The organism is Acetobacter ascendens (assembly GCF_001766235.1).
In the GTDB taxonomy this organism is placed as follows: Bacteria; Pseudomonadota; Alphaproteobacteria; order Acetobacterales; family Acetobacteraceae; genus Acetobacter; species Acetobacter ascendens.
Map to the genome: position 1 here is coordinate 1,287,501 of NZ_CP015164.1, position 230,686 is coordinate 1,518,186.

The 230,686-nt window shown below is 52.2% G+C and carries 198 protein-coding genes, 6 tRNA genes, 14 pseudogenes and 1 riboswitch (1 of these 219 running past the window's edge); of the genes and pseudogenes, 80 read left to right on the forward strand and 138 right to left on the reverse strand.

Going from position 1 to position 230,686, the window contains the following annotated elements; all coding sequences use genetic code 11:
* Positions 1-346: 346 nt before the first annotated feature.
* The 4 genes from A4S02_RS06235 (at position 347) to spt (ending at position 4,848) form a co-directional block, all read left to right on the forward strand.
* Entirely contained in the window at positions 347-1,477 is a 1,131-nt protein-coding gene (locus tag A4S02_RS06235; protein ID WP_019088425.1) for a hypothetical protein, read from the forward strand.
* Positions 1,477-3,243 carry a fatty acyl-AMP ligase gene (locus A4S02_RS06240; RefSeq protein ID WP_070323265.1) on the forward strand — a complete coding sequence of 589 codons (1,767 nt, stop codon included), beginning with the start codon at positions 1,477-1,479 and terminating at the stop codon, positions 3,241-3,243. Before A4S02_RS06235 ends, A4S02_RS06240 begins: the two co-directional genes overlap by 1 nt.
* A gap of 132 nt (positions 3,244-3,375) precedes the next feature.
* Positions 3,376-3,627, forward strand: coding sequence for an acyl carrier protein (locus A4S02_RS06245; protein ID WP_003625320.1), 252 nt, complete (start codon positions 3,376-3,378; stop codon positions 3,625-3,627).
* A gap of 6 nt (positions 3,628-3,633) precedes the next feature.
* The gene (gene spt / locus A4S02_RS06250) at positions 3,634-4,848 is read left to right on the forward strand and encodes a serine palmitoyltransferase (protein ID WP_019088423.1); all 1,215 of its coding nucleotides are present in this window, start codon (positions 3,634-3,636) and stop codon (positions 4,846-4,848) included.
* A gap of 5 nt (positions 4,849-4,853) precedes the next feature.
* Here the strand turns inward: spt and A4S02_RS06255 are convergent, their stop codons facing one another.
* Both A4S02_RS06255 and A4S02_RS06260 read right to left on the reverse strand, forming a co-directional pair.
* Positions 4,854-5,807: a hypothetical protein gene (locus A4S02_RS06255; protein ID WP_070323266.1), complete on the reverse strand. Its 954-nt coding sequence runs from the start codon at positions 5,805-5,807 to the stop codon at positions 4,854-4,856.
* A 24-nt stretch (positions 5,808-5,831) separates the two neighbouring features.
* A complete protein-coding gene (locus tag A4S02_RS06260) occupies positions 5,832-6,812 on the reverse strand; it encodes a diacylglycerol/lipid kinase family protein (protein WP_070323267.1) in 981 nt (326 codons plus the stop codon).
* Between the two features lie 95 nt (positions 6,813-6,907).
* On the opposite strand from A4S02_RS06260, the gene A4S02_RS06265 reads away from it, so the two are divergent.
* The 5 genes from A4S02_RS06265 to A4S02_RS06285 are packed head-to-tail and all read left to right on the forward strand — an operon-like array spanning position 6,908 to position 11,730.
* On the forward strand, positions 6,908-7,858 hold the full coding sequence (locus A4S02_RS06265) for a metallophosphoesterase family protein (RefSeq protein ID WP_208858939.1): 951 nt from the start codon (positions 6,908-6,910) through the stop codon (positions 7,856-7,858).
* Entirely contained in the window at positions 7,855-9,054 is a 1,200-nt protein-coding gene (locus A4S02_RS06270; RefSeq protein ID WP_070324198.1) for an LptF/LptG family permease, read from the forward strand. The genes A4S02_RS06265 and A4S02_RS06270 overlap by 4 nt, the downstream gene beginning before the upstream one ends.
* A complete protein-coding gene (locus tag A4S02_RS06275) occupies positions 9,051-10,145 on the forward strand; it encodes an LptF/LptG family permease (protein WP_019088418.1) in 1,095 nt (364 codons plus the stop codon). Before A4S02_RS06270 ends, A4S02_RS06275 begins: the two co-directional genes overlap by 4 nt.
* The gene (locus A4S02_RS06280) at positions 10,142-10,927 is read left to right on the forward strand and encodes a sterol desaturase family protein (protein ID WP_070323268.1); all 786 of its coding nucleotides are present in this window, start codon (positions 10,142-10,144) and stop codon (positions 10,925-10,927) included. The genes A4S02_RS06275 and A4S02_RS06280 overlap by 4 nt, the downstream gene beginning before the upstream one ends.
* Positions 10,924-11,730 (forward strand): nucleotidyltransferase family protein, encoded by an 807-nt coding sequence (locus A4S02_RS06285; RefSeq protein WP_070323269.1) that lies wholly within the window; start codon positions 10,924-10,926, stop codon positions 11,728-11,730. Before A4S02_RS06280 ends, A4S02_RS06285 begins: the two co-directional genes overlap by 4 nt.
* Before the next feature lie 13 nt (positions 11,731-11,743).
* Here the strand turns inward: A4S02_RS06285 and A4S02_RS06290 are convergent, their stop codons facing one another.
* Positions 11,744-12,442 carry an HAD hydrolase-like protein gene (locus A4S02_RS06290; RefSeq protein WP_070323270.1) on the reverse strand — a complete coding sequence of 233 codons (699 nt, stop codon included), beginning with the start codon at positions 12,440-12,442 and terminating at the stop codon, positions 11,744-11,746.
* 82 nt (positions 12,443-12,524) lie between these two features.
* On the opposite strand from A4S02_RS06290, the gene glmU reads away from it, so the two are divergent.
* Together glmU and glmS are read left to right on the forward strand one after the other, a co-directional pair.
* Positions 12,525-13,901: a bifunctional UDP-N-acetylglucosamine diphosphorylase/glucosamine-1-phosphate N-acetyltransferase GlmU gene (gene glmU, locus A4S02_RS06295; RefSeq protein WP_070323271.1), complete on the forward strand. Its 1,377-nt coding sequence runs from the start codon at positions 12,525-12,527 to the stop codon at positions 13,899-13,901.
* The gene (gene glmS / locus A4S02_RS06300; RefSeq protein WP_070323272.1) at positions 13,901-15,724 is read left to right on the forward strand and encodes a glutamine--fructose-6-phosphate transaminase (isomerizing); all 1,824 of its coding nucleotides are present in this window, start codon (positions 13,901-13,903) and stop codon (positions 15,722-15,724) included. The genes glmU and glmS overlap by 1 nt, the downstream gene beginning before the upstream one ends.
* 42 nt (positions 15,725-15,766) lie before the next feature.
* On the opposite strand, the gene A4S02_RS06305 is transcribed toward glmS, so the two are convergent.
* Together A4S02_RS06305 and A4S02_RS06310 are read right to left on the reverse strand one after the other, a co-directional pair.
* Positions 15,767-16,600 (reverse strand): DUF3108 domain-containing protein, encoded by an 834-nt coding sequence (locus A4S02_RS06305; RefSeq protein WP_070323273.1) that lies wholly within the window; start codon positions 16,598-16,600, stop codon positions 15,767-15,769.
* Positions 16,601-16,621: 21 nt separating this feature from the next.
* Positions 16,622-17,419: an IclR family transcriptional regulator gene (locus tag A4S02_RS06310; RefSeq protein ID WP_070323274.1), complete on the reverse strand. Its 798-nt coding sequence runs from the start codon at positions 17,417-17,419 to the stop codon at positions 16,622-16,624.
* Positions 17,420-17,694: 275 nt separating this feature from the next.
* On the opposite strand from A4S02_RS06310, the gene A4S02_RS06315 reads away from it, so the two are divergent.
* Entirely contained in the window at positions 17,695-18,183 is a 489-nt protein-coding gene (locus A4S02_RS06315; protein ID WP_019088410.1) for a glutathione peroxidase, read from the forward strand.
* Positions 18,184-18,186: 3 nt separating this feature from the next.
* On the opposite strand, the gene A4S02_RS06320 is transcribed toward A4S02_RS06315, so the two are convergent.
* The 13 genes and pseudogenes from A4S02_RS06320 to A4S02_RS06380 form a co-directional block, all read right to left on the reverse strand.
* Positions 18,187-18,909: an ABC transporter ATP-binding protein gene (locus A4S02_RS06320; protein ID WP_070323275.1), complete on the reverse strand. Its 723-nt coding sequence runs from the start codon at positions 18,907-18,909 to the stop codon at positions 18,187-18,189.
* Positions 18,902-20,149, reverse strand: coding sequence for a lipoprotein-releasing ABC transporter permease subunit (locus A4S02_RS06325; protein ID WP_070323276.1), 1,248 nt, complete (start codon positions 20,147-20,149; stop codon positions 18,902-18,904). Before A4S02_RS06325 ends, A4S02_RS06320 begins: the two co-directional genes overlap by 8 nt.
* Before the next feature lie 5 nt (positions 20,150-20,154).
* Positions 20,155-21,471 (reverse strand): proline--tRNA ligase, encoded by a 1,317-nt coding sequence (gene proS / locus A4S02_RS06330; RefSeq protein WP_003625290.1) that lies wholly within the window; start codon positions 21,469-21,471, stop codon positions 20,155-20,157.
* A gap of 146 nt (positions 21,472-21,617) precedes the next feature.
* The gene (locus tag A4S02_RS06335; RefSeq protein WP_019088407.1) at positions 21,618-23,261 is read right to left on the reverse strand and encodes a ribonuclease J; all 1,644 of its coding nucleotides are present in this window, start codon (positions 23,259-23,261) and stop codon (positions 21,618-21,620) included.
* Between the two features lie 9 nt (positions 23,262-23,270).
* Positions 23,271-24,080: a type III pantothenate kinase gene (locus A4S02_RS06340; RefSeq protein ID WP_070323277.1), complete on the reverse strand. Its 810-nt coding sequence runs from the start codon at positions 24,078-24,080 to the stop codon at positions 23,271-23,273.
* A 4-nt stretch (positions 24,081-24,084) separates the two neighbouring features.
* Positions 24,085-24,828: a biotin--[acetyl-CoA-carboxylase] ligase gene (locus tag A4S02_RS06345; protein WP_070323278.1), complete on the reverse strand. Its 744-nt coding sequence runs from the start codon at positions 24,826-24,828 to the stop codon at positions 24,085-24,087.
* Positions 24,825-26,267 carry an NADH-quinone oxidoreductase subunit NuoN gene (gene nuoN / locus A4S02_RS06350; protein WP_070323279.1) on the reverse strand — a complete coding sequence of 481 codons (1,443 nt, stop codon included), beginning with the start codon at positions 26,265-26,267 and terminating at the stop codon, positions 24,825-24,827. The genes A4S02_RS06345 and nuoN overlap by 4 nt, the downstream gene beginning before the upstream one ends.
* Positions 26,268-26,339: 72 nt before the next feature.
* On the reverse strand, positions 26,340-28,280 hold the full coding sequence (nuoL, locus tag A4S02_RS06355) for an NADH-quinone oxidoreductase subunit L (RefSeq protein WP_070323280.1): 1,941 nt from the start codon (positions 28,278-28,280) through the stop codon (positions 26,340-26,342).
* A gap of 6 nt (positions 28,281-28,286) precedes the next feature.
* Entirely contained in the window at positions 28,287-28,610 is a 324-nt protein-coding gene (gene nuoK, locus A4S02_RS06360) for an NADH-quinone oxidoreductase subunit NuoK (protein ID WP_006116568.1), read from the reverse strand.
* On the reverse strand, positions 28,607-29,338 hold the full coding sequence (locus A4S02_RS06365; RefSeq protein WP_019088403.1) for an NADH-quinone oxidoreductase subunit J: 732 nt from the start codon (positions 29,336-29,338) through the stop codon (positions 28,607-28,609). The genes nuoK and A4S02_RS06365 overlap by 4 nt, the downstream gene beginning before the upstream one ends.
* Positions 29,339-29,356: 18 nt before the next feature.
* Positions 29,357-29,845, reverse strand: coding sequence for an NADH-quinone oxidoreductase subunit NuoI (nuoI, locus tag A4S02_RS06370; protein WP_019088402.1), 489 nt, complete (start codon positions 29,843-29,845; stop codon positions 29,357-29,359).
* The gene (nuoH, locus tag A4S02_RS06375; RefSeq protein WP_070323281.1) at positions 29,845-30,873 is read right to left on the reverse strand and encodes an NADH-quinone oxidoreductase subunit NuoH; all 1,029 of its coding nucleotides are present in this window, start codon (positions 30,871-30,873) and stop codon (positions 29,845-29,847) included. Before nuoH ends, nuoI begins: the two co-directional genes overlap by 1 nt.
* Positions 30,874-30,878: 5 nt before the next feature.
* Positions 30,879-31,559: pseudogene (locus A4S02_RS06380) on the reverse strand (molybdopterin-dependent oxidoreductase); the annotation flags it as partial.
* A 204-nt stretch (positions 31,560-31,763) separates the two neighbouring features.
* Here A4S02_RS06380 and A4S02_RS06385 point away from each other — a divergent pair.
* Positions 31,764-33,149, forward strand: coding sequence for an IS1380 family transposase (locus A4S02_RS06385; protein ID WP_070323251.1), 1,386 nt, complete (start codon positions 31,764-31,766; stop codon positions 33,147-33,149).
* Positions 33,150-33,291: 142 nt separating this feature from the next.
* Here the strand turns inward: A4S02_RS06385 and A4S02_RS06390 are convergent.
* The 17 genes and pseudogenes from A4S02_RS06390 to A4S02_RS06470 form a co-directional block, all read right to left on the reverse strand.
* A pseudogene (locus tag A4S02_RS06390) lies at positions 33,292-33,783 on the reverse strand (IS630 family transposase); the annotation flags it as partial.
* Positions 33,779-34,189: a helix-turn-helix domain-containing protein gene (locus A4S02_RS06395; protein ID WP_070322643.1), complete on the reverse strand. Its 411-nt coding sequence runs from the start codon at positions 34,187-34,189 to the stop codon at positions 33,779-33,781. The gene A4S02_RS06395 and the pseudogene A4S02_RS06390, both read right to left, overlap by 5 nt.
* Positions 34,190-34,280: 91 nt before the next feature.
* A pseudogene (nuoG, locus tag A4S02_RS06400) lies at positions 34,281-35,681 on the reverse strand (NADH-quinone oxidoreductase subunit NuoG); the annotation flags it as partial.
* A gap of 5 nt (positions 35,682-35,686) precedes the next feature.
* Entirely contained in the window at positions 35,687-37,015 is a 1,329-nt protein-coding gene (nuoF, locus tag A4S02_RS06405) for an NADH-quinone oxidoreductase subunit NuoF (RefSeq protein WP_070323284.1), read from the reverse strand.
* An 11-nt stretch (positions 37,016-37,026) separates the two neighbouring features.
* Positions 37,027-37,670: pseudogene (locus A4S02_RS06410) on the reverse strand (complex I 24 kDa subunit family protein).
* Positions 37,667-38,947, reverse strand: coding sequence for an NADH-quinone oxidoreductase subunit D (locus A4S02_RS06415; RefSeq protein WP_070323285.1), 1,281 nt, complete (start codon positions 38,945-38,947; stop codon positions 37,667-37,669). The pseudogene A4S02_RS06410 and the gene A4S02_RS06415 overlap by 4 nt, the downstream one beginning before the upstream one ends.
* Positions 38,947-39,606 (reverse strand): NADH-quinone oxidoreductase subunit C, encoded by a 660-nt coding sequence (locus A4S02_RS06420; RefSeq protein ID WP_019088396.1) that lies wholly within the window; start codon positions 39,604-39,606, stop codon positions 38,947-38,949. Before A4S02_RS06420 ends, A4S02_RS06415 begins: the two co-directional genes overlap by 1 nt.
* Positions 39,599-40,159 carry a NuoB/complex I 20 kDa subunit family protein gene (locus A4S02_RS06425; RefSeq protein WP_070323286.1) on the reverse strand — a complete coding sequence of 187 codons (561 nt, stop codon included), beginning with the start codon at positions 40,157-40,159 and terminating at the stop codon, positions 39,599-39,601. Before A4S02_RS06425 ends, A4S02_RS06420 begins: the two co-directional genes overlap by 8 nt.
* Before the next feature lie 18 nt (positions 40,160-40,177).
* Positions 40,178-40,543, reverse strand: a complete 366-nt coding sequence (gene ndhC, locus A4S02_RS06430) for an NADH-quinone oxidoreductase subunit A (RefSeq protein WP_019088394.1) — start codon at positions 40,541-40,543, stop codon at positions 40,178-40,180.
* 229 nt (positions 40,544-40,772) lie between these two features.
* Positions 40,773-40,847: transfer RNA gene (locus A4S02_RS06435), tRNA-Val, on the reverse strand.
* An 87-nt stretch (positions 40,848-40,934) separates the two neighbouring features.
* Entirely contained in the window at positions 40,935-41,222 is a 288-nt protein-coding gene (locus tag A4S02_RS06440) for an HU family DNA-binding protein (RefSeq protein ID WP_003624117.1), read from the reverse strand.
* A gap of 144 nt (positions 41,223-41,366) precedes the next feature.
* Entirely contained in the window at positions 41,367-43,892 is a 2,526-nt protein-coding gene (gene lon, locus A4S02_RS06445) for an endopeptidase La (protein ID WP_070323287.1), read from the reverse strand.
* Positions 43,893-44,090: 198 nt separating this feature from the next.
* On the reverse strand, positions 44,091-45,356 hold the full coding sequence (clpX, locus tag A4S02_RS06450) for an ATP-dependent Clp protease ATP-binding subunit ClpX (protein ID WP_070323288.1): 1,266 nt from the start codon (positions 45,354-45,356) through the stop codon (positions 44,091-44,093).
* A gap of 120 nt (positions 45,357-45,476) precedes the next feature.
* Positions 45,477-46,139 (reverse strand): ATP-dependent Clp protease proteolytic subunit, encoded by a 663-nt coding sequence (locus A4S02_RS06455; RefSeq protein ID WP_019088390.1) that lies wholly within the window; start codon positions 46,137-46,139, stop codon positions 45,477-45,479.
* 174 nt (positions 46,140-46,313) lie between these two features.
* Positions 46,314-47,648 (reverse strand): trigger factor, encoded by a 1,335-nt coding sequence (gene tig, locus A4S02_RS06460; RefSeq protein ID WP_070323289.1) that lies wholly within the window; start codon positions 47,646-47,648, stop codon positions 46,314-46,316.
* Between the two features lie 89 nt (positions 47,649-47,737).
* A tRNA-Leu gene (locus A4S02_RS06465) sits at positions 47,738-47,822 on the reverse strand.
* Positions 47,823-47,861: 39 nt separating this feature from the next.
* A complete protein-coding gene (locus A4S02_RS06470) occupies positions 47,862-49,337 on the reverse strand; it encodes a bifunctional ADP-dependent NAD(P)H-hydrate dehydratase/NAD(P)H-hydrate epimerase (RefSeq protein ID WP_019088387.1) in 1,476 nt (491 codons plus the stop codon).
* 167 nt (positions 49,338-49,504) lie between these two features.
* Between A4S02_RS06470 and A4S02_RS06475 the strand changes: the two genes are divergently transcribed.
* The 3 genes and pseudogenes from A4S02_RS06475 (at position 49,505) to A4S02_RS06485 (ending at position 53,363) form a co-directional block, all read left to right on the forward strand.
* Positions 49,505-49,960 carry a membrane protein gene (locus tag A4S02_RS06475; RefSeq protein ID WP_006116552.1) on the forward strand — a complete coding sequence of 152 codons (456 nt, stop codon included), beginning with the start codon at positions 49,505-49,507 and terminating at the stop codon, positions 49,958-49,960.
* Positions 49,961-50,140: 180 nt separating this feature from the next.
* On the forward strand, positions 50,141-52,054 hold the full coding sequence (locus tag A4S02_RS06480) for a DEAD/DEAH box helicase (RefSeq protein ID WP_070323290.1): 1,914 nt from the start codon (positions 50,141-50,143) through the stop codon (positions 52,052-52,054).
* An 8-nt stretch (positions 52,055-52,062) separates the two neighbouring features.
* Positions 52,063-53,363: pseudogene (locus tag A4S02_RS06485) on the forward strand (class I SAM-dependent RNA methyltransferase).
* On the opposite strand, the gene A4S02_RS06490 reads toward A4S02_RS06485, so the two are convergent.
* From A4S02_RS06490 to A4S02_RS06530, 9 genes are all read right to left on the reverse strand, one after another.
* Positions 53,317-53,685, reverse strand: coding sequence for a HesB/IscA family protein (locus A4S02_RS06490; protein ID WP_019088384.1), 369 nt, complete (start codon positions 53,683-53,685; stop codon positions 53,317-53,319). The pseudogene A4S02_RS06485 and the gene A4S02_RS06490 sit on opposite strands and share 47 nt — an antisense overlap.
* A gap of 26 nt (positions 53,686-53,711) precedes the next feature.
* Positions 53,712-54,200, reverse strand: a complete 489-nt coding sequence (locus A4S02_RS06495) for an SUF system Fe-S cluster assembly protein (protein ID WP_019088383.1) — start codon at positions 54,198-54,200, stop codon at positions 53,712-53,714.
* The gene (sufU, locus tag A4S02_RS06500) at positions 54,187-54,639 is read right to left on the reverse strand and encodes a Fe-S cluster assembly sulfur transfer protein SufU (RefSeq protein WP_070323291.1); all 453 of its coding nucleotides are present in this window, start codon (positions 54,637-54,639) and stop codon (positions 54,187-54,189) included. The genes A4S02_RS06495 and sufU overlap by 14 nt, the downstream gene beginning before the upstream one ends.
* Positions 54,636-55,883: an aminotransferase class V-fold PLP-dependent enzyme gene (locus tag A4S02_RS06505; RefSeq protein ID WP_070323292.1), complete on the reverse strand. Its 1,248-nt coding sequence runs from the start codon at positions 55,881-55,883 to the stop codon at positions 54,636-54,638. Before A4S02_RS06505 ends, sufU begins: the two co-directional genes overlap by 4 nt.
* Positions 55,883-57,145: a Fe-S cluster assembly protein SufD gene (sufD, locus tag A4S02_RS06510; RefSeq protein ID WP_204251321.1), complete on the reverse strand. Its 1,263-nt coding sequence runs from the start codon at positions 57,143-57,145 to the stop codon at positions 55,883-55,885. Before sufD ends, A4S02_RS06505 begins: the two co-directional genes overlap by 1 nt.
* 17 nt (positions 57,146-57,162) lie before the next feature.
* Positions 57,163-57,933, reverse strand: a complete 771-nt coding sequence (sufC, locus tag A4S02_RS06515; protein ID WP_003624093.1) for a Fe-S cluster assembly ATPase SufC — start codon at positions 57,931-57,933, stop codon at positions 57,163-57,165.
* 13 nt (positions 57,934-57,946) lie between these two features.
* Positions 57,947-59,437 (reverse strand): Fe-S cluster assembly protein SufB, encoded by a 1,491-nt coding sequence (gene sufB / locus A4S02_RS06520; RefSeq protein WP_070323294.1) that lies wholly within the window; start codon positions 59,435-59,437, stop codon positions 57,947-57,949.
* A 3-nt stretch (positions 59,438-59,440) separates the two neighbouring features.
* On the reverse strand, positions 59,441-59,905 hold the full coding sequence (locus tag A4S02_RS06525) for an SUF system Fe-S cluster assembly regulator (protein ID WP_019088377.1): 465 nt from the start codon (positions 59,903-59,905) through the stop codon (positions 59,441-59,443).
* Positions 59,906-60,184: 279 nt separating this feature from the next.
* Positions 60,185-61,549, reverse strand: a complete 1,365-nt coding sequence (locus tag A4S02_RS06530) for a DUF445 domain-containing protein (RefSeq protein ID WP_082246775.1) — start codon at positions 61,547-61,549, stop codon at positions 60,185-60,187.
* Between the two features lie 104 nt (positions 61,550-61,653).
* Between A4S02_RS06530 and A4S02_RS06535 the strand changes: the two are divergent.
* Positions 61,654-64,453 (forward strand): annotated as a pseudogene (locus tag A4S02_RS06535) (phosphoenolpyruvate carboxylase).
* Between the two features lie 48 nt (positions 64,454-64,501).
* Here A4S02_RS06535 and A4S02_RS06540 read toward each other — a convergent pair.
* The 5 genes from A4S02_RS06540 to A4S02_RS06560 form a co-directional block, all read right to left on the reverse strand.
* Positions 64,502-65,527 (reverse strand): alpha/beta fold hydrolase, encoded by a 1,026-nt coding sequence (locus tag A4S02_RS06540; RefSeq protein WP_070324201.1) that lies wholly within the window; start codon positions 65,525-65,527, stop codon positions 64,502-64,504.
* A 147-nt stretch (positions 65,528-65,674) separates the two neighbouring features.
* The gene (gene fusA, locus A4S02_RS06545; RefSeq protein ID WP_070323295.1) at positions 65,675-67,762 is read right to left on the reverse strand and encodes an elongation factor G; all 2,088 of its coding nucleotides are present in this window, start codon (positions 67,760-67,762) and stop codon (positions 65,675-65,677) included.
* Positions 67,763-67,991: 229 nt separating this feature from the next.
* Positions 67,992-68,297, reverse strand: coding sequence for a 50S ribosomal protein L28 (gene rpmB, locus A4S02_RS06550; RefSeq protein WP_070323296.1), 306 nt, complete (start codon positions 68,295-68,297; stop codon positions 67,992-67,994).
* A 117-nt stretch (positions 68,298-68,414) separates the two neighbouring features.
* A complete protein-coding gene (locus tag A4S02_RS06555) occupies positions 68,415-68,708 on the reverse strand; it encodes a hypothetical protein (protein WP_070323297.1) in 294 nt (97 codons plus the stop codon).
* Positions 68,709-68,804: 96 nt separating this feature from the next.
* Entirely contained in the window at positions 68,805-70,556 is a 1,752-nt protein-coding gene (locus tag A4S02_RS06560) for an ABCB family ABC transporter ATP-binding protein/permease (protein ID WP_208858940.1), read from the reverse strand.
* Between the two features lie 181 nt (positions 70,557-70,737).
* On the opposite strand from A4S02_RS06560, the gene A4S02_RS06565 reads away from it, so the two are divergent.
* Positions 70,738-71,610, forward strand: coding sequence for an NUDIX hydrolase (locus tag A4S02_RS06565; RefSeq protein ID WP_070323299.1), 873 nt, complete (start codon positions 70,738-70,740; stop codon positions 71,608-71,610).
* A gap of 4 nt (positions 71,611-71,614) precedes the next feature.
* On the opposite strand, the gene A4S02_RS06570 is transcribed toward A4S02_RS06565, so the two are convergent.
* From A4S02_RS06570 to A4S02_RS06580, 3 genes are read right to left on the reverse strand one after another with little or no spacing between them, the layout of a single operon-like run.
* Entirely contained in the window at positions 71,615-74,605 is a 2,991-nt protein-coding gene (locus A4S02_RS06570) for a [protein-PII] uridylyltransferase (RefSeq protein ID WP_070323300.1), read from the reverse strand.
* A gap of 5 nt (positions 74,606-74,610) precedes the next feature.
* On the reverse strand, positions 74,611-77,265 hold the full coding sequence (gene mutS / locus A4S02_RS06575; RefSeq protein WP_070323301.1) for a DNA mismatch repair protein MutS: 2,655 nt from the start codon (positions 77,263-77,265) through the stop codon (positions 74,611-74,613).
* A gap of 40 nt (positions 77,266-77,305) precedes the next feature.
* Positions 77,306-79,183, reverse strand: coding sequence for a tetratricopeptide repeat protein (locus tag A4S02_RS06580; protein WP_070324202.1), 1,878 nt, complete (start codon positions 79,181-79,183; stop codon positions 77,306-77,308).
* Between the two features lie 85 nt (positions 79,184-79,268).
* On the opposite strand from A4S02_RS06580, the gene A4S02_RS06585 reads away from it, so the two are divergent.
* The 7 genes from A4S02_RS06585 (at position 79,269) to A4S02_RS06615 (ending at position 87,485) form a co-directional block, all read left to right on the forward strand.
* The gene (locus A4S02_RS06585; protein ID WP_070323302.1) at positions 79,269-80,774 is read left to right on the forward strand and encodes a carboxypeptidase M32; all 1,506 of its coding nucleotides are present in this window, start codon (positions 79,269-79,271) and stop codon (positions 80,772-80,774) included.
* Positions 80,775-80,920: 146 nt separating this feature from the next.
* Entirely contained in the window at positions 80,921-82,072 is a 1,152-nt protein-coding gene (locus A4S02_RS06590; protein ID WP_026019261.1) for an SMP-30/gluconolactonase/LRE family protein, read from the forward strand.
* Between the two features lie 66 nt (positions 82,073-82,138).
* Positions 82,139-83,539, forward strand: coding sequence for a threonine synthase (gene thrC, locus A4S02_RS06595; protein ID WP_070323303.1), 1,401 nt, complete (start codon positions 82,139-82,141; stop codon positions 83,537-83,539).
* Between the two features lie 66 nt (positions 83,540-83,605).
* Positions 83,606-84,871, forward strand: a complete 1,266-nt coding sequence (locus A4S02_RS06600; RefSeq protein WP_019088363.1) for a M16 family metallopeptidase — start codon at positions 83,606-83,608, stop codon at positions 84,869-84,871.
* Positions 84,868-86,208 (forward strand): TldD/PmbA family protein, encoded by a 1,341-nt coding sequence (locus tag A4S02_RS06605; RefSeq protein WP_019088362.1) that lies wholly within the window; start codon positions 84,868-84,870, stop codon positions 86,206-86,208. The genes A4S02_RS06600 and A4S02_RS06605 overlap by 4 nt, the downstream gene beginning before the upstream one ends.
* Before the next feature lie 26 nt (positions 86,209-86,234).
* Positions 86,235-87,206: a Tim44 domain-containing protein gene (locus A4S02_RS06610; protein ID WP_019088361.1), complete on the forward strand. Its 972-nt coding sequence runs from the start codon at positions 86,235-86,237 to the stop codon at positions 87,204-87,206.
* An 87-nt stretch (positions 87,207-87,293) separates the two neighbouring features.
* A complete protein-coding gene (locus A4S02_RS06615; RefSeq protein WP_019088360.1) occupies positions 87,294-87,485 on the forward strand; it encodes a hypothetical protein in 192 nt (63 codons plus the stop codon).
* Between the two features lie 64 nt (positions 87,486-87,549).
* Here A4S02_RS06615 and A4S02_RS15850 read toward each other — a convergent pair whose 3' ends face one another.
* Genes A4S02_RS15850 through A4S02_RS06625 form a run of 3 tightly spaced genes read right to left on the reverse strand, consistent with a single transcriptional unit; the run spans position 87,550 to position 89,911 of the window.
* Positions 87,550-87,699, reverse strand: coding sequence for a hypothetical protein (locus A4S02_RS15850; RefSeq protein WP_019088359.1), 150 nt, complete (start codon positions 87,697-87,699; stop codon positions 87,550-87,552).
* Positions 87,690-88,658 (reverse strand): heme o synthase, encoded by a 969-nt coding sequence (locus tag A4S02_RS06620; protein ID WP_070323304.1) that lies wholly within the window; start codon positions 88,656-88,658, stop codon positions 87,690-87,692. The genes A4S02_RS15850 and A4S02_RS06620 overlap by 10 nt, the downstream gene beginning before the upstream one ends.
* On the reverse strand, positions 88,655-89,911 hold the full coding sequence (locus A4S02_RS06625; RefSeq protein ID WP_070323305.1) for a cbb3-type cytochrome c oxidase subunit I: 1,257 nt from the start codon (positions 89,909-89,911) through the stop codon (positions 88,655-88,657). The genes A4S02_RS06620 and A4S02_RS06625 overlap by 4 nt, the downstream gene beginning before the upstream one ends.
* On the opposite strand from A4S02_RS06625, the gene A4S02_RS15785 reads away from it, so the two are divergent.
* Positions 89,872-90,093 carry a hypothetical protein gene (locus tag A4S02_RS15785; protein ID WP_162272816.1) on the forward strand — a complete coding sequence of 74 codons (222 nt, stop codon included), beginning with the start codon at positions 89,872-89,874 and terminating at the stop codon, positions 90,091-90,093. The genes A4S02_RS06625 and A4S02_RS15785 overlap by 40 nt on opposite strands.
* Here the strand turns inward: A4S02_RS15785 and A4S02_RS06630 are convergent.
* Complete coding sequence (locus tag A4S02_RS06630) at positions 90,068-90,865, reverse strand: class I SAM-dependent methyltransferase (protein ID WP_208858926.1); 798 nt, start codon at positions 90,863-90,865, stop codon at positions 90,068-90,070. The two genes, A4S02_RS15785 and A4S02_RS06630, sit on opposite strands and share 26 nt — an antisense overlap.
* Before the next feature lie 49 nt (positions 90,866-90,914).
* Here A4S02_RS06630 and A4S02_RS06635 point away from each other — a divergent pair, with 49 nt between their 5' ends.
* Positions 90,915-91,097, forward strand: a complete 183-nt coding sequence (locus A4S02_RS06635) for a hypothetical protein (RefSeq protein WP_019088355.1) — start codon at positions 90,915-90,917, stop codon at positions 91,095-91,097.
* A gap of 3 nt (positions 91,098-91,100) precedes the next feature.
* On the opposite strand, the gene gshB is transcribed toward A4S02_RS06635, so the two are convergent.
* From gshB to A4S02_RS06655, 4 genes are all read right to left on the reverse strand, one after another.
* Complete coding sequence (gene gshB / locus A4S02_RS06640; RefSeq protein WP_070323307.1) at positions 91,101-92,096, reverse strand: glutathione synthase; 996 nt, start codon at positions 92,094-92,096, stop codon at positions 91,101-91,103.
* Positions 92,097-92,195: 99 nt separating this feature from the next.
* On the reverse strand, positions 92,196-93,692 hold the full coding sequence (locus tag A4S02_RS06645; protein ID WP_070323308.1) for an ArnT family glycosyltransferase: 1,497 nt from the start codon (positions 93,690-93,692) through the stop codon (positions 92,196-92,198).
* Positions 93,689-94,810, reverse strand: a complete 1,122-nt coding sequence (locus A4S02_RS06650) for a glycosyltransferase (protein WP_070323309.1) — start codon at positions 94,808-94,810, stop codon at positions 93,689-93,691. The genes A4S02_RS06645 and A4S02_RS06650 overlap by 4 nt, the downstream gene beginning before the upstream one ends.
* Positions 94,807-95,322, reverse strand: a complete 516-nt coding sequence (locus A4S02_RS06655; RefSeq protein WP_070323310.1) for an Lrp/AsnC family transcriptional regulator — start codon at positions 95,320-95,322, stop codon at positions 94,807-94,809. The genes A4S02_RS06650 and A4S02_RS06655 overlap by 4 nt, the downstream gene beginning before the upstream one ends.
* A gap of 181 nt (positions 95,323-95,503) precedes the next feature.
* Between A4S02_RS06655 and trxB the strand changes: the two genes are divergently transcribed.
* The 4 genes from trxB to A4S02_RS06675 all read left to right on the forward strand — a co-directional run bounded on the left by trxB (position 95,504) and on the right by A4S02_RS06675 (position 99,054).
* Complete coding sequence (trxB, locus tag A4S02_RS06660; RefSeq protein WP_019088349.1) at positions 95,504-96,451, forward strand: thioredoxin-disulfide reductase; 948 nt, start codon at positions 95,504-95,506, stop codon at positions 96,449-96,451.
* 116 nt (positions 96,452-96,567) lie between these two features.
* Positions 96,568-97,449 (forward strand): LysR family transcriptional regulator, encoded by an 882-nt coding sequence (locus tag A4S02_RS06665; protein WP_070323311.1) that lies wholly within the window; start codon positions 96,568-96,570, stop codon positions 97,447-97,449.
* A gap of 459 nt (positions 97,450-97,908) precedes the next feature.
* Positions 97,909-98,415, forward strand: coding sequence for a MucR family transcriptional regulator (locus A4S02_RS06670; protein WP_322852841.1), 507 nt, complete (start codon positions 97,909-97,911; stop codon positions 98,413-98,415).
* A 324-nt stretch (positions 98,416-98,739) separates the two neighbouring features.
* The gene (locus tag A4S02_RS06675) at positions 98,740-99,054 is read left to right on the forward strand and encodes an integration host factor subunit beta (protein WP_070323313.1); all 315 of its coding nucleotides are present in this window, start codon (positions 98,740-98,742) and stop codon (positions 99,052-99,054) included.
* Here A4S02_RS06675 and A4S02_RS06680 read toward each other — a convergent pair.
* Positions 99,046-99,420 (reverse strand): annotated as a pseudogene (locus tag A4S02_RS06680) (uracil-DNA glycosylase family protein); the annotation flags it as partial. The gene A4S02_RS06675 and the pseudogene A4S02_RS06680 sit on opposite strands and share 9 nt — an antisense overlap.
* A gap of 78 nt (positions 99,421-99,498) precedes the next feature.
* Here A4S02_RS06680 and A4S02_RS06685 point away from each other — a divergent pair.
* Positions 99,499-100,577, forward strand: a pseudogene (locus tag A4S02_RS06685) (IS5 family transposase).
* A gap of 110 nt (positions 100,578-100,687) precedes the next feature.
* On the opposite strand, the gene A4S02_RS06690 reads toward A4S02_RS06685, so the two are convergent.
* Together A4S02_RS06690 and murJ are read right to left on the reverse strand one after the other, a co-directional pair.
* On the reverse strand, positions 100,688-101,602 hold the full coding sequence (locus tag A4S02_RS06690) for a uracil-DNA glycosylase family protein (protein ID WP_228142492.1): 915 nt from the start codon (positions 101,600-101,602) through the stop codon (positions 100,688-100,690).
* Positions 101,603-101,629: 27 nt separating this feature from the next.
* Positions 101,630-103,180, reverse strand: a complete 1,551-nt coding sequence (gene murJ / locus A4S02_RS06695) for a murein biosynthesis integral membrane protein MurJ (RefSeq protein ID WP_070323315.1) — start codon at positions 103,178-103,180, stop codon at positions 101,630-101,632.
* A 316-nt stretch (positions 103,181-103,496) separates the two neighbouring features.
* Here murJ and A4S02_RS06700 point away from each other — a divergent pair, with 316 nt between their 5' ends.
* Entirely contained in the window at positions 103,497-104,528 is a 1,032-nt protein-coding gene (locus tag A4S02_RS06700) for an AI-2E family transporter (RefSeq protein ID WP_228142493.1), read from the forward strand.
* A gap of 42 nt (positions 104,529-104,570) precedes the next feature.
* On the opposite strand, the gene A4S02_RS06705 is transcribed toward A4S02_RS06700, so the two are convergent.
* The 7 genes from A4S02_RS06705 to A4S02_RS06735 form a co-directional block, all read right to left on the reverse strand.
* Positions 104,571-104,644 (reverse strand) — tRNA-Pro (locus A4S02_RS06705).
* 64 nt (positions 104,645-104,708) lie between these two features.
* Positions 104,709-105,521, reverse strand: a complete 813-nt coding sequence (locus tag A4S02_RS06710; RefSeq protein WP_070324203.1) for a MerR family transcriptional regulator — start codon at positions 105,519-105,521, stop codon at positions 104,709-104,711.
* A complete protein-coding gene (locus A4S02_RS06715) occupies positions 105,514-105,834 on the reverse strand; it encodes an integration host factor subunit alpha (RefSeq protein WP_003623929.1) in 321 nt (106 codons plus the stop codon). Before A4S02_RS06715 ends, A4S02_RS06710 begins: the two co-directional genes overlap by 8 nt.
* Before the next feature lie 72 nt (positions 105,835-105,906).
* Complete coding sequence (locus A4S02_RS06720; RefSeq protein WP_070323317.1) at positions 105,907-106,887, reverse strand: beta-ketoacyl-ACP synthase III; 981 nt, start codon at positions 106,885-106,887, stop codon at positions 105,907-105,909.
* Between the two features lie 64 nt (positions 106,888-106,951).
* On the reverse strand, positions 106,952-108,058 hold the full coding sequence (gene plsX, locus A4S02_RS06725; RefSeq protein ID WP_019088341.1) for a phosphate acyltransferase PlsX: 1,107 nt from the start codon (positions 108,056-108,058) through the stop codon (positions 106,952-106,954).
* A gap of 87 nt (positions 108,059-108,145) precedes the next feature.
* Entirely contained in the window at positions 108,146-108,349 is a 204-nt protein-coding gene (gene rpmF, locus A4S02_RS06730; RefSeq protein WP_006116507.1) for a 50S ribosomal protein L32, read from the reverse strand.
* A 164-nt stretch (positions 108,350-108,513) separates the two neighbouring features.
* Positions 108,514-109,068 (reverse strand): DUF177 domain-containing protein, encoded by a 555-nt coding sequence (locus tag A4S02_RS06735; RefSeq protein ID WP_070323318.1) that lies wholly within the window; start codon positions 109,066-109,068, stop codon positions 108,514-108,516.
* 246 nt (positions 109,069-109,314) lie between these two features.
* On the opposite strand from A4S02_RS06735, the gene A4S02_RS06740 reads away from it, so the two are divergent.
* The gene (locus tag A4S02_RS06740; RefSeq protein WP_070323319.1) at positions 109,315-109,878 is read left to right on the forward strand and encodes an outer membrane protein assembly factor BamE; all 564 of its coding nucleotides are present in this window, start codon (positions 109,315-109,317) and stop codon (positions 109,876-109,878) included.
* A gap of 12 nt (positions 109,879-109,890) precedes the next feature.
* Here A4S02_RS06740 and A4S02_RS06745 read toward each other — a convergent pair whose 3' ends face one another.
* From A4S02_RS06745 to def, 5 genes are read right to left on the reverse strand one after another with little or no spacing between them, the layout of a single operon-like run.
* Positions 109,891-111,273 carry an ATP-binding protein gene (locus A4S02_RS06745; protein WP_019088337.1) on the reverse strand — a complete coding sequence of 461 codons (1,383 nt, stop codon included), beginning with the start codon at positions 111,271-111,273 and terminating at the stop codon, positions 109,891-109,893.
* Between the two features lie 10 nt (positions 111,274-111,283).
* Positions 111,284-112,006, reverse strand: coding sequence for a response regulator (locus A4S02_RS06750; RefSeq protein WP_003623943.1), 723 nt, complete (start codon positions 112,004-112,006; stop codon positions 111,284-111,286).
* Complete coding sequence (locus A4S02_RS06755; protein ID WP_019088336.1) at positions 111,996-112,517, reverse strand: MarR family winged helix-turn-helix transcriptional regulator; 522 nt, start codon at positions 112,515-112,517, stop codon at positions 111,996-111,998. The genes A4S02_RS06750 and A4S02_RS06755 overlap by 11 nt, the downstream gene beginning before the upstream one ends.
* Positions 112,518-112,545: 28 nt before the next feature.
* Positions 112,546-113,205: a ubiquinone biosynthesis protein COQ9 gene (locus A4S02_RS06760; protein WP_019088335.1), complete on the reverse strand. Its 660-nt coding sequence runs from the start codon at positions 113,203-113,205 to the stop codon at positions 112,546-112,548.
* 3 nt (positions 113,206-113,208) lie between these two features.
* Positions 113,209-113,733 carry a peptide deformylase gene (def, locus tag A4S02_RS06765; RefSeq protein WP_019088334.1) on the reverse strand — a complete coding sequence of 175 codons (525 nt, stop codon included), beginning with the start codon at positions 113,731-113,733 and terminating at the stop codon, positions 113,209-113,211.
* Positions 113,734-113,946: 213 nt separating this feature from the next.
* Between def and rpsU the strand changes: the two genes are divergently transcribed.
* The gene (gene rpsU / locus A4S02_RS06770) at positions 113,947-114,150 is read left to right on the forward strand and encodes a 30S ribosomal protein S21 (RefSeq protein WP_019088333.1); all 204 of its coding nucleotides are present in this window, start codon (positions 113,947-113,949) and stop codon (positions 114,148-114,150) included.
* A gap of 151 nt (positions 114,151-114,301) precedes the next feature.
* On the opposite strand, the gene leuB is transcribed toward rpsU, so the two are convergent.
* The 15 genes from leuB to ubiA all read right to left on the reverse strand — a co-directional run bounded on the left by leuB (position 114,302) and on the right by ubiA (position 128,919).
* On the reverse strand, positions 114,302-115,426 hold the full coding sequence (gene leuB / locus A4S02_RS15515; protein WP_019088332.1) for a 3-isopropylmalate dehydrogenase: 1,125 nt from the start codon (positions 115,424-115,426) through the stop codon (positions 114,302-114,304).
* A gap of 15 nt (positions 115,427-115,441) precedes the next feature.
* Positions 115,442-116,065 carry a 3-isopropylmalate dehydratase small subunit gene (leuD, locus tag A4S02_RS15520; protein ID WP_070323320.1) on the reverse strand — a complete coding sequence of 208 codons (624 nt, stop codon included), beginning with the start codon at positions 116,063-116,065 and terminating at the stop codon, positions 115,442-115,444.
* On the reverse strand, positions 116,065-117,468 hold the full coding sequence (gene leuC / locus A4S02_RS06785) for a 3-isopropylmalate dehydratase large subunit (RefSeq protein ID WP_070323321.1): 1,404 nt from the start codon (positions 117,466-117,468) through the stop codon (positions 116,065-116,067). Before leuC ends, leuD begins: the two co-directional genes overlap by 1 nt.
* Before the next feature lie 153 nt (positions 117,469-117,621).
* Positions 117,622-118,005: a 50S ribosomal protein L19 gene (gene rplS / locus A4S02_RS06790; protein ID WP_003623953.1), complete on the reverse strand. Its 384-nt coding sequence runs from the start codon at positions 118,003-118,005 to the stop codon at positions 117,622-117,624.
* 14 nt (positions 118,006-118,019) lie between these two features.
* The gene (trmD, locus tag A4S02_RS06795; RefSeq protein WP_070323322.1) at positions 118,020-118,772 is read right to left on the reverse strand and encodes a tRNA (guanosine(37)-N1)-methyltransferase TrmD; all 753 of its coding nucleotides are present in this window, start codon (positions 118,770-118,772) and stop codon (positions 118,020-118,022) included.
* Complete coding sequence (gene rimM / locus A4S02_RS06800) at positions 118,769-119,311, reverse strand: ribosome maturation factor RimM (protein ID WP_070323323.1); 543 nt, start codon at positions 119,309-119,311, stop codon at positions 118,769-118,771. The genes trmD and rimM overlap by 4 nt, the downstream gene beginning before the upstream one ends.
* A gap of 14 nt (positions 119,312-119,325) precedes the next feature.
* The gene (rpsP, locus tag A4S02_RS06805; RefSeq protein ID WP_070323324.1) at positions 119,326-119,679 is read right to left on the reverse strand and encodes a 30S ribosomal protein S16; all 354 of its coding nucleotides are present in this window, start codon (positions 119,677-119,679) and stop codon (positions 119,326-119,328) included.
* 62 nt (positions 119,680-119,741) lie between these two features.
* Positions 119,742-121,145, reverse strand: a complete 1,404-nt coding sequence (ffh, locus tag A4S02_RS06810) for a signal recognition particle protein (RefSeq protein ID WP_026019258.1) — start codon at positions 121,143-121,145, stop codon at positions 119,742-119,744.
* 116 nt (positions 121,146-121,261) lie between these two features.
* Positions 121,262-121,777, reverse strand: a complete 516-nt coding sequence (locus A4S02_RS06815; RefSeq protein ID WP_070323325.1) for a Spy/CpxP family protein refolding chaperone — start codon at positions 121,775-121,777, stop codon at positions 121,262-121,264.
* A 103-nt stretch (positions 121,778-121,880) separates the two neighbouring features.
* Complete coding sequence (locus A4S02_RS06820) at positions 121,881-122,648, reverse strand: ATP12 family chaperone protein (protein WP_019088324.1); 768 nt, start codon at positions 122,646-122,648, stop codon at positions 121,881-121,883.
* Complete coding sequence (locus A4S02_RS06825) at positions 122,645-124,798, reverse strand: AsmA family protein (protein ID WP_070323326.1); 2,154 nt, start codon at positions 124,796-124,798, stop codon at positions 122,645-122,647. The genes A4S02_RS06820 and A4S02_RS06825 overlap by 4 nt, the downstream gene beginning before the upstream one ends.
* A gap of 32 nt (positions 124,799-124,830) precedes the next feature.
* Complete coding sequence (locus A4S02_RS06830; protein WP_070323327.1) at positions 124,831-125,817, reverse strand: RluA family pseudouridine synthase; 987 nt, start codon at positions 125,815-125,817, stop codon at positions 124,831-124,833.
* Between the two features lie 16 nt (positions 125,818-125,833).
* Positions 125,834-127,195, reverse strand: a complete 1,362-nt coding sequence (locus tag A4S02_RS06835) for a replication-associated recombination protein A (RefSeq protein WP_019088321.1) — start codon at positions 127,193-127,195, stop codon at positions 125,834-125,836.
* A gap of 104 nt (positions 127,196-127,299) precedes the next feature.
* Entirely contained in the window at positions 127,300-127,995 is a 696-nt protein-coding gene (locus A4S02_RS06840) for a LolA family protein (RefSeq protein ID WP_019088320.1), read from the reverse strand.
* 6 nt (positions 127,996-128,001) lie between these two features.
* A complete protein-coding gene (ubiA, locus tag A4S02_RS06845) occupies positions 128,002-128,919 on the reverse strand; it encodes a 4-hydroxybenzoate octaprenyltransferase (RefSeq protein WP_070323328.1) in 918 nt (305 codons plus the stop codon).
* Positions 128,920-129,027: 108 nt separating this feature from the next.
* Here ubiA and A4S02_RS06850 point away from each other — a divergent pair, with 108 nt between their 5' ends.
* Both A4S02_RS06850 and A4S02_RS06855 read left to right on the forward strand, forming a co-directional pair.
* On the forward strand, positions 129,028-129,801 hold the full coding sequence (locus A4S02_RS06850) for a 16S rRNA (uracil(1498)-N(3))-methyltransferase (RefSeq protein WP_026019257.1): 774 nt from the start codon (positions 129,028-129,030) through the stop codon (positions 129,799-129,801).
* Positions 129,802-129,869: 68 nt separating this feature from the next.
* Positions 129,870-131,279, forward strand: a complete 1,410-nt coding sequence (locus A4S02_RS06855) for a glutamate--cysteine ligase (protein ID WP_070323329.1) — start codon at positions 129,870-129,872, stop codon at positions 131,277-131,279.
* Between the two features lie 37 nt (positions 131,280-131,316).
* Here A4S02_RS06855 and A4S02_RS06860 read toward each other — a convergent pair whose 3' ends face one another.
* The 5 genes from A4S02_RS06860 to A4S02_RS06880 all read right to left on the reverse strand — a co-directional run bounded on the left by A4S02_RS06860 (position 131,317) and on the right by A4S02_RS06880 (position 137,065).
* A complete protein-coding gene (locus A4S02_RS06860) occupies positions 131,317-132,708 on the reverse strand; it encodes an MFS transporter (RefSeq protein ID WP_019088317.1) in 1,392 nt (463 codons plus the stop codon).
* Between the two features lie 275 nt (positions 132,709-132,983).
* Positions 132,984-134,402, reverse strand: coding sequence for a ribosome biogenesis GTPase Der (gene der, locus A4S02_RS06865; protein ID WP_070324204.1), 1,419 nt, complete (start codon positions 134,400-134,402; stop codon positions 132,984-132,986).
* 13 nt (positions 134,403-134,415) lie between these two features.
* Complete coding sequence (locus A4S02_RS06870) at positions 134,416-135,813, reverse strand: PQQ-binding-like beta-propeller repeat protein (protein WP_070323330.1); 1,398 nt, start codon at positions 135,811-135,813, stop codon at positions 134,416-134,418.
* A 4-nt stretch (positions 135,814-135,817) separates the two neighbouring features.
* A complete protein-coding gene (locus A4S02_RS06875) occupies positions 135,818-136,513 on the reverse strand; it encodes a tetratricopeptide repeat protein (RefSeq protein WP_003623976.1) in 696 nt (231 codons plus the stop codon).
* A gap of 156 nt (positions 136,514-136,669) precedes the next feature.
* Positions 136,670-137,065: a hypothetical protein gene (locus A4S02_RS06880; protein WP_070323331.1), complete on the reverse strand. Its 396-nt coding sequence runs from the start codon at positions 137,063-137,065 to the stop codon at positions 136,670-136,672.
* A gap of 149 nt (positions 137,066-137,214) precedes the next feature.
* Here A4S02_RS06880 and A4S02_RS06885 point away from each other — a divergent pair, with 149 nt between their 5' ends.
* From A4S02_RS06885 to hisI, 5 genes are all read left to right on the forward strand, one after another.
* A complete protein-coding gene (locus A4S02_RS06885; protein ID WP_026019255.1) occupies positions 137,215-138,120 on the forward strand; it encodes a glycosyltransferase family 9 protein in 906 nt (301 codons plus the stop codon).
* Positions 138,117-139,178 (forward strand): glycosyltransferase, encoded by a 1,062-nt coding sequence (locus tag A4S02_RS06890; RefSeq protein ID WP_070323332.1) that lies wholly within the window; start codon positions 138,117-138,119, stop codon positions 139,176-139,178. Before A4S02_RS06885 ends, A4S02_RS06890 begins: the two co-directional genes overlap by 4 nt.
* Positions 139,179-140,939 carry an asparagine synthase (glutamine-hydrolyzing) gene (gene asnB, locus A4S02_RS06895; RefSeq protein WP_070323333.1) on the forward strand — a complete coding sequence of 587 codons (1,761 nt, stop codon included), beginning with the start codon at positions 139,179-139,181 and terminating at the stop codon, positions 140,937-140,939.
* Between the two features lie 83 nt (positions 140,940-141,022).
* The gene (ygfZ, locus tag A4S02_RS06900; protein ID WP_019088308.1) at positions 141,023-141,898 is read left to right on the forward strand and encodes a CAF17-like 4Fe-4S cluster assembly/insertion protein YgfZ; all 876 of its coding nucleotides are present in this window, start codon (positions 141,023-141,025) and stop codon (positions 141,896-141,898) included.
* The gene (hisI, locus tag A4S02_RS06905) at positions 141,895-142,314 is read left to right on the forward strand and encodes a phosphoribosyl-AMP cyclohydrolase (protein WP_070323334.1); all 420 of its coding nucleotides are present in this window, start codon (positions 141,895-141,897) and stop codon (positions 142,312-142,314) included. The genes ygfZ and hisI overlap by 4 nt, the downstream gene beginning before the upstream one ends.
* 6 nt (positions 142,315-142,320) lie before the next feature.
* On the opposite strand, the gene lpxB is transcribed toward hisI, so the two are convergent.
* Positions 142,321-143,508 (reverse strand): lipid-A-disaccharide synthase, encoded by a 1,188-nt coding sequence (lpxB, locus tag A4S02_RS06910; protein ID WP_070323335.1) that lies wholly within the window; start codon positions 143,506-143,508, stop codon positions 142,321-142,323.
* A gap of 185 nt (positions 143,509-143,693) precedes the next feature.
* On the opposite strand from lpxB, the gene A4S02_RS06915 reads away from it, so the two are divergent.
* On the forward strand, positions 143,694-145,151 hold the full coding sequence (locus tag A4S02_RS06915) for a SulP family inorganic anion transporter (protein WP_070323336.1): 1,458 nt from the start codon (positions 143,694-143,696) through the stop codon (positions 145,149-145,151).
* A gap of 67 nt (positions 145,152-145,218) precedes the next feature.
* On the opposite strand, the gene A4S02_RS06920 is transcribed toward A4S02_RS06915, so the two are convergent.
* Positions 145,219-145,839 carry a protein-methionine-sulfoxide reductase heme-binding subunit MsrQ gene (locus A4S02_RS06920; RefSeq protein ID WP_070323337.1) on the reverse strand — a complete coding sequence of 207 codons (621 nt, stop codon included), beginning with the start codon at positions 145,837-145,839 and terminating at the stop codon, positions 145,219-145,221.
* A gap of 225 nt (positions 145,840-146,064) precedes the next feature.
* Here A4S02_RS06920 and A4S02_RS06925 point away from each other — a divergent pair, with 225 nt between their 5' ends.
* On the forward strand, positions 146,065-146,940 hold the full coding sequence (locus A4S02_RS06925) for an NAD(P)-dependent oxidoreductase (protein ID WP_019088303.1): 876 nt from the start codon (positions 146,065-146,067) through the stop codon (positions 146,938-146,940).
* Here the strand turns inward: A4S02_RS06925 and A4S02_RS06930 are convergent.
* Entirely contained in the window at positions 146,889-147,743 is an 855-nt protein-coding gene (locus A4S02_RS06930) for a squalene/phytoene synthase family protein (protein WP_070323338.1), read from the reverse strand. The genes A4S02_RS06925 and A4S02_RS06930 overlap by 52 nt on opposite strands.
* A 194-nt stretch (positions 147,744-147,937) precedes the next feature.
* Between A4S02_RS06930 and A4S02_RS06935 the strand changes: the two genes are divergently transcribed.
* From A4S02_RS06935 to A4S02_RS06945, 3 genes are all read left to right on the forward strand, one after another.
* Positions 147,938-148,546 carry a superoxide dismutase gene (locus A4S02_RS06935; RefSeq protein ID WP_003629595.1) on the forward strand — a complete coding sequence of 203 codons (609 nt, stop codon included), beginning with the start codon at positions 147,938-147,940 and terminating at the stop codon, positions 148,544-148,546.
* A 278-nt stretch (positions 148,547-148,824) separates the two neighbouring features.
* Positions 148,825-151,440 carry an ATP-dependent chaperone ClpB gene (clpB, locus tag A4S02_RS06940; RefSeq protein ID WP_070324205.1) on the forward strand — a complete coding sequence of 872 codons (2,616 nt, stop codon included), beginning with the start codon at positions 148,825-148,827 and terminating at the stop codon, positions 151,438-151,440.
* Between the two features lie 89 nt (positions 151,441-151,529).
* The gene (locus A4S02_RS06945) at positions 151,530-152,162 is read left to right on the forward strand and encodes an NUDIX hydrolase (protein WP_070323339.1); all 633 of its coding nucleotides are present in this window, start codon (positions 151,530-151,532) and stop codon (positions 152,160-152,162) included.
* 60 nt (positions 152,163-152,222) lie between these two features.
* Here the strand turns inward: A4S02_RS06945 and hflX are convergent, their stop codons facing one another.
* The 9 genes from hflX to A4S02_RS06990 form a co-directional block, all read right to left on the reverse strand.
* Positions 152,223-153,569, reverse strand: coding sequence for a GTPase HflX (hflX, locus tag A4S02_RS06950; protein ID WP_020944174.1), 1,347 nt, complete (start codon positions 153,567-153,569; stop codon positions 152,223-152,225).
* Positions 153,523-153,807, reverse strand: a complete 285-nt coding sequence (hfq, locus tag A4S02_RS06955; RefSeq protein ID WP_003624011.1) for an RNA chaperone Hfq — start codon at positions 153,805-153,807, stop codon at positions 153,523-153,525. The genes hflX and hfq overlap by 47 nt, the downstream gene beginning before the upstream one ends.
* A gap of 76 nt (positions 153,808-153,883) precedes the next feature.
* Complete coding sequence (ntrX, locus tag A4S02_RS06960) at positions 153,884-155,275, reverse strand: nitrogen assimilation response regulator NtrX (RefSeq protein WP_070323340.1); 1,392 nt, start codon at positions 155,273-155,275, stop codon at positions 153,884-153,886.
* The gene (locus A4S02_RS06965; protein ID WP_070323341.1) at positions 155,265-157,529 is read right to left on the reverse strand and encodes a sensor histidine kinase NtrY-like; all 2,265 of its coding nucleotides are present in this window, start codon (positions 157,527-157,529) and stop codon (positions 155,265-155,267) included. Before A4S02_RS06965 ends, ntrX begins: the two co-directional genes overlap by 11 nt.
* Before the next feature lie 9 nt (positions 157,530-157,538).
* Positions 157,539-158,981 (reverse strand): nitrogen regulation protein NR(I), encoded by a 1,443-nt coding sequence (ntrC, locus tag A4S02_RS06970; RefSeq protein WP_019088296.1) that lies wholly within the window; start codon positions 158,979-158,981, stop codon positions 157,539-157,541.
* A 57-nt stretch (positions 158,982-159,038) separates the two neighbouring features.
* Positions 159,039-160,148, reverse strand: coding sequence for a two-component system sensor histidine kinase NtrB (locus A4S02_RS06975; protein WP_019088295.1), 1,110 nt, complete (start codon positions 160,146-160,148; stop codon positions 159,039-159,041).
* On the reverse strand, positions 160,145-161,215 hold the full coding sequence (dusB, locus tag A4S02_RS06980) for a tRNA dihydrouridine synthase DusB (RefSeq protein WP_070323342.1): 1,071 nt from the start codon (positions 161,213-161,215) through the stop codon (positions 160,145-160,147). Before dusB ends, A4S02_RS06975 begins: the two co-directional genes overlap by 4 nt.
* A gap of 84 nt (positions 161,216-161,299) precedes the next feature.
* Positions 161,300-162,454 (reverse strand): bifunctional 2-C-methyl-D-erythritol 4-phosphate cytidylyltransferase/2-C-methyl-D-erythritol 2,4-cyclodiphosphate synthase, encoded by a 1,155-nt coding sequence (locus tag A4S02_RS06985; protein ID WP_003629590.1) that lies wholly within the window; start codon positions 162,452-162,454, stop codon positions 161,300-161,302.
* A 61-nt stretch (positions 162,455-162,515) separates the two neighbouring features.
* Positions 162,516-163,490 carry a glycosyltransferase family 2 protein gene (locus A4S02_RS06990; RefSeq protein ID WP_070323343.1) on the reverse strand — a complete coding sequence of 325 codons (975 nt, stop codon included), beginning with the start codon at positions 163,488-163,490 and terminating at the stop codon, positions 162,516-162,518.
* Positions 163,491-163,767: 277 nt separating this feature from the next.
* On the opposite strand from A4S02_RS06990, the gene A4S02_RS07000 reads away from it, so the two are divergent.
* On the forward strand, positions 163,768-165,594 hold the full coding sequence (locus A4S02_RS07000; protein ID WP_070323345.1) for a glycosyltransferase: 1,827 nt from the start codon (positions 163,768-163,770) through the stop codon (positions 165,592-165,594).
* 73 nt (positions 165,595-165,667) lie between these two features.
* Here A4S02_RS07000 and A4S02_RS07005 read toward each other — a convergent pair whose 3' ends face one another.
* The 8 genes from A4S02_RS07005 to A4S02_RS07040 form a co-directional block, all read right to left on the reverse strand.
* Complete coding sequence (locus A4S02_RS07005; protein WP_070323346.1) at positions 165,668-167,842, reverse strand: hypothetical protein; 2,175 nt, start codon at positions 167,840-167,842, stop codon at positions 165,668-165,670.
* A gap of 154 nt (positions 167,843-167,996) precedes the next feature.
* A complete protein-coding gene (glf, locus tag A4S02_RS07010) occupies positions 167,997-169,148 on the reverse strand; it encodes a UDP-galactopyranose mutase (RefSeq protein WP_019088290.1) in 1,152 nt (383 codons plus the stop codon).
* A gap of 147 nt (positions 169,149-169,295) precedes the next feature.
* Positions 169,296-171,062, reverse strand: coding sequence for a glycosyltransferase family 2 protein (locus A4S02_RS07015; RefSeq protein WP_026019252.1), 1,767 nt, complete (start codon positions 171,060-171,062; stop codon positions 169,296-169,298).
* A gap of 87 nt (positions 171,063-171,149) precedes the next feature.
* Positions 171,150-171,226 (reverse strand) — tRNA-Arg (locus A4S02_RS07020).
* 36 nt (positions 171,227-171,262) lie between these two features.
* Positions 171,263-171,568 carry an ETC complex I subunit gene (locus tag A4S02_RS07025; RefSeq protein ID WP_019088288.1) on the reverse strand — a complete coding sequence of 102 codons (306 nt, stop codon included), beginning with the start codon at positions 171,566-171,568 and terminating at the stop codon, positions 171,263-171,265.
* 23 nt (positions 171,569-171,591) lie between these two features.
* Positions 171,592-171,668 (reverse strand) — tRNA-Pro (locus A4S02_RS07030).
* Between the two features lie 58 nt (positions 171,669-171,726).
* On the reverse strand, positions 171,727-172,212 hold the full coding sequence (gene gpt, locus A4S02_RS07035; protein ID WP_019088287.1) for a xanthine phosphoribosyltransferase: 486 nt from the start codon (positions 172,210-172,212) through the stop codon (positions 171,727-171,729).
* Positions 172,213-172,271: 59 nt separating this feature from the next.
* Entirely contained in the window at positions 172,272-173,657 is a 1,386-nt protein-coding gene (locus A4S02_RS07040; protein ID WP_019088286.1) for a glycosyltransferase family 4 protein, read from the reverse strand.
* Between the two features lie 84 nt (positions 173,658-173,741).
* On the opposite strand from A4S02_RS07040, the gene upp reads away from it, so the two are divergent.
* Together upp and A4S02_RS07050 are read left to right on the forward strand one after the other, a co-directional pair.
* Positions 173,742-174,410: a uracil phosphoribosyltransferase gene (upp, locus tag A4S02_RS07045; RefSeq protein ID WP_019088284.1), complete on the forward strand. Its 669-nt coding sequence runs from the start codon at positions 173,742-173,744 to the stop codon at positions 174,408-174,410.
* Between the two features lie 39 nt (positions 174,411-174,449).
* Complete coding sequence (locus A4S02_RS07050) at positions 174,450-174,701, forward strand: hypothetical protein (protein WP_019088283.1); 252 nt, start codon at positions 174,450-174,452, stop codon at positions 174,699-174,701.
* Positions 174,702-174,801: 100 nt separating this feature from the next.
* Here A4S02_RS07050 and A4S02_RS07055 read toward each other — a convergent pair whose 3' ends face one another.
* The gene (locus tag A4S02_RS07055; RefSeq protein WP_014457032.1) at positions 174,802-175,047 is read right to left on the reverse strand and encodes a hypothetical protein; all 246 of its coding nucleotides are present in this window, start codon (positions 175,045-175,047) and stop codon (positions 174,802-174,804) included.
* A 137-nt stretch (positions 175,048-175,184) separates the two neighbouring features.
* Positions 175,185-176,525, reverse strand: a complete 1,341-nt coding sequence (locus tag A4S02_RS07060; protein WP_019088281.1) for a UDP-glucose dehydrogenase family protein — start codon at positions 176,523-176,525, stop codon at positions 175,185-175,187.
* 285 nt (positions 176,526-176,810) lie between these two features.
* On the opposite strand from A4S02_RS07060, the gene A4S02_RS07065 reads away from it, so the two are divergent.
* Together A4S02_RS07065 and A4S02_RS07070 are read left to right on the forward strand one after the other, a co-directional pair.
* On the forward strand, positions 176,811-178,028 hold the full coding sequence (locus A4S02_RS07065; protein ID WP_070323347.1) for an RNA-guided endonuclease InsQ/TnpB family protein: 1,218 nt from the start codon (positions 176,811-176,813) through the stop codon (positions 178,026-178,028).
* Positions 178,029-178,158: 130 nt separating this feature from the next.
* A complete protein-coding gene (locus A4S02_RS07070; protein WP_003625731.1) occupies positions 178,159-178,497 on the forward strand; it encodes a P-II family nitrogen regulator in 339 nt (112 codons plus the stop codon).
* Between the two features lie 84 nt (positions 178,498-178,581).
* Here the strand turns inward: A4S02_RS07070 and cysE are convergent, their stop codons facing one another.
* Both cysE and A4S02_RS07080 read right to left on the reverse strand, forming a co-directional pair.
* Positions 178,582-179,451, reverse strand: coding sequence for a serine O-acetyltransferase (gene cysE, locus A4S02_RS07075; RefSeq protein ID WP_019088279.1), 870 nt, complete (start codon positions 179,449-179,451; stop codon positions 178,582-178,584).
* 3 nt (positions 179,452-179,454) lie between these two features.
* A complete protein-coding gene (locus A4S02_RS07080) occupies positions 179,455-180,705 on the reverse strand; it encodes a UbiH/UbiF/VisC/COQ6 family ubiquinone biosynthesis hydroxylase (RefSeq protein WP_019088278.1) in 1,251 nt (416 codons plus the stop codon).
* Between the two features lie 348 nt (positions 180,706-181,053).
* On the opposite strand from A4S02_RS07080, the gene A4S02_RS07085 reads away from it, so the two are divergent.
* The 4 genes and pseudogenes from A4S02_RS07085 to A4S02_RS15020 all read left to right on the forward strand — a co-directional run.
* A complete protein-coding gene (locus A4S02_RS07085; RefSeq protein WP_070323348.1) occupies positions 181,054-181,629 on the forward strand; it encodes a DedA family protein in 576 nt (191 codons plus the stop codon).
* Positions 181,630-181,903: 274 nt separating this feature from the next.
* Positions 181,904-182,245: a hypothetical protein gene (locus A4S02_RS07090; protein ID WP_228142314.1), complete on the forward strand. Its 342-nt coding sequence runs from the start codon at positions 181,904-181,906 to the stop codon at positions 182,243-182,245.
* A gap of 203 nt (positions 182,246-182,448) precedes the next feature.
* Positions 182,449-183,006: a tyrosine phosphatase family protein gene (locus tag A4S02_RS07095; protein ID WP_019088274.1), complete on the forward strand. Its 558-nt coding sequence runs from the start codon at positions 182,449-182,451 to the stop codon at positions 183,004-183,006.
* 261 nt (positions 183,007-183,267) lie between these two features.
* Positions 183,268-184,358, forward strand: a pseudogene (locus A4S02_RS15020) (IS701 family transposase); the annotation flags it as partial.
* 138 nt (positions 184,359-184,496) lie between these two features.
* On the opposite strand, the gene A4S02_RS07110 reads toward A4S02_RS15020, so the two are convergent.
* Both A4S02_RS07110 and A4S02_RS07115 read right to left on the reverse strand, forming a co-directional pair.
* Positions 184,497-184,712 (reverse strand): transposase, encoded by a 216-nt coding sequence (locus tag A4S02_RS07110; protein ID WP_044582885.1) that lies wholly within the window; start codon positions 184,710-184,712, stop codon positions 184,497-184,499.
* A 96-nt stretch (positions 184,713-184,808) separates the two neighbouring features.
* A complete protein-coding gene (locus A4S02_RS07115; RefSeq protein ID WP_070323349.1) occupies positions 184,809-185,093 on the reverse strand; it encodes a hypothetical protein in 285 nt (94 codons plus the stop codon).
* 1,401 nt (positions 185,094-186,494) lie between these two features.
* Here A4S02_RS07115 and A4S02_RS15025 point away from each other — a divergent pair.
* Positions 186,495-186,692: a hypothetical protein gene (locus A4S02_RS15025; RefSeq protein WP_019088271.1), complete on the forward strand. Its 198-nt coding sequence runs from the start codon at positions 186,495-186,497 to the stop codon at positions 186,690-186,692.
* Positions 186,693-187,225: 533 nt separating this feature from the next.
* Here A4S02_RS15025 and A4S02_RS07130 read toward each other — a convergent pair.
* Positions 187,226-187,315: transfer RNA gene (locus A4S02_RS07130), tRNA-Ser, on the reverse strand.
* A 159-nt stretch (positions 187,316-187,474) separates the two neighbouring features.
* Between A4S02_RS07130 and efp the strand changes: the two genes are divergently transcribed.
* From efp to A4S02_RS07145, 3 genes are all read left to right on the forward strand, one after another.
* Complete coding sequence (efp, locus tag A4S02_RS07135; protein WP_070323351.1) at positions 187,475-188,041, forward strand: elongation factor P; 567 nt, start codon at positions 187,475-187,477, stop codon at positions 188,039-188,041.
* Positions 188,042-188,086: 45 nt separating this feature from the next.
* Positions 188,087-188,917: an inositol monophosphatase family protein gene (locus tag A4S02_RS07140; RefSeq protein ID WP_026019249.1), complete on the forward strand. Its 831-nt coding sequence runs from the start codon at positions 188,087-188,089 to the stop codon at positions 188,915-188,917.
* 132 nt (positions 188,918-189,049) lie between these two features.
* Positions 189,050-192,007, forward strand: a complete 2,958-nt coding sequence (locus A4S02_RS07145) for an ATP-dependent DNA helicase (protein WP_070323352.1) — start codon at positions 189,050-189,052, stop codon at positions 192,005-192,007.
* An 18-nt stretch (positions 192,008-192,025) separates the two neighbouring features.
* Here A4S02_RS07145 and A4S02_RS07150 read toward each other — a convergent pair whose 3' ends face one another.
* Positions 192,026-192,229, reverse strand: a complete 204-nt coding sequence (locus tag A4S02_RS07150; RefSeq protein ID WP_003625755.1) for a cold-shock protein — start codon at positions 192,227-192,229, stop codon at positions 192,026-192,028.
* 143 nt (positions 192,230-192,372) lie between these two features.
* On the reverse strand, positions 192,373-193,041 hold the full coding sequence (locus tag A4S02_RS07155) for a dienelactone hydrolase family protein (protein WP_019088268.1): 669 nt from the start codon (positions 193,039-193,041) through the stop codon (positions 192,373-192,375).
* A gap of 211 nt (positions 193,042-193,252) precedes the next feature.
* Between A4S02_RS07155 and groES the strand changes: the two genes are divergently transcribed.
* The 9 genes from groES to A4S02_RS07200 all read left to right on the forward strand — a co-directional run bounded on the left by groES (position 193,253) and on the right by A4S02_RS07200 (position 206,524).
* On the forward strand, positions 193,253-193,546 hold the full coding sequence (groES, locus tag A4S02_RS07160) for a co-chaperone GroES (RefSeq protein ID WP_026019247.1): 294 nt from the start codon (positions 193,253-193,255) through the stop codon (positions 193,544-193,546).
* Between the two features lie 54 nt (positions 193,547-193,600).
* Complete coding sequence (gene groL, locus A4S02_RS07165; RefSeq protein WP_070323353.1) at positions 193,601-195,232, forward strand: chaperonin GroEL; 1,632 nt, start codon at positions 193,601-193,603, stop codon at positions 195,230-195,232.
* A 194-nt stretch (positions 195,233-195,426) separates the two neighbouring features.
* Positions 195,427-197,643 (forward strand): hypothetical protein, encoded by a 2,217-nt coding sequence (locus tag A4S02_RS07170; protein ID WP_070323354.1) that lies wholly within the window; start codon positions 195,427-195,429, stop codon positions 197,641-197,643.
* Positions 197,644-197,787: 144 nt separating this feature from the next.
* Complete coding sequence (locus tag A4S02_RS07175) at positions 197,788-198,162, forward strand: HAD family hydrolase (RefSeq protein WP_070323355.1); 375 nt, start codon at positions 197,788-197,790, stop codon at positions 198,160-198,162.
* A 14-nt stretch (positions 198,163-198,176) separates the two neighbouring features.
* Positions 198,177-199,757 carry a capsular biosynthesis protein gene (locus tag A4S02_RS07180; RefSeq protein WP_070323356.1) on the forward strand — a complete coding sequence of 527 codons (1,581 nt, stop codon included), beginning with the start codon at positions 198,177-198,179 and terminating at the stop codon, positions 199,755-199,757.
* 11 nt (positions 199,758-199,768) lie between these two features.
* The gene (locus A4S02_RS07185) at positions 199,769-200,500 is read left to right on the forward strand and encodes a glycosyltransferase family 2 protein (RefSeq protein ID WP_070323357.1); all 732 of its coding nucleotides are present in this window, start codon (positions 199,769-199,771) and stop codon (positions 200,498-200,500) included.
* Between the two features lie 182 nt (positions 200,501-200,682).
* The gene (locus A4S02_RS07190) at positions 200,683-202,809 is read left to right on the forward strand and encodes a hypothetical protein (RefSeq protein WP_228142315.1); all 2,127 of its coding nucleotides are present in this window, start codon (positions 200,683-200,685) and stop codon (positions 202,807-202,809) included.
* Positions 202,810-202,894: 85 nt separating this feature from the next.
* Entirely contained in the window at positions 202,895-204,487 is a 1,593-nt protein-coding gene (locus A4S02_RS07195) for an SGNH/GDSL hydrolase family protein (protein WP_228142316.1), read from the forward strand.
* A gap of 60 nt (positions 204,488-204,547) precedes the next feature.
* Positions 204,548-206,524 carry a hypothetical protein gene (locus A4S02_RS07200; protein WP_070323359.1) on the forward strand — a complete coding sequence of 659 codons (1,977 nt, stop codon included), beginning with the start codon at positions 204,548-204,550 and terminating at the stop codon, positions 206,522-206,524.
* A gap of 295 nt (positions 206,525-206,819) precedes the next feature.
* Here the strand turns inward: A4S02_RS07200 and A4S02_RS15525 are convergent.
* Positions 206,820-206,933, reverse strand: a pseudogene (locus tag A4S02_RS15525) (IS5/IS1182 family transposase); the annotation flags it as partial.
* A gap of 98 nt (positions 206,934-207,031) precedes the next feature.
* Here A4S02_RS15525 and tnpA (A4S02_RS07205) point away from each other — a divergent pair.
* Both tnpA (A4S02_RS07205) and tnpB (A4S02_RS07210) read left to right on the forward strand, forming a co-directional pair.
* Positions 207,032-207,391: an IS66-like element accessory protein TnpA gene (gene tnpA, locus A4S02_RS07205; protein ID WP_070323187.1), complete on the forward strand. Its 360-nt coding sequence runs from the start codon at positions 207,032-207,034 to the stop codon at positions 207,389-207,391.
* Complete coding sequence (gene tnpB / locus A4S02_RS07210) at positions 207,388-207,645, forward strand: IS66 family insertion sequence element accessory protein TnpB (RefSeq protein ID WP_099046886.1); 258 nt, start codon at positions 207,388-207,390, stop codon at positions 207,643-207,645. The genes tnpA (A4S02_RS07205) and tnpB (A4S02_RS07210) overlap by 4 nt, the downstream gene beginning before the upstream one ends.
* Positions 207,646-207,787: 142 nt before the next feature.
* On the opposite strand, the gene A4S02_RS07215 is transcribed toward tnpB (A4S02_RS07210), so the two are convergent.
* Positions 207,788-209,173, reverse strand: coding sequence for an IS1380 family transposase (locus tag A4S02_RS07215; protein ID WP_070323360.1), 1,386 nt, complete (start codon positions 209,171-209,173; stop codon positions 207,788-207,790).
* A gap of 81 nt (positions 209,174-209,254) precedes the next feature.
* Positions 209,255-209,578: pseudogene (locus tag A4S02_RS15030) on the reverse strand (transposase); the annotation flags it as partial.
* A gap of 151 nt (positions 209,579-209,729) precedes the next feature.
* Between A4S02_RS15030 and A4S02_RS07220 the strand changes: the two are divergent.
* Positions 209,730-211,832, forward strand: coding sequence for an HAD-IIIC family phosphatase (locus tag A4S02_RS07220; protein WP_228142317.1), 2,103 nt, complete (start codon positions 209,730-209,732; stop codon positions 211,830-211,832).
* A 66-nt stretch (positions 211,833-211,898) separates the two neighbouring features.
* Here A4S02_RS07220 and A4S02_RS15640 read toward each other — a convergent pair.
* The 5 genes and pseudogenes from A4S02_RS15640 to tnpB (A4S02_RS16395) form a co-directional block, all read right to left on the reverse strand.
* Positions 211,899-212,042, reverse strand: a pseudogene (locus A4S02_RS15640) (IS5/IS1182 family transposase); the annotation flags it as partial.
* A 141-nt stretch (positions 212,043-212,183) separates the two neighbouring features.
* Positions 212,184-212,339: pseudogene (locus A4S02_RS15645) on the reverse strand (IS5/IS1182 family transposase); the annotation flags it as partial.
* Between the two features lie 181 nt (positions 212,340-212,520).
* Positions 212,521-213,906 carry an IS1380 family transposase gene (locus tag A4S02_RS07225; RefSeq protein ID WP_070323361.1) on the reverse strand — a complete coding sequence of 462 codons (1,386 nt, stop codon included), beginning with the start codon at positions 213,904-213,906 and terminating at the stop codon, positions 212,521-212,523.
* A gap of 60 nt (positions 213,907-213,966) precedes the next feature.
* Positions 213,967-214,761 (reverse strand): annotated as a pseudogene (locus tag A4S02_RS07230) (IS5/IS1182 family transposase); the annotation flags it as partial.
* Positions 214,762-214,766: 5 nt separating this feature from the next.
* Positions 214,767-214,943: an IS66 family insertion sequence element accessory protein TnpB gene (gene tnpB / locus A4S02_RS16395; protein WP_408736029.1), complete on the reverse strand. Its 177-nt coding sequence runs from the start codon at positions 214,941-214,943 to the stop codon at positions 214,767-214,769.
* Positions 214,944-215,429: 486 nt separating this feature from the next.
* On the opposite strand from tnpB (A4S02_RS16395), the gene A4S02_RS07240 reads away from it, so the two are divergent.
* Positions 215,430-216,773: an ammonium transporter gene (locus A4S02_RS07240; RefSeq protein ID WP_082246865.1), complete on the forward strand. Its 1,344-nt coding sequence runs from the start codon at positions 215,430-215,432 to the stop codon at positions 216,771-216,773.
* Between the two features lie 135 nt (positions 216,774-216,908).
* The gene (locus tag A4S02_RS07245; protein WP_099046887.1) at positions 216,909-217,436 is read left to right on the forward strand and encodes a hypothetical protein; all 528 of its coding nucleotides are present in this window, start codon (positions 216,909-216,911) and stop codon (positions 217,434-217,436) included.
* Between the two features lie 54 nt (positions 217,437-217,490).
* Here A4S02_RS07245 and A4S02_RS07250 read toward each other — a convergent pair whose 3' ends face one another.
* Genes A4S02_RS07250 through A4S02_RS07260 form a run of 3 tightly spaced genes read right to left on the reverse strand, consistent with a single transcriptional unit; the run spans position 217,491 to position 220,364 of the window.
* Positions 217,491-218,426: a retroviral-like aspartic protease family protein gene (locus A4S02_RS07250; RefSeq protein WP_070323363.1), complete on the reverse strand. Its 936-nt coding sequence runs from the start codon at positions 218,424-218,426 to the stop codon at positions 217,491-217,493.
* Complete coding sequence (pip, locus tag A4S02_RS07255) at positions 218,423-219,409, reverse strand: prolyl aminopeptidase (protein WP_070324209.1); 987 nt, start codon at positions 219,407-219,409, stop codon at positions 218,423-218,425. Before pip ends, A4S02_RS07250 begins: the two co-directional genes overlap by 4 nt.
* Positions 219,410-219,416: 7 nt before the next feature.
* Positions 219,417-220,364 (reverse strand): tyrosine recombinase XerC, encoded by a 948-nt coding sequence (locus A4S02_RS07260; protein ID WP_070323364.1) that lies wholly within the window; start codon positions 220,362-220,364, stop codon positions 219,417-219,419.
* 83 nt (positions 220,365-220,447) lie between these two features.
* Here A4S02_RS07260 and A4S02_RS07265 point away from each other — a divergent pair, with 83 nt between their 5' ends.
* On the forward strand, positions 220,448-222,718 hold the full coding sequence (locus A4S02_RS07265; protein ID WP_070323365.1) for a primosomal protein N': 2,271 nt from the start codon (positions 220,448-220,450) through the stop codon (positions 222,716-222,718).
* A 30-nt stretch (positions 222,719-222,748) separates the two neighbouring features.
* Here the strand turns inward: A4S02_RS07265 and yajC are convergent, their stop codons facing one another.
* Positions 222,749-223,114 (reverse strand): preprotein translocase subunit YajC, encoded by a 366-nt coding sequence (gene yajC / locus A4S02_RS07270; protein WP_019088221.1) that lies wholly within the window; start codon positions 223,112-223,114, stop codon positions 222,749-222,751.
* A gap of 146 nt (positions 223,115-223,260) precedes the next feature.
* Here yajC and A4S02_RS07275 point away from each other — a divergent pair, with 146 nt between their 5' ends.
* Positions 223,261-224,130, forward strand: coding sequence for an ATP-binding protein (locus tag A4S02_RS07275; RefSeq protein ID WP_070323366.1), 870 nt, complete (start codon positions 223,261-223,263; stop codon positions 224,128-224,130).
* 54 nt (positions 224,131-224,184) lie between these two features.
* Here A4S02_RS07275 and A4S02_RS07280 read toward each other — a convergent pair whose 3' ends face one another.
* Entirely contained in the window at positions 224,185-225,405 is a 1,221-nt protein-coding gene (locus A4S02_RS07280) for an RNA-guided endonuclease InsQ/TnpB family protein (protein ID WP_070323367.1), read from the reverse strand.
* Between the two features lie 22 nt (positions 225,406-225,427).
* On the opposite strand from A4S02_RS07280, the gene tnpA (A4S02_RS07285) reads away from it, so the two are divergent.
* From tnpA (A4S02_RS07285) to mutT, 3 genes are all read left to right on the forward strand, one after another.
* Positions 225,428-225,841, forward strand: coding sequence for an IS200/IS605 family transposase (tnpA, locus tag A4S02_RS07285; protein ID WP_070323368.1), 414 nt, complete (start codon positions 225,428-225,430; stop codon positions 225,839-225,841).
* A 169-nt stretch (positions 225,842-226,010) separates the two neighbouring features.
* Entirely contained in the window at positions 226,011-227,129 is a 1,119-nt protein-coding gene (locus tag A4S02_RS07290; RefSeq protein WP_082246780.1) for an aromatic ring-hydroxylating oxygenase subunit alpha, read from the forward strand.
* Complete coding sequence (gene mutT, locus A4S02_RS16340; protein WP_070323369.1) at positions 227,122-228,114, forward strand: 8-oxo-dGTP diphosphatase MutT; 993 nt, start codon at positions 227,122-227,124, stop codon at positions 228,112-228,114. The genes A4S02_RS07290 and mutT overlap by 8 nt, the downstream gene beginning before the upstream one ends.
* A 45-nt stretch (positions 228,115-228,159) precedes the next feature.
* On the opposite strand, the gene A4S02_RS07300 is transcribed toward mutT, so the two are convergent.
* Positions 228,160-229,659 (reverse strand): mannose-1-phosphate guanylyltransferase/mannose-6-phosphate isomerase, encoded by a 1,500-nt coding sequence (locus A4S02_RS07300; protein ID WP_082246781.1) that lies wholly within the window; start codon positions 229,657-229,659, stop codon positions 228,160-228,162.
* Positions 229,660-229,753: 94 nt separating this feature from the next.
* A riboswitch (SAM riboswitch) is annotated at positions 229,754-229,833 on the forward strand.
* A 110-nt stretch (positions 229,834-229,943) separates the two neighbouring features.
* Between A4S02_RS07300 and metZ the strand changes: the two genes are divergently transcribed.
* Positions 229,944-230,686: the 5' portion of an O-succinylhomoserine sulfhydrylase gene (gene metZ / locus A4S02_RS07305; RefSeq protein WP_070323371.1), read on the forward strand. The gene runs 466 nt beyond the window's last position; only the first 743 of its 1,209 coding nucleotides appear in the window; the start codon lies at positions 229,944-229,946; its stop codon lies beyond the right edge, outside the window.

Sequence of the window (230,686 nt, forward strand, 5' to 3'; positions counted from 1 at the left end):
AAAGACCAAAAGAGCCGAATAACCTAGCAGATCTTTCCAAACCCGCCAAGACCACTCCGTCTCGGTGAAGCAGCTTCTACACCCCATCCCAATACAACGTCAATATACAAAATCAGAAAAAATTCATGTTTCTGATTTTTTCGCCTTAAGCCCTCCTCCCCTCATCACGAAAAAGCCTTCTTCCTCACGTTTGTCCTTATGAGGTGGGACTTGACTATCAGGCACGCTAAACGATTTGTGCACATAACAGTAACTTGCTGAGGCGGAACTGCCTTATGGGCAAGCACATAAAGACGCTCATGCTGTGACAAAGGTTCCTATGTTAAACAAGGATGACATTTAACAGATGCGCATTCTCTTCCCTTACATCGCACAGCCGCACCAAACCTTGCATTCTTTGCCGATTGCAATGGAAATTGCGAGCCGTCACCCCGAGGCTGAAGTACATCTTGCCTGCACCACACAATCGCATCTGGATTATGTACGCTCACTAGCCGCATATTATCCAGAATCGAAAGTGCAGTTCAGTCTTCTGCACCTTCCTCAGTTTCTGCGGCGCCAAACTGAACGCTACGGACAAACTGCTTTTTTTCGTCTGGCGAGCCTATTTTTTAACAAGAATTATTTCTCTTCGTTTCAGGGGATCGTGGTTCCAGAACGCACTTCACTGTACCTGCGCAAGCTAGGCGTGAATAAGCCACGCTTGATATGGACACGCCATGGCGCTGGAGATCGAGCTATCGGTTTTGCCCGTGATGTGAAAAAATTCGACTACGTACTGATGGCTGGACATAAAATAGAGGAACGGCTTTTAGCTCAAGGCGCCATCCGCCCCGGCTGTTACCATACTGGCGTTTACGCCAAATTCGATATGGTTCATCGGATGCGCCATCGGACATTACGTCTATTTAACAATAATCGTCCGACCATCCTTTATAATCCACATTTTAATACGCGCCTCTCATCCTGGCCTAAAATGGGCCTGAATGTGCTAACGCATTTTGCTAACCAAGATCGCTACAATCTTATCTTTGCGCCCCATTATCGGCTGTTTGACAACAAAAAAGCCGAGGCGTTGCAGTTGGAACGTGCGTTTGGGCATTACCCGCATATGCTAGTGGATACTGGCAGCGCCCGCAGCATTGATATGACGTACACATCCACTGCGGACATGTATCTGGGTGATGTTAGTTCGCAAGTTGCCGAATTTCTGGTAAAGCCGCGCGCTTGTATGTTTCTGAATGCGCACAATGTTGATTGGGAAGGTGATGAAAATTACCGTTTCTGGTCTTTGGGACCTGTGTTGAATACTATTGACAGTCTAGGAGAAGACATTGAACAAGCCTTTTCGTCGCACAATGCTTTCGTAAATCTGCAAAAAGATTATATACGCGACACGTTCGACCTTGTTGGGGACGAACCGACTGCGCCGGTAGGGGCCGACGCAATTGTTGATTTTCTTCGAATGGCCAGCTGATGAATAGTATGAACCCTGCTTCTGCAATCTCTTTAGATGAAACCCTCCAACCGGTTTCTACCGCATCTGGCCAACCGCGCCGGTACGGGGATTTTGCAACATTTCCTGAAGCGTTGGACTACGCTGCTCAAGGCGAAGCCGGGTTTAATATTTATTCCGGCAAAGGCGTACTTCTAGAAGCCCTACCCTATAAAGTATTGCGTCAGCAGGCTGTTGATACAGCTTTGCGTCTTTTGGGTATGGGCCTACAGCCGGGAGACCACGTTGCCATTGTTGCGGAAAGTGATGGTGATTTCGCACGCATCTTCTTTGGCTGTCAGTATGCAGGTTTGGTTGCGGCCCCCCTGCCCCTCCCTGTCGCCTTTGGTGGGAAAGAAGCTTACCTGAAAACTCTCCGCGACATGATTACCAGCGCACAGGCCAGCGCCGTGATTATTCCGCAGATTATCGAAGGCTGGACAGACGAAATTGTAACGGGCTTAGGCCTTGTTTTTGCTGGACCGCCTACTGAACTTATGGCGCGCCCTGTACCAGATATGCCGCTGCCTGATATTCAGCCAGAAAACCTTTCTTATCTTCAATTTTCTTCCGGCAGCACACGCTTTCCTATGGGGGTTTGCGTAAGCCACCGTTCCGGCATGGCGAATGTTTCCTCCATTGCGCGCAATGGCTTGCAGGTTAAGGAAACGGGGGACCGCTGTGTTTCCTGGCTTCCACTTTATCATGACATGGGGTTGGTTGGGTTCTTCCTCACCCCTATGACGTGTCAGTTAAGCGTGGACTTGCTCCCAACCCGTGAATTCGCACGACGGCCGCATGTGTGGCTGGATCTGATTAGCCGTAACCGCGGCACCATCGCCTACAGCCCCTCTTTTGGATATGAACTGTGCGCCCGGCGCCCTGCATCTGAAGGGTTGGACCTCTCCTGCTGGCGAGTTGCAGGCATTGGTGGCGATATGATCCGTGCGCATATTCTAGACGAATTTGCCGAGCGCTTTGCTCCTGCTGGCTTTAGCCCAAAAGCATTTGTGGCCAGCTACGGTATGGCAGAGGCTACACTTGCCATCAGCTTTGCGCCACTTGATACAGGCATAGAAACCGATACGGTTGACCTTCCCGCGCTGGAAAGCACAGGAATTGCCCGCCCGCCCGCCAACGCGGAAACCCCAAGCCGCACCTTTGTTATTTGTGGGAAAGTTCTGCCAGGACATGAACTGGAAGTTCGAAACAGTTATGGTCGGGTACTAAGTGACCGAGAAGTTGGCACTATTTATGTGCGCGGCCCCAGCTTGATGAGCGGCTACTTCCGTATGCCGGAAGAAAGCAGCAAAACGCTGGATACAGATAACTGGCTGAACACGGGTGATCTTGGCTACATGCTGAATGAGCAGATAGTCGTAACAGGCCGTGCCAAAGACCTGATTATTATTAATGGCCGCAATATTTGGCCGCAGGATTTGGAATGGTCTGCCGAAACACATATTCCTGTCCTGCGCAGCCGTGATGTGGCCGTTTTCTCGCTGGAAAAAGGTGATCATGAGGAAATTGTGGCGCTTATTCAGTGCCGTGCCTCTGCCACAGATACGCGTGAGAAGCTGAAAGCCGAAGCCGCCAGCTTGTTCCGCCGCCTCCATGGGGTAGAAGTTTCTGTTGTGTTGGTGCCCCCTCATGCGCTGCCGCAGACATCTTCGGGCAAACTTACGCGTGCCAAAGCCCGCACGATGTATCTAAGCGGCGCGTTTGAGCAGCAGTCTGAAGTTGCCTGACCGGCCTACGGGATTTTATCGCCCCTTTATGAGGAGAAAGGCTGGTCAAACTGGCCTTTTTCACCCATAAGGCGGCACTGCGAGCACAAGCTCGGCATAAAACAAACGCCCTTAAGGGATGAAGGATCCGACATGAGCGAAACCGTTGAAAGCGTTTCCGCGCTGATCATTCAAAAGCTCCTCGCCAACCCGAAGGTTCCGCGTGACATTGATGGTAACTGCAAGATCATGGAAGATCTTGCGTTTGATTCTTTGGCCGTCATGAACTTCGTTATGGAAGTTGAAGACAGCTTGGATGTTTCCATCCCGCTCGACAAACTAGCCGATATCCGGACGATTAATGACCTTGCCGCATGCATTGTCGCTCTGAAAAACAAAGGGTGAGCGTGGATGACATCACTATTTTCCAAATTTGAAGGTACGGCAGGCGCGCTGGGTTCTGTAGTCGCCGTAGGTGGCCGCAACCCTTTTGCTGTTGTTATTGAAAAACCTGTATCTTCAACTGTTGGAATTATTGAAGGTCGGGAAACGCTTCTTTTTGGCACCAATAATTATTTGGGTCTTAGCCAATCCAAAAACGCCATTCGGGCAGCGCAGCAGGCTGCTGCGGCTTGCGGTGTAGGTACTACGGGTTCGCGCATTGCAAATGGTACGCAATCCCTCCATCGGCAGCTTGAAAAAGATATTTCCGCGTTTTTTGGCCGCCGTGATGCCATGGTTTTTTCAACCGGTTATCAGGCCAATTTAGGCATTATTTCCACTCTGGCTGGCAAGGGTGATCATCTGTTTCTAGATGCAGATAGCCATGCAAGTATTTATGACGGTAGCCGCCTAAGTGCTGCTGAAGTTATTCGTTTCCGCCATAATGACCCAGATAATCTTTATAAACGCCTCAAACGCATGGATGGCACACCTGGCGCCAAACTGATTGTGGTTGAAGGCATTTATTCCATGACGGGCAATGTGGCCCCGATTGCAGAATTTGTAGCCGTTAAAAAAGAAACCGGCGCATACCTTCTGGTAGATGAAGCCCATTCCTTTGGAGTACTGGGTGAAAATGGACGCGGTGCAGCAGAAGCCGATGGTGTGGAAGCTGATGTAGACTTTATTGTGGGCACATTTTCAAAAAGCCTCGGCACTGTTGGCGGTTACTGCGTATCTGACCACCCTGAGCTGGAATTCGTCCGCCTGAACTGCCGCCCGTATATGTTTACGGCATCTCTTCCACCAGAAGTTATCGCTGCAACAACAGCAGCCTTGGGCGATATGCAGGCTCATCCAGAACTGCGTAAACAGCTCATGGCCAATGCTCAGCAACTTCATGCTGGTTTTGTAGATATCGGGCTAAATGCCAGCAAACAGGCCACCCCTGTTATTGCTGTTACTCTGGAAACAGCCGAAGAAGCTATTCCTATGTGGAACAGGCTTCTGGAGCTTGGTGTTTACGTAAACCTCAGCCTTCCTCCCGCAACGCCAGATTCTAGACCTTTGTTGCGTTGTTCCGTAATGGCCACCCATACGCCAGAGCAGATTGCTCAGGCTATTGCTATATTCCGGCAGGCCGCTGCAGAAGTGGGCGTATCCCCCGCACCCACAGCAGCGTAAAATCCTTATTTGCGTTTAAACGCCCCTTGTTGCCATAACCGCCAAACAATTGGTGGCGCTGCCAACAAGGGGTGTTTTTCTGCAAACGCGGAAAGAGGCACTTCTATTCCGCTATGGCGCTGGACTTTCCACGCAGCGTAACGTGCACCACCAGTAAAAGTGTAAGCTGCCTTAAGCAAGCGCAGAATATTTAAAGGTCGACCACAAGACGCACGTAATGCCCATTTTTGAATAGCATGTTGCTTTTGTTCCTGCGGGATTTGCGGCGTTACAATCTGATCTTGAGATGTGTACGCAATACCCAACATTTGCCAACACGGTAACAAAAGCTGCACATAACGCTGCACATAAGCATCTACAATACTTTGCCCACGGCCTGCTTTTTCAACTCGCAATTCAACCCGATATGTATTGCGGTACAAAGCATTCCAATAATCCAGAACGCCGCCTGAATCTGGGCCAAGCTGTGCTGCCCACCATGCAGCGGCTAATACTGCCCGCATAACACAAGCATGCAGTGCTGCTTGGGCCTTGTTATCCCGCCACCATACCAACCGAACTGGCTGAGAAAAGCGCGCCCATACCGTGGTATCCAGCGTTTGTGGGCGCGTTAGGGCACGAAACTGCATCAGGGACAAAATGGCAACTTTAGCCCGTAGAAGATGCCCCCCTACCCTATATTCATGATATTCCACGTTAGGAGGCAAAAGGGCGTTTGCCAGACAGGAAAGCCTTGCTCTGGGCCAGTCCGCCTGTTTGTCTACGATAATATAAAAATCTAACAGGGTATCATCTTGAATTCCGCCCCGCAGGCCAGATCCATAAAACAAAACCCCTAATGGTTGCGCATTGCCTAAAAGATTACGTACGAATTCCGTAACCAAAGGGGATACAGGTGTATGCAGTTCTTGGTCTGTAAGAGCGAAAATTGCTTTGCGCCCCGGCTGAATACCCTTCATGAACTGCTTTTCCACCAGTACGTTTTAAACATGCACAAAAGAAACCACGGGCCCTGCAGAAATAGTCAGGCTACCATCTTGCCCCGGAGGCAGAACTTCACCGTCCAGAATAAAGGATTGGCCCGTCCGCAGCACCAATTCCGTTGCCGAGCCGCTCTTATAAGCTGCATCCTGCCGTAACCATTGAGGTGCTTTTCCGCGCAACAAATTCCAGACTGCACGCCCTAAATGTGGGGGAAAAGCGGCAACATCCAGATAACTAATTCCGCGGTCTGTTTCCGTCAGATTTTGCCAGAATGGCCAGATACCATGGGGCAATCGATGCAAAGCTGTGCATAAAAACAAAAAATGGTTCTGTTCCGGCAATACCTCACCATCCCGCTCCACTGTAACTTTCGTGCCCTCCAGCCACCCTCGCCTATGTTTGGGGCTTAACAACTGCCACGCTGTTACAAACAATGTCGCCATAACAGCGGCATCATGCGAGTAATTTTTCAGAATTTTGGGGTCATGCGCAATTTCAATTCCGCGCCCAAAAGCACCCAAGCCACCAAAAAAGCCTAGAGAAGCCCCGTTTTTCTGCCCATCCCGTGTAACCACCAAAGGCTGCCTGCGCCGCACATCGGAAAGAAGACGCCCAGATGCAAGACGAGCTTGCAAAATCTGTAATGCCTCAACCCCACGCTTACCAAAGCCAACATCTGTAGCAATCAGGTTGGTATTGCCAGAGGGCAACACAACAATGCTGGGCCACTGCTCTGGTGGGCAGGATGAGGTATAAAGTGCACTCAAAACGTTCCCAACTGTGCCATCTCCCCCATCTACAACCAAACAGCTTATTTTTTGCTGTAAGAGGGCATAAACCTGCTGCCTTAATGCAGCATGTGTTCTAGGGGAGCAGAACAAGGGCCCCAGCATTTTGCCCGCAACTTCCAGATACTTGGGATCTGCCTTCAAATTCCGACGGCTACGAGGATTGTAAATCAGGGCAAAACGATCGGACATTCAGCACTCTTGCTATAAACAAACAAAAACGCCAGCGCCTTTTGCCCCGGCTACGGGCGATGGTATAAAGGCTGTTATGGCTCTTGTCACATGCCGTGGGGCCATACCCCGTCATCGGAGATGTGTTTTTCTTGTCCTGCGTTCATATCGCCCACCTGTCTGACCCACATCTGCCACTTGTCGGCTTGCCTTCTTTTAAGGAAATCCGCTTCAAGCGCATTCTCAGTTTGTTGTCATGGCAACTACGGCGCAGGCATCTGCATAAATTACCGGCGTTGCAGGCTGTCATGCAGGATATCCGCCATTTTCATCCGGATATGGTTGCCCTAACGGGGGATTTGACCAATCTGGGCTTACTCAAAGAATTTCAGAACGCAAGGCAGTGGCTTTTACAGCAAGACTTGCCCCCTACACTGCTTATTCCGGGCAATCATGATGCTCTGATAAAAGAAAATAGCGCCGCCAAACAGGCACTCTGGGCCAAATGGCTGCATAACCGCACACAATCTGAACCAGCAGCCCCTTCGCTACTGGTAAAAGAGCATGTTGCCCTTATTGGAATGAATACAGCCGTGCCTACCTTGCCATTTCTGGCATCTGGCAAGGCAGGACAAACCCAGCTTGTGCTTTTGGCGGATCTGTTGCGCCGCACGCGCGCTATGAGTTTATGTCGGATTGTGTTACTTCATCACCCTCCGACGCAAGGTATTGTCAGCCGCCGCAAAGGGCTGGATGATTTCCGGGCGTTTCAAGATGTATTGCGTGCAGAAGGTGCTGAACTTGTGCTTTACGGGCATTCTCATCGTGCGCAAATCACCACTATTCCGGGCACAGATATTCTGGCTGTCAGCAGCACTTCTGCTTCTCACATTGCGGATGAACCGGAAAAAAGTGCGGGGTGGAACGCTATTTCCGTGCACAAGCGCCCCGATATCTGGCAGATCACCATTCAGCACCGCAGCTTAATGCCTGATGGAAGCTTGCAAGACAGCCAGATGAGGCGTGTATGCAGTGCGCATCGCCTTTTGCCCGCAATCTCGCTATGACAGCCCGCATGCTCAATGTGCCTTTCCTGCGCCGGATTGTAGCTTCGCTTCGCCCCGGCACATTAGATCACTACCTGATTGCTCAGGTTATGCCGCCTTTTCTGGTGGCATTGTCTGTGGTGATGATTGCCCTGATCCTTGAACGCCTTTTGGTACTGTTCAATCTGCTGGCAGCGGGCAACAACCATATTGGCATATTTATTGGCCTGCTGACTGCCTTGCTGCCCCATTATCTTGGCTTGGCTATTCCCGCAGCACTCTGCGTGGCGGTGTTTACCGTTATCCGCCGCATGAGCCAGAATGAAGAAATTGATGCCATTAACAGCAGCGGCCTTTCACTGCTGCGGATCACACGCCCCTATATCCAGCTGGGCGTTATCTTGGGTGTTCTTTCCTTCCTGCTTTATGGCTTTATTCAGCCTCACGCCCGATATGATTTCCGCTCAACATTTTATATTGCCAGCCATACGGGCTGGGCTCCGCGTTTGCAGCCCCGCATGTTTGCCAGCCCTTCGTCCCAACTCACCATTGTTGCGGACAAGGTCTCCCAAAGCGGTTCTGATCTGGAGAACGTTTTTATCAGAGACCTGTCTGAACAGCAGGAACGCGATATTACAGCGCGCAACGGGCATATTCGCATCGGTTCAGATGGAGAAACCGTTGAGATTGATCTGACTAATGGTGTGATTGTCACGGATAAAGGAGATGGCGTGCCCAGTCTGGTCACGTTTGACCATTCCACGCGCTTCCTTACGCATGCCTCGCACATCTCTCCTTTTCGCACACGCGGGGAAGATGAACGAGAGTTGACATCCCCCGAACTGGTTGGCCGCCTTATCCGGCATGATCCTTCCATTTCCCGCCCACATATGCGCTCTGAAGTGCATTTTCGTATGGCACGCAGCCTGACTGTGCCTTTTATTCCCCTACTGGCGGCTTCTCTGGCACTTATGCGCAAGCGCCAGCGCAACAATGCCGGTTTGCCTCTGGCCTTTATTATTATGGTTGGGTTTGACCACATCATCCAGTTTGGCCATAGCATGGTTGCTACAAAAAAGGCCTCGCTCCTGCTTATCTGGGGGCCTGCATTGGTCTTTATTGTCGGCTGCACGCTGCTGCTGCTTTATAAGTCTGGCAGCTTTCAGGTATTAAAAGCCTGGCGTTCCCGCTCATCTGCCTCAAAAGCCCTGCCATGAGCCAATCTTCAAGCATGCCCCGCCACGTTCTTCTCCGCTATCTTTCCATGGCGTTGCTCACGCGCGTGATTTTTTGTGGCGCCGTTCTTGTCGGACTTCTTGAAATTCTGGCCCTGCTTGAACAAACCACTCCTATTTTACAGCGTCACTTAGGCGTGCAGGGCATTCTAAGCTTTGCGGCCATGCGTGCACCATTTCTGTTGGCAGGCGCTCTTCCATTAAGTGTGCTGATTGGCGCGCTGCTTATGCTCACTCAGATGACATTGGCCAGCGAGATTGCCATCCTGCGTGCCTGCGGCCTTTCTACTTTTGGCCTGTATAAATACCTTATCCCAGCTACGCTCGTTATTGGCTTTGCCGGTGTTGTGCTGGATGATCAGGTTACGCCTCGGTCTGAGCAGGCCTTGGCCGCATGGTGGAACCGCACAGACCCGCACCCAGAAAACGGGCACGCCTTCTGGTTTCATGATGGCAACCGTATTGCCCACATTGGTTATACGTCTGATGGCGGCAATATGCTGACCAAGGTGGATATCTACATCCGTGATGCCAGCGGGCGATTGCAGCAGATTCTCCACGCCAAATCTGCTGACTACACACATACGCGCGGCTGGCTTTTACACAATGTTGATAGCATTACCGTGGAAGGCGAAAAAACCACACGCCTGCCTTCTGTTCAGGACATGAGTTGGGACACAAGCCTGCACCCGTGGGAGTTTATCCGCCTGTCTGCCGAAAATCCTCCGCTTTCTTCCACCACCATTCTGGGCATGTTGCGTGGGCGCCTGCCATCCCATACCAGCCCCGGTTTTCTGGAGGCAGGGCTGCTTGAACGCTTCTTGCGTCCGGCGTCCCTGCTTGTTCTTTTGTTGATTGCGCTGCCCACAATCTATATCCCTCCACGGACAGGAACACGTAGCTGGGTGCCAGTATGGTGCTTGGGCAGCGGACTATTGTTTATTATTGTGCAGGGTATGCTACGCGCAATGGGAAATGCGGGGTTGCTACCACCGGCAATTGCTACCATACCCGCACTGATTATTTTCACACTGGGGGCCATTACTGTGCTCCTGAGGAATGAAACACGATGAGCGGAACGCTAAATAACTCGTCGCTTAAAACCGGGCGCAGCTTTGATCTGGGGAAAATGAACCTCAGGCAGCTTTGGGTGGCGTATCTTACTTACCCAACCATCCTGCTCTATTTTGCGCTGATTATTGCTTCTGCTGCGCTGGCTATTTACTTTTTTGCTGGCTGGTGGCCAACGCTGGTTTCTATGGTAGCGGTTGTTATTGTGTATCCAGTGGTATGGTACCTGCTGCACCGCTACGTGCTGCATGGCCGTATCCTGTATAAAATGAAATGGACGGCTGCCTTGTGGAAGCGCATCCATTTTGACCACCATCAGGATCCGCACCTGCTGGATGTTCTGTTTGGCGCACCTGCTACAACGTTACCTACCATTGGTGCTGTCACCATCCCCATCGGGTATCTTATTGGTGGCGTTGGGGCTGCGGCTACGGCATTTGGTACGGGCGTTGCCATTACCTGCATTTACGAATTCTTCCACTGCATCCAGCACCTCAACTACAAGCCGCGTTCAGGTTGGATCCAGCGTATGAAGGCGCGCCATGTGCTGCACCATTTCCATGATGAAGATGGAAACTTTGGTATCACCAGCTTTGTAGTAGATCGGATGTTTGGCTCATACTATCTAGATGCCAAGGCCCGTCCCCGTAGCCCCACGGTTTTCAACTTGGGCTACGATATTAAGGAAGCCCAACAGTATCCGTGGGTCATGGATCTGACTGGCGCTCCCCCGCGTGATCGCCCCGATGGTGCACGCCCAACGGAGACCAGGAAAGCGGCATGACCGCTTCCTCTCAAGGCATTACAGCCTTTATTCTGGCAGGCTCTCGCCCCGGCAAGCCAGACCCTGTGGCATTAGCCGGAGGCGTTTCTCACAAAGCGCTTCTGCCTATTGGCGGGGTGCCCATGCTCTTGAGAGTGATTGATGCACTGCAACAAGTACCTCAAATCACTCGCATTGCTGTTTGCATTGAAAACCCGCAGATTATCGCCGCTATCATTCCCGCAGGAATAGACATTATTCCGGCACGGCCTGAAGGCCCCAGCGCAAGCGTGCTGGCTGGCCTTGCGCGCTATGGCACACCTTTGCTGGTAACCACGGCAGATAATGCCCTGCTCCAGCCAAGCTGGGTGCAGGAATTGCTTAGCCAAAGCCACCCGCAAGCCGATCTTGCTGTGGCTGTTGCAGCAGAAACAACTGTAAAGCGGGATGTGCCCAATACGCAGCGCACCTATATCCGGCTTGCCGATCTTGCTTTTTCTGGCTGCAACCTATTTTTATTCCGCACATCTGTGTCTGCCCGCGTAGCAGACCTATGGCGACATGTAGAAAAAAACCGCAAGCACCCTTTGCGTGTTGCATGGCTTTTAGGCCCAAGCATTTTGCTGCGCGCCCTTTGTGGCAAGCTGACACGGCGCACGCTTTACCGGCGCATCTATCGCCTCACCAGCGCGAAAGCAGAACTTGTTCCGCTTTCTGATGGTCGCGCCGCTGTGGATGTAGATAAGCCTGCTGATGTTGTGCTGGCAGAGGAACTTGCCTCCACCCTTCCCGCTTGTTCCTTCACAAACACACTACAGAAATAAACTTTCTTCAGATTTAGGAGGGCAGCAGCGCATGCAGTGCGGATGGAATGTCCACCATGCTAGCTGCTTGGCTGTCTGCCTGTGCCGCCAATGCGCTGGAGCCATACCCCCATGCAGCAAACACAAACTTCGCTCCGGCTCCTGTAGCGGCACCATAATCTGGCGGCATATCTCCAATCATCACACTGCGAGTAACCTCTCCACCCGCCTGTTTGATTGTCCCCAGTAAATGCGCAGGATCTGGTTTATGGGCTGCAAAACTGTCACCTCCGCCTATTGCTGCAAAAAGTGGAGTCAGACCAAAATCATCTAAAATACGTCGGGCAGCTACCGCCGGCTTGTTGGTACATACAGCCAGCAACCATCCAGCATCTTTCAACTGCTCCAATGCCTGCTGCGTGCCGGGAAATAGGCGTGAAAGCTGCGTGGCCCGTGGTGTATAAAGCTCCATAAATTTTTGTACGGCTTCAGCCTCCGTAAACGGTAAGACATAAGACTGCGCAGTTATGGCCTTTTGCTTTTCACGCCCTGCATTCAGAACACGTTGCACCAAAGTAGGTACGCCATTGCCTATCATGGTGCGCACCTCTGCATCTGTCAGGGGTGGAAGATGGCAGATTTCTAGCAGTTCCCGGCTACACGCAGCCAGATCAGGCACGGAATCAAGCAGCGTGCCATCCATATCAAAAACAGCAAGACGAGGTGTGGACATGCGGTTTTTCCTTGCCGAGTAAATATCTGAAAACTTTTATGATATTGGCATGTTTGTTTTCCGGTGGGGAGACGTTTGACACATGCCGGAGCTTGGCTTACCGCATGCTCTTATGACGTCTATTTCCGCACCACGTCCTGCCACGGCGGTTCTTCTGGCCGCCGGACTGGGCACCCGCATGAAATCTTCCCGCCCTAAAGCCATGCAATCTCTTGGTGGCCGACCAATGTTGGCACATCTGCTTGCCAACGCAGCGGAGGTATTTGACAGGCTGGTTGTTGTAATCGGCCCAGATATGGAAGAAGTTGCCGAATTGGCAGCCCCCTACCCTGTGGTTGTGCAGCAAGAACGCTTGGGCACAGCCCACGCTGCTTTGCAGGCCGAATCCTGGTTTGGTGATGGCGATGTAGCTGTTCTTTATGCAGATAATCCGCTGATTTCAGCAGAAACACTCAACAGCTTGTTGGAAGAACGCCGCAAGCCAGATGTGGGTTTGGCATTATTAGCCATGCGGCCAGCCGAGCCTGCACGTTATGGCCGCGTTGTTGCCCAAGATGGCAATGTAAAACGTATTGTGGAATGGGCAGACGCCACATCAGAAGAGCGCGCGATTGACCTGTGCAATGCCGGTGTATTGTGTGCTGATGCCGTAGATTTCCGTCGCTGGCTGCATAATGTGCGCAATGATAACGCCAAGGGCGAATATTATCTAACAGACGTGGTAGATCTGGCCGTAGCCGATAACGTGCAGGTGCGCGCGGTAGAAGCCGCAGAAGATGAGCTACGCGGCGTAAATTCCCGTGCAGAGCTCGCGCAGGCAGAAGCCGCCTTGCAAACACGCCTACGCAATAAAGCTATGGAAAATGGTGTAACATTGGTTGCGCCAGAAACTGTGTTTCTAAGTGCTGATACACAGATTGAAGCCGATGTATTGATAGAACCCAACGTGTTCTTTGGTCCGGGTGTCACTGTGCAAAGTGGGGCGGTTATTCGCGCCTTTAGCCACCTAGAAGGATGCGAAGTACAGGCCAATGCGATTATTGGCCCCTATGCGCGCATTCGGGAAGGCACCACCATTGGTACTTCTGCACGGGTGGGCAACTTTGTTGAACTCAAGGCTACAACGCTGGGCGAAGGTTCCAAAGCCAATCATCTTACATATCTGGGTAATGCCGAAATTGGCAGTCGCACCAATATTGGCGCAGGCACCATTACCTGCAACTATGATGGCATGTTCAAACACACCTCCACGATTGGAGACAAAGCCTTCATTGGTTCGGATTCCATTCTTGTGGCGCCCGTGAGCATTGGAGACAATGCTCTGGTAGCGGCAGGCAGTGTCATTACACAAAACGTGCCAGATGACGCTCTGGCTTTTGGCCGGGCACAGCAGGTGAATAAAGCGGAAATGGGCAGGCTTTTCAAAGAGCGCCTGCAAGCAAAAAAGGAAAACGGCTGATGTGTGGGATCTGCGGCGTTGTTGGCCGAAGGCATGCCACCCCTATTGTTTTTGAAGGCCTGCGCCGGTTGGAATATCGGGGCTATGATTCCGCAGGTATTGCCACGTTAGTAGATGGGCGTGTTGAACGCCGCCGCGCAGCAGGCAAGCTGGACAACCTTGCTGCACTCCTTAAAGAATCCCCTCTGCCCGGCACCACTGGCATTGGCCATACACGCTGGGCCACACATGGTGCCCCCACTGCGTGCAATGCCCACCCTCATGGTACCGAGCGTGTGGCCATTGTGCACAATGGCATTATCGAAAATTTTGAAACCCTGCGCCGTGAGCTAGAAGCCGCTGGGCAGGTTTTTGAAACAGAAACCGATAGTGAAACCATCGCCCTGCTGGTGGACTACCACCTACAGCAGGGGCTGGAACCCAAGGAAGCCGCCCTGCGCGCGCTGCGTCGCTTGGAAGGTGCATACGCCGTTGCCATAATTTTTGCCTGCCACGAAGGGCTGATGATTGGCGCATGCCACAGCGCCCCTCTGGCTGTGGGTTTTGGCGACGATGAAATGTTTCTGGGCTCCGATTCACTAGCTCTGGCACCGCTGACCCGCCGCATCGCCTACATGGAAGATGGGGATTGCGTTGTTATCACCCCCAAGGGCGCTGAGTTCATGAATTTTGAAGGTGCGCCTGTTGAACGCACCATCCAGCTTACCGCTCTGGCGGCCGGTTCCATCGGCAAAGATGGTTACCGCCATTACATGGAAAAAGAGCTGCACGAACACCCACTGGTGATCGGCCAGACCTTGCAGCGGATGGTAGATCCGGCTTCTCGCCGCGTTATTTTGCCCGAGCTACCTTTTAACCTGGCAGAAGTGCCCCGTGCAGTTATTACCGCCTGTGGGTCCGCCTTTTTTGCTGGCATGATTGGCCGCTACTGGCTGGAAGAAATTGCCCGCTTACCCGTGGATATTGATGTTGCCAGCGAGATGCGTTACCGCAACCCGCCGCTAACAGAAGGATCCTTAGGGCTGTTGATTTCTCAATCTGGGGAAACCGCAGATACACTGGCGGCCCTGCGCAGCCTGCGTGAAAAAGCAATCCACATTGTTTCCGTGCTGAATGTTGAGCACAGCACCATGGCGCGGGAAAGCGATGTTGTGCTGGGCACTGTGGCTGGTCCGGAAATTTCTGTGGCATCTACCAAGGCCTTTACAGCTCAATTAACCGTATTGGCGTGCCTGACCATTGCCACAGCCCGCGCACGCGGCAAACTAGATACACTGGCAGAAGAACATCTGGTGAGTGCTCTGTTGGACCTCCCCAGCCGTGCAGCGGAAGTGTTCAACCAGACAGATGCTATTCGCGCCATGGCACAAGTTGTGGTGGAAGCACGTGACGTTCTGTATCTGGGCCGTGGCAGCATGTTCCCCGTTGCCATGGAAGGCGCGCTCAAGCTGAAGGAAATTTCCTACATTCACGCAGAAGCATATGCTGCTGGTGAAATGAAGCACGGACCTATTTCCCTTATTGATCGCACTGTGCCTATCGTGGCTACAGTGCCATCCAACGCATTGTTTGAAAAAACGCTTTCAAACTTGCAGGAAGCTAAAGCACGCGGAGGCCGCCTGCTGGTATTTACCGATACCAAAGGTGCTGAACGTGTTTCTGCCATTGCAGAACAGATGGTGGTTCTGCCCCACGTGCATGATTTTGTAGCCCCCATTCTACAAACCATTCCGGTGCAGATGCTCGCTTATGAGGTTGCTGTACTGAAAGGCACAGACGTGGATCAACCACGAAACCTCGCAAAATCTGTGACTGTGGAATAAATACAAAAAGGCCCCTATCTACACAGATAGGGGCCTTTTTATTTAGGGCTGCTGCTGGGGTTTCCCCTCCAGCTCCACCATAATGTGACCAATTTTGGGGCTATCCACCTCTATTCTGGTTGCCACCATGCCGATCTGGGGAATGTTCTCAAACCAGACACGCCCCTGTTGCGGCTTTCTGGCTTTGCGATCTGCGCTGGACAATTTGAAGCCCTTGATTTGCTGCGCCACAAAATTGCAGCGTAAGCCATCTTCTCCCCAATCTTTTGATGCGCCATCTGGCAAAGGCTGAACGCCTTCTGTTTGCACCTGCAATGTGCTTAAGCGTACACCATCAAACACCTTAACCGCGCCATTGCCGCAGCCCTGCCCTTCCTGCACCTTGTGCAAAAGCACCATTAGGATAGCCACATTATCTACCGCGCCTTTGCGCTCATCTGGCAAAATCTGTTCGCGATCGGTTTCTACTGGCTCCATTGTCTGCACATCCGGTATGTCCTGTTTATAGGCAATGGATAGATGCCTGTTTTTACCACGAGACCAGCCTGCACTTTCATAGCTTTCTGGTTCGGGCATGCCGTTATCGTAAAAATGGCCCTGCGCACGCAGGTTGATATTGGTTTTCATGAAAAGCTGGAGCAATCCGCCCGTCTTGCTTTGGGCTGCTACGCTATATTGGTTCCCGCTTAGGCGATAAGCGCTGTTAATGGTCATAACATGCAGGCCATGTGCATACACAAAATAACGCACCACTGTTTGCGGGGCAGAAACCGCGCTCGCATATGGTGTTGCCAGCACCCCTCCGGCCCCAAGCAACAGACTTATGGCACTGGCTTTGACAAAACGATGCTTAAATAACAGATGCAAAAAAGACATTAGAAAGTCCCTTTGGAATCATCAGGAAAAATCCTGCCGTTCCCCACGATAACCCAAACGGATAGAAACAGCCTGCGCCAACCCCGCAGCCATATTGCCCAATTGCGCAACCGTGAAACGGCTTAATTCTGTTTGGGGCAGGCTGATGCCAATACCAGCTACAGTCTGCCCGGAATGATCTTTTATAGAGGCTGCAAAGCACCACAGCCCTTCATGCACCTGTTCATCATCCACTGCGTATCCTCTGTCACGAATTTCTGCGATTTCACGCACCAATGTCGTTACGGAACAAATACCGTTAGGCGTAAGTGGTTCTGACCATGTGGAAACAGGATTAAGGGTCAGCCATTCTCTGAAAGACGTATCATCCATACCAGCTAGCATGGCATTACCTGTGGCCGTAAATATGGCAGGCAAGCGCATTCCCACCCTAAAAGATGCTCCAAGAACTGTAGCGCTATTGCGGCAGGCCACGTACACAACCTCCGCCCCCTCCAGCATGGTTAACGTTACTGTAAAGGCATCCAGATCGGCACGATTCTCCAGCACGTGGTAGAATTCCGTTACCAGATCCCGCTTTTCTGTCACATCTCCGGCCCAGTCTAACAGGCGCGTGCCTAGTCTGTAGCCCTGAGATGCATTTTTCTCCAGCAGCCCCAGTTCTACCATAACTGCTAGCAGGCCATGTACCGTGCTGCGCGGCAAATCAAGCTGGCGCGCCACATCTGCGGCCAGAGGTGGCCTAATGGAAGCCTTCACCATATCAAGAATACGAACGGCCCGCCGCAATGCGGGAACCGTGTCCTGCGATTTGGACATGCTTTTTCTTATTTTCCTTGTTGACAGAGAGGTCCGATCTCTTCATTATTCCAAATACGGGATCGAGTTCAATATAATGAACAATAAAAATCAGAACCGATCTTGCCGCGCAGAAGACACAGTGGAAGCCTGAAAAACAAGAACCCGAAAACGGGCAGCGGGCTTCCACTTCTTCAATTCGGCATTATGCCGTAAATAAATGCACCAAAATCTCGCTCCCTTTTCCTTCCTGCGCTACAGATAAAGCCTTTCCTGCACCATAGCAGCAAAAGGGCATGAACTTGACCTGTATATATGATTTTAAACTCCCCGCCCTAAATGGAAGCACCCTTGATCTGAGCGCTTATCGGGGGAAACCTGTTTTGGTAGTAAACACTGCATCTAAATGCGGATTTACCCCGCAATATGAAGGCTTACAGGCTTTGTGGACACAGTTCCAAAAAGCCGGGCTGGTTGTTGTGGGGGTGCCAAGCAATGATTTTGGCCAGCAGGAACCCGGCACTTCGGAGGAGATTTCCTCCTTCTGCCAAGTCAATTACGGGGTCACCTTCCCTATGGCAGCACGCAGCCCTGTAAAAGGGCCTGATGCTATTCCGCTCTTTAAATGGCTGGATAGTGAGTTGGGTTTTCTGGCACGGCCACGGTGGAACTTCTTTAAGTATCTCACCAACCGTCAGGGCATGCCGGTTGCATGGTTTAGCAGCCTAACCCCACCTACATCCGGGCGTGTCAGGCATGCTGTGGAAACCGCTCTCAAATCGTAAAAATTAACCCGCAGAGGCAGGTAGTGGATCGCCGTTAAAATCGGCAGGAACCAGCCTGCCTTCCTGCATCGTCACAACCCTATCCATACGGGGCAGCAGTTCGCGGTTATGGGTTGCCACCAAAACCGCGAGCCCTTTTTGGCGTACCACATCAAGCAACTGAGAAAATACGCTATCTGCCGTATGCACATCCAGATTGCCGGTAGGTTCATCAGCTAACAGCAGCGCGGGATCATTTGCCAAAGCGCGTGCAATGGCAACACGCTGCTGCTCACCACCTGAAAGCTTGCCCGGTAAATGGTTTACACGGTGCGCCAAGCCAAACATGCGCAGAAGCTCTTCTGCTTTACGGCGCGCTTGTGCTTTTCCTACACCCGCAATCATCTGCGGGAGCACCACGTTTTCCTTGGCGGTAAATTCACCCAGCAGATGGTGAAACTGGTAGACAAAGCCTATCCGATCTCGTCGCATAGCTGTGCGCCCGGCATCTGCCATGGCTGTGGTAATCTGGCCAGCAATAACAATCTCGCCTGCATCTGGCGTATCCAACAAGCCAGCCAGATGCAGTAAAGTTGATTTACCCGTGCCTGATGGCGCAACCAGCCCCACAATTTCACCGGCATGCAGGGAAAAATTTATATCCTGCAAAACCGGCAGAACACCTTCATCTCCACTGCGATAAGCTTTGCGAACGTGCTTCAGGCTTAAAACTGGCTGATTATTCATGCCGCAAAGCCTCTACCGGATCTGTTTTAGCTGCACGCCAAGAAGGGTAAAGCGTTGCCAAAAGGGAAAGCCCTAGCGCCATAACAATAACCTCTATCACCTGCCCCCACACTAGCTTTGCTGGCAGGTGCTCCAGATAATACACTTCTGGGTTGAACAGGTTCGTGCCGGTTAGTTTTTGCAGAAGCTGGCGGATGCGTTCAATATTCATGCAGAACACAACACCAAGTGCTGTGCCTGCCAAAGTGCCCACTACCCCTACAAAAGCACCGCACATTAGAAAAATGCGCATAATAGCGCCACGGCTGGCTCCTATGGTGCGCAGCACGGCAATATCGGCTGTTTTATCCTTCACCATCATGATGAGGGAGGAAATAACGTTAAAAGCCGCCACAAGAATAATAAGCGTGAGGATAAGGAACATCACATTCTGTTCCACCTGCACGGCGCCAAACAGGGCATTGTTGGCGTTAGTCCAATCCAGCACGCGCAGGCCCGGGTCCCCCACCGCATTTTCAATGGCTAGGGTAACAGGGCGCACATGCTCTGCATCCTTGGTCATGACCTGAATTTGCGTGGCCTTGTTTGGCATCTGAAAGTAAATTTGTGCTGCGTGCATGGGCAAAAACACAACGCTGGAGTTGTAGTCATTCACCCCGGCATCAAAAATTGCCACCACGCGGTACCTGCGCACACGCGGCACAGTGCCAAATGCAGTGGCTGCGCCATCTGGTGAAACAAGGGTAAGGCCGGAGCCAATGCCCAGCCCTGCCCGTTCCGCCATTGTAACACCCACAACGATAGAATCATCTGGGCCAAAATCGTCCAGAGATCCTGCAATAATGGAAGAGCTGACGGCTTTGAGGTCTTTCAGCCCCTGAGGCATCAGACCATGCACCATACCGCCAGAATTATAGGCTCCGGCGCTGAGCAGCACCTGCCCTTCCACCAAAGGTGTGGCGCTGACCACACCCGGAACAGACTGAACCTTACGCGCAACATCCTCATACTGAGAGATTGTGCGGCCCTGCCCATAAATGGTCAGATCCCCATTCAACCCCAGAATGCGCCCCATAAGGTCGGCCTGAAAGCCGTTCATCACGGCCATAACGATAATTAGCGTTGCCACACCAAGGGCAATGCCAACCAACGAGAAAATGGCAATAACTGATACAAACCGTTCCCCTCGCCGCGCACGGAGGTAACGGCCCGCCACCGCCCGCTCAAACGGTCCGAACATGCTGATCAGCCTGCCAGAACCAGAGCCAGCGCGTCATCCACGCTTACCTCATGGCGTTCACCGGTGGCACGACGCTTCAGTTCCACCTTGCCTTCCTTGGCACCACGCGGGCCTACAACAATCTGCCACGGATGGCCCATAAGGTCTGCATCTGCAAACTTTACGCCAGCGCGTTCTGCACGATCATCATACAGGAAGGCTTCTTCATTCGTGCTGTAGATGCGCTCGCAAATGGCATCACACAGTTCATCGCCGTTTTTCAGATTCAGGATAACTGCACGGAAGGGTGCAACGGCATCCGGCCAGATAATGCCGTTATCATCGTGGCAGGCTTCAATAATTGCACCGGCAAGGCGGGAAACCCCAATGCCGTAAGAACCCATTTCCGGATAAAGCTGGTTTCCGTCCGGGCCGCTTACGCTTACATCCATGGAGCGGGTGTATTTATCACCAAAATAGAAGATATGGCCAACTTCTACACCGCGGCCTTCGCGCTGGCGTTCTGCTGGCACAGCTTGCCATCCGGCCTCATCATGCATTTCATCCGTTGCCGCGTAAGGCGTTGTCACACGGTTGAAGAAGGCTTCCAGCGCAACGGGGCTATTGGTATCAACCGGTTCATCTAACCAATCCTGTTCTTCCAGCGCAGCATCGTAAAACACGCCACTTTCCCCCGTAGGGGCCAGAATCAGGAACTCATGGCTCAGTTCACCACCAATCGGCCCGGTATCGGCCCGCATGGGCACAGCCCGCACACCCAAGCGCTGGAACGTGCGCAGGTAAGCCAACAGCATACGACGGTAGGTTGCAACGGCAGATTCGTAGTCCAGATCAAAGCTGTAAGCATCTTTCATCAGAAACTCACGGCCGCGCATCACCCCAAAGCGGGGGCGCATTTCATCACGGAATTTCCACTGGATATGATACAGAACCTGCGGCAGATCCTTGTAGGATTTTACGGTCTGGCCAAATAGATCCGTAATCATTTCCTCATTGGTCGGCCCGTAAAGCAGTTCGCGCTTGTGGCGATCCTGAATACGCAGCATTTCCGGGCCATAGGCATCATACCGGCCAGAACGCTTCCACAAATCGGCTGATTGCAAAGTTGGCATCAGCACTTCCTGCGCGCCTACCCGATCCTGCTCTTCCCGCACGATCTGGCTGATATTGCGCAACACTTTCAGCCCCGCTGGCAGCCACGCATAAATGCCAGATGCCGTCTGGCGGATAAGCCCCGCCCGCAGCATAAGCCGGTGCGAGACAATCTGGGCTTCTGCCGGATTTTCCTTGAGAGTGGGAAGAAAGCTGCGCGAAAGACGCATGGTGCATTCAGCCTTGTAAAAAAAGCGACTTTTCCTGAACGAAAGCCGCTTTGGTGTAACCAATCACTATCTGCTGTAAAACAGTGACGGGATAAAGAAAAGCCTGACACTCCGGCATTTTCCCTTATCCCGCCTTCTGCTGAGTATCAGACACGCAGTACGTGAACATCCACCAACGGGCGCTTTTGCAGCTTGCGCCCTAATGCGCGCCGCAGGGCCGTTTTAGCCGCCTCACGGAAGGAAACATCATCCCCACGCAGTTCATCTGGAATAATATCCAACGCGTTAGCGAATTCTTCGCGCACACGCACGCTTTCCAGATCATCTGGATCAAGCAGGCCCGGTGCGCTCACCTTTGGCTCACCAATCACAAAGCCTTCTTCATCCACTGCAAAGCTGCCAATAACCATGCCGTTGAACAGCATCTTGCGGCGTGCAGCCAGCACCCCTCCGTTCATGGGCAACAGACGGTTACCGTCCAGTGCCAGACGGCCTGTCGGAGCTGTATCCACCACTTCCAGCTTACCCGGAGAAAGGCGCAGGATATCACCATCTTCCAGCAGAACCGGAGCAATACCCATTTCCTGCGCCAATGCAGCCTGTGCTGTCAGATGGCGCCATTCACCATGCACCGGCACGACATGCTGCGGCTTGAGCAGTTCGTACATTTTCTGCACATCGCCACCCGTTGCGTGGCCAGACACATGCACAAAATGCTCACGGTCTGTAATCACCCGCACGCCGCGGCGTGAAAGGTTATCCTGCACCGCCATAATCGCACGCTCGTTGCCCGGAATCATACGGCTAGAATAAATAACCGTATCCCCTTCGCCCAAAGCAATATTGGGGTGGGTATCCATGGCAATGCGAGAAAGAGCAGAACGAGGTTCACCCTGACTACCGGTAATGATCAGCAAAATCTGATCATCTGGCACATCGTTTACATCCTGCTCTGTCAGGAATGGCAGAACGCCAGACAGATAGCCGCAATCCCGCGCAGCAGTATCCAAATTGCGCAGAGAACGCCCAACCAAAACCACTGTACGCCCAGCAGCCTGTGCCGCCATAGCAATGGTTTCAACACGCGCCACGTTAGAAGCAAAGCATGTAACGGCGATGCGGCCCTTAAGGCTTGCCACCAGTTCCGTCATGCTGCGGCGCACTTCGGATTCTGAGCGAGACGGCCCCGGCTTCATCACATTGGTGCTGTCACACACCAGCGCCAGAACACCTTCACGGCCAATTTCGGCCAGCCTGTTCAGATCTGTTGCAGGCCCCACCAACGGGTCTGGGTCAAACTTCCAGTCCCCCGTGTGCACCACAATGCCGGAGGGCGTACGCAGAACCATGGACTGCGCCTCTGGCACAGAATGCGTTACCGGCACAAATTCAATATCAAATGGCCCTACATCAAACCGTGCACCGGGCTGGATGACGTGAATGGGCACATCAGTAATGCGGGCTTCAGCCAGTTTGCGGCGCAGAACAGCAGCGGCAAAAGGCGTAAGATATACAGGGCATTGCAACATGGGCCACACATGGGCCACAGCACCAATATGGTCTTCATGCGCATGGGTAATAACCAAGCCGGCCAGCTTATCCCTGCGCTCTACAATAAAGCTTGGGTCTGGCACCAGAATTTCGGCTTCTGGCGTATCATTGCCACTAAACCCAATGCCACAATCTATTGCCAGCCACGTATCTCCCAACCGATAAAGGTTGAGGTTCATGCCAATCTCGCCCGTTCCGCCCAAAGGCAAAAAGGCTAGATCGCCGTTCTGTTCTGTCATTTCCGTGTTTTACCCTTCTGCAACATAATCTCGGTCCACTGTAAGTTTTGGCAGGGGGTTTCGCCCCGCCAGCAAACGCAACCCATTTAGGGTGAGCATTGAATCCACATGTTCAAAAACAGACGTACCTTCTGAGAAGAGTGGAGCCAGACCACCAGTTGCCAGCACCTTCATGGGGCCAACTTCTTTTCTGATCCTCTCAACAATCCCCTCAATCAAACCAACGTAACCCCAAAACACGCCAGACCGCATGGCGGTTACCGTGTTGCGCCCAATGGCGGAATCCCCTACTGGCCGCCCTATTCCTATACGGGGCAACCGTGCTGCTGCCTGATGCAACGCTTCAACCGACAAATTGATGCCAGGAGCAATAACACCACCGCAGTAGCTTCCATCCTTATCCACAACATCAAACGTTGTGGCCGTTCCAAAATCTATAACCGTAAGTGGTCCACTATACATATGGTGTGCAGCCAGACCATTCAACAGCCGATCAACCCCAACCTCATCCGGGTTATCCACCTTAATGGCAAAACCCCAATCCAACCGGGCAGATGCAAGAAGCGGTTCAACGGCAAACCACTGCCTGCATAAAGTGCGTAAATGATACAATGCGGCAGGTACAACAGTGCCAATAACCGCACCATCAATATCATCTGCCACAATACCTTGGGTGCGCAAGAGCGCATTCAGCCAGACAGCATATTCATCAGATGTGCGCTGGGCCTGCATGGTAATGCGCCACACACCCCGCCATCTTTCACCATCATGCACCGCAAACACGACATTGGTGTTACCTGCATCAATAACAAGCAGCACCTTATTATACCCCTTCTTCCAGCAGGATATCTCCTGTCGTGATCGTTTTCATACCGGTTTCCGTGTCCAGCAGCAGGCGGCCATCCTCGGCCAAACCTGCAAATTTTCCCTGTTCATAAGTAGTTCGGCTGCTAACGACAAGGGGCGTCCCCACCGGATGCGCCCGATCAAGCCACGCCTGTCGTAATGCGCCAAAGCCATTTTGCTGCCAAACAGCACACCAATCTGTCAGGCAGGAAAGAATACATTGGGCAACATCTTTTGCTGGCGGAACCTCGCCATACTGACCCAAGCAAGCTGCAAAGCGTCCTGTTTGCTGTTGGGATGGCGCCTGCGTGAGATTTGCACCAAAGCCTATAACAAGGCGACCGCCTTCCCGCTCTATCAGGATACCGCCTGCTTTTTGGCCATCCAATAAAAGATCATTCGGCCATTTTATCATGAGATGCCCCGCCACAGCAGGCACGGCGCGCAGCAATCCATCATAAAACGCCAAAGAGGCGACAAACGGCCACCCCCCCAGCATATCCTGTCCTGCCTGTTGCGCATCCAGCAAAACAGATAAAGCAAGACTTTGCCCGGCATCCACCCACTGGCGGCCACGGCTGCCTCGGCCTTGGGTTTGCCTATACGCTAAAACCGCAAGACCGGAATCTACCCCATGCCGCGCCTGTTCCAGGCAGAAATCAGAGGTAGAGCCCAGTTCTGCAAAGCATTCAAGCCGCCACGGGCTAGACTGATCTTTCATCCGCCCAGAGCAAGTGCGGCCTGATGCGCCCATGCCATGAGAGGGCCCATTCCTGCAACAAACAAGGCAGTTGCCAAACCCATGCTGCCGGAAACAAATAACAGGCTAGGGGCAGGACGATCCAGCACTTCTGCTGGGCTATCAAAATACATCACCTTCACAATCCGCAGATAATAATACGCACCAACTATGCTGGAGAGTGCGCCAATTACCACCAGTACGTAAAGGCCAGACTGCCAAGCCGCGGCAAAAACCAGAAATTTACCAAAGAAACCAGCCAAAGGTGGTGCCCCCACCATGCTGAACATAAACAACGCCAAAACAGCAGCCATTGCCGGATCTGTACGCCCAAGGCCTGCCAGATCGGAAATGCTTACAACCTCACGCCCTTTCCGTCGCATCGCCGTAATGCAGGCAAATACACCTGCATTCATCACAAAATAAGCCGCCAAATAAATAAGCGTGGCCTGTATGCCTGCAAGCGATGCTGCCGCCAGCCCCATCATGGCGTATCCCATATGACCAATGGAGGAATATGCCATCAGGCGTTTGATATTGCCTTGAGGAATAGCTGCAAAAGCCCCGTACACCATGGACAGCACGGAAACGGTTTCTATCAAGATCTGCCAGCGCGGAGCGACTGTGCCAAACGGCCCAGCCATAACACGCAAGAACAACGCAAAAGCTGCAAATTTTGGAGCCCCTGCCATATAAGCTGTTACTGGAGTGGGCGCACCTTGATAGACATCTGGCGTCCACATATGAAACGGCACGGCTGAGAGTTTGAAGCACAGGCCGGTAACAATAAAAACAATCCCGACAATCAGCCCCATTGGCAGAGCGCCTGAAGCTCGAATGGCCGCTACCAACCCTGTATATTCCATGGTGCCTGCATAACCATACACCAGCGAAATACCATAGAGCAGCAAACCAGAAGCCAAAGACCCAAGTACGAAATACTTCAACCCGGCTTCTGATGACAGCACGCTATCCCGCTCCATCGCACACAAAATGTAAATGGACAGAGATGAGAGTTCCAACCCCACAAACAGTGTCATCAAATTGGCGGAAGATGCCATGATCATCGCGCCTAAAGTTGAAAACAGCATCAGCACCGGAGTTTCAAACGGCAGGGTAGTTTTATCCCGCGTACGGTAACTAAACGTTAGCGCCACAGCGACCAATGCACCTGCCAGTATCAGCATCTTCATGAAGCGAGCAAAACCATCATTCACAAAGGTGCCTGCATACCCTTCCCCCATTGGTGAAAGCAGCACCAGAGACCCGGATACGGCAAATGCTGCAATGCTCAGCATGGCAGAAGAGAAAAACCCCTCCCCTTTCCGCTGTAATACACCGGCTACCAGAATAACAATGCCAGACAACGCAAGCACAATTTCTGGCACTGCTATTGTCCAGTTAAAGCTGGTCATACTCATTGCACCATACCCCGTAGGTAGGAGGAAAAAGGAAAGGGTAAAACCGTTTCGCGCATTATGTTCACCTCTTCCTCAACCACACAGTGCCACGGTTAACAGCACAACCAACCCGGCCAGCACCGTAAAGGCATAAATGGCGATAGATCCTGTTTGCAGCTTTACCGCTTGAGCTGCACTTGTACGCGCAGCCTGCACCACATCATGCGGCACGGCTTCCACCACGCCTTCTTCCCCATCTTTCCAGAGAACACGTGCAATTGCCGTATAGGGACGCACAAAAATGGCATCATACAATTCATCAAAATACCATTTGTTCAGTAAGAAGCGGTAAAGCGGCCCGCAAGCCCGCGCCATATTGGTTGGCAAAGCAGGGTTCAGCACATAACACAGCACAGCTAACGCAATACCGGCCAGACCCGCCAAAGAGGGCAAGATGGCAACAATGCCAGGCACATGCTCCAGATTTTCCATAATTGCATTATCTGGAGCATTGAAAATGGCCCCTTCCCAGAAACCGATCTGGTGCGTGCCAATGTAAAATGGAGCCAAAAGAATACCCGCAACAACAGCGCCAAAAGCCAATAGCACCAAAGGTACACTCATAACGGCTGGACTTTCATGTGCTGCATCCCGCGCATGGGTATCCGCTGCCTGACCATGAAACACCAGAAAAATAAGCCGCCAGCTATAAAAAGCCGTGAGAAACGCAGTGATCGTGCCCAAGCTCCACGCATACATGCTAGCCGAAGAACCGGTGGACCACAGCGCATTCAGAATGGCATCCTTGGACCAATAGCCTGCAAACGGAAACACACCAGCAAGTGCCAAGCTGCCTATCCACATGACTGTGTAGGTGAGTGGCAGCTTTTTCCATAAACCGCCCATCTTAAACATGTTTTGTTCATCATGCATGGCATGGATAACGGAACCAGCACCAAGAAACAGAAGCGCTTTGAAAAAGGCATGTGTTGTCAGATGAAAAACCGAAGCCTGATACGCTCCCACACCTACTGCGGCAAACATGTAACCAAGCTGGGAACAGGTAGAATACGCAATGGTGCGTTTGATATCTGGCTGCACCATACCCACCGTTGCAGCAAAAAAGCAGGTTGTTGCACCAATAAGAATAATGAATGTGCGTGTTGCAGGCGCAAACTCTAACAATGGAGACATACGCGCCATAAGAAACACACCTGCCGTAACCATTGTGGCCGCATGAATAAGGGCAGATACAGGCGTTGGGCCTTCCATTGCATCTGGCAACCATGTGTGCAGAAACAACTGAGCCGATTTACCCATAGCCCCCACAAATAGCAGCAGGCAGATAACTTCCAACATACGGAAGGAAATACCAAACAGCGTGTAGGATGCGTTCAGAACCTGCGGAACCTGTGCAAAAATGGCATCATACTGCACGGTATGGAACAGCACATAAATCAGCCCGATGCCTACAAGGAAGAATAGATCCGCCACGCGGTTGACCACAAACGCCTTGATAGCTGCGGCTGTTGCGGATGGGCGATCATACCAGTAGCCAATCAACAGATAACTGGCGAGCCCCACCCCTTCCCATCCGAAAAAAAGCTGGATCAGATCATTAGAAGAAACCAGCATAAGCATGGCAAAGGTGAATAAGGAAAGATAAGAAAAAAACCTGTATGTGGGCATGGAGTCATGGCTCATGTAGCCAAGGCTGTAACAATGCACCAGCAACGAAACCACAAGCACCATTGCCACCATAGTGGCAGATAGCGCATCAAACCTTAGCGTCCACGTGGCATCAAACCCACCAGCATGAACCCATTGTCCAAGATGCACTGTGGAATGGCCAAAACCAGCAAGCCATCCCCCCCACAAAGCCCCAATAGCACAAAGCGTCGCAATGCCCATGCACACAAGGGTAACGGCTTTGGCTAAAGTATCGCCCATGAGGCGACCACCAAGACCAGCTACGGTAGCCCCTACAAGCGGTGTAAGAACAGCGGCGGAAAAGAGGTTAAGATCGGGCTGCATAGCCAATCATCCCTTCATCATCGTCACGTCTTCGACCTGGATGGACCCACGATTACGGAAATACACCGTAACAATAGCCAGACCGATGGCAGCTTCTGCTGCGGCAATTGTAAGCACAAACAGGACCATGACCTGCCCAGACAAATCTCCATGCGCAGAAGAAAATGCAACAAGGTTGAGATTGGCCGAAAGCAGAATGAGTTCCATGGACATCAGCAGGATGATGACGTTCTTGCGGTTTAGAAAAATACCAAACACACCCAGAACCAGCAGTGCCGCGCTAACAAAAAGATAAGGCCCAATACCTATGGGAGCGATCGCGGATGTCATGGCCTGTTCTCCTCTTTTTCCGCCACAGCCTGATTTCCAGAACCATAGGAACCGGGAACCGCTGTTTCGTAATAGGAGCCTTTGGGCCGCAGGAAACCACCGCTTTCAAACACGTTTTCGCCAAGTGGCAGTTGTACAAGCTCCAGCGTTTCTTCAACTGTGCGTGCGTGTTGCTTATCTATATTCTGGCGACGGCCTGTGGCGCGTTCACGCAAGGTCAGCACGATAGCGCCTATCATGGCGACCAGCAGCACAAGCCCACACGCCTGAAACAGAAAAACATAGTGTGTATAAATAACAGTTCCCAAAGCTTCTGTATTGGTAAGCTGAGGCGCAGGATTAAGAGGTGCCACAATGTTGGCTGGTGCCATTTTCCAGTTGCTGAACGCCATAAGCAACTCGGCAAACAAAACGCCCCCAACACACACGCCTAAAGGTGCGTGTTTCTGAAAACCTTCACGCAGACTGCTGAAATCTATATCCAGCATCATCACAACAAACAGGAACAGAACAGCCACTGCCCCCACGTAAACAATAACAAGCAGCATGGCCAAAAACTCGGCCCCGGCCACTAGGAACAAACCCGCTGCATTAAAAAATGCAAGGATAAGAAAAAGTACGGAATGCACCGGGTTACGTGCGCTAATGACCATTACAGCCGAAAACAGCAGCACCGTTGCAAAAACGTAGAAAACAAGCTGTGCCATCATTGGCCAACCTCCTGCCATGTCATGGCCTGCATCTGCTCAGCGATACGGGGCATCTAATTCCAGACGCCGCGCAAGCAGCGCTTCCCACCTGTCTCCATTCGCTAAAAGCTTGTCTTTGTCGTACATCAGCTCTTCGCGTGTTTCGGTGGCAAATTCGTAGTTCGGACCTTCAACAATGGCATCTACCGGGCATGCTTCTTCACACAGGCCGCAATAGATGCACTTTGTCATATCAATGTCGTAGCGTGTGGTGCGGCGAGATCCATCATCACGCTCTTCCGCCTCAATGGTAATAGCCTCTGCCGGGCATGTCGCTTCACAAAGCTTGCAGGCAATACAACGCTCTTCCCCATTGGGGTAACGGCGCAACGCATGTTCACCCCTAAATCTGGGTGATAGCGGCCCTTTTTCATAAGGGTAGTTCAATGTTACTTTTGGGCGAAACATCATACGGAAAGTGGATGACATGCCCCCCACCAACTCTTTCAGCAAGAAAGAGCGCAGCGTGTTACCTAAAGCACCCATCAGTTCACACCTCCCATATGGGGCAGCAGACCCGTTACCATAAGAAAACCTGCAGTTCCGATCATCCACAAAAGGGAAAGTGGCAGGAATACTTTCCAGCCCAGCCGCATAAGCTGATCGTAGCGATACCGTGGGAACGTGGCGCGCACCCAGATAAAGACAAACAGACAGAAAAGAATTTTGAAAATCAGCCACAAAGGGCCTGGCACCCATGTAAGTGGAGCAATCCCCAATGGTGGCAACCACCCGCCTAGAAACAGAATGCTGACCATAGATGACATAAGGATCATGTTTGCGTATTCACCCAGAAAGAACAGGCCAAACGCAAGGAATGAATATTCTACAAAAAAACCTGCCACCAGCTCGCTTTCCCCTTCGGGAAGATCAAATGGCGCGCGATTTGTTTCTGCCAGTGCCGATATAAAAAATACAATAAACATCGGGAACATAGGCAAGCAGAACCAGACATGGCGCTGTGCCAGCACAATATCGTTCAGGTTCAGGCTGCCAACAGCCAGTAATACGGAAACAATGACCAGGCCAATAGAAACTTCGTAAGAAACCATCTGCGCGGCAGAGCGTAATCCACCAAGAAAGGCATATTTGGAATTAGATGCCCACCCAGCGATAAGAATACCGTAAACACCTAATGAGGAAATAGCCAAAAGGTAGAGAATACCCACATTGATATTGGCAACTGCCAAACCGTTACCTGTAGGAATAACCGCCCATGCCACCATGGCCAACGAAAAGGTAAGAAACGGTGCAAACAGGAACAAAGCACGGTTTGCGCCTGCTGGAATGATTGTTTCCTTTACAATCATCTTGATGGCATCAGCAAAAGCCTGAAGCAGACCAAATGGGCCATTCACATTCGGCCCACGGCGACGCTGCATGGCGGCCATCACCTTGCGTTCCATCAGCGTAAGATACGCAACAGCAATAAGTAGCGGCACCAGAACGGCCAGCGTTTCCAGCAACATCAGAATAATCTGGCCAGCAAGGGTGTGATAAAAGAACTGTCCCATTGGCCTTACTCCGCTGCTATCGCGCGAGGCACGCTATAAACTTTTGAACATTCCGCCATAGTGGGGCTGGCGCGGCTGATAGCGTTAGTCTGGTAATAATCTGGAATGACAGACCTGAAAGGTGCAGACATAAAGCTTTTGTCCTCATCTTTTTTCTGTTGTGCGGCAATGGTCTGAGAAGCTGCAAGCCTTGTAATATGCCCAACATGTGCAAATACAGGATTTACATCCGCCATGCGTGCATGCAGTTCCTCCACCGTATTATACGGCAATGTATGCCCACACACTTCGGAAAAAGCCCTAATAATACGCCAATCTTCCCGCGCTTCTCCTGGAGCAAACACAGCCCGAAAAGCACGTTGAACACGACCGGCCGTATTTACATACGTGCCTGATTTTTCCGTATAAGCGGCCCCTGGCAGAATAATATCTGCCCGCTTGGCGGCTGCATCACCATGGTGGCCCTGATACACAACAAACGTTTCTGGTGAAATACGTTCGACGGGAAGCTCGTCTGCGCCCATCAACCATAAAATTTCCACCCCACCACGCAGCATGTTGGCAGTGGCGCATCCGTGTGGGCCAGGCACAAAACCAATATCCAACGCCCCTACCCGAGATGCTGCGGTATGCAGAACGTTAAAGCCATTCCATCCTTCTGCAACCATGCCTGTTTTTTCAGCTAGAGCATAATCCGATCAGTCTGGTTCATATCCAGCGGCGGTGAAGCACGCGGCGGCCTGGCGATGAGAGATATCGTCAATTGCTCCACAGACGGTATTTTGAAGAGCGTCGACGCGGAAATCTCACAGAAGGGTTGTACATCGGGTTAGATTATGAAAAAGTCTGTTTTGTACAAAATAATTTTTCATAAGCAATAAACGAACCCGATGCAGACAGAGTGTAGCGCAGGCGCGTATGAGTTTCCAGCCTCCTGTGGACGGCGTGTTGTGGCCCGTTTTGACGGGGGTCGCATGAGTTCGGATGGGGGCGTCATTCTGGTGAAGCAGGCTGATGACATTCTGGGGCTCAGCCGCCGCTTTGCTGCCTGTTTTCGCGATGAACGGCATCCCGGCTTTGTGGAATACCGGGTTGAAGACCTTGTCCGTCAGCGGATCATGGGCCTGGCACTGGGCTATGAAGACCTTAATGACCATGACGCTTTACGTCATGATCCTGTCATGGGTCTGGTATCGGGACGTCTGTCAGGAAGCCGGGCCAACTGTGCGGCACTGGCAGGCAAATCCACGCTGAACCGGTTGGAGCGCAGTGGGCAGCAGGCAGATCGTTACTGCCGCATCATTGCTGATCATGAGGCCCTGGCTACCCTGTTCGTGACGCTTTTCATGGACCAGCATGAGCGCGCACCCGCCCGGATCGTTCTGGATGTGGATGCCACCGATGACCGTATCCATGGCCATCAGGAAGGCCGCGCCTTTCATGGATATTACGGCCATAACTGCTATCTGCCCCTGTATGTCTTCTGCGGGGACCATCTCCTCAGCGCTACCCTGCGCACGGCAGACAGGGACCCGGGGAAGGAAGCACTGGCAGACATCCGCCGGATCGTGGAGCAGATCAGGAGCCGCTGGCCCCGGGTGCGTATCCTGGTGCGTGGGGACAGCGGTTTCGCCCGGGACAGTCTGATGACATGGTGCGAAGACAACCACGTTGACTTCCTGTTTGGGCTTGCAGGCAACACCCGCCTGTATGACCGGATTGCCTCTTTGTCCGCTGAGGTTCGTGACGAAGCCGCCACGACAGGCAGAGCTGCGCGCGGCTTTGCCTCCTTTGACTGGATCACAAAGGACAGCTGGACGCGCCGCAGGCGGGTCGTGGCCAAGGCCGAATGGCGCCATGGCAACCGCTATCATCGCTTTATTGTCACCACGCTACCGCAGGGAATGTCCGACCCCCGCCATCTCTACGAACAGATTTACTGCGCACGCGGGGATATGGAAAACCGCATCAAGGAATGCCAGATGGATCTGTTCTCAGACAGGACCTCGTCCCACACCATCCGGGCCAACCAGCTCCGGCTGTGGTTCTCGGCCGCAGCCTATGTCCTGCTGACCGCTCTGCAAAGACTGGCCCTTGGCCAGACCAGCCTGGAGACGGCGACCTGTGGCACCATACGCGCACGACTGCTCAAAATCGCGACACGTGTAACGCTCAGCGTCCGTCGGATTGTCCTGTCCATGCCGGACATGTTCCCCTGTCAGCATGAATTCGCCCTCGCTCATGCACGATTGCGAAGGCTCCGGCAGGCCATCTGAAGAAACAGACAGTGCACAGACCACATAGCTTCCACCAACACTGCCTTCTCAGGCCGTGACACCCTCACTGCGTTCAGAACCCGCCGCCAGAAGCAGAATATCGTCAATATTCCAGATCGGGCTCCTGTGGGATGACTGAACTCTACAAAATGACCTGAAATTGCCTCAAGTGTGAGAAATCCGCGTCGAGGGTTCGCGGTGCCACCCGTCTGATCCACGCCTTCATTTTGGCGAAGATGTTTTCGATCGGGTTGAAATCAGGACTGTAGGGCGGCAGGAACAACAACCTGGCGCCGACTGCCTCCACAGCCTCGCGGGCAACGGCTCCTTTATGGGCGGGCAGATTGTCCAGAATGACGACGTCTCCCGGTGATAAGGTTGGAACGAGCACCTTGCGGGTATAGGCGGCAAACCATTCGCCGGTCATTGGGCCGTCCAGCATCATCGGTGCTGTCATGCCGGAGAGGCGCAGCCCGCCGATGAACGTCGTGGTTTTCCAGTGCCCGTGGGGCACGGACATCCGACAGCGCGTGCCCCGTTGTGACCGCCCCCGCAGGCGAGCCATCTTCGTTGAGACGGCTGTTTCGTCGATGAAGATCAGACGGGTCGGATCAAGGTCAGGCTGGCTGTCAAACCAGGCCTCGCGCTGCTGTGCGACGTCGGGCCGTGTCTGCTCGCTGGCGTGCGCCGTTTTTTTTGATGGTCATGTCGTGACGGTCGAGACAGCGCCAGATCGTGCTCGGCGCAAAGCGGACACCGTGTTCCGCTGCAAGTGTCTCCGCCAGTTCGACAAGGGAAATATCGGCCTTTGTTTCAATCGCGGCCAGCAGGAAGGTTGACCACGCTTCAATCCGGTGAGAACGGCGATCGCCGCCCTGTTTAAGCGCATGGTCACGACCGCTGGCCTGCCACTCAGCAACCCAGCGGATAACGCTCGACGAAGACACACCAAAACGAACCGCCGCCGCACGACGGGTCATGCCAGAGGCAACAGCCGCAATCGTGCGGCGGCGAAGGTCAGCAGACAGGGCTCGGGTCATACGGGCCGGCCTCCATACCGGCACATAGTATGAATCAGATTTCGACCAGTATGGGAATCTTAAAATGAACCTATTAGATCGGATTATGCTCTAACTGTTTACAAGCTGCGTAAACGGCAGGTGCATCCTGACGGGTTAAGGCCCCATGCCCAAGAATAATCATAGGACGAGAAGATTTTTGCAAAACTTCCGCAAAAACATGCTCTCCCGCCAAAAGTTTATCCAGAACATCCGGTCCATCAGCCAGAATATCAACCTGATATGTTGGATCAGAAACAAACTGACCGATACTAGCTATAGGAAAGCCGCCTCGCCCTGCATCCAGATACCGCTTACGAATACGGGTATTTAAAACAGGGGCCTCACGCCGTGGCTCTACCCCCACTAACAACAGAGCATCTGCCTCATCTATTCCGGCAATATCGCTGTTAAACAGGTAATTTGCGCGTGCGCTCAAATCATACCATGCGCTATCCTGTCGGCAGTCCAAGTTTGATGAGCCAAGGCTGTTCAAAAAATCCTTAAGGGCACACAGGCTTTCCACATCACACAGATCACCGGCAATGGCACCGATTTTTTCACCCGGCACGCCTTCTAGCCTGCGCGCTAGAGAAACAAATGCCTCCTGCCATGTGGCCGGATGCAACTTACCATGCACACGCACCCAAGGCTGATCAAGCCGCCGACGCTTGAGCCCATCAACCGAAAAACGTCCTTTGTCAGAAAGCCATTCTTCGTTCACTTCGTCATTCACGCGCGGTACAATGCGCATAACTTCACCGCCGCGCGCCTGAATCTGGATATTCGTGCCCAGCGCATCCATAACATCAATGCTGTCTGTTTTTTTGTATTCCCATGAACGCGCATGAAAAGCCGATGGCTTAGATGTAAGGGCACCTACAGGGCAAACATCTATCAGATTTCCTGAAAGTTCTGATGTCAGCGCTTTTTGTACGTATGTGGTGATTTCAGCATTTTCACCGCGTGAGACCATACCTAGCTCAGGCGTGCCAGCTACTTCCGTACTAAACCGAACACAACGTGTGCACTGGATGCAGCGCGTCATGACCGTTTTAACCAACGGCCCAAGATCTTTGTCTGTTACTGCGCGTTTTTCTTCATGATAGCGCGAAATACCAGATCCATATCCGTAAGCCTGATCTTGCAGATCACACTCCCCACCCTGATCACAAATGGGGCAATCCAACGGATGGTTAATCAGCAGAAATTCCATAACAGCACGGCGTGCGCGGCGCACAACCTCTGTATCCGTAAAAATCTGCATCCCTTCAGAAATAGGAAAGCCGCAGGATGCAACAGGCTTGGGCGCACGCGCCACTTCTACCAGGCACATACGGCAATTACCGGCAACGGAAAGCCGTTCATGATAACAAAAGCGCGGTATTTCCTTTCCGGCAGCCTCGCAGGCCTGCAAAGCACTAAAACCTGCAGGCACATCTACCGGTGTACCGTCAACAATGACCTTCACCATTATTCTTACTCCGCCACCACAGGCACACCGCCCGCAGGCACCTGCACCAAGCCAGTGCCACCATACGCAGCCTTGTACTGCCGAATTCGGGCTTCCATTTCTGGCCGGAAATGCCGGATCAGCCCCTGAATGGGCCATGCTGCGGCGTCACCCAGCGCACAAATAGTATGGCCTTCCACCTGCTTGGTCACCTGCTCCAGCAGATCAATTTCTTCTATTTCGGCTGTGCCCTGCACCATGCGGTTCATCATGCGCATCATCCACCCGGTGCCTTCCCGACATGGCGTGCACTGCCCGCAGCTTTCATGTTTAAAGAACTTTGAAAAACGCGCGATGGCTTCAATAATATCTGTGGATTTATCCATTACAATCATGCAAGCCGTACCTAAACCGGAACGTTCTGCACGCAAACTATCGTAATCCATCAACACAGTTTCACAGATAGATTTGGGCAGCACAGGAACAGAGCAACCACCGGGAATAACGGCCAGCAGATTATCCCACCCACCGCGCACGCCACCGCCATGTTTTTCAATAATCTCTTTAAGTGGAACGCCTAATTCTTCTTCAAACACACAAGGTGTATTCACATGGCCGGAAATGGCCATAAGTTTTGTGCCTGCATTATTGGGCCGCCCTAAGCCAGAAAACCAGGCAGCCCCACGCCGCATAATGGTGGAGGTAACAGCTATGCTTTCCACATTATTTACTGTGGTTGGGCAACCATACAACCCAGCCCCTGCCGGAAACGGGGGCTTCATACGGGGTTGGCCTTTTTTGCCTTCCAAGCTTTCCAGTAGAGCTGTTTCTTCCCCACAAATATATGCGCCAGCACCACGATGGATACGGAAATCAAAATCCCATCCGCTACCAGCAGCATTTTTTCCGAGTAAACCAGCCGCGTAAGCCTCATCTATAGCTGCCTGAAGGCGCTCGGCTTCTCTACAAAATTCGCCACGGATATAAATATAAGATGCATGCGCCCCCATAGCGAAAGAGGCAATCATTGCGCTCTCTATCAGCTTATGTGGTTCATGCCGCATAACTTCCCGGTCCTTACAGGTGCCGGGTTCTGATTCATCTCCATTAATAACGAGATAATGGGGGCGGCCATCAGACTTTTTGGGCATGAATGACCACTTTAACCCGGTGGGAAAGCCCGCCCCACCCCGCCCGCGCAGGCCAGACGCTTTCATTTCCGCCACGACTGCATCTCGCCCTTTTGCGATAATATCTGCTGTATTCTCCCAGCCTCCCCGTTTACGCGCTGCGGGCAAACGCCAATCATTCTGGCCATAAAGATTGGTGAAGATACGGTCTTTATCCTGAAGCATGGCCGTTTCTCCTATTTCTGATCCGGGGATGACGCAGACGTTTCCAAAAGAGTTTTTCTGCCCCCTTCCGGTGCTGAGCACATACGGTTAATAGCTGGCCCAGCTTCTGACCTACGGCCTGCACGCAAATCTGCAATTAATGCTTCTGTGCGTGGACCATCCATATCTTCGTAGTAATCATCATCAATTTGCAGAATAGGTGCGTTGGCACATGCACCCAGGCATTCTACTTCTGTTAGCGTAAACAGACCATCTGCACTGGTTTCACCAAAATGATGAATCCCCGTTGCCTTACGGCAAGCCTCTGTTACCGCATTCGAACCACGTATAACCAGCATGGTGTGGTTGTGCAAACCTGAAGGTGATAGCGACCAATCGGCTTTGTGTTGAACATGGTGTAAAAAGAAGCAACCTCATACACACGTATTGGTGCCATCTCTAACCTGTGGGCAATTTCATCCATTGCCACAAGAGGTATCCATGCACTGCCGGTTACACGGCCCATCTGGCGCTGTGCAATATATAAAAGTGGCATAACTGCACTGGCTTTGCGTTCTTCTGGGTATTTTTTAAGAACATTTACAATTTCTGCTTCAGATTCATCATCAAAAGCAAAACTCTCCGGCTGTTTTGCCGGGGCCCAGGTGGTGTTCATCGGTCAACCTCCCCGAACACAAGATCAAGCGATCCGATAATGGCCACTATGTCTGCCAGCATACCGCGGCGAGACAATTCATCAATGGCCTGAAGATGAGCAAATCCTGTTGGGCGAATTTTGCAGCGATAAGGTCGGTTGCTTCCATCAGCAACCAGATACACCCCAAACTCTCCTTTAGGACTTTCTACCGCTGTATAGGTTGCACCGGGGGGTACGTGATACCCTTCGCTAAACAACTTGAAGTGATGAATGAGCGCTTCCATAGAACGCTTCATTTCTGCGCGTGGTGGCGGGCTGAACTTGGGGTCCTGCACCTTTACGTCTCCAGGGCGTATCTGGGCTAGGCATTGCTCAATAATCTTGACGCTTTCACGCATTTCCGCAACACGTACCAAATACCGATCATAACAATCGCCCTGCCGCGCTACCGGCACATTGAATTTAACTTTGTGATAATTGTCATAGGGCTGATTACGACGCAGATCCCACGGCACACCAGAGGCACGCAAACACGGTCCGCTAAAGCCCCAAGCTAATGCTTGCTCTGTTGTAAAAACGCCAATACCAACAGTGCGCTGTTTCCAGATACGGTTTTCAGTCAGCAAACCTTCGAGTTCATCAATCCATTTTGGAAACTCTTTGGCCCATACACCTATTTTATCTTCCAACTCTGCAGGAACATCACGTGCTACACCACCGGGGCGAAAATAATTGGCATGAAACCGTGCGCCAGATGCTGCCTCGTAAAACTCCAGAAGTTTTTCGCGTTCTTCATACCCCCACAAAGCAGGGGTAACGGCCCCACAATCTAGCCCCATAGCTGTAAGGTTGAGAATGTGGTTCAGAACACGCGTGATTTCCGCAAACATGACACGCAGCCACTTGGCACGTTCCGGAATTTCAATGCCTAGAAGTTTTTCCGTTGCCAGTGCAAATGCTTGCTCCTCACACATCGGAGAAACGTAATCCAGCCGATCAAAATACGGCAGAGCTTTCTGATAAGTTTTGTATTCTATCAGCTTTTCTGTGCCACGATGCAAAAGCCCAATATGAGGCACAGCACGTGCCACCACCTCGCCTTCCATCTCCAGAACCAAGCGCAACACACCATGCGCAGATGGATGCTGAGGCCCAAAATTCAGTGCGTGAGAATCAATTTCCACAACCTTGCGTGGTTCTTCTTCTGCCACCTTTTCTGGCACAAGACTTTCTGGAACATCTTGGCGCAGCACAGTATCTGCTGTTTCGATAAAGGTGTTTTTTACTTCAGTCATCAGCCGGACCTCTTCATGCCCTGTCTGACTTCATGCGCTTTTTCGTCTCCGGGCAAAGTCAGCATGCCCTCCCATGGGGAAACGAAATCGAAATCTCGAAAATCTTGTGTCAAAGAAACAGGTTCTTTTACCACTTGCCTACGCTCCACATCGTAGCGGACCTGCTCATAGCCCGTTAAAGGGAAGTCCTTACGCAGTGGATGTCCCTCAAACCCATTATCTGTGAGAATACGCCGCATATCGGGTTGACCTGAGAAAACCACTCCAAACAGATCATAACATTCACGCTCCCACCATGTAGCGCAGGGCCATAAATGGTGCACGGAAGGCACGGCGGTCATTTCATTTGTCTGTACAATGACGCGAATACGGTGGTTATGCGTGACAGACAGGAGATTATAAACAACCTCAAAGCGTTGCGGTCGTTCTGGATAATCTACCCCACATAGATCCATCAGTTGCTCAAAACGGTATGATGGATGATCCCTCAGCAACTCGAAGAAACTCAATAAATAATCTCGTTCTATTCGAACGACCAACTCACCTTTTTCTACTGCCGCATAGGAAACTGAGGGCACGGTTGCCATAAAGGTAAAGGCCATGGCAGCCAGTCGCCCCTCAAGGCGCCCCTGCCGAGGATTTACAGGAAGTTCAGCCACGGAGAATGGTCCCTGTCCGACGTATTTTTTTCTGAAGCAGCATGATGCCGTAAATCAAAGCTTCTGCCGTAGGTGGGCAGCCCGGCACATACACATCTACAGGCACAATGCGATCACACCCACGCACAACAGAATACGAATAGTGATAATACCCACCGCCATTGGCACAGGAGCCCATGGAAATAACCCAGCGTGGTTCAGCCATCTGCTCGTACAATCGGCGCAGCACAGGAGCCATTTTGTTGGTAAGCGTGCCAGCCACAATCATGACATCAGACTGACGCGGAGATCCTCGCGGGATAATACCCATACGGTCTAGATCATACCGCGGCATGTAAGCGTGGATCATTTCCACCGCGCAGCAAGCCAGCCCAAAGGACATAGGCCACAAGCTGCCTGTGCGCCCCCAGTTTACCAACTTATCCAAATTGGCAACAACAAAGTCTTTTTCGGCCAGAACGCCCGTAATACCCCGCACAACAGCATCTTGCTCTGGGCCGGGTGGAAGCGCTTCACGGTTCCATATAACCGCATCCTGCTGGTTGGCTGTCATGGCTGTATCTCCCTCACCTCAATCCCAATCCAGCGCGCCCTTGCGCCATTCGTACAAAAAGCCAATGCCCAGCACGGCCAGAAACCCAAGCATAGAAAGAAAGCCAAACAGCCCAATGCGCCCTAAAGTGATGGCCCACGGGAACAGGAATGCAACTTCCAGATCGAAAATGATGAACAGAATGGCGACCAGATAAAAACGCACATCAAACCGACGGCGCGCATCATCAAATGCTTCAAAACCGCATTCATAAGCTGTGAGTTTTTCAGAATACGGTTTCTGGTGGCCGCTTAGTAGCGCCATACCCAGCATGGCGGCGGCAATAATAACCGACATGCCCCCAAACACGAGAACTGGCGCATAGTCACCAAGAACAGACTGCATGGTGTGGTTCCTGCACATGTTTAAGCCGCAGTGGCTTTTGTTTCATGCAGCAACCCTAGCCCCAACATCCTGCGCACGGATATGCACGAACGCGTTGGGTATGGGGCACTTTCTTGTGAAGGCCGAATTTTAAAGGGGAATTGAGAGGTCAGAGAATGTTCTGACCAAAACACACACAGGCAGCAATGGAACTAAGTCCATTGTGCATGTGGGTTACCATTTGGGGAAATGGTGGGCAATGACGGGATCGAACCGCCGACCATCTCGGTGTAAACGAGACGCTCTACCGCTGAGCTAATTGCCCGAGCCCTATGTGCCATAAACAGAAAAGGCCGACAACCCCTTTTTTTGAGATTGTCGGCCTTTTTCAGAAAAAAATTTTCTGACGGAATTAACCGCTGACGGCATCCTTCAGCGCCTTGCCCGGCTTGAAGCGGACAGAGGTGGAAGCAGGGATATCGATTTCTTCACCCGTACGCGGGTTGCGGCCTTTAGCAGCCTTGCGGGTTGCGGTCACGAATGTGCCAAAACCAACCAGACGTACTTCCTGCTTTGTGGACAGGGCCTTTTCGATCGCACCGAATACGGCATCGACCACTTCACCGGCTTTTGCCTTGGGCAGGTCAACAGCTTCAGCCACTGCTGAAACGAGTTCCTGCTTATTGAGCGGCTTCTCCATCCTTACGCCTTTCTATTTCTTACATCTGTTCGGAACGGCGGGCGGCCTTTTCGTCCGCCTGTCCGCTACCTGAACGCACTATGAAGCCGTTTTCCGCCACGTCAACCAAGCAAACGCAACTTCGTGGGCTCTTACCCCTTCTATTCAGTGTGGCAACACCGGAAGAGTGGATTCTCCACTAGCCGCTGGCAGTGGATCTGGCACATCTTCCCACTCAATTGGCTGAGGCTGACGCACCAGCGCACGCGCCAGAACTTCATCCACATGAGAGACAGGAACGATTTCCAGTTTCTTCTTCACGTTTTCAGGGATTTCCGTAAGGTCCTTCTCATTTTCCTTGGGAATGAACACTGTACGAATGCCCGCACGCAAGGCCGCAAGCAGCTTTTCTTTCAAGCCACCAATAGCCAGCACACGCCCACGTAAGGTGATTTCACCCGTCATGGCTACATCCCGACGGATGGGAATACCTGTCAGCACGCTCACCAAGGATGTGACCATCGCCACACCGGCGGAAGGGCCATCTTTGGGAGTCGCACCTTCTGGCACGTGCACATGGAAGCTGCGCTTATCAAACAAGGTGGGCACAATGCCAAAGCTGGTTGCCCGACTCCGTACAAAGGAGAATGCCGCAGAAATGCTCTCCTTCATCACGTCGCCCAGTTTACCGGTTTCAACAATACCACCCTTGCCCGGCACCATAACGCTTTCAATGGTCAGGATTTCCCCGCCCACTTCGGTCCAAGCCAGACCGGTTACAACGCCAACCATGTCTTCTGCCTCAGTTTCCCCATAGCTGAAGCGGCGCACACCTGCGTATTTATCCAGATTCTTGGAAGTAACAGAAACTTTCTTGGCCTTACCGGTGACAATTTCCTTCACGGCCTTACGGGCAAGCCGTGCAAGTTCACGTTCCAGATTACGTACACCAGCCTCACGCGTGTAATAGCGAATCAGATCACGCACGGCGTCATCTATAATCGACCATTCACCCGGCTTGAGGTTATGCGCCTGCGTTTGCTTGGAAATGAGGTGGCGTTTAGCGATTTCCACCTTTTCATCTTCCGTATAGCCGGACAGACGAATGATCTCCATACGATCCAGCAGAGGCTGCGGCATGTTCAGGCTATTGGCTGTGGTAACGAACATGACATCAGACAGATCGTAATCTACTTCCAGATAATGATCTGCAAATGTGCTGTTCTGTTCCGGATCCAACACTTCAAGTAGTGCGGATGCCGGATCTCCACGCCAATCAGACCCCAGCTTGTCAATTTCATCCAGGAGGAACAGTGGATTCGAGACTTTCGCCTTCTTCATCCCCTGAATGATCTTGCCGGGCATGGAGCCAATATACGTGCGGCGATGGCCACGGATTTCAGCTTCATCACGCACGCCACCCAGTGACATACGCACATAGTGCCGCCCCGTTGCCTTGGCGATAGAACGTGCCAAAGACGTTTTACCAACACCCGGAGGACCTACCAGGCACAGAATCGGGCCTTTCAGCTTCTGGGACCGACTTTGAACAGCCAGATATTCCAGAATCCGCTCTTTAACCTTTTCCAGACCATAGTGATCTGTATCCAGAATTTTTTCTGCTTCTGTCAGATCATGTTTGACCTTAGTCCGCTTTTTCCACGGAATACTCAGCAACCAATCCAGATAATTCCGCACAACTGTAGATTCGGCAGACATCATGCTCATGCCACGCAGCTTTTTCAGCTCCGCTACAGCTTTTTCATGCGCTTCCTTAGAGAGCTTGGTTTTAGCAATGCGTTCTTCCAGTTCGGATGTTTCATCCTTACCGTCTTCGCCTTCACCCAGCTCTTTCTGAATCGCCTTGAGCTGTTCGTTCAGATAGTACTCGCGCTGCGTTTTTTCCATCTGGCGTTTAACGCGGTTGCGAATCTTCTTTTCAACCTGAAGAACATCAATTTCCGCCTCAATATGTGCGAAAACCTTTTCCAACTGCGCCATGACTGTTGGCGCTTCCAGAATTTCCTGTTTTTCCGCAATCTTAAGGTTCAGGTGGCTGGTTACAGTATCTGCCAGCTTAGCCAGATCACTGATCTGATTCAGAGAAACCAGCACTTCGGACGCAATCTTCTTGTTGAGCTTCATATACTGCTCAAACTGAGACACGATAGAACGCCCAAGTGCCTCGGCTTCTGGCCCTTCAGCCGCCTGCTCTGGCATATCCTCAATATCGGCCTCGAAGTGCCCTTCCACCTCGTGCAAGGTTTTTACGCGTACGCGCTTCACCCCTTCCACCAGCACCTTCACGGTGCCGTCTGGCAGTTTCAGCAACTGCAGAATGGTTGAAAGCGTGCCAACCCGATAAATATCATCGGCTGAAGGATCATCCTGCGCCGCATCTTTTTGGGCAACCAGCAGAATGTGGCGGTCATCTTTTGTGACCGTTTCCAAAGCTTTTACAGATTTTTCGCGCCCAACAAACAAGGGCACAATCATATGCGGGAACACCACAATATCGCGCAGTGGCAGAACAGCCACATGCACCGGAGCTTTAGCAGCTTCCTGAGCTTCTGGCTCTGCTGCGGCTTCTACAACTGGTGTAGTTTGAGGCGTGGCTTCTGCTACCACTTCCGGCTTGGTTTTTGTTGCAGTCCGGCGTCTGCGTTTCACTGGTTTTTCGTTATCAGCCATGATGATGACCTCCTGACAAGGACGATCCGGACACGGCACCCGCCTTGCGGCATACCCTGTTCCGTACAAGAGCCAACGCGGTGAAAGCTCTTTTGTCTATCCTTATGTCGTTATTCACAGCGTTTTACACAATGGGACAGTGACAAAAACAGCGCTGGAGCATGTGCCGCCAGCGCTGTTTTGTGAACATTTCCCAACTTAAGCAGATTGTTCTGCCGGGACGTCTTTCTTTTTTCCGTAGACATAGACCGGACTGGCCTTGCCTTCCGCAACATCCCGGTTAACCACCACTTCCTCTACATTTTCGAGGCCCGGTAGATCGAACATGGTCGACATCAGGATACTTTCCAGAATGGAGCGTAACCCACGTGCACCCGTCTTTCGCACAATAGCGCGATCTGCAATGGCTTTTAGCGCATCATCCGTGAAGTCCAGCTGTACATCTTCCATCTGGAACAAACGCTGATACTGCTTAACCAACGCATTTTTGGGTTCTGTCAAAATCTTGATAAGCGCAGCTTCGTCCAGATCCCCCAGCGTTGCAATAACTGGCAGACGCCCAATGAATTCTGGAATCAGGCCAAACTTCATCAAGTCTTCCGGTTCTGCGTCGTGCAGGATTTCCCCCGTCTTACGCTCATCTGGAGCACGTACATCGGCGCCAAAGCCAATGTTGGTTCCCTTACCGCGGGCAGAAATAATCTTGTCTAGCCCAGCAAAAGCACCACCGCAGATAAACAACATGTTGGTAGTGTCTACTTGCAGGAATTCCTGCTGCGGATGCTTGCGCCCACCCTGCGGAGGAACAGAAGCAACTGTGCCTTCCATCAGTTTCAGCAGCGCCTGCTGCACACCTTCACCGCTTACATCGCGCGTGATGGAAGGATTATCTGACTTTTTAGAAATCTTGTCGATTTCATCAATATACACAATGCCACGCTGTGCGCGTTCCACATTGTAGTCAGATGCTTGCAACAGCTTGAGAATGATGTTTTCAACATCTTCCCCCACATACCCCGCTTCTGTCAGGGTTGTAGCGTCCGCCATTGTAAAAGGCACATCCAGAATACGCGCCAGCGTCTGGGCCAGCAGAGTTTTGCCGGAACCTGTAGGGCCAATAAGTAGGATGTTGGATTTTGCAATCTCAACATCACCAGCTTTGGCAACCTGCGTAAGGCGCTTATAATGGTTATGCACAGCCACAGACAAAACCTTTTTGGCTTCAGCCTGCCCGATTACATAATCATCCAGAACCTTGCAGATTCCCCGCGGTGTCGGCACACCCTCGCGCGATTTAACAAGGGAAGTCTTGTTCTCTTCACGGATGATATCCATGCAGAGCTCAACACACTCATCACAAATGAACACCGTGGGACCGGCAATCAGCTTGCGAACCTCATGTTGTGACTTTCCACAGAACGAGCAGTAAAGCGTGTTCTTAGAATCACCGGACTTCGTATTCATCAGCCCACTCCCTCGATCATCCCAGGCCCCATCGCACCGAGAGCCGAGTCCCAGAACGTGTGTGCCTGCTTCACGGCAGGCGCCTTCCCTATTGTAACAGGAAGATTACTGTACGCCAGATTAAGGATGACTTTTATCCTTCTTGCCTGTTTCTGTCGCCTTATGGTGGCTGATCACCTCATCCACGATCCCGAAGGACTGAGCTTCGTGAGCAGACATATATGTGTCACGCTCCAGCTTCTGCTCAATTTCCTCCAGCGTGCGACCTGTATGTTCACGGTAGATTTCATTCAGTTTCTGACGAATGATCAGAATTTCACGCGCCTGAATTTCGATATCACTTGCCTGCCCCTGCGCACCGCCAGAAGGCTGATGCACCATAACGCGTGCATTAGGCAGTGCGAAACGGCGCCCTTTTTCACCCCCAGCCAACAACAAGGAACCCATAGAGGCTGCCTGCCCGATGCACACTGTGCTTACGGGGCTACGGATATATTGCATGGTATCATAAATTGCCAAACCGGCAGAAACCACGCCACCCGGGCTGTTAATGTAAAAAGAGATTTCCTTGTTAGGATTCACGCTTTCCAGATACAGAAGCTGCGCGGAAATCAAGGATGCAACCTGATCGTAAACGGGACCAGTCAGGAAGATGATCCGCTCTTGAAGCAGGCGGGAATAGATATCAAACGCCCGCTCACCGCGAGAGGTCTGTTCGACCACCATCGGCACCAGCGCATTGCTGAAAATCTCAACGGGATCACGATCCCTCATACCACTCATTCCCGTATAAAAAACTGAATTAGCCTTTCCCACCTTCCTGCGCAAACACAAGAAAGCTCAGGCACTCTGGTTCAAGATAGAGATAAAGTGGAAAGATGCCACCCCGGAAAAGAAAAACATGCCCAAAAAGAATGCCCCGCCAGTTCACACTGGCGGGACACGGCCTTTTTCTTATTAGATATTCGCTGGTGGAATATCTGAAAGTTCCTCTGGTGTGACCTCTTTATCGGTCACTTTGGCCAGTTCAATCAGGTAATCGACAACCTTGTTTTCAAAGATCGGCCCCCGAAGAGATTCCGCTGCTTGCGGATTCTTCTGGAAGAATTCGAACACCTGCTTTTCCTGCCCCGGGTAGCGCATGGCTTCTGCCCGCACTGCACGCCCCAGTTCATCTGGCGTTACCGTAATGTTGTTCTTGCGGCCGATTTCAGCCAGAAGCAGACCCAGTTTTACGCGACGTTCCGCAATTTTACGGTAATCAGCGCGAAGGGTTTCTTCGTCTTTATTCTTGTCTTCGTCATCAAGCTGACCGGACTTACGGTCTTCTTCAACGCGCGCCCAGATCTGGTTGAATTCTGCATCCACCATGCCTTCTGGCGCAGTGAAATCAGTTTTCTTTGCCAGCTCATCCAGCAGCTCACGCTTGATACGCAGGCGGGAAAGCTGATCGTATTCGCCTTCAATCTGCTTGCGAATCAGATCTTTCAGCTGATCAAGGCTTTCAAAGCCCATCTTCTTGGCCAGCTCATCATCAATCGGCGCATCAACTGGCTTCTTGATCTGCTTGGCTTTGATATCGAAGGTTGCTTCTTTACCAGCCAGCTCGGTTGCGCCGTAATCTTCGGGGAAAGTTACCGTAATAACTTTTTCTTCGCCCGGCTGCATGCCTTCGATCTGCTCAGCAAACCCAGGGATAAAGCCTTCGCCACCGATTTCAACGTTCACATCTTCAGCGGAACCGCCTTCGAAAGGAACACCGTCGCGCTTACCAACGAAGTCGATGGCAACCACATCACCCTTGGTGATAGGGCGAGCTTCTTCCACCACTTCAAAGGTACGACCGCGCTTGGCGATATCTTCCAGCACCTTGTTGATGGCTTCATCGCTTACATTTGCCTTCAGGCGTGTCAGCGTGAGATCGGACAGATCTGGCACAGCAATTTCTGGCAGAAGTTCTGCTTCAACCGTGAATTCCAGATCTTTTCCATCATCGACCTGACCGGAAACCAGATCTACCTTAGGCTGACCAGCAGGACGGATGCCGCGTTCGTCAAAAACGTTACGCAGAGCGTCAGATACCGTCTGTTCCAGAACTTCTGCCCACACACTTTCGCCGTAACGCTGCTTGGCCAGAGAAACAGGCACCTTACCCGGACGGAAGCCCGGCAGGTTCAGATTCGCTGCAACTTCCTTCAGCCGCGCATCACGCTTGCTGGCAATTTCCGCCGCTGGAACTGTTACGGTAAAACCACGCTTCAGCCCTTCGGAAAGGGTCTCGGTAACCTGCATCGGTCAGGCCTTCCTTTCGGTACAAAACTCAAACACCCGCTACGCAAAGGCCGTCGCGGACCAGGACGGGAGCATGATCGTAAAATAATTGGTACGGGTGGAGGGACTTGAACCCCCACGACTTGCGTCACCAGAACCTAAATCTGGCGTGTCTACCAATTCCACCACACCCGCGCATAACGTGCTCACCGTCACGAGTTGGGTGGACTTAACTCAAACCTGCGCCCACGGCAAGATGCCCATGTGCGAGTTCACCCTCTGTTTCTGCATATGAGCTGCTTTTTCTCGTGCAGCACCCAAATGTAGATCCAAATCTTCCGCCACAGGCCACGGTCCGGCTTGCCGTCCGGCCTCCCCATGCAACCATACACCAGCACATGCAGCCTCCCACGCCGGCATACCAGCGGCCAGTAGAGCCGAAATAACACCAGAAAGTGTATCGCCAGAGCCAGCCGTGCCTAATGCTGGGGTTGCATGATTGTTGATGGCAAGCCGCCCATCTGGTGCAGCAATCAGAGTGGAAGCACCTTTTAGAACCACCACGGCACCAATTTGCTGAGCAGCCTGCCGGACATGTTCTGGAGGATTGCTGCCCACCGGGCCGAATACGCGGGTAAACTCCCCAATATGCGGCGTTATAACTGCAACACCTTTGAGTTTTTCAGGGTCACCCGCAGAAGCACTTAACGCACCAGCATCGGCCAAAACACTCTTACCTGCAGCCAATAACACAGGCAGCGTGGCCTGCACTTCGGCTTCTGTTAAGCCAGGGCCACAAACCCACACACGCCGGCGTTTATCTTCCAATAATGTCGGCAACGGTGCGTCATCTATAATAAGGCCGGGCGCACCCAATTTATACGCCGCAGCACCTGCCCCAGCAGCCACGCGCACCAAACCAGCGCCAGCAGCGCGTGCACCACCAGCACATAATCGCGTTGCGCCCGGCATGGATTCGCCTGCACAAATACTCACTACCCCACGTGTGTATTTATGGCTTTCAGGGCCGGGAATCGGCAAATGCCACAAACCGGGTTCATTTTGCCATGTTGTTGGTGGCACCTGATCGAGCGCGATTTGTGGGATTCCGATATCCGCCAGAATCAACCGCCCCAGATGCTCCCTACCCGGATACAGCAAATGTCCTGGCTTAAACCGGCAAAACGTTACCGTCATGGCAGCCTGCGGAGCATATCCACGCACCAACCCTGTCGCGCCATCCACACCTGAAGGTATATCAACGGCGACGATACGCCGTGTGGCTTGCAGCACCTCAACAGGCAAACCGGCAACATCTCTACTCAATCCTGCGCCAAATACGGCATCCACCACCAAATCTGCTCTTGCAGTTTCCTTTACAGAAAACGGCACGCGAACACCGCGGAATCGGGCCGAGGCTTCCGCTGCTGCACCACCTGGCTTAGGGGCCACCATTTCCGCCACAGCTACAGGCCAGCCTGCATCGTAAAGATGCCGCGCAACCACGTATCCATCTCCTCCGTTATTGCCAGGACCGCACAGCACAAGCACGCGGGCTGGCTTTTCGTATCGAAGAATAGCGCGCGCCACGGCACGGCCAGCATTTTCCATCAATACAGAAACGGGTACCGTCTGCGCCGAAATATGGTCGATTTTCCCCATTTCATCGGGAGAATAAACGCTCAGAAGTGAAGGATATATTGCTGCCATATCGAGCCTCCGCACACAGAGCAGATAATAATTTGTGCAAATTGTGCAAATATAGACCCTTGCGCAGCGTCCGTCCCCTTGGCAATCAGGCAGCAGACAAGCGTTGGACGATTATCCCTTCCCCGCCCCGCGCCTTTTTCCTGCATTAACGCCAAGCGGAGTTCAGCATGCCCCATTCCATTCTCTGGAGCCTTGTTCTCACCCTCCACCTTGTCAGCATCATCCTGTGGATTGGCGGTGGTGCTTATGCCGTTATCATTTTGCGCCCCAGTCTGCGCCTGCTGGATGCAACACAACGCAATTCTGTGCACTTGCAGACATTGGCCCGTTTTTTTAAGGTTTTAACACACGTCATCCCCACCGCGCTGATTACTGGCTGGCTGCTAATTATCCATGAAGGTGGGTTTGCCAACGCACCGTGGACAACCAACCTCATGCAGCTTTTGGGCATTATCATGGCTGTGCTGTTTGTTATGATGTACACAGGCCCCTACCAAAAAGCCCGTCGTTCCATCCGCCCGCAGCCTTCTGTGTTCGACTCCATTCGCTCCCGCGTGCTGCTTATTGTGGCCTTGGGCGTGCTGGCTGTGCTTTCAGCCTGCCTTGGCCATCCTTTTGCCTAAGAAACACAGTAACATTCTGGCAAAAACTTGATTTCAGACCAAAACAGCTTTATCGGAACAAACGCCTGACCGGGTAGATACGTGAATCGGTGCCTCAGTCACTTTAGTTGAGGCACCCCGATACGGGCAGGCTCTTCAGCCAGTGCTGACAACAGACAGACCTACGGTTCCGAGAGCAGATTGACAGCTAAAACGCCCGCCTCCCCCCGCAAGACAACAACACGTAGCCGCAAAAAAACGGCTACTCCCGCCCCTGTGAGCACCGCAGACGCCACAGAAGATACGGGTGCAGCAACTGAAGCTCCTGCTGAAAAAGCAGTTGTAGCTAAGGCAAAACCTGCCCCTAAAAAGCGTGTTGTAAGACGCCGGAAGCCCAAAGCTGAAAAGGTGGAGAAAGCTGAAGAACCAGCAACAACCGCCCCAGAACAGGCAGAAGCAGCCCCAGCAACAGAAGCTCCTGCTCCCGTAGAAGCCACTGCTTCTGCTGTTGAGGTTGTTGAGCAAGCTCCTGAAGCTGTGCCTGCGCCACCGGCTGAAAAACAGGCAGCTCCAAAAGCTGCAGTAGAAGAAACTGTTGCTCCTGAGCCGGCTCCCGCTGAAAAAACGGCTGAAATCACGGTTGAAGCGGCAGAAGATACAGATTCCATCACATTTGCTGATTTGGAACTGTCCGAGCCTATTTTGCGTGCCATTTCAGACATGGGTTATACGCATCCCACCCCCATTCAGGCACAGGCTATTCCGGCCATTCTGATGGCGCGGGATGTTATGGGCGTTGCACAAACGGGAACAGGTAAAACCGCTTCCTTCACGCTGCCCATGCTGGAAATTTTGGCCGATTCGCGCGCACGGGCACGCATGCCTCGCTCCCTTATTCTGGAACCCACGCGTGAACTGGCGTTGCAGGTTGCAGAAAATTTTGTGAACTACGGCAAATACCTCAAGCTCAACCATGCTCTGCTGATTGGCGGAGAAAGCATGGCGGATCAGAAAGAAGTGCTGAACCGTGGCGTGGATGTGCTGATTGCCACCCCCGGTCGCCTGCTTGATCTGTTTGAACGCGGTGGCTTGATGCTGAACCACACCGGTATTCTGGTGATTGATGAAGCGGACCGTATGCTGGATATGGGCTTCATTCCCGATATTGAAAAAATTGTTGGGCTATTGCCTGCCAACCGGCAGACTCTCCTGTTTTCTGCCACCATGGCGCCTACCATCCGTAAGCTGGCAGATGCATTCCTGCATTCTCCCAAGCAAATTACGGTTGCGCGGCAATCTTCGGTAGCCACAACCATTACAACCGGCATTGTGGTGGTGGATGAATACAGCAAGCGGGAAACGCTCCGCCAACTGTTGAAAGACCCTGCGCTGCAGAACGCTATTGTGTTCTGCAATCGTAAGCGCGATGTGGATATTTTGACCAAATCACTCGTGAAGCATGGCTTTTCAGCCGCCGCATTGCATGGTGATCTGCCTCAATCGGTCCGCTTTTCCACGCTGGAAAAGTTCAAGAACGATGAGCTAAAAGTGCTTGTGTGCTCCGATGTAGCCGCACGTGGCATTGATATTGGCGGCCTTTCCCACGTCTTCAATTTCGATCTCCCCTTCCATGCGGAAGACTATGTGCACCGAATCGGGCGTACTGGCCGTGCTGGGCGTGAAGGCCATGCCTACAGCATTGCAACGCCGTACGATAAAGCGCTGGCAGAAGCCATTGAGAAGCTGACGGGCAAAGAAATTCCGCGTATGACGCTGAATGGTGTGAAGCAGCTTGAGTGGTCTGATGAAAAACGGCCACCAGCAGGGCGTGCTCGTAAACCCCGCACACCTCAGCGGGAGCAGGAGAATCCAGCACCTGCGGCGCGTGAGCAGCAGCCTGAAGCCAAACCCCAGCAGGCTGCACGCCCAGAACGTCAGTCTACACGCAATACACGCTACCAGCGGGATGAAATTCCACCCGCACCCGGCGGTGATGTACAAGGCTTTGGTGATATGGTGCCAGCATTCATGCTTCTGCCTCGCCGGAGTTCTATAAGACCAGCCTCACCGGGAACGGATGCTGTTGCTGAACGCAATGCAGACGCACAGTCCTGAACACATCTGTGACTGAAACCTACGATACGGACGTTCTTTATCTGGCAACGCAGGGTGATGGTGCCGTGCGTACGCCAGATGGGCGCGTAGCTTATATTCCAGAGACCCTTGCTGGTGAGCATGTTCGTCTGACGAAAAGTTCAGATGGAAAATGGCAGCTTGTTGAGGTGCTTCAGCCTTCACCGGATCGGCAAACGCCACCTTGCGCATTGTTTGAACAATGCGGTGGCTGCACGCTCCAGCATGTAAAACCTGCTGCTATTTTGCAGTGGAAAACAGCTACTGTTCAACATGCCTTACAAAAAGCCGGTTTTAGCAATCTGCCGGCATTTTCTGCAAAGCAGGTGCAGCCACATTCACGCCGCAGAGCAGATCTGGCTGTAAGACGCCAGCCTGATGGCATTATTATTGGGCTTCATGCACGCAACAGCCACGCGGTTACGGATTTTACCACCTGTGTTGTGTTGCACCCTGATATTCTAGCAGCCCTACCCGCTTTTCGGACCACGCTCCGCAGCTTAAACGCCATTCGACGCGAAGCCAATTTGCATATCAATTTGCTGGATTCTGGGCCAGATGTTCTATTGCAAACAGATGGGCCTCTGACTGCACCAGATCGCGTCCGTTTAGCCCAACTGGCAACAGAACAGCATATCCCTCGCATTAGCTGGCAACAGATCAAAGATACCGGGTTGCCGGAAGTTGCGGCACAATCGGGCTCTGTTGTTCAGACAATCGCTTCTCACCAAATTGCGCCACCACCTGGAAGTTTTTTCCAGGCAACGCGTGAGAGCGAGAAATATATTCAGGATGCCGTTGTAAAAAGCCTGCCTGCCAAACTGAACCGTCGGGATATTATCACCGAACTCTATGCTGGCTGTGGCACCCTTACCTTTCCATTGGCAGAACGTGCCCGCGTAAATGCTTACGAAGGTTATGCGCCTGCTTTGGAAGCCTTAAAAAAAAAGCGACTGGTGGCACGCGTATCAACGCATTTTGCCGGGATCTGAACCATCAGCCTATTCTAGCTAAGGAAATAGCAGCTTCTGCTGTGGTTGTGCTGGACCCCCCACATGCAGGGGCAAAGCTGCAAATGCGCCAGATTGCGCAAGGCTTACCTAACCATATTGTGTATGTAAGCTGTAACCCGGCAGCCTTGGCGCAGGATGCAAGCCTGCTATCCAAAGCCGGATATACTGTGGAAAACGTGACTGTGGTTGACCAGTTTTTATGGTCTGCAGAAATTGAAGCTGTTTGCAGCTTTAAACGTGAAAGCTCTCGCCGCAGCCGCAACGCCCTTTTTCGTTAGGGTTGGCAAACACAAACCCTGCTTCCAAATCACCTTCCTGATAATCCATTTCAGAACCAATCAGGAAAAGCGTGGCTTTGCGGTCTACCAGTAGAGTGACGCCGTGGTCTTTTACCACCTCGTCCCCTTCACCCGGCGTATCAACAAACTGCATGTCATATGCTTTGCCGGAGCAGCCTTTGGTGCTTACAGAAATGCGCAGCAACTGGCCTGCATGTGCTGTGGCATACAAATGCTGCAACCGATCTGCCGCAGCCTGAGACACCCGCATAAGAGGAGGAAGCTCCCGCTTTATAGGAGCCGCAGCCGTTTTCTGAGACATTTTATACCCTCACCTGAGTTTGCGGTTCAGAACATGTTCAGCGCAAGACGGGCTTCATCACTCATACGTGACATATCCCACGGCGGATCCCACACCACTTCTACTTCGGCAGATTTCACACCCGGCACTTTTTCCACTGCTTCTTTCACCTGCACAGGTAGTTCCTGCGCGCTGGGGCAGTTGGGGGCTGTTAGTGTCATTTCAATACGCACGCGGCCATCATCATACAGATCAATCGCGTAAATCAGGCCGAGTTCGTAAATGTTTACCGGAATTTCCGGGTCATGCACTGTGGCAATCGCCTCAATCACGGCGTCTTCCGAAATAGCACCGGCAGCGTGAGGTTGGGCTGATTGCTCTGCCCCTTCATCCGGTGTCCAGCTTTCTACTTTTCCGGCTTCGTCTCCGGCAGGCGCATGGTCAGCATGCAGCACATCGGCAGAAGCCTCTGCTGTTTTAGCTTCCTTTTCTACCTCTGGCAGAACGGGAGCATGCACGTCTTCAGACGTCGGCATGAGAAAGCGCCTCCTTTAACGCAATCCAAGGCAGTTCGGCACATCGTATCCGTGCCTTGTGAGACCGCAGAGGCTTGAAAACCTCCAACGGCCCTAATGAAGTATCCGCCGCTCCTGCAGGAGAAGCTTCCCCCACCAGCATGGCAGAAAACCGACCAGATAGGCTGACAGCTTGCGCAACATCCAAACCAGAAACCTGCTGCGCCATTAAATCAGCCGCTGCTGCACAAATGGCGCATCCACGCGTAGTGTGGCGCACACTTTGGATATGGGTTGCATTCAGCGCGATATCCACCCGCGTTTTATCCCCACACATTGGGTTTTTGCCTTCGCCCTGCACAGAAGGTGCTTCCAGCTTACCTGCATATTGTGGAGCGCGGGCACGCTCTACAATCACACGGTCATACAGGGCATCAGAATCCGGCACGGTTTGTATCACACAAAAAATTCCCGAATACGCACCAGCGTATCGGCAAGCGCATCTATTTCTTCCTGCACGGTATAAATACCAAAGCTGGCACGTGCTGTAGCTGTTAGACCCAAGCGCCGCATAAGCGGTTCTGCACAATGGTGGCCCGCACGCACGGCAATACCGTTGCGATCCAGCAGAGTAGCAATATCATGCGGGTGCACATCCGCCATGGTGAAGGAAATAACGCCTCCACGCTCTTTGGGGTGCCCAACAACATTCAGCCCCGGAACAGTAGCCAGACGCTGGAGCGCATAACTGGTTAAAGCCTGTTCATGCGCCGCAATGGCATCAAAACCAAACTTTTCCACCCATTCTATGGCGGCACCCAAGCCAATAGCTTCTACAATTGCAGGGGTACCAGCTTCAAACTTGTGCGGAACATTGGCCCATGTGGATTTTTCAAACGTCACGGTGGAGATCATATCTCCCCCACCCATGAACGGCGGCATATCTTCCAACAGTGCGCGCCGCGCCCACAAAACGCCAATGCCGGTTGGGCCATACAGTTTGTGGCCGGTAAAGGTGTAAAAATCCGCCCCCAGAGCCTGCACATCCGTCCGATGATGCACGACTGCCTGGCTACCATCAAACAGCACCAGCGCACCGGCTGCATGTGCCATATCGGCAATCTGGCGTGCAGGCGTAATAGTTCCCAACACGTTGGACATATGGGTAATGGCAACAAGTGCGACTTTGCCATCAGACAAAAGCTGACTGAATGCATCCATATCCAGATCACCGGCATCGGTAATCGGGGCTATGCGCAGCTCAATTCCCATACGGTCACGCAGCATTTGCCACGGCACCAGATTGGCGTGGTGTTCCATTTCGGAAATAACCACAGCCTGCCCCGGCGTAAGCAGTGAGCCAAAGGAATACGCAACCAAATTGATGGCTTCTGTGCTGTTACCGGTAAAAACAATTTCTTCCCGCGAAGGTGCGTTCAAAAAGCCCGCAACCTGATCTCTCACAGCTTCATAAGCCTCGGTAGCACGTTCACTCAGCCAATACAGGCCACGGTGAATATTGGCATACTGATGGTGCATGGTATGCACCATGGCGTTGATAACGGCATCCGGCTTTTGGGCCGAAGCGGCGCTATCTAAAAACACCAGTGGGCGATCGTGCACTTTTTCCGACAGAATAGGAAACTGCTTACGAATAGCAGCCAGATCCAGCCCGGATGTGTCTGTAATAGAAGGATGAGACATTACGCGGCCTTCCTTTCAGCAGAAAAACGGATTGCCAGCATAGCGCGGCAGTATTCCTGCGCCGTTTCATCTTCAATCAGAGAAAGAGCTTCATCCAGAAACGCTGCAATCAGGATATGGCGGGCCTGTGCCTCTGGCACACCACGGCTGCGCATATAAAACAGTTGGTCATCATCCAGCGCACCCACGGTTGCCCCATGACTGCAACGCACGTCATCCGCGTAGATTTCAAGCTCAGGCTTGGCATCAATTTCTGCATTTTCAGAAAGCAGCAATGCCTGATTCATCTGATAGCCATCGGTTTTCTGGGCGACCTTCTCAACCAGCACCTTGCCCTGGAAAACACCCCGTGCATGATCATCCAGCACATTCCGCACAGTCTGGCGGGAAATGCAGTCCGAAGCAGCATGGGTAATTACGCTGGTGATATCCCCCACCTGATGTTCTGCAAGGTTTTGCGCACCATTCACATGCAGTTGAGCATGTGGCGCATTCAACCGTGCATGCACTTCGTGCCGAGACAACTGGCTACCTAAACCAAGGGCAAAGCTATTATAAACGCCATGCCCTGCGACCTGCACATAGGTTGTTGCTAGCGCTATGGCCTGTGGCCCTTCGGTCTGCAAAGTGGTGTGGTAGAGTTTGGCGCTTTCCCCCACCGTTACTTCTATAACCGGATTATGGAAATACGGCCCAACGCCTGCACTGAGTGACAGCAACGAAAGATGCGCCCCTTCCTCCAACACCACGCTATGGCGTGGGTGAAAAGAAATGGCAGTATCCCCAGCAACACCCAAGGAAATCAGAAGCACCCGCCCTGCATCTGCACCCTTGGCAACGTGCAATATAGCTCCATCATCCACCAAAGCCGTGTTCAGCGCGACAAGAGGATCTCTATCTGGGCTGGCTTGCACATCTGATGTCAGGCTTTTTTGGCTGAAAAAGGAAACATCTACACCTTCGGGCAGAAGGCTAAAGTCTTTCACAAACCGGCCATTTACAAACACAATGCGCGACAAAGACTGCACGGCATCATGCTGGCTGAGCAGGTTATCCAGCAAATTTTTTGCCTGCGCGGCATCATATTGCGCTGGCGGGGTCTGAAATTCCTGCGCAGCCAATGGGCGTAGGCTGGTATATTTCCATGCCTCTACATGCCTGTCTGGCAGGCCGGTTCTGAGCAGTGCGCCAATGGCTGCTTTCCGCTCTGTCCCCTCAACATCGTTCAGGCGTTGCGCAAACGAAGATAGAGGGCCGCTCATATCTTTGCTGATCGCGTTCACGCCGCCTCCGCCAGAAATTTAGTGTAGCCTTCCTGATCAATTCTCTTGGCCAGTTCTGGCCCACCAGAAAGAATAATCCGCCCTTTGGCCATAACGTGAATGCGGTCTGGCACCAGATAATCCAGCAGTTTCTGATGATGTGTAATAACCAGTGCAGAGAAATCTGGTGAGCGCAAACGATTCACCCCCTCCGCCACAATACGCAGGGCATCCACATCCAGCCCGCTATCGGTTTCATCCAAAATGGCGAAGGAAGGTTGAAGAAGTGTCATCTGCAACACTTCATTGCGCTTCTTTTCACCGCCGGAGAAACCGACATTAACATTACGCTTGAGCATATCCGGCGCCATGGAAAGAGACTTGGCTGCCTCACGCGCCATTTTTAGGAACGCGACAGCATCTAGTTCTTCCAGACCACGGGCGCGACGCACAGCATTTACCGCTGTACGCAGAAAGTTGGCGTTATTCACACCTGGCAGTTCGATAGGAGACTGGAATGCCAGAAACAGACCCGCAGCGGCACGTTCTTCCGGCTCCATAGCCAGCAGATCCTGCCCCTTAAAGGTGACGGACCCAGCCGTAACTTCATAATCCTCACGCCCGGCGAGAACATAGGAAAGAGTGGACTTACCACACCCATTTGGCCCCATGATGGCATGCACTTCACCCGGCGGGATGGTGAGATCCACACCACGGAGAATCTGCTTTTCCTGCCCATCGGCATCAATCCGGGCGCACAGACCGGAAATTTCCAAAAACTGGCTCATGTTCTGTACTCCCTTAACCCACGCTGCCTTCAAGGCTGATCTGCAACAGTTTCTGTGCTTCCACAGCAAATTCCATGGGCAGTTCTTTAAGAACATCCCGGCAGAAGCCGTTCACAATCAGCCCAACCGCGTCTTCTTCAGACAGGCCACGCTGGCGACAATAAAAAAGCTGATCTTCTGAAATCTTGGATGTTGTAGCTTCGTGCTCAATACGCGCTGCCATGTTCCGGCTTTCGATATACGGCACAGTATGCGCGCCACATTCATCACCAATCAGCAAACTATCGCACTGGGTGAAGTTACGTGCGCCAGAAGCCTTGGGCTGCACACGCACCAAACCGCGATATGTACTGTCTGACCGGCCTGCACTGATAGTTTTGGCAATGATTGTGGAACGGGTATTACGCCCGATATGGATCATCTTTGTGCCTGTATCTGCCTGCTGGCAGTTATTGGTAACAGCCACGGAATAGAATTCACCCACAGATCCATCACCCTGCAGGATGCAGGATGGATACTTCCATGTAATAGCAGAACCTGTTTCCACCTGTGTCCAAGAAATTTTGGAGCGTGCCCCACGGCATGCGCCACGCTTGGTCACAAAGTTGTAAATACCACCGCGCCCTTTGGAATCACCGGGATACCAGTTCTGCACCGTGGAATATTTAATGGAAGCATCTTCCATCGCCACAAGTTCCACCACGGCCGCATGAAGCTGGTTTTCATCCCGCATGGGGGCTGTGCAGCCTTCCAGATAGGAAACAGAAGCACCATCTTCCACCACAATCAGCGTGCGTTCAAACTGCCCTGTATTGCGTGCATTGATACGGAAGTAAGTGGACAGCTCCATTGGGCAACGTACCCCTTTGGGCACGTAAACAAAGGAGCCATCTGTAAACACAGCAGAGTTGAGGGCAGCATAGAAGTTATCTGCCACTGGCACGACGCTGCCCAGATATTTCCGCACCAGTTCTGGATGTTCCTGCACAGCTTCAGAAATCGGGCAGAAGATTACCCCCGCTTCTTCCAGCGTTTTGCGGAAAGTGGTGACAACCGAAACACTGTCAAACACCGCATCTACAGCAACTGGTGGACGAGCTGTTTCACCTTCGGGCAATTCCACACCAGCTAACAGAGCCTGCTCATGCAGGGGAATACCCAGTTTTTCGTAAGTTCTCAGAAGTTCCGGATCAACCTCATCCAGAGATTTAGGGCCTTCTTTCTTGCGCGGGGCGGCATAGTAATGCGCATCCTGATAATCAATTGGCGGGTAAGAAACCTTGGCCCATGTAGGTTCCTTCATAGACTGCCATTTCCGGAATGCTGTCAGCCGCCATTCCAGAAGCCATTCTGGTTCGTTTTTGCGCGCAGAAATCAGGCGTACGATGTCCTCATTCAACCCTTTCGGGGCGAGGTCCATCTGAATATCTGTTTCAAAGCCCCACTTGTAAGTGGACTGGCCGAGCTTTTCGACCGCTTCGCGGGTTTCAGTAACTGCCGGCATGGTTCAGATCCCCTCACGTGGCATAGCAGCGCTGGGCTGCGCATTGGATCGTGGCATGTTTGAAAAACACGATGCCTTGCTGCGCATACTTTCCAAGGAAATACCCTCCAACGTGGTTCGTATGGCCTGATTAATGGTATCCCAGCTGCCACACAGACCGCACGACACGCCGGTATCACACTCTCCGCCATCTACACAGGCTGTTAGCGCAATCTTGCCATCCACGGCTGTAATAACACTGGCAACAGAAATATCTGCCAACGGTCTGGCAAGGCGATACCCGCCCTTTGCCCCGCGCTGGGAAAGCACGAACCCATGCGCAGACAACACCTTGAGCACCTTGGCCACTGTTGGCTCTGGCACCCCTGTAATGGCTGCAAGTGTTGGAGACGTAACAACGCCTTCCTGTTCACCCAGTTTCACCAAGATGACGATTGCATAATCCGCCAGGCGGGAAAGTTTCAGCATTATCTGCCCTTGACCCAATTAAAGACCTGAGCGGTCCTGTTTCGGATACATGGCGACACACTGCTCTTGCGTCAACCCAAAACAAGCGGACAAAATCACCCAGCGCAAACGTGATCGACCGCCTTAGAGCCCTTTTGGAAAAGGCCGATGACGCCGAAATAAGTATGGACGAGACCTCTACATTAACACGAGAATGACGGAAATCCGTTATTTCCTGATGCTATATGTGCGCTCAGTGAGGCTGATTTGGCGTCAGATTACGAATTTCCAAAAGGGCTCTTACTGGGCGTTCAGTCCAAACAGAAGCCGCAATATGGCAAAAAGCAGCGCACCCACACCAAACCCAACAAGGGTACCATTAAACCGAATAAACTGCAGATCCTTACCAACCCGAAGTTCCAGTTTTTCAGCTATTTCTACTGCATTCCAGCTTGAAACTACGCGGGAAATAAACTCCGCCATTCGTTCACGTAGGAACGGCAGCATCTTCAGAACGGTGCGGTTTACGCTATCCATAATCCGTTGCCGCATGTTCTGATCATAGCGCATCTGGGCAGCCATGCGTTCAAGCGCATCTTGCACTACTGATGCAATGCGGCCCTCTGGGTCTTCCACATCAGCTTCCACCATGCGGCGAAAGCGCTGCCAGATATCCCCCCACCAGCCCACAACACTCTCATGGGAGAGCACACCCATAATGGTTTGGGAAAACTCTTTCCCTTTTTCAGGGTCGGTTTCTATGCGGTCAATCTGGCCTCGCACCCAACTGGTAAAGCCTTCACGAATACTGGAGTTCTGTGGATCGATTCGCTCAAGTTCCTTGGCTGCAGCCAACAAAACCTTGGTGGCGATAGACCCTCCTATGGCCCAGCCCAGTAAACGCCCACCCTGTTCACGCACGCGCTCTTCAATCATCTGGCGCAGCGCACCTTCTTTGGATTGTAACGCGTCTTTGATCTGCTCAAGCAGAAAGGAAAGCACTTCCTGATGCTTGTCATCATCCACAAGGCTACGCAGGGCCCGCGCAATAATAGGCGCCAGATTACTACCCCCCAAGAGCTTGGGCATAATACGGGCAACTGCATTGCTGGCGCGGCCATCTTCCAGCCTGTCCAGCATTTGGGGCAAAGAGCGTGTTATGGATTTTACCAGAGCATCCCGCGTGCCGGGGTCATCCAGCATATCCGCCATAAAAGCAGGAAGATCTACCTGCCCCAATACGCGCTCAACTTCCTTTTGGGTAAACACCTGCCCGGCAACAAACCGCCCAAGTGCCCGGCCAAGCCTATCCTTTTGTGCAGGTAAAATAGCAGTATGCGGAATGGGCAACCCCATAGGCCGACGAAATAACGCCACCACGGCAAACCAGTCTGCCAAGCCGCCTACAACGCCTGCCCGCGCCCCAGCCCGCAGCATTTCCAGCCAGAATCCATCCCTCACCCATCCGGCCGCTGGCGCGGCGTAACCCAGCACCGTTACCCCAGCCATAAGGCCAACCAGCCCTGTAGCTGCATTCTTGTATCGCCGCAGTGTCTGGCGGGCAGCGAAATCCGCATCCTGATGAGGTTGAGATGTCATAACCCACTCAATAGCACTGTGCGCAAACACCCCCAAGAGTGCGTGAGCTGGTTGCATACAAAACATAGACGTGAAAAGTTGTTCATCACTCTTTTCTCGCTATTTCGTTGTTATTTCGATTCATTCCGGCTTTATAACTGTTTTATTACAGGAACCTTCAGGACGCCCTTATGACTATGGATAACGCATCTTCTCTTTCCCGTTTGGACAGTATCCTTGCGTCCACCACTGCACACCCAGATGCCGGGATAGCGGCTGAAGGCACAAATCCTGTTATGGGTATTGCGCTCCGGCTAGGAGAAGCTTTGGGCCGCGAGGAAATCTCACAAGCAGATATTACAAGCCTTGTGCAAAAACTGCGTGATGAAGCCTTTCTGGCACGCGCCCGTAAGCTGCACCGCTACGTAGGTGGCGCGACAATTGAAGCCACTAAAGAGAAGCTCCGCAATGTCGCACGTGCGATAGCCGAGGCATGCCCTACCGGTTCCTTTGCTGAGTACCAGGACCGCATCTCCGCTATCCAATTTGCTGCGGTTTTTACAGCACACCCCACATTTGCCCTGAGCAATCCTGTGTACGCGGCTTTGGCAGAATGTGCATCTCAAACCATCCCCCCCGCAGGAAGCGCCGTTTTTTGAAACGCACAGACGCTCTGCCCCGCCCACGTTGGAAGAAGAATTTACGCTGGCTGCGCAAGCTATCACCCGTGCGCGGAATGCTATGGATCTGCTGGCCACGGCTCTGCTGGAAGAAGCCGCCACACGCTGGCCGCAGGAATGGACAAGCCTGAAGCCCTGTCCGGTTATAGCAACCAGTTGGGTTGGCTATGATACCGATGGCCGCACAGATATTGGCTGGTGGGATACTCTACGCCTACGCCTACGTATGAAACTGTTCCAACTGATGCGGTTGGAAAGCCAGATTATGCACGAGAGCTTACTAGCCCCGGAACTCACAGAAAAGCTGCAACGGACCATTGCCTGCGTAAAGGAACAGATTAGTGCCGTTCCTGCTGGCCCAAGTGATGCCCAAGCTGTGGCGAACTTTGCAAAACTTTTAGTTTCTCAACGCAATACCGCGCTCACACACGCTGCAGAATTGGATGGCTTGCTTAAAACCGCCATCAATGCGGCGCCCTCTTCCGCACGCATTCCACTTGCTGTCGCCCGGGCGGGCTTTCTGGCACATGGGTTGGGTCTGGCCCATACACATGTGCGGCTTAATGCCTCCCAGATACACAACTTCGTCCGCCAGAAGCTGAACCTGTTGGATGACCCCAACAATCCAGCGCATCGCCGGGCATTACTGAACCAAATTAACGAAGCGCTGGAAGCTGCAACGCCTGTTCCGGTAGATTTTGGTGCACTGCTAAGTGATCCCTCTAGTGCCGGACGGCTGATGATGACCATTGCGCAGATGGTCAAATTTATCGATTCCGACACGCCTGTCCGCTTCCTGATTGCAGAAACAGAAACTGGTTACACGTTGCTCTCGGCCCTATGGGTGGCCGCCTGCTTTGGCGTAGCGGATAAAATTGAAATCTCGCCGCTGTTTGAAACAGAAGATGCGCTCATGAACGGTGAGCACATTGTGGAAGAAGCCCTGCGCTCTCCTGCATGGCGTGCATATATCCGACGTATTGGCCGTATCTGCTTCCAGTTTGGATATTCCGATTCTGGCCGATATGTCGGCCAGTTGGCGGCAACATATCTGATAGAGCGCCTGCGCCTGCGGATTCATGATCTGCTGGTACGGTGGGATATGCAGGATATCACCGTGGTGTTTTTTGATACGCACGGTGAAAGCATCGGTCGCGGCGCACACCCCTTCCGTATGGCTGATCGGCTGGATTACCTTTCTCCACCACATGTGCGTGCGCGGTTTAAAGCCACCGGCATTGCCTGCCGTGAAGAAACGGCGTTTCAGGGTGGTGATGGTTATCTGCTTTTTGGCACGCCAGAACTGGCAGGTGCTACGATGGCCACCATTGCGGAAAATCTGTTTCTGCCCTTACGGCAGGAAGAAGACCCCATTTACGATCAGCCCGATTTTTCGGCTGATTTCTTCTCCAGCATTAGCGAGGGCATGAAAAAACTGGTGGAAGACCCCGGTTATGCCGCGTTGCTGGGGGCATTTGGCCCATCCCTTATTGATAGAACAGGCTCTCGGCCACCTGCCCGCCAAAGTGCAGAAAGTGCAACCCATAAGCGTATTACCCACCCCGGCCAGCTACGCGCCATCCCCAACAACGCGATTCTTCAGCAGCTCGGATGGTGCGCTAATACTTTGCAGGGCTTGGGAGCCGCCGTACGCCGCCATCCAGAAACCTTTGAAACATTCCGCACATCCAGCCCGCGCTTTCATCGCGCTTTGGACTTTGCCCAGCATGGCTTGGCCTGCTCGGATAATAAGGTTCTGAAAAGCGTTGTCTGCTTGCTGGACCCCGGTTTCTGGCTTGATCGCGCTACAGAGGAAAAAATACCTGCCCGCCGCAAAGCTTTTCTTTCTCTAATGCAGGATTTGGAAAAGCTTGATCTATCTGCCGAACTTCTCACTATGTTTCGCCGCATTCAGGCTGACCATCTTGCGTTGAGAGAAGCATGGGAACATGCACCCCGCACGGAACCACAAATCCGGCTCCTGCATGCTATCCGCATTATGCTTATTGAGCAGATATGGCTTTTGGCATGCCGTGTGCCTTTCTTTATGCCGCGTGGCGGCTTTAACCATGATGTCATGATGCAGCACATACTGTGCCTGGATATTTCGGCAGTGCTGGAAGAGCTTGAGCATATCTTCCCCACCAGCACAGGCCCAACCAATCTAGATTTTCATGAACCACGCGGCCCGCGCGAAGAAGGTATTTACGAGCGCGAGCACAGAGACATCTTTGTGCCAATGCAACAGATGTTTGAACTTATTCGTGAAATCAGCATCGCGATCATACACAACATTGGCGCATTTGGCTGAGGCTTTTTTGTTAGAAAGGGGCTGCCTTAAAAGGCGCCCCTCATTAGTTTACCGTCCGCCTAAAAAGCTTTCTACCGCCAACGTAAACAGTTGCGGATTCTGCAAAAATGCAAAGTGGCTGGTATTGGGCAGAACCAAAAGCCCAGCCCCTTCTACCGTAGCAGCCATATGCTCGGCCTGAACACGCCCCACAATGCCATCATGGTCTGCGGCAGCCACCCATAGTGGCGCAGTTACCCGCATGATATCTGCATCCGTCCAATTAGGTTGCCTGCCACGCATGGTCTGTACGGCAGATTCCATATCTCCAAACCGATGCGGCGTAGAAGAAAGCTGCCTGTATTCCTGCCGGCTTCTTTCCATGAAGGATTTGTAAGCAGGGATATCTCCTGCGCGAGAGAGCAGACCGTCTGGAGTGCTCCACGGTGCAAAAGCAAATATCCGGCTAACACTGCTGGGGTGCCGCATACCAACATCTAGCGCCTGCACTGCGCCATCTCCCCACCCCACCAAAGCTACGCGACGCAGATGTAAGAACGCCATAACTGTCAGCACATCATCGGCTAGCAAATCATACCCCAAGGGCAAGGCCCCCATTGTGCTACGCCCATGCCCACGCATATCCATCACAATCACACGGCATCTGGCACGTAAGAGCGCACGGGCAAGGTCTCCCATATAATTGGAATTGGCCAAACCATCATGCAGCAGCATGACTGGCACACCTTCTCCCGCCGATGCATAATATAATTGGGCTTTGCCTTGTGCAGGCACCATGCCCGTATCAACAGGCAAGCCACCACTTTCAGCTTCCAGTGCTAACGGTGTGGGCGGCAAAGCACGCCAATCATACACCCCGTTGATAGGTGGCATTTTATCTACAGAAGAAGAGGCAAACGCCAATGATGGAGCTTGAGCAAAAGCTTTATGCCCAACAAAGCCCGATACCATGCCACCCAGCGCAAGCTGCATAAGCGCACGCCGGTTTACTCGTGCTTTCTGCGCGGTCTCATCGGTTGCACATTCAAACAGCTTCGGCATCTTGCTCGTCTTTCCGTTTCTTTTCTGTGCCATCACAAACACTCAAAGCATAACAGGCTTATGCCATAACATGCCGTTTTGTATTTAGCGCACGCAACGTAATCTGGTTTTGCACAATAAAAAAGCCGCCCCCTTTGCAGGGAGCGGCCTTTATATTCCGAAACCGAAAAACGGCTGAAATTACTTGGACTGAGCCATGATTTCTTCAGCAACGTTGCGCGGCACCGGATCGTAGTGATGGAACTGCATGGTGAAGGAAGCACGGCCCTTCGTCATGGAACGCAGGTGAGAAATGTAACCGAACATTTCTTTCAGCGGCACATAAGCACGAACCATAACGGTAGAACCGGAGGTTTCCTGGCTCTGGATCATGCCACGACGACGGTTCAGGTCACCCACCACGTCACCAACGTGATCATTCGGGGTGGTGATTTCCACGTCCATAATTGGTTCCAGAATAACCGGACCAGCTTTTTTCATGCCATCACGGAAGCAAGCCTTAGCCGCGATTTCGAACGCCAGAGCGGACGAGTCAACGTCATGGTACTTACCGTCAAGCAGCGTGAACTTGAAGTCCACTGTCGGGAAGCCTGCCAGAACACCTGTGGAAGACTGAACACGAATACCCTTTTCAACGGCCGGGATGTATTCTCTGGGAACAGAACCACCAACAACCTTGTTTTCGAACAGGATACCTTCGTTACGTTCAACCGGCTGGAACTCGATCTTCACTTCAGCGAACTGACCGGAACCACCAGACTGCTTTTTATGGGTGTAGGTTTCCGTATGCGGCTGCGTGATGGTTTCACGGTATGCCACCTGCGGTGCGCCCACGTTTGCATCCACACCATATTCACGACGCAGACGGTCGATAATGATGTCCAGATGCAGTTCGCCCATGCCGGACAGAATGGTCTGGCCTGTTTCCTGATCGGTCTTGAGCTGCAGGGAGGGATCTTCACCAGCCAGCTTCTGCAGGGCTAGTGTCATCTTTTCCACTGCGTCCTTTGTTTTCGGTTCGACGGAGATGTCGATAACCGGAACAGGGAAGGACATACGTTCCAGAACAACCGGATCTGCCGGGTCTGCCAGCGTATCACCTGTCTGGGAGTCTTTCAGACCCACAAACGCAGCAATGTCACCAGCGTGCACTTCTGTCAGTTCTTCACGCTTATCAGCATGCATCTGATAGATACGACCGATACGTTCTTTGTGGCCCTTGGTGGTGTTCAGAACCGTATCACCGGTTTTGAGCACGCCACGATAAACGCGCACAAAGGTCAGTGTGCCGTACTTATCGTTGATGATCTTAAAGGCCAGACCAGCGAACTTACCATTGGGGTCAACCGGAATGATGGGCTGGTTTTTTTCGTCTTCTTCTTCACCTTCCGGCGGAGCGCAACGAATACCTTCAACATCGTCTGGAGCAGGCAGGTAGTCGATGATGGCATCGAGCAGAGGCTGCACGCCCTTGTTCTTAAACGCTGTGCCACACAGAACCGGACGGAATTCACCGGAAATGGCGCCCTTCTTGATGCAACGCTTCAGCGTTTCAACAGAAACGTCACCCTTTTCGAAGTATTCTTCCATGGCTGCGTCATCAACAGCCAGAGCTGTGTCTAGCAGGTTCTGGCGTGCTTCTGCAGCCTTTTCCTTCAGATCAGCCGGAATTTCTTCGTCGTGGAACTTCGCGCCAAGTTCACCGCCTTCCCAGACGATGGCCTTCATTTCCACCAGGTCAACAACACCAACAAACTTGTCTTCTGCGCCAATTGGCAGCTGCATCGGGATAGCAACGATATCCAGCTTTTCTTTCAGCGTATCAAATGCGCGATAGAAGTCTGCGCCGGTACGATCCAGCTTGTTGATAAAGATGATCCGAGGCACCTTGTAACGGTCTGCCAGACGCCAGTTGGTTTCGGACTGCGGCTGCACACCAGCCACACCTTCAATGATGAACACGGCCCCATCGAGCACGCGCAGGGAGCGGTTCACTTCAATGTTGAAGTCGATATGTCCGGGTGTATCAATAATGTTGATACGGTGGCCTTCCCACTCACAGGTCACGGCGGCGGACGTAATGGTAATACCACGTTCACGTTCCTGAGCCATGTAGTCAGTCGTGGTGTTGCCTTCGTGCACTTCACCAATTTTATGGGACACGCCGGTGTAGTACAGCATACGTTCGGTCATGGTCGTCTTACCTGCGTCAATATGCGCGGTAATACCGATATTACGAATCTTGGACAGATCGGATGTGGCGGACACGAAAACCTCCAGAAAACAGGTCAGGCGCGAATGGGAATCCCTTCGCGCCTGTGGCCGCCGTGCACCGTATTGGCACCTGTGATGTTAAAATCTTCAGGAAACCCGGCTGCCGGAAACCGGCCGATAGACGACGATGCCTGACACCTTGCCAGACATCTACACCGCAGAAACCGGCCCTACCCCACCAAGTGAATAGAGCCGGCTCCACTGAATAAGGTAAACCCCTGAATCAGGCGCCTGCGGCTGCCTGCTTTTTGGCCTGAGCGCGCAGAACGCGGCGCTTAATGACCTGTGCTTCTTCAGGAAGCTTGCGGTTAGGCATGCTCAGCAGGAATGCATCCAGACCGCCATTGTGCTCAATGGTGCGCAGGCCACGGGCGCTTACGCGCATACGCACAGCAGAACCCAGAGTTTCGGAAACCAAGGAAGCATCCTGCAGGTTAGGCAGAAAGCGACGACGGGATTTGTTGTTAGCGTGGCTGACGTTATTTCCGGTCAGCACACCTTTGCCGGTAATCTGGCAACGACGGGACATTGTCTCATCCTTGTCTTATACAAAATAGGAACAGAGGGCCGAGACGAGCGCCCGGCGACCACATTCAGGATTGGCGCGGCTTATGGCTTAGCCACGGCCTTCAGTCAAGGGTTGTGCTCAGGCTTTCTCGTTTTCCTGCCCGGTCTGTGCCCGAACAGACGCATGTACTTCGCCTGATCTAACACTCTGAGCCGCTGAGTCGAGAATGCGTAACACAGTGTCCTTGTCCATGATCTGGGCAAGAATACCTACAGAATTACCCAGAAGAGCAGAGGCCACCGCCAGCGGAGGATATTTTTCATTCCGCAAATGCTCAATGGCGTGCTGAATGACCATATCGCACCGTGCCAGATCTTCGGGCACATCCATTTTCGGGCCTGCTTCGGGAGTCTGCCCTGCTGTTTCGGTCATCTCTTTTGATCCTTCATTTTTCTGCCGCCCACATTATCTGCAAGCGCGCGATTCGTCAGACACAGCCAAGCCTTACCAGCAGGCCTACGCCTTTTATCACGTCTCCTGCCCGCTTTCTCCCCCCTGAGCGGCCCACATGGATGCATACACCGCATTCTGGGCCAACAGGGCTGCATGGGTGCCACGCTCAACAATATGCCCCTTAGCCATCACCAGAATTTCGTCTGCATCCACAATGGTGGACAAACGATGAGCGATAACAAGAGTTGTGCGGCGTGCTGAAACCGTTTTAAGCGCTGCCTGTATTTCTTTTTCAGTATGTGTGTCTAACGCGCTCGTGGCCTCGTCAAGCACAAGAACGCGTGGGTCTTTCAAAATCGTGCGGGCAATGGCCACGCGCTGCTTTTCTCCGCCAGAAAGTTTTAGCCCGCGTTCACCCACCTGCGTTTCATACCCTTCTGGCAAGGACATGATAAAATCATGTATCTGCGCCAGTTGGGCTGCCTGCTGCACTTCTGCCGGGGTGGCACCTAGCCGCCCATAGGCAATATTGTAGCCAATGCTCTCGTTAAACAGCACGGTATCCTGCGGCACTACACCAATGGCGGCTCGCAAGTCTGCCTGCCGATAATCGCGCACATCGTGTCCATCCACTAGCACTGCGCCGGACCACACATCGTAAAACCGGAACAGCAACCGGCTAATGGTAGATTTGCCCGCCCCTGTAGTGCCCACAATGGCAACCTTGCGGCCCGGCGCCACCTCAAAGCTGATACCGTGCAGAATTTCACGCTCGGGCCGATATCCAAAATGCACATCTCTGAACGCTACCCGCGCTGGCGCAGAAACCTGCAAACGCGTGGCAATGGAAAGAGGATGCACAGGATCTGCTACTTCCACCTCCTCTTCCGTCAACCCCAGCATGTGCTCTAGATCAACCAATGCGGTACGAATGGCGGAATAAACGGAACCCAGAAAATTTAACGGTCCATATAGTTGCAGCAGATACGTGTTAACCATAACGAACTCGCCAACCGTAATGCGTCCGGCCTCAATATCATGCCCCCCCAGCAACATAATAGCCGTAAGAGAGAGGGCGATAATAGCCGCCTGCCCGAAGTTGAGAAAACCCAAGGAATACTGCGTTTTTTTAGCAGCCTGTTCGTAACGCGCCTGTGCGCTATCATACCTTTGGGCTTCGTGCTTTTCGTTCCCAAAATATTTTACGGTTTCGTAGTTCAGCAGGCTATCTAGCGCTTTGCCTGTGGCCTCACTGTTGGTTTCATTCATCTCGCGCCGAATTCCGAGCCGCCAAGATGTAAACCGCACGGTAAACAGAATGTAGGCCGCAATCATCAGCGCCATCAGCGCCACATACTGCCAGTTAAAAACACGCCAGATAACCACCATCACCAACGCCGCCTGTAGGATGGTGGGGGAAATGGACATGATCATCCGCAGCAGTGTTTCCACGGCCTCTGTGCCGCGCTCAATAGCGCGTGTGACGCCTCCGGTGCGGCGATCCAGATGAAAGCGCAAGGAAAGTGCGTGCATATGCTCAAAACTGCGGTAAGCCGCCTGCCTTGCAACCCGGAACCGGACTGGTGCAAACAGGGCATCACGCATATTGGTAAGCGCGGCAGAAGCCAAGCGCACCAATCCGTAACAGAGAATCAAAGCCGCAGGCGCCATGGCCAGCGAATGGGGATGCGTAAACCGATCCACCACACGGCTGTAAACTAGCGGAATGCCCAGTGTGGCCAGTTCACCCCCAAGCATGACCACAAGAACCAGCACAACGCGCCAACGCAGGGCACGATTTTCCTGTGGCCACAAATATGGCAGCAAACGTGAAAGTGTTATGGAAACCGGCTTTTTGAGCGGCCCGGCAGCCGCGCGACGTGGTGGCATAACTCGCATGTGCCATGCTGGGCGCATTTTGCAACCCCGCCACACCTTGCCACCGCCTTTGCCACACCCGATAACAACCCCAGACACGCTAGGCACAGTTCAACAGGATTTTGTTTCCATGTCTTCCGACATCACGCCTTTTCTTCGGCATCTCAAGCAGTGCAACACTGCTCTCATTCCTGGCAAACGTGCCCCTTTTTCTCTGGCTGGCACGGCTGCCGGATGGATTACGCCAGAACTATTTGACAGGCTGGAAAAAGAAGGCCTCGGCAACCGTACAGCCGGCTTTAATCTGCCAGACCCCAGCAAATTGGAAGCTTTGGGCGAAGCTTTGGCGCAGGAAGGTTTTTATCGCTCTCATCACGAACTGTTTGATGTGCGCACAGATGTAGATAAGCCCGCTATTGCGCGTATTGACCGTGGCGCCTTACCTCTTTTTGGGCTGGTTGCCACAGGCGTGCACATGAACGGGCTGGTGCGCAAAGCAGATGGCCTTTACCTGTGGACCGGTCGCCGGGCTGCAAACAAGCGGCTAGACCCATCCAAGCTGGACCATCTGGTAGCAGGCGGCGTGCCTGCCGGTCATACAGCGCGTGAAGCCCTGATCAAGGAAGCGGCAGAAGAAGCCAGCATCCCCCATAATCTTGTGGCTCTGGCGCAGGAAACAGGGCATCTGGTTTACGCCATGGAGCGGCCGGAAGGGCTTAGGCGAGATATTCTCGTCTGTTATGATCTTTACTTGCCTGAAAGCTTTGAACCAGAAGCCGCTGATGGCGAGGTAGAATCCTTTGCTCTACTGCCTTTAGCTAAAGTGTTTCAGATTGTGCGGGATACGGATGAATTTAAATTCAACGTCAATCTGGTGTTGATTGACCTGTTCCTACGCCACGGCCTGATAGACACCAACACGCCTGCAGGCCAACAGCTACGGGCGGGGCTTAACCACGGTCTTTCCGCAGCCAGCCCCGGACACCATCCGGTTTCAGCCTGATATTTCAGGCTGAATAGCGCGCATCTGCACAAGCGCTGGCCTCGGCTTCTGCTTCCTTTAGCCCGGCCAGCAAACGCTCACGAATTTCCTCCAAACGTTTTTTATCTGTGATTTTCAGACCAAACAGGTCCTTCACATAAAAAACGTCCACTGCCCGCACGCCATAGGTGGTGATGTGGGCAGAGGCAATTTGCAGGTTCTCACGGCTCATGGCGGCCGTTACATCATGCAGCAAGCCGGGACGATCGCGCCCATTGATTTCGATAACGGTGTAGGTGTTGGAAATTCCGTTATCTATCACCACACGCGGCGGAACATGAATGGCCCGCATACGCATGGGCATATGCCCAAATCCGGCTCGGGCAATTTCTTCACTAATATCAATATGGCCGCTTAACCCCTGTTCGATCAGAGATGCCAGACGGGCAAGCTTGTGCGTTTCTTCATACGCTTGGCCAGAAGTATCCTGAATCCAGAACGTATCCAACGCCATACCGTGTGTCATCGTATGGATGCGTGCATCCACAATGGAGGCCCCGGCCAGAGCCAAGGCTCCTGCTATTTTGGAAAACAGACCCGGCACGTCCACCGTGTAAATGGTCACTTCCGTAACCCCGCGCGCAGGCAGAGGCAGCACTTCTACTGTAAGCGGTGCATCATTGGCATCTGCCGCACGGATAAGCCGTGCATGGCGGCGATGTGTCTCATAATCGAAGGAAAGCCAGTAGCCGGCGTATCCCAGCCCCAAAAAGCGTTCAATATCCTTTTGGGGAACACCTTCTTCTGTCAGAATATCGGCTGTAATTTCCTTGGCATGGCGCACACGCACATCTCGTTCTGTAGTGGCTAGGCCACCGGCCAGAACTTCTGCCACACGCACATACAATTCACGCAGCAGCGTGGCCTTCCATGCGTTCCACACGCGGGAACTTACGGCACGCATATCCACAATGGTCAGCAGCAGCAGTAGGCGCAACCGTTCTGGAGATTGCACAATGTCTACCACATCCAGAATGGTTTTGGGATCATCAATATCGCGCTGGAACGCCGTATGGCTGAGCAACAGATGATGCAGCACCAACCAAGAAACAGTTTCTGTTTCTTCACCGGACATACCAAGGCGCGGGCAAAGTTCAGCCGCAATTTCCGCCCCAATTTCAGAGTGATCCCCACCCCGCCCTTTGGCAACATCGTGCAGCAGAACAGACATATATAATGCCCGTTTGGAATGCAGCCCCTTTACCAGTTCATAGGCAATGGGAATTTCATCCGCCATGCGGCCAGAGGCGACTTCATCCAAAATACGCACGGCTTCTATCGTGTGTTCATCCACAGTAAATACGTGGTACGTATCAAACTGCATCTGCCCAACAATGCGCGCCCAATCAGGAATCAGGCGACCGAAAATGCCGGTTTCGTTCAGAATGTGCAGCCAGTGCGCATGCCCTGCGGGCGGATATTCTCCATAGGCGGCAGAGTAAGACAGACCACTTTCTTCCACTACAGAAGGCACAGAAGCCGTTGCCGGGCGACGACGTGGCTTTTGCTCCACCGTAGATTCATCACCACAAAGCAGATCAAGGAAAATACGTGCAGCTTCTGAATTATCCCGCAGGCTAGTAGCTCTACGCTCCCACCGGATAAGCTGATGCCGTGCCAATGGATGCAGCGCCAGACGGCGCACACGCGCCCAATCCAGAATCTGCATCATTTTAATGGGTTCTTGATCGAAACTTACACCACGATCAGGCAGAATCTGCCCGTCCAGCAAGGTAAATCCGGCTTGCCGCATGGCTTCATCTGGCTTGGCTGCGTTAGCAACCGGCCCCTGAGCCTGCCGCAGCACAGCGGGTTCCAGAACATGGGTTAACCGCATGACTTCCCGGGCTGTCAGGAAGTAATGGCGCATAAAGCGCTCCACCCCATTTTGCCGCCCATGCCGGGTATACCCCATGCGTGCGCCAATAACGGGCTGCATATCAAAGGTTAGCCGCTCTTCCGCCCGCCCTGCTACGTAGTGCAAGTGCAAGCGCACCGTCCACAAAAAGTCCCAAGATCGGCGGGCACGTGCGGCTTCCTGCTCTGTTAGTAGGCCCATCCAGATAAATTCCGGGGCAAGCAGATCTTTGACATGGCGGGTGCCAAACGTGTTGCGGCACATCCAGTACAGGGTTTGCAGATCACGCAGCCCCCCGCGCCCTTCCTTTATATTGGGTTCTACCAGATATGGGCTATCACCAAACCGCCGGTGGCGTTCCAGACGTTCACGACGCTTGTCATGAATAAAACCAGCGGCACCTGCATCCACACAGGCCAGAATGTAGCGGGCCTCAAACGTGGCAAAAAGGGCTGAATCCCCAGCCAGCAAACGTGCATCCAGCAGGGCGGTGCGCACTGTGGTGTCTTTTTTAGCTTCTTCAATACATTCATTAATGGTGCGGGTGGCATGCCCCACTTTCACACCCAGATCCCACAGAAAATACAGAACGTATTCAATAAGCGGATGCGCACGCTCTGCACTTTCCTCCGCCACCAAAAACAGCAAATCAATATCACTGAAAGGCGCCAAGAGCCCGCGTCCGTAGCCGCCTGTAGCAGCTATGGCAAAGCTGGGCAGCATACCGCTTTCTACAGTGCCTGCCCCAATAGTGGCGCGCACGGCCAGATCCACAATGGCGCGCACCATAACATCTGTAAAAACAGCTATCTTTTTGGCTGCCCCAGCGCCTTTAAGCTCATGCCGTTCAAACCGGTTGCGTATATCCGCCTGATACCGCCCCAGATGGCGGCGGAAAATGGCAACAGCATCATCCCGTTCAGGAATAACCGCATCTTCCGGTGTTGCGTCTCTTAATTCCCGCGTCAGACACGCAGAAAGCATTTCTGGCGTTAGGGTGGCCAGCATGGTCATGTCGGACTGCTGCACTGCGGCAGGCTCTACGGAAGGGGTGGGCATGAGAGGCGAGTTCTGCTCCTGAATGGGGTCTGGCGTCATGGTGTTTAGTCTGCCACCTGTGCGTGTTCTTCCTGCGCGGCTTCCTTGCGCAATTCGTACAGAAGATCCAGCGCGGCACGGGGTGTCAGGCTATCCGGGTCAATATCTAACAAACGTTTACTTATCGTATTTTGGGGCTCAGGGGGTAATGTCTTCTGCGTGTCAAACAGCGGAAGAGGTTCGGGTATTGTATTTTCAGCACGTTCCAACTCCCGCAGTAGGCGCCCGGCCCGGTCCACCACAGCGTGCGGCACACCAGCCAACCGCGCAACGTGTACACCCCAGCTTTTTTTGGCTGATCCTGCAAGCACTTCATGCAAAAACACAATTTGCCCCCGCCATTCCCGCACTGCCATAGTATGCAAAGAAAGCCGCGGGAGTGTATCCACCAAGCGCGAAAGTTCATGGAAATGCGTTGCAAAGATTGCACGGCAGCGCACGCTTGAATGCAAAGCCTCCAACACAGACCATGCAATTGCCAAACCATCCAACGTGGCTGTGCCACGCCCGATCTCATCCACCACAACAAGAGAACGCGGGCCAGCCTGATTAAGAATGGCGGCTGTTTCCGTCATTTCCACCATAAAGGTGGAACGTCCACGCGCCAGATCATCCGAAGCACCTACGCGGGAGAAAAGCTGATCCACCACCCCGATTCGCACCCGATCAGCCGGAACGGGAAACCCCCCTTGTGCCAGAATAACAGCCAGTGCTGTTTGGCGCAGATAGGTGGATTTACCGGCCATGTTCGGGCCCGTTAGCAGCATAACGCGCTGTTGCGGTGCCAGATCACACGTATTTGGCGTAAAACGCGTGCCCGCTGGTAAGGCGGCTTCCACCACCGGGTGGCGGCATCCTTCCAGCGCAAAGGCAAAATCTTCTGTCACCTCTGGGCGGCACCACGTACCATTCCCTGCCAGATCTGCGCAGGATTGCAAAACATCCAGCACAGCCAATGCCTGCGCCAAAACCGGCATGCTGCGTTCGGCCAGAACCTGTTCTACCAGTGCGCCGAACAATTCTTTTTCACACTGCGCTGCTTTTTCTGCGGCCTCGGTTATGCGGGCATCCAGTGTTGAGAGTTCTTCTGTAGCAAAACGCGCATTGCTGGCCGTGCCCTGCCGCAAGATAAGCTCTGGCTTGTCCTTAAGCTTGGCACTAGCTGCTACGGGCACATCCATCACATAGCCAAGCTGTGCGTGATGGCGAATTTTAAGACTGTTCAGCCCATAATGTGCGGCATATTTGGCCTGCAAGCCTGCTATCAGGCGGCGTGAATCATCCCGCAATCCACGGTATTCATCCAGCTTGGCATCATAGCCCTGCGCAATAACGCCGCCATCATCCAGCCGAGCCGGAAGGTTTTCTGCCAACGCACGCGCAAGTTCAGCCTCCAGCACCTGCCCTCCGCCCAACCGCGTAACCGCTTGATGTAACGCCGGAGGTAATGAGGCATTAGAGGCCGTAAGAATACGCGCGGCCTCCCGCGCCACCATAAGGCCATCACGCATAGCGGCCAGATCTCGCGGTTGCCCGCGCCCAAGGGACAACCGGCCGAGTGCGCGTGCAATATCTGGTGCTTTTTTAAGTGTTCCGCGCAACGCCTCCCGCCGCACAGCATCTTCCTTTAGCCACCACCACCCCGCTTGTCGGGCGGCAATCTGGCCTGCATGTGTAAGCGGGGCTGCCAACCATTCTGCCAGCATACGCGCACCAGCCGCACTGACCGTACGGTTTACGGCGGAAAATAGCGTGTGCTCATCCCCTCCGTCCCGCGCGCGCAAGATATCCAGACTGGCGCGTGTGGCCGGATCTATGCCCAGAATGCCGCTTTCATTTTGTGGAACTGGATGCGCCAGACGCGGCAACTTACCAGCTTGGCTGCGCTGAACGTATTCCACCGCCATGGCAGCAGCTACGCTTTCTTCATCCGTAAAGGTGCCAAAGGCTTCTATGCTGGCTACATCAAAAGCACTAGCCAAACGCTGGCGCGCCGTATCTGCGCCTGACGCCACGGTTTCTGGCGCACGGCGGGCTTCGTAATCCGCTAGATTAAGCATAGCCGGTGCAAGAATTTCCGCGGGATCCAAACGGCCTAAAAGCGCGGGAAGCCCTTTGCCTGTTAGGCTTTCGGTTTCAAACAACCCGGTTGAAACATCAATCCACGCAGCACCTATAACTATATCAGCAAAGGATGCCTCGGCTTTTTTGCCTTTTCCCTTTGTTTGTGGCGCCGTAAGCGCCAATGCGAGCAAAAGGTTAGAGCGCCCGGGCTCCAGAAGTTCATCTTCTGTTAGCGTGCCGGGGGTAATAACCCTTACAACGCCACGCGCCAAAGGCCCCTTGTTTGCTGGTCTGCCTTTGCGGGGTGTTTCTGTCTGCTCTGCCACCGCCACCCGGAAACCGCGCCGGATCAAACGCGCAAGATAAGCTGGTGCTGCCGCCACAGGCACCCCACACATGGGAATCGGTTCTCCCGCATGTGTGCCGCGTGCTGTTAGGGCAATATCCAGCGCAGCCGCTGCAGCCGTAGCATCATCAAAAAACAGTTCGTAAAAATCGCCCATGCGAAAAAACAGCAGGGCTTCAGGATTTTCGGCCTTGAGGGTGAACCACTGCGCCATTGCTGGCGTAGCACCTTTGGAGGAAATGCGTGTCATGCCGCTATCATAAAGTGCTCACACACAGCGGCAACAACCTTTAAGGCACCATATCCGTGCGTTTTTCAGCCATCTTCTGCAAAATCTGCAGAACGGTTACGATACAGGGCTGCCACGGGGCATCACCCTCACCTGCCTGTGGCTGACGAATAACCCTAACGGAAGGATACCACAGGCTATGCACCTCTCCATCGGGCTGCGTAATGGTAGACCCTTCAGCCCAGCGCCAATCCCCACCAAAGCGATCAAGCAGCAACACCGGCAGGCCTAGCAGACCGCCCAAATGCGCTATCATGGTGTCTACAGTTATCACCACATCCAGCCCTGCCATAACACGGGATGTTTTCAACACATCACCTTGCGGTAATTCCGCCATTGGGAACAGGAACTGTTGCGCTTCCTCATTATTTTTTTGAAGCGACTGAAACTCAACAGTATTCAGCCGCCCCAATGGTGCGAGCATCTGCGGATTAATCGAACGCCTGCGATCAAACTGATACGTTGAGCTACCTGCCCAACACAGCCCAACATTCAAAGCGGCTTTCTTGTTAGATGCAGATTTTTGAATACCTGCAATATCAGGCTGCCATGCAAACGGCGCTTCCATACCCAATACATCTGGCAAACTCATAAGGCCACAAGCTGCTACGGCTTTTGGCACATGCTGGCTTGTGCATATTGTGACATGTGGCAGGCGTGCCAGATCCATCTGTTGCACAAAACTGCGTATGCTTTGCGGCACATACAGCAAAACCGGAACACGCTGAGCCGCTGGAACAACATAACGTAGAAACTGCAACACATCGCCCAATCCCTGCTCTGCGTAGAGCAGCACGGGTTTTTCCTGTGGAGCACCATCCCACTGAGGCAACCCAGCGGCACAAGCCGGAGGGGCAACAAGGAGCTGGCGTGCTTCAAACAGTTCCCAACCCTTAGCAAAGCGGCCTTCGGCCAAATACAACACGCCACGGTTCATACGTGCTCGGGCGGCATCCGTGCTGTTACCGGCCTGTTTTTCTACCTTGCAAAACAATGCTTCCGCCTGCCTTCTTTCGCCCAGATCAGCAAAAACCGTGGCGTAATTGAGCATCAAACGGGCATCATTCTGCTGTAGTACACATGCTGCTTGCAATTCCTGTGCAGCTTCTTGCAAGCGGCCCAGCGCCATCTGCACTAACCCCAGATTACTACGTGTTTCTGCTGCTTTGGGCTCTAGCTGCGCAGACTTTGCCAGAACGTCTCGGGCCTCCTCATAACTACGCGTGGCAAACAACGCCGCTCCATGATTAGCCAGAGCAGGTGCAGATGTTGGCAGTTTGGCTGCCACAACCCGAAAATAAGGTTCGGCTTCTGCCGCCTTGCCTGCTCCGTGCAGGATCATGCCGTGCAGATTTTGTGCAAACAGGTTTTGTGTATCCAACTGCAAGGCCTTGCCGGAAACCTCTATCGCTTTTTCCAACAGCCCATGACGCGACAAAAAAGCAGCCAACGCCAAATGCCGTTCCTGCTCCAATGGCCTTAACCTTATAGCCGTGCGCAAAGCACGTTCAGCCTCGGCAATGCGCTGCTGTGCTTCCAAAACAGAGGCCATGGCATCATGCGCGCGTGGGTCTCTTGGTGATTCTAGAATGGCTACATGAATGGCCGCTCGCGCTGCCTCCACCTGCCCCTCCGCCAACAAAGCCAAACCTAACGTAATATGAAAATGCGGTTCTGCCTGTAACTGCACAGCCTTGGCAGCCAAGGCCACTGCGGCACGGTTATCTCCTCCCGCGCGCGCTACACAGGCTAGGCCATGCAGTGCGCCAGCATGGTACGGATTCTGCTGCAAACAGTTTTGCAGAACACGTAACGCCTGCTCCGCATTGCCCTGCGCCAACAATACCAGTGCAGATTCCACCTGCGTATCCATCTGCATGGGTATAACTGGCTCCTTATTTGTAATCTGATATGCCTCACAAAGTGCATTCCGTGCGCGGCGTGTATGCTTTACCATATGCACCATGAATAAAGCCTATCTTTCCCTTGAACGCCACTTTGCCCGCCTTTCCTCCCTAAATGATGCCATTGGCATACTCTGCTGGGATAAGGAGGTGATCATGCCCTCCGGTGCGGCAGAACGCCGGGCAGAAAATCTGGCCATGCTGGAAGGCCTGAGCCACGAAATTCTAACAGCCCCAGTTGTTGCAGAACTTCTGGAACAGGCAGAACCGGGTGATGATATCTGGCGCCGTGCCAATCTGGAAGAAATGCGCCGCCTGCATGCCCATGCTACGGCCCTCCCCGGAGAACTAGTAGAAGCCAGCACGCAGGCCACGGCCCGATGCGAAATGGTATGGCGCACCGCGCGCGAGAATGGTGATTTTGCAGCCATTCTGCCCACACTCTCCGAAGTGCTGCGCCTCACGCGTGAAGTTGCGGTTGCTACAGGGGCAAAGCTAGGCCTTTCCCCCTACGATGCGCTGTTGGACACGTTTGACCCCGGCACCCGGCAAACAGACATAGACCCGGTTTTTACACAGCTTGCTGCAGGCCTACCTGAACTGATTGGCACAGTTCTGGAAAAACAGAACAGCCTGCCCGCCGCGACACCACTGCCCGGACCATTTTCCGTGCCGCAGCAGGAAGCGCTAGGCCGCCAGCTTATGCAGCAGCTTGGGTTTGATGTGACACGCGGACGGCTGGATGTCAGCACGCACCCGTTCTGCGGTGGAGCAACGCATGATGTGCGGCTAACCACACGTTATGATGAAAGTGATTTCATTCCCGCCATGATGGGCGTGCTGCATGAAACAGGCCACGCCCTGTATGATATGGGCCTGCCAGAAACATGGCTCTCCCAACCTGTCGGGCAGGCTGGCGGCATGACGCTGCATGAAAGCCAATCCCTGCTGATGGAAATGCAGGTGTGCCGCTCCAATGCTTTTGCTGGCTGGCTAGTCCCCAAACTTCAGGCAGCTTTTGATGTGCCCGCAGGCACTGCTGGCTGGGATGCTCAGAACATTCATCGCCTTCTCACCCACGTACAACCCGGCTTTATTCGGGTTGATGCTGATGAAGTCACTTATCCGGCCCATATTTTAGTGCGTTATGAACTGGAAAAAGCACTGATTTCCGGTGATTTGCCTCTGGCTGATCTGCCTGCTGCATTTAATGAGCGCATCCACGCGCTTCTGGGCCTGCATGTGCCGGATGATGGACGCGGCTGCTTGCAGGATATTCACTGGCCGGAGGGGCTGTTCGGTTACTTCCCGTGCTACACTCTTGGCGCCTTAACAGCAGCGCAACTGCGAGAAGCCGCTTGCAAACAGTTACCACAGATTATGCCTGCCATTGCAAAAGGTGATTTTACGCCACTATTGGGTTGGTTGCGTGAAAACGTACATGGCCGTGCACGCAGCGCCTCCATGCCGCAAATTGTGCAAGACGCCACAGGACGCAAGCTGGATGCCTCCACCTATCTGGCCCATATCCACCGGCGTTATGTGGAACGCGCGGAAGACGCATAATCGCAAACGCCCCTCTTGCTTCACAACTGAATGTGGCAGAGGGGCAGCCGCCCCGCACAGAACGCGTTTGCACAAACGCCGTGCAGACCCGAAACTGCCGCATTCATTTTTCACCCGTTTGCAAGATTTCTGACCGGACGCCCCTGATGAAGCATTCTTTCCTGCGTTCTGTTCTGCCGCGCCGCACGGTTTGCCGTGTTATGCTGGCGGCTGCCCTGTTCTCTCCTTTTATGGGGCACCCTGCATGGGCTGTGCATATGCCTAAAGTGCCGGAACTTCCTGCTTCCGCACTGGTGCCCTTCATGCAGTCCAATCAGCAGATATGGGATGCCATTTTACCCTTGCCGGATGGCCGAATGTTGCTGGAAGCCCCTGCATGGGTTGGCAATACTGGCCCGCAGTTATGGGTGCGGCAGACAGATGGCAACCTTGCCCCATACCCTGATGCTGACTGGAACAACCGTGAGGCAGCAAACGATACCCATTTTGTAGCTCTTGCAGGCATGACACGCACCGCAGATGGCAGCATCTGGGTGCTGGATAGCGGCGTGCCAAACCGAGAAAAACCACCTGTTGCGGCCCCGCGCCTGATCCAGATTGATCCAACCACCAACACAGTTACCCATATTGTGCCAGTAGAAGCCAATCTGCTGCACCAAGGCAGTATTCTTTCCGGCATTGCCGTGCATGGTTCTACAGCTTATGTGCCAGATTCTGGTGTAGCGGGACTGTTACTTATTGATATTCCATCGGCATCCGGGCGGCGTTTTCTGGACCATCACCCGGCCCTTACTGCCACCAAACCCATCCAGACCCCTACAGGCCCGCTTTTGAATGCGAATGGTCAGGCCATTGCCGTAGATACCAGCATGATTGCCGTAAGCCCGGATGGCACATGGATTGTTATGCAACCGCCTGCAGGTTTTCTGTATCGTGTGTCCACCTCCTTATTCACGGACCCGGACGTTACTCCGGCAGCATTTGAGGAAGGCGTGACACAGTGGTATAAAACCCCCGCATTGGGCGGCCTGACCATTGATAATGAGGGCACGCTTTATTGGTCTGATATCACCACAGGCAGCATCCTCAGCTACACAGTTGGGCGCATTCCGCGCCGATTGGTTACGGATGAACGCCTGAAATGGCCCACCACCCCCGGTCTGGATGGGCATGGGCATTTGTATGTAGCGGCTAGTCAGCTTGATCACAGCGTGGGTTTTGGGGCAGCCTCGCCTTCTATTTCATGGCCTATTACGGTGTATCAGCTTACGCTACCTACAACGCCTCCACCGCAATAAGGCTACAGGCTTTCTCCCTAAAAAGGACACTTCGCGGCGTTCGCCATTCAGGATATAAGTTTCTCCATGCGCTATATTTCCACTCGCGGGAATGCTCCCGTCCTTTCCTTTGCCGATGTTCTGCTTACCGGTCTTGCCGAGGATGGCGGCCTGTATCTGCCCGAAACATGGCCCGAATTCTCGCTGTCTGATTGGGAAAGCCTGCGTGGCCTGCCCTATCCAGAACTGGCTACCCGTGTTCTGGCCCCGTTTGCGGCACCGGATATTGATCTGGAAACACTGCGCGGCCTGTGTGCCAAGGCCTATGCCAACTTTGACCACCCAGCCATTGTGCCACTCACTCAAGTAGAAGATGGCCTGTTTGTGCAGGAACTGTTCCACGGCCCCACGCTGGCGTTCAAAGACATGGCCATGCAGGTGCTTGGCCAGCTTTTTGAACACGTGCTGACCCAGTGGAATGACCACGTAACCATTGTAGGCGCCACATCTGGTGATACAGGCTCTGCCGCTATTGAAGCCTGCCGTGGGCGGGACCGTCTATCTGTTGTCATCCTCCATCCTAAAGGCCGCACATCTGAAGTGCAGCGCCGCCAGATGACAACCGTGCTGGATTCCAACATCACCAATCTGGCCGTTGAAGGCACGTTTGATGACTGTCAGGACTTGGTAAAGGCTTTGTTTGCTGATCTGCCTTTCCGCCGGGAAATGCACCTTTCCGCCGTAAATTCCATCAACTGGGCACGTATTGCCGCTCAGATTCCCTACTATGTTTATGCGGCACTGAACTTTGGTGCTCCAGAGCGTGAAGTTTCCTTTGCTGTGCCTACAGGCAACTTTGGCAACATTCTTGCTGCTTGGGCTGCACGCAAAATGGGGCTGCCTATCAAACATCTGTGCGTTGGCTCCAACCGGAACGATATTCTCACCCGGTTCCTGAATGCCAATGACATGACAATCAAAGGTGTGGTGCCTAGCCTTTCACCTTCCATGGACATTCAGGTTTCTTCCAACTTTGAACGTCTGCTATTTGAACTTCTGGGCCGTGATTCTGCTGCCTGCGCACGTATCATGACCGGCTTCCGTGCCACGGGGCATATGGATGTGCCTGAAGAAGTGTGGGAAAATGCCCGCACCGTCTTCTCCGGCCTTGCGCTGGATGATGAACAGACGGAAGCAGAAATTCGCAACCTGCACCAGAAATCCAATTATCTGGCAGACCCTCACAGCGCCATTGGTATTGCCGCGGGCCGCAAGTTCCGGCAGCCCGGCGTGCCTATGATTGCAGAAGCCACAGCGCATCCGGCCAAGTTCCCCGATGCCATGGTGGCAGCTACGGGTATTCATCCGGCATTGCCTGTGCATCTGGAAGATCTGTTTGAGCGGGAAGAACGTTATCGTACTGTTCCGGCAACCGAAGGCGCACTTAAAGATGCTGTGCGCGCTGCGGTACTGGCAAACGCTCCCTAACACCCCACATCTTACTTTCCCGTGTCAGGCCGCCTTGCCCGGCGGCCTTTCTTTTTCAGGACAAGAATGACAGATCCCATCAACATTACCCGCCTGCCCTCCGGCCTGACTGTTGTGACAGAACGCATGGAACGGGTGGAAACAGTTTCTTTCGGGGCCTATGTGGCCACAGGCACACGCCACGAAACGGCAGAAGAAAACGGTGTTTCCCACTTTTTGGAACACATGGCCTTTAAAGGCACAACCAGCCGCTCCGCCCTGCGCATTGCCGAGGAAATCGAAAATGTTGGCGGGCATATCAATGCCTACACCGCGCGGGAGCAGACCGTTTATTACGTCAAGCTCCTTAAGGAAAATCTGGGGCTGGGCGTTGATATCATTGGTGATATCCTCACCAACTCCACGTTTGATCCTGCTGAAATGGAGCGCGAACGCGGGGTTATTCTGCAAGAAATCGGGCAGGCAAATGATACGCCTGACGATGTGGTTTTTGATCATTTTCAGGAAACAGCTTTTCCTAACCAGCCTATGGGCCGCCCAACATTGGGCACGGAAAACCTGATCAGGGAAATGAGCCGCGAAACCCTGATGCGCTACATGAAAGCGCATTACACCACAGACAACATGATTGTGGCCGCCGCAGGCAACTTGCACCATGAAGATGTTGTGCAGCGCGTGCAGCAACATTTTGCCAATCTGTCTTCCTCTTCTGCACCAGCCACACTCTCTGCCCGTTATGGCGGTGGTGAATTCCGACAGGTGAAGGAACTGGATCAGGCACATGTTGTGCTGGGCTTCCCCTCCTTTGGGTATGGAGACCCGGATTACTTCCCCGCTCTTTTGCTTTCCACCGTGCTAGGTGGCGGCATGTCTTCCCGCCTGTTTCAGGAAATTCGGGAAAAGCGTGGGCTTGTTTACTCTGTCTATTCCTTCAACGCACCGTTCACCGATGGTGGCATCTTCGGCATTTACGCAGGCACAGGTGCCAAGGAATGTGCGGAACTGGTGCCCGTAACGCTGGAAGAACTGAATAAAATTCAGCGCTGTGTGACGGAAGAAGAATTGGTGCGCGCACGGGCACAGCTTAAAGCGTCGCTTTTGATGTCCCTGGAAAGCACTGGTAGCCGATGCGAGCAGATTGCCCGACAGTTACAGATTTTTGGCCGGATTATTCCTACAGCAGAAACCGTTAGCAAAATTGAAGCTGTAAACGCTGGGGATATTTGCCGTGCGGCATCGCGCATCTTTACAGGCACGCCCACGCTTGCAGCCCTTGGCCCGATTGAGCACATTCCTTCCTTGCAGATCATTACGGAGAAACTGGCAGCATGACGGAACAAACCCTAGACCGTATTTCTGATCTGGTTGCCCGCGCACGTAAGGCTGGAGCAGATGCAGCAGACGCCGTATTTGTCCGCAGCGTGGCGGCTGGTGCCGGTGTCCGCAATGGCGTGACAGAAGAACTGGAACGATCTGAAACCACGGATCTGGGGCTTCGTGTTTTTGCTGGCAAAAAAAGTGCCATTCTTTCTACCACCACGCCTGAGCCTTCACGCTTTGATGCGCTGATAGAACAAGCCATGGCCATGGCCCGCGTGCTGCCAGAAGATCAATACGCTGGCCTCAACCCACTGGCCCAGCAAGGCCGCTTTACCCAGAATGATCTGGAACTAGCGGATTCGGCAGAACCTACGACTGAAGAACTGCTGGCCCGCGCACGCGCTGGAGAAGAAGCGGCTCTGGCCATAAAAGGCGTTACCAACAGCGCTGGCAGCAGCGCCTCTTGCGGGCGCACAGAAGTATATTTGGTGACATCTGCCGGATTTTCCGGGAGCTATACCCGCACACAGCACTCCAACTCTGTATGCGTGCTGGCGGGTTCCGGCGATGGCATGCAGCGTGATTACGATTACCACGGCACAGTCTGGCTGCGTGATCTGAAAGATGCGGCAGAACTTGGCAAAAGTGCTGGGGAAAAAGCCATTGCACGCCTTAACCCCATTAAACCCCGCACTGGCCGTTATCCCGTTGTGTTTCACCCACGGGTAGCAGGTAGCTTTCTGGGCCACTTTGCTGGGGCCATTACGGGCACGGCTATTGCACGCGGCACATCCTTTTTGAAGGATAAACTCGGGCAATCCATCTTTGCCAAAGATGTAACCATTACGGATGATCCAACCCGTAAAAAGGGCCTGCGCTCCCGCCCGTTTGATGGCGAAGGCATGCAGGTTGCACCATTGCATCTGGTAGAACATGGCGCTTTGCAAAGCTGGATTCTGGATAGCCGAAGCGCCCGCCAACTTGGGCTGCAAAGTAATGCCCATGCTGCGCGCGGAACATCTGGCCCTCCCGGCCCTTCTGCTACCAATCTGTTTTTTGAGCCCGGCACACTCTCCCCCACCGAACTGATGGCAGATATTAAGGAAGGACTCTACATTACTGAAATGATGGGCTCTTCCATCAATGGCCTTACCGGTGATTACAGCCGTGGCGCTTCCGGGTTTATGATTCGTGATGGCAAGATTGCAGAATCCGCTGCCGAGTTCACCTTGGCGGGCAACCTTCTGGATATTTTTGCGTCCATTACGTTAGCTAATGATCTGGACTTCCGTTTTGGCACGGACGCCCCCACATTACGTACAGATGCCCTAAGCATTGCCGGGGCATAACCTCTTAGCCGGAGACTATTCTTTCTGTGAAACCCCGCATTCTTGCACCTGTTCTCACTGCCTTCCTGAGCATCGGCCTTATTGCGGGGCCTTTGGCCCTGCATGCTGATGCCCGCCCCGGCCAAGGTGGCTCTATGGGCAGCCGTGGCAGCAGAACATGGAGCGCCCCTCCGCCCACACGTACGGCACCTTATAGTGCGGCCCCGATGGAACGCTCCATTACGCCGCGCACGGCGCCTTCCCCTAACTCTGGGCCGCAAACCACACCGTTTGCACGCCCAGCAGCCCCCTTTGCTCAATCTGGTGTTCGACACCCATTCCTAACCGGGTTTGCTGGTGGGTTTTTGGGGGCCGGTTTGTTTGGCCTGCTGAGTGGGCACGGCTTTTTTGGCGGCATGCACAGCTTTTTCAGCCTGATTGGGTTGATGATCCAGATAGCCTTTGTTGTCATGATCATCATGTGGCTGGTGCGTCGCTTTACTGGCAATAAAAGCTCTGGTGGCAGCAGTTTTTCCATGGGGGCTGGCGGTGTGGCCAATTCACCAGGTGTAACGCCGGGGGCTATGCCTTCTGCCGGTGGGAATGCTTCTTTGCAAATTAACACTGCAGATTATCAGGCCTTCCAGCAAACGCTGATGGATATTCAGACAGCGTGGAACCAGCAGAATATTCCGACCATGCAGCAAATGGCCACACCGGAAATGGTGTCCTATTTCAACGAGCAGCTTTCTGCCCTTGCCAGCCAAGGGGCGCGTAACGTTGTTTCGGATGTGCATTTTATTCAGGGGGATTTGGCCGAGGCATGGCGCGAAAACGGTATGGATTTTGCCACTGTTGCCATGCGCTATAGCCTGATTGACCTTACAACCAATGCTACGGGGCAAGTTATTCAGGGTAGCTCTACCGAACCGGTGAACATTACCGAGTTGTGGACCTTTACCCGGCCTTCTCGCGGGGGGCGCTGGCTTCTTTCGGCCATACAGCAAACCCGCCAGTAAGCACTGGCATTTTATAGCCCCGCCCTTTAACCTCAAAGGGCGGGGTTTTTTATTGCCTGCCTGACATTAACGGGAGGATAGGCTGTTATGCTGCTGCTTGAAATTTTGACTGCATGCAGTGTTACGTTAGCAATCTGCTTTGGGGTGTTTTTTCTATTCTGGCAGAAACGTAAACTGGTAGAGCTGGAAGCTGATCTCACCCGTTTGCGCACACAGGGCATAGATATCAGCAAAGATACGCTTCTAAACGCACAAAGCCCTGCACAGAAGCAAGGCTAAGCGTTTATCTCAACGTAGCTATATGCGTGGTGAGCGGGTATTATTTGGCTTTAACAGTTAAAGCTTACGGGTGAACCAAAGTTAGCCCGAACATGATGGTCACTAATACCATCATAAACCCCAGCATGGTGCGCACACGTTCTTTTTGCCGTTTGTGCTTTTCTGTCTGCTCAAGCAGACCATCCTGCTGTGCATTCATACCACTTACACCCATGCCTGAAGGAAGTGGTCTGCCAGCAGACCACAAAAAAGAAAGAACAGGTAAGCCAGAGAAAAGCGGAATGAAATACGGGCCGCTTTATCCCCTTTAAGGCTTACACCCTGCGCATCCTGCGGTTCCAGCAAGACGCGCACAGCACATGCAATAAACCCCAGGCCAAGCACTAAAGCCGTAGTTGTATACAACCAACCGCACAGATGCATAAAGGATGGCACCAAAGAAACAGCCAGAAGCACCAGCGTGTAAATAAAGATCTGCCAACGTGTATGCCGTGCACCACGCACCACCGGCAGCATAGGAATACCCGCACGCCCGTAATCCTTGCAGGCATACAGAGAGAGCGACCAGAAATGCGGAGGTGTCCAGAAAAAGACAATCCCAAACATTACAACAGGCAGAATGGCCATGTGGCCTGTTGCCGCTGCCCACCCGATCATGGGTGGGAAAGCCCCTGCAGCACCACCAATCACAATATTCTGCGGTGTGGAGCGCTTAAGCCACATTGTGTAGATAACGGCGTAAAAGAAAATGGAAAATGCCAGAATGCCTGCAGCCAACGTGTTGGTTGCCATCCACATCAAACATACAGAAAGGCAGGAAAGCCCTACCCCGTAAGCCAATGCTTCATTTTCTGGGATGCGCCCTCCCGGAATAGGGCGTGTAATGGTACGCTGCATCACGGCATCAATATCGCGGTCATACCACATATTGATGGCACCAGCCGCGCCAGAGGCCATACAGATGCAAAAGATGGTTACTAATGCCACAAAGAAATTCATGTGGCCGGGTGCGACAATCATGCCGGCCGCACCGGTAAAAACAACCAGCGAAATCACGCGTGGCTTTAGCAGCTGAATCCAATCCCGCGCACGAGTACCAACCTGATCGGCCTTAAACCGTGGACGACGTTCTGCTGCTGCTTCAAGGGAAGCTGTTGCCACGCTGTCACTCATGCCCGGTATCCCTTGGAAGCCTGAACAGAAACTGCGGCCCAATGTGATGTTGTCTGCTGGTTACGCCGAAAGCTCACCACAACTGCGCCAACAAAGCACAGGGCTGCCAAACAAAAAAACGCCCCACTTGCCATTTGAGCACCCGGCACAAACACCAGCGCCGTAGCTATGGCTGTGCAGGCAAAATGCAGATACGCCATAAGTTGCGGATACCAATATCCGCATTCTTCACCACGCCACAGATAGAAACCGCCGCATACAACATACAGCGCACCAAGCTGAAGCGCAGAATGCAGGCCACTTCCTTGCACAAGTTGCACAAGCCAACCACCGGAAACCACGCTCATAAAGCCCAAGCCCCAAAGCAACGGCACACGCAGCGAGGTACGGGCATTCCACGTACCTGCCAACCACAGCACTGCCAGACAGGTGGCGGCAAAGGAACACAGAGCCAGCATGGCGCTGCCAACCTGCATCGCGCCAGCACTTTCAGTGCCCTGCATGAAAACGCTTTTGGTCCACGCCACAACGCCAGAAGCCGCAGCGGCAGCCATAATGGATGCAACAGGTTTTTCAGAAAACTTGCCAACGCGGGCGCTAATTTCAAACACCACACCAAAGCCCGCGAGCAACACAACCAACCCCACGGGGCCAGCAAAACTTTCTACATTTACCGCAGCGGTATCATGCCAGTGTTTAACAATCTGCCCGGCCATAACGGGCACCGTAAGTAGCATAACAGCGGCTGCCAGCATTTCTCCCCACACAAAAGGAGAGAATGGCTTGCGTTCTTCCATATCGGCGCGGCTATCAAACACCGTTGCCAACAAAGCCATGCATGTCATCAACGTGCCAACACACCACAACAAGGTGGCAGTTTTAAGCTCTGCTCCGGTAACCGTCAGGGCAGCTCCGGCAAATACACACAGAAAGCCCGCATCATTCAACCGTGGCAGCAATACGCCCGAACGCTGCACTGCGCGCGGCAGCCACAAAGAGCCAAAGCCACCCAGCAAAGCCGGAACAACAACATATAAAAGCATAAGAACAGGATGAGCCTGCACCACAGCATGCCATCCGGCCGTGGCTGGCATCATGCCCATTTCAGAAAGTGTAGAAGCACCTCCGCCAGCTAATGCTGCCAAAGCAGCCAGCACCACATAAGCGGCCCCTGTACCATTTCCTTTTCTGGCAACACGCATGCCATTTCCAGATGTCTCATTCTGTTGGCTCTGGTTATGGGCGACCATCATGCTCCAATTTCCAATTTCTTACTGGCATCATGCAGCCCTGCGCCCTTGGCGCGTGGCACGGCATAAAACTGTTCCATCGTATTTACGTTACATACGCGCAAATGCCATTTTCTGCCACGCAGAAGAAACGCCCCTGCCTTGGCAGGAGCGCACAGGTTATGCAGGCAGATTTTCTAGCGTAACCAAAGTAAACAACCCTAATGGCGGAACAGGCTGAATGAAGGCACGCCGCATATCTTCGGCTGGCAAAAGCGATTCCATTGCGAAATCAGGATGCCACCCTAAGGAGTGAGAGGCCCGGCCCAGCGCATGTTCCACTGCGCCTCGCACACCACCCGGTGCCAGAAAATGGTTTACGAACAGGATATAGCCACCGGGGCGCACAACGCGTTTGAGTTCATGCAATAACTGGCGTGGATGCGGCACCACAGAAGCTACAAACATGGCCACGGCGATATCGAAGGAAGCATCTTCAAACTGCGTATCTTCGGCATCCATTTCCAGCAGACCGTTAACGTTGGTCAACTTATCACGCTGCACACGCTCACGCGCCTTGGCCAGCATATCGGCAGAAAGATCAATGCCGGTAATCTGCTTTTCTGGCCGGTAATGAGGCAGCGCCAAGCCGGTGCCTACCCCCACTTCCAGCACATCTGTACCGGGCAGACCGTTTACGGCTTCTACAGCACGCAAACGCCCAAACCGGGAGATGCCGCCAAAAACAACATCATACACATTTGCCCACCGGCGATAGGCGGCTTTGACAGCCTCCGCATCCAGTGCCGAGCGGGAAGGAGAAGGCGCGGGACTATCCCCCCCGCCGGAAGGATAATTTTGGAGAACGTCACTCATGTCCTCTCTCTGCCTGCTGGTGGACATTTCTTCAAGAGCCACAAACGGTCTTCCTCTTCTGCGCAAGGCACGCGTCACAAAAGCGCCCTTGTGTAAGGGCATATACTCCTTTTACGCTGCAACTGTGCAATAGATAGTGTTAAATAGAACTATGTTTGAAATTCTTCTTGCCATCGTCGCCATTGCCATATGGGCCAGTATTTTCATCTACTACTTCCGAGACCCGATATATGAATGGCTGGACAACCGCTTTGGGAAAGACACGCCTTTGGCTGATCCGGAAGCACCCACCAAACAAAATGAGCCCCCTACGCAAAAACCAAGCAAAGGCTGAAGGTTACGCTGCGTTTAGCTTACGCTCTATACAGTCCCAGATTGCGCCTGCACCATTGATACCATCAAAACGTTCCAGCTCCTGAAGGCCAGTGGGAGACGTTACGTTAATTTCTGTCAAATACTGGCCAATCACGTCTATTCCCACAAAAATCAGACCGTGTTCTTTCAGAAACGGGCCAATAGCTGTGCAAATTTCACGGTCATGCTCACTCAGCCCAATCTGTTTGGCCACACCGCCAACATGCATGTTTGACCGGTGATCTTCCCCCGATGGCACACGGTTGATTGCGCCTATGGGTTCCCCATCCACCAGAATAATACGCTTATCGCCAGCCGTTACGGCAGGTTCGTAGCGCTGAATCATCAACGGCTCGCGCGAACGCGCAAAATGCATTTCAAGCAAGGCATTCAGATTCTGGTCATCTTCACGGATACGGAAAACCCCGCTCCCGCCATTCCCGAAAAGTGGCTTCACAATAATATCGTGCCATTTTGCCCGGAAAGCCCGAATCTGTTCGATATCCCACGTCACCAAGGTTGGCGGCATTAAATTTGGAAAGTGAGTCACCAAAAGTTTTTCAGGGCTGTCACGCACCCAGCGCGGATCATTCACCACCAAAGCTTTGCCCGGACCAATACCATGCACGTGGTCCAGCATGTGCGTGGCTGTAATATATGCCATGTCAAAAGGTGGGTCCTGACGCATCAGCACCACATCCATATCCCCCAATGACTGGCGCGTTGGCGCACCAAATGTGGCATGGTTTCCTTCTTCCCGCCGGACTGTTACAGGGCGCATCAAAGCCGTTACGCGGGTTTTGGAAGACTGCTCTGGTTCCACCGCTCCTTCACCCAATGCCAGCGAATTCACCTCGTACACATACAGGGCGTGCCCGCGTTTCTGAGCTTCCAGCATAAGCGCAAAGGTTGAATCCCCATGGATATTAACGTGCTCCAGAGGGTCCATCTGAACCGCAACCTGTAAGGATGATGCCATTGAGGTATGTTTCCTGTTATTCTTGGCTATATAAACTGTAGCCAGAGTATCCTGCCTTGCCTGCCCGGTGCAAACAACACTGGGCCATAGCCATCTGACTTAACGTTTATTGGCAGGCAATATTGCAGTATCTTCCCGCATCTCCGCGTTCCCCAAGCAGCGCAATCTTATATGATAAACCGCGTAACTATCGGCCACGGCGCTATGGCGACTGCGTGAAATATCTGGATATTGAGCAAGAATATCAAAAAGCGTAGAGTCAGGTTGATCATGCCGCCTGCGGCTACGCAACAAATAGCCCTCTGCTCCACACGTAGAGTGCGGAAACGCAAAAAACTGCCATCTCGGTTCAACCGCCAGCACTTTGCGATTCTGGACATAAAAAGAAAGCTCACCTGCAAGCCCGTATTCATCTGCAATCAGCAAAGTGTCTGGCGGAATCTGCTTTTCTACGCTCTCCACAAATTCGGGCCAGCCGCCCATTTGCCGCAACGTCATGTCAAAATGGGGCGAAAGATGTACGGGGGCCCACAAAGCCTGCCCGACCACCACAATAAACATGGCTACACCAAGCGCGCAGGCTGCTTTCCACCACCGATACGGTACACACACCACAGATAAGGCAAGTGCTGGATACAACACAACAGGCCAGTTTGCCTGCACGCGCGCACCTATAGCGTGCTGCACAAAAACAGCCACAGGCAGCAAAATCATACACAGCAATAGCTGGGCGAATTGATCCCGCAGCCTAAGCAAATATTTTACGGCTACCACGAACAGTACAAAGATAAGCGGAGATGCCAAACCAATCTGGCCGCCCAGCAATTCCCCCATAAAGGTGAACATACGGGCGGGCTGCCAATCCCCTGCCCTGCCACCTTGTTTGAGAAAGCTGACCCAGTGATGCGTTGCATTCCACTCCACCACAGGGACCATGCATATCACCGCCACCATAGCACCAAGCCAAGGCCACGGCGTGCGTAACCATTGCCTTCCTGCGCGCGTTGCCAGCAACCACATACCTAAACCAGCTACAGGTAAAAGCGCCGTATATTTGCTATCAAACCCCAGTCCGGCAGAAAGCCCCACCAGCAACCAAAATGCTGGATGCTTGCCAGAAAGCAGGTTGCTCACGCTCCACAACAGCAGAGCCATAAAAAACACCAGCGGGGTATCTGGTGTCATGATCAGTGTGCCCAGCCCCACGGCTAATGTGCTGTTTAATACAATGCCGGGTTTAAGAGCCGTTACGAACCCGCTGCTGGCACTTTCTGCAAACAGTTTCTGAGATTGCAGCCATTGCTGTGCAGTTTGCACCAATAAAACCGTGCCGATAGCCGCAGAAACTGGCCCCATAAAACGCAGGCCTTCTGCGGTATCACCCGCAAAAAACATGCCGATGCGCATCCACAGCGTCACCATGGGTGGGTGATCAAGATACCCCGCTGCCGGAGCCAATGCCCAGAGACGGTAATAGGCTTCATCAGGCGAAAGCGGAATCCATGCAGCCAGAATGAGCCGAAGTAATGTGAGTAGCCCCAGCGCTATCAGGCACATCCATACACCACGTATGTGGTTTGCTGTTTTTGCGATCACGAGCGCCAGACAACGGTTGAAGACATGGCGTAATTCCACACCACAGCAAGAATGGCACCTGCCAGACTTGCCTCATTAAGCATATGATTCTGGCCGTAAATCATGCGGGCAATGCCCACATCCGCCAAGGCGCCAACCGAACACACCAACATAAAGAGAACAAGCCCACGCATACATGCCCAACCGCGCAAGCGCCTGTCACGATACGTGAAATTGTTATCCAGAAAGAAATTCAGAATCATAGCGGCAACAGTGCCAATGGCCTGCGCCATAGCAAAGTGCGCCCCCACAAGCCGGGCGCACTGCATAACGGCAAGATTTGTGCCAACACCTGCCAGCCCGACCATACAAAAGGCAACAAACCGCAAAGGCACCCAGCCTTTGGCAAACTTGTCCAAAAGGAGTGCGGCAAACTGGAGCATAACCAACGCATCCAGCTTGCTTTCCCCCGCCACACGCGGGCGAAACCCGCAGGGCACCTCCTGCACGCGCAAAGGCTTGGCTGCAGAAAGCAACAAATCCAGTAAGATTTTAAAACCTGTACCAGATAAACGCGGCGCAATGGCAGCGAATGTTTCTTGCCTTAACGCAAAAAAACCACTCATCGGATCTGTCAGTTTTACTGGCAAGACGCGTTGTGCAAGCCAGATACCACCATCAGATAACGCATGCCGCCATGCATTGGCCAAACCGGCATTATTGCCACCCTCTACATGCCGACTCCCGACTGCAACATCACATGTATTGTTCAGAACAGCATCTATCAGTGCGCCAAGGCGTGATTCGTCATGCTGGAGATCTCCATCCATCACCGCCACAACCTGCGCGGATGAAGATAACGCACCTTCTATAACAGCGGATGAAAGGCCCCGGCGTCCTATACGGCAAATGCCACGCACACGAGCATTATTCCGTGCCAGATCTCTCACTCGCTGGCTGGTATGATCGGGCGAATTATCATCTACAAAGATAACTTCCCACTGCCTGCCCGCCAGCGCCTGCTCCAGAGCTTTTACAAGAGGCGCCACATTGGCCGATTCGTTATAGCATGGTACAACCACGCTAATATCCGGCCCCCTCGTAACGGTTTCAGTCGAAACCGTTTGATGGTCTGTCACGGGGCCTGCCCTTCCTCCTCAACCTGCACAGGCACGCCCCAACGCTCCAGACTTGTCCGGATGGTTTGCAGGGTTTGCACACGTATGACGTGCTGTGCCTCTGTTAGTTGGCGGGTCAGTTGATTTTCATGCGCGGCATCACGCGCAATCAAACGGACAAGAAAGTCTCCACCACCGCGAATCATGTGGCATTCGCGTACTTCTGGCCATTGAGCCAATTGTTGCTCAAAACTGCACAGAATGGCCTCTTTCTGGCTTTCCAGACCAATCAACGCAAAAAAGGTAATGGGCCACCCCAAAGCGGCAGCGTTGGGTTCTGCATGATAGCCGCGGATGATGCGTTCTTCTTCCAAACGCCGAACACGACGCAAGCACGGAGGAGCGGAAATACCGACACGGCGGGCCAGCTCCACATTGGTCATGCGGCCATCGTTCTGAAGCTCTGCCACAATGCGAAGATCAACTGCGTCCAGATCTGTCACGTTTCCTGATCCATCCTGCACAAGAGGCATGCACCCCAATTCAACTCGCGCGAGTATATGCCATGCACCACATCCGGCGGCAAACACCTAAAAGATGCACGCCCTTGCCCAAAACCCATGTGGCAGCCATATGCTTCCAACAGTTACGTACAGGCTGCCTTCACAACAGCGGCCTATATGCTTGATTTCCATATGCGGGAGCGCTGCCAATATGGCTGAAACCATTACAACTGATCTGCTCGTTATTGGCGCAGGACCGGCCGGGTATACTGCTGCTATCTATGCGGCACGCGCCAACCTTTCTCCTGTTCTGGTTGCCGGGCTGCAACCAGGTGGCCAGCTCACCATTACCACAGAAGTTGAAAACTACCCCGGTTTTGCCACAGCCATACAAGGCCCTTGGCTGATGGAACAAATGGCTGAACAGGCACAGAATGTGGGCACACGCATTGAATACGACATTATTACATCTGTTGATTTCAAAGCAGGATCACCATTCCGTCTGACAGGTGATTCGGGCACCATTTACAAAGCTCGTTCAGTTATTGTTGCTACAGGTGCACAGGCCCGCTGGCTGGGCCTGCCAAGTGAAAAACGCTTACAAGGTGCTGGTGTTTCTGCTTGCGCCACATGTGATGGCTTTTTCTACCGCGGGAAAAATGTAGTGGTTGTAGGTGGTGGCAATACTGCTGTTGAAGAAGCCCTGTATCTCACCCACCATGCCGCGCATGTTACTTTGGTGCACCGACGCGATAGCTTGCGGTCTGAAAAGATTTTGCAAGACAGACTTTTTGCCAACCCCAAGGTTTCCGTTATCTGGAACAGTGTTGTGGAAGATATTCTGGCCGATGGCACACCAGAAACAGTGTGCGGTGTACGGCTGAAAAATACGCAGGATGAGAGCGAACAGACCATTCCAACCGATGGTGTGTTTATTGCAATCGGCCACGCCCCCAATACAGGCATCTTTCGCGATCAGCTTACACTAGATGCTGAAGGGTATATTGAAACCACACCCGGCACCACGCGCACTTCTGTACCCGGAGTCTTTGCCGCGGGGGATGTGCAAGACAAAACATATCGCCAAGCCGTAACAGCCGCAGGAACTGGCTGCATGGCAGCGTTGGATGCAGAACGTTATCTTGCTGGTTTATCCTGATAACTTAACAGAAAACGGCTTCATCCCTTGACCAAGGGGGCCAATTCCTGCACGTAATACACCGCATAAAACACGGCTGTGTTTTTGTAACTTCATTCAATTTGCAGGAGGCATGCGTGGACTGGGACAAACTCCGGGTTTTCCATGCAGTGGCAGAAGCCGGTTCCTTTACCCACGCGGGGGATGTGCTCAACCTTAGCCAATCTGCCGTATCACGGCAGATTTCCGCGCTGGAAGACGTCCTTCAGGTTCCTCTCTTTCATCGGCACGCCCGCGGCCTGATCCTGACGGAACAGGGTGAAACACTTCATAAAACCGTGCGCGAAGTCTTTTCCAAACTGGAAATGACACAAACGCTGCTGACAGAAAGTAAGGAAAAGGCAGCCGGGCGGCTGCGCGTAACCACAACCACCGGCTTTGGTAACTGTTGGCTTATGCCGCGGCTTCATCGCTTTATGGCAGATAATCCCGAAATAGATATTTGCCTGATTCTGGAAGATAATGATCTTGATTTAGGCATGCGGGAGGCTGACGTAGCGGTGCGTATGCATGCACCCAGACAGCCAGACCTAATCCAACGCCATCTGGCGGATTTTAGCCTGCCAATTTTTGCTGCCCCTCTCTACATTGAGAAATACGGCATGCCGAAATCTCTGGAGGAAATCAAAGAACACCAGTTGGTGCTATTTGGTGAACATCATCCCCCAGTTGCGCATGTTAACTGGCTAGCGCAAGCCTGCCGCACCGATGACAGCACGCAGACTGCTCGGCTAGAAGTTAACAGCATGGCTGCTGTGGCCTCTGCTATTGCTGCAGGCTTGGGTATTGGGTCTATCCCAACTTACGCAGCAAAAGAATTTCCGGATCTGGTTCAGATCCTGCCGGAAATTACGACACCAACAGTAGATGCTTATTTTGTTTACCCGGAAGAGCTGCGCAGCTCTAAACGCGTTGCTGTTTTCCGTGATTTTCTTATGAGTGAATTAGGTATTCGGTAAACATCATCGCATTACCAAATATCACACAATAAAAAAGCCTGCCCTTATTCTCTGGGGCGGGCTTTTTTGTTTTTATGTGCTAAAATCTTTATCAATAGAAATATTCTAACGGCTTTAACGCTCAGTTTTTCCTGATAGATATATGTAATGTTTGTTATATTTATCTATTATCGCAACATTTTACTTTGATATTATGTAAAAACCAAACATTTCAGAAAATCATAGCACTGCATATTTCTTGCAACCTTAAGTGATGTTTCTGCGTTTACATAAAACGAGCGCACACCCTCAAGCAGAACAATAAACCCGAACGCACGATTACAGAGCCCCCAAATATTACCGTTTGTTTATTATTTGAAATGAGCAAAACTTCCTGCATTGCTTCCAATAATGTTCTTTTGTGGACAATTATGCGCTGAAATTGTGACTTCACCATTCACAAACTACAGTTAAAGGAGTATGGAGTGCAGATATTCACACCAAATTCCTATTGGATTTATCATGAGTGAGAACCAGGACTACTCTCCCCTTCTTGATCTGGTATCAGAGATCGTTTCCGCACACGTCTCTAACAACCAGACAGACCCTGCACTTATCCCGGGCATGATCCATGATATTTATCAGGCACTAAAAACTGCTGAACATCCGCAGAATGAGCCGGAAAAACTTCAGCCAGCAGTGCCGGTAAAGCGTTCTGTATTTCCAGATTACATCATCTGTCTGGAAGACGGGAAAAAGCTGAAAATGCTGAAGCGCCACCTGCAGAGCGCTTATGGCATGACGCCTGAACAGTACCGTGAACGTTGGGGCCTGCCCGCAGACTACCCGATGGTAGCGCCTAACTATGCAGAACGTCGTTCCACTCTTGCGCGTGAAATTGGCCTTGGCCGTAAAATTCATGCCGCTGGGGATGAAGAAGAACAGGGTGGCCGTGGCCGCCGTAGCAAGAAATCTCCTGCAGCATAAAATTTGTAGGAACTGATTGCTGAGAGCCCTTTTGGAAAAGGCCGATGACGCCGAAATAAGTATGGACGAGACCTCTACATTAACACGAGAATGACGGAAATCCGTTATTTCCTGATGCTATATGTGCGCTCAGTGAGGCTGATTTGGCGTCAGATTACGATTTTCCAAAAGGGCTCTAAAAAGGTCTGGCGGTATTTCTCTGGTTCATACCGTCAGACTTTTCTATCTTGACGTCTTCTTCATCATTACGGAATGTTCTGAGTATAATTGGAATGTTCTGAGTATAATTATTGTACACACAACAGCCGGGTGGGAGAGCTTAAGATGACCAGATCCGAGCTGATTACAGCCCTGATGCAGAAAAATCCGCATCTTCAGCTGAAAGAAGCAACACGACTTGTAAATATTGTATTTGGCACCATTACTAGCAGCCTTGCGGAAGGCAGCCGCGTAGAATTACGTGGGTTTGGTGCATTTTCTGTAAAAGAGCGTGACCCACGCATTGGCCGCAACCCCAAAACAGGGGGGCAGGTTCAGGTTGGCAAAAAGCTCGTTCCCTTTTTTAAAACAGGCAAAGAACTCCACCAGCGCCTGAACAAGCCTGTTACTGGCAACAAGCGCTCACGGTCATCAGTCTGACTGTTGCGTTATAAAGCTCTGCGCCAAGCGTAAGTCTTCTACAAAGCGTGCGTATTCACGCGCTTTCGCCTCTTCATTCGGCAGACGCAGTAAGTAGGATGGGTGAACCGTTACCAACCCGGAGCACTGCTCATCTAACTGGAAAATGCGAGAGCGCTCGCGCGAAATAGTAACAGGCCGCTTGAGAAGACTCTGTGCTGCTGTAACACCCAGCATAACAATCAGTTTGGGGTGTACCAGCCTACGCTCTGCATCCAGCCAGATTCGGCAGGCATCAACAGACTCCTGATCTGGCTTCTGGTGCAGACGTCTGTTGTTTCTCCAAGTGAAGCGGAAGTGCTTTACAGCGTTTGTCACGTAAACGTGGAGGGTTCTAAAAACCCCCTGGTTTTGAGGTCTTCTGTATGATTCTATTTCTTCTGCGTTGATTGAGGGAATGGCGATATGAAGCAGTCTGGTTTCTTTGATGTTGAAGAGCGTCTTGCCCGGCTGAGTGGGCTTGGCGATCAGCTCGAAGCGTTTTCCCGGACTGTGGATTTTGAAGCGTTCCGTCCTGATCTGGACAAGGCCCTGGCGTATTCCGATGGAAGCAAGGGCGGACGACCGCCATTTGATCCTGTGCTGATGTTCAAGATCCTGGTGATCCAGACGCTCAACAATTTGTCTGATGAGCGGACAGAGTATCTGATCAACGACCGCCTGTCGTTCATGCGCTTTCTGGGATTGGGGCTGTCGGACCGCGTGCCGGATGCCAAAACGGTCTGGCTGTGTCAAAAGCGTTTGACACAGGCGGGTGCCATTGAAAGGCTGTTTGACCGATTTGACGCGACCCTGCGTAACGCCGGGTATTTGCCGATGTCAGGCCAGATCCTGGATGCCACGCTGGTAGCGGCTCCGAAGCAGCGAACACCAATGCAGAGAAAGCGGATCTGCGAGCGGGCCGTATTCCTGAAGACTGGCAGGACAAACCCGCAAAGCTGTCGCACAAGGATCGTCATGCGCGCTGGACACTGAAGTTCACGAAGGCGAAGCGGCAGGATGATGGAACCATGCCATCCAGCGATCTCGCCATCCCGTTCTTTGGCTATAAATCGCATGTTTCCATCGATCGGAAATACCGGTTCATCCGAAAATGGAAGACGACGGATGCCGCTGCCAGTGATGGCGCGCGATTGAGAGAGGGGCTGTTAGATAAAACCAATACGGCCTCAAGCGTTTGGGCTGATACAGCTTATCGCTCAAAAGCGAATGAGGACTTCATGGACAAAGAGGGTTTTGTCTCAAAGGTTCACAGAAAAAAGCCGCATCTCAAGCCTATGCCCCGATATATCCAGAAATCAAATGCTGGAAAGTCCGTGATCCGATCACGTGTCGAGCATGTCTTTGCCGATCAGAAGTCACAGACGGGGCTGTTTGTCCGGACTGTCGGTATCAGTCGAGCCACCATGAGGATCGGGCTCGCCAATATCGTCTACAATATGCGCCGCCTCCTCTTCCTCGAAAGATTGAACGCGAGCGCATAGCCATCCAGCGAGAGACAACTCCCAATCTGCTCAAAACGCAGACTGGACGCCATCGCAAAAACCGTCAATCAAATCGCCAAAATCCAGAAATTACCGGCCAAGCACATCAATCAAGGGTTCTTCGATCCCTCCACGTGATTGCGTGAAATACCAGCCTCTTCCAGCGCTCTATCAAACACTTTCCCCGCTGGCCCCACAAATGGACGGCCCGCCAGATCTTCCTGATCTCCCGGCTGTTCTCCAACAAACATAAGGGGCGTATTTTCTACCCCTTCCCCAAAAACCGTGCGGTTGGCAGGTTGCCATAAGGAACACGCTCTACAGTCCATGGCCTCTGCTGCTAGAGATGCTAAGGAAGGCGCTTGAGCAACATCCTCTAACGTCGGCACCAACATTGTGTTGGGATACCCCAACCATATGCCCTGCCCATCTTTCTGCCACATCTCAGCAGATACATGCTCAGCTTCTGCCTCACCCGGCGCAAAATGCAGCTGGTTTCCATCCCACCACATCCGCCGATAAGGAGTGATAACCTCCCACGGTTGGGCATCTCGCTCTATGCAGAAGCGTCCATTGGCTTCCACAATATAATTCTGCGGCGTGTAATGCAGGCTTTTACTTTGGCGCTGAAAACTGAATGTCGAAAAAGCCAGACGAAACTGTTCGGTTTCTTGTTTAACGCTTTGCACAAGCTTCCGAAGCTGCTGGATATCTGGATCTTCCCGTAAATCTTCCATATCCAGCAAGTCGTGTGTAAAACGGTAAACAACACGATATAAAAGCTCAAAACGCTCTGGGGGGTGCGCTTGTAATGCCTCCAACACGGCCGTGACCAACTTGCGCGGAAGGTTAAGCGGCGCATCATTATCTGCGGAATCTGGCGCTTCCAATACCCAAGGTGTTTGCCCTTTGTCCGCAACACGCCAAGTTATACTCTCGGGGAGCACCTGCTTTTGCGTATAATGGCGCGTAGCAGCCCGCCATGTTGCCAGATCTACCTGATGTGCCAGAACAATCTCAACCATCTCCGGCTCCCCTTATTTTTTAATCCGTCAGGCGCGCTTACGGTTTAAACGTCTGCGCAGGCTGGCCAATACATCTGCCAAGTCCATAACACCCAGAACATGCAGCATACCGGCATAAAATATGCCCCCAGCCCCTACCATAACTGTCAGCCATATCAGCCGCATAAGAAAATGCGTCGGCAGCGGCAGCAAGGTTTCCATTCCAACAAGCAGCACCGCCATAACAGCGACACCCAGCCCTACTCGGCCAATACCACCCAATGTTTCTGGCGCAAGAAGCAGTGCATTTTTTTGCCGAAGTAAAAAAGCCAGCACAGCCACATTGATACAAGCAGCCAAACTACTCGCCAAAGGTGGCCCCATATGAACCAGCGGCTTCATGAACAGCAAATTGAGCACAAAATTAAGCAGCAGAACGCCAATACCAATATAAACCGGCGTACGCGTATCGCCCCGTGCAAAAAATGCCGGAGAAAGAACCTTCACCATCACAAAAGCGGGCAAACCAATAGCATAAGCCCGCAAGGATTGTGCTGAGAGCAATGCGTCATGCTCGGTGAACGATCCGTGCCCGAATAGCACAATCATGATCGGCCCAGCCAACACCAACAAACCAGCCACAGCCGGAAGTGTCAGCAACAGGACATATTCAATAGACCGGTTTTGTGCAGCATGAGCTGCATCTGTTTCTCCTGCAGCTAAATGGCGCGTAAGAACCGGCAAAAGCGTAGTACCCGCAGCAGCCCCTAAAACCCCTAAGGGCAACTGATTAATCCGGTCTGCAAAATACATAAGGGAAACACTGCCTGCGGGAAGCAGTGTGCCAATAATGGTATCAATGGTGAGGTTAATCTGCCCTACCCCGCTGCCGATAAGCCCCGGCACCATACGGCGCAGTAACAGGCGGATACGGGGTGTAAGGGCAGGCCACAAAGGCGTAAGGCCAAAATGCGCACGCTCACACGCCCAGAACAACAACCCCAGTTGCGCAACGCCTGATGCCGTTACCCCCCACGCCGCAGCGTAAGCAACATTTGGCAAAAAAGGAGATACCAGCAGAATGGCTGCAATACCCACCACATTGAAAGCCAAGTATGCAGCCGAGGCCACACCAAACCTATGTAAGCCGTTAAGAACACCCGCCAGCAAAGCCGCTGCGCAAATCAACACCAGATAAGGAAAGGTGATACGGCTTAAGCTGACCGCCAGGGCGTATCTATCTCCACTCTGTAAAAAGCCGGGAGCAATAACCTTAAGAACCTGCGGCATAAAAATTTCGCCCAGCACACATAAAAACAGCAGCCAGACCAGCATGACGCCTAATGCTCTGCGCGCAAAAAGCTGGGCTTCTTCTTTGCCTTCCCGTGTCAGCACAGAAGAAAACAAAGGCACAAATGCTGCGTTAAATGCTCCCTCTCCAAACAGGCGCCGAAACATGTTGGGCAGACGAAATGCAACTTGATAGGCATCCTGCAATGCCCCCGCCCCCATAAAGGCAGCCAGAAGCTGATCGCGAACAAGACCAAGAACACGGCTGAGCATTGTCCAGCCGCCAACGGTGAGGAAATTTTTGAGCATGACAGGATCAGTTCTTACTACGCCGCAGGAAACTGCGCGACACTAACGAAAGTGTCAGAAAAAGATACGGGAATATGATCCTTATGCGGCATATCTGGTTATGGCATAGGCACGACCGCCATAGCGCGATATGGTCTTATAATTAAGCTTATACTGGCCCCCAGCATACAAGATATGCTGAAGATAGAATGTTATTGCGGAACCCCCTGGGAGAACACACCGGAATATGCCCGATTCATTACCATCACAATTTCTTCCGGATTCACCACGCTGCTCTCTTATCAAACCAAGCCAGCGTTCTCGTCGGGGGCAGGAAATGGCGCGTACAGTTCTGGCGCTGTTTATTGTGGGAGTAGCCGTTTACACTATCCAAGGCTTTCTGCCCGCATTGGCGTGGGGAAGCGTTTTTGCCATTGCCACATGGCCGCTTTATACGCGCGCCTACAATAAATGGCCTCATGCAGCCTCTGGCACGCTTTTGCCCCTACTGTTTACGGCAGCCATGGCATTGCTATTTGTTATTCCACTTACGCTTGTAACGCTGGAAGCTGTAGGAGAAGCCCAGAGCGCGCTAGGATGGGTATCTCACGCCCGTGAGTATGGGGTGCCTGTACCCGATGCCATTCACCGCCTACCTTTTGGTAGCGCCGCCATAAGCAAATGGTGGGAAGCACATCTTTCAGACCCGCGTGATCTTTCTGGCATGTTGGGTAATTTGGATAGCAAAGGTGTGGCAGTTACGCGCGCGGTAGGTTCGCAGGTTGCGCATCGTGCCACATTGTTCTGCTTTTCCATCCTCACCCTGTTTTTTCTTTATAAAGATGGGCTTTCCATTATTCGCCAGTGCCGCGTAGTTTCATGCCGCGCTTTTGGTAAACGTGGAGAAAGCGTTGGCCGCCAGATTGTTGCTTCTATTCACGGCTCTGTTCAGGGGCTGGTGCTGGTAGGTATTGGGGAAGGTCTGCTGCTAGGCATTGTCTATGTATTTGCCCATGCACCACACCCCGCTCTATTCGGTGTAATTACAGCCGTAGCAGCCATGATTCCTTTTTGCGCCATGATAGCTGTCGGCTTAGTTTCCCTGCTTATTCTGGCGCAGGGCAGCTCCGTTGCTGCCATTACAACCTTTTGCATTGGCGCTGTGATTATTTTTACGGCTGACCATTTTATCCGCCCTGCCCTTATTGGCGGCAGCACCAAGCTGCCTTTCCTTTGGGTGCTTTTAGGTATTCTGGGCGGTGCAGAAACATGGGGCCTGATTGGCCTGTTTATTGGCCCGGCTGCTATGGCGGCGCTTAATCTGCTGTGGTGCCGGTGGGCATACGGAAACAACCCAAAAGCCAGTTAGGCTTTTGGGTTGTTCTGCAACACTGATTTTTCAGAGAAAATATCGGGCAGGCGGGATTCGAACCCACGACCCCCAGTCCCCCAGACTGATGCGCTACCAGACTGCGCTACTGCCCGTTAAGTGTGGAGTGGTGTTTAGCAGGAGGCTTTCTGCAACACAACCCACCCCTGACACAATTTTTTAAGAAACCAGCTTTTTACGGAACTCTTCCAGCTCCACCAGCACATCTGCCAGATCCTGACGGAGCTGATGGTTCTGTTCCACCAGTTCCGTCATATGCGGATGCGGCTCAACAGATGCAAATGTCACCACAGCGTCTGCCATTTCTGGTGACATATCTGCGGCACCCTGGATATCCTCAGCAACGGCTGTTGGCTCTGGCTCTGGCTCTGGCTCTGGCTCTGGCTCTGGCTCTGGCTCTGGCTCTGGCTCTGGCTCTGGCTCTGGCTCTGGCTCTGGCTCTGGCTCTGGCTCTGGCTCTGGCTCTGGCTGGATTGTGGATACATTATCATCCACAGCAACCACTTTTTCAGAAGAATTTTCTACAATTTTAGCTTCTTCTGGTGCAACTTCAGGTGGTTCAACAGCCTCTACGGCAGTTTCTGGCTGCTTTTTGGACCGATCTTGTTGAACTGTTTCTGGCGCAGAGGCTTCCGCGGCAGGCACGCCACCATTTTGTAGAATCCGCTGCACGCCCTTAACGGTATAACCCTGAGTGTAAAGCAAATCTGCAATATGGCGCAAAAGCTCTATATCAGCAGGCCGATAATACCGGCGGCCACCACCACGCTTTAATGGGCGCACCTGATGGAACTGTGTTTCCCACAACCGAAGCGTATGCTGCGGCACATGAAGTTCATCCGCTACTGCGCTGATTGTCCGAAACGCAAAAGGTCCTTTATCGGAAGGCACTGAATTCGTGCTTACATTTTCCGTTGCGGGAGGAGATGGCTCCCCCCCTGTTTCGGAAAAAGTCTGCGCTTCATCAGTCATGATCATGCTCCGCTTCTGCATCTAGCGTTTCGTGGTTTACTTCAGCGCGCAGAAGCTGACTCGGACGAAAGACCAAGACCGAACGCGGCAAAATCGGAACTTCCTCACCCGTTTTCGGATTACGGCCGCTCCGCTGGCCTTTTTTCCTAACCGAAAAAGTGCCAAATCCGCTGATTTTAACACTTTCGCCGCGTTCAAGAGCATCCATCACCGTCTCCAGAACATCTTCCAGAAGAACGGAGGATTCTTTACGAGACAGGCCAACCTGCTGATAGATCTGCTCTATCAAGGATGCACGAGTGACAGTTTCCATAAAAAATAAAGTAACACGCTTACACGCCGCGTCAATTCATTCACGCAGTTGTGCTTACAATATGTTCTAAAATTATAGCCTTACCAAAGCAGATCCCCATGTCAGGCCGCCACCCAAGGCTTCCATCAAAACCAGATCACCTTTTTGAATACGCCCATCGCGCACAGCCTCATCCAATGCCAAAGGCACAGATGCAGCCGATGTATTGGCATGCCGATCAACCGTTATCACCACCCGCTCAGCAGGCAGGTTCAGTTTTTTGGCAACGCCTTCGATAATACGGATATTGGCTTGATGCGGCACCAACCAATCTACATCTGCGTAAGAAAGACCTTCAGCTTCCAGCGCTTCATCTACAGAAGAAGAAAGCTTACCCACGGCATGGCGGAACACATCACGGCCGCTCATTTTCAGATGCCCGCTTTTGTCCGGCTGGCCTACAGCACCATCCACATACAACAGATCCCCTGCTGTACCATCGGAATGTAAATGCGTGGAAAGAATGCCGCGATCACCCGGCTCATCCGAAGCGGAGAGCACAACCGCACCAGCACCATCCCCAAACAGCACGCAGGTTGCACGGTCTTCCCAATCCATAATACGGGAATACACTTCAGAACCAATAACCAACGCGTTCCGAATCTGGCCGGAACGGATAAACGCATCTGCCGTAGAAAGAGCAAAAATAAAGCCAGAGCACGCAGCCGCAATATCAAAGCCAAAGCCCTGCTTCATACCCAATGCAGCCTGAATACGTACAGCCGTTGCTGGAAAAGCTTGATCTGGCGTAGCTGTTGCTACAAAAACCGCATCAATATCTTCAGCCGTCAGCCCCGCATAATCCAAGGCGCGCCGTGCGGCCTCTGCGCCCATGCTAGCTGCCGTATCATTCGGCCCAACAAGATGGCGGCGGGTGATACCTGTGCGGGTTTTGATCCATTCATCTGATGTTTCAAGACGTTCTGCCAGCTCTGCATTGCTGACAACCCGATCTGGCAGGAAACCGCCAAACCCTACCAGAAGCGAACGTTTCGCCATAAACCGTTCTTTCATTATCAGCCAACAGCATGCGGTAGCGACCCAACATGCCGCTACTGATCAGACAGTCTTGCACCAATCAGGAAACGGGAACCGCTGGCTCGCGCTCCTCCGCATTTTGCTGGGGAGAGAGAAGTGCACTCATATGGGAAAGACGATCACGAATACTGTCATTAAATCCGTGCGTCACCATATCCATTGCCACATCAACCGCTGCGGTAAAACCTTCTGCATCCGTGCCGCCGTGAGACTTAACAACCACACCATTCAGGCCTACAAAAACGGCCCCATTGTAACGGCGTGGATCAAGCCATTCTTTCATGCGTTCCAAGCCCGGACGCACAAGCAGATATCCAATTTTGGAAACAATACCACGCTTAAATACGCGCCGCAGGAGAGTGGTTGCCATTTTAAGCACCCCTTCCCCGGTTTTAAGCGCGACATTTCCGGTAAAACCATCAGTTACAACCACATCGGTTGTGCCTGCGGTAATATCATGCCCTTCCACAAACCCGTGGAACTGCGAAGCCAAAGGGCTTTCTCGCAGGGCTTCTGCTGCTACACGCAGCTTTTCATCACCCTTCAGCTCTTCCGAACCGATATTGAGCAACCCGATAGAGGGTGCAGGCAGCCCCAACACGGCCTTGGCAAAAGCTTCGCCCATTACGGCAAACTCTACAAGGTTGCGCCAGTCACACGCCACATTTGCACCCAAATCCAGCATAACCACATCACCCTTGATAGTCGGGCTGATGGCCGCCATGGCCGGACGGGAAATACCCGGAAGGGTTTTGACAACAATTTTGGCCAAAGCCAGCATGGCGCCGCTGTTACCAGCAGAAACCACACCACGGGCGCGGCCACTTGCCACGGCATCCATGGCAAGGCGCATGGACGATTGCCGCATCCGCAAAGCAGATGTTGGCTTCATATCCATTGGGATAGACTGATCCGTATGCCAGATGGTGCATATGGATGCAGCCTTAGGGTACTTTGCCAGCAAAGGCCGCAACTGGGCTTCATCCCCCAGCAGCAGCACCTTGATGCCTCGGTGCCGTTCAGCGGCGGCGGCGAGCCCGGCCACAACAACTTCCGGAGCCCCATCACCTCCCATTCCATCCACGGCAAGGCTGAACACCTCGTCCTGTTCAGAAAGGGAATTATCTGGAATCTCGGTCTTGTTCATGCCTGCTTCTCTGCCATACCGCAGATGCCTTGCTCCCACAGAACGCGCATCACGCTGTAATGCGCGCTTTACCGCAAACCCACGCTATTAAGCGCGGACAGCAACCTTAAGTGCCTTACCAGAAGCAACCACTTCACGACCATCGTAATGGCCACAATGGCTGCACACATGGTGCGGGCGCTTCAGTTCGCCACAGTTAGAGCATTCAGCAAAAGCTTCCACGTTCAGAGCTTCATGGCTGCGACGCATGCCACGACGTGAAGGCGAGGTTTTCTTCTTGGGTACAGCCATGAGCCCGAGCCCCCTCTTGAAAAACGGTTTAAAAACGCCTGGCAGCGTGGTTTTTCACCCTACCAGACAACAACACAGGTTTATCACCAGACTGAGCCGGGGCCTCTAGCAGACAGCAAGCATTTTCGCAAGCAATCCAGAAAGAAAACCGTAGCGCGCCTAGATCAGGCCTTCCCCGGTTTTAGCCAAGAGAGGGCTGCAAAGGGGTTCTGCTTTTCATCCTGCTCCCCTTCTTCCAGAAGCTTCTCTGCCTCTTCCTCACTCAGAACAAGACCCTCTGGTAGATCAATTTCTGGCGCATGTGGGTATGGGTCTAGATCAAGCGCAAACTGCTCTACAGCGGCTTCGCCCAGATCTATGTCCTGCCCTTCATACGGGATTTCATCAATAGCATCCAGATCTGGCTCATCCGGCTCTACAAACCATTCAGAAGGCACAAGCCGAACGTTGAATGCTCCTGCCAGAACATCCTCAAAGTTTTCAAGGCTCACAACGCAGGTCTGCGTATAATGAACAGCCAGCGCCCCTTCTGCCTCTACTACACTGTGTCTGTCCGCCTTAAGCAGATATCGACACCGGAAAAGTGTAATTTTTGGCAAACCAAGGCGACGGGCAATCGCTGCACATTCCTGCTCTGTGGCTTCCACCGTCACTGAAGTTTGCTGCCCTCCGATTCGGCGCAATGCCATTGGGCGGGAAAATTCTGGTTTTTCAGACATGGCAGCCTCCTGAGCTGGCAGAGGAAGATCGTTTACAGGTGCGCATACACTTACGGGTACAAACCCACCTGCAACGCTTTTTCTAATTGGGGCTTTTTGAAGGAAAGCTAAAGGGGGTAAAGTGCAAAAACGAACGGAAAAAACCATTCTGTAATTGACGCTTCGTATCAGTTTGAGGCATCCGACTGTTACATGGCCGCGATGTGCAGATGCCTTAAATGTTATACTTAGGGAAGCCCCAACCGAATGAAGCAGCCACGCCAGAACAAAATATCACGCCTGCGGAATACCTGCGGCGCGTTGGCGGCAGTGATAGCACTTTCTGGCTGTGCCGTATTTGGGCCAACCCCCACGCTGCGTGGTTCCCTAATTGAAGCGGATGATTATAACCAGCTTATCCCCGGCGCCAGCACACGGGCCGATGCGCTGGATTTGCTAGGCTCCCCCACCACCAAGGGAGCATTTGATGACAACACATGGATTTATATTTCCATGAGCACATATCTGATTCCCATGGATTTTCCCGGAATCGGTAAGCAGCAGGTTGTGGTGCTGAAGTTTGATGATGCAGGCAACCTTCAGAGCCTTCGCACACTGAACAAAAAAGATTCCCGCTCTGTGGCTATGATCAACAGCATCACCCCTACGCCGGGCACAAAAATCAACATCCTGCAGCAGATTCTGGGGAACGTGGGCCGCTACAACCCCATGCAAAACATGATGGGCGCTGGTTCGGCTGGCGGTGGCGCTGGTGGTATGGGCATGAACAATCAGGGCCCAGGCCACTTTGGTTCCGGCAACTCTTTGTAACCACCAATGGGTCTAGCGCGGCAGGAACAGCCTGACGCGCAGACCACCCATTGGAGAATCCAGCAATTCCATCTCGCCGCCATGCGCACGCACGATATCGCGTGAGATTGTCAGCCCCAGTCCAGTTCCGCCCCCACGCCCGCTCTCAAAAGCTCGTAGAACGCTATCACGGCGCTCCGGGGGGATACTTGGCCCATCATCATCTACCATCACCACAACGCCATCTGATCGGCCTTGAGCGCTTAAATTGATATGCTTCGCATAGCGTCGGGCATTATCCACCAAATTGGTTAATGCGCGCCGCATGGCATCTGGGCGCATATGCACCCGCAACCCTGGCGCCACACGCACCGAGAAAACATGCGCGCCAGCTCGCCGGGCCGCAGCAGCCACGTCTTCCAAAAAGGGTTCTATTTCGGTTTCCGCAACATTTTCGGCCCCTTCCCCACGTGCAAAGGCCAAGTAACTGGCAATCATGTGCTCCATTTCAGCCACGTCACCAATCATATCCTCAACATCGGGTTGAATATCTTCTGCACGCACCATGCCGGTACGGGGCATCATGTCCAAAGAAAGACGCAGGCGTGTTAGTGGCGTGCGCAAATCATGCGATACCCCCGCCAGAACTCCCGTACGCTGTGATACAAAGCGATAAATCCGGTCTTGCATGCGGTTAAAGGCCACAGCCGCTTTGCGCACTTCCTGCGCCCCTGCTGGACGAATAGGGCCAATATCACGCCCAAGTCCAAACTGCTCTGCCGCATGAGCCAGACGCCGAATAGCTCGCACCTGATTGCGCATAAACAGGCTGGCAATCACAAACAGCAGCAAAGAACTGCCAACCGCCCATGCCACAAACAGCCAGATCTGCCCCATATCCAGCCGCTTACGAGGCGCTTCTACATCCAGCACACCATCTGGCAACTGAATGGAAATTTTGACTGTATGGGGGTCTTCTCGCCAGTTTACGAAAAAAGGGTAGCTAATAGAGGCACGCAGCGCACGGGCCAGATCTTCATCCATAGGGCCCAACACGTGGGTAGAACCAAAACGCCTAAGCCGTGCATTGGAGTGCCACGATTCCACCAACTGCAAATGTTGCTGGGCCTGCTCTACAAACCACTGCCTGTCTGCCGGTTTTTTCAAACGCTCCAAGGCATTTAATGAGAGGACAATTTCTGATGTAACCGAATCTGAAAGACGGCGCGAGGCAACCTGTAGAAAATTTCCGTAAAACACTTCTAGCGCGATACCTTGCGTGATTAGCAAAGGGATCAACACAATCAGCAAAGACCGCGCCAGAAGTGAGCGTGGAAGTACGCGCCGCATGGATTTTTCCACCCTGCGTGACTTCCAGAATGAGGATGGAAAAAGTTTTAGCCCGCTGCGCCGCATGGTTTATGTCTTACAGCCCCGGTTTGAGCACATACCCACGCCCACGAATGGTATGCAGGTATCGTGGCTCTTTGGGGTCAGGCTCAATACGCCGCCTTAGGCGCGTCACCTGAACGTCAACGGCGCGCTCTCCAATTTCTGCCATGTCCAGCGCCTTGGCAATTTCCTCGCGCGAGAACACATCATTGGGCCTGCGTGCCAATACGGAAAGCAGAGCAGCCTCCCCTCCCGTAAGATGAATGGTGCCATTGGGGCCGCTTAGAATAAGCCGAACGGGATCAAATTCTTTGTCCCCCAACCGCACGATACGCAGATTATCCGTTGCCGGAGCAGGTTGATGCCGCCGCAAATGTGCTTTCAGGCGCAAAAGCAGTTCGCGTGGCTCAAAAGGTTTCCCGAGATAATCGTCAGCACCGGCTTCCAGCCCCGTAATGCGGTCTGCTGGCTCTCCGCGTGCTGTAAGAAGCAGGATCGGAAGTTCCTGCCCTTCATCACGGAGAGCGCGTGTCAATTCCAAGCCGTTTTCACCCGGCATGGTTACATCCAACACCATGGCATCTGGCTGAATGCCTTCTAGTGTCTGCCGTGCTTCTGCTGCGCTAGCCGCCACGCTTACCCGAAAACCATGCTCAAACAGATAGCGTTGCAGCAGCCGCCGCAACCGCGGATCATCATCCACCACAATAACATGCGGGGCGACATCTTCTTCCACACTCTCGCGCTCATGCTCCATGCCGCCCTCCTTTTTTGCCTGCTGCATCTTCATTCAATACAGACCGACTCTGCTCGGATAACATTCCACGCATTACGCGCCGAAACCCCTCCACGGCTGCGCCTCCTGCCTCCCGATACGCAGCCACAAGGCGCTGGCGCACAACAGCAAACAGTCTGGCCTCTGCTGCTTTGCCTGCCGGGCTTAAAAAAAGCAGACGTTGGCGCCTGTCCTGACGGCCTGGTTGGCTTTCCAGATACTGCCTTGCTTCTAGCTCATGCATGGTGCGGCCAAGACTTTGTTTTGTCACCCCCAACACAGCCTGAAGGCGACTAACAGGAATACCGGGGCTAAACGCCAAAACCTGCAACACCCGATAATGCGCGTGGCCCAAGCCATCTTCTTCCAGAACTGGCTCAACGGCCTGCGCCATATCGCGCGATGCCAGAAACATAAGGGTTTGCGCCAGACGCAACTGTTCTTCCCGCAGAAAGAGCAGATCTGCCCCTGCCGTTTCATGAGGTAAGGACATAGGTGTTTAGGCTCCCCGCAAAAGGCTTTTAGGCCCGCGCCATAAAGGGAAAACCACCCATACGGGCTTTGATGCGCCCAATGCGCAGAACATCTGCCAGACGCCTATCAACAAAGGCTGCCAAAGCGGCTTCATTATCGCCACGCGCCAGCCAGTACAACAGCACAGAGGTATACACACCGCCCAAGCTCAGGCGCTTGGTCACGTAAGTTAGCCCCGAGGAATCATCCTGTGCAGCCTGCCAGATGGTATTGATGGTGCGCATCATGCTCCGGCGCAGTGCTTTTCCCTCACATGGAGCCAGCAAAACAGAGAGACCTTTACGCGTGGCTGAACGGACAGACGCATCCACTGGAAGCCGATACAGCAGTGCTTGCCGCACACGCTGGCTTAAGCGAGGCTCTTCTTCCGTATTCCACATGGCTTCCAGCATATCTCTGTCACATAGATCGAACCATGCTTCCACAAGCTCTGCACTGCCACCCGGAAACAATAAATCAGCATCTGGGCCTGCCACTCGCAGCAGCACATCTATGCCCCATCCGCGCTCTCCAGCCACAGCAGCCATCTTGCGCAGGATCTCATCCCGCGCTGGGTCACGCTCCAAAGGCGCAGGCATAATGCCAGCAGCCAAAGTTGCCACTGCCAATGAGATAGCCTGACTTATCTTACCTGCACCCATGCTCATGCCCTACGCCCCATACCGTGTGATTTCTTTTGCAAACCCAAATTTGCTCATATCGGTCATCCGCATGGGATAGAGGATTCCATCCAGATGATCCATTTCGTGCTGCATGACATGTGCCCGAAAACCTGTGGCCATGCCTTCAACCTTCTGCCCATGCTGATCAAACCCGGCATACCATATCCGCTTGTATCGCGGCACTTCCCCTCGCAGATCAGGCAGGGAAAGGCAGCCTTCCGCCCGTAGCAGCTTTTCATCATCAACCGGCGTTAAAACCGGGTTGATCAAAACCTGAACAGGCAAAGGCGGATCATCCTCCCCTTCACTCCGGGCAAGCGGCACGCTGTAAATAAAAAGCCTTTGGGAAACAAAAACCTGCGGAGCCGCCAACCCTACACCACCGCTTTCTTCCAGAGTTTCGCGCATATCCGCTATCAGGCGCTGAATATCTGGGGCTGTGGGGTCTGGCACCTCCTGCGCGGGCTGCCTTAAAACCGGGTGCCCCATGCGGGCTATTGCAAGAACTGCCATTTTTCACCCCATTTCTATGAAGGTTGCACAATAAAAGCACTCAGAAGTGCATTTTAAACACGAAAGAACAAATTGTATCTTGTCTAAAGGCCGTGTTATAGAGGCCGCCAACAAAGGAATCGGCGCCCCGCAAGGCCGCGACGGTTCCGGTTCCGTATAATCTACAAAAAGCCGGGTTACCCGGATTTTTCTGAAACAGGGGTTAGAGACCAAGTGCACGTTCTCGTCCGTGACAACAATGTCGATCAGGCTCTTAAAGCGCTCAAGAAGAAAATGCAGCGTGAAGGAATCTTCCGTGAAATGAAGCTGCGTCGGCACTACGAAAAGCCGTCTGAGCGCAAGGCCCGTGAAGCGGCAGAAGCCGTGCGCCGTGCTCGTAAGATGGAACGTAAGCGTCTGGAACGCGAAGGCTTCTAAGCTTTTCCATCCTTCTATCCAAAAAAGGCCGGCATCCTACGGATGTTCCGGCCTTTTTTGTGTCTACTCTGCTTCATAACTTCCTGCCCATAAAAAAAAGCCGCCCCACCTCAAGTGGAACGGTCTTTTAACTTATAGCTTACGAAGAACGTTACTTCTGGAGTTTATCCAGCTCCCGCACAATGGCTTCACCCATAACGGATGTGCCAACACGGGCCATGCCTTCGCTCATGATGTCTGCTGTGCGCAAACCGCTTTCCAGAACGTTGGAAACCGCCTGCTCAATCATATTTGCTTCTTCCTGCTTGTTCAGGGAGTAACGAAGCAACATGGCAAAAGACAGAATTTGCGCAATTGGGTTTGCAATGCCCTGCCCGGCAATATCCGGCGCACTGCCATGAATAGGCTCATACAGCGCAGGGAATTTGCCATTTTCGCGTACAGCACCCAGCGTTGCAGAAGGCAGCATACCCAAGCTGCCTGTCAGCATGGATGCAAGATCAGACAGCAGATCACCAAACAGATTGCCGGTAACAATTACATCAAACTGACGCGGGTTACGCACCATCTGCATGGCGCAGTTATCGGCCAGCATGTGAGAGAGTTCTACATCCGGGAATTCTTTGGCATGCACATCTGTCACCACTTCCTTCCACAGAAGACCGCTTTCCATGACATTGCATTTTTCAACAGAACACACACGGTTAGACCGTTTGCGTGCCAGATCAAACGCCACACGCGCTACACGTTCAATTTCGGAGGTGGTGTAAACTTCTGTATTCACACCGCGCTTACTGCCATCCGGCAGGGTTTCAATACCGCGCGGGTTGCCAAAATAGATACCCCCCACTGTTTCACGCACGATCATAATATCCAGACCGCGCACCACATCCGGCTTAAGCGTGCTGGCATCTACCAGTGCATCAAACACTTTGGCGGGGCGTAGGTTGGCAAACAGCCCCAGTTCCTGCCGCAGCTTAAGAATGGCCACTTCCGGGCGCTTTTCAAACCCAACATGTGCCCACTTCGGATCACCTACTGAGCCAAACAGCACTGCATCCGCAGCCCATGCCTTCTCGATCACTTCATCACGGATAGGCTCACCGTATTCTGCCAGCGAAGCGCCACCGACCACATCTTCCGTAATATCGAAGGACAGACCACGACGGCTTTCCAGCCATGAAATAACGTGCCGGACTTCCCGCATGATTTCGGGGCCAATACCGTCACCCGGCAGAACAAGAAGTTTTATGGCTGTGTTCTGTTCAGTCATCATGCAGCTCCAGAATAATCAATCAATATGAATGGAAGGCATCCAGGGTTTTTCCCGGTTTTCCCGGTTTTCATACCCTTCGATATTTGTTTCATGCTGAAGTGTCTGGCCAATATCATCCAAACCTTCCAGCAACATATGCTTGCGGAACGGATCGATTTCAAAAGACACTTCCTGCCCATCAGGCCGCACAATAACCTGCCGGGGCAGATCAACCGTAAGGCGGGCATTGCTGCCCATGCTGGCATCTGCCATCAGCTCATCGCAAATTCCGCGCGGCAGACGGATCGGCAAAATGCCGTTCTTGAAGCAGTTATTGAAGAAGATATCTGCAAAAGAAGGCGCAATCACGCACCGGATACCAAAATCCAGCAGCGCCCAAGGCGCATGCTCGCGCGAGGAACCGCAGCCCAGATTATCATAGGTAATCAGGATTTCAGCTTTGCGCCATGGTTCCTTGTTCAGCACAAAATCCGGATTTTCTTTGCCATCGGGCAAATAGCGCATGGCATCAAAGGCATTTTTACCCAAACCTGTGCGCTGCGTGGTTTTAAGAAACCGTGCCGGAATAATTTTGTCTGTATCAATGTTGGCTTCTGGCAAAGCCGCCGCAATAGCCGACAGGGTTGTAAACTTTTCCATTATGCCAGCTCCCTTACATCAGTCAGGCACCCCGTCACAGCCGCAGCAGCAGCCATGGCAGGAGACACCAAATGCGTACGACCGCCCGGCCCCTGACGTCCTTCAAAATTACGGTTGGATGTAGAAGCGCAGCGCTGGCCCGGTGTCAGCCGATCCGGATTCATACCAAGGCACATGGAGCACCCAGCCTCACGCCATTCAAAGCCGGCATCCAGAAAAATCTGGTCCAGACCTTCTTCTTCCGCCTGCCGCTTTACGTTGCCCGAACCCGGCACAATCATGGCGCGCACGCCTTCAGCTACCTTACGACCAGCAGCTACCTGCGCTGCGGCACGCAAATCTTCAATACGGCTGTTGGTGCAAGACCCAATAAAAACAACATCAACCGGTGTGCCAGCAATTTTCTGCCCGGCTTCCAGCCCCATGTAGTCCAGCATACGCTGCATTTGGGTGCGCTTGGCTTCGTCTGTTTCATCAGCAGGGTTAGGCACGGTGGCCGTAATGGGCAGCACTGTTTCTGGGCTGGTGCCCCATGTCAGGCTGGGGCTGATATCTTCTGCCCGCAGCGTCACTTCCTTATCGAAATGCGCACCTTCATCAGAAGCCAGTGTTTTCCAATAGGCTACGGCCTTGTCAAACTCTTCACCTTTAGGGGCAAAGGGGCGGCCACGCACATATTCAAACGTGGTTTCATCTGGCGCAACCATGCCTGCACGCGCACCGGCCTCAATCGCCATGTTGCACAGCGTCATGCGGCCAGCCATGTCCAGCCCACGAATAGCGGAACCTGCAAATTCGATTACATGCCCTGTGCCACCTGCCGTGCCAATATGCCCGATAATAGCCAGCATGATATCTTTGGCAGAAACGCCAGCACCAAGCGCGCCATCTACCGTAACACGCATGTTTTTGGCCGGACGCTGCAGAATGGTCTGCGTGGCCATAACATGCTCAACTTCCGACGTGCCAATACCGAAAGCCAGCGAACCCAGTGCACCATGCGTAGAGGTATGGGAATCCCCGCACACAATAGTCATGCCAGGCAGAGAGATCCCCTGCTCTGGCCCAACAACGTGCACAATACCCTGATTGGCAGAAAGCAGCGGGAAATACGGAACCCCGAATTCCTTAACATTGCGTTCCAGCGTTTCAATCTGGTTGCGGCTATCGGCTTCTTCAATCGGCTGGGTACGGTCAGACGTAGGCACATTGTGGTCAACCACAGCCACGGTCTTTTCCGGGTGGCGCAGTTTACGCCCCGCCAGACGCAAGCCTTCAAACGCCTGCGGACTGGTGACTTCGTGCACAAGGTGCCGGTCAATATAAAGAATAGAGGTGCCGTCGGGCAGAGTTTCAACGACGTGATCATCCCAGATCTTGTCGAACAACGTACGCGGGCCCATGCCCTCCTCCTTTATATTTCTTACGCTACGAGCATCAGCTCACCTATTGGGCCAATGCTGTTGCGGTATGGCTATATATCAAAAAGACCCGACTGACATAGGCCAGCCGGGTTTAAAAAACCATATCAGACCGCAGTAAACGGTTATATGGTTTTAGCTGGCTGCCGGAGCAACCACTTCACGCGGGCGTTCTGCAATACGAGCAGACTTACCGCTGCGGCCACGCAAGTAGTACAGTTTTGCACGACGCACTTTACCACGACGCACAACCTTGATTTCTGCCACCGTAGGTGCGTACAGCGGGAACACACGTTCCACACCTTCACCATTGGAAATCTTACGCACGGTGAAGTTGCTGTTTAGGCCCTTGTTGGAACGGGCAATCACAACGCCTTCAAAAGCCTGCAGACGGGTACGTTCACCTTCCTGCACCTTAACGGAAACGCGCACCGTATCACCGGCTTCGAATTCCGGAACAGCGCGCTCTGCTGTCAGACGCTTAATTTCTGCAGCTTCATACTGCTGAATGATGTTCATGTCGGTATCCTTCCTCAAACCCCAAAATGGTCTGTCTGTGCGGCCCCGCCCACAGCTTCAGCCATGTTTCTTTCCTTGCGAGCCAGCCAGGCAGACCACAGATCCGGCCTTCTTTCCCGCGTTATTTCTTCTGCCTGCTTCTGCCTCCAGGCCGCGATGGCGGCATGATTGCCCGAAAGCAGGATTTCCGGCACAGCGCGCCCTTCCCACTCGGCAGGACGGGTATAGTGCGGATATTCAAGCAGCCCTTCGGAAAAACTTTCCTCTACACCACTTTCCTCACACCCCATCACGCCGGGTAGCAGGCGCACACACGCATCCAGCAACACCAGTGCGGCAGTTTCCCCACCCGAGAGAATATAATCTCCGATAGATACCTGCTCAACGCCATGCGCTTGCAGCACACGTTCGTCCACACCTTCAAACCGACCACACAGCAACAATACCCCAGAACCAGCCGCATAACGCCGCACATCCTGCTGCGTTAACGGGCGCCCGCGGGGTGTAAGATACACACGCGGCACATCTGATGGTGCCTGAGAGGCAGCAAAAGCGGCATCCACCACATCTGGGCGGATAACCATGCCAGCACCACCACCAAACGGTGTATCATCTACTGCACGATGCCGGCCCAGACCATGCTGCCGCAGATCTTCTGTCCGACATGTCCACAAGCCTTTTTCCAGCGCTCGCCCTGCAAGGGAAAGCCCCAGTGGGCCCGGAAACATTTCAGGAAACAGCGTGAGCACAGTGGCCTGCCAGTTCATGGCTGTACCTCTGTTTTCTGCCGTTTACCAACGCCGCGTCCTTCTTCGCCCGAAACCTCTTCGGGGCGCACCACAGTGATTATCCGTTGTTCCAGATGAACCTGCGGCACACAGGCCTGAGTAAATGGAACAAGGGAACCATCACTCAGTTCCAGACTGGCGCCAGCTCCATAATCATGCACCATCACAACACGACCAAGAGAAAGACCGTTTTCAAATGCTTCCATGCCAATCAGATCAGCATGGTAGAATTCTTCTTCCTCAGGTTCAGGCAAAGCCGTGCGCGGCACATACAGGCGAGTGTTCACCAATGCCTGCGCGGCATCACGATCAGCCAGCGGCGTGCCATTGGCATCCCGCAATTCAGCCACGCTATCCGCCCCACGCCAACTGAGGAACCATTTACGGCCCTTATCGTCCTGCAATGCCCCAGACTGCTCCAGCGTTTGTGGGTTTTCCGCATAAGTGCGCACATGCACAAGGCCGCGCACACCATGCGGTTTACCAACAACGCCCATCAGAATGAGGTTTGAGCACATGATAGTTTCAGGCTTTAGGCAGCAGCGGCTTCGACAGCTTTAGCGGCTTCAGCAGCGCGTGCCTGTGCCTTCTTCTTCGGAGCAGACTTTTTAGGCTGTTCACGATAAGCGGGCTTAGGTGTCAGACCTGCGTTACCAAGGAAGCGTGCCACGCGATCTGTTGGCTGAGCGCCTTCAGACAGCCAATGCTTGATGCGTTCTTCCGTCAGACGCACGCGTTCTGCGTGATCAGACGGCAGCATTGGATTGTAAGCGCCAACCTTTTCAATGAAACGGCCATCACGCGGGCTGCGGCTATCTGCCACAACGATGTGGTAGTACGGACGCTTCTTGGCACCTGCGCGGGCAAGACGAATTTTAAGACTCATTCGGAGTTACTCCAGACCCAAAAATAAAAAACCCGAAAAACTGCTTCTAGAAATAGACCGCCTTAGCGGAAAGGATTGCCACCAGGTCCACCCGGCGGCCCTCCCCCTCCCATTCCTTTCGGCATGAGCGCGGACATTCCCTGGCGCATGAGACCTTTCAAGCCCAGTTTGTTGAAGCGCTTCATCATGGAGGACATCATATCAAACTGCTTGAGCAGCTTGTTAACATCCTGAACTGTAGATCCAGACCCGGCAGCAATACGCTTTTTGCGCGATGCCTTGATAATGGCAGGCTTTTTGCGCTCTGCCTTGGTCATGGAAGAAATAATGGCAAGGTGCTTTTTTAGGATCGAGGTATCAAGATCCTTGTCCCCCAAAGCTTCCTTAACTTTACCCATACCCGGCAGCATACCCAGAATACCGGAAATAGAACCCAGTTTGTTGATCTGGCGGATCTGGGATGCATAGTCATCCAGATCGAACTTGCCCGCCATCATCTTCTGGGCGAGGCGCTCACCTTCTTCCTGATCAAGCGTATCGGCGGCTTTCTCAACAAGCCCGGCAATATCACCCAAACCAAGAATACGGCCTGCCACACGTTCTGGATAAAACTCATCCAGCCCGTCCAGCTTTTCACCCGTACCAATCAGCTTGATGGGGGCACCGGTAATGGCACGCATGGAAAGCGCTGCACCACCGCGGGAATCACCATCCATCCGGGTCATCACAACGCCGGTTACACCCACGGCCTCATTAAAGGCTTTGGCGGTATTTACGGCATCCTGCCCGGTCATGGCATCTACAACCAGCAGGGTTTCTGCCGGATGTGTGACATCACGAATCTGCCGCACCTCGTCCATCAACGCTTCGTCTATGGAAAGACGACCGGCGGTATCGAGGATAACGACATCGTAACCTTCAAGCCGCCCTGTATCGAGGGCACGCTTGGCAATTTCTACAGGTGTCTGCCCAGCCACAATCGGCAGGGACGTAACGCCAACCTGCTCCGCTAACTGTGCAAGCTGCAACTGTGCTGCGGGGCGCTGCGTATCCAGAGAAGCAAGCAGAACCTTTTTACGTTCACGCGTTTTAAGGCGAAGGGCCAACTTACCAGAGGTAGTGGTTTTACCAGACCCCTGCAAACCAACCATCAAAACGGGAACAGGTGGGGTGGAATTTAGATTAAGGGGAACAGCCCCTGCACCGCCAAGAGCATCAATAAGTGCATCATTGACGATTTTAGCGACAGCCTGACCGGGAGAAATGCTTTCCAGCACTTCATGCCCAACGGCACGTTCCTTAACTTTGTTAACGAAGTCTTTAACAACAGGCAGCGCAACGTCGGCGTCCAGCATAGCCAAACGGACTTCCCGCATTGCCTCCAGAACATCGGCTTCAGACAGCGCTCCCTGTTTAGCGAGGCCATCAAAAACGCCGGAAAGCTTGCCTGAAAGAGCTTCGAACAAAAGTATCACACCCCATAACAAGACGCGCCACTGCGCGAACACTCGCGGAGTGGCGGGCCTGATTTGTTGCAGGGGTTACGGGATACCCCTGCGAGAGTCAAGAACCTTCTGGTGGTTTACTTGCCAGATTTGTCTGCATCAGCCGCCGGGGTCGGATGCTCAACAGCATGAAGCTGATCCAGCAGATCATGAATCTTAACCTGACGCGCATGAATCTGGGCCAGCTGATCAGTTGTCAGCACATCATGGATACGGGAAGCTGTTTCCAGATGCTGAGATTCACGCTGGGCGCGCAGGGTAGCCATTTCCTGCTGCAGCGTTGCAACCTTGTCTTTATCCACCGGGCCGGGGGATGTCAGAGCATCTTCAATCTGGCGGTGGATTTTGTCGAAATCACCACGGAGATCCTGAGCCTGATCCTGACGGTGTGCTTCCTGCAGAATGGTCTGGATCTGCTTGCGCTGCTTTTTGGTGAGATCAATGCCATCCAGAGCATTCAGCCCTGCACCCGGAATGCCGGGGCCAAAGCCATTTCCATTAAATCCGTTACCCGGTTCTGCATGCGCGCTTACGCCTGCAACAGAAACACCTGCAGCCACAATTGCTGCCAGAAGGGTCTTTTTGATTTTCATAATATCTATGCTCCTTAAAGCTTGAACTGCTTCATACTTGGGGAAGATTCCAAACTTGCCAAGGGTTACGCCGCATATAAATCCTTGGGTATGCGGGTTGACATCAGGCCGTAGGCTTGCCTGCCAATTCCAGAAAACGGGCTGCATCGGCCACTTCCCGCTGTATACCGGCAATACGGTCCGTTATTTCCGTATCCTCACCCCACACAGCCATCTGCATACGTTCATCCAGCGTTGCACTAGCTACCAGCTCATCTACCGAACCAGCACCATTTACCAGCGCCAAACCCAATACAAGGCTCCCCAATGCTGGCACGGAAACAGCAAGCACGGCCAATTCCGCTGGGTTCAGCTTTTCCATGGCATTGTAGAGCTTCTGTAAAGACTCTTCGGGCTGCACAATCGGCATCACACCAGATGATGTGTGCAGAGTGACTTCATATTGCTTATGCAGCCACTCCAGCCACGGATCCCATTCCTTACGTTGGGCCTGTGCCAGCTTGCCTTCCCCCGGCTCCCGATAGCACAGCAGATCACTGCCCGCATAAGCCAGAAGGCTACGCAAAACCCCTTCCCGCTCTGCAGGAATACGCTCGATCATGGAGCCCGCAATGCCTGTAAGTGGCAAATCAGCAGGTGAAAAACGACCATCTGCATTTTGCCCAGCAGCCTGCCATTCTGCCGCTAGCGCATCCGCCAATGCGCGAGATTTCACACATAACGGAGTCTTACGTGGCAAACGAATGCTGCGCCCATCAAGCTGCACGGCAAACCCCTGCTCTTCCGGCACAACGTTTGCCTGCTTCCAGAACCGTTTGCGGCCAACAGGCGCATTGCCTGAAACATTATGTTCGGTAGATGCCATTTTCATTGGAACAGCCCCAAGCCACGCAACATGTTCATGACCTTTCCTTCCTTACCCGCTTTTTTCTGCGGTGCATCTGGCCCCGCCACGCCCTCACGCGCGGCAGAAAGCATGGAGGGGCAGTTATCTCCCTCTCCATCATTTCCGCCAATGCTTATGCCGTATCGGCCTTCATAGGCCGGGTCCATACGCGGCTTAGGGTCTGACACTGTGCCTGTAACCGCAACATCGGAAGAAGCCGAAGCTCCACCCAACAACACGCGAGGAGACAGATGCATATCCAGCGTCTGAGAGCCCAGCCCCACAGTGCCGTGCCCATGCAGAACCAGAAACGGTGTTTCCAGCCCCAGCATATCAATATTGGCGTTACCCTGCGCAAACTGCATATGGCTGCCAAAGCACCTTACGGGCATTTTGCCTTTAACAGGCACCTGCGGCCCCAAAAGCGTGCGAATAGCAGCACCACTTACGCTGCCATCCACAACCGAAACCCCAAGATGCCCGTCCAGGTTGTTGCGTCGTTCTTCTGGTGTTTCCCCTTGCGTGGAAACCGCGCCCACAAGCTGCACTTTACCAGAAAGAGATGAAGAAAGGCCAAGCCAGCGCTCAACAACAGGCAATGGCAAAAAGACAGGATGCGCTGCCAATTCAATCTGAGGCAAGGCGCCTGCCACGTCATACACCAAGCGTCCGGCCTGCTGGAAACCATTGCCTTCTGCCTGCACGGGCTCAAGTGTCAGCCTGCTGTTTTGCAATGTGGCATGCGTGCTAACATGCGCCCATGTCACGCCCTGCCAGTTTACGCTCTGTGCCTGTATATCCATGGCACCTCGTGCGCTACGCAGCACATCTGGCGCAGCGTGATGCCTTACAATAGATGCCGTATCGGCAATATCTATGTGACCATCCACTTTGAGATCATTGGCCGCGGGCAGATCACCACCCGGCACTACGTGTGCAAGCTGACCGTGCACATCCAGTGCAGAAGCTCCAGCGCTTAAGGTGCCTGTGCCGTGTATGCTGGATTCACCCTGCGTGAGCGTTAAATCCACCGGCACAATCTGCTGCGCAACGTGTTCGGGCGCAGCCAACTGCTGCATTGTTCCTACCGTGCCACGCAGGCTCAATACCTGCGCACCAACCTGACCATCAATCTGAGCCGTTACAGGGTCTGTGGGGCCAGCCGTATCTATTACCACCCGAGTTAATGCGGCCTGTGGCAGCCATGCACCTACATCCACATTTTCAGCACGCACGTGCAGGCTTTGCGGCGCAGGCTGCGCACCTTGCCCGCCAACAGCCATATCTACAGATACGTTCCGGCCATCAGGTAAATTTGCATGTGGGAAAAAGACATTCAGATCACGCAGTTGCGCAACAGAACCACCAATCTGCAACGCATAGACTTTTTGGCCCTGCGGATCTGTGATGGACCCATCTATATGCGCCATCCCGGCAGGATGACCATTAACGGTAAGGGAAATTCTCAGCTGCATTGGCAACTGGGCAGACATTGGCAACAAAGGCCCTGTTTGCCCTGTAAGCGCTAACTGCCCAACTCCTTTACGCAGCTTTATGTCAAAGTCAGGTGCGTTACCTGAAAGCCCCTTAACCTTACCCTCGGCAACCTGAAACGCGCCAGAACGATGATGCACTGCATCATGCCAAGCAACCTGTGCCTGCGTGAGTGATAGATCTGAAACCGTCAGATTCCAGTGCATTTTACCGGAGCTGGAAGACGAAGAGCCACTACTGCTCTGGCGCTCCTGCGGTGTGAAGTGCCAGTCTGCCCGCCCATCTGCCAGCCGTCGCAACTGCATCTGCGGGCTGATAAGGCTGACATCTTCAAACGCAATGCGATGAGAAAACAGTGGCAACAATGCCAGTCGGGCACGCACTTGCCCGATATCCAGCATGTTCACGCCATCTTCCGCCACGCTGGAAAGTTTTACATCCTTTGCTTCCACCCACGGAAAAGGCAGAATCCACACATGCAACTGGCCGATGGTCAGGTGGCGGCCTGTGCTGCTTTCCACTGCATCGGCCAACCGTGTTTTAAGCCAGTCTGCATCCTGCGTGGCAGATACAATCATGGCACCGCCCAGCGCCAGAACAGCGGCCCCCGCCAGCAGGCCGATTTTCCATTTCAGACGCATGTGCGTTTCTCCTGTTTCAACTTAAACCGTCCTTATCCTTGGCCACCACGGCGTAAGGGTGGCGGGGTAGTGCCCGGCACAAACCCAAGAGTTCGGAAGGTTTCACGCATATGAGGCGGCAATTCGGCACTGACGGTTAAGCGACCACCTGCTGGGTGCGGCATATCCAGCGTACGGGCATGCAGATGCAGCCTATCTGTAAAGCCAGAAGGATGTGTTGCCGCCCCACCATATTTGGGATCACCCAAAATAGGTGTGCTTAAAGATTCGCAATGCACACGGAGCTGATGCGTACGCCCGGTAAGCGGTGAAAGCTCCAGCCAAGAGAACTTACGCGCAGCCGAATCCAGCACTTCGTAAACAGAACGTGCAGATTGCGCATCGGCATCCTTACGGTCAGCCGCCACGGTTATGGAACCGGGACCAGCCCCCAAACGGGCCAATGGCTGATCTATCTCGCCCGAAAGGGGATCAGGCCGCCCGACTACAACAGCCCAGTAAATTTTTTTTACGTCTCGACCACGGAAAGAGGCCGCAAGCTTGGCCGCCACACCGGGGGTGCGCGCCAACAGCAGCAAGCCGGAGGTATCTTTATCAATCCGGTGCACCAGCCGCGGGCGCGGGTCGTCCTCCTCACGCAGGCCATCCAGCATCATATCAATATGCTTGGTAATGCCGGGGCCACCCTGCACAGCAAGCCCTGCGGGCTTGTTGAGAACAATAACGTGCTTGTCCTGATACACCACCATCTTGCGGATTTCGCGCGCCAGTTTTTCATCCAGCGGGCGGAGCACATCACGCGCAGGCTTGGCGGCCATGGGTATGGGGGGTACACGCACCGTTTGCCCCGACTCCAACCGGGTGGAGGCTTCTACCCTTTTGCCTTCAACACGAATCTGGCCCGTGCGGCACAGTTTTTGGAGAGCCCCCTGCGTAAGATGCGGGTAATGGCGGCGAAAATAGCGATCCAGACGAATACCAGCTTCGTCTTCGCTTACGGTACGATTGACAACACTCATGCGCCGATATTCACGACTAACGCCGATCCCGCAAGCGGGACCATGTTTCTAGCCTGTGACGAACCTCCCGTTCATAGCCTCTGCCCGTTGGATTATAGAAGTTCTGCCGCTTCATGCCGTCGGGAAAATAATTCTGCCCAGAAAAGCCTTCTTCCGCATCATGATCATACTGGTAGCCCTTACCGTAACCGATATCCTGCATCAGCTTGGTGGGGGCGTTTAGAATATGTGCTGGTGGAATCAGGCTGCCTGTAGCTTTGGCAGCGCGGCGGGCTGCGCCATAGGCTTTATAAACCGCGTTGGATTTTGGGGCGGTAGCCAGATGCACCACCAGTTGTGCCAAGGCCAACTCGCCCTCCGGCGAACCCAAACGCTCATATGTTTCCCACGCGGCCACGGCCAATGGCAGGGCGTGCGGGTCTGCCATACCAACATCTTCTGCGGCAAAGCGTGTCATACGGCGGGCCAGATAACGTGGATCTTCCCCACCTTCCAGCATACGGGCAAACCAGTAAAGGGCGGCATCCGGGTCTGATCCGCGCATGGATTTATGCAGAGCTGAAATCAGGTTGTAATGCTCTTCCCTATCGCGATCATACAAAATGGCGCGTTTTGCCAACAGGCGGGAAAGAGCCTGCGCATCCAGTGGCTTTTCTGTTTTCAGGCTTAAAAGCTGCTCCACCATGTTCAGCAGATAGCGACCATCACCATCTGCCATGGCGCGAAGGGTCACACGTCCATCTTCCGTCAGTGGTAAGGGCCTGCCGGTTTCTTCCTCCGCCCTTACCAGAAGCGCTTCACAAGCTGGGTCATCCAACCGGTTGAGAACCATAACCTGACAGCGTGAAAGCAAAGCCGAGTTGAGCGCAAAAGAAGGATTCTCGGTTGTGGCACCAACCAGCACAACAGTGCCATCTTCTACAACCGGCAAAAAGCCATCCTGCTGCGCGCGGTTGAAGCGATGGATTTCATCTACAAACAGCAGCGTGCCGCCACCCACTTCCGCCTGCCTGCGCGCGTTCTCGAAGGCTTTTTTCAGATCCGCCACGCCAGAAAACACAGCAGAAAGCTGCACAAACTTTAGCCCGGCAGCCTGCGCCAAAAGGCGGGCGATAGTGGTTTTACCAACACCCGGCCCTCCCCACAGAATTAAACTGGCAAGAGAACCACGTTCCAGCATGCGTGTGAGCGCACCCTCTGGCCCCAGCAGATGCGCCTGCCCTACCACATCTTCCAACCGCTGCGGGCGCAAACGGTCTGCCAACGGCTGCATGGGCGCTGGCTTTTTACGTGCGTCCGCATTTCTTCCCTGCGGCTGCTCGGGAGGAAGCCCAAAAAGATCATCACCCATTATCGGGGGTTCACGCTCTGCGGCCATAGCCTGCGTGCCTCACTTCAATCTGTCTCAATCTGTGTGAATATATCGGCCTGCACGGCAGCTTTTTCCAGAAGAAGCACGGAAAAAGCTGCTTTCAACACAGTTTAGTTGTCCTCGGCAGGCAGGACGAAAGTGCTTGCCGGAATGTCTGCGCCCGCATGCACATCAAACAAGGTTACGCGGGTTTCGCGCCCCTGCGCGTCCAGCACACTCCATGACCGCAGAGCAACTGGTGTTTCATAAAAAACCAGTGTCAGGCTGCCATCACCGGGGGAGGATGTGCGCACAAGTGTGACCTGCACCAACCCGTTATCATGCTGAAAACCCGTAACTGTTACATCATCTGTCAGACTAACATGGGGACGCAGCAAAAGGCCCAACGGCGTGCGCTCAATAGGAATAACCGTGGTTTGGTCTAGCTGATTATCCCGGAACACAACCTTGCCTCCGTTGGCTACCAAAAGCAGCGGTGAAGGCGGATCATACGCCAGACGCATCTGGCCGGGGCGCTTCATCCACACGGTGCCAGTTGTGCGCTTTCCTTCTGCGTCAAGCTGCTGAATACGGGCCTGAAAGGTTTTGGACTGGTTAAGCGCCTGCTCAATCCGCTTCAGCCATACTTTATCGGATGCAGAAAGCGCCACAGCAGCCGGTGCGGAAGAAGATGCCACGGGAATAGGCGTTTCACCGGCATCGTCCTGTGCATAAGCCTGGCTGCCAGCCAGAACCAACCCCATAGCCGCTGGAAGAACAGCCCGGAAAATGGATTTCATGAACGTGGTTTCTTTCATCTGAAGCATGCAGGCTTATACAGCTATCAACCCGGCAACCAGCGCCAGCGCTACGGCCAAGCCAATTTCTCGATTAGCCCGAAATTGGGCCAGACACAAAGCGGGGCTTGTGGGGTCTACCTTACGAGCCTGCTGCCACAACAATATGGCAGGCAACACCAAAGCCACCCAGAACAACGGGCCAGCACCTGCAAAAACAGCCGCCACAGCCAGCAAAACAAGCATCAGCCCGTAACAGGTGCCAATAAACCCACGCGCCCGCCCCACCATAAGGCGAGATGTGGATTTCACACCAATACGGGCATCATCTTCCATATCCTGAAAGCCGTAAATGGTATCAAACCCCAGTTGCCATACAATGGTTGCCGCATACAAAGCCGCCTGCGCCCAAGATAAATGTCCGGCAGCCGCCGCATACCCCATGGGCGCGCCAAACCCGAAGGTAAACCCCATGACAAGCTGGGGCCACCATGTAAACCGCTTGGCCAATGGGTAAAGCGCCACCAACAGCAGGGATGACACACCCAAAACCCATGAAAGGCTATTTAACTGCACCAGAACAGCCAAGCCAGCTAGCAGAAGCAGCACCAAAAACAGTGTGGCCTGCTTCATGCTTAACGCGCCAGATGCTAGTGGCCGCCCAGCCGTGCGCGCCACCTGCCGGTCTATGTCCCTGTCCCACATATCATTCACAACGCAGCCTGCGGCACGCATAACAAGGCTACCAATACCAAACAGCACAATCAGCCGAATACGCTCTGAAGTAGCAACTCCTTGAGGCAGCAAAATACCCCATATGCCCGGCAGCCATAAAAGCCACGTGCCTATGGGCCTATCTAACCGCGCAAGCAAAGCATAGGCCTGCAATGCCGGAGGCAGATGGTCAATCCACCCTGTAATGCGGATATCTGTATGGCTGGAAGAAACTGACACGGCTGTTCACGTATCCTGTTCAGAAAGGCATATGGTGTTAAGGGCTGGTGTTCTATGCCACAAAGCTGAAACCACTTACACCTTTCAGCTCAGACAGACCCGGTAACCATGGTTGTAACAGATGCCACTGCGCACCTTCCGCGCCTTTATAATGCTCCAGAAATACTGGGGGACGCTCAAACAGGCCTAACGCTACAAATTGCGCCAGATCAGGCCCGCTATCTGGGCACTGTGCTGCGCAAAAAAGCCGGAGACCACGTACGTATCTTCAATGCAGAAAGTGGGGAGTGGCTGGCACGCATTACGGAAATCCGGAAGGATAAAGGCTTTTTTGAGCTGGAACGCCAGCTCCGCCCCCCCACGCAGCAACCTGCCTTGATTTTGGCCTTTGCCTTGCTCAAGCGCGATGCCACAGATCTGGTTTTACGTATGGGCACAGAACTGGGTGTTACGCACTTTGTGCCCCTTATAACCGAACGCACCAATACACACCGCATCAACCCAGACCGTCTGCACGCCATTGCCACTGAAGCCACAGAGCAATGTGAGCGCTTTGATGTGCCAGAAATAGAGTCTCCGCGGTCATTCACAGATTTTCTGGCAAGCTGGCCGCAAGAACATCGGCTGTTTGCCGCCGTAGAGCGTGGAGAGAACCGGGCAATACATACCCCCACCTTGCTGCCCAATGCGCATGCAGGTGATGGTTTTTTGGTTGGCCCTGAAGGTGGCCTAAGTGATAGGGAATGCCAGATGATGCTAAAATATTCTTGCATCACCCCAATATCCTTAGGCCCATTGGTGCTGCGGGCTGATACAGCCGTGGCTGCCGGGCTTGCTCTTCTCGGCTGCGGCTTGCGTTCGGCTGCTGTTTTGTCACAATAACGCTTCATATCTTCGCTTTGCTGGCGCAGAGTGCGATTTCTCTGTTTTTCAAGGATCTGTGATACCCCATGTCCAACCCCGGCGCATCAGATGAAACCCCTGCCCGCACCGTTGCACAGCTGGCCGAAGTGCTTGCGCAGGGATGCAAGCCGCGTGCCGCATGGCGGATTGGCACGGAACACGAAAAATTCGGCTTTCTGCGCCCAGAAGCCGTAAAGGAAGGGCAGAAAGCCTATTCTGCCCCACTTTATGCCCCCAATGGCATTGAAGCCCTGCTCAAAGGTCTGCAGAAGTTTGAGCCAGATGATTGGACATCTGTTCTCGACAATAACAACATCATCGGCCTGAAGGGGCGTGGCGATGCCGCTGGTGCCGCTATCTCCCTTGAGCCTGCTGGGCAGTTTGAACTTTCTGGCGCCCCTTTGCGCACCCTGCACGAAACAGCAGAAGAACTGACAGCGCATTTTGATGCCGTGCGCCCGATTGCGCGTGAACTGGGGCTGGGCTTTGCACCTTTGGGCTTTCACCCCACGGCCACGCGGGCAGAACTACCGTGGATGCCCAAATCCCGCTACGCCATTATGCGCGAATACATGCCCAAAGTTGGCTCAATGGGCTTGGACATGATGCAGCGTACCTGCACCGTGCAGGTTAATCTGGATTTTGGGTCTGAGCAGGACATGGTGCGCAAAATGCGTGTTTCCATGGCGCTGCAACCTGTAGCCACAGCCCTGTTTGCCAATTCTCCTTTTGTGGAAGGCAAGCCCAACAACATCCTCTCCAACCGCGCACAGGTTTGGACAGATACGGATAACGCACGTTCTGGCATGCCTGCTTGTGTGTTTGAAGATGACTTCAGCTTTGAACGCTACGTGGAATGGGTGCTGGATGTGCCCATGTATTTCATTATGCGTGATGGCAAAATGCGCAATGTGGCCGGCCGCTCCTTCCGCGCATGGATGAATGGTGAACGGCAGGACGGGCTGGAAGATGTAACCCCCACCATTGGGGATTTTGAAGACCATATTACAACAGCCTTCCCCGATGTGCGGCTCAAGCAATTTTTGGAAATGCGCGGCGCAGATGCAGGCTCACCAGAAATGATGCTGGCTCTTTCCACTTTGTGGACGGGTGTTTTGTATGATGATGCTGCGCTAGAATCCGCTTGGGGACTCGTAAAATCCCACCCTTGGGAAGACTACGTAAAGCTGCGCGAGATTGTGCCACTTATGGGGCTGGATACGCCTTGGGGTGAAGGCACTGTGCGCGATCTGGCCGCACAGATGATTGCCATTGCCATGGACGGCCTACAGGGCCGGGACATGACGGATGAAAGCGGACAGACAGAATGGGTTTATCTTGCCCCCCTCACCTCTTTGGTGGCAGGCGCACCCACACAGGCTGAACGTTGGCTGGAACGTTATTATGGCGCGTGGATGGGGGATGTCAGCCGCATCTTCCTTGAAGCGGAAGTCTGAACAACCGCACATAATGCGACCAATAAAAAAAGCAGCCTCAGGCTGCTTTTTTTGTATTCAGAAACAAACGGCTTGCACTTAGCGTGGCAGCAAACAGCGCCACGCATCCGGCCATAAGCAAGCACTTTTGTGTGGCCCCTTGTGCAAACCACGTAAAAAAGGCCGCAACCCCCATAGCCCCCAAAGTCTGCCCAGCTTGGCGTGCAACCTGCACCATGCCACTGGCACCACCAGCCCGTGTATGAGGCGCAGCCACCATCATGGCCCGATTATTAGGGGGCTGAAAAAAACCAAACCCCCAACCCGCTACGCCTGTGCGCCATGCAATATCCCACACAGAAGGATGAGCAGGCAGAAGCCACAGCAAAAAGAAACCCAGTGCCGTTGTGCTCAACCCAATGGAAGACAGCACACCTGCAGAAACCTTATCTGCCACGCGCCGGATCAATGGCGCTGCACACATAATACCCAACGGCCACGGCGTAATAAGCAAACCCGTGGCGGCCGAACTAAGGCCAAGAGTGTTGTGCAACGTAAACGGCATAGAAATGATGTAAAAATTAGAGGCCACAAAGCCACAGAACCCGGTGATAAAGGCCACTGCGAATTCTGGATTTTTCAGCAGATCAACAGGCAAAATGGGCTGAGGAGCTTCTGCCTCACGCCGCACCAGCAGCACTCCGGCGGCAAGCCCTGCCAACAGTAATGCACAAGAAATGGCTGTATTTTGGGAATGTGCCAGCCCATCTCCCCCCATTACGGAGGCCCCAAAAGCCAGCATGCACAATATACTGCCTGTAATATCCAACGAGCCAGAAGTGCGTGGCACTTTAGGTAACGCATAAAAGGCCATGCCCAGAGCCAAAGCCCCAAATGGCAGGTTAATCCAGAACAGCCACGGCCAAGACCCTATGGTGAGAATAGCCGCAGCAGCCGTTGGCCCCAAGGCCACCCCAAGCGCCACCACAACACCATTGAGAGCAATACCGCGCCCAATTTCTGCATGAGGGTAAATAAACTGCACCAGCGCGATATTCACACTCATAATGCAGGCGCCGCCAATACCCTGCAACACACGCGCACCTGCCAAAATAGGCAAGCTGGTGGCCGTGGCGCAGAACAGGGATGACACCATGAAAATGATGATTCCAACCTGACAAAGCCGGGCAAACCCCACCCGGCTACCCAACGCTGCCAGCGGTAGCAGAGAAACCAGACTGGCCATCTGATAGGCATTTACAACCCAGATGGACGAAGATGAGGAAGCGTTTAAATCCCGCGCAATATCGGGCAGCGCAACGTTTGCAATGGCGTAATCCAGCAATGCCAGAAAAACAGAAAGCGCCACAGCCAGCATGGCCATATTGCGGGCCGCTCCATGAAGCCCATCCACCACGGGTGCAGACTGAGAAGTGGGGAGCTGTGTCATGGAGCAAAACGTCCTTCTGTCTGCAAAGCGTTACATGCCTGCTTTTTCTGGAAATCCAGAACGCACACAGGCCTGTTTCTGCCACCCACCTTGCACAGCCAATGTATGGGCCGTAACCGCGCACGCCAATTTATACGCCATAGGCAAAACAATATGGGCACTACCTGATGCAGTGCCCACACAAAAAACCTATGCTCATCTCCTTTACCGCCAGAGCACCCCTGTCATCACTGGCAATAGTGCTCTGGGAGGAAGACGAAACCGCACTTACCAGATCAGGAATCTGCGTAAGGGTTTTTGGTGCCGCGCGTTTGCAAGCGAATAGGCACACCCGGCAGATCAAACGTTTCACGCAGGCCGTTTACAAGGTAGCGCTTGTAATCATCCGGCAGTTGCTCAGTCCGTGTGCCGAAAATAACAAACGTTGGCGGGCGAGATTTAACCTGCGTGATATACCGCAGTTTCAGCCTGCGCCCCTGCACCAATGGCGGCTGATGGCGTTCCAGCATTTCCTCAAACCAACGGTTGAGGGCACCTGTGGGCACACGTGCGTTCCAGACTGTCCATGCATCACGCACTGCTGGCAGCAGCTTGTGAATGGAAGCGCCGGTAAGTGCGGAAAAAGTAACAACTGGTACGCCACGCATCTGGGCCAGAGAAATGCTCAAACGGTCCAGAATCGCATTGCGCGTGGCTGTCCGATCCTGCACGGCATCCCATTTGTTCAGGGCCAATACGCAGGCACGGCCTTCACGCTCAATCAAACGGGCAATCTGCAAATCCTGCTCATGCACGCCCAATGTGGCATCCAGCACCAGCACGGCCACTTCTGCCATTTTCAGTGCTTCAATAGCAGCCGAAACGGACATTTTTTCCAGAGATTCATCGATGCGCGCTTTTTTGCGCAAACCAGCCGTATCTACAATTTCAAACGTATCATCGCCATCTTTCAACGTAACGGCAATGGAATCACGCGTAAGTCCTGCTTCTGGGCCGGTAATCATACGCTCTTCACCCAACAGGGCATTCATGAGCGTAGATTTGCCAGCATTGGGGCGGCCCACAATAGCCACACGCAACGGGCCTGTTGGGCGCGGAGGTTCTTCCCCTTCTTCCACAGCAAAATCATCTGCTGCTTCAATTTCAGGTTCTGCCTCATGTTCCGGCTCTGCGGGCAGCCTATCGGCAATTTCCCACATCAGATCCGTCACACCTTCACCGTGTTCGGCAGAAAGTGCCAGAGGTTCACCCAAACCCAGAGCATAGGCTTCCATTGCGGAAGCTGCGCCAAGGCGCCCTTCGGATTTATTGGCAATCAACAACACAGGGTGGTTCTGACGCCGGATCCACTGTGCAAAATGCTCATCGGCTGGCGTAATACCGGCACGTGCATCTACGCAAAACAGCACCAGATCTGCTTCACGCACAGCACTTTCAGAAGAAAAGCGCATCCGCCCAAATAGGCTTTCGGGGGCTGCTTCTTCCAACCCTGCTGTATCAATCAACCGCACGTAGCGTCCACGAATAAGGGCCACACCTTCCTTGCGGTCTCGAGTTACACCGGGCGTATCTGCCACAAGTGCCTGCCTGCGCCCAACAAGGCGGTTAAACAGCGTGGATTTACCAACGTTTGGCCGACCTGCAATAACAACAACAGGCATATCCCCCGTAGGAAGCGGCGGAGGTGGGCGCATGGATTTGCGGCGATCAGCCATAAGAGCAAAGGTTCCCGTCGTTTGTCACGATCAGCATCTGGTTATCTACGATAATTGGCGGCACGAAAGAAACGGCATCCATGCTGTCTACTGATATAATTGCACCTGTTGTCGGGTTAATCCGCACCATACCATTTTCTGGCAGAGAGCTCAGACAAACCAGTTCGCTGCCCACCAGCATGGGGCCAAACCAGGTTACGATATCTTTGTGCACATCCACCCGCCGGAAGCGGCGTAGCTGTGTAATCCAGCGTACATGGCCAGAAAGACGGTCAATACATGCAATCTGCTGGTCTAGCGAGACCACAAAAAGCCAATCCCCCACGCATAGCAGGTTGTTCTGGCTGGCAACCGAGCGTTCCCACACACGGCGGCCTGTGCGGATATCAATGGCAGCCAACACCTGCGCCATGCTTACGGCATACACAATGCTATCAACAATAACAGGCAACCCACGCACACAGGACAGATCCAGCGTGCTGGCCTGACTGTTGACGTTACCCATCATGTCACTCCAGACAACCTCACCACTTTCCACTCGGAAAGCAACAAGATCGCCCCCACCAAACCCGGCCACCACAATGCCGTTATCTACAGCAGGGGCAGGCTGGCCAAACACGGTGGTTTCAACAGATGTGGCCGTATACGTCCACAACTGGCGGCCTGTGGCGGAATCCAACGCGAAAAACCGCTCATCAATTGTGCCAAAGAAAACACGCCCGCCAGCAACTGTTGGAGCAGAACGCCCCGGTGCGCCATTGGTGGTTTTCCACTTTACCTTACCGGTTGCGGCGTCCACCGCCATGGTCTGGGAAATGCCGTCTACAATGTAGACCACACCGCCATCTACAGCCAAACCGCCACCCATATTGGCAGAGTAAGATTTTCTGGGGCGTGGATTATACGTCCAGATATGACGCATGCCGGGCCAGGAAAAAGCACGCACAACGCCTTGGGCATCCATAACAAACAGGCGGCCATCCTGCACAACAGGTGGTGCAGGAATAAGCCCGCGGCCCAAAGTGCCCAGTGCAGCCCATGCCATGAAATCTGGCTGGGAGATACCGGCCCCGATATCCTTGCTCCACCTTTTATGCAGCCCGCCCCAAGCATAATTGCTGCCGGTATGGGCCGAAACACGCCCACAAATAGGCCATTCCGAAACACTAATGGTAGGTGGGATTGTAATGGGCGTATGATCGTCCGGGTCAACCATCAGCCCAGAGCCGGAAGACAGAATATCCGTGCGGTGCCCGGCCAGAATGGGCTTTCTGTCACTCTCAAACATGGTGCACCCGGCCAGCGCAGGGGCCAATGCGGCGCCTCCTAGCAGGGCTCGGCGTGAAAGTCCGGAACGTCTGGTTGCGCTGGATTTCTTGTTGCTGCTCATTCTATTAGCCTGCTGTCGGATCAAGGGCCTGCATCATATCCTGCGCCCGGTTGCGTACGCCCTGAGGAACATCCTGCGCAGCCTGTAGCGCTGCAAATTTCTGCCGGGCCTCTGCCACATGCCCTTCGCGCACATCCAGAACAGCCAAGGCTTCCATGGCCAGACCATTCCACGGCTTGCCTTTGCCTGTAAGCAGCGCAAGACGGGAGCGCAGTGTAGCGGGCTCTCCGGTATCCAACTGTTTTTGGCACCACAGCAAGGTTGCCAGATCACGCAGCGCAGAATCTGCGTTGGGGTCTTTCTGCACGGCATCCCATGCAGCCAGTGCACCTTTTACATCACCCCGCGCCGCCTGCACGCCACCTTCCTGCAAACGGGCCAGAACAGCCACGCCTTTTGCATCGGAAGATGCCAATTTCTGTAACGAGGCCAAACCCGCCTGCGCGGTAGTGGTGAGATCTACCGTGCCTGATGAAGGAGTTGAGGGCAGATGATCTGTCTGCCGCAAGGCCGTAAGATACGTTCCTGTAGCTTCCAATGCCTGAGATTTCTGGCTGGAAACATGCCAAGACCACGCACCAATGCCCGCAAGCACGGCCACAATCAGCCCAATACCCGCACCGGCATAGCGTTTTGCGGCCATACGCAGACGCTCGGCCTGCATTTCCTCATCAACTTCCTTGAAAAGATCCTCTGCCACGGTCTGGCCTGTTCCTGTCTGCTGGCGTTCTGCCTGACGGCTTTGTGTTACCGTCTATCTGCCCCAGCCGGGGGTATCATACAAGTCATGCAGGCAATCAGCCTGATGGCGGCTCATTTCCTGCTGTCCCAGAAAACAGCCGCCCTGCCGAAAATTTTAATGCTCTGCCTTCTGTAATTTGGCCCCTCCGGCCTTAAGGGCCGTGGTCAATTTGGTGAAATTACCGGCAATACGCTTTTGCACGGTGCTGCTGCCTTCATGGATATGGGCAATTTTTTCACGCGCTTCGTTGCTGATAGCCGTTTCTTCTTTAACAGCAGCCTTGGCCACACAGCTGTTATAGGTGCGTGCTGCTTTTTCGTAAGCACTTACCTTATCAACACTGGCGTTATATTTATCAACGGAAGACACTTCCACAGAAGGTGCTACAGGTTCTGCACCGCAGGCGCTGGCTGTCCACATCTTGTCTGCGGCCTGCGCAGGCATGGCAACACTGCTGCACAACTGGGCGGCTGTAAGCCCGGCGATAAGATAAAAACCTTTCCTAATCATTCCTGTATCCCCGATTCAGAGCAGAGATATTTCTTCTGCCCAGTTTATAACTTTACCATCAGCAAACGCTTCTTGCACAGGCAGCGCAAATGTCCACACCTGCGCGCACTGGGTTGGAAAAAAAACCGTAAGACAGTATAGGCGCGATAATGCGCATTCTTTTCATCACGGCTACACGTCTGGGCGATGCCGTGCTTTCTACGGGCCTGCTGGCATATCTGCACCAACGCTGGCCAGATGCGCGGTTCACCATTGCATGTGGGCCTGTTGCTGCTGGACTGTTTAGCGCATTTCCCGGACTCGAACGCACCATTGTAATGGAAAAGCGCCCCTATGATCAGCATTGGCTTGATCTGTGGAAAGCCTGCGTGCCTTTAAAATGGGACATCACGGTAGATCTGCGCGGTTCAGCCGTCACATTTCTTCTACGTTCGGGCCGCCGGTTTATTATGCGCGGCGGGCGGCGGGCTGGCGCGCGCATTACGCATTTGGGAAATGTTCTGAACCTTTCTCCGCCTCCACTCCCGACTGTTTGGGTCAGCCCGGCTGATCGCGCAAAAGCACAGCAGATTATTCCTGACACCTCGCCCATTATCGCCTTCGGCCCTACAGCAAACTGGACAGGTAAAATTTGGCCAACAGAGCGTTACCTGCCCCTGTGGCAACGTCTATATGCTGCATACCCCCAGATTCGGCCTGCCATTTTCTATGGTCCGGGTGAGCAGGAAGCAGCACTCGCCCGCCCTGTTCTGGCGGCACTGCCCCAGGCTATTGATGCCGGGGGCCATTTTTCCCTTACGGAAGTGGCCGCCATGCTGGCCCGTTGCCGCCTATATATCGGCAATGATTCGGGCCTGATGCATCTGGCTGCCGCAGCAGGCACGCCCACTTTGGGACTTTTTGGGCCATCTCGCGCATCGGAATATGCACCCTCTGGCAAAAACGCACGCTGGATTGCGGCCCCCGGCCCAGAAGGTGAAGCCCCCATAGCTGGGCTGGATGTTGCAGATATAGCCACAGCAGCGCTCTCCCTTCTCAAGGAAACCGGCATATGATGGATGGCACCGCCCACCGGAAAACTACGCAGCCCTTGAAAGTTGCACACATTATGGCCGGAGCCCCTACTGGTGGGGCAGAGCTGTTTTTTGAACGCCTGTGTATTGCACAAGCTGCGGCGGGGCTTTCTGTGCTGCCTATTATCCGCACAAACCCGGAACGCGCCCAACGTTTACATGCAGGCAGCCTTGCGCCCGTTGAACTGCCTTTTGGCAACATGCTGGATATACGCACCCGCATGGGCCTTCGTTCTGCCCTTAAAGAGTTCTCTCCCCGTGTGGCCGTTGCATGGATGAACCGTGCCGCACGTTTTACCCCTCAAGGTAACTGGGTGCTGGCTGGGCGGCTGGGGGGATTTTATGATCTTTCCTATTATCGCCGCTGTTCTCATCTTATTGGCAATACACATGGGCTGGTGCGCTGGATGCGTGAGCAAGGTTGGCCGGCCAATGCTGTGCATTACCTGCCCAATTTTGCCACGGATTTGGCCGCCACCCCGCCCGTTTGGCCCGATTTTTTGCAGCACGGTACCCCTTTCCTGCTGGCGTTAGGGCGGCTGCATAAGAACAAAGCTTTTGATGTTCTTATCCGTGCCATGAAGCATGTGCCACACATCCCGCTTGTTATTGCCGGAGAGGGGCCAGAACGCGCAGCGCTGGAAGCACTTGCCCAGCAGGAAGGTGTAGCCGAACGTATATTTATGCCCGGCTGGGCCAACCAACCCGGAGGCTTGCTACGCGCCTGCTCCGTCATGATATGCCCTTCCCGGCACGAGCCATTGGGCAATGTTGTGATTGAAGGATTTTCTGCCTGCAAACCGGTGATTGCCACAGCCTCGCAAGGCCCTAGTGAACTCATCCGTAATGGTGAAAACGGCCTTCTCGCTCCGGTAGAAGATGCAAATACTTTGGCCGCACAGATCTGCACTGCACTGGAAACACCAGAACTGGCTGCCCGTATGGCGCAGGCGGGCCGTAGGGATTATGAAACAACCTATGCTGTCTCACCCGTTCTGGATGCGTGGCATAAGTTTTTATCCACGGTGGAGGCCGGGTAAATGTGCGGCATTGGGGGGCTGATTTATACACCCGGCACGCAACCATGTTCCGAATCGGTTCTGGAACGTATGGCGCAGGCCTTAGGCCATCGTGGCCCCAATGGCGTACATATTGCCCGGTTGGGCCGTGCCGATATGGTGCATACACGCCTTGCCATTATTGACCTGCAAGGTGGAGACCAACCCTTAACCAGTGGCGATGGCACGCTTGTTGCCAATGGTGAAATCTATAACGATCCGCACATTCGCCAGCAGATCGGACCAGAGTATTTTCAAACCGGAAGTGATTGCGAATCTCCCCTGCTTTTATGGGAGCGTAAGGGCTGCACCTATACGCGCGGGCTGCGCGGCATGTATGCCATTGGTTTGTACGATAAAGCCCAGCAGGAACTCCTGCTCTCGCGTGATCCGTTTGGTATCAAACCACTTTATTTTACCGAATTTTCAGGCGGTATTGCCTTTGCATCCGAGCCCGCACCTTTAATTGCCTCTGGCCTTGCCCCCCGCGCCATTGCGCCTGCTGTGCGAGATGAACTGCTGCAACTTCAGTTCACCACAGGGTGGGAAACAATCTTTCCCGGCATTCAGCGCGTCATGCCGGGGGAAACCCTGCGCATTAACCAAGGGCGCATTCTAGACAGGCAACGGCAATCACCCATTCCAGCCCACGCCCCTTTATTTACCTCTGAAGCTGAGGCCCTGAACCATCTTGATGCATCCTTGATGAACAGCATGCATGCGCATGAACGTGCAGATGTACCATTTGGGCTGTTTCTTTCTGGCGGCATAGATAGCGCCTGCCTGTTAACCGCTATGAGCCGCCTGCCCCGCACAACGCCTTTGCGCACATGGACAGCCATTTTTGACGCCCCCGGTGCTGCGGATGAAGCAGAAGCTGCCAATGCCTTAGCCCAGCATGCCCGCGCAGAGCATGAAACCTTGCGTATTACGGCAGACATGGTGTGGCAGAACCTGCCTGCCATTGTGGCCTGCATGGATGATCCGGTTGCAGATTACGCCATTATTCCCACATGGTTTTTAGCCCAGAAAGCCGCGCAGGATGTTACCGTCATTCTCTCCGGCGAAGGGGGAGATGAACTGTTTTGTGGCTATGGGCGTTATCGCTCAGCCAGCCGCCCGTGGTGGAAAGGCAAGCGGCGTATGTGGCGGCGCGGTATTTTTGATAACATGAATATTCTGCGCCAGCACCCAGCCCATTGGCGTGATGGCATAGCCGCGGCGGAAATGGCCGCCGCAGATGCAGCAACGCCACTTTCCCGCCTACAAGCTGTAGATATTGCAGAATGGTTACCGAATGATCTGCTTATCAAGCTGGATCGGTGCTTGATGGCGCATGGGCTAGAAGGCCGCACACCGTTGCTAGACCCCATTGTGGCCCAAACAGCATGGCGCTTACCCGATTCCATGCGTTTGCGTGATGGCAAGGGAAAATGGCTTTTGCGCAAATGGTTACAGCAACACAATTCTGCCGCGCGCCCCTTTGCCCCCAAGCAAGGTTTTACTGTACCAATTGGCACATGGATCAGGCAGCAAGGTGCTTATCTTGGTGAATTGGTAGCGCGGCAAGAATGTATTGCAGAAATTGCCCGACCAGACCGCGTAAAGGCCCTGTTTCGCGCAGCAGATAACCGCAGAACGGGTGCTGCCGCATGGACACTTCTGTTTTATGTTCTGTGGCATCGCACACATATTCGCAATTTGCCGCCAGAAGGCGATGTGTTTTCTGCCTTAAGCCAGTAAGGTTTTGAACAGTTTCTGTTCCTTATCCCAAAAGCCCTCTATCTTCCTGCGGGAAACCTTTTTTCTTTTATGGGAGAATGTAAATGCCTTCCCCAACACACATGACCCGGCTTGAAAACCGCACGGTTCTCAAGCTTTCTGGCGCTGACCGCGTGCGTTTTCTGCAAGGTTTGGTAACAGCGGATATTGCTGCGCTGGAACCGGGAGACGCCACATGGAGTGCCTGCCTGACACCTCAGGGGCGCTGGCAAGCAGACTTTTTTGTGGTTTCAGACCCCGATGATACCTGCTTGCTGCTAGATTGCGCCACAGAACAGGCAGAAAATTTAAAAACCACGCTTCAACGCTTCCGCCTGCGCTCTGATGTTCAGCTAGATATCACCGCCCTGCCCGTGCATGTAGCATGGGGAAATCCACCGCCAGACAGTGTGTTGGAAAACGCCATCAGCTTTCGGGATCCTAGATTAGAAGAAGCCGGATGGCGGCTGATTGATGCCGCACCAGATACCCCCATAACGGCTACAGAGCAGGACTATAACCTGCACCGCCTGATGTTGGGCCTGCCAGATGGCGTGCAAGATTGTGAGGTTGGCCGCACTCTGGCTGCCGAAGCTAATCTAGATCTTCTGGGTGGCGTATCCTGGAAAAAAGGCTGCTATATGGGGCAGGAAATTACAGCCCGCATGCATTACCGCACACTGGTGAAGCGTCGCCTCATGCCCGTTGCTGCTACATCTCCCCTGCCCGCACCCGGAACCCCCGTGCTGTGCGATGGTGTGGAAGTGGGCACGCTCCGCTCCTCTCAAGATCATATTGGGTTGGCATTACTAAAAACAGATGCTGCCAATAACCAACTGACCTGTGCCGCGCATCCGCTCGTGGTGCGCCTGCCTGCTTGGCTGGAAACCGCACTTAAACCTCAAACGCCTTCTGATTCTAATCCTACGGAAAAATCATGACTTATATTGCCCCACCAGCAGCAGAGCTGGATGCCATGCTGGATGTTGTAAAATTTGATGCCTCTGGTCTGGTGGCCGCCATTGCCCAGCAGCATGACAGTGGCGAAGTGCTGATGATTGCATGGATGACGCGTGAAGCCCTGCGGGAAACGTTGGAAACTGGACGCGTCTGCTATTACTCCCGCAGCCGTCAGAAACTTTGGCGCAAGGGCGAAACATCTGGCCAGATCCAACACCTTATTGAAGCTCGGCTGGATTGTGATGCCGATGCCATACTTGTGCTGGTCAACCAGATTGGTGTGGCATGCCACACGGGCCGCCGTAGCTGTTTTTACCGCGCCTTTACGCCAGATGGCTTAAAAGAACTGACAAAGCCGGAAATTGATCCCAACCAGCTTTATCACAAACACAACTAAACACGTTTAGCCGAGTGTCTTAGCCGTATTTTTACGGTTAAGAACCTCCAGAACAGCTTCTGCTGCGGCATCGGCTGGCAGTTGGCCCTGTGGCCCTTCCAGCCCGTGCAAAACCGTAGCAAAGGCCTGTTTCTGGGTCTGTGCCACTTCCTTATCTTCAAACAGAATTTGCACTTCACGCGCCAGCACATCTGCGCGGCACTGTTCCTGCAAAAGTTCAGGCACAATGGCACGGCCAGCCAACAAGTTCACCATGGCGACAAATGGCACTTTAATAAGCCTGCGGGCAAAAAAAGCCGTTATGGGGTTAACCCTATACGTCACAGCCATTGGCACACCCGCCAAAGCCAGTTCCAACGTAGATGTGCCAGATTTGGTTAATGCAGCCCCAGCAGCAGCAAACGCATCATGCTTGTCATGAATATCCGTAACAATAACTGGCTTTACCGGCCAATCCTGCGTGGCGCGTTCCACTACACTTGCCACCACCGGAGAAACCGGCACCACGGGCACCACGTCTGGCATGTTTTTTTTAAGCAGGCGCAACATCTGGCCAAAAACCGGCAACAAGCGCGGCGCTTCTGAACGGCGGCTACCGGGCATTAATACCAGTATCTTGGCACTCTCTGGCAGACCATGACGATCACGAAAGCGGGCCGCATCACCATCCTTTGCGCCAGATTGTAAAACCGGGTGCCCTACAAAGCGGGTTTTTAGACCATGCTTACCAAAAAACTTTTCCTCAAAAGGTAAAAGGCACAACAATTCTTCCCACAGGCCGGGAAACTCCTTCACCCTTTTCTGGCGCCATGCCCAAACCTGAGGTGCAACATAATGCACACGGGCAATACCCAAGCCGCTTATTTTTTTAAGAAGTCGGAGGGCAAAGCCAGGGCTATCTATAGTGATCACCAAATCCGGCTTTTGGGCTGCAATATCCTGCGCGGCCTCTTCCAGCCGAGCAGAAAGCTGGCGTACACGGGGCAAAACCTCCACCAATCCCATAACGGCCAGATCCCGCATGGGAAACAGGCTGACTAGCCCTTCCTCCTGCATACGCACACCCCCTACGCCTGCGAAGCGCATATTGGGCACGCGGGCGCGCAAGGCATGCATCAGGCGAGCGCCCAAGACATCACCGCTGGCCTCACCAGCCAGAATCCAGACAAGAGGAGAGGAAGAAGGAAAAACCATGCCTCACGCATAAAACGCAGCAACACAGAGCACAATCATCTTATCCGTGTAGCGCGGTAGGATAATCCCTGATAAGGCATGTATATCTTGCAAATAATGCCTCAAAAGTCTTTCCTGCCCCGAAACACTTTTGGTGCCCGATTAATGCGCCTTTTCACACTCAACTAAGGGACACCCAGTTTCTCGTGACAGTTAAAACCTATATTCATGAATGGACAGACCAGCCCGTCCGCAATGTTCTGGCTGGCATGGTAGGCACTTTTGCACTTATTCCAGAAGTTATCGCTTTTTCATATGTGGCTGGGGTTGCGCCCTCTGTGGGGCTATTTGCCTCATTCGTTATCAGCATTGCCATTGCCATTACGGGTGGTAGGCCGGGCATGATTTCCGGGGCTGCTGGGTCTGTTGCTTTGGTTGCGGCAGAACTGGTGCATAGCCATGGCCTGCAATATCTGCTACTGGCTACATTATTGGCGGGTGCATTCCAGATTGTCTTTGGCATGCTGCGTTTGCAAAGCATGATGCGCTTTGTCTCGCGCGAGGTAGAAACCGGGTTTGTAAACGCGCTGGGTATTCTTATCTTTTCAGCACAGGTGCCGCAGATGTTGCATGTTACGTGGCATACATATGCGCTTATCGCGCTGGGGCTGGCTATTGTTTACCTCTTGCCACGCGTTACCACGGCTGTACCTTCCCCTTTAATCTGTATTCTTGTGCTTACAGGCATTACCTTTGCTGTTCCTATGCCTGTGCATGTGGTGTCTGATCTGGGTGATCTGCCTTCTGGCCTGCCGCATCTGACTTTGCCAGATGTGCCTTTTTCAGCAGAAACTTTTAAAATTGTGCTGCCATATGCGTTTGCTATGGCCATGGTGGGGCTTCTGGAATCCCTCATGACAGCCACTGTGGTGGATGAATTAACAGACACACACAGCAATAAACGCATGGAATGCACCGGGCTTGGTTTTTCCAACATCATGGTGGGGCTGTTTGGCGGTATGGCTGGTTGCGGTATGATTGGGCAGACAGTCGGCAACTTGCGTTATGGCGGCCGTGGCCGACTTTCTACCTTTACGGCTGGAGCATTTTTGCTGCTATTGCTGGTTGTGTTGCACCGCTTTGTTGCCCAAGTGCCTGTTGCCGCTCTGGTAGCCATTATGATTATGGTGTCTGTCAGCACATTTTCATGGTCTTCCCTGCGCGATTTGGTAAAGCACCCGCGCCTTTCTTCCACCGTTATGCTGGCAACAGTTTTGGTGGTGGTGTTAACGCATGATCTGGCAGCAGGCGTTGCTTGTGGTGTGCTGCTTAACGGGCTGTTCTTCTCTTTTCAGGTTATGAAACTTGTTCAGGTTAGCAGCACGTTTTCAGAAAACAGCAATACGCGCACCTATTACGTGCATGGGCAAATCTTCTTTGCCTCTGCCAGTGTTCTTGCTGATGCCATAGATTTTCAGGATACAGCTTCAAACATCGTGATCGATCTTGAAGACGCACATATCTGGGATATCAGCGCAGCAGACACGCTGGAAAAAATTGCATCCCGCCTGAAAACACGCGGAAAAACAGTTGCCATTATTCATGCAGATCAACGTGCAGAAAAGCTTCTGGCCTCTTTGGGCCATGATACATTGCTAGCCTAAACAATTTACAAAACATAATGGCATTAAAAAAGGAGGCATGAGAGAACATTCATGCCTCCTTTTTATTTCAGTTTTTTTTAAGCCCCGGCTTTGGCACAAACCGCAAACCCAGCACACATGCCGCTACGGCTGCATATACAAAAGGTTCAATGTACCACTGCTTGAATGCAATGGCGTAATGGATACACGCCAGAACCATGGCAACATAAACCAGACGGTGCAAACGCGCCCATTTTTTACCAAGTTGTATAATAGATTTGCGCGTGGATGTTGCTGCCAAAACCGCCAGAATAGAAAACGCTATCAGCCCGAAGGTGAGGAATGGACGCGTTAAAAAATCTTTCCATATCCGCTGGATATCAAACCCGCGTGCCCACCAAAAGTAGAGCGTAACGTGCAAAGCTGCATAACTGAAAGCCAGCAGACCAAGCGGGCGACGATAAACCATTAAATCAATTTTCAAAAACCGTTTGAGTGGTGAAATCATAAGTGAGACAAGCAAAAACCGAAACGCATAACGCCCAAATTCATGCAAACATGTCTTGAATGGATTTGGCCCCAGATCACCCGAAAAAGCACCCGCCAGATAAGATACGGCTGGCAGCATGAACAACACATACAGCAATACCTGCCGCGTAAGGGGAGAGAGGCGAAACCGCCGGCTTCGGTCTGGGGTGGGCGATGGCATTGGGTTTTCTGTTCTCCGCTGTTTAAAGCACTGCAGCCACGCATGCTGAGTGCATGATTACACTTACAAAATCAGCCTTATTGCGCAAGAATACTGTGCAATCGTAACAAATTACGCAACGCCCAGACACGTAAACGCGAACAGTGTTCCCCAAACCTGCCCAAGACATATCTTGTTATTCAGGTTTATAATTCTGTGAATACAAATCAAAAAGGTTCATTCAGCATGACAACTCAGCAGACTATTGGTTTCATTGGGTTTGGTGCCATGGCCAGCCGCATGGCCGCTCATCTGGAAAAAGCCGGATATGCCACCCTTGCCTATACTCCTTCTGGCAAGGGTGGTGATGGCGTAACCCATTTTCTACCTACTCCAGCAGAAGTTGCCAGCAAAGCAGATATTGTTTTGGCCTGCGTACCGGATGACGAGGCCCTTGCCGCCAGCATGTATGGGCCGCAAGGCGTTCTGGCCGGCATAAAAGCAGATAGTTTACTGCTGAACACTAGCTCTGTTTCTCCAGAAGCCGCAGATGCCCTGCAAAAGGCTGGGCAGGAAAAAAAGATTTGCGTCATAGATTGTCCGGTATCTGGCAGCACGCCAGAAGCAGCTTCGGCCAGTCTGGTTATTCTCGCCGGTGGGGATGATGCCGCTATTGCACGCGCCCAGCCCATTTTTGATAAAATTGGCCGCATTACCATTCATGCTGGGCCATCTGGCAGCGGGGCACGTCTTAAGCTGGTTATCAATGGCATTATGGGGGCCGGGCTGGCTGCTGTGGCAGAAGGCATAGCTTACGGACTGGCTGCCGGGCTGGACCGTTCTATGCTGTTTGATGCGTTGGATGAAATGGCTGTTATTTCTCCGCATCACAAGCGCAAGATCAAGATGGCCAAGGCAGGAGATTTCTCTCCTCAGTTCCCTGCCCGCCTTATGCAAAAAGATATGCGCCTGCTGATGGATGCCGCAGCCCGCCTAGCTGTGCCCGCACCTACGCTGGCAGCCGTAACGCAACAACTTTCCCTTGCCCGCCGTGCGGCAGAAGATGCTGATTATTCGGTTCTGATTGGCGTTATGGAAAAAATTGTAGCCAACGACGCCTGAATACCGGCATGGCACACAGCAAGCCTGTCCCCTATTCCACGGGGCAGGCCAGCTTGCTCGCTCCCACGTGCCAGATCACGCTTTGCCAATACGACCGGTAACACGGCTTTACGGCATCGAGGCTCCAAAGCCTCAAAATGACATTCTTGCAGAAATGTCTTTCCAACCTGTCTTAATTGCTCCTGCGTGCCGGGGAACAAAAAACGGCCACTCCCTGCAAGCAATGGCCAATGCCGCAGCATGGTGCCCGCCCCGTAAGCTGCCCCTCCGGCTGCCAAACGTTGCAGCGTAACTTCATCGTGCACACCTAGCAGCTCTCCGATCGCTTGCTGGAAGGTACCGGCGCCATCACGCATCATTAGCATCCAGTGCTCTACATCTTGTGCTGCTTCCAGCTCCATTTCCCGCGCAGCAACCATTCTCAGGCATGTATCACGTTGCACTTGGCCAGATTGCACAAGCGCCATAAGTGCTGGAGCCAAAATATGTTCTGGCTTACGCTGCCCTTCCAACACCTCTCGCCACCATTGCAGGCGAATATATCCAGCCATTGGCCCTGCCACAGCAACGGAACGAGCGGGCGCCAAAGCGCGAATCAGTTCATTATGAAAAGCCAGAAGAACATAAGCGGCATGACGCACAGATGAGGGCAAAAACCACAGGCACAACGCCCGATCTGGGTCTGCCTGCACAGCTTTTTGCACCTCCATTGCAAGAGGCTGATGTTCCTGCGCCGCCATTAACCCCAGTGTCTCCCTAACCCAAACGTAGCTTAATGTGCGGGAAACCCGTGCATGGTTCATGCGTTTGAATGGTCCCGCTTTCCTAACGGAAGGCCCTCATATTACGCCCTGCTGGCAAGGCAAGTTTCCGTGAGTATGGCTGCGCAAGGCACTTGTCATGCGCCTTTCCCTTGACGCATCTGCCCCGCGCCCATAGCTCTGGAACTCAGGTGTGTTCCCTCACACGCCCCGCCTTTAGAATACGGAGTATTAAAATGGCTTTTGAACTGCCTGCCCTCCCCTTTGCTCCCACCGCACTCGCCCCACGTGGCATGTGCCCAGAAACGCTTGAATACCATCATGGCAAGCATCATCTGGCCTACGTCAACACCCTGAACAAGCTGCTGGAAGACAAGCCCGAATTTCAGGGCAAGTCTTTGGAAGAAATCATTCTGGCAGCTCACGGCAAAGCAGACCTGACAGGCCTGTTCAACAATGCCGGCCAGCATTGGAACCATTCCTTTTTCTGGAACTGCCTCTCCCCCAATGGCGGTGTGATGCCAGAAAAGCTGGCTGCAAAAATTGCCAGCGATTTCGGCAGCATTGACACCTTTAAGGAAGAATTCCGCAAGGCTGCTGTTTCTCAGTTTGGTTCTGGTTGGGCATGGCTGGTTCTGGGTAAAGATGGCAAGCTGGCTATCACCAAAACCCCTAACGGCACCAACCCGCTGGCCGAAGGCCAGGGCAAAGCCCTGCTGACCGTGGACGTGTGGGAACATTCCTACTACCTGGATTTCCGCAACCGTCGTCCGGACTATGTCACCAACTTCCTGGACAAGCTGGCGAATTATGAATTCGCTGAAGCCCAGCTGAACGCGGCATAAGTTTTTCCTTATAGGGAAAACACAAAAGGCAGCACCTTAACGGGTGCTGCCTTTTTTATTGGAAACCGTGCCATTTCAAGGATGTTCTGCCTGCACCACTTACCACCTATGCACGAAAACGTATCACGCCCCCTTGATTGTCTCTCTCAACATTCCAATCTCAATTTATGAAGAATGAGACCACGCTGACATTGCCTGCATGGGATGCCGGCAGGGCCTGCATGGGATGCCAGCAGGGCCTTCAGTCGCCTGATGTAAAAGGGACAAGAGGGATTATAATGGATATTGCAAAATTTACAGATCGTTCACGCGGCTTTTTGCAGGCTGCGCAAACAATAGCTTTACGTGATTTTAACCAGCAGCTAACGCCAGAGCATCTGCTTAAGGCCATGCTGGATGATAATGAAGGCGCTGCTTCCTCACTCATTCGCAGTGCTGGTGGCAACCCGGAAGCTGTAAAAGCGGCAACTGAGCAGGCTTTGGCAAAGCTGCCAAAAGTTCAGGGCAGCGGTGCTGGCCAGCCCGCAGCAACACCGGAACTGGTGCGTATTCTGGATAATGCAGAACAAACCGCCCAGAAAGCTGGTGACAGTTTTGTTGCGCAAGACCGTTTGCTTGTAGCTATTGCCGCATCTGACACGCCAGCAGGCCGTGCTTTAAAAGAAAACGGTGCTTCTGTTGATGCACTTGAAAAAGCTATTACGACTATTCGTAAAGGACGCACAGTGACCAGCGAAAACGCTGAAGCCAATTTTGATGCACTTAAAAAATATGCCCGTGATGTTACGGAAGTTGCCCTTAAAGGCAAGCTAGACCCCGTTATTGGACGTGATGAAGAAATCCGCCGTGCTATTCAGGTTCTGGCCCGCCGCAGCAAAAACAACCCGGTTCTGATTGGTGAACCCGGTGTGGGTAAAACCGCTATTGTGGAAGGCTTGGCCCAGCGTATTGTGAATGGCGATGTGCCTGAAGCGCTGAAAAACAAAAAGCTGCTTTCTTTGGATATGGGCGCACTGGTTGCGGGTGCCAAATATCGCGGTGAATTTGAAGAACGCCTGAAAGCTGTTCTAAAAGAAATTGAATCCGCCGAGGGCCAGATCATCCTGTTTATTGATGAAATGCACACACTGGTTGGCGCAGGCCGTACCGATGGTGCGATGGATGCTTCCAACCTTATTAAGCCGGAACTGGCCCGTGGCACACTGCATTGCATTGGCGCCACCACACTGGATGAATACCGCAAGTATATTGAAAAAGACGCAGCCCTTGCCCGCCGTTTCCAGCCGGTATTTGTGGGTGAGCCTTCTGTTGCGGATACAATCTCTATTCTGCGCGGTATTAAGGAAAAATACGAACTCCATCACGGTGTGCGTATTACCGATGGTGCATTGGTAGCAGCGGCAACGCTTTCCAACCGTTACATCACGGATCGGTTCCTGCCCGATAAAGCGATTGACTTGATTGATGAGGCCGCAAGCCGTCTGCGTATGCAGATTGACAGCAAGCCAGAAGAACTGGATGAGTTGGACCGCCGCATTATTCAGTTGAAGATCGAACGTGAAGCTCTGCGCAAAGAAGATGACACTGCCAGCAAGGATCGTCTGGAAGCTGTAGAAGCTGAACTGGCTGATCTGGAAGAAAAGTCCAACACGCTCAGTGCTGCATGGCATGCTGAAAAGAATCGCGTAAACACCATCCAGAAACTACAGGAACAGCTTGATCAGGCCCGTTCCGATGTAGAAGTGGCACAGCGCAAGGGTGATCTGGGCCGTGCATCTGAGCTGATGTATGGCGTTATCCCCAACCTGCAGGGGCAGATTGCAGAAGCCCAGAAAACAGAAGAAGAAACCGCCAAAAAGGATGATCTGGTTTCTGAAGCCGTAACAGATCAGGGTGTGGCTTCTGTTGTATCCCGCTGGACTGGTGTGCCGGTTGACCGGATGCTGGAAGGTGAACGCGCCAAGCTACTGCGTATGGAAGATGAACTGCGTAAATCTGTGGTTGGTCAGGAACAGGCTCTTAAAGCTGTTTCCAACGCAGTGCGCCGTGCCCGTGCAGGCTTGCAGGATCCCAACCGCCCGATTGGTTCCTTCCTGTTCCTCGGCCCAACGGGTGTTGGTAAAACCGAGCTGACCAAGGCGCTGGCCCGCTTCCTGTTTGATGATGATAAAGCCCTGCTGCGTATCGACATGAGTGAGTTCATGGAAAAACACGCAGTTGCCCGCCTGATTGGTGCCCCTCCGGGTTATGTGGGGTATGAAGAAGGGGGTGTGCTGACAGAAGCCGTACGCCGTCGCCCCTATCAGGTCATCCTGTTTGATGAAGTAGAAAAAGCACATGAAGACGTGTTCAACATTCTGCTTCAGGTGCTGGATGATGGCCGCCTGACCGATGGTCAGGGCCGCACGGTGGACTTCCGCAACACTCTTATCATTCTCACCAGTAACTTGGGTTCTGAATATCTAGCCAACCTGCCGGATGGGGAATCTCCCGATATGGTGCAGGCTCAGGTGATGAAGGTTGTGCGTGAGCACTTCCGTCCTGAATTCCTGAACCGTCTGGATGAAATCATCCTGTTCTCGCGGTTGCAGAAAGCGGACATGACCAAGATTGTGGATATCCAGATTGCACGCCTGCAGCAGCTGCTGGATGATCGTAAGATCACCCTGCACCTGGATAATCTGGCCGAAGCTTGGCTGGCGAATGAAGGGTATGACCCCATTTACGGTGCGCGCCCACTTAAAAGGGTTATTCAGCGCACGCTGCAAAACCCGCTGGCAGAGCAGCTTCTGGAAGGCAATATCCTTGATGGAGAAACAGTGAATATCTCCGCCAATGGTGATAGCCTGCTGATTAACGGTAAAACCGCAGCACAGACAGAAGCCGCTATGTAATTTCTGCCTTTGCAGAGTGTGTTACACAAAACGGGAAGGCCCAGTGCCTTCCCGTTTTTTATGAAACTTGGTTATAGAAGGACTACAGAATGTCGGAACCTGTTTGGCTGGTATGGGCCAGAGAAATTCAGGCCATTGCCCAGACAGGGCTTACCTATGTGCAAGACCCGTTCGATAAAGAACGCTATGAAATGCTGCATAATTTGGCCGCACAAATGATGGCCGAAAGCAGCAATGTCGATGTGCAGAAAATAGAAAACCTGTTTAGCCAGCAATCTGGTTACGCCACCCCCAAGCTGGAAGTGCGTGTTGGTGTTTTTGATGCGCAAAACCGCCTGCTGATGGTGCGCGAAGTGCTGGACAGCAACCGCTGGACCGTGCCCGGCGGCTGGACTGATGTGAACCTGACAGCATCTGAATGTGCAGCCAAAGAAGTATGGGAAGAAACTGGCTATACAGTGCAGATTACCAAATTGGCCATGGCGCTGGATCGGGCACGCCAAGGGCATATGCCACCAGAACCTTTTTCTATCACCAAGCTGTTCTTTCTGGGGGAAATAACTGGGGGTGAAGCAACCACCAGTATTGAAACAAGCGAGGTTGGTTTTTTTGCGCAGGAGAATATCCCGCAGGACATTTCAACCGGACGGATTACACCGCACGAAATAGCCCGGCTTTTTGCACATCATACAAATCCGGAACTGCCTACAGATTTTGACTGAATAAGAAGTCTGACATCAGGATAGATATTCTCAAAATCCTGATGTCAGAGCTTTTCTTTTTTAAGCAATCATCGGTTGGATGTGGGAAAACTGACGCTCAAACCGCGCACGGTCTTCTGTTGAAAGACGAACCGTAATATCTGTCTGTTCATCCTTGTCTTCCCGCGCGACCACTTCGCCGTGCTGGTAAAGCCAAGCTGAGGCTGCTCCGTCTGCCAGCGGCAAACAATAGCGCACCGTTTCCATCCCTTGGGTAATACGCGCATCAATACGCGCCAGAAGTGTTTCCAGCCCCTCCCCCGTAATGGCGGAAATGGCAATGGTATCTTCTGTTTGTGGAATAGCTTCGGGGCCACCCAGCAGATCAACCTTGTTCAGCACTTCAATGATGCGTTCCGGCCAATCCTGTTCCAGCATGTCATCCTTTGCCATGCCTTCCAGAACGCCCAGCACATCTTTTTTCTGGGATGCGCTGTCTGGATGCGCCACATCGCGCACATGCAGGATAATATCTGCCTCTGCCACTTCTTCCAACGTGGCACGGAAGGCTGCAATCAGTTCCGTTGGCAGATCACTGATAAATCCTACCGTGTCAGACAGAATAACCCTGCGGCCAGAGGGCAGATCAATCGCACGCATGGTGGGGTCTAGCGTCGCAAAAAGCTGGTCCTGCGCATATACGGTGGCACCAGTTAGCGCATTGAACAGTGTGGATTTACCTGCGTTGGTATAGCCCACCAAAGCCACCACCGGAAAAGGCACGCGCTTACGCGCCTGCCGGTGCAAGCCACGTGTGCGCCGCACTTGCTCCAGATCTTTTTTAAGCCGCACGATACGATCACCGATCATACGCCGGTCAGCTTCAATCTGGGTTTCACCGGGGCCACCAAGAAAGCCAAAGCCACCACGCTGGCGTTCAAGATGGGTCCACAACCGCACAAGGCGGGAACGCTGATATTCCAGATGCGCAAGTTCAACCTGCAAAGTGCCTTCTTTTGTGGCGGCACGGGCACCAAAAATATCCAGAATAAGGCCGGTACGATCTATAACCTTACAACCGCACTCTGTTTCCAGATTACGCTGCTGGGCTGGGCTGAGCTTTGCATCCACCACCACCACATCAACCTGATCTGCCTTAACGGCAATACGCAGGGAATCTACCTGCCCCTTGCCTAACAAAGTGGCGGAACGTCTGCTGCGCAGAAGCAATACATCCTTGCGCACAATAACCAGCCCAATAGAGGCTGTAAGCCCCACGGCTTCTTCCAACCGTGCTTCTGCGGCCCGCACATCCTGCCCATGAGCAGAACGCTCCCACGGCAGAATAACTGCCGCACGGGTTGCTACTTTCTTTTTCTTTTCAGAGAAACTCGTCGCCAAGAGAAAGGTCCCTGTCTGCCTGCGCATCGGCAGTGTTGGAATCGGAAATATTGACAGGAATGCTGGGCATTACCGTGCTGATGGCATGCTTGTAGATAAGCTGGGTTTGTTCATCACGCCGTAAAAGAACAACCTCATCATCAAACCATGTAATAAATCCCTGTAACTTAACGCCGTTCACCAGAAACACAGTAACAGCCGCGCGTGAGCGCCGGATCTGGTTCAGGAACGCATCCTGCACGTTATATGCACTCTCTTTTTCCACAGTGGAGGCCCTATTCCGTTCTCATTATTATATTTTAGCCGGACTGCCTGCCTAAAGCCTGCAACCTTGAAACATGTCAGCCCGCGCCTCGTTCCTCAGATGTTACACCAAGCTGCTTAAGTTTGCGATGCAAAGCGCTGCGCTCCATGCCCACAAACAGCGCCGTGCGGCTAATATTGCCACCAAAACGCAAAAGCTGGGCTTGCAGATACTGGGTTTCAAACAGATCGCGGGCTTCTCGCAAAGGCAAGGCCATAACATCTGTTGAGGCATCAAACTTCAGCAATGCAGGTGCACTTTCACCCACAGTAGAAGGTAGCATATCTGCCCGAATGGGTTCCTGGCTGCTACCGGGCTGCATAATCAGCACGCGTTCCATCAGATTACGCAGTTCACGCACATTGCCCGGCCAGTCATAGGCCTGAAGGGCTGCAACGGCATCGGGAGAAAGTTCACGCGTGGGCAAACCAGCCATTTCTGCCGCCCGGCGCAAAAACATTGCAGCCAGACCGGGAATATCATCCCGCCTTTCTCGCAGCGCGGGCATACGCAGCGGCACAACTACCAGCCGATAATACAGATCTTCCCGGAAACGCCCGGCCATAATTTCGGCCTGCAAATCACGGTTCGTAGTGGCCAATACGCGCACATCCACTTTAACGCGGGCATCACCGCCCAGACGTTCAAATGTCTGATCCTGCAAGGCTCTTACAATCTTGCCTTGTGTTTCCAGCGGCATGTCTGCCACTTCATCCAGCAGCAGCGTGCCACCATGCGCACGTTCCAGAACCCCTGTGCGACGGCCCACACCTTCCGTGCCGCCTTCAAGCCCAAAAAGTTCTTCCTCAAACCGTCCCGGTGCCAGAGTGGCGCAGTTAAGCGCAACAAAGGGCCCATCTTCCCGCTTGGAGCGGGCATGAATCATACGGGCGGCAACTTCCTTGCCAGAACCCGGCCCTCCGCTAATCAGCACGCGCGAACCTGTGGGCGCCACTTTTTCTATCTGGTTTCTCACGGCGGCAATCTGGGCACTGTTTCCATACAGTTCCGTATCCTGCCCGGCCTTTATGCGCAGTTCTTCATTCTCACGCGCCAGCCGCGAGGCCTCCAACGCGCGCCGCACAATAACCAGCAGACGGTCTGCCTGAAATGGCTTTTCTATAAAATCGTAAGCACCATGCTGGAGCGCTGCCACGGCTGTTTCAATTGTGCCATGGCCAGAAATCATGACAACCGGAACAGAAGGTTCCTCGGCCTTCATGGCTTGCAGTATAGCCAAGCCATCCATATCCGAACCCTGTAGCCAGACATCCAGAATAACCAGTGATGGCCTACGCGCCCTAAAAGCAGCCAATGCCGTATCTGCACTGGCGGCTACACGCGTTTCATAACCTTCATCACTCAGAATGCCTTCAATCAGCATTCTGATATCGGGTTCATCATCAACAATCAGGATTTCATGCGCCATGGTTGTCTTTCACCGACAAAATCAGAGTAGCCACAGTTCCTCTTTCTCCCGCTTTGTCTTCCAGACGCACTGTTCCACCATGATCTTCCATGATCTTTTTCACAATAGCCAAACCTAAACCAGTACCCTTGGCTTTGTGCGTCACATAAGGTTCCGTCAGACGATTTCTGTCATCCGATGGAAGCCCAACTCCGTTATCTGCCACTTTTATGGCGATATCTTCTGCCCCTTCTATAATCCGAACCGATACTTCACTCTTGGTTGCAGGTGCCTGATCTGTAGCTTCGCCCTGTCTGGCTGTCATGGCAATGGCATCCGCCGCATTCTGCAAAAGATTAATAAGTGCCTGACTTATCAATCTTCTATCACATCGTGCTTTGGGGCCTCTGTCTGGAATATCAAGATGATAGGCGATTTCCGGGTGTGCGTTTCTTTGCAGAACCAGCACCTCACGCACAATACGCGAAATATCCTCATCTTTCATGACAGGCTGCGGCATGCGTGCAAAGGCCGAAAACTCATCCACCATACGCCCGATATCCCCCACCTGCCGCACGATTGTATCTGCACATTGCGAAAATGTATCGGGATCGGAAGTAATTTCTTTTAGAAAACGCCGCTTTAGCCGTTCTGCAGCAAGCTGGATGGGTGTGAGTGGATTCTTGATTTCATGCGCAATACGCCGCGCCACATCGGCCCATGCGGCCTTACGTTGCGCCTGTTGCAGGGCCGTAATGTCATCAAATGTCATCACATACCCTTCAGTAATCGTACCTCGCAGTTCTGCCCCCAAACGTACCAGCAAGGTACGCTGGCTGGCCTGCTGGCCTATCTGAATTTCCCGCGTAAGCACGGCGTCTGGCGTTGTACGCGCCTCCTGCAAGAACTCGGCAAACTCCGGTACGCGTTGGGCCAACGGTTCACCAATGGCATCCATTAGATCAGTTTGTAGCAAAACACAGGCGGCGCGGTTTGGTAGTTCGATGTTCTGCTTCACATCCAGCCCGATCACACCGGCTGAAACACCAGAAAGCACGGCCTCCGTAAACCGCCGACGCTCATTGATCTGCCCATATGCAGCCATCAGTTCCGAACGCTGGCTGGCCAGTTCTTCTGTCATGCGGTTAAAGGCGCGGGAAAGACTGGCGACTTCATCATCCCTGTCATTTTCAGGCACATGAACACCTAAATCCCCCTCACTCACCCGGCGCGCAGCTACACTCAGCAAACCCAGCGGACGGGCTATCTGGTTTGCCAATGCCAGCCCGATCAAGGCTGCGGCAGCAAGCACCAGCAACGCCACCAACGCAAAGATCATGACAAATGTCAGCTGGATCTTGGCGCGGTTGTTGCTCAGCCGCTTGTAATCCGACACCACCTTTTCCGTACGGTGCATGTGCTCCAGAATGGTTGGATCAACCAGCCGGGTAATCACCAGCATAAGCGCTGGCGTTTGGGAAAGTTCCACCACAGCGCGCACTGTGCGTTCATCTGGAGAATCCAGAATAGCTACATCGTTGGAGCGCGCCATAACCGTGGCAGCAGGAGGAGGCAGCTCCTGCAAATATCCGGTGCGGCTCATCAACCCGCCAGCCGCCACAACTTTGTTGGTGATGGGATCATACACCAAGGCTTCTGTCAGCCCGCGCATGGTGGCCTGACTGTCCAGCATTTGCGCCAAAGCATCGTGATCCTGAAACAGATCCATACCACTGGCTGCTAGTTCGTTCTGGGCGCTCATGATGTAATTGGCCATCGAGAACGCATCTGTGCGGATATTGGCGTTATGCTCCACCAGATAACCGCGAGAAGCCTGCAAGGCCTCATTCAGTGCGGTATTAACCCGGTCTGAAAACCAGATCTGAATTCCGTAATGGAAAAACAGCGTTGCAAACGCACCCACCACCAGTGTGGGGGCCACAGCCACAATACCAAACAGCGTAACCAGCCGCACATGCAACCGTGCCCCTGCCAGCCCTTTCCGATGCTCGCGCACCATGGGGCCGATACGAATAGCCAAGGCCACCACAAGCAGGGCCAGCACCATACCGTTTAAAAATAAGAGCAAGGGTTCGATCAGGGAATAATGCCCAAAGGACATTCCACCCGAAAGCACTACAAACGTGGCAAACCCCAAACACAAAGCCAATGTAGCAAGTGTAATGGCAACGGTTTTACGTTCCAGAGAACGCAAAAGCCAATGCAGGCGTGTGCGAGAAAGGAGGTGCCTGAGGGAGAACAGAAACTGCTTCATGCCTGAGGTTCAGACTACGCCACGAACGACAGGAATCTCAAGGTCTCGAATTTTTTTACGCAATGTATTTCGGTTCAGCCCGAGCATGGCGGCGGCTTTGATCTGGTTGCCCCGTGTTTCGGCTAGTGTCATCTGGATAAGCGGTCGTTCAACTTCCGCAATAATCCGGGCGTGCAGATCATGCAGCGGCACGCCATCCCGCCCTGCTTCCAGATAACGTGCGATATGGCGAGAAACAGATTCAGACAAAGGCTCCGCCGCCATCACGCTATTGGGAATCGGATCATGCGCCAAAGGCTCGGCCAGTTCCGCATCAATCACGTCTCCTGTAATGGTTTCCTGAGAATACAGGGCCACAATACGGCGGATAAGGTTTTCCAACTCGCGCACATTACCCGGCCAGCGCCAGGCCTGAAGCCGTGTGATGGCACTTTCATCCAGAATTCTATACGTTCCACCTTCATCCCGGCACTGAGAAAGAAAATGCCGCGCCAGTAGTGGAATATCTTCCAGCCTTTCCCGCAAGGGGGGCAGACGCAGGGGCACCACGTTCAGGCGGTAATAAAGATCTTCACGGAAAGTACCGGCCTGAATGGCCTGCCGCAAATCTCTATGCGTGGCGGCGATAATGCGCACATCTGCACGCAAGGGCGTTGTGCCCCCTACTGTGGTAAATTCACCTTCCTGCAAAACACGCAGCAAACGAGTTTGCGCTTCCTGCGGCATGTCTCCAATTTCATCTAAAAACAGCGTACCGCCTGTAGCCTGCTCAAACCGCCCGGGCATACGGCCCTGTGTGCCCCCGCGTTCATACCCAAACAGTTCACTTTCAATCTGTTTGCGTGGAATAGCTGCCATATTAACGGCCACAAAAGGCCCGCTTCTGCGCCGCCCATACTCATGCAATGCGTGGGCTACCAGTTCCTTACCCGTGCCGCTCTCACCCGAGATCATCACTGTGAGATCAGACGTGGTCAGGCGGGCAATGCTACGGTAGATCCCCTGCATCACAACAGATTGCCCGATTAAAGGCAGGCGCTCTTCCGGCGGTTGATCTGCTGCTGGTTTTTCGGTTTCCTGCACTGGCGTTGTCAGCGCTCTTGCCACAACCGCCAGAAGTTCCTTCAAATCAAACGGTTTGGCCAGATATTCAAACGCACCCCGCTGCGTGGCTTTTACGGCTGTTGTCAGGGTTGATTGAGCACTCATGACAATAACGCGCAGATCGGGCCGAAATTGGCGAATACGCGTTACCAGATCCAACCCACTGCCATCTGGCATGATTACATCCGTAATCACCAGATCACCCTCACCTTCCTGCACCCATTGCCAGAGTGTGTTGACGGAAGGCGTGGTTTGCACCTGATAGCCTGCCCGACCCAATGCCTGCCCCAGCACAGTGCGAATAGAACGATCATCATCAGCAACAAGAATGGTGGGCAGCGGTGTCATAACGTCTCAAACCAGATAAAAAGCTGAAAAAACAGAACTGTTGAGCAAAGGAGCGCATCACCCCGAATGACTCATATGATCGACAATCGGCAGAAATAAGCTGATTTCTGTGCAGCCGGGGCGGCTTTCCACTTCGATAACGCCACCGTGGTCGTCCATCACCTTGCCAACCAAAGCCAGCCCCAACCCACTTCCGTTTACCTTTGTGGAAACAAATGGTTCAAACAGATGTGGGCGCACTGTTTCGGAAATACCTGGCCCCGTATCCCGCACAGTGACCACCAGCGGAAGATGCCGCCATTGCGCGGTGCCAGGCACAGCCACCCGAATACCAGGGCGATAGCTGGTAAGCAGCGTGATCTCCCCATCCTGACCCGTGTTGCGTATGGCCTCGGTCGCATTTTTCACCAAGTTGAGCAACACCTGCACCAACCTGTCTCTATCCCCCCATACATGGGGCAAAGATGGATCATAACGCTCGACAATCTTGATGCCCTTGGCAAAACCGTTGCTGGCTAGCAGGCGCACATGCTCCAGTATTCTGTGAATATTGAGCGCCCGGAAATCGAGCTGCGCTTCACCAAACATGCCCATGCGGTCAACCAGCGCGTCAATCCGGTCAACTTCATCACAAATCAGGGTGGCTAGGTCACGGTCTGCATCCGTTACGGCCTGCTCCAGCAACTGCGCGGCCCCTTTAATGCCAGATAAAGGGTTACGCACTTCATGCGCCAACATGGCCGCCAGCCCGGAAACACTGCGCGCCGCAGAACGATACGCAAGCTGCTGGTCCAACATACGGGCGGCGGAGGGTTCATGAAATGTCAGCAGAATGATGTCTGGATAATCTGGCACATCCGCAGCCTGAACGCTTACACCCTCATGATGAAAGCGCGGGGAACTAAACAGCAGTTCATGCTCTGTCACGCTCCCACCACGGGTGCGCACATGCTCAAGCAGCAGATAAACCGGGTGATCCTGAGCAACCACCTCTGCAAAGCCGCCGTGCCGCAACTGATGGCGAGACATGCCAAAAAACTCTTCCGCCGCCATATTGGCCGCAAGAATTGTATTTTGTGGTCCTATTTCCAAAACCGGAACGGGCAGACTGTCCAAGACAAGCGCCGCATCGGGCTGGTTGGCCCCATGCGCTGCTTTTGGCTTCACGCCGCCTGAACCTGATCTTGCTGTTGCGCCATAGCGTGGCGAGAAACACGTGGTTCTCGCACGGCACCTGCCGCAATTTGCTGATCGTAAAAATCAGCAATCATGGCAATGGCCTCATCTGGCGTTTCTACCCGGTTAAACGCAGCCCGGAATGAGGCCGAGCCATGCAGCCCTGCCGAATACCAAGACACATGCTTACGTGCCAGACGCAGGCCGGGGCGCTGACCAAAGTGCTCCAGCATCATATTATAATGTTCCAGCACAATGGCTTTTTCTTCCGGCAATGCGGGGTCTGGAATTTCCTGCCCCGTACGCAAAGCGTGTGCCACCTGTGCCAAAAACCACGGTCGCCCGTAACAGCCACGTCCAATCATCACCCCATCTGCACCAGATTGAGCCAAGGCTTCCCGCGCATCTCCAACGGTAAGAATATCACCGTTTACGATAACGGGCAGATCTACCGCTTCCTTTACATTTTTTACAAAGGCCCAGTTGGCAGTGCCATTGTAAAACTGCTGGCGCGTACGGCCATGCACCGTAATCATGCGGATACCCACATCCTGTGCAATCCGGGCCAGCACAGGTGCATTCAGGTGCTCATGGTCCCACCCCATGCGCATTTTAAGGGTAACCGGCACAGGCACAGCCTTTACCACCGCCGCCAACAAACGCTCGGCAGCACCTTCGTCCCGCATAAGGGCAGAACCGGCCATTTGGCCAACGGCTACTTTTTTAACCGGGCAGCCAAAGTTGATATCAATAAGATCTGCCCCACGGCCTACGGCAATACGTGCGGCCTCTGCCATGGCATCCGGATCACACCCGGCAAGCTGCACGGCATTGGGGCCGTCAGCATCCGCCACCTCTGCCATGCGCAGGGTGGTATCGTTTTCACGCACCATCGCCCAGGAGGCGATCATTTCAGAAACAACAAGACCAGCCCCCAACTTACGTGCCAGACGCCGGAACGGCAGATCTGTTACGCCAGACATGGGGGCCAGAATGACGGGGGTATCCAAAACAATACCGCCCAGATTAATGGGACGCAGGGTGGGTTGCGTATGCACTGTTATTTCCGTTTGCCTATGATTTAGGCAGAAATACAGCCACCTTGCGCCTTACGCAACATAAGAAACTGTAATGGCGCCCACTTATGGCACCAGAACAGAAACTGTGGCCGTGCAGGCAATACCTTCTTCACGCCCGGTGAAGCCCAGACGTTCGGATGTTGTAGCCTTAACGGAAATCCGATCTACATCCACTTCCAGCAAATCTGCCAGACGCTTGCGCATGGCTTCGGAATGGGGGCCAATTTTGGGGCGTTCACAAATAAGGGTGAGATCAGCATTCACCAGCATACCGCCACGTTCACGGATGCGCTGGCCTGCATGCACCAGAAAGCGGGCGCTATCTGCGTTTTTCCACTCATTCTGGCTGGGGGGGAAGTGGCGGCCAATATCCCCTTCAGCCAACGCACCATAAATGGCATCGCACAGCGCATGAATGCCCACATCAGCATCGGAATGCCCCGCCAGCCCTTTGGTATGTGGCACCGTAATGCCGCACAGGATGAGCGGACGCCCTTCCTCAAACGCATGTACATCGTAACCCAGCCCTACGCGCGGCAGAAGCGTGGGGCCGATCAGTCGTTCCAGACGCACCAGATCACCCTCATATGTCAGCTTGATATTGTCTTCATCGCCAGCCACCAAAGCTACGCTGAACCCTGCATCTTCCAGCAGTTTGGCATCATCCGTTGCACTTACGGATGCCGCACCACGGTGGAGATCTAAAAACAGGCCAAAGCGAAAGCCCTGTGGCGTTTGGGCACGATAAAGATGATCCCGCGGCACGGTGCCATCAATCACACCATCTTTTTCCCGCTTGAGCGTATCCGCCACCGGTACCGCCGGAATAGCACCCGGATGCTGCTCCAGCGCAGAAACCACATTGCTGATCACCTGCGCTGTCACATATGGGCGAGCGCCATCATGCACCAGCACGATATCCGGCTTTTCAGCTTCTGGCAGCTTGTCCAGCGCTTCCAACCCGGCCCGCACGCTGGCTTGCCGGGTTTCACCCCCAGCAACTGGCGGCAGAATCTTCAGCCCTTCCAGCGCCTCGTTCAAGGATGCAGGGTCTCCGACCGGCTGAATAGAGGTGACATGAGGCAATAAGGCTTGCGCTGCATGACGGATTACGGGTTGTCCAGCCAGCAGTACGTACTGCTTGGGAATGGAAGAACCCGTGGTGGCGGCATAACGACTGCCCGTACCGGCAGCCAAAAGAATGGCGGCTACTCGCATGCACGAAGCAATGCGGCGGGTAGCCTTGTCCGTCAAGCCTCAAAATAGGCAGGGCACGGCTTTATGCTTCAGGCGTGCGCTCTTTTTCCTGCGCGGGGCGATAGGCTTCTACCAGATAAAGCGGGCGTTTTTTAGTTTCATTAAAAATACGGCCCACATATTCGCCTATCAGGCCCACCGTCATAAGCTGAATACCGCCTAAAAACAGGATAACCGCCATAAGGCTGGGGTAACCCGCCACCCGGTTACCAAATAACAAGGTGCACCCCACAATCCAGATACCGTAGCATACAGCCAGTATGGAAATACCAAGCCCCATATATGTGCTCAACTGAAGCGGTAGCACTGAAAAAGAGGTAATGCCCTCTAGCGCAAAGTTCCATAAAGACCAGTAATTGAAACTGCTCTTTCCCGCAGAACGTGGGGCACGGTCATACAGAACGGCGCGGGATGGAAAGCCAACCCAGGCAAACAGTCCTTTCATAAACCTGTGGCGTTCACGCAGCAGCAACAGGCTGTCCACCAGTCTACGGCTCATCAGACGGAAATCCCCAGTATCTGGCGGAATAACCACCTTATTGCCCAGCCGTTTCATAACACGGTAGAACATCCATGCTGTCAGCCGTTTGGAAATACTCTCCCCTTCCCGCGTGTTGCGACGGGCGTAAACGGTATCAACATCATCTGTCCAAGCGGTAACCAGATCTGCAATAACTTCTGGCGGATCCTGCAAATCGGCATCAATCACGATAATGCCGCGCGTACCCCGCGCATGATCCAACCCTGCTGTTAGGGCTATTTCCTTACCAAAATTGCGGGAGAGATTAACAACACTTACGCGCCCATCCTGCTCTGCCAAAGCATACATGCCCGCCAGCGTTTGATCCCGCGAGCCATCGTTGACGTAAACCACCTCCCACGGCGCACCAATACCTTCCATAACGGCAGATAACCGCTGGTGAAAAATTGGCAGAACTTCCTGTTCATTATAACAGGGCACAACCACGCTAAATGCTGGTGAAAAACCAGATGGCAAAATTTTTCCCTCTCATTCAGCACTGAACAAGACTATCTCAACCCAGCAAGCCATCAGGTTTTGAGGCTTGCCACAGGTGGTCAGTTTATACAGATACCAAAGCACAAAAAGCTTAAATATAAGTGCGACACATTTTGCCTGAAGCCTGTTGTCAAATTCGCAACACGACGCAAGAAATTCCTTCCCACGGGGCATTCTCGGGTTTGCATCCCGCTTGCGGGAAACTAAAAGAGCCCTTATGGCGCTTTATATCTTCTTTCAGGGATAATATTACCTCATGGCCACGCAAGAAATATTAAAAGAACATGTAAAAGGTGCACCAATGGTGCTCCAGAACATTATTTTCCCGGCTCTTCAGTCCGTTATCCCGGAAGATCTGTATTTTCGAGCACTGAATGAAAAAGTTGAGCTTTTTCGTGCTGCACCAGAAACACTTTCATTTCATGCAGGCGGACGCGCCGCCTTTGATACATATTTTAACAGCATTACTGTTGAACGGTGGCGGGAACTCTGCGCCATTGAGAACCTGAACCTAACGCTGGCAGGCAACGGCAAGTTTATTATCCGCTTTGGGCTGCATCAGCTCGGTCTGCCCCACCGCTGGCTGTTTGAACAAACAGTAGAACTCAAAGAAGGTACGCCCGTTTCACTGGAGCTGCCATTCTGGGCTGGGCTGGAACGTGGCCTGCTGTATATGTGGGTGGAAGCGCTGGAAGATGGTTACCTGCGCGGCGGCAATGTTTCCACCACCCAGCGGCCTGTGCGTGATGCCCGTATGGCTATTGTTATCACGCACTTCAACCGCAAACCGCACCTGCTTCCGGCCCTGCAAAAGCTTGAAGCCGACCTGAATAGTGCACCGCAGTGGAAAGACCGCGTGCAGGTTATTGTGGTTGATAACTCCCAAAATGTTACCCCTGATGAAGCAGGGAGCGCGCTGATTATACCCAACCGTAATCTGGGTGGTGCGGGCGGCTTTACCCGCGGCCTGCTTTACGCAAAGGACCACGGCTTTACGCACTGCCTGTTTATGGATGACGATGCCAGTTGTGACTTTGAGGCCGTTTGCCGCGCCTACATGCTGCTGAGCTACAGCACGGAAGATCGTGCCGCCATTGTAGGCAGCCAGTTGCGTGAAACTGTACCGTGGCAGCTGCACGAAGCCGGTGCGCGTTTTGTAAAAGGCCGGTGGATTGCCCGTAAGCACATGCTGGACATGCGCAACGTCCACCACCTTCTGCTTGCAGAAATGGATGATTCTGCTGCCAACTATGGTGGCTGGTGGTTCTTTGCCTTCCCCATTTCTGCCGTACGCCACTTCCCCTACCCCTTCTTTGTGCGTGGGGATGACGCGGAATTCTCACTCCAGAACAAGTTCCCGCTGGTGACGATGAACGGCATCTGCTCCATGGCAGAAGATTTCAGCGTCAAGGAAAGCCCGATGACGCGGTATCTGGGTCTACGCGCCACCATGGTACTGATGATGCTGAACGGGGAAGAAAAATCCAAACCCTATCTGGATGTCTTTCTGGTCTGGTTCCGTGGCGTTCTATTCTCCTACAATTACGCTAGCGCCAAAGCCCTGATTATGGCGATGAAGCATGTGATGGAAGGGCCAGAGTTCTTTGTACGCAACATGGATATGGCCAATGTGCGCGCGCAATTGGGTGCCCTGACACCCAGTGAAAAAATGGTGCCTTATGATCTGAAAGATATTGAGGTGCTGCACCATCATCATCATGATGGGCGTATCCGCCGTTTGGCACGGCTTGTCACTCTAAACGGTACACTTCTACCAGCCGTATTGATGCGTGATGATGTGCGCTTCCAGTTCAAAGACTTTAATGCGGCATTCCGTGATATCTTCCGTTTCAAACACGTGCTTTACTATCACGAAGCCACACGCACGGGTTACGTAGCCACCCAGAACAGAAAGCTGTTTTTTGAACTGTGGAAAGAAGGTCTGGCACTTTGTGCAAAATTTGCACGCGCCATGCCCGCCCTACAGCAAGCCTATGTAAAGGCGCTGCCAAATATGACAACCGAAGATTTCTGGCGCCATGTTTACAAAAATGAACTGACAACAGAAAAAGAAAATAGCTGAGTTTACCAACGTATTTTTCTTGATCTGATGTAACAAAAAAGCCCGGCAAAAATATTTCCGGGCTTTTTTAGTATCAGCGCATTTGCAGAATAAGCTGTAATTTTCGTTCTCGGCTCAATTGCCACAAAAATATAACCAGCCCTAACATTCCCACCAGCAAGCACCCCAAAGCCAGCGGCCATGTGTGCGGGAAGTAGGAAACCGTCAGCTTACCAGCACATCCTGCTGGCACATCAACCTGCACCAAAACATCCTGAAAACTGCTTACGTTGACTTTGCAATTCAAACCACGTGCCGTGTAACCTGGCCACCATTGGCGGGACAAAACCATCTGCACCGGCGCTGTATGTGCTGGCACAGAGAACGTCATGCTATTTGCCGTCTCACGCTCCACTTTTACGCCTGTCTGTGTGGAATACGCCAGATTGGATGGATAGGCTTTAGGCGTAGAAAGATACAACATGCCAGACTGTGCTGTAGCCACTTTATGATACCCACAAGCCAGCAAATCATGATGATATTTCTGATAAGTATCGGAAGATACTACCATGCTGCTTACGGCAAAAAGATCAAACAAGCAGGGGTTACCGGGCAACATAACCGCAGATGCCAATTTGGGAATAATATCATCCGGTTTGAAAATGGTATGAGACGTATCATGCGTTAAAATGGCATCGGTATAATCCTGCCCATTGGGAGAATAGCCATTGATTGCACGAATATTGTAATACCCAAACAAGCTGGATTGCAGATCTGCTGCTTCCTTCGGGTGCTCCCTACTCCATGGCACAAATGAGAGCAGATTACCCTGCATGTTCACTGCGGCTGGCACAGAAACATGAGCAGGCAGCACATTCACCGGCAAATAAATTCTGCCCAGAGAAGGCATGCTGGCAAGCATCAGCAACAAAGAGAATGCTGGAATGGCGGCAGGAACAATAAGCCCAATGTCTTTACCGCTTACTTTCTTGCTTCTGGCATACAAAAACCACACAGCCACCAGTGCTATGCTTGTTAAAAGCTCCAACGCAACAACTTTGGGCCGTTCAAATACGTTTTTGGAAGCCGAAACAACAAATAGCAAAGTGGTGATTCCAAAAAATACATTCCGCCTAAAAGAACTTTCAACAACATCCCTTTTTGAAAAAACATAGAATGTTGTAATTGCTGCAAAAACAGAAACATACGGCACAAAGCGCAAAGGCCAGCGCAAAATACCCATTTGCGAAGGCATAAGAGCCAAAGCCGTTGTCATGCCTAAAATAACCAAACAAGCCGTCAGCACACGATCATGCACAGAAGAACGGAAGAAAATTGCAACCGGCAATGCAAACAGCGTGGAAAACCCGACAGGTATAAAAACAGACTTATACCCACCAAAATAATTCATGAATTCATAATAGGTTGGAGAAAACGTTACCAATAGCTGGGAAAGGCTGGGCACCATAAAGTTATCTGCATTCTCCCACCCTGTTGCACGGTTAAGCAGCGGATGCAGAAACACGTATTCTGAATACACAGGAATGGCGGCTATGCCTGCCAATAACAAAGGCACACAACGCCGGAAAACAGTTTTTAAGGGATCTCCATACGCCAGATCCACACAGCTAAAACCTGCTACAACAGCCAGATAACCAATAAACCCATGTGGCCAGCCAGAGGCCAGAAGTACAAGTGTTGTGGCAAAATTAGCTATAACTCCGCCTGTGGTAATGCGCTGGCGCAATTGGCAATATGTTGCAATGGCCAGCAAAGACCATGCATGTCCATTAGCAGCGTTCCACCACGGCCCAGCATATTGGTATAAAAACACTGGATTGATTGCGATTGAAAATCCAAGCAACAAAGAAATATCACGCGATATTTCCAGACTACGGCCAATAAGGTAACCGGAAATGCAGCAGATAAAAACGTTGCATAAAGCATAGCACCAGCCCGTAATAAGCGGGTTGGTTGTAAGGCACGTTACCAAGGATGCCAGAATATTCTGCGGCGCAAAAATACCACGCTGCAGCTCAACCATTGCGTTATCACCAATAAAGATATTTTTGGTGATGAACGGAATTTCTCCAGATAGCCATGTCTGCCCATACTGGCGCAGAAAACCCAGATACTCGTTCTGGGAATCATCTATGGTGAAAAAGGATGGAAAGCGAACTTCGCATACCCCCACCACAAAGCACGACACCAGCAAAGCATAAAAAACGGCTAAAAAACCGTTCTTAACGAAACTATTGTTTCTTGACATATCAGACCAAAAAAAATGGAATACCTGTCTCTTTTTCAACAGAAAGCACCAAAATTATCAATAAAAACTGAATAAATTTTACGAAAGCACATAAAAAAACGCCCACGCAAATATATTGCACGGGCGTTTCATAAAATATTACAGAAAATTACTATCAGGTAGGGTCAACAAAAAACGCAGGAAGTGTGGGTTCCGAAGCCTGCAATGCCGTATCAATAACATCGCACGCAGCCAAAGCTTCCTTAATCGTCACATCCATATCCAGATAACGGTACGTGCCCAAACGTCCCATAAAGGATACGCCTTTTTCTGCACGTGCCAGCTCGATATAGCTTTCGAGCATCTTCTTTTCGTTCACCAGGCGGATGGGATAGTAGGGAATATCGTTTTCACCTGCCAAGCGGCTGTATTCACGAAAACAAACAGTTTTAGAGAACTTGTCCTGTTCCCACGGGGCAAAATGCTTGTGTTCAGAAATGCGCGTGTAAGGCACTTCTTCATTACAGTAGTTAATAACTGCCGTGCCCTGATGATCACCATCATCTACAAAACGTTCAAAATCCAGCGTTCTGTACCCCAACCGGCCCAGACGGAAACCAAAATACCGATCAATCGGGCCTGTATAGAATACGTGCTGGAAATCTTCTTTTAGGCTCTCAAAAGAACAACCCAGCCGCACATCAATACCTTCAACATTCAGGATATTCTGCACAATGGCAGTATATCCTTCTTCCGGCATACCCTGATACGGATGGTTGAAGTAGTTATCATCATAATTGAAGCGCAAAGGTAGGCGCTTGAGAATAGAAGCCGGAAGCTGCGTAGGCTCTAGCCCCCACTGCTTGCGCGTATATCCATAAAAGAATGCCCGATATAGCTCCGGGCCAATCATGCTCAATGCCTGTTCTTCAAAGGACTGAGGGTTTGTAATGCTTTTATCTGCCTTGCTTTCAATAAAAGCCCGCGCTTCCTTCGGCCCCATTGTTGTACCGAAGAATTGGTTAATGGTTAGTAGGTTAACAGGCAGCGTGTAGACATGCTCGTTAGAAATGGCCTTCACACGGTTTACATAAGGCTTGAACGTGCCAAATTTCTGCACACAAGCCCATGTCCGCTCATCTGCTGTGTGGAAAATATGGGGCCCATATTTGTGCACCATAACGCCAGTTTCGGCATCACGCTCCGTATAGCAGTTCCCACCAATATGGGAGCGTTCATCCACAACCACCACTTTATGACCACGCTCTGCCAGATGGCGGGCAATAACGGCACCACTAAATCCAGCGCCCACAACACAGAAGGTCATACGTTTTACAGCCTTTTTTCTCAGTGTTTCCGCACGGAATGCCGCTTAGCCTTACCGCGCTCTGTTCTATTGCTCTTTGATAAACAATCTACTGAATAGAGGCCATAGCGCAGCACACGAATAGCCGTGAAAGAATAATTAATGGTCTCAATCACTCTTAGGCTGTGCGTGATAAACCTTTTGCCAGAACGCTTTGCTTGTCAGTATTGGCAGGTTTTTACGGTAAGAGCGCCTGATAGCTGGACCCCGCAAAACAAAAGAGAGGCTTGTTTTTACAAACGCGTCCAAAAGGCTGAAAAACTGCGGCCTGTTCAGTTCAGCCTCAAAAATATCCGAGCTTTCATATTTACGATAAACAATATGCTGATGGCGGAAAGTAAGCCCCAGCAACCCACGCGTATATTCCCCAACATATGCCGGTGTTTTCCGTAAACACCATTGCGGCAACAAATGCCCGTTCAGGCTAACAAGCCTGATATACTTTCGTACACGTGTTTCTGGCCTGCCTTCATAACGGAAAGGCTCCGCTTGAAAATATGTTGGTTCTTTACGTTGCGCTGCTTCTTTTTGAATACGCTTGGCAAGGGGCATAAAATCCAGATTCAGTCGCCAGAAATCTGCCCCTTGGCTTACATCTTGAAATGCCAGCAAAATAGCCTGCGCACTTTGATACCTGCATGACAGCGCACACCATAAAAAGGCCAGCCCCATCATTTTTAAAGCCGGTAAAGTGCGCCCCTGCCCCACCATAAGGTAAATAGCCAAGGATGCACGCATACCCAAGTAACGGGTAAAAGCGCTTTCCTTGCTCAGAAAGTGTTCAGAAAAACAGGCAATGCCGTTTACCGTAATAATATTAAAACGATTCATCAGACCAAAGAGTGCATCATCCCCCCTTACAAAAAAGGGAAATGGATAGGCTGACACGGCATCTAACCGGAACGCAAAAAACCACCAACCACCATAAACAGGCTTACCAACATCCTGCTCCAACTGCAGGAGGTTTTCTACAGGCCTGACATCTGCACCTTCATGCAAAGGCCGAAACACCCCACCTGAGAATTCAGCACCTTTTTCCTGCACACTCCATGGTTTTTGATCATCTAGCAAAGTGCCAGCCAAGCCTATGTGCTTATCTACGCTGTAGGCCAACATAGCGTAGCAGCGCCGGATGGCTTCAACCTCGCAGGAAATATCATCATCCATAAACAGGCAGTGGGTGAATGCGCCCTGCTCATGCAGATATAAGAGGCCGCGCGCAAAACCACCGCTGCCGCCATAATTATGGTTTTTGATAACCTTAGCCCCCGGAACCTCCGCCGGATCAAGGTTGGCTGAATTATCTATAACAATAAAATGGATCACATTCTGATAGGCAGGATCTTGCAAAAGCGCCTTTTGCACCCGCTGGATGGAATTACGCACATATTGCTGCCGATTAAAATGCGTGATGACAACACCCAACTGCGGCGCCTGCACCATGGGTGAGGATGTTGCAAAATATGCGGCCTCTACCGTGCACTCTGCCTTGGCTGTTACACTAAAATACAGCAGACCTTCAGATAATGCAGGCCACGCTGGTATTTCCTCCGTGCTGCGTATTTCGCCCTCAATTTCTTTGCTCCAAAGAGATGTGACAACACCAGCTTGGGAACGATGAAAAAGCGTAACCTCACCTTGCCCGCGTATGTGCACACTCAATGATAAGCAGCTTACGCCACCAGCCTGCTTCCATTTTTTGATGGAAAACGCATTGTAAAACGTATCAAAGGTAAATGCCTGCCCGGCCTGCAGCCGAAAGGCTTGGGAAGATGTATCTGCCACACGCTCTGGCAACGCAGGGCGCGCATACATTGCATCGCATTGCTCCAGCCCTTCAGTTGGCAGGATAAGACGATGCAAAACCGTAAGCATGGCAGCACTTTCAAACGAAGCGTGAAAAGACACACCCGGCTTTAGCGCACACAAACGCCTACTGCACCCTGTATTTTAGGAAAAAATTGGCGCGCCCTGCTGGATTCGAACCAGCGACCCACAGCTTAGAAGGCTGTTGCTCTATCCAACTGAGCTAAGGGCGCTTTACGCCCTACGCATAATAGGGAAAAGCGAGAAAATCAATGCGTCCAGTTTTGGATGCGATCATAACGGAAGTTATCTGCATACACTTTTGGACGACGCATCCGCGGTGCAGCTTCCTCCACCACATACGCAATGCGCTCGCGCTGTGCATAAGCTTCTGCGGCTTCGCAGCTATCAAAATACAAATGTATTTGAGATTGCGGATCTGCGCTGCCAGTCCACCCCATAAGGGCACTCTGCTTGCGTTGTGCAGATTGACCGTATTCAAAAACCCATTCTCTGGTGCCAGCTAAACCGGACTGACCAGCAGGCTTTGACTGTCTATAAATACGCGCCGGCATGATGTTGCCTCCCGCTTTATTTATGGTCGGGGCGCCCGGACTCGAACCGGGGGCCTCGTGTACCCAAAACACGCGCGCTACCAGGCTGCGCCACGCCCCGAACTGAGCGCTTGTTTAAGCGTCTATTCGGAGTATGGCAACCCTCTGATTGTAAAAAATCAGTCAACCGTGCTTTTTTTGCTTTTTGCCAGCGGCGGCACAAACAAAGGTGCTGTATCCCACGGGAACAAAACCCAGGTATCCTGCGGCACTTCTGTAATGAACAGGTCTGTCAGTTCCTTTCCTGCAGGCTTGGCATACAGGCACGCAAAATAGGCTTTGGGCAGTTTTTCACGCACCACCCGGGCGGTTACGCCAGAATCAACCAGATCATCAATAATCAAGAAGCCTTCGCCATCTCCTGCGGCAACGGGTTCCTTAATAATCTGGGGCTTGCCCATATTTTCTTCATCATATGTCACAACAGAAATAGTTTCTATCAGACGGCATCCCAGTTCACGCGCCGCAATGGCTGCGGGAATCAAACCTCCGCGTGTTACCGCCACAATGCCTTTAATAGGCATTTTAGGCATCAGTGCCTCTGCCAATGCACGCGCATCACGATGCAGCTGATCCCATGTTACCGTGGCATAATTCACAGCCATTCAAGCGTTCCCTTTTCCATCCATTCCGCAAACAATGCTTCTGTCGTGCCGTCGGGCCATTACATGACTGCTTGCCACAAGGTCTTTGCTGCATGTCTCCAGCTAGTCGGCTGAAAATGTGCCTTTATCTGCTGTTCCATAGCTGCCAGACGCTGCGGCTGATCCAGAACGTTACGTACAAGCTCCAATGCCTGCGATGCGTTATCAGGGTCAAACATTTCTGTCAGCCCCATACCTGCTTCTGGCAGGGAAGACGCCGAAGAGGTTAGGCTGGGTTTTCCCCAATACAGGCTTTCTGTCACCGGCAGGCCCCAGCCTTCGTAAAATGAGGGGAAAATCGTAAACTGCGCCTGCTTATAAAGCTGCGCCATACAACTATCAGATGGCCGATCTATCCACACAACATGGCCATTCAGCCACGCGCTATTTTTAAGCTGCTGCAACAGGTCGTCCACCAGCCACCCCTGCCCGCCAGCAATCACCAGCTTCGGCACAGTATTGGCTGGGCGTTCCTGCAATAACCGCCGCCAGATCCTGACTAACAGCGCATGATTTTTGCGCACTTCCAGCGTGCCTGCACACAAAACATAAGGCCCAAGCTGTTTTATGTGCTCTTGAACAAAGGCAGAGGCACTTGCTGGATCTGCTTTAGAAAACCCACACCCCATAGGCACGACAATAACGGGAACAGAAAGTGGCTTGCCGCTTTGTTGCGCATAAGACAGCACATCTTTCTGGGTAGATTCGGAATTAGCAAAAATAACATCGCATTCCGGCACAACCTGTTCATACCAACGCCGAAATACTGCGGGCAAACCCGACTGGCACCATTCTGGCCACAAAAGCGGCACCAGATCATGCACCAAAACCCCAATACGCATGCCATATTGCTGTCGACACTGCCGCAACAGCTTTTGATACATAGCATGAGACCATGAAGCCCCCAGAGAAAGCAGAATATCCCCCTTTTGAGGAGAAAAGACCTGCCCCTGCACGTTCAGATCATCTTTTTTGTGCAAAGTGTGAGACGCCAGCCCCCACAAGCCACGCACCAGCGCACCTCCGGCCTGCACCGCACTTTGGGTATTTCGGATAAGCTTACCGGCAGGAACGCGCACAGAAACGGGTACATGCTGTCCGCATTTTTGCAACAGACCTTGGTTTGTAAGGTGTGAGGTAGAAAGGCTGCGTATCTGCATCCTTTCCGGCTGCTCTGCATCTTGCCCACTTAGAGCTTGCCACACCGCCTGCACTTGCGCCCAAGACACCACCACAAAACCGGTGCCCTGAACATTGTGTCGCACAAAACCGACGTGATCAGCCATATGCGGATCATCCATAAAAGCCGCGCAGATTTCCAGCACAACGCGTTGTATACCCGTAAGCCGTGCACCTGCTTGCGCAAAGGCAAACAGATCTTCCACATCCATCCAGATACGCTTCATGATGGCCTTCCTTTTCCTCTATCCGCACGATCTGGATAAAACATATTCTGCATCTGCAAGAAAACGTGGCAGACCCGCTTTTCCATGATTATAGAGGGTTGCATGACAAGTCATGCTGTTACTCCCCTCCCTCCCCTTGTGCTGGATCATCCGCTTATCAAGCACAAATTGACGCATTTGCGGCGCGCAGAAACCTCCACAGCCGGTTTTCGTCGCTTGGTGCGCGAACTGAGCTTGCTGATGTGCTACGAAGCCACCCGTGAGCTGCCATTAGAGCCGGTAGAAATTCAAACACCGCTAGAACCCATGCAGGGTGAACAACTGGCTGGCCCCGATGTTTGCTTTATTTCCATCCTGCGGGCTGGCAATGGGCTTTTAGATGGCATGCTGGACTTGGTGCCATTTGCACCTGTTGGCCATATTGGTTTGTACCGCGACCCTGAAACACTGGAAGCTGTAGAATATTATCTTAAGCTTCCCTCTCAGGTTTCTTCCCGCCGCTGTATTGTTGTTGATCCCATGTTGGCAACCGGGCACAGCGCAGCAGCCGCCATTACACGACTGAAGGAAAAAGGGGCTCGCAAGCTGCTGTTTACTTGCTTGCTCTCCACCCCAGAAGGCATTGCTTGCTTGCAAAAAGCGCATCCAGATGTGCAAATCATGACATGCTCTATTGATCGTGGTCTGGATGAACACAGCTACATCGTTCCCGGCTTGGGTGATGCTGGTGATCGCCTTTTTGGCACACGTTAAGCGCTTGCCACTTGGCACGCATTTTTGTGGATCCGTGATATGAAACTGAAATCCGCTACCGTTCTTGCTGGTCTTCTGCTTGCTCTTACTGCATGCCATGAACAGCCAGCATCAGATAGCAGCCCCTTGTTCCATGACAAGGCGCACCAGAAGGCCCCTCCGCCTATTATTGAGGACGAGGACGAAAACCCACATGGGGGCCCGGCCTTAGATGAAAATGATGGCTACCGGCCTGATACATCCAAGGCAAGCGGACCTTATCTGGGAACGGGTGCTGGCGGCTCACCGTAATATCTCACCACTTTACCCCGCATCTACCACACTTTGTATAATGCCCTATTCCTGTAAGTTTTGTGGCTTGCAGAAATAGGACTTTCATTTAGCGCCAAACTTACTCATCCATTTCTGGAACACTACCAATACGTTCCAAAAATTCTGGTTCTCCATAATCACCAGCTTCTTCATCAACCTGCATACGCACCACCAGCGCTCCGGCCACAGAAAGAATACCCGCCCGCACTTTTTCTATCCGACGATGCGCATCTTCCGGATTACGGCACAAAATGGCGGCCCCACCTTCTAACTTGGTACCCCGCCAGACAAATGGCTGAAAAACAATACGTTCAGACAAAGACATGAGACCCTCCTCAGCTTTTTCTTGTTCTATATTTGTTCGTATAAAAATTGCAAGCTCAATTACAATGGGTTCCATAAAAAAAAGTCGTGGACCTTTGCTCGGCCACGGCTTTCTAGGCATTGCGCTGCTTTGTGGCGTTACGGACGCCCAACAGACAAATACGAAAAACCAGATTGGCGCATAACTGCGGGATCAAAAATATTGCGCAAATCTACAATAATTTTGTTTTGCATACGCTGCGCCAAGTCTTTTGGTGAAATGGAACGAAACTGTTCCCACTCCGTCAAAACAACCAGAACATCCGCACCCTGCGCGGCCTCTAACGCGTTTTCACAATATGTCGTTTCTGGTGGTAGAAGCGATTTGGCCGCATCCATACCAACCGGATCATAGGCCTGTAAGTGGGCCCCAGCCTCAGCCAAACGATGCAAAATGGGAATGGACGCAGATTCCCGCATGTCATCTGTTTCTGGCTTGAAGGTCAGACCCAGCACAGCCACAATCTTATTGTTTACCGAACCACCGCATGCCGCAATAATTCGGCCCGCCATGGCTGCTTTACGGGCTTCATTAACCTGCACTGTCGTTTCCACTAAACGACACCCACTTTGAGCTTCCTGCGCAATACGGGAAAGAGCCAGCGTATCTTTGGGGAAGCAGGAACCACCATAACCGGGACCAGCATTTAAAAAGCGGCTGCCAATGCGATCATCCAGCCCCATCCCGTAAGCCAGCTCCTGCACGTTGGCCCCTAATTTTTCACACAGATCGGCCATTTCATTGATGAAGGAAATCTTCATAGCCAAAAAGGAGTTAGATGCGTATTTGGTCAGTTCTGCCGTTTCCAGACCGGTAAAGACCAATGGAGCATCAATCTTCTTTAGCGGTTCGTAAACCCGCTGCATAACGGCTTCTGCTCGGCGTGCACGTTCTGGCTGTTTTTGATCCAACCCGATAATCACCCGATCAGGGCGCATACAATCATCAATAGCGCTGCCCTCACGCAGGAACTCAGGATTGGAGGCCACATCAAAATCCAGATCCGGTCGGGTGGCACGAATAATCTCTGCTATTCTGCGGCTACTGCCTACTGGCACTGTAGATTTGGTAACAATAACGGCATAGCCTGTAAGAGCCTGCGCAATCTGCCGGGCCGCTGCGTGCACATATTGCAGATCTGCCGCACCATCTCCATTCCGCGGCGGTGTGCCTACGGCAATAAAAACAGCCTCTGCCCCGGCTACAGCCTGCGCAATATCATCTCCAAAAGTCAGCCGTCCGGCACGTGCATTGGTTTCAACCAATACATCCAAGCCCGGTTCATAAATGGGGATACGACCTTCGCGCAAAGCAGAAAGGCGATCTGGATTTGTTTCCACTACGGCAACATGCAGCCCAAATTCAGCAAAACATGCGCCGGAAACCAGTCCAACATACCCGCCACCAATCATGGCTATCCGCACGAGCAACTCTCCCATTCTGCCATTAAGGTCACACCCTGCTTTATGTACAAACATCAGGCCAACTCAATTGCGGCATCAATGCCCTGTGCAGCCAACATACGCAATGTGAAAAGGTGAATATTGATTTTTGCGTGGTATTTTGACCTATTGATGGCCGCAGAATTCAAAAGCGAACGCCTATTTGTTACTCTGAGCATTCATATTTACCTTATGAAGACTTAAAGATCCCAACCTTCGGATCGGAGCTATCAGGCTTATGGGATTGCATTTGTTTCCTTAATGTTCTACAATTCGTAAGCAATGAAAGTCCAGCGCGCGCATGTTGTAAAACTTTATCCCGACGCGGGGCAGGAAGAATTCCTGCGCCAGATCGGTGGTGCAACACGATTCCTATGGAATCTTGCTCTGTATCAGCGCCAAATTTGGGGCAGACGACATGAGCTAAACCGGTTCAGTCAGTCGAAAGAACTGACGCAACTACGTGCTGAGGTAAACTGGATGACGGCTTGCCCTTCCCAAGTTCTACAGCAGGTTCTGAATGACCTAGAAAAGGCCTTTCAGAACTTTTTTGCCCAACGAGCCAGATTCCCGCAATCCAGAAAGAAAAACAGAGGGGATTCCTTCCGGTTCCCGGATGGAAAAAATACGCTATATGAGCGCCTGACCGGAAAAGGTGGCCGCCTAAAACTTCCTAAGCTTGGGTGGGTACGCTTTCGAGGTTGGCGGCCATTACCTGGTCAGATCAGGAATGTCACGGTACGCTGTGACGCAGGCCAATGGTTTGCCGCAATCCAATATGAATATGAGATTACCGATCCAGCACCACGCACTCTACCCGCTATTGGGATTGATCGCGGCGTTGCTGCTACGGTTGCGATCTCTGGACAAGGCCGGATCAAAGGCCCAGAAGCATACCGGAAAGCGCTAAAGAGATTACAACGGGCACAACGTATTGTCGCCCGCCGTAAAAATGGTTCGCAAAATCGTCACAAGGCTGTACTGCGGGTGGCCCGTCTGCACCGCACGGTGCGCCGGGTCAGAGCGGATTTTCTGCATAAGGTTTCTCATTGGCTTGCCAAAAACCACGGCACGCTGGTGTTCGAATATCTGAAAATCCGTAATATGATCAGGTCGGCTGCGGGCAGCCTCGCAGAGTTAGGCCACAACGTCCGGCAGAAAGCCGGACTGAACCGCTCCATCCTAGATCAGGGTTGGGGCATGCTCCATACGTTCTGTCGCTATAAAGCTGCGGAACGTGGCGGACAGTGTCTCGACGTTTCCGCAAAGAACACCAGTCGGGAGTGCTGCAAATGCGGGCACATAGCGGTAGAAAATCGGGGTAGTCAGGCACGGTTCTTGTGTGTTCAATGTGGACACACGGAAAATGCCGATGACAATGCGTCAGTAGTTATATTGAAACGAGCCGTGGACTGCGGCCTACTGCCTGTGGAGGCGTTGCATTATCTCGCCAATAAAGCAGGAAACACTGTTGGTCACTTCCCGACCTCATGTCAGTAAGTGACCAACAAAATCTCCCCCTTTAGGACGGAGAGAAGGTCAAGCTCACCAAATATTCGCCTAGCGCAAGCTAATTTAATATGTCACTATCGAAACGGAATAGACGGACATTTAATGGAGTAAAGAGCGCATGAAACTGGTTACTGCGATTATCAAGCCTTTCAAACTTGATGATGTGCGCGAGGCTCTGGCCCCTTTAGGTATTCAGGGGTTAACAGTTTCTGAAGTGAAAGGCTTTGGGCGACAACGTGGCCAAACCGAGATTTACCGTGGTGCAGAATATCGCATCAGTTTTCTACCCAAAATCAAAGTTGAAATTGTCATCAAAGATGACATGGAAGACATGGTTGTAGAAGCCATTGCCACAGCAGCGCATACGGGCAAAATTGGTGATGGTAAGATTTTTGTAAGTGATATTTCACGTGCAGTGCGCATTCGCACAAAGGAATCTGGAGAAAGTGCTCTGTAATTAAGTTTTCTTGCGCTACATTACTCTAAAAAGACGTTACTGAAGGAAAATATATTTCCTTCAGTAATTATCTTTTACTTCCATTCAGATAATATAATCAATCGGCGGGAGAGTCTGATCCATGTTCAGGGCAGGCATACGCCCGGTATGGCGCACACCCACCTTACGGGCCGGATTACCTACAACCGTTGTAAAGGGTGGTACAGGCTCCAGCACTATGGAACCAGCGCCAATTTTAGCACCCTCACCAATTTCAATATTTCCCAGCACCTTGGCACCAGCACCGATAAGCACACCGCGCCGCACCTTAGGGTGCCTGTCTCCTGAATGTTTGCCTGTGCCACCCAGTGTGACGTTCTGCAAAATGGAGACATCATCCTCGATAATGCAGGTTTCCCCCACAACAATGCCCGTACCGTGGTCAAACAAAATACGCCGACCAAGGCGCGCTGATGGGTGAATATCCACAGCAAACAGTTCTGATGCACGGCTTTGCAGGTGTAACGCCAGATGACGCCGCCCCTCCGCCCATAGCCAATGTGCCACCCGATAGGTCTGAACTGCCTGATAGCCTTTAAAGAACAGAAACGGCGTTACAAAATCCGGACATGCGGGGTCTCTTTCTCGAATCGCCAGCAAATCGGCAGCGGCAGCGCATACAATATCCGGCTCTGCATCCAAGCCTTCTTTAACAAGCTCCGCCAAAGCATCGGACGCCACAGACCGATCCCCCAACTTGCGCCCAATCAACGCCGCCAGCGCAGAAGAAAAATCTGAATGACTGCGCACCCCTGTTGCCAACAACCCTTTCACCAACGGATCATGGCAAACACAGGCCTGCTGCGTCATCTGTTGCCACAGAACATTGAGCTGAGGCGCGCAGATTGAACTGTCTTCATCAAAATGGCTGGCTTTGACGGCAGCTTGAGCGCCGTCATGCGTTGCTGCGTCCATTTTTTACAATCCCATAGCGTGCTTTACAAAGGCTTTACGCAGGCCGGGCAAACGGTTCACCCCCGCAATACCCACATCACGCGCAAACCTTAAAACTGGATTATTGTTACTGAACAACCTGTCCAGCACATCGGTTGCTGCAAGCATAAGCATATTGGCTGGGCGACATTCTGCCTGATAACGCGCCAGAAGCTCAGGGGCTCCCAAATCCTTACCGCGCTTGTGTGCCGTAATCAAAATCTTGCTCAGCGCAATAATATCACGAAAACCCAAGTTAAGCCCCTGCCCGGCTATGGGGTGAATACCATGCGCAGCATCACCAACCAGCACCATACGCGTATCCATGTAACGCTGGGCATATTGAGCAGACAGAGGATACGTCCACCGCCGCCCCACAGGCTTTACCTGCCCTAAACGATTATTGCCCATCCGGCGCTGAAGCTGCATGGCAAACACATCGTCCGGCAATGCTGCAAAACGCTCTGCCAGGCCATCGTGATCGCTCCACACAATGGCGGACATGTAAGGATGTTCGTCATTGCCCGGCAAAGGCAGCTGCGCAAACGGCCCTGCCGGCAGGAAATGTTCGAGCGCGCTGTTGTCATGCGGGAATTCGTGCGCAATGGCGCAAACAATGGCAGTTTGACCATAGGACAAACGGGCAAGCGGAATACCAGCCTGAGAGCGCAAACGGCTTTTACGCCCATCAGCTGCAACAACTAGCTTTGCCTTAAAGCTGCGCCCATCATGCAGAGTTATAGTTGCCCCTTCCTTACACCGCACAATGGTGGCTTCAGCTGGAGCCAGCAGTGTAATTTCTGGCGTAGTGTGCAGGCTGGCGTTCAGTGCCACGCGCAAAGAACGTGCCTCAATCATCCACCCGAATGGTTGATTAGCGTCTTCCCGCGTGAATTCCAAAAACAACGGTGATGCAGGCTCACCCGGTCGGCCATCCGTTACAAGAATATCCTCAATCGGGCAGGATGGCAGAGGCAAAGCCTCCCACACACCGGCTTCTTCCAGATACGCTTTAGGGCCAGCAGCAATGGCATAGGCCCGGCCATCAAAATCTGGGTCTTCCATGGGCGGCAGATCTGCCTTGTCCACCACAGCCACCTTGATACCCGCCTGCGCCAAATGGCACGCCAAAGTTCCCCCAACAGGCCCAGCACCAATAATGCAGACATCTACATCTGAAATGGGCATCTGCGCGTGTGCTGCCGCTGCGGGTTCGGCATGGGCTGTCTGATGCATGGGTTTCGTTCCTTAGCTCAAAAGCGCCATACTTTCTGGGCGCATCTTCTCCGATTAAGGAGCAGTCTATACACCAGCCCCCTACGCTTGTAATGAATTTGTATTAAACAACCAGAAAAGTCATGAAATTACAGTCAGTTATGCTCCCCTAAAAATCCTCACCCCAGCCATAATGGCTTAAGGTGCAAGCTTGCCATGCACGAAAGCCACTAGCCCGCTTTTTTGGATTCCATCATGGTTTGCCAACTTTTTTACCTTCATCGCACACTCTAAGGATTATTCCCCCTGCTTGAGCATCTCGACTATCTGCTGCAGCATTATGGATATGGAATTGTCACCATCATTGTCATGATGGAAAGCATGGGCCTGCCCTTACCGGCGGAAACCTGCATTATCACGGCTGCACTTTACAGCCTTAAAACCCACCATCTGGGTATTGAGGGCATTACTGCGGCCGCTGTTCTGGGCGCCATTATCGGGGATAATCTGGGTTATCTAATCGGGCGCCATGTTGGGCTACCCCTTTTACAAAAACACGGCGCCAAAATTGGCCTAACAGCTGACCGCCTCTTGGTGGGAGAATATCTGTTTCACCATCATGGCGATGCCATTGTTTTCTTTGGCCGCTTTATCTCTGTTGCACGCGTGTTTGTGGCATTGCTGGCAGGCGCATGCCAGTTGCGTTGGCCGCGCTTTATGCTGTTTAATGCCCTTGGTGGTACTTGCTGGGCTGGTGGTTATGCTATCGGCACGTACATACTCGGCAATCAGATTACCAAATTGTCTGGCGCAGTCGGAACATGTGTGGGCGTTATAGGGGTTATCTTTATTATCGGAAGCGCCATCTTCCTCAAAAAGAATGAGAAGAAACTGATGCAGCGCGCCCTTGCCGAAGCAAAGACGGGACAGTTCCCACCAGCCTGAACAGCATATGCTGGCGCTGCCCTAGAAAATTATACATTTGTACCTTAAATGCCTTTCCCTCTGCTCGCTTTCCAAATTCCATTGGCAAACACGTAAGGTAAAGAAAGCACATAAGATGAGATGGTTCAGATCCCGCCTGATATGCCGCCTTCTTGGCCACAAATGGTCACCTTGGCAGCGTGAAAATTCATGGGGCAACAAGACTGAATTTTTGCACCGCCACTGCCTGCGGCATGGATGTTTGGCTACTGAGAAAAAAACGCAAATATCTCATATGACGATTGCCTCACCAAACCGCCTGTCTAATCCTGAGGGGCGAGCATGGCTTCGCGCCGCTCTTAAAACAGTCAATGCTCCTTTACCTTCCGAGGCAACACCGGAAGATATGGTAAATTGCGTCCTTATGGATCATCATGACATTTCTTCTGCGCTCCTTGTGGCTGCATTGATCGACGAAGTGCCAGGAAGAACTCTTGCAAATATCGTTAGTAAAAATGTTTTTAGTTATAATGAATTGAATATTGCAATGGAGCGTATCCGTTCTGTTGGCGTCGACGTAACGAATACAGAAAATGGTAAATGGATCAACGAAATGGCAGGATTTGAGATGGCATGATCTATTGTCTAAAGCAATCAGTATTCTTGATGCTGTCGGGTATAGCTTGCGTACACAGAAAACGTGGGTATCAACACTGCAAAAAACATCCCACGGCAGGCGGACAACACGCTGAAGCAAGAAGCATTGGAAGAGCTGCTTAACAACAGATTCATCCCAGAACCATCGGCCTTCAGGCTGGGGAGCATGTCAGGAGGATCATAATGGCGCTTCCATCTTTGATAGTCACGAATTTGAGCCGAGCGAAACGCCTTAAGCGACGTGGATTTAACGCGGTGCTGACACTTGAAGATCCGGCTTGCTTACAACGGTACCAATTACGTTTTCATAAGAAACCTGCCCCCGAACATCTAATTCTTCGTTTTGAAGATATTGACGATGACGAGTATGATTATGCCTTGGCAACGGAAGATGATGTGAAGGCAATTATTAAGTTTGGGCGTAAGCATGTAGAACACAGCTTGCTAGTTCACTGTTTTCATGGCGTAGGCAGATCCGGTGGTGCGGCATTGATAATTCTGACTGACAGACTTGGAAACGCGGAGGCTGCGCTGGAGACTTTGCTCGCAATGCGCCCCGAGGCAATCCCTAATTTACGTATCGTCCGATTGGCAGACGCGGTAATGAGGACGGATGGTGCTATGGTTGCAGCATTGAATGCCTGGACGGCAAGAACGCCTTCTGTAGCAGAGTTTAGACATCAGAAACGAGTGTTCTTTGAGGAAAACCGTAACCTTTATGCTAAAGTGGCAGCTTTATAGAATTGTTACATATCATATAGCAGGCGGGAGACATGGCAAAAGAAATGGCTATATCTCCAGATGGCTTTGTTGCAGAAATACAAGGAAGGGGTTTCCTTGGTGAAGCCAGTCTGATAGCTGGTTGTCATGAGCAAACCGCACCGCCTCCAGTATTAGACGACGCACTGGTTCACGCATAATTCGGCGCTGAAGAAGCACGGTTCGCTGACGGTCTAGCACTACAGTTACATTTTATGGTGACTGCTAAATCTATGGGCAACCATGCTTCAGGATTTCATGAACGGCGACGCCTCCGTTGAAGAGACGCTGGAATTACGGGCATCTGGGCTTCGGGCGGTCAAGGAGCGGATTATTCCGCTGTTTACGTAGAAGCGTGTTGCGGCTTCTGCATGTGCCTTCTTTGATGTCCTGATTGGCAATGAACCGTGCAAAACGGAATGGTGCGTGCGGAAGCGACTGGCAATCCCGGTCCGTAATGGCAACAGGCACTTCTTGGTCGTGGACAATGGGATGCCGATGCCCTTAGTGATGTCGTCAGGGATCATGTGATTGAGCATCTGGGCACTGAAGTGGCGTGCTGGTCATCGACGAGACCAGTTTTCTGAAGAAACGTCACACATCCTATGGTGTAGGGGCGGCAGTATACCGGGTCTCCGGGCAAGATCACGAACTGGCAGATCGGGGTATTTGGCGCGTATGTATCGGAACGAGGCCATACTTTTATTGACCGTACCCTGTATCTTCCAAAATACTGGCCATCAAAACCTAAGCGCATGAAACGGGCTCAGATTCCTGCTGATGTGATGTTTGCGACCAAACCGGCGCTGCCCTCGAAGATGACCGAGCGAAGTATTGATGCTGGTGTGCCATTCCGCTGGGTTGCTGCGAATAGCATTTATGGAGTGAGCGATGAGGAGCACACGCTTTGCCACGCAGGAATTAGCTATGTTCTGGCGATCAAGGGCAACCACTGGTTCGGATCATGGCAACAGAACCACTAATTGCCGGAGAGGCGAAGGATATTACTGCAAAACAGCCAGATCAGGCATGGCATCGTCTGTCAGCGGGAAGCGGCACAAAAGGCAAGCGCCTCTGTGACTGGGCATATCTTCCGATGGCCGACCTGAATGCTGAAGAATTTGACTGTTCCAGCCCGAAACCGTGGACACGTGGTCTGCTAATCCGCCGGAACTTCGCCAATAAGGATAGTACATAATACTTTACGACATGGTTTCCAAAAGGAACGACCATGCACAAACTGGTGAACGTCGAAGGCACACGTTGGAGAATTGAAGAGGGATTTTGAGACGACCAAAAACAAATTCGGTCTTGATCATAACGAAACCCGTTCCTGACATGGCTAGCAGCCAAGCAGAATAATGACCGAGACGAAACGCACGACCGCGAGGAAGGTTGATTCCAGTTTATCGCAACATGTTGCATGTAGTGAAAAAACCGTTGATTTTATTGGATAATATATCAACAAGGTTTCATTCCCTGTAATGGGTAAAGCCGGTTTCCCTTGATGCTGCCCTGTTACTTTTTGGCGGTATGACCGGGGTAATTCCGCGCTCTGTCAGGCAGTCGAACAATCTATCTGCATCATATGCCTTATCGGCCAAAAAGATATCTGGATCGATGCCGTCCAGCATCGGTTCCGACCAATGGATGTCCGCATCCTGTCCCGATGTGATATAGAACTCCACCGACTTCCCTAATGCGTTGCAGGTGGCCTAATCCGGTTCTCCTTTTTTAGCGCGCCCATGCTGTGCTAGTGAGCCCGGACAATCGCTCTGTCAACATCATGTATTCCCTGTCATGATCCGCGCCAGATGGCGTAATATCCTTTCGATCACGCCACTTTCGCACCAGCGGCGAAGACGTTGATGCACGTTTTTACCAGTCCTCGAAACGGGCCAGAAGACCACGCCAGTCTTGCTCCACGGTATCGGATGATTATCCCAAACGTGTCGTTTCTGGAAGACCGGATCGCGATACTTGGCGTGATATTCCGTTGAGAGGCTTCCGCCTCTCCCCATCCCGATGAACTTGAAAGCACCAGCACGAACCGCTGCGAAAATTGCCACCTATCATTCCTTCCTGCCATGCAAGAAGTAACATATTACCGATTACCCCTCCCTCTTCCGACTGCCCACCAGAAATCCAGCACAACATGATTTCCATTGAGTGCGCCGATGCACTACGCCGAGACTATGACGATCTGAGTCGATAGACACAGGAATCCAGTCGCTATTCCGACCCACCAGCAGAGATGGTGACCTCTCCGTCCCTGTCCTCAATCAATCACTGGCAGATTACCCGGGTTCGAACATCGGCCTAGTTCCGGTCGGATGGGTTCAGTCTCATCTAGTCCTCGGCCCATTCGACTGCCTGTTCATTTCCACGCCGCTGGAACGCATCGACCTGACCGGAAAATGGACATGGTCAAAAAACTACCTGTCCTGTTGCTCCGACCGGCTGATCCACTGAAAGAAGCCGAACGATAGGCCGGGACACTCAACAGTTCCCCGTGAAGCTACGTTCACCTCGGCTATCAGGTTAACTTTACCCACTCCATAACTTGAAAGATGATGTTTTACCCTAAAAAAATTCGGCAAATGCGTAACCAAATTTTCGGAAGAGGCGTTACCAAACGTCGGAATCAACCCGTTACCAAATTTCGGAAGGTGCGCAACTATTTTTCGGAAGTTATGGGGGGGGGGGGGGGGGGGGGGGGGGGGGCACACTCAACCGAGGTTCGAAACAAAGATTTTTTCAAACCGAATTTGAAACGATTTCTACGCGATTTTTAGGTTCCTGATTTCTGCTTAAATGCAATTTAAGGCAGAATCCTAATGTATCGTACGGTACGATATTGTACGCCTTATACAAGCTCGTTTAAATACTGACCTGTATCCTTGACCGGATGCCGATTGAGGTAATCCGTTCTGACTGATTGGCGAACCAGATCCCGGCGTTGGAACATACCGTGACAATGTCTTCGTATGTGTCCCATACAATGCCTCTGGGCCTGTTCTGTCGCAGATAGTTCCAGACGTTTTCTATGGTGTTGAACTGCAGGCTATAGGGAGAGATCGTGAGCAGACGGATGTTACCAGGGACGGTCAGCATCGTGCTGGACTGGTACCAGCTGCCCCATCACGAATGAGGACGGCCACAACTTCTGGCTCGACTTGGGCGCTGATTTTCTGGAGATGAAGACTCATCATCCGCGTGTTCACTCCAGACGGCACCCCTGCTCAGGCAGATGGTCTCAAAAAGCCACGTAGACTAACAACGATTGTTCTGCATCATTTCCGGACGCGAGCCGACAGGCGCCCAAAGGCGGGCGTGAGTTCCCTGCCCCCGGCCTTGCCCTGATACCGCATCTCTATTGTCCTGCCGGCGGTGTTGATTTTCACCGAGAGAACTGATGGCGTAGACAACTCGCAGTGTCCTAAAAGGATACTAAAAAGTTGACTGTCCAGATGAAGGAAACCATGATGTATCGCTTAGTCCGCATCGGCATGGATACCTCGAAAAAAGTGTTCCATATCCACGGCATAGATGCCGAAAAGCGGGGTGTGCTGAGCCGGAGACTGAGCCGACATCAGATGATCGGTTTTTTCGAGAAACGTCTACCGACAATGATTAGCATTGAAGCCTGTGGTGCCTCCCATCACTAGGCCAGAACCCTTGGCGCACTCCGCCATGAGATGCGGGTGATGACGCCACAGCTTGTCAGATAGACTTGTAACGATTTTGTGCCGGTCGTCTGAGCGTTTTAAGCTCGTATCAGGAGACCGACGAGACCATGAAACATACGGAAGAATTTCGCAGTATCAGTCGACTGATCTGACAGCGCCTAAAGCACAGACGAACCTCGCTCGGAAGAATGAGCGCCTTCGTCTGGAAAACCGTGTCCTGTGGGAGGAAAGAGAAATATTAAAAACGATCTCGGGAGTATGCTCGCCAGTGCGGCATAGAAACAGGTCGTGCTATTGATCCAGAACAGGAGGGCATGTTCCAAAGCCTGAAGCAGGTTCGCCACTCAGTCAGAACGGATCACCTCAATCAGCACTCGGTCGTAGGTACAGGTCAGTATTTAAACTAAGCTAGTATAAGCACCTAGCGTTATTTTTATAAAGAGATGTAAGAGGAGCAAGAAATTTACCATACCTGAAAAAATGTCTATTTTCTGCGCTTTTTCAGAATAATTTGGCGGATGGGGTGGGATTCGAACCCACGGTACGGTTCCCCGCACGCTGGTTTTCAAGACCAGTTCCTTAAACCACTCGGACACCCATCCTCATGTCATCCATCTGAGGACCTGCCGCCTTATAAACAGGATATGGCCACCCTGTCCAGCGGGAGAAAACACGATATATCAAGTGCAGCAAACTTGCTCTTCGGGCGTCAGGCTTGTACAAGCCCCATCCTTAATGGACATTCCTTTCAGGGACGAATTATGAAACAGCAGGCAAACCTGATCCGCGCCGGTCAGGTGATTGAGCATGATGGCCGCCGCTGGACGGTGCTGAAACAGCAGATCATCACCCCCGGCAAGGGCGGAGCATTTATTCAGGTTGAAATGCGCGACCTGAAAACCGGCAACAAAACCAACGAACGCTGGCGTACCGCTGATAGCGTTGAACGCTTGATGACGGAAGACAAGGAATACCTGTATTCCTACACCGATGGCGAACTGCTGGTTCTGATGGACCCCGAAACCTATGATCAGCTGACCGTTCCTGTGGATCTGCTGGGTGATCAGGCCCCGTTCATTCAGGATAACATGACCATCAACCTGCATCTGATTGAAGGTGACCCGGTGGGTATTGATCTGCCGCCGCAGGTTACGCTGGAAGTTGTGGAAGCTGATCCGGTTGTAAAAGGCCAGACAGCATCTTCCTCCTACAAACCTGCAAAACTTTCCAATGGTGTAAAAACCATGGTGCCGCCCTTTATTGAATCGGGTGAACGTATTGTGGTTCGGACGGAAGACGGTTCCTACGTCGAACGCGCCAAAGACTGATCCCTTCCGTTTTTCTCTCCAGAGCAGGACAAAACTACAGTGGCCATGCGTCTCTCCCCCGTCATGATGGTGATGCAAACAGCAGCCCAGAAGGCGGCCAAGCGTCTCCTGCGCGATTTTAACGAAGTCGAGCAGCTTCAAGTCAGCATCAAAGGGCCGGGAGACTTTGTTTCCCAAGCTGATCTGCGTGCAGAACAGACCCTGCGGGAAGAGCTGGAACGCGCCCGCCCCGGCTATGCCTTCTTTATGGAAGAATCCGGCAAATCCGGCAGCGATAACTGGACATGGCGTTGGGTGGTAGACCCGCTGGATGGCACCACCAACTTCCTACACGGTATTCCGCACTGGGCTATTTCCATTGGCTTGCAGCGCCGCCTGCCTGATGGGCGTATCGAGTTGGCCGCAGGGCTGGTTTACAACCCGGCAGCGGGTGAAATGTTCTGGGCAGAAAAAGGCACCGGCGCCTATCTGAACGAACGGCGTATCCGTGTATCCGCACGACGTGACATGCAGGAATCCCTGTTTGCCACGGGCATTCCGTTCGCCAAGGTGCCTGCACGTATGCGCCTGCCGTTTGCGCGTGTGCTGGGTGCCCTTATGCCGCGTGTAGCCGGTGTGCGCCGCTTTGGTGCTGCAGCGCTTGATCTGGCATGGGTAGCTGCCGGGCGTTACGAAGGGTATTGGGAATTCGGCATCAAACCGTGGGATTGTGCCGCCGGTGCGCTTATCGTGCGCGAAGCTGGTGGGCAGGCGACAGACGCCGCAGGCGTTGATCTGGATGATCTGCCTGACGATGTCATGATTGTTGCTGGCAACGGCAACCTGCACAGCAAACTTCTGGAAGTGGTGGCAGATAGCCTTAAAGACGGCAACTAACTTTTCTGCCCCAGATTACCATCTAAAAAGCCTGCCTCATTAAAGTGAGGCAGGCTTTTTTGTTCTTCATATGTTGCTTTTTGATTTCTAGCTCTGGCATTCCGCGCCGGAATAGATCATCTAGTATTTATCATGCAGACATCCTTCCCCTCCGCTTACGATGCCCCAGCACTGGTTGCATATAAGGGAGCCTATTCCCTTCTTACGGAAGATGGAGAGGTTCTCCATTTGTCTGCGCAGGATGTTAGGCAAAACCTGCAAAACATGCCTTGTCCGCTTGTTATTCATGCCCCCGCATTGGCGCGACGGTTAGATTTACCACCTCCAGGGCAACCAGCACCGTGGCTGGATTTATTAGAGCTATTTGCCTTTGTGCACCCTGCCACACCTGTGGCCCCTACCCCACGCGGTTTGGCACTGGCCTTGGGTATGCAAGATGAAGATATAGGCGCTGCAGAGGCTGATCTGCTGCCACGTCTTCTTTCTCTTCTCCTTACCAATCTGGCTCGTCAGAACAGCGGCACAACAGCAGAACATCTTGCTGCCCTGACTGTAAGGCTTGGCCAGGCTGGATGGATCTGGAGCGGTACAGTTGCCGAAACCTTAGGACTGCATCAAAAACTAACTCCGCAAGGCAAATTACCCGAAACAATGCTGCAACCAGGGGATGCCCTGCGTATCTGGCGTTTTTTGCCAAAATGGGAGGAAACACCCCTTCCCCCTCCGCCAACATCTTACCCCATTTCCCCCGTCGAGGCACGCGAGCAGCTTACCAAAATGTTGGGTGAAGATGCCGAAATCCGCGCCGGACAAGCCGACTTCGCATCAGTTGCCACGGGAGCCTTTGAACCACGCAATGTACGTGGAGACCCCGCCATTGTATTGGCGGAAGCAGGCACCGGTACCGGCAAAACCCTTGGCTATATTGCCCCCGCCAGCCTTTGGGCGGAACGGAATAAAGGGGCCGTTTGGGTCAGCACCTATACGCGCCACCTGCAACGGCAAATTGAGCAGGAAACCCGTAGGCTCTATCCAGATCAAACCACGCATCGACAGCGCGTTGTGTTGCGCAAAGGGCGGGAAAACTATCTGTGCCTGCTGAACATGGAAGAAGCCGTTAACACTGCGGCCTCTCGCCCTGCCGGTATTACCATAGCCCTTATCATGCTAGCCCGCTGGGGCTTAGCCACCGCAGATGGAGACCTGTTTGGGGGAGACTTGCCCGGCTGGTTTGGGGATCTGTTCGGCCAAGGGAATCTGATAGGCGTGGCAGACCGGCGCGGCGAGTGCATTCACGGGGCATGTGCCCATTATCAGCATTGTTTTGTTGAACATTCCATCCGCCGTGCGCGTGAAGCTGATCTGGTTATTGCCAACCATGCTCTTGTCATGGCGCAGGCGGCCTATGCTCAAGCGGGCATGAGCGATGATGCAGATGAAACGGATGATCCCTCTGCCCCATCCCGCTATATATTTGACGAAGGCCACCATCTGGCCGATGCCGCAGATAGCGCCTTTTCTGCCGAACTTTCCGGGCTGGAAGCCGCCGAGTTACGGCGTTGGCTACTTGGCGCGGAAGGACGGCGCTCGCGCGCACGCGGCTTAAAGCGACGCTTGGATGATCTGGTTGTTGGCCACCTAAAACTGGAAACACCCCTAGAAGCTGCTCTTATGGCGGCAACAGCCCTTCCGGCCCCCGGTTGGTCTTCACGATTAGGGCAAGAACAAGCGGATGAACCACCGCCCCCAGAACCTCCTGAAGATATCTGGCTATTTCCGCTTGAACCAGAAGCCCCTCAACCGGTTTTGGAAAATCCTACAGAAGTTTTTCTACGGCTCCTGCGGCAGCAGGCTCTTGCCAGAACGCAGGAAGGTGGAAAACAGCACGTTTATGCTGCCCTTGAATGTGATCTGCACCCTTTGGTTCCAGATCTGGCAGAAGCCGGGCACCTTCTGGCCCGCGCATTAACACGCCTTGTTGAACCTTTACGCACCTTGGTGGAACGCCTGCACGCGCGCTTGGAAGAAGACGCCGAAACGCTGGATTCCACAACACGCGGGCGTATAGAAGCCATGACACGCGCCTTGCGCCGTAGAGCCATCTCTCGGCTGGATGCGTGGATTGCTATGCTAAGCGCACTAGACACACCACCTGAGCCCGATACCACACCTTCCCACGTGCACTTCATCCGGGTTGAGCGGCGCGAAAAACAGCGCATGGGAGAACAGGATGTGGGCCTTTACCGCCATTGGCTAGACCCCACCATTCCGTTTGCTGGCATCATGGCTATACCCGCACAAGGTATGTTGATTACATCTGCCACCTTGCGTGACCAGCAAACAAACGAACCAGATAGCGATAACGCAGAACAGGCGTGGGAGGCGGCCGAGGCACGCACCGGGGCTAATCACTTCCCCTCTCCACCTCTGCGCGCCAGCTTGGCCAGCCCGTTTGATTATGCCCGCCAGACGCGCGCCTATATTGTAACTGACATAGACAACAGCAGCATTGTTGATCTGGCAGCCGCATTTCGCACGCTTTTCTTGGCATCCGGCGGTGGTGGCTTAGGGCTGTTTACGGCCATTTCCCGCTTGCGCGGCGTGTATGATCGTATTACCCCAACACTGGAAGAAAACGGTCTGCCTCTCTACGCTCAACATGTAGATGCGATGGACAACAATACGCTCGTAGATATTTTCCGAACGGAAGAACATGCCTGCCTATTAGGCACAGATGCGATGCGAGACGGTGTGGATGTGCCCGGAAATGCGCTACGGTTGGTTGCCTTTGAGCGTGTGCCGTGGCCCCGGCCAGACATTCTGCACCGTGAACGCCGCATTCATCTTTCTGGAGGTGATCCGAAATCTTTTGATGAACGGATTGCGCGCCTGCGGTTACGTCAGGCCTTTGGTCGGCTTATTCGCCGCCAATCTGATCGGGGGGTTTTTGTCCTGCTAGACAGGCGGACCCCTACCCGCTTGCTCAGTGCTTTTCCCGAAGGCGTGGAAGTACGCCGTCTTGGGTTGGCTGATACAGCGCGGGAACTTGCTGCCTTTTTGGCAGATACAGAAAGGGCCGATCAAAACTGATCGGCCCTGCCTGAAAAATCAATCTACTTTCAGATTGGTTGCAGCCTGCTTGCCGCGTTCTTCAACCAGATCGAAAGAAACTTTCTGTCCGTCATTCAGGCCACGCAAACCCGCTGCCTGCACTGCGGTAATATGCACGAACACATCTTTACCGCCATCATCTGGGGCAATAAAGCCATAACCCTTGGTGGCGTTAAACCATTTTACTGTACCGGTCGGCATGAGCGGGATAGTCCTTGTTCTTCTCAACGTTTTGTCCTGCAGCACACCGTGTGCAGTTCAGGATATACCCCATCCCCCCATGACCAGCCGTAATTGTCAATCATAATTCGATCATCGGCCACAGCAGAAACAGGCTAAAAGCCCTATGGGTTTAGATTACTTTTCAGGAAAGCAACGCTGCGTTCCTGCGCTTCCTGATAAGCTTTGGCATTAAAAGAGCTTCTTTCCGGGCAGCCAAAGCCGTGTCCGGCATCATCGTACACGTAAAGTTCAACTTCCGGGTGTGCCTGCCGAATGGCGGTAATATCAGTATGCGGAATACTTGCATCCTGTTCACCAAAATGCAGTTCTACCGGGCAACGCGGAGTCTCATTCCGACTGGCAGCAATACCAGCCCCATACCAGCCAACAGCCGCGGCAAAATCATCTGTCTTGCACGCAGCTTCCCACGCCAATGTACCGCCCCAGCAATAGCCGATAATACCTACCTTACGAGGCTTGAACACAGAGGCGGCTGCCTGAATATCCAGTAATGTTTTGGCAAGCGGAATCTGTGCCCGCAATGCCAAGCCCTCTTTCACACCTTCTGCTGAATAATCTAGCTCTACTCCACGTTGCACACGGTCAAACAAAGCTGGCGCAATGACGTGGAATCCAGCCTTGGCAAAGTTTTCGCAAACCTGCCGGATATGGTGGTTCACACCAAAAATTTCCTGAAGCACCACAAGTGTGTAAGGATGATGGCTGCCTTCGGTTTCCCATGCAGAAAACTCATGTCCATCCGCAGCCTGAAGTGTAGTGATATGACCCATGTGAGCACCTCCTATCTGTTGTCAGGTTACAGCAAATAGAAACTTTATCCACATTCCTTGACTCTGCCTTTGGGCAGACCTATCTCCTTTTCTGGCACTCCCGAGGTGGGAGTGCTAACGTAACGCGGCGTTATGTTACGCGCGACAAAGTGGATGGAGCTGCTTTCTGTTAAGGGCGCCATCCCAAAAAATGAATGTGGAGCGATCCATAATGACGAAGTTTCGTCCCTTACACGACCGGGTAGTTGTCCGTCGCCTTGAAGGCGAACAGAAGACCGCTGGCGGAATCATTATTCCTGATACAGCTCAGGAAAAGCCTATGGAAGGCGAAGTGGTTGCAGTTGGTCCGGGTGCCCGGAATGAACAGGGCCAGATTGTGGCGCTTGATGTTAAGGCCGGTGACCGTGTCCTGTTCGGCAAATGGTCCGGCACAGAAGTGAAGATCGATGGCGAAGAGCTGCTGATCATGAAGGAAAGCGACATCATGGGCGTAGTAACCGCCTGATTTTGCGCTGATCCGCATTTTTAATTTCAGAACGATCTTCACAGGAGAAATTCAATGGCTGCCAAAGACGTAAAGTTTGGTGCAGACGCACGCCAGCGTATGCTGCGCGGTGTGGATATTCTGGCTGACGCTGTAAAAGTAACGCTGGGTCCCAAAGGCCGTAACGTGGTGCTGGACAAGAGCTTCGGTGCTCCCCGTATCACCAAGGACGGTGTTTCCGTTGCCAAGGAAATCGAACTGGCTGACAAGTTCGAAAACATGGGCGCTCAGATGCTGCGTGAAGTAGCATCCAAAACCAATGACATTGCTGGTGACGGCACCACAACGGCTACGGTTCTGGCTCAGGCTATCGTGCGTGAAGGCCACAAGGCTGTTGCCGCTGGCATGAACCCGATGGATCTGAAGCGCGGGATCGACAAGGCCGTTAGCGTTGTTATCGAAGAGCTGAAGAAGAACGCCAAGAAAGTGACCACCCCGGCGGAAACCGCTCAGGTTGGTACGATTTCTGCAAACGGTGAATCTGAAATCGGTCAGATGATCTCCGAAGCCATGCAGAAAGTTGGCTCCGAAGGCGTGATCACGATTGAAGAAGCCAAGCACTTCCAGACAGAACTGGATGTTGTTGAAGGCATGCAGTTTGACCGCGGCTACATCTCTCCGTACTTCGTAACGAACCCGGAAAAGATGACAGCGGATCTGGAAAACCCTTACATCCTGATCCATGAAAAGAAGCTGTCCTCCCTGCAGCCCATGCTGCCGCTGCTGGAATCCGTTGTTCAGTCCGGCCGTCCGCTGCTGATTATTGCAGAAGACGTTGACGGTGAAGCTCTGGCAACTCTGGTTGTCAACAAGCTGCGCGGTGGCCTGAAAATTGCTGCTGTTAAGGCTCCGGGCTTTGGTGATCGCCGCAAGGCTATGCTGGAAGACATTGCTATCCTTACGGGTGGTCAGGTCATCAGCGAAGATCTGGGCATTAAGCTGGAAACCGTTACCCTGAACATGCTTGGCACTGCCAAGAAAGTGCACATCGACAAAGAAAACACCACCATTATTGATGGCGCTGGCAAAGCCGATGACATTAAGGGCCGTGTTAAGCAGATTCGTGCGCAGATCGAAGAAACTTCTTCCGACTACGACCGCGAAAAGCTGCAGGAACGTCTGGCCAAACTGGCTGGCGGTGTTGCCGTGATCCGCGTTGGTGGTTCCACCGAAGTGGAAGTGAAAGAACGCAAAGACCGCGTTGACGATGCCCTGCACGCAACCCGCGCTGCTGTGGAAGAAGGTATTGTTCCGGGCGGTGGCACGGCTCTGGCCCGCGCTACGCTGAAGCTGGAAGGCCTGCACTACCACAACGATGACCAGCGCGTTGGTGGAGACATCATCCGCCGCGCTCTGCAGGCTCCTCTGCGCCAGATCGCTCACAACGCTGGTGAAGACGGCGCTGTGATCGCGAACAAGGTGCTGGAAAACAACGACTACAACTTCGGGTTCGACGCTCAGGCTGGCGAATACAAGAACCTGGTTGAAGCCGGCATTATCGACCCGGCCAAGGTTGTCCGCACTGCTCTGCAGGATGCAGCATCTGTTGCTGGTCTGCTGATCACCACGGAAGCCATGGTTGCTGAACGTCCGGAAAAGAAAGCAGTTCCGGCTGGCGGCCCTGGCATGGGCGGCATGGACTTCTAAGTCTTAGATTATAACTAAAAAGTCTTTTAAACTGCCTAACGGGTGGAGGGATTATATCCCTTCACCCGTTTTTATTTGTACACGGCTATAATTAAACCTAATGTTTTGATAAAAAGTATTGGATGCTATAAACCTTCGTAAAGATTTTCACGGGCAACTACTTTTATTACCCCATTCGTCAGGTGCAGGCAAAAATGCTGGAAACAAAAACTTTTCGTGGGTTACCTTTTTCATTATCTCCAGCGCTCACAGAAAAGATTTGGAATTTCCAATCTGAATCCACGCAGATCCAGCAACTTTTCCTAAGCCCTTCAGGACGTATAAAAGAACCCGACGGCTCCAACGCATGGTTGTGGAAGATTGAAAACCATCAGCTCCTTATCCTTGCAAACGATGGAGATCTTGCATGGCAGTCAACTGGCATGGAATATCGGGCTGATGGAAGATTAGTTATTTTTCTCGAAACCCCAAAACATGACCTCTGCGCCATTTTAGAAGAGCAAGCATCTTCATCTAAGCCTCTCCTCACCGAAAAAACTACTAATGCTGTTCTCCCTACACAAAACATGGAATCTACAGAATTAGAGGATTCTGAATTTATATTCCCCAGCAATCTAGAAATTGTTCCTACAAAAGTAAAAAAGGTGCTGATTATAGGATCCAGTATCGGCGCCTTATGCCACGAACAACTCACACAACAATATCTAGATATTCGGTTTGATTTTATACCCTACGACTTTGTAGCTCCGCTGCCTGTATCCTTACCTATTCCACTAGAAGATTATGATTTTGTATACCTCCAGCCCTCTTTGCGCTCCATTTTAGGAGATGATATTATTTGGGGTACGCGTTTTAATGTGCCAAATTTTGCTCAGAATATTCTGACAAATGCTCAAAAGACACTCAAAAACTTTATTCAGCATGTTCTGGATTATGCCGCTTTATTCAATACTCCTTTATTAGTTTCAAACTTCCTAACTCCCCAGATTCCTCCCCGGCCTTTTTCGCGAGATCCCGGCGTTAATATGTCTGTATCCACTATTATTCAAACACTAAATGTTCTACTTGATACAGAATTAGATAAGCATCCTCAAATAAAACTTTTGGATATGGAAGCAGTCGCTTCAATTGTTGGTAAACGTTATATTCAAGATGATACAATATATTTTAATACCCATAACGGAATCATCTTTCAGGATTGGGATGATTTTGGCCCCTTTGAACAAGGCAGCCCTCTCCCATATCTGCAAACCATTTATCCTAATAAACACAATATTATAGGAACACTCCTTTTCCGTCAGATGATATGGGGACTACGCACCCTATGTCAGACTGACTGCGTCAAAACAGTTATTTTCAGTTTAGATAATACGGTGTGGCGCGGAAAACTCTCAAAGAATGATTCTGGCACCCAAACTTTGCCTATGCCAAGGCAAGATGGTTGGCCAATGGGCATATGGGAAGCAATCCAGTATTTGCGGGGGCGCGGCATAAAAGTTTGTCTTTACGCAGACGGGAATGAAGCAGATATACAAGCTCAGTGGGATAAAATCATTGAACCCAAATTTTTGGCTTTAGAAGATTTTGATTACGTTGCTGTTAATTCTGCACCTATAAACAGTATTATACCTGATATCTGTTCAAAATTTTCTGTACAGCCGGCAGAAATTGTTTTGGTTGATGCTTCTGCCATACGTAGAGCAGCCATTACAGAATCTTTTCCTGATATACGCACTATAGGAAAAAATCCTTATCTTACCAGGCGTATCCTGCTTTGGGCAGCAGAAACACAGGCAGATTTTAAACAAGCCGTGCCCCATAAAACAGAAAAATTAGAAATACCGCCAGCCCCTTCTGCTGCAATGCAGGCTCCAGCCGCCAATTTTACATCACAGTCACTAAAGATGTTGCAGTTTATGGAATGCAAGGTTTCTGCGCATCAGATTATTTCATCCGATGATAGGCTTTTAGAAACCCTGCCTTCTTTAATTAAAAATTCCCTGACATCAAAGGCAGAAGATGTAAATATTACTCGGGAAACTATAACCTCTTTTACATCCTTGGACTCAAAAAAAATGCTCTTAATCTTCTCCGTAAAAGACAGATTTGCTGATTACGGCCCTTCTGCGGCCATGTTTATTGATGACCATACAATAAATCGTTTCATTTTATCTGCACGTGTACACGGAATGGTTACTGAAACCTTTATGCTTTCTGAGGCCGCGCAACTTATTCGCAATCAGTTTGGTGAAGGCGATATTACAATCTCCCTTCCCATGACATCCAATATTTCCTTATTCCGAAATATGTACGCGCAAGCAGGTTTTCTACCCAAAGACCATAAAGGTGGTACTGAGGTATTTTATTTACCTGCCGGTCTATTACCCCCTGCAAGCCCGCATGTTTTTTAAAATAAACACTCAATATCAGATAACGTCTGCTGAATCTTATAGAGAAAATTCACGGATCAGGGCTAAAAAGCGTTGCATCTTTTTCTGGTTCGGTAAACAACCAAAGAACCATGTGAAACAGGAGTTTGAGGAGGTATTAGTAAAATGAAAAGACTAATTATGGATTTGGATGACACTCTAACGCTTACAGATGCATCCAAGTCCTACTCTAAAAAAAGACCCAATATTGAAGTTGTTGAAAAACTACGTGAATACAAGCAGGCAGGTTTTGAAATTGTCATCCAAACTGCTCGCAATGTACGTACTTATAATGGCAATGTAGGTAAAATAAATGCAAATACGCTACCCGTTATCATAGACTGGCTACGCAAGCATGATATTCCTTTTGATGAAATCTATGTCGGCAAGCCATGGTGCGGCACTGAAGGCTTCTACGTAGATGATAAAGCTATCCGTCCTGATGAGTTTTTGAAATATTCCTCCGAAGAAATCAGGAAACTCCTGAAAATCGACAATTAACCGATGGAATATCCATGACGTCTTTTTCCCTCATCCTGTCTGGTGCATATGTTGACCAGGAATTAGCCATTGAATTTGGCCGTATTCCTCCTTCCTTTCTACCTATAGGCGTTACACGTCTTTACGAAACCCAGATTAAAGCGTTGTCTAAACTGGGTTCTGTCTATTTGACACTGCCTGAAGATTTTCATATTCCGCATTATGACATGCAACGATTGGAAGAGTTGGGCGCAATTATTGTGCGTGTTCCCAGCGATCTATCTCTAGGCAATTCCATCATCTATGCACTGAACTATATTGAAACTTCAGCTGAAACCTTACGTCTACTCCACGGTGATACACTCGTAGAAGGATTAGACCTTGAACAAGTTGATGCTTTGGCAGTGCACCATGAAAGTGATGATTACGCTTGGGCTTCTGTTAGCGTCCAAAAAGACAATACTGTCTCAGACTTGCAGGCAATCCAGTTAGAAGCAACCCCACCACAACCCCAGCATATTATTTGTGGTTACTTCTGTTTTTCCAAATCTCGCCATCTTGTACGGGCGCTTACGCGCACCGGAGGAAGCTTTATTAAAGGTATCGCCTTATACGCAAAGGAACATACCTTAAAAGCCATTTACCCTGAGAAATGGTATGATTTTGGGCACCTGCAAACCTATTTCCGCTCACGCCGCAGTGTCACAACACAACGCGCATTCAATTCTCTCTACATTGATGATCGTATTGTGCGCAAATCCAGTGATGACCATAAAAAAATGCATGATGAAGCCGCATGGCTCCAGAATGTACCTGCTGATATTAAACCGTTTACAGCACGTCTTTTAGATACGTCTGAAAACTCTTACACGATAGAATACGAATACGCACCTACCCTGTCGGAATTGTTTGTTTTTTCCAGCATAGGCAAAGCCACATGGGAAAGTATTCTAGAATCATGCTTTGAATTTCTTTCCATTTGTCAAAAGCATTCTACACCTGAAATCAAAGGCAATGATATTCTCAAGCGCCTTGCAATAGACAAAACCTATGATCGAATTACCCAATATTCTAAAGCGACGGAGTTTGATATTAATCATCCACTGACGCTCAATGGTAAAAAATTACCCTCTCTTAGACAAATTGCAGATGAAATGATCAGCAATATTGATCTTTCGTCTGTTCGTAATGCATCTATTATGCATGGAGATTTTTGCCTTAGTAATATTCTTTACAACTCGCGTGCACGCCGTATTTGTACAATCGATCCGCGCGGTTATATTCCAGTTACTGGCTCAAGCATTTTTGGCGATATTCGATATGACTTTGCCAAACTATGGCACTCATTCGGAGGGTTATATGACCTGATTATTGCAGGCCATTATCTTTTTGAGGCTGAAACTCCTTATAATTTCAGCATCTCCTTCCCATCAGGACCACATCATGAGTGGGTGCAAGCTGATTTCTTGCACAGGCTCCCTAATAATATAAATAAAACTGAAGTAAATTCTTTAACTGTTTTGTTGTTTGTCAGCATGCTACCACTACATGCAGACAGACCAGATCGGCAAAAAGCTTTTATTGCCAATGCAGCTCGTCTTTATCAGCTTATATAAGGAATTTGTCTATGATTGTTATACCTATGGCAGGTCTATCACGTCGATTTACAGAAGCAGGGTATAAATTACCTAAATATATGCTGCCTGTCGGCGATAATACTGTTTTTTCTCTTGCTGTTGGAAGTTTTAAAAATTATTTTTCGCAAGAAAAGTTTGTTTTTATTGCACGTGATGTAGAAAATACAAAAAGTTTTATCGCCCAAGAATGCCAAAAAATGGGCATTAAGGACTTTGAAACAATCATTCTTGATGCTCCCACAAAAGGACAAGCAGAAACAGTTGAGCTGGGCATTGTGAGGAGCAAGTACCCCTTAGAAACCCCGTTAACTATTTTCAATATTGACACATTCCGCAAAAATTTCTCTTTTCCTTCCGAGCCTTGGTTTGCTCATTCAGACGGCTATCTGGAAGTATTTAAAGGGACTGGACAGAATTGGTCTTATGTTGGTCCAGAGAAAAATAGTAGTGAACCGCGAGTTATTTGCACAACAGAAAAAAAACCAATATCTGATTTATGTTGCGATGGTTTGTACTATTTTGCACGTGCCTCTGATTTTCTACGGGCGCTAAAGGAAGAAAAAAAATCTCCTTCTATGCCTGAACTTTATATTGCTCCACTTTATAATCATCTTATTAAACGTGGATCTTCTATTTATTACAAAATAGTTAATAATAATGATATCATATTTTGTGGGGTTCCCAAAGAATATGATGATGTCATAAAAAATATATCTCCTTAGAAATATCCTAGTTACTTCAATACGCAGCAATATTTATTTGAAATATTGCTGCGTATTGATAAACTTTATCAATCATAGAGAATAATTTGCCATTTTGCCGATTATAGTTATGGCATAAACAAACCCTAGCGGAACCGCATTGATTTTCGTAATATCCCACTGAGAAAATGATAAAGGCAAGTATGATGGATTACGAAGAAGTTCTAAAAAATCGACAAGAGGTTCTAGATCTTGTTAATGCAGGAAACATACAAGAAGCTTTTTCTCGGTTAATTGAATGCTCTTATACTTGCCCTGAAGATAATAGCCAGCATTCTGCAGCCATTAAAGCTATTCAGGAGCAAATCATTGAAGGTCTTATCCGCCTAACGTCAGACCAAAATTATCGTGAAATTTTCATTATTCTCAATCGTCTCATAAGCTTTTTTGGTCTTAGTCATCGTCTTTGTCTCGAAATTGGGCTTCTTAATCTATCACGCAAGATTGACCTGGATTTCCAGATACAGTTTTTAAAAAGTTTACCGCCAGAAATACTCAATGATCCCATTATCCAACTAATCCAAGCAGAAACATTGCGCTTGACGAATAATCCTGCCGCAGCCTGCACAATTTATAATTCTCTTCCCCCCCGTGAAAGCTGGTGGCCTTTTGACCCCTTGTGGGAAAGTCTGACGCAAGGGCTTACAAAACATTTACTGGAAATCAATACAAAGTTTCTTCACAGGCAGACAGGCAATTCTACAGGATGGCATATGGAACCGCATGCCCTTAACGCTCTCATCGCAGGCCTTATTCGTCCCAATTCTGGAAATGCGAACGATTTCCGGCACCACATCGAAAGAATTATGTGGCATACCCCCGTCCCGAACACGGATGTTGGCGGTTTAACTGTTGCATTTCTTGCTACACATATCACGGACTTGGACCCTGACAAAGCTGCCATAGCCTTTCATTTGGCCGTCTCCTTTGAGAAGCGGCATGAAATTAATCTTATCCTACAAAAAGAAGAATTTATTGTTACAAAACTTGCTTATCATCCGCTTTTTATAAAATATTTTGATATTTTTTCTCAGAAAAATCTTTCTTACCGAGATAAATTTAATGATATTCTTGATATATTCCTTAAATCTTCTTTCTGCAAAAATTTTGTAGAAGGAGATATGAAAGCTTTTAACTTTAGCTCCTTGTTCAGCACGAATGTATGGGCAACAGAAGTTCTTTCTCGCTACAGAAAACGTCTGCCCCTACAAAGTATTCGGGGAGTGCCATTCCTTGCGCAACCACGTCATGCCATTTTTCCTAAAGTAGGGGGAGAAAACCACCTCTTTATTGGTATATTTGGCCAAATGCGTGATCCACGTGGCAGTTTTTCCAAAGTTATGGAATATCTCTATAAAGATACACAAGATTGGCGGGCTAAAGGCAAAACGGTTAGTATCGGCATTTCCACTTGGGATCAGACGGGACAGAAAAAGATTGAAGATGGAAGCCCTACGAGCGAATTTGCTCATCGGGTTCCTGAACCTATCAAGAAAATTCTAACCGAACATCATATCCATACACTTGCAGAGTTCCGTAATCTTCTACCCTCCACGGCAGAAGCCATTCAGAAAGCATCTTATTCTAATGAAACTGTAAGTCTGGAGCTTCTTCACGAAATTGCCCAAAGTTGCGGTTTTGATAGTTCTGATATTTTCATTAATATTTCTACAGAAAACCAATATATGGATGATATCGGACGTGAGTTCCGTGCATTTTACAAAAATGCTGGCTCAGGCGTGGAAAATCAGGCGCGTATGTGGCACCGTATTGCAGGTTTATATGATCTGACGCACCAAGCTACAGAACGAAAAGGTGCCGCTATAGGCACAATGGCCCTTATACGCCCTGATGTGCTATTCGAGAATTCTTCCATTTCCAACTTGGCAAAAACCACTGCTACTGAAACATCTGCGCCTACAGCGGTATGTGACTTTGACCCACAAGCATGCTGGATTGAAGGTGTAGGAGACCGTTACTTCGCGGGGAGCGCTCAGGCCGTAGCAAGAACTTTTGATGCCAAAGACTTGATCCTACAAATTATTCGGGATCCCACATTATCGGAACTCTATCATGATCGGCCTTTCTGGCACCGTTTTGCACAGACCGTTTTTTACGAAAGCGATGTATTCTTGCAAAACTCCACCGCCATTCATATGCGGTTTCTAAGGCAGAACATTGATCTTAATATTCTGAAAGCCGCTTTAAAAGCCGATTACGAGCAGACGACAAATGAAAGCATAAAAAAACTCATCCAAGACCACATATAAGTTACTTTATATAGTTGCTCTAGGTAAATCAAAACATCCTATCTAGAGCAACTATATATTTGATTTTTACTAGATGGATATTCATATGACCCAAAATATATCTTTATCCTTAAACTCGTTACTTGAAAAAAACTCACAAATATCATCGCAATCTAAAAAAACTCTCCAAATTCCATCGGAAGCTTCTTTTATTGAAAGCACGCATGGAAGTGGTTTAGGTGCTATAAACCGTCTTATTTTGCAAGGGAATGCCAAGGTTCAGAACGGTCGGCGTAAAGGTATTCATCCAACCTATTTAGCGCCACCATCCATGTTTCCAGCTACTGTGAGATCAGAACATCTCACAGCTTTCCATAAAGCTTGTCGGAAAAAACAAGCAACCATTATGGTTATGGGAGATAGTATATTTGCAACCGCAAGTGATATGGTTTGCCATACAGAGAATGCTACTTATTCATGGTTGGAAACACTCCAACAACAAATCCCACATGTAAGATTTACATTTATCAATGCAGCTGCAGGTGGACGGTCTTGGAAGGATATGAACTCACAAGTTACTCCAGCACCCGAATGGATAAATCCACCACAAAACATGAATTGGAAAGAAGCGGTCCGGTATTATCAGCCCGATCTGCTTCTTCTGCATAGTGGTGGTAATGACGTTGGAAATTTCAACCCTCTTGATGTGAAAGAATTAATCGCTTTCTTTTTAAGCGCACCTAAATCACCATCAATTATTTTAGGCTTAACGCATCACCCTTCTCAGGCATCCACTATTAATGGTTATGCAACACAAGAATATCAGGAAGGTCTGGACGGTATCATCAAGTGGTTGCGTACATATGCGCAACGAGAAGGATTTGGTTATCTGGATTTTCACCGCTGGCATAGCATGCGGCGTGATGGATTTGATCCCTGTGAACTCGCTCTTACACGTGTAATCCCCGAAGAAGGATCTGGCCTACCATCTTTTGGCTCTTATATTTCGGAAACTCCCCATAATTATTGGGATTTTCCTACCTGCGAAAACGAAAATCAGATTGCTGCCAATAATTGTACAGATTTTGCTCTTGCATTCGAATTAGAAAAAAAGCCTGCTTTCCTTTCTCTGAATCTCAGCTCTGGATACTCTAGCGCATTTCATCCACCCTACTCCAATAAACTACATGTATTTTTTGACGATGACAGCGGTTTTATTGCTTATTCTTGGAGTGATGGCACACACCCAGATGAAGATAAAAAACGAATAACAAATATTCCTATTCCGTGTTTCCCTGCTCTTTTTAATATTATGGTTAAGGGAAGCCGCCTTGTTTTTTCAATATGGGTGCCTCTTTCGCATACAAACTGGCAACCAGAACATCTCAACACTCTAGGCACAGGTTATCAATATGTTTGCGATGAAACTATAATTAGATTTGGAAGTCCCTTTACCCCTCGCCTAGAATGGGCGGGCTACAATAGATTGCGTATTTTTAATCTCTGCGTTGCTAATGCTTCTGTAGTTAGTAAAAATGCAGTCAGAAATATGCCTGATCGCACAGACAATGATTTGTATGAACACACCTACGCAGCCGGAGGTTCTGGCCATTATCATATGAATGCTTATGGCGTGCGAGATATTCTTACTCCAGTATTTAGAGCGCAAAATTGGAGCGAAAATGGCTTTCCAACATAACAATTAGAATATTCACTTTGAATAGTAAAAAATTCCTATTTTTTATAAAAGGATACTATCATGAATATCAAAATTTCTCTTATCTCTATGAGCGCTCTTTTATTTCCTTCTGTTGGAATTGCACAAACATCATCGCATTCTATTTCGGAATATTCGACAACATCTATTGTGCCCTGTATATGGGTAAAAGATGCCACAGGCAGCGGATGGCAAATCGGTGATATAGCAACCGTTTATAATGATGGCTCTGTTATAGAAATTACAAAAGTTAACAAAAACGGATCTATTGCAGATTTTATCGTAAAGAAATATGCTAAAAATCTAAAAAACTATCAGGGAAAGCAGTATTGGAGCCCTAATCCTCACGCTGAAAATGATGCAGATCCGCTCCATAAAGCTGCATGTTTTCGTGTAAACACAACTTCACTCAATGTCTTTCCTGCAGAAACGTCTCAAAGTATAATGAATGACGCAAACACATCTGCAAAACAAAAAAATATTCAAACACTATTTGATCTTGTCTTTTCTGCACCTTCTCCATATTTTTATTTAGATAAAACATTAAGCTATTCTTTTGAAAATAGTCCTCCCCTTACACTTCCCAATTATCTAGATAAATCAACAACGCCCTACACATCAGCATCTGCCGTTATCAATATGCTAGAGGCAGATACTTCCATGTTTCCTCAATCCACATTATCAGGTCTTTCCTTCCCATACGCTGGAGACAGCTTTCCCACTCTGAGTGTTCCTCCTCGGGATTTACCAACTCTGACATTAGGCCGTGTCGATCAAGGACGTGTTGACAATACAGCACCTTCTTTCTCGGTCAATTATGTAAATAATGATCCGGTACATGGCAGAAATTCCATAGACCATATCAATAAACGTAATATTGATATTAATACGATTGTTACCCCAGAGGCGATTTCTTCAACACGCAGCTTGAGCAACCTTCTTGAAGATGATGGAATGCAAGGATACGGGCAGCAAAACTATGCTTTCCAAAATGTTTTACACAAAAAAGGCTTGAGCTGGTCTTGGGCGACAGCTGAGGAACTAGATGAAACCCAAGGCCTCGACTATACTTACGGAGATCGCAATGCTCCGTCATTCGGGCAGCTTTCAACTGTAGAATTTGTAGCAGAACACAACTTAAACGCTGTTGGTTATGATTTAGCAGCCACTAGCTATGCTTCACAAACAGCCCACCGCATCAATCAACTCGCATCCAATGGCCTTTGGGAACAATATGCGCCGTTCTGGAAACCATATACACTCTTCGCCCCTCACCAGATGATTCGTGTTGTAGATCCGCGTTCCGGTATGCAGCATCTATTTGTAAGTGACCAAGGAGGCACGAGTGGCGGGATTTTGCCTCGTTTTGAGTTTACTGGAACACGCAAGATTAACGATGCGTCGGTTAATTGGTTATATCTTGGTCCATTAAAAGCACAAATCGGCCTTGCTTTTTCTGCTTCATCTAATTGTCATATCCCTACATATCCTGAGAACTACAACGGAAATAAAGTACCTGCCTGCTCAGAAATTGGCGCCGCTTTTGCTGCTCCTGCACATATTTATAATACGGTTTTTGATGCTTCTGCTTCTGTATTCGTTCAACCCGGCATTCACTCATGGGCTCGAACTCAAGCAGACACTTATCTAGATTTGACCGCAGATGGTACTTTTTCTAGTCTTAACAAACACATTTTGGGCTACGAAAGCAAAGAGCATGCCTTGGAATATCGTATAAAAAAAGAAGAAAATAATAAAATTCAAAATAATAATTCAATTTTTTCTATAAAAGATACTGGTGAATTGACTATTCAGTCTTTAACCACCAAACATGACGCAAATATCAATGGCAAAGTCACCATTGGGGATACTCTTAAACTACCGTTCAAGAGCAAAGAGGAAATAAAACAAACTACATCAGCAAAACCTGGAGAAATTATTTACGATACAACAGATGATGCCCCAGTAATTTACACAAAGCACGGCTGGAAGATCATTCCATTAATAAGTTTGAAATAATACGATCCATGTTATTAAAATATTAAATAATCTGCGTAAAAATATTATGGGAAGTTACTCATGATCTATCTTGAATACTTGGCATAGCACCTCCTTTATAATCAATACCCATTCTGCTTTTTAGAGCCCTTTTGGAAAAGGCCGATGACGCCGAAATAAGTATGGACGAGACCTCTACATTAACACGAGAATGACGGAAATCCGTTATTTCCTGATGCTATATGTGCGCTCAGTGAGGCTGATTTGGCGTCAGATTACGATTTTCCAAAAGGGCTCTTAGAGCCCTTTTGGAAATTCACGGATGAGCGTTTCGGCGTAGCATGAGGCTTCCCATGGCGATGTGGATCATGGCCTCTGCGACGTCGATCCGCTGTTCGTAGTCCTTCACAAGGCGACGCCAGCGGATCATCGTAAGCGGCCGCTTGAGACCGCCTTATGAGTGAGGATTGTGAGTGGTAAGTTACCGTCGTTAACGACGTCGTTATTGACGTTGTTTGGGAGGTAGCTATGGCTCAAGAAATCCTGATTGGCGTTGAACGCCGTCGCCGCTGGTCGGATGAACGCAAGCTTGCGATACTGGCTGAAGTTGGTGTGGACGGGGCAAGTGTATCGGATGTGGCCCGTCGGCATGACCTGACCCGTCAACATCTTTACCAATGGCGGACGTCTTTCCGCCACAGACTGTCTTCCCCGGATCAGTCTGTGGCGTTTGTTCCTGTCGCTGCAGTGAAGACACCTGCTCTGGTCTCTGGCGATGATAATGAAGGGCTGGCCATTATGCTGCGTAATGGCCGCAGTATCAAGGTGACGGGACATCCTGCAGAAGAGTTTCTGGCGAAGATCATCCGGATTGCCGAGACAGCATGATTGGCGTGGGCAACGGTGTGCGCGTCTATCTGGCCTGCGGGGTGACGGATATGCGCAAGGGCATATCGGGGCTGGCCGCACTTGCACAGGACAGGCTGCGTCAGGACCCGACATCGGGCGCTCTCTTCGCCTTTCGCGGTCGCCGGGGGGACAGGATCAAGCTTCTGACGTGGGACGGTCAGGGGTTCTGCCTTTATTACAAGGTGCTCGACGCGGATTTCTCACACTTGAGGCAATTTCGGTTCATTTTGTAGAATTCAGTCATCCCACAGGAGCCCGATCTGGAATATTGACGATATTCTGCTTCTGGCGGCGGGTTCTGAACGCAGTGAGGGTGTCACGGCCTGAGAAGGCAGTGTTGGTGGAAGCTATGTGGTCTGTGCACTGTCTGTTTCTTCAGATGGCCTGCCGGAGCCTTCGCAATCGTGCATGAGCGAGGGCGAATTCATGCTGACAGGGGAACATGTCCGGCATGGACAGGACAATCCGACGGACGCTGAGCGTTACACGTGTCGCGATTTTGAGCAGTCGTGCGCGTATGGTGCCACAGGTCGCCGTCTCCAGGCTGGTCTGGCCAAGGGCCAGTCTTTGCAGAGCGGTCAGCAGGACATAGGCTGCGGCCGAGAACCACAGCCGGAGCTGGTTGGCCCGGATGGTGTGGGACGAGGTCCTGTCTGAGAACAGATCCATCTGGCATTCCTTGATGCGGTTTTCCATATCCCCGCGTGCGCAGTAAATCTGTTCGTAGAGATGGCGGGGGTCGGACATTCCCTGCGGTAGCGTGGTGACAATAAAGCGATGATAGCGGTTGCCGTGGCGCCATTCGGCCTTGGCCACCACCCGCCTGCGGCGCGTCCAGCTGTCCTTTGTGATCCAGTCAAAGGAGGCGAAACCGCGCGCAGCTCTGCCTGTCGTGGCGGCTTCGTCACGAACCTCAGCGGACAAAGAGGCAATCCGGTCATACAGGCGGGTGTTGCCTGCAAGCCCGAACAGGAAGTCAACGTGGTTGTCTTCGCACCATGTCATCAGACTGTCCCGGGCGAAACCGCTGTCCCCACGCACCAGGATACGCACCCGGGGCCAGCGGCTCCTGATCTGCTTCACGATCCGGCGGATGTCTGCCAGTGCTTCCTTCCCCGGGTCCCTGTCTGCCGTGCGCAGGGTAGCGCTGAGGAGATGGTCCCCGCAGAAGATGTATAACGGCAGATAGCAGTTATGGCCGTAATATCCATGAAAGGCCCGGCCTTCCTGATGGCCATGGATACGGTCATCGGTGGCATCCACATCCAGAACGATCCGGGCGGGTGCGCGCTCATGCTGGTCCATGAAAAGCGTCACGAACAGGGTAGCCAGGGCCTCATGATCAGCAATGATGCGGCAGTAACGATCTGCCTGCTGCCCACTGCGCTCCAACCGGTTCAGCGTGGATTTTCCTGCCAGTGCCGCACAGTTGGCCCGGCTTCCTGACAGACGTCCCGATACCAGACCCATGACAGGATCATGACGTAAAGCGTCATGGTCATTAAGGTCTTCATAGCCCAGTGCCAGGTCCATGATCCGCTGACGGACAAGGTCTTCAACCCGGTATTCCACAAAGCCGGGATGCCGTTCATCGCGAAAACAGGCAGCAAAGCGGCGGCTGAGACCCAGAATGTCATCAGCCTGCTTCACCAGAATGACGCCCCCATCCGAACTCATGCGACCCCCGTCAAAACGGGCCACAACACGCCGTCCACAGGAGGCTGGAAACTCATACGCGCCTGCGCTACACTCTGTCTGCATCGGGTTCGTTTATTGCTTATGAAAAATTATTTTGTACAAAACAGACTTTTTCATAATCTAACCCGATGTACAACCCTTCTGTGAGATTTCCGCGTCGAGCATCAGACAGACATCATGAATGGTCTGGAACAGGAAACGGCGCATCAGCCTGCGGAACCACCAGTAAACCGTTTGCCATGGGCCAAAATGAACCGGAAGCATCTCCCAACCGCAGCCTGAGCGCACGAGATAGCGCAGAGCATTGATGATCTCACGGAAATCGGTTGTCCGTTTCCGACCACGCCGGTTCGCAGGGGGCATCAGAGGCGCTATGCGCTCTCATTCCTCATCTGTCAGATCAGACGGATAGCGTTTCGTCTTGCGTGTAATTCCGGCCATGCGGCCTCGTTGTGCTGGCGTCCACATCCTGCCTTTGAATCACACTCAAAACCTCTTGAAAACCTATCATAGCGAATTTCCAAAAGGGCTCTTAGTGTATAAATGGCGTTGTTTACAATTTCTGAAAATATTTTATAATCAAAAGAGGTAGAAATCTTTCCTTAATAGAGAATCTTATATGCTTACTCCAATAAATGAAATTCTAACCATTGAACAATTAACCGGTCATTCTTGGGCTTGGGGACCAGCTAACCATCCTGTGCAATCTACCACATTTGGATTTACCCCAGATGGCCTGATTACAGGGTGGGACAATCATCCCCAAGAAATAAGCTGGAAACTTGATGATAATGGCTTAAAAATATTTTCTGCGGAAGGTAAGTGTTCTTGGATATTTAATATAGCCGATAAATTAGGAGACGAAATTCGCCTATTTGGAAGCTGTCAGCAACCAGGCTTCCAATATTTGGTTTATCAACTCATTGCGCCGTTGGCTCCTCCCAAAGCTAAAGAGGAAGGTATCCGCTTGGTTATCTGGGATCTAGATGACACCTTCTGGAACGGTACTTTGTCTGAAGGTGAAATTACCCAAATTCCAGAAAACATTAATATTGTAAAAGAATTAAACCGCAGGGGGATTGTAAATGCCATCTGCTCTCGGAATGATTTTTCGAATGTAGAAAGCAAGTTAAAAGAGCTTGGTGTTTGGGACGAATTTATCTTCCCGCGCATTGAATGGGGGCCTAAAGGCCCGCTGATTAAGGACATCGTTGAGCAAATTCAGCTACGTCCTGCCAGCATTTTATTTATTGACGATAATGTAACAAACCTTAACGAAGCACTGCACTTTGTTCCGAGCATTAACGTCGCTGAGCCAACCATCATCCCAACCCTATTGGCAGACCCCAAATTTAAAGGTAAGCCCGACCCAACTTGCAAACGCCTCAAACAGTATCGTGTGCTGGAAGCAAAGCAGAAAGATAAGTCTGCTATGGGCGGCGATAACATCAGCTTTTTGCGCGACAGTAATATCCGGATTAGTTTCCATACAGATATTGAACAGCAATTCCCGCGTATTCATGATCTTGTAAATCGTACAAATCAGCTGAATTTTACAAAAAAGCGCTGGCCGGAAGATATTGAAGAAGCGAGAAAAATTTTTGAAGCCGAATTACAGGAAGAGTTCAACAGCAACGTAGGTTACGTAAAAGTATCTGATGCTTATGGTAACTATGGGATTTGCGGTTTCTATTTCATTCAGCGTGATACTTGCAAGCACTTCCTGTTCTCATGCCGCACCATGAATATGGGCGTGGAGCAAGCTGTATGGCAAAAACTTGGACGCAAACATATTGAGATTCAAGGTAAAGTAGCTAGCCGCCTAGATATGCCGCTGGTTGATTGGGTCAGCTTTGTACCTGATATTGACCATGCAGATGATGGTATAGCTGGAACAGCACCGCGACCTACAGTATGTTTGCGTGGTGCTTGTGATATGATGATGACAGCGCACTTCCTACGGACAGATGTAGAAACCAAAGAAGAATTCAATTACCCGTATGAAGGTTGGGAAATTGCGACGACTCTACGTTCTGCACTAGTCAATGAAGCACTTGAACGTCCGATCAACCGCCAAATTATTGCGGCACTTCCTGGTATTCCTGAAAATAGGTTTGCCACAGCCACTTGGGATGAAACAGCGGATGTTTATGTATTTACATTTGGCCAAGAAACTTTCCATGGGCTCTACCGTTCTAAAACCACAGGCATGACTATCCCTATGGGAACTTACGCGCTTCCTTATTACTTGCCCGGTGGCCCATTTGAGAAGTTCGATTATACCAGCGTTCCTTATGAGGAAATTCAAGACAAACTCCCCAACACGACTAGGGATCAGTGGAACTTTTTTAGATCAGAATTTTCATTTATTGGTGGCTTTAACAAAGATATATTTGTTAAAGATTTGAGAACTTTATTCACCCGCCTAAAACGTGCTGGAAAAACCATTATCATTGTTGGCCTAAACAGCAAAGTGGGACGAGACTTGGGTATTCTTTCTGCTTTCGGTCAGGTTAACGAACTTACACTACCTGTAGCCCGCGAATTTGGGGTTGATTTCATAGATGCGCATCAATTTGTGAAATCTGAAAATGATCTGGCAAAAGATGGAAGTTTTGGCGGTTCTCATTATGAGCGCCGCGTATATAAACAGATATCTGATGCCATTTTGAATATTGTGCACAACAAAATCAAAAATATGAAAACTATTTTGCCTTACTAATTAAAATAACACTCCTTGCCTGATTATTATTTCAGGCAAGGAATTACTTATATTTATAAGTATTATTTAAAATATATTCCCTCGACTCAAAACTGATAGTCTCAACATGGCGGTGAGGCATCTATCGTAACGTATTACGATGTGTCTCCAACCATCGAGTCTGCCGAACATGATCTCGATACGATTTCGACGTTTGTATTTTTGCGTGTCTTACCTGAGGTGAAGGGATCGAAGAACTTTTGATTAATTCCGCACTATCCTGATTTCAGGTCACTGAGCAGGTCTTGATGGTTTTTTTGCGATGATATTTGTTCTGCATCTGAGGCAGAGTGGAGACTATACTCTGAATTGCTACGCGATGGCGCTAATCCGCTCGAGGAATAGAAAGCGACGCATATTATAGACAATATTGGCCAGCCCGATCCTCATGGTGGTACGGATGATGTCCACTGTCCAGATGAACAGTCCCATCTGTGATTTCTGGTCGGCAAAGACATGCTCGACGCGGATTTCTCACACTTGAGGAAATTTCGGGTCATTTTGTAGAATTCAGTCATCCCACAGGAGCCCGATCTGGAATATTGACGATATTCTGCTTCTGGCGGCGGGTTCTGAACGCAGTGAGGGTGTCACGGCCTGAGAAGGCAGTGTTGGTGGAAGCTATGTGGTCTGTGCACTGTCTGTTTCTTCAGATGGCCTGCCGGAGCCTTCGCAATCGTGCATGAGCGAGGGCGAATTCATGCTGACAGGGGAACATGTCCGGCATGGACAGGACAATCCGACGGACGCTGAGCGTTACACGTGTCGCGATTTTGAGCAGTCGTGCGCGTATGGTGCCACAGGTCGCCGTCTCCAGGCTGGTCTGGCCAAGGGCCAGTCTTTGCAGAGCGGTCAGCAGGACATAGGCTGCGGCCGAGAACCACAGCCGGAGCTGGTTGGCCCGGATGGTGTGGGACGAGGTCCTGTCTGAGAACAGATCCATCTGGCATTCCTTGATGCGGTTTTCCATATCCCCGCGTGCGCAGTAAATCTGTTCGTAGAGATGGCGGGGGTCGGACATTCCCTGCGGTAGCGTGGTGACAATAAAGCGATGATAGCGGTTGCCGTGGCGCCATTCGGCCTTGGCCACCACCCGCCTGCGGCGCGTCCAGCTGTCCTTTGTGATCCAGTCAAAGGAGGCGAAACCGCGCGCAGCTCTGCCTGTCGTGGCGGCTTCGTCACGAACCTCAGCGGACAAAGAGGCAATCCGGTCATACAGGCGGGTGTTGCCTGCAAGCCCAAACAGGAAGTCAACGTGGTTGTCTTCGCACCATGTCATCAGACTGTCCCGGGCGAAACCGCTGTCCCCACGCACCAGGATACGCACCCGGGGCCAGCGGCTCCTGATCTGCTTCACGATCCGGCGGATGTCTGCCAGTGCTTCCTTCCCCGGGTCCCTGTCTGCCGTGCGCAGGGTAGCGCTGAGGAGATGGTCCCCGCAGAAGATGTATAACGGCAGATAGCAGTTATGGCCGTAATATCCATGAAAGGCCCGGCCTTCCTGATGGCCATGGATACGGTCATCGGTGGCATCCACATCCAGAACGATCCGGGCGGGTGCGCGCTCATGCTGGTCCATGAAAAGCGTCACGAACAGGGTAGCCAGGGCCTCATGATCAGCAATGATGCGGCAGTAACGATCTGCCTGCTGCCCACTGCGCTCCAACCGGTTCAGCGTGGATTTTCCTGCCAGTGCCGCACAGTTGGCCCGGCTTCCTGACAGACGTCCCGATACCAGACCCATGACAGGATCATGACGTAAAGCGTCATGGTCATTAAGGTCTTCGTAGCCCAGTGCCAGGCCCATGATCCGCTGACGGACAAGGTCTTCAACCCGGTATTCCACAAAGCCGGGATGCCGTTCATCGCGAAAACAGGCAGCAAAGCGGCGGCTGAGACCCAGAATGTCATCAGCCTGCTTCACCAGAATGACGCCCCCATCCGAACTCATGCGACCCCCGTCAAAACGGGCCACAACACGCCGTCCACAGGAGGCTGGAAACTCATACGCGCCTGCGCTACACTCTGTCTGCATCGGGTTTTCTTATAGCTTACGAAAATTTCTTTTGTGCAAAACAGACTTTTTCATAATCTAACCCGATGTACAACCCTTCTGTGAGATTTCCGCGTCGACGCGGGATCGGATGACTGACTTGCCTGCGTTAGACCACTGGATATGCCGGGACATGGGTTTGATGTGTGGCTTCTTGTGATGAATTTTTGAGACAAAACCCTGCTTTTCCATGAAATCTTCATTGGCTTTGGACCGGTAAGCAATATCAGCCCAAACTGTTGATGTCGTATTGGTTTTATCCCGCAGGCCTTCGTGCAGCCTGACACCATCACCGACGGCTACATCCGTTGCTTTCCATTTCCGTATCAGCCTGAACTTCTGGTCGATAGAGATGTGGGATTTGTAGCCAAAGAAAGGCATAGCGAGATCCGTTGACGGGATCGTTCCGTCCTCCTACGGCTTCGCCTTCGTGAACTTCAGCGTCCAACGCGCATGATGGTGCTTATGGGACAACTGTGACGGTTTATCCCGCCAGTCTTGGAGGATCCATCCTTGCCGGAGATCCGTCTTCTTAGCATTAGTATTGCGCTGTTTGGGAACTGCCACCAATGTCGTGTCCAGGCTCTGGCCTGACATGAGCAGATAACCGGCGTTCGCAAAATCGCGTCAAACCGGAGCAAACGGTGGACGTCCATCTTTGGTCCTGTCTGAATAGGCCTGAGCCCCTCCAAATCAGGGTGGAACACTTCCAAAATCCACAGTCCGGGAAAACGCTTCGAGCTGATCGCCCAGCCCGCTCAACCGGGCAAGACGCTCTTCAACATCAAAGAAAGCAGAGGGTTTTTCGAACCCTCCAGGTTCTGCAATATCACGCATAAAAATCAGGCCACGCGAAACGGTGGCGCCGACCAGAAGGGGCGTCTCCACTCCATGCTTTCCCAGAGCAGCGCCATCTGTGCGGCTGTCAGACATGCAACGCCTTCTGCCGGGAGAGGCCACGGAAAGCATCCTCTCTCCAGCACTTTGTAATAAAGACCGAACCTCTGACCATACCACATCAGAAGCTTGATCCTGTCCACTCGACAACCGCGAAAGGCAAAGAGCGCAGACGATCCACTTATTTGTTCGTCAACTAGTAAAGGTCGCTCATCTTCAACCTACTCAGATATCAATGAGTCCTGAGCCTAGCAGTTCATGCGCAATACATGCCTGTCCAACAGGATATTCAAAACTTACGACGATATTGTTGATATCTGCTGTCATGCTGGAACCAGCTCATAAACCAGCTATGACGCATTATGTCACTCAGCTTACATAACTGGACCCATGGATCATAGTTAAAAACAGGTTATTATAATCTGCCTTTACCTAATTTTAATCCGGTAAAAATGAATCTACCTTGAATATTGTTCCGGATAAGATATGATTAAATTCTTACATTAACCAAACATAGCGCCAAAACAATATATCTGGAGACTGTCATCAACATGCCGGGGCAATATGTCACTATGACAGCAAAAAAACACATAAACCCGTTGACCAAAATGGTCACTCTTATTGGAGGCGGTATCCTCTTCCACGTTGGTGCTACATCCAGTCACGCGGCAGATACCCTTCCTTCTATCGATACAGGTGATACAGCATGGATGTTGGTCAGCACCGCCCTTGTGCTGATGATGACAATCCCTGGTCTGGCCCTGTTTTATGCAGGCATGGTACGTAAGAAAAACGTGCTGGCGACACTTATGCAATCCTTTGCGCTGTGCTGCATTATCTCCATTGTCTGGATGGTTGCTGGATACTCCCTCGCCTTCACCACCGGGTCTCCGTGGATTGGCGGATTGGGCCGTATGTTCCTGAACGGTATTGGCGCCAACATTCACAATGGTGCGGATATCGGCTTTACCCTTGGCGCAGATTCCCCCAACGCCACGACAATGACCATTCCTGAGAGCATCTTCATGATGTTCCAGATGACATTCGCCATCATCACCCCGGCCCTAATCTCCGGTGCCTATGCTGAACGTATGAAGTTCAGCGCCATGTGCGTGTTCTCCATCATCTGGTCTCTCATTGTGTATGCCCCTATCGCCCATTGGGTCTGGAGCCCTATTGGTTGGCTGGGTGGCCTTGGCACGGCAGACTTTGCCGGTGGTACAGTCGTGCATATCAACGCGGGTGTTGCAGGTTTGGTGTGCGCTCTGGTGCTGGGCCGTCGCAAAGGTTACGGGCAGGATGATCTCTCTCCCTTCAACCTGACATATGCCGTTATCGGTGCTTCCCTGCTGTGGGTTGGCTGGTTTGGCTTCAATGCTGGTTCTGCTGTGGGTGCCAATGGGCGCGCAGGCATGGCCATGGCTGCCACCCAGATTGCTGCTGCTGGTGCTGGCGTATCCTGGATGCTGATTGAATGGCTGCGTTCGGGCAAACCAACTGTGCTGGGTGTCATTTCTGGTGCTGTTGGCGGTCTGGTGGCTATCACTCCTGCCGCTGGTTTTGTGCTGCCGGGCAGCGCGCTGATTATCGGCCTGATTACAGGCGTTGTCTGCTACTGGGGTGCCACATCCCTGAAGCACATGATGGGCTATGATGACAGCTTGGATGCCTTTGGCGTGCATGGCGTAGGCGGTATTGTTGGTGCGCTGCTGACCGGCCTGTTTGCCTATGGTCCGCTTTCTGCAACAGATTCAAACCCCTCCGGCATTACGGGGTCTGTGCATCAGCTTATTGTTCAGTCAGAAGCCGTGCTGGTGACCATTGTATGGTGTGCTGTTGTATCCTTCATCATTCTGAAAGTGGTTGATCTGGTTATCGGCCTACGCGTTACACCGGATGAAGAACTGGAAGGTCTGGATATGTCCCTACATGGGGAACGTATTAACGACTAACCCTTTTGCAAACACTTCGGGTTCTACCAGTTATACAAAGCCCTCTCCCATTTATTTGGGAGGGGGTTTTTGTTTTTCTTATAAAAATAGCATCCCCCATTCATTTCGCTGCCACAGTTTGCGATACTATTATTTATGGGAGTGAAAAACGGCATCGGGTCGTTTTTTGATTCGCCCCTTTGCATGAGGTTTTATTTTATGAACTTTTCTGCACGCACCGGCTTGACTGCATTACTGCTTGGTTGCGCAACTGCTCTTGCCGCTCCTAGCGCCCATGCACTGACGGCCAAGGAATGCCACGCTAAATTCAAGGAAGCCAAAGCGGAAAACACGCTTAACGGCCAGACATTTAAAGCATTTAAAGCCGCCAACTGTGATGCCACCACGGCAGAAACAGCTCCAACCACCACCAGCAAACCAGCAGAAACCGCACCAGAAGCTGCCAAACCGGCAGCACCTGCTGCTGTAAGTGCTTCTGGCGCGACCTTCCCTTCTGCGGTCGATCCTCAGTATTCCAAGCTCAGCGCTGGTAAAGCCCGCATGAAAACCTGCCTGGATCAGTACCACACCAACAAATCCAGCAATGCCAATGGCAACATGAAATGGATTCAGAAAGGCGGCGGTTATTACAGCGAATGCAACAAGCGCCTGAAAGGCGAATAATCTAACGCTCAGAAGGCAGAAGAAATTATGTTCTTCTGCCTTTTGTTTTTTATATTAACGGTGCGCCTGCGGTGCCGGCATGACATACAGCGTATGTGTGCGGTAAGATATCCAGACACGATGCGCAGCAAACCAATCTGATCCCAAAAGCATATCTACGGTATCATGCACGGGGGCAACCGTAAGAACCGGAGATTTTTCCTGTTCCTGCCCAATCTGGAACAAATGAAACTTGTGCCAGTGATAAATCTGCTGGTGCCCATCTACCCCGGTTGTCATTCCACCCGGATCAGCCGCCAAAGCTTGGCGAGAAACACCAATACGCTCCGCCGCACCTATTGAGACAATGCGTGAGCGTGCCCCGCTATCCACCAGCGCCTTAAGCTTTGTACCATCCAAAGTAACTTCCGCCACCACCCGCTGGCCTGCTGCCTGCAACGGCACCGCACGATAAATGTAACGCCACCCTTCCGGCCCAGTGCAATCTGCTGAATTGGCAGACCAGAAAAACAGAGTGCCCTCCGCCACGTTAAATTCCACATCATAGCGGGAGAGCAGATCTCCCCCCATCAGGCCCTCTACTTCAGGCTCTGTTTGAGGCACTGCGGGCAATGTATCCACCGGAATGGAAACAGGGCCAAACTCGACATTCTGCACACGAAAGGATCTTACAATTGCATTGGGCACAATCCGCCCAATACCCCCGGTGCCCCGCACAACCGTGTGCACACTTTTATCCCGCTGGGCGGCAAAAAGTGAGGCAGCCTCAGGTGAGATCAGGCTCCCCTCCGAACCTGTATCCACAATCATGCTGACAGCATGGCCATTCACGCTCACAGGAATGTTCAGAAAGCCCTGATCATTCCGCAACGCCACGCGTGCTACCAACTTATGGCATCCATCAGCAGCATAAGCTGCGGAAATACCACCAAGCGACACACTGGCTCCTCCACCCATTATGAGGGCGCACGCAATTATTTGGCGTTTCATGCCAGTTCCCGCGCAAAACGGTCTGTTGCATTCAGCAACGCCGTCAAAATACCGGGCTCAAACAAGGCATGGCCTGCGGCATCAATTAAGTGGAAATCGGCTTCCGGCCATGCCTTGTGCAAATCCCACGCTGTGCGTACCGGCGTTGCCATATCGTAACGCCCCTGCACAATCACTGTAGGAATATGGCGGATCCGCCCGACATCCCGAATGAGCTGACCTTCTTCCAGCCAGCCCCCATGCACAAAGTAATGGTTTTCAATACGGGAGAATGCGAGCGCATAATCGGCTTCATCATGCTGCACTTCCATTTCCGGGCATGGCAGCAAGGTTAATGTGCGCCCTTCCCACAAACTCCAGGCCCGAGCCGCTTCCAAACGAACAGCAAGATCATCAGATGTCAGGCGCTTGCGGTACGCAGCCATCATATCCCCACGCTCTGCGGGTGAAATCGGTGCCAGAAAATCCTCCCACTTATCAGGGAAAAGCCAGGAGGCACCTTCCTGATAATACCACAGCAATTCGGCCCGCCGCAGGGTGAAGATACCGCGGAGCATCAGCGCAGTTACACGGTCTGGATGTGTTTCGGCATAAGCCAATGCCAATGTAGAACCCCATGAGCCACCAAAGACGGCCCATTTCTCTACCCCGCACATTTCACGCAGGCGCTCAATATCTGCAACCAGATGCCATGTTGTGTTTGCTTCCAACGAAGCATGAGGCAGCGAACGACCACACCCACGCTGGTCAAACAGCACAATACGGTAACGCGCCGGATCAAACAGCCGCCGTTGGGAGGGTGAGCAGCCCCCACCCGGACCACCATGCAGGAACACAACCGGCACACCATCCGGGTTGCCGCACTGCTCCCAATAGATCTGATGCCCTTCCCCCGTATCCAGATAACCATGGGCATAGGGTTCGATTTCGGGCCACGGTGCACGCAACGCCTGTATCATGCCGGTGTGTTCCTTATTTTGCATTCTGGCCTCATTGTGCACGCGGATGCGCCCGCGTCCAGACATCCAGCAAGCGGGCCTCATCTGCCAGTGTGTAACGCTGTGTGGTGGAGAGGCTGGCATGGCCCAACAACTCCTGAATAACGCGCAAATCTGCCCCACCTTCCATCAGATGGGTTGCAAAAGAATGGCGTAGCGCGTGGGGTGTTACATAATCTGGCAAGCCAGAAAGATGCCGCCATTCCCGCATGGCTTTCTGGGCAATAGCAGGTTGGAGGCGCTTGCCCCTTATTCCTACAAACAAAGGGGCATCTGGGGTTGGAGCTGGATGGCGTGTGCGCCACGCTTCCAGCGCCTGCTGCACAACGGGCAGCACCGGCACAAGACGTTCCTTGCCGCCTTTGCCCAATATACGCAGTACATTGCTGCTGCGCATAACATCCAGATCGGCAATATTCAGGTTCAAAGCTTCAGAAATACGCAAACCGCACCCATATAAAAGCAGAAACAACGCGGCATTTCGCTGCTGTTCCATGGGGGTTTGCGCCAGATCAGAAATATCTTCCGGGGCTGCCAAAGCCTGATCTTTAGCCAAAGGGCGTGGTAGAGGCTTTTTGGTGCGCGGTGTGCTGAGTAACTGAATGGCCGGGTTTTCTACCCCCTGCCTGCGCGCCAGATATTTGAAGAAAGACCTTACAGCAGAAACACGGCGTGCACGTGTGCGGGTGGCCTGATCTGATGAGGTTTTGCGGGCTGTTGGTTTGCTGGCCTCGGCCTGCTCATAAGCCAACCATGCACGAAAATCCCGCAGGCTTATTAAGCCCAAGCCGATCATATCCGGCAGGCCATCCAGATGCGTGATCATAAACCCTAAAAAACGGGCTAGATCGCCTTGATAGGCCTCAATTGTCAGGGGAGATGCCTGTTTTTCCACAGCCATCCACTCCAGAAATTTCTGAACAGCTTCTTCAGCAGTCATGATCTTCCTCTGTCGGGCAGAAAGCTTGATGCGCTTTTTCTCCCCTGTTCTTTCCTTGTGGGCAGCATTACAACCAAATCCTGATGGCGCAGAAACCCTTCCCCAATATACCTATGCAGGATTCTGGCAACTTAACGGCCAGTGCTTGCAGCACCACACGCATTTCCGTGCTGCTGCCTATGCCTTTTGCCGGGCCTTTTGATTACCGCGCGCCAGCAGATATGGATTTGCAACCCGGTGATATTGTTGTCGTCCCACTGGGTAAGCGGCAGGAAACCGGCGTGGTATGGGATGCAACATCTTCACTTCCCGCCGATCTGGCCCCACCAGTCACAGAAAAAAAGGTGGATGCAGCGCGCCTGCGCCCTGTAGTCTGCCGGCTTGATCTGCCACCTTTATCAGCAGAACTGCGCCAGTTCATAGATTGGGTGGCCGCCTACACGCTTACCCCTCCAGGTATGGTGCTGGCCATGACTCTGCGGCTCCATATGCGCGCAGCCCCTACCCCCACAATGGGATGGGCCTTGGCAGAAAACCCTGATCTGAACGCTCTGCGCCTTACCCCTGCACGCCAAAAGGTGCTGGACCTTCTGGCGGATGGCAACCACCGCACCACGACAGATATTACCAATGCCACAGGTGTAAGTGCTGGCGTGGTAAAGGAACTTGCCAATGCAGGCGTGCTGCGTCCTGTTTCCCTTGGGCCAGAGCGCCCATTTGGCCAACCCGATGCCCACTATAACCCGCCTGTGCTGGAAGGTGAGCAGCAAAGTGCCGCAGTAGCTCTACGCCAGACTGTTACGGAAAATCGTTTTTCCGTAACCCTGCTGGAAGGGGTAACCGGCTCTGGCAAAACAGAAATCTATCTGGAAGCCATTGCTGCCTGTCTGGAACAGGGCAAACAAGCCCTTATTCTTCTGCCCGAAATTGCACTTTCCGCCCAATGGATGGAACGTTTCTCCCGCCGTTTTGGCGTACAGCCCGCTGTATGGCACTCCGAAATCGGGCAGCGTGCCCGCAGGCTTACGTGGCTTGGGGCAGCTGATGGTTCTGCCTCTGTAATTGTTGGGGCCCGCTCTGCCCTGTTTCTACCCTTCCATAATCTCGGCCTGATTATTGTGGATGAAGAACACGAAGCCCTGTTCAAGCAGGAAGAAGGCGTGATCTACAATGCGCGAGATATGGCCGTGGTGCGTGGGCAGCTGGCGCGTTTTCCTGTGGTTGTGGTTTCCGCCACACCCAGCTTGGAAACACTAGCAAACGTAGAGGCTGGCCGGTATCGACATCTTGTTCTACCCACCCGGCACGGAGGGGCAGAACTGCCGGAACCCCGCGTGCTGGATTTGCGCGATCATCCCCCACCTAGGGGGCTTTTTCTCTCCCCCGAACTGGTGGAGGATATTGGTGCCACGCTGGAACGGCAGGAACAGGTTATGCTGTTTCTCAACCGGCGCGGCTATGCTCCCCTGACACTTTGCCGATCCTGCGGGCACCGTATGGAGTGCCCGCATTGCACGGCGTGGCTGGTGGAACACCGCAACCGCAAGGTGCTCTCCTGCCACTATTGCGATCACACAGAACCCATGCCCCCCGCCTGCCCGCAATGCGGATCAGACCACAGCCTGACCGCCATAGGCCCGGGTATTGAACGCATTACGGAAGAAGCACGGCAACTCTTCCCCGATGCCCGCTTGCTGGTGATGTCCAGCGATACACTTGGTGGCCCCGCCGCCACAGCGGAAGCTGTTGCCAAAATCTCGCGCCGGGAAGTGGACCTGATTATCGGTACGCAGATTGTTGCCAAAGGGTGGCACTTTCCGCACCTCACGCTTGTAGGTGTGGTCGATGCAGACCTCGGGCTTGGCGGGGCAGACCTGCGGGCTGGGGAACGTACCATCCAGCTTTTGCATCAGGTAGCAGGCCGTGCAGGCCGTGCGTCCTCCCCCGGGCTGGTTATTCTGCAAAGCTATGCCCCTGAACATCCGGTAATGCAGGCGCTGCTTTCGGGGGATTTTGATGCCTTCATGCAGCAGGAGGCCGCACAGCGTAAACCGGGGTTCTGGCCCCCTTACGGACGGTTAGCTGCTTTAATTGTAAGTGCAGATACACCTGTTGCCGCAGATGAAGCCGCCGCCCAACTGGGCCGCACTGCCCCTTATGGAGAGGGCATACAAGTACTTGGCCCTGCCCCAGCCCCGCTGGCCGTATTACGCGGGCGGCACCGCAGGCGGTTGCTGCTGCGCACGCACCGGAATATTGCGGTGCAACCTATCCTGCGCCGTTGGCTGGGCATGGTAAATCTGGCCAGAAACGCCAAAGTGGACGTAGATATAGACCCCGTTTCCTTTCTCTGACGTTTCTGAACGCTGAGCCTGAAAAAAAACTTACTTTTTTGCAGTCGCTGTATCGTTGGCGGGCTTGGCGGTGCTGGTCAGCACTGTGGAAATTGTGCCACGCAGCACCATAACACGCACGTTTGGTGCAATTTCCACTTCCACTTCTTCCGAATCATCCTTGGAACGCTGCACAATACCTACAACGCCACCTGCTGTTACAATACGGTCTCCCCGGCGGAGGGATTTTAGCTCTGCCTTAAGCTGCTTCTGCTGTTTTTGCTGGGGACGGATCAGCAAAAAATACATAATCGCAAAAACGGCCACAAACGGCAGGAAGGACATCAGGCTAGAGCCCCCACCGGCACCTCCAGCACTCTGGGCGTAGGCGGCGGGAATAAGGAAATTGGACATCAAGCAGACTTTCCTGAAAGGCGTGTTGCGAAAACAGAGAAAGTGACCATAATTTTCAATCCCCGTGCGTCAAGCACCTGCGCGGATGAAAACGCCCTACGCCCGTAATTTTATAACCAATATCGGCGACAAACAGGATTGATACCCCGATGGATACACCGACACTCCCTGTTCTGGAACGCATTGCCTCCGCTCTGGAGCGGCTTTCTCCTCCACCAGCCACGCTGGAAGGTGTAGATACCGCCGATGCCTTTGTCTGGCTGCCAGAACGCGGGCGCCTGCTGCCTATTCCGTATGTTGCACACGTACCGGTTGATCTGCTGCGCGGGGTGGATCTGCAACGCAAGATCCTGATTGAAAACACAGAGCACTTTGCACGTGGCCTGCCCGCCAACAACGCCATGCTCTGGGGTGCTCGCGGCATGGGCAAATCCTCATTGGCAAAAGGCGCACATGCCTTGGCCAATCAGGTTGCTGGCAAACCATGCACCCCCGGTAAAGGTGCTATCGCCCTGATTGAAATTCAGCGTGAAGATCTGGCAACCCTGCCCCTGCTGCTCAGCCTGCTGCGCGAAAACCCGCGCCGCTTTATTCTGTTCTGCGATGATCTGTCCTTTGAAAAGGAAGACCGGGATTACAAAGCCCTGAAATCCGTTCTGGATGGTGGTATTGCCGGGCGGCCAGAAAATGTTCTGTTCTACGCCACATCCAACCGCCGCCATCTGATGCCGCGCGACATGATTGAAAATGAACGCGCAACTGCCATTAGTCCCTCCGAAGCAACAGAAGAAAAAGTCTCGCTTTCAGACCGATTTGGCCTGTGGCTTGGTTTTTATACTTGTGAACAGGATACGTTTGCAGACATGGTGCGAAGCTACGCGCGTGCACGTAACTTAACCATTGCTGACGAGGACCTGATGGCCCGCGCCAATGAGTGGGCGATTACACGCGGAAGCCGCTCCGGACGTGTGGCTTTCCAGTTTATTGAGGACCTGACGGCAGAGCTGGCAGAACATTAATTTCTCTGACCTGCTCACCGGCCTGAAGGCCGATGGTTCCGGTATGGGCATGCATTAAACTGCCCTCCTGGTGCTTCCTGCTTCAATGGGCCGCCTGACGCGGTATCCCTCTACAGGCTTCAACGGGCAGTCCGCCCACCGTAGGATGTTCTTTGCGGCGTTGATATCCGCGTTTTCAGTGTGTCCGCAGGCAGTGCAGATAAAACGTGCCTGACTGGCCCTATTTGCCGGGTCCACACTTCCACAGACTGAGCAGGTCTGGCTGGTGTAGGCGGCTGGCACCTCAATGAGCCTACCACCCCGGTCCGCCAGCTTGTATCCCAGCAGAGTGCGGAACATTCGCCAGCCTTGATCGAGAATACTACGGTTGAGCCCGGCTTTCTGCCGGACATTGCGGCCCGACTCTTCAACCGAGCCTTTAGCGGATGCGGACATGCTCCGCACCTGCAATGCCTCCACAACAACCGTGCCGTGGTTCTTGGCGATGGTCGTGCTGAGTTTGTGGAGGAAATCCTTGCGAGCATTGGCCACTTTGGCATGCAGGATCCGCACGCGCCGCACGGCCTTGCGCCGGTTGGCGCTGCCCTTCTTTTTGCGGGAGACGGTCCGTTGTGCCTTGCGAAGCGTGCGCAGGGCCTTCCTGCCAAAGTCTCCCGGCGCGATGGTCTCTCCGCTGCTTGTGGCGGCGAAAACGGCCACGCCCATGTCGATCCCGACCGCAGGCAGAATCGAGGGCGCAGGTTCCTCGACCTCGCGCTCCCACTGGACGGATGCGAACCACTGCCCGGATCGTCGGGAGATCGTGATGTTGCGGATTACACCAGGCAAATCATACCAACCCCGGAAAGCCACCCATCCGAGTTTTGGAAGTTTAATGCGACCTACCTTCTTCCCTGTTCGTTCGACACGTAGCGACGTGGGATCAGGAAAACGGAAACTGTCGTGCAGGCCCTTGCGATGGAGTGACGGATAGCCAGAGCGCCCGGAGAAGAAATTTTGATAGGCCCGGTCGAGATCGCGCAACGCCTGTTGCAGCGGGTGGATTGGCGCTTCGCGCAACCAGTCCACATCCCGGCGCAGATCAGTGAGTTCACGACATTGCCCGGCAAACGAAATTGATTTGCCGGTTCTATCCTTATGGCGCTGCCACCAATCCCGCCTCTGTTCCAGCGCGAGATTGTAGACTGCGCGGCAAGCACCTGCGATTCGGGCCAGCGTAAGCCCCTGCTCCGCGTCTGGATAGAGCCGGTAGATGTTGGCCTTGCGCTGGATCATCGTTAAAAGATAACATCAGTCTATGGCTGATGACAACGACTATAGGCGTGGAAGACACTGTGTTTTTACACTTCATGCCCATTTGGTCTTCGTGACAAAATATCGCCGCCGTGTCTTCACCGCCGCGATCCTGAAGGATATGCAAACTGTCTTCGAAAAAGTCTGCACAGACTTCGAAACCCATCTGGTGGAATTCGACGGGGAGGATGATCACGTGCATCTTCTCGTGTACTATCCGCCCAAGGTGGCTTTGTCGGTTCTCGTGAACAGCCTCAAAGGGGTCTCAAGCCGCAGGTTGCGGCAGATGCATCCAACGCTTACTCGCCGCTATTGGCGCGAGGTTCTCTGGTCGCCCAGTTATTTTGCAGCGTCCTGTGAAGGTGCCCCGCTCTCTATCATCCGACAGTATATCGAACAGCAGAGAACACCTAACTGAATGGTCGGAACGGCCCTATCTCCGGCCTAAACGTCGGAGCTCGCGATCCTAAAAAACGAGCCAGCCATGCGCTCCCGTCTTGCTTCTTGCGTCACGATGCGTTGAGATAGCATTCGCAACAGCGGCATCAAAACGGCGCCGCACAGTATTCTTTGTGATTTGAGGCGAAATGGATCAGACCGCTCAGGCCGATTCCTCCACCCAAGAACTGGCTGTTGAAGCCAGAAAGGGTAAAATAGATCTGCGGCGTGTCAGATCCAACCCGGACTACTGGTACCCTGTTGCTTGGTCTCGGGAGCTTAAGTCCGGCAAAACCATTGGCACGCGCTATGCCGGCACGCCTATTGCCTTGGTGCGCCCGGATGCTGGCCCCGTGTTTGCGCTGGAAGATCGCTGCGCCCACCGGCAGGTGCCGCTCAGCAAAGGCACGGTGGAAGGTGCCTCTGTTAAATGCTGCTATCACGGTTGGGCTTATGGCCGATCTGGCCGATGCATTGATGTGCCCTACCTGGGCAAGGGCAAACTTCCTAACGGCGTACGCACCTTCCCCTGCCGGGAACAGAACGGCATGATCTTTGTTTTCCCCGGTGACCCGGAAAAAGCAGACACCGTGCCCCTGCCCGCACATCTGGCCCGTGCCAGCAACCCGGCCTACAAAACCCGTTACTTTGGCACCACCATTGGGTGCCATTACAGCTTCATGCATGAAAACCTGATGGATATGAATCATCAGTTCATGCACTCCAAACAGATGGGGCAGATGAAGCCGCGCTTTTTGGGCCAGAAGCGTGAGCCAAAGCTGGTGGAAGCCCGCTACAGCTTTGCCCGTACCAGCGGCAAACAGCCTTTTGGTGAAGCCCTGATTTTTGGTGAACGCCGCGATTCTTCGGAAAAATTCCAGCATCGCGATGTCATGACCATTCGTACAGAATATCCGTATCAAACCCTGCGTATCCAGACCGGAGATGAAGACCCGGTAATGGATTTGTGGATTGTTTATGTGCCGCAAAGTGCGGATGAACTCACCAACCGCACCTTTGGCCTGCTTTCCGTTAAGCGGCCCAAAATTGGTAGTTTGCTGGATATTGCATGGCCTTTCCTTGTGGCCTTTACCAACCGCATTTTTGCCGAAGACCGCGAAATTGTGGAACTGGAGCAGAATGCGTGGCGCGAACTGGGAGGTGACCATAACGTAGAAGTTTTTCCCGTTATCAACGCCTTGCGTGAGCTTCTAACCGAATGCGGCATTCCCCCAGAACCAGCGCAGACGCCTCAACCCAATGCCTGATACCGCCCCGACCGAACTGGAAGCCCCGCCCTATCACCTGCGCCCTCTTTGTGCGCAGGATGCCCCTGCTCTCCACCATCTGGTGAATGATTGGGAGGTAGTGCGGATGCTCAGCCGCCTGCCTTTTCCCTACCCACGGGAACTGGCGGATAGCTGGATAGCTTCCACACAGCAGATGCAGCAAAAAGGAGAAGGCTATCATTTTGCCATTCTGGATAAGAATGGCACTTTTATTGGCTGCATTGGCTTAGGCATTCAAACTCCTGCCAATTCTGCGCGCATTGGGGTGCTAGGATATTGGATTGGCCGCCCCTACTGGGGGCAAGGCATTGCCACGTGCGCTGCCGAACGCGTAACCAGTTGGGCGCTGGCGTATCTGGAAATTTCCAGTATCCGCGCAAATGTGGCGGTAGATAATATTGCCTCTGCCCGCGTGCTGGAACATGTTGGTTTTCAGCAAATCGGAACAGACAAACAAGTTTTTGCTTCACGCGGGAGCGAACAGCCTATGCTGGTTTTTGAAACCACGCGCAACATGCAGGATGCACGCCGCGCATCAGCATCGGCTCCCGCATCATCTGCCCCAAAAAAGCTGGTTCTGGTTTCCGCCGCGGCACTCATTGATACACAAGGCCACATTTTGCTCGCCCGCCGCCCAGAAGGGAAAAGCATGGCAGGCTTATGGGAATTTCCGGGTGGCAAAATAGAAGCTGGAGAAACACCAGAAGCCGCTTTGATGCGTGAATTGCATGAAGAACTGGGGCTTGATATGTCCCGCGCCTGTTTGGCACCGTTTACCTTTGCATCCCATTCTTACCCCACATTTAATCTGCTGATGCCGCTTTATGTCTGTCGGCGCTGGCAAGGCACGCCTGTCCCCAAGGAAGGGCAAAAACTGGCGTGGGTTGCCCCGCAGGATCTGCGCAAATACCCCATGCCCGAAGCAGATCTGCCGTTTATTCCGCTGCTTCAGGCATTGCTTTAAAGTATTCGGGAGCAGATTTGACCTTTTATAGGCCGCTTGTTATGCCTACTCTCGGCTATACAAATCCTGCACACGCACAATATCGTCTTCCCCCAAATAAGGGCCAGACTGCACTTCTATAAGGGTAAGCGGGATACGGCCGGGATTTTCCAACCGGTGCAGCATACCAACCGGCAGATAAACGCTTTCATTCTCCCGCACGAGAATTTCATCATTTCCACGGGTTACAAGCGCTGTGCCTTCCACCACCACCCAGTGCTCTGAACGATGGAAATGTTTTTGCAAAGAAAGCTTCTGCGCCGGGTTCACGACAATGCGCTTAACCTGAAAACGGTCTCCCTGCGTTAAGCCCTCATAAAATCCCCATGGTCTATATGTGCGGGCATGGTGTGTTGCCTCTATACGCCCTTCTGCCTTCAGGCGTTGGACAATGTTTTTAATATCCTGTGCCCGATCCTTATGGGCAACCATTACGGCATCCTGTGTCACCACAATGGTTAGATTTTCAACACCCAGCGCAACAGTCAGGGTGCCATCTGTGCGAATGTAGGAATCATGCACATCTTCCAGCATCACGTTGCCATAAACTGCGTTGGCGTTTTGGTCCTTCGCGCTCAATTCCCATAAGGAATCCCAGCTTCCGATATCGGACCACCCAAAATCAGCAGGCACCACAGCCGCTTTATCCGTGCGTTCTGCCACTGCATAATCAACTGAAATATCAGGAGACTTTTTAAAACTCTCTACATCCAGACGTTCAAAATCCATGTCTGTCTGACGTTTTTCTACAGCTTGACGCACGCATTCATATAATTCGGGCTCGTATTTTTGGAGTTCGTGTAAAAACGTACTGGCACGCGCAACAAACATGCCCGAATTCCACAAATACTTGCCGCTTTCCAAAAACCGATGCGCTGTTTGCACATCCGGTTTTTCAACAAACCGGGCTACGCGGCATACACCAGAAAGGCCCGGCAGTAGTGCGCCTTCCTCTATATATCCGTACCCTGTTTCCGGGCGGGAGGGCTTCATACCAAATGTAACAACGTATCCGGCCTGGGCTGCCTGAACAGCACTTTCCAATGCCTTATACAAACGCTGCGTATTCGTTATGGCGGCATCTGCGGCCATAACCCATAATACGGCATCCGGGTCTTTTTCCGCTGCCACAAAAGCAGCTGCCGCAATGGCCGGGGCAGAATTACGGCCCACAGGTTCCAGTACAATGCGCGCATCCTGCACACCTACATCGCGCAACTGTTCCGCTATAATAAAACGATGTTCTGCATTGCAGATCACAACCGGGCCGCACAGTTTGGCTGCCACGCCACGCAGGGCCGTTTCCTGCAACAGGGTTTTTTCTGTTAGCAACGGCCAGAACTGCTTGGGGTAGCTCCCGCGTGAAACAGGCCACAGGCGGCTGCCAGAACCGCCAGAAAGAATAACGGGCACAACCTCCTGCGCATTGGCTACATGAACAGAAGTGGCTGTTTCTTTCTTACCGGACATGCATAAATCCATCAGATTTTTGAAATATTCGTCCAAGTTAAATCACCGCAAGCCTGTTTTGTGAAGGCTGCATGCACAGAACTTGACGATAGCCAATATCCGGGCTTACCCTGCTTGCCAGCAAGGTGTTGAGCCCTGCCCTCGTGATTTGTAAGGCCGGCTTGCGGCGAGGTAAAAGAAACGCGCTAAAGAGGCTCTGACACGGCATTTGGCCGGCTGTCATGGTTTCCACGGTCAATTTAAGAGATTGAGCTGCTCTGGCAGGCACATGGGCCTGTCTGCTGCTTGGTCTGACACGCCAGAACCGGATACAAAGACCCATGAGTGACAACAAGATTGCATTTTCTGAAGCGTGGCGCCCTGCAACCCGTCAGCTCCATGCTGGTGTGGAACGCACGGAATATGGTGAAACCAGTGAAGCCGTGTTTCTGACCTCCGGCTTTGTTTATGACAACGCTGAACAAGCCGCCCGCACCTTCCGCGGTGAGGAAGAACACTATCAGTACAGCCGCTTTGGCAACCCCACGGTTGCTGCGCTGGAACGCCGGCTGGCTGATCTGGAAGGTGCAGAAGCCTGTGTGGCAACTGCTACGGGCATGGGTGCAGTCTCCTCCGCCCTGCTCAGCCACGTTAAAGCCGGAGATCGGGTTGTTGCCTCCCGCGCACTGTTTGGCTCCTGCCACTGGATTGTTGCCAACCTTCTGCCCCGTTATGGCGTAGAAACCGTTTTTGTAGATGGCTGTAATCTGGACGAATGGGCAAAAGCACTTTCCCAACCTACAGCCGCCGTGCTGCTGGAAAGCCCATCCAACCCCATGCTTGATATTCTGGATATCAAGGCCATTTCAGACCTTGCCCACAAGGCTGGCGCGATTGTGGTGGTGGATAACGTCTTTGCGTCCCCTGTGTTCCAGAAGCCTCTCCAGTTGGGTGCGGATGTTGTTGTCTATTCCTGCACCAAGCACATTGATGGCCAAGGCCGCGTGCTGGGCGGGGCCGTGCTGGGCCGCAAAGACTGGATTACGGAAACGCTTCAACCTTTCACCCGCAATACGGGCAACGC

What these genes read in the sequence shown, in the direction of transcription:
- A4S02_RS06945 (WP_070323339.1), top strand. Translation starts at nt 151,530, where the DNA reads ATGTCGGAACCTGTTTGGCTGGTATGGGCCAGAGAAATTCAGGCCATT.
- A4S02_RS06385 (WP_070323251.1), top strand. Translation starts at nt 31,764, where the DNA reads ATGCAGACAGAGTGTAGCGCAGGCGCGTATGAGTTTCCAGCCTCCTGT.
- rimM (WP_070323323.1), bottom strand. Translation starts at nt 119,311, where the DNA reads ATGTGCTCAAACCTCATTCTGATGGGCGTTGTTGGTAAACCGCATGGT.
- A4S02_RS07195 (WP_228142316.1), top strand. Translation starts at nt 202,895, where the DNA reads ATGACCCAAAATATATCTTTATCCTTAAACTCGTTACTTGAAAAAAAC.
- hisI (WP_070323334.1), top strand. Translation starts at nt 141,895, where the DNA reads ATGACTTATATTGCCCCACCAGCAGCAGAGCTGGATGCCATGCTGGAT.
- A4S02_RS06840 (WP_019088320.1), bottom strand. Translation starts at nt 127,995, where the DNA reads ATGCTTCAGATGAAAGAAACCACGTTCATGAAATCCATTTTCCGGGCT.
- A4S02_RS06455 (WP_019088390.1), bottom strand. Translation starts at nt 46,139, where the DNA reads ATGAGTGGTATGAGGGATCGTGATCCCGTTGAGATTTTCAGCAATGCG.
- A4S02_RS06540 (WP_070324201.1), bottom strand. Translation starts at nt 65,527, where the DNA reads ATGGCACAGAAAAGAAACGGAAAGACGAGCAAGATGCCGAAGCTGTTT.
- tnpA (WP_070323187.1), top strand. Translation starts at nt 207,032, where the DNA reads ATGGCTCAAGAAATCCTGATTGGCGTTGAACGCCGTCGCCGCTGGTCG.
- pip (WP_070324209.1), bottom strand. Translation starts at nt 219,409, where the DNA reads ATGCAAAATAAGGAACACACCGGCATGATACAGGCGTTGCGTGCACCG.
- A4S02_RS06855 (WP_070323329.1), top strand. Translation starts at nt 129,870, where the DNA reads ATGTCCAACCCCGGCGCATCAGATGAAACCCCTGCCCGCACCGTTGCA.
- gshB (WP_070323307.1), bottom strand. Translation starts at nt 92,096, where the DNA reads ATGGCATCATCCTTACAGGTTGCGGTTCAGATGGACCCTCTGGAGCAC.
- A4S02_RS06830 (WP_070323327.1), bottom strand. Translation starts at nt 125,817, where the DNA reads ATGAGTGTTGTCAATCGTACCGTAAGCGAAGACGAAGCTGGTATTCGT.
- A4S02_RS15785 (WP_162272816.1), top strand. Translation starts at nt 89,872, where the DNA reads ATGTCTCATTCTGTTGGCTCTGGTTATGGGCGACCATCATGCTCCAAT.
- A4S02_RS07090 (WP_228142314.1), top strand. Translation starts at nt 181,904, where the DNA reads ATGACGATTGCCTCACCAAACCGCCTGTCTAATCCTGAGGGGCGAGCA.
- A4S02_RS06815 (WP_070323325.1), bottom strand. Translation starts at nt 121,777, where the DNA reads ATGAAAATCAAAAAGACCCTTCTGGCAGCAATTGTGGCTGCAGGTGTT.
- A4S02_RS06630 (WP_208858926.1), bottom strand. Translation starts at nt 90,865, where the DNA reads ATGCCCTTACACAAGGGCGCTTTTGTGACGCGTGCCTTGCGCAGAAGA.
- nuoN (WP_070323279.1), bottom strand. Translation starts at nt 26,267, where the DNA reads ATGAGTATGACCAGCTTTAACTGGACAATAGCAGTGCCAGAAATTGTG.
- A4S02_RS07215 (WP_070323360.1), bottom strand. Translation starts at nt 209,173, where the DNA reads ATGCAGACAGAGTGTAGCGCAGGCGCGTATGAGTTTCCAGCCTCCTGT.
- A4S02_RS06305 (WP_070323273.1), bottom strand. Translation starts at nt 16,600, where the DNA reads ATGTCTTTTTTGCATCTGTTATTTAAGCATCGTTTTGTCAAAGCCAGT.
- groL (WP_070323353.1), top strand. Translation starts at nt 193,601, where the DNA reads ATGGCTGCCAAAGACGTAAAGTTTGGTGCAGACGCACGCCAGCGTATG.
- A4S02_RS06320 (WP_070323275.1), bottom strand. Translation starts at nt 18,909, where the DNA reads ATGAATAATCAGCCAGTTTTAAGCCTGAAGCACGTTCGCAAAGCTTAT.
- A4S02_RS06235 (WP_019088425.1), top strand. Translation starts at nt 347, where the DNA reads ATGCGCATTCTCTTCCCTTACATCGCACAGCCGCACCAAACCTTGCAT.
- leuD (WP_070323320.1), bottom strand. Translation starts at nt 116,065, where the DNA reads ATGGAAAAGTTTACAACCCTGTCGGCTATTGCGGCGGCTTTGCCAGAA.
- A4S02_RS06720 (WP_070323317.1), bottom strand. Translation starts at nt 106,887, where the DNA reads ATGAAAGAACGGTTTATGGCGAAACGTTCGCTTCTGGTAGGGTTTGGC.
- A4S02_RS07145 (WP_070323352.1), top strand. Translation starts at nt 189,050, where the DNA reads ATGCAGACATCCTTCCCCTCCGCTTACGATGCCCCAGCACTGGTTGCA.
- A4S02_RS06365 (WP_019088403.1), bottom strand. Translation starts at nt 29,338, where the DNA reads ATGGCAGGAGGTTGGCCAATGATGGCACAGCTTGTTTTCTACGTTTTT.
- gpt (WP_019088287.1), bottom strand. Translation starts at nt 172,212, where the DNA reads ATGGCTGTGAATTATGCCACGGTAACATGGGATCAGCTGCATCGTGAT.
- A4S02_RS06580 (WP_070324202.1), bottom strand. Translation starts at nt 79,183, where the DNA reads ATGCAGATGGATACGCAGGTGGAATCTGCACTGGTATTGTTGGCGCAG.
- A4S02_RS06700 (WP_228142493.1), top strand. Translation starts at nt 103,497, where the DNA reads ATGGCGCGTACAGTTCTGGCGCTGTTTATTGTGGGAGTAGCCGTTTAC.
- plsX (WP_019088341.1), bottom strand. Translation starts at nt 108,058, where the DNA reads ATGAACAAGACCGAGATTCCAGATAATTCCCTTTCTGAACAGGACGAG.
- A4S02_RS07095 (WP_019088274.1), top strand. Translation starts at nt 182,449, where the DNA reads ATGGCGCTTCCATCTTTGATAGTCACGAATTTGAGCCGAGCGAAACGC.
- A4S02_RS07080 (WP_019088278.1), bottom strand. Translation starts at nt 180,705, where the DNA reads ATGCATCAGACAGCCCATGCCGAACCCGCAGCGGCAGCACACGCGCAG.
- A4S02_RS06735 (WP_070323318.1), bottom strand. Translation starts at nt 109,068, where the DNA reads ATGTCTGAAAAACCAGAATTTTCCCGCCCAATGGCATTGCGCCGAATC.
- rpmB (WP_070323296.1), bottom strand. Translation starts at nt 68,297, where the DNA reads ATGTCCCGTCGTTGCCAGATTACCGGCAAAGGTGTGCTGACCGGAAAT.
- A4S02_RS06490 (WP_019088384.1), bottom strand. Translation starts at nt 53,685, where the DNA reads ATGTCTCAGAAAACGGCTGCGGCTCCTATAAAGCGGGAGCTTCCTCCT.
- A4S02_RS07025 (WP_019088288.1), bottom strand. Translation starts at nt 171,568, where the DNA reads ATGCCGGCGCGTATTTATAGACAGTCAAAGCCTGCTGGTCAGTCCGGT.
- A4S02_RS07275 (WP_070323366.1), top strand. Translation starts at nt 223,261, where the DNA reads ATGGATACACCGACACTCCCTGTTCTGGAACGCATTGCCTCCGCTCTG.
- A4S02_RS06930 (WP_070323338.1), bottom strand. Translation starts at nt 147,743, where the DNA reads ATGAACCATGCACGGGTTTCCCGCACATTAAGCTACGTTTGGGTTAGG.
- nuoF (WP_070323284.1), bottom strand. Translation starts at nt 37,015, where the DNA reads ATGCTTCAGGATAAAGACCGTATCTTCACCAATCTTTATGGCCAGAAT.
- nuoH (WP_070323281.1), bottom strand. Translation starts at nt 30,873, where the DNA reads ATGGGACAGTTCTTTTATCACACCCTTGCTGGCCAGATTATTCTGATG.
- A4S02_RS07260 (WP_070323364.1), bottom strand. Translation starts at nt 220,364, where the DNA reads ATGACTGCTGAAGAAGCTGTTCAGAAATTTCTGGAGTGGATGGCTGTG.
- trmD (WP_070323322.1), bottom strand. Translation starts at nt 118,772, where the DNA reads ATGAACTGGCAGGCCACTGTGCTCACGCTGTTTCCTGAAATGTTTCCG.
- A4S02_RS07085 (WP_070323348.1), top strand. Translation starts at nt 181,054, where the DNA reads ATGATGGAAAGCATGGGCCTGCCCTTACCGGCGGAAACCTGCATTATC.
- A4S02_RS06475 (WP_006116552.1), top strand. Translation starts at nt 49,505, where the DNA reads ATGCCCCATTCCATTCTCTGGAGCCTTGTTCTCACCCTCCACCTTGTC.
- A4S02_RS07040 (WP_019088286.1), bottom strand. Translation starts at nt 173,657, where the DNA reads ATGAAGCGTATCTGGATGGATGTGGAAGATCTGTTTGCCTTTGCGCAA.
- A4S02_RS07175 (WP_070323355.1), top strand. Translation starts at nt 197,788, where the DNA reads ATGAAAAGACTAATTATGGATTTGGATGACACTCTAACGCTTACAGAT.
- A4S02_RS06655 (WP_070323310.1), bottom strand. Translation starts at nt 95,322, where the DNA reads ATGCCTCTTGTGCAGGATGGATCAGGAAACGTGACAGATCTGGACGCA.
- A4S02_RS06965 (WP_070323341.1), bottom strand. Translation starts at nt 157,529, where the DNA reads ATGAAGCAGTTTCTGTTCTCCCTCAGGCACCTCCTTTCTCGCACACGC.
- A4S02_RS06870 (WP_070323330.1), bottom strand. Translation starts at nt 135,813, where the DNA reads ATGAGCAGCAACAAGAAATCCAGCGCAACCAGACGTTCCGGACTTTCA.
- A4S02_RS07240 (WP_082246865.1), top strand. Translation starts at nt 215,430, where the DNA reads ATGGTCACTCTTATTGGAGGCGGTATCCTCTTCCACGTTGGTGCTACA.
- A4S02_RS06260 (WP_070323267.1), bottom strand. Translation starts at nt 6,812, where the DNA reads ATGTCCGATCGTTTTGCCCTGATTTACAATCCTCGTAGCCGTCGGAAT.
- lpxB (WP_070323335.1), bottom strand. Translation starts at nt 143,508, where the DNA reads ATGGTTTTTCCTTCTTCCTCTCCTCTTGTCTGGATTCTGGCTGGTGAG.
- A4S02_RS15025 (WP_019088271.1), top strand. Translation starts at nt 186,495, where the DNA reads ATGAAGGAAACCATGATGTATCGCTTAGTCCGCATCGGCATGGATACC.
- A4S02_RS06275 (WP_019088418.1), top strand. Translation starts at nt 9,051, where the DNA reads ATGAGCCAATCTTCAAGCATGCCCCGCCACGTTCTTCTCCGCTATCTT.
- rplS (WP_003623953.1), bottom strand. Translation starts at nt 118,005, where the DNA reads ATGAACATCATTCAGCAGTATGAAGCTGCAGAAATTAAGCGTCTGACA.
- A4S02_RS06325 (WP_070323276.1), bottom strand. Translation starts at nt 20,149, where the DNA reads ATGTTCGGACCGTTTGAGCGGGCGGTGGCGGGCCGTTACCTCCGTGCG.
- groES (WP_026019247.1), top strand. Translation starts at nt 193,253, where the DNA reads ATGACGAAGTTTCGTCCCTTACACGACCGGGTAGTTGTCCGTCGCCTT.
- A4S02_RS06525 (WP_019088377.1), bottom strand. Translation starts at nt 59,905, where the DNA reads ATGCTGAAACTTTCCCGCCTGGCGGATTATGCAATCGTCATCTTGGTG.
- A4S02_RS06620 (WP_070323304.1), bottom strand. Translation starts at nt 88,658, where the DNA reads ATGAGTGACAGCGTGGCAACAGCTTCCCTTGAAGCAGCAGCAGAACGT.
- A4S02_RS06285 (WP_070323269.1), top strand. Translation starts at nt 10,924, where the DNA reads ATGACCGCTTCCTCTCAAGGCATTACAGCCTTTATTCTGGCAGGCTCT.
- def (WP_019088334.1), bottom strand. Translation starts at nt 113,733, where the DNA reads ATGGCAGTTCTTGCAATAGCCCGCATGGGGCACCCGGTTTTAAGGCAG.
- upp (WP_019088284.1), top strand. Translation starts at nt 173,742, where the DNA reads ATGATTATAGAGGGTTGCATGACAAGTCATGCTGTTACTCCCCTCCCT.
- cysE (WP_019088279.1), bottom strand. Translation starts at nt 179,451, where the DNA reads ATGGACGCAGCAACGCATGACGGCGCTCAAGCTGCCGTCAAAGCCAGC.
- A4S02_RS06530 (WP_082246775.1), bottom strand. Translation starts at nt 61,549, where the DNA reads ATGTTTTGTATGCAACCAGCTCACGCACTCTTGGGGGTGTTTGCGCAC.
- mutS (WP_070323301.1), bottom strand. Translation starts at nt 77,265, where the DNA reads ATGACACGCATTTCCTCCAAAGGTGCTACGCCAGCAATGGCGCAGTGG.
- A4S02_RS06605 (WP_019088362.1), top strand. Translation starts at nt 84,868, where the DNA reads ATGACGGAACAAACCCTAGACCGTATTTCTGATCTGGTTGCCCGCGCA.
- A4S02_RS06635 (WP_019088355.1), top strand. Translation starts at nt 90,915, where the DNA reads ATGTTTGAAATTCTTCTTGCCATCGTCGCCATTGCCATATGGGCCAGT.
- A4S02_RS06920 (WP_070323337.1), bottom strand. Translation starts at nt 145,839, where the DNA reads ATGCCATCGCCCACCCCAGACCGAAGCCGGCGGTTTCGCCTCTCTCCC.
- A4S02_RS07150 (WP_003625755.1), bottom strand. Translation starts at nt 192,229, where the DNA reads ATGCCGACCGGTACAGTAAAATGGTTTAACGCCACCAAGGGTTATGGC.
- A4S02_RS06690 (WP_228142492.1), bottom strand. Translation starts at nt 101,602, where the DNA reads ATGGTTGAGATTGTTCTGGCACATCAGGTAGATCTGGCAACATGGCGG.
- A4S02_RS07065 (WP_070323347.1), top strand. Translation starts at nt 176,811, where the DNA reads ATGAAAGTCCAGCGCGCGCATGTTGTAAAACTTTATCCCGACGCGGGG.
- nuoK (WP_006116568.1), bottom strand. Translation starts at nt 28,610, where the DNA reads ATGACATCCGCGATCGCTCCCATAGGTATTGGGCCTTATCTTTTTGTT.
- rpmF (WP_006116507.1), bottom strand. Translation starts at nt 108,349, where the DNA reads ATGGCTGTACCCAAGAAGAAAACCTCGCCTTCACGTCGTGGCATGCGT.
- A4S02_RS06625 (WP_070323305.1), bottom strand. Translation starts at nt 89,911, where the DNA reads ATGATGGTCGCCCATAACCAGAGCCAACAGAATGAGACATCTGGAAAT.
- A4S02_RS06835 (WP_019088321.1), bottom strand. Translation starts at nt 127,195, where the DNA reads ATGGCCGCAGAGCGTGAACCCCCGATAATGGGTGATGATCTTTTTGGG.
- A4S02_RS06440 (WP_003624117.1), bottom strand. Translation starts at nt 41,222, where the DNA reads ATGGAGAAGCCGCTCAATAAGCAGGAACTCGTTTCAGCAGTGGCTGAA.
- A4S02_RS07265 (WP_070323365.1), top strand. Translation starts at nt 220,448, where the DNA reads ATGGCGCAGAAACCCTTCCCCAATATACCTATGCAGGATTCTGGCAAC.
- A4S02_RS06570 (WP_070323300.1), bottom strand. Translation starts at nt 74,605, where the DNA reads ATGACGCCAGACCCCATTCAGGAGCAGAACTCGCCTCTCATGCCCACC.
- mutT (WP_070323369.1), top strand. Translation starts at nt 227,122, where the DNA reads ATGCCTGATACCGCCCCGACCGAACTGGAAGCCCCGCCCTATCACCTG.
- A4S02_RS06825 (WP_070323326.1), bottom strand. Translation starts at nt 124,798, where the DNA reads ATGCGTCTGAAATGGAAAATCGGCCTGCTGGCGGGGGCCGCTGTTCTG.
- A4S02_RS06710 (WP_070324203.1), bottom strand. Translation starts at nt 105,521, where the DNA reads ATGACTGATGAAGCGCAGACTTTTTCCGAAACAGGGGGGGAGCCATCT.
- A4S02_RS06415 (WP_070323285.1), bottom strand. Translation starts at nt 38,947, where the DNA reads ATGACTGAAGTAAAAAACACCTTTATCGAAACAGCAGATACTGTGCTG.
- A4S02_RS07055 (WP_014457032.1), bottom strand. Translation starts at nt 175,047, where the DNA reads ATGTCTTTGTCTGAACGTATTGTTTTTCAGCCATTTGTCTGGCGGGGT.
- A4S02_RS07185 (WP_070323357.1), top strand. Translation starts at nt 199,769, where the DNA reads ATGATTGTTATACCTATGGCAGGTCTATCACGTCGATTTACAGAAGCA.
- A4S02_RS07140 (WP_026019249.1), top strand. Translation starts at nt 188,087, where the DNA reads ATGCGTCTCTCCCCCGTCATGATGGTGATGCAAACAGCAGCCCAGAAG.
- glf (WP_019088290.1), bottom strand. Translation starts at nt 169,148, where the DNA reads ATGACCTTCTGTGTTGTGGGCGCTGGATTTAGTGGTGCCGTTATTGCC.
- A4S02_RS07290 (WP_082246780.1), top strand. Translation starts at nt 226,011, where the DNA reads ATGGATCAGACCGCTCAGGCCGATTCCTCCACCCAAGAACTGGCTGTT.
- A4S02_RS07280 (WP_070323367.1), bottom strand. Translation starts at nt 225,405, where the DNA reads ATGATCCAGCGCAAGGCCAACATCTACCGGCTCTATCCAGACGCGGAG.
- ntrX (WP_070323340.1), bottom strand. Translation starts at nt 155,275, where the DNA reads ATGGCGCATGAAATCCTGATTGTTGATGATGAACCCGATATCAGAATG.
- A4S02_RS06600 (WP_019088363.1), top strand. Translation starts at nt 83,606, where the DNA reads ATGACAGATCCCATCAACATTACCCGCCTGCCCTCCGGCCTGACTGTT.
- clpX (WP_070323288.1), bottom strand. Translation starts at nt 45,356, where the DNA reads ATGAATACGAAGTCCGGTGATTCTAAGAACACGCTTTACTGCTCGTTC.
- A4S02_RS07050 (WP_019088283.1), top strand. Translation starts at nt 174,450, where the DNA reads ATGAAACTGAAATCCGCTACCGTTCTTGCTGGTCTTCTGCTTGCTCTT.
- sufB (WP_070323294.1), bottom strand. Translation starts at nt 59,437, where the DNA reads ATGCCGGCAGTTACTGAAACCCGCGAAGCGGTCGAAAAGCTCGGCCAG.
- A4S02_RS06755 (WP_019088336.1), bottom strand. Translation starts at nt 112,517, where the DNA reads ATGTCCTTACCTCATGAAACGGCAGGGGCAGATCTGCTCTTTCTGCGG.
- A4S02_RS06290 (WP_070323270.1), bottom strand. Translation starts at nt 12,442, where the DNA reads ATGTCCACACCTCGTCTTGCTGTTTTTGATATGGATGGCACGCTGCTT.
- A4S02_RS06820 (WP_019088324.1), bottom strand. Translation starts at nt 122,648, where the DNA reads ATGAAAATGGCATCTACCGAACATAATGTTTCAGGCAATGCGCCTGTT.
- A4S02_RS06675 (WP_070323313.1), top strand. Translation starts at nt 98,740, where the DNA reads ATGACCAGATCCGAGCTGATTACAGCCCTGATGCAGAAAAATCCGCAT.
- nuoL (WP_070323280.1), bottom strand. Translation starts at nt 28,280, where the DNA reads ATGCAGCCCGATCTTAACCTCTTTTCCGCCGCTGTTCTTACACCGCTT.
- A4S02_RS06985 (WP_003629590.1), bottom strand. Translation starts at nt 162,454, where the DNA reads ATGCGAGTAGCCGCCATTCTTTTGGCTGCCGGTACGGGCAGTCGTTAT.
- A4S02_RS06860 (WP_019088317.1), bottom strand. Translation starts at nt 132,708, where the DNA reads ATGACACAGCTCCCCACTTCTCAGTCTGCACCCGTGGTGGATGGGCTT.
- A4S02_RS06565 (WP_070323299.1), top strand. Translation starts at nt 70,738, where the DNA reads ATGTCTTCCGACATCACGCCTTTTCTTCGGCATCTCAAGCAGTGCAAC.
- A4S02_RS06850 (WP_026019257.1), top strand. Translation starts at nt 129,028, where the DNA reads ATGGTTGTAACAGATGCCACTGCGCACCTTCCGCGCCTTTATAATGCT.
- glmU (WP_070323271.1), top strand. Translation starts at nt 12,525, where the DNA reads ATGCCGGAGCTTGGCTTACCGCATGCTCTTATGACGTCTATTTCCGCA.
- der (WP_070324204.1), bottom strand. Translation starts at nt 134,402, where the DNA reads ATGCGCCCACCTCCGCCGCTTCCTACGGGGGATATGCCTGTTGTTGTT.
- A4S02_RS06590 (WP_026019261.1), top strand. Translation starts at nt 80,921, where the DNA reads ATGAAGCATTCTTTCCTGCGTTCTGTTCTGCCGCGCCGCACGGTTTGC.
- A4S02_RS06670 (WP_322852841.1), top strand. Translation starts at nt 97,909, where the DNA reads ATGGAGTGCAGATATTCACACCAAATTCCTATTGGATTTATCATGAGT.
- A4S02_RS06750 (WP_003623943.1), bottom strand. Translation starts at nt 112,006, where the DNA reads ATGGAGCATGAGCGCGAGAGTGTGGAAGAAGATGTCGCCCCGCATGTT.
- A4S02_RS06310 (WP_070323274.1), bottom strand. Translation starts at nt 17,419, where the DNA reads ATGTCCAAATCGCAGGACACGGTTCCCGCATTGCGGCGGGCCGTTCGT.
- A4S02_RS06425 (WP_070323286.1), bottom strand. Translation starts at nt 40,159, where the DNA reads ATGACAGCCAACCAGCAGGATGCGGTTATATGGAACCGTGAAGCGCTT.
- A4S02_RS06740 (WP_070323319.1), top strand. Translation starts at nt 109,315, where the DNA reads ATGAAGCAGCCACGCCAGAACAAAATATCACGCCTGCGGAATACCTGC.
- rpsP (WP_070323324.1), bottom strand. Translation starts at nt 119,679, where the DNA reads ATGAGTCTTAAAATTCGTCTTGCCCGCGCAGGTGCCAAGAAGCGTCCG.
- sufD (WP_204251321.1), bottom strand. Translation starts at nt 57,145, where the DNA reads ATGAGCGGCCCTCTATCTTCGTTTGCGCAACGCCTGAACGATGTTGAG.
- A4S02_RS06470 (WP_019088387.1), bottom strand. Translation starts at nt 49,337, where the DNA reads ATGGCAGCAATATATCCTTCACTTCTGAGCGTTTATTCTCCCGATGAA.
- A4S02_RS06335 (WP_019088407.1), bottom strand. Translation starts at nt 23,261, where the DNA reads ATGACAGAACAGAACGGCGATCTAGCCTTTTTGCCTTTGGGCGGAACG.
- A4S02_RS07070 (WP_003625731.1), top strand. Translation starts at nt 178,159, where the DNA reads ATGAAACTGGTTACTGCGATTATCAAGCCTTTCAAACTTGATGATGTG.
- spt (WP_019088423.1), top strand. Translation starts at nt 3,634, where the DNA reads ATGACATCACTATTTTCCAAATTTGAAGGTACGGCAGGCGCGCTGGGT.
- murJ (WP_070323315.1), bottom strand. Translation starts at nt 103,180, where the DNA reads ATGCTCAAAAATTTCCTCACCGTTGGCGGCTGGACAATGCTCAGCCGT.
- A4S02_RS06555 (WP_070323297.1), bottom strand. Translation starts at nt 68,708, where the DNA reads ATGACCGAAACAGCAGGGCAGACTCCCGAAGCAGGCCCGAAAATGGAT.
- A4S02_RS07250 (WP_070323363.1), bottom strand. Translation starts at nt 218,426, where the DNA reads ATGAAACGCCAAATAATTGCGTGCGCCCTCATAATGGGTGGAGGAGCC.
- ntrC (WP_019088296.1), bottom strand. Translation starts at nt 158,981, where the DNA reads ATGACACCGCTGCCCACCATTCTTGTTGCTGATGATGATCGTTCTATT.
- efp (WP_070323351.1), top strand. Translation starts at nt 187,475, where the DNA reads ATGAAACAGCAGGCAAACCTGATCCGCGCCGGTCAGGTGATTGAGCAT.
- tig (WP_070323289.1), bottom strand. Translation starts at nt 47,648, where the DNA reads ATGCAGGTTACCGAGACCCTTTCCGAAGGGCTGAAGCGTGGTTTTACC.
- A4S02_RS06505 (WP_070323292.1), bottom strand. Translation starts at nt 55,883, where the DNA reads ATGTCTCATCCTTCTATTACAGACACATCCGGGCTGGATCTGGCTGCT.
- lon (WP_070323287.1), bottom strand. Translation starts at nt 43,892, where the DNA reads ATGGCTGATAACGAAAAACCAGTGAAACGCAGACGCCGGACTGCAACA.
- A4S02_RS07000 (WP_070323345.1), top strand. Translation starts at nt 163,768, where the DNA reads ATGGCCACGCAAGAAATATTAAAAGAACATGTAAAAGGTGCACCAATG.
- A4S02_RS06395 (WP_070322643.1), bottom strand. Translation starts at nt 34,189, where the DNA reads ATGACCCGAGCCCTGTCTGCTGACCTTCGCCGCCGCACGATTGCGGCT.
- A4S02_RS06760 (WP_019088335.1), bottom strand. Translation starts at nt 113,205, where the DNA reads ATGAGCATGGGTGCAGGTAAGATAAGTCAGGCTATCTCATTGGCAGTG.
- A4S02_RS06255 (WP_070323266.1), bottom strand. Translation starts at nt 5,807, where the DNA reads ATGAAGGGTATTCAGCCGGGGCGCAAAGCAATTTTCGCTCTTACAGAC.
- A4S02_RS06925 (WP_019088303.1), top strand. Translation starts at nt 146,065, where the DNA reads ATGACAACTCAGCAGACTATTGGTTTCATTGGGTTTGGTGCCATGGCC.
- A4S02_RS06315 (WP_019088410.1), top strand. Translation starts at nt 17,695, where the DNA reads ATGAACTTGACCTGTATATATGATTTTAAACTCCCCGCCCTAAATGGA.
- asnB (WP_070323333.1), top strand. Translation starts at nt 139,179, where the DNA reads ATGTGCGGCATTGGGGGGCTGATTTATACACCCGGCACGCAACCATGT.
- A4S02_RS07155 (WP_019088268.1), bottom strand. Translation starts at nt 193,041, where the DNA reads ATGGGTCATATCACTACACTTCAGGCTGCGGATGGACATGAGTTTTCT.
- tnpA (WP_070323368.1), top strand. Translation starts at nt 225,428, where the DNA reads ATGGCTGATGACAACGACTATAGGCGTGGAAGACACTGTGTTTTTACA.
- A4S02_RS07220 (WP_228142317.1), top strand. Translation starts at nt 209,730, where the DNA reads ATGCTTACTCCAATAAATGAAATTCTAACCATTGAACAATTAACCGGT.
- ndhC (WP_019088394.1), bottom strand. Translation starts at nt 40,543, where the DNA reads ATGCAGTCTGTTCTTGGTGACTATGCGCCAGTTCTCGTGTTTGGGGGC.
- A4S02_RS06880 (WP_070323331.1), bottom strand. Translation starts at nt 137,065, where the DNA reads ATGATTAGGAAAGGTTTTTATCTTATCGCCGGGCTTACAGCCGCCCAG.
- A4S02_RS07200 (WP_070323359.1), top strand. Translation starts at nt 204,548, where the DNA reads ATGAATATCAAAATTTCTCTTATCTCTATGAGCGCTCTTTTATTTCCT.
- A4S02_RS06345 (WP_070323278.1), bottom strand. Translation starts at nt 24,828, where the DNA reads ATGAAAGATCAGTCTAGCCCGTGGCGGCTTGAATGCTTTGCAGAACTG.
- A4S02_RS07180 (WP_070323356.1), top strand. Translation starts at nt 198,177, where the DNA reads ATGACGTCTTTTTCCCTCATCCTGTCTGGTGCATATGTTGACCAGGAA.
- A4S02_RS07225 (WP_070323361.1), bottom strand. Translation starts at nt 213,906, where the DNA reads ATGCAGACAGAGTGTAGCGCAGGCGCGTATGAGTTTCCAGCCTCCTGT.
- A4S02_RS07245 (WP_099046887.1), top strand. Translation starts at nt 216,909, where the DNA reads ATGGGAGTGAAAAACGGCATCGGGTCGTTTTTTGATTCGCCCCTTTGC.
- tnpB (WP_099046886.1), top strand. Translation starts at nt 207,388, where the DNA reads ATGATTGGCGTGGGCAACGGTGTGCGCGTCTATCTGGCCTGCGGGGTG.
- A4S02_RS06715 (WP_003623929.1), bottom strand. Translation starts at nt 105,834, where the DNA reads ATGGAAACTGTCACTCGTGCATCCTTGATAGAGCAGATCTATCAGCAG.
- clpB (WP_070324205.1), top strand. Translation starts at nt 148,825, where the DNA reads ATGGATATTGCAAAATTTACAGATCGTTCACGCGGCTTTTTGCAGGCT.
- A4S02_RS07190 (WP_228142315.1), top strand. Translation starts at nt 200,683, where the DNA reads ATGATGGATTACGAAGAAGTTCTAAAAAATCGACAAGAGGTTCTAGAT.
- A4S02_RS06240 (WP_070323265.1), top strand. Translation starts at nt 1,477, where the DNA reads ATGAATAGTATGAACCCTGCTTCTGCAATCTCTTTAGATGAAACCCTC.
- A4S02_RS07005 (WP_070323346.1), bottom strand. Translation starts at nt 167,842, where the DNA reads ATGTCAAGAAACAATAGTTTCGTTAAGAACGGTTTTTTAGCCGTTTTT.
- A4S02_RS06270 (WP_070324198.1), top strand. Translation starts at nt 7,855, where the DNA reads ATGACAGCCCGCATGCTCAATGTGCCTTTCCTGCGCCGGATTGTAGCT.
- A4S02_RS06935 (WP_003629595.1), top strand. Translation starts at nt 147,938, where the DNA reads ATGGCTTTTGAACTGCCTGCCCTCCCCTTTGCTCCCACCGCACTCGCC.
- A4S02_RS06885 (WP_026019255.1), top strand. Translation starts at nt 137,215, where the DNA reads ATGCGCATTCTTTTCATCACGGCTACACGTCTGGGCGATGCCGTGCTT.
- A4S02_RS06890 (WP_070323332.1), top strand. Translation starts at nt 138,117, where the DNA reads ATGATGGATGGCACCGCCCACCGGAAAACTACGCAGCCCTTGAAAGTT.
- A4S02_RS07060 (WP_019088281.1), bottom strand. Translation starts at nt 176,525, where the DNA reads ATGGGAGAGTTGCTCGTGCGGATAGCCATGATTGGTGGCGGGTATGTT.
- glmS (WP_070323272.1), top strand. Translation starts at nt 13,901, where the DNA reads ATGTGTGGGATCTGCGGCGTTGTTGGCCGAAGGCATGCCACCCCTATT.
- A4S02_RS15850 (WP_019088359.1), bottom strand. Translation starts at nt 87,699, where the DNA reads ATGGGTGTAAGTGGTATGAATGCACAGCAGGATGGTCTGCTTGAGCAG.
- tnpB (WP_408736029.1), bottom strand. Translation starts at nt 214,943, where the DNA reads ATGTGGTATGGTCAGAGGTTCGGTCTTTATTACAAAGTGCTGGAGAGA.
- hflX (WP_020944174.1), bottom strand. Translation starts at nt 153,569, where the DNA reads ATGCGCAGGCAGACAGGGACCTTTCTCTTGGCGACGAGTTTCTCTGAA.
- A4S02_RS07015 (WP_026019252.1), bottom strand. Translation starts at nt 171,062, where the DNA reads ATGCTTACGGTTTTGCATCGTCTTATCCTGCCAACTGAAGGGCTGGAG.
- proS (WP_003625290.1), bottom strand. Translation starts at nt 21,471, where the DNA reads ATGCGTCTTTCGCGCAGCTTTCTTCCCACTCTCAAGGAAAATCCGGCA.
- nuoI (WP_019088402.1), bottom strand. Translation starts at nt 29,845, where the DNA reads ATGGGTGCTTTAGGTAACACGCTGCGCTCTTTCTTGCTGAAAGAGTTG.
- A4S02_RS06245 (WP_003625320.1), top strand. Translation starts at nt 3,376, where the DNA reads ATGAGCGAAACCGTTGAAAGCGTTTCCGCGCTGATCATTCAAAAGCTC.
- sufC (WP_003624093.1), bottom strand. Translation starts at nt 57,933, where the DNA reads ATGAGCCAGTTTTTGGAAATTTCCGGTCTGTGCGCCCGGATTGATGCC.
- A4S02_RS06280 (WP_070323268.1), top strand. Translation starts at nt 10,142, where the DNA reads ATGAGCGGAACGCTAAATAACTCGTCGCTTAAAACCGGGCGCAGCTTT.
- A4S02_RS07170 (WP_070323354.1), top strand. Translation starts at nt 195,427, where the DNA reads ATGCTGGAAACAAAAACTTTTCGTGGGTTACCTTTTTCATTATCTCCA.
- trxB (WP_019088349.1), top strand. Translation starts at nt 95,504, where the DNA reads ATGGCTGAAACCATTACAACTGATCTGCTCGTTATTGGCGCAGGACCG.
- A4S02_RS06615 (WP_019088360.1), top strand. Translation starts at nt 87,294, where the DNA reads ATGCTGCTGCTTGAAATTTTGACTGCATGCAGTGTTACGTTAGCAATC.
- thrC (WP_070323303.1), top strand. Translation starts at nt 82,139, where the DNA reads ATGCGCTATATTTCCACTCGCGGGAATGCTCCCGTCCTTTCCTTTGCC.
- leuC (WP_070323321.1), bottom strand. Translation starts at nt 117,468, where the DNA reads ATGGGCCCGCGTACGTTGTTCGACAAGATCTGGGATGATCACGTCGTT.
- leuB (WP_019088332.1), bottom strand. Translation starts at nt 115,426, where the DNA reads ATGATGACTGAACAGAACACAGCCATAAAACTTCTTGTTCTGCCGGGT.
- A4S02_RS06745 (WP_019088337.1), bottom strand. Translation starts at nt 111,273, where the DNA reads ATGCGGCGCAGCGGGCTAAAACTTTTTCCATCCTCATTCTGGAAGTCA.
- ygfZ (WP_019088308.1), top strand. Translation starts at nt 141,023, where the DNA reads ATGCCTTCCCCAACACACATGACCCGGCTTGAAAACCGCACGGTTCTC.
- A4S02_RS06585 (WP_070323302.1), top strand. Translation starts at nt 79,269, where the DNA reads ATGAATAAAGCCTATCTTTCCCTTGAACGCCACTTTGCCCGCCTTTCC.
- A4S02_RS06495 (WP_019088383.1), bottom strand. Translation starts at nt 54,200, where the DNA reads ATGCCGACGTCTGAAGACGTGCATGCTCCCGTTCTGCCAGAGGTAGAA.